Genomic DNA, 227,045 nt, shown 5'->3' on the forward strand with positions numbered 1-227,045 from the left:
GACACCCCTACCGAACCACTGGTTGGCCTCTTATGCCCCAAGAGAAAGGCGCCCCCCCCCCCCCCCCCCCCCCCCCCCCCCCCCCCCTCCCCGTTGTGCTGTCCGGGTGGCTCAGGCGTGGCAGGCGGGCAGCCCGCCGTGGAAGGCGACCATTTCCTTGAAGGACGCCACGACGTCGAGCCGGGCGCCCGGGGCGAGGCCCTGCCGCTCGGCGTAGGCCCGGTGCAGATTGCCCACCAGACGCTCGGCGTCGACCAGACCGGCGAACTCGCCGAGGTCCGCCCGCTCCGCGGCCTGAAGGGGGGTCAGGGCGTCCCGCAGGCCGTTCGCGGCCAGCCCCTCCAGCAGCCGCAGGTACGCCTCAGTGAAGTCCAGCAACTCCGGCCCGCCGACCGGTCCGTGGCCGGGGACCACGGTGCGCGGGCCCAGCGCCCGCAGCCGCTCCAGCGCCCGCAGCGAACCGCTGACCGAGCCCATCAGGACGTACGGGGTGACACCCGACCACACCACGTCGCCGGTGAACAGCACCGACCGCTCGGGGACCCACACGACCACGTCGTTCGCGGTGTGCGCGGGGCCCACATGGAGCAGCTCGGCCCGCACTCCGCCCGTGTGCAGCGTCAGGGTGTCCTCGAAGGTCAGCGACGGCAGGGTGAGCGGCGTCTCGCCCCACTCCACCTGCGGCCACAGTCCCCGCAGATGCAGACCCGCCTCCGCGCTGTCCGCCCGGGTCCCGGTGTGGGCGACGACCAGCGCCCGGGGGGTGAACTGGCTGTTGCCGAAGGTGTGATCACCGTGGAAGTGGGTGTTGACCACGAAGTCCACCCCGCCCGGCACGACCTGCCCGACGGCCTCGCGCAGCCGCCGGGTGCGGGCCTCGGTGGCCGCCGTGTCGACGAGGACCGCGACGTCCTCGCCGACCACCAGGCCCGCGTTGTTCACGCACCATCCGCCGCCGGGCTGCACGAACGCGTACACGCCCTCCGCCACCCGGTCGAGCGACGGCGGCGCCTGGACCGGAGCGCTCATGCCGCCCTGCCCCGGTCCACCGCGGCCGGTGCGGCGGGGGTGACGTGCGCGTACGTGCCGCGGTGGAAGACGAGCGGCCGGGCCTCGCCGGGCCGGTTGTGCACGGCCACGACCCGGCCGATGAGCAGGACGTGGTCGCCGGCCTCGTGCTCGTCGTACAGCTCGCACTCGAAGTACGCCTCGGCCGCCGGGAGCACCGCGTGGCCGAGCACTCCCTCGACCGCGTCGAGGCGCGTCATCGCGGCGCGCCCGGCCGGGCGGTCCGGACGGCAGAACTCCTGGGCGAGGTCGCGCTGGAGCTCGCTGAGCACGTTCACGGCGAAGCCCCCGCCGCGCACGATCTTCGGACGCATCCGGCCGTCCGCCTTGACCGAGACCAGCAGCAGCATCGGATCGAGGGACACCGAGGTCAGACTGTTGAGGGTCATGACGATGGTGTCGTCGCCGCTGCCCTGCGTGAGCAGGGTGACCCCGGTGGGGAAGCGGCCCATCGCGGCCCGGAAGGCGGCGATGTCGGTTGTGGGTTCGGCGAGCAGCGTGCCACCGGTGTCGGTCATCGTTCAGGCTCCGTCTCTCATGGCGGGATCAGCGGCGATCGGCAGCTGTCTGCGGCGATCCGGGAGGTGTCAGTAGTTGCCCAGGCCACCGCAGACGTTGAGTGCCTGGGCGGTGATGGAGGCGGCGGTGTCCGAGGCGAGGTAGCCGACCAGACCGGCCACCTCCTCGGGGGTGGAGTAACGGCCCAGCGGGATCTTCGCGTTGAACTTCTCGAGCATTTCCTGCTCGCTGACGCCGTAGTGGCCGGCGTAGCCCTGGCGGACCCGCTGTGCCATCGGGGTCTCGACATAACCGGGGCACACCGCGTTCACCGTGATGCCGGTCCTCGCCAGCTCCTTGCCCACGGCCTTGGTGAAGCCGACGACCCCGTGCTTGGAGGCCGAGTACGGGGCGGCCAGCTCGACGCCCTGCTTGCCCCCGGTGGAGGCGATGTTGATGATGCGGCCCCAGTCGCCGTCCCGCATCCGTCCGGTGCTCAGCACCTCGCGGGTCACCCGGAACGTGCCGTTCAGATTGGTGTCGATCACGTCGAGCCACAGGGCGTCCGGCAGCTCGGCGGTGACGCCGCCGCCGCCCCGGCCCGCGTTGTTGACGAGGATGTCGATCCGCCCGTACGCGGCCACCGCCGCCTCGACGGCGGCCTTCACCTGCTCGCTGGAGGTGACGTCGCAGACCGCGCCGGAGACCTCGAGGCCCTCCTCGCGCAGCCGCTTCACCACCGCGTTGACGCTTTCCTCGGCGCGCGCCACACCGAACACCGCCGCCCCCTGCCGGGCCAGCAGTTCGGTCACGGCCAGCCCGATCCCGCTGGTCGCGCCGGTGACGAAGGCAACCCGTCGTCCCGCTTCTGTCATCGTGCTCTCCCAAGAGGTCGTGGGGCCCGGAACGGGACGACCGTGACCGGGGCGCCTAGGACGGCGGTCGCCTCCGGCCGGAGCGGCGGGGCGGGCCGGCCCCCCCGACCCGGGATCGAGGACGTGTCGAGCCGGGCGCGTCAGCGTGAGCGGGACCTGTGCGAAGCCTGACGAGGAGGACCCGTGCCCGAGCAGACCCAGAGCATCCCCGACGTACGGAAGTCGGTGACCGTCGAGGCCGGCCCCGACGACTGTTTCCGCGTGTTCACCGAGCGGCCGGCGGACTGGTGGCCGCCCTCCCACGTGCTCGTCAAGAAGGAGCGGGCCGGGCTCGCCTTCGAGCCGGGTGTCGGCGGCCGGTACTACGAGTGGGACGTGGAGGGCACCGAGATCGCCTGGGGCCGCGTCCTGGAGTGGGAGCCGGGCCGCAGGCTCGTCATGACCTGGCGCATCGACGGCAACTGGCAGTCCATCCCGGACGACGAGCGGGCCAGTGAGATCGAGCTCGACATCGAGCCCGTCGACGCCACGCACACCAAGGTGTCGCTCGCGCACGTCAAGCTCCACAAGCACGGCGAGGGCGCCGAGCGGATCTTCCGCGCCCTGGACGGCCCGAGCCCGGGGGAGACCCTGGAGCGTTTCGCGCAGGCCGTCGCGCGCGGCGTCTGAACGCCCTCGTCACGACAGGAGGTCACAGGGATGGGAAACGAATCCGGCAACGGAACAGGACTGCTCCCCGCCGCCGACAAGCTGCGTCTGCTCGCGGCCGAGCACGCCCCCGAGGCGGACCGGCAGCGCGCGCTCGCCCCGGCGGTGACCGAGGCGCTGACCGCGGCCGGCTTCGCCCGGCACTTCGTGGCCACCCGGTGGGGCGGCAGCGAGGGCACGTTCGGTGAGCTGACCCGCGCGGTCCTCACCGTCGGCGAGGGGTGTGCCGCCACCGCGTGGTGCGCGTCCCTGGCCGCGTACTCGGCGCGGTTCGCCGCCCATCTGCCCGCCGAGGGGCACCGGGCGCTGTGGGGCGAGAGCCCGGACACGGTCATCGCCACCGGGCTGATGCCGGCCGGGCGGGCCCGCCCGGCCGACGGCGGCTGGCGGCTCGCGGGCCGCTGGGCCTACGTCAGCGGCATCGACTTCGCCGACTGGGCGCTGCTGTGCGCCGCGGCGGCGGGGGCCGACGGTGACGGGCCGCCCGAGCTGCGGTTCTTCGCGTTGCCCCGGGGTGCGTTCAGCGTCGAGCGCACCTGGGACAGCGTCGGTATGCGGGCCACCGGCAGCCACACGGTCGTCGTGGACGACGTCCTCGTACCGGACCATCTGTCGTTCGCCCGTGCCGACATGCTCAGCGGGCGCAACGCCACGTCCGAGGTGGCCGCGCACAACGTGCCGTTCCAGGCCGTCGGCGGGCTGACCTTCATCGCGCCCGTGGTGGGCGCCGCCGCCGGTGCGCTGCAGGCGGCGGGCGGACTGCTGACCGGGCGCAAGCGCACCGTCACCGGCGAGACCAAGCTGGTCCGGGCCTCCGGGCGCATCGACGCGGCCCGGCACCTCGTCGAGCAGAACGCCGACGTCCTCGACACCCGCGCCTTCACGCCCGAGCTGATGGCACGCAACGAGCGCAACGCCACCTTCTCGGCCGAACTCCTGCAGGACGCAGTGGAGTTGCTGGTACGGGCCACCGGCACCGGCGGTCTCGGCGAGACGCACGCCCTGCAGCGGATATGGCGGGACGTCACCTCGGCCACCAGCCACGTCGCCCTGCAGTACGACACCGCGGCCCGCAGGAACTACTCCACGGTGCTGCTCGGGCCCGCCGACGACTGAGGGCCGCCGGGCGCCGGACCGGCTCCAGTTCCAGCCGACCTGGTCTCCATCACCGGTTCCTACGGTGGTGGAGACCTTGGCGGCTACAGCGAAGGAGTCATGGTGACTGCCCTTCAGGAAACCGATGTGTACCCCCTGCCCGGTTCGTCGTACCGGGGACCGGCACCGCGCTACGCGGAGCTGCGCCAGACCCGGCCGGTGGTCAAGGTGCGCACCACGGGCGGGGTGGACGCCTGGCTGGTGACCCGTTACCAGGACGTGCGGGAGCTGTCGGCCGACCCCCGGCTGAGCCGGGCCATGGCCTGCGGTGAGGGCGCCCCCCGGATCGGCGGCACCATGCACACCACCCCCGAGATGATCATCTCCCTCGACTCGCCCGAGCACTCCCGGCTGCGCAAGCTGGTGGCCGGCGCCTTCACGATGCGCCGGATCGAGCGCATGCGGGACAACGTGCAGAAGGTCTGCGACGAACTGCTCGACGGCATCAGCGCCCGCGGCGGCACCGCCGACCTGGTGCAGGAGTTCGCGGTCCCGCTGCCGCTGACCGTCATCGGTGAGCTCCTCGGCGTACCGGCCGGCGACCTGCGCACCTTCGAGAAGTGGGCCCGTGCCTTCGCCACCGTCGACGAGCGGGCCGGCGGCAAGGAGTCCCTCGACGGGCTCGCCAAGCTCAGCGAGTACATCGTCGGCCTCATCGCCGAGAAGCGGGCCAACCCCACCGACGACATGCTCTCCGAGCTGATCGCCGCCCGGGACAACGACGACCGGCTGAGCGAGCAGGAACTGGTCACCTTCGGCTTCACGCTCATCGGCGCGGGCTTCGACACCACCGCCAACCAGCTCGCCAACTCCGTGCTCGCGCTGCTCGTGGACGCCCGCGACAAGTGGGACTGGCTGCGCGAGGACCACGCCCGGATCCCCGTGGCCGTCGAGGAACTCCTGCGGCACGTGAACCTGTTCGCCACCGACACCTCCGGGTTCCCGCGGATCGCGGCGGAGGACATCGAGGTCGGCGGCGTGACCATCCGCAAGGGCGACGCGGTGCTGCTCGCGCTGGCCTCCGCCAACCGGGACGAGAGCGTCTTCACCGACCCGGACCGGCTCGACCTGGCCCGCGAGAACAACCCGCACATCTCCTTCGGGCACGGTCTGCACTACTGCCTGGGCAAGCACCTGGGCCGCATGGAGCTGGTGATCGCGATCGAGGGCCTGGTGTCCCGCTTCCCCGACCTGCGGCTGGCCGTCGCCGAGTCCGAACTGCCCTGGCACGTCGGCGAGATCAACCACACGCTGACCAGTCTGCCGGTGGTGTGGGGGGACTGAGGGGACTGAGCGGCCACCTCCCGCGGCACACAAGAGCCGGTCCCGGAACCCGCCAGGGGTTCCGGGACCGGCTCGTTCGGCTACGACGGTGTCCGCTACGGCGGTCAGCTCGCGGCGGCGCCGGCGTCCTTGACCGGGCCCATCACCGCGAACCGCGCACCCTGGTCGTCGGCGACGAGGGCGGAGCGCCCGAACGGGCTGTCCGACGGCTCACGGCTCACGCTGCCGCCCAGCTCCAGCACCTTCGCCACCGTCTCGTCGGTGTCGGCCACCGAGAAGTAGACGAGGGCGTGCGCGGGGACCTCGGCCGGGATGAACTCGCCCATCTGCAGGCGCCCGGCGGCCGGCTGCGGGTTGCCCTGCTGGAACCACAGCTTGAAGTCGAAGGGGCCGTCGGAGATCTGCTGCCCGGTGAAGCCGAACACGCCCTCGTAGAACGGGTCGACGGCGGCCTTGTCCCGGGTGTAGATCTCCGGCCAGAAGAACGAGCCGGGCACCCCCTGCACCTCGAATCCATCACGCGTGCCCGGCTGCCAGGCACCGAAGTGCGCCCCGCCCGGGTCGGTCGCCACCAGCAGGGTGCCGGCGTCGCCGATCGCGGTCGGCTCCATGACGACCTTGCCGCCGGCCTCCCCGATGCGGCGGGCCAGGTCCTGGGCGTCAGGGGTGGCGAAGTAGAGGTTCCAGGCGGCCGGGGCGCCGCCCTGTGCGGCCGCGAGCGCCGCGACGTTCTTGCCGTCCTTCAGCGCCGGCGTGTAGAAGCCGAACCGCTCGTCACCCGGCTCGAAGGTCCAGCCGAGCAGCGCCCCGTAGAAGCGTCGCGCGGCCTCCAGGTCGGGGACGCTGACGTCGACCCAGCACGGGGATCCGGCGGCGAATGCGGTCATGTCTGCCTCATTTCGTTTGCAGCGGGGGGTACACAGACGTGGTCATCACGCACGCTAGGGGCGTCCGCTCGAGCCGTGGACGAGAACGGCCCGCGCCCGGCTCGAGGGGGAAGGAGCCGGGCGCGGGCCGTGAGTCCGTCGTGCGGTGCGGGAGTCAGGGCGTCCGGGTGCCCCGCGCGCTGACCGTGATCGGGCCGAGGCGGGCACCGGTCTTCTCGACGACGGTGAACGCGACGGCGGTCGTGGTGAAGGTGTCGCCGGTCACCCGGCCCTGGTGGACCGCGTACACGGTGCCCGGGTAGGTGCCGCCGCCGTCGGCCACGTCGGGTCCGCCGTGCGTGATGGAGAACGCGAACGAACCGTCGGGCCGTGCCGTCCAGTAACCGGTGCCCGGGTACTGGGGCCTGCCGTCCGGGCCGGGGGCGCCGTCCGTGGTCAGGGTGTGGTCGGCGGCGAAGGTGAAGTGCGAGGTCGAGGTCACCGCGTCCGGTCCGGTGCCGATGGTGACGGCGGTGGTCCAGGTGCCCACCGGGGACGCCCACGAGGCGTCCTGGTCGGCGGCGGCGGTGGAGGCGGCCCCGGTGAGGACCGCGGCCACCAGGACGAGCCACAGGCCGAGGGCTCGCAGGGTGCCGCGGCGGGGCCGCACGGAAACGGTGGTGCTGGTGTCAGACATGGGGGGAACCTCTCGGACGTGGGGGCGGGGTCTGACCCGGGTCTGCCGCGCCGGCCTGCGCGGCCTGGGTCACTGGGTGGTCGCGTCGGACACCTTGACGGCGGTGGCGCTGACCGAGATCGGGCCCTGCATGGTGCCGTCCTGCTGGGTGGTGAAGGCATAGGCGTGGGTGCTGAAGCGGGTGCCGTGGTGGCTCAGGTGCCCGATGTGCTCGGCCTGTACGGCACCGAGGTAGGCACCGTCCGGACGGCCGTTGTGGTTGATGTACATCGCTATGTCGCCGCGGTCGTCCTCGTTCCAGAACCCGTGGGCCACGTAGGCGGGGACGCCGTTGCCGTCCTTCGGGCCCTCCGCCGACAGCCGGTGGTCCGGGGCGAACACGAAGCGCGGCGTGGTGACGGCCGCGCCGCCGTCCGGCGTGGTGACGGAGACCGTGAGGTCCCAGGTGCCGACCAGCGCGTCGGTGCCGGGAGCCGCGCCACTGGGCACCGCGGACAGGGTCAGCGCCCCGGCGATCGCGGCGGACACGGTCAGCGACGCCAGGAGGGTGCGCCGGGAACGGAGGGTGCGACGGGTGCGGGTGGCTACGGTCGGTCTGGACTCTGACGTGTTCTCGGACATGTGGGGACAGCCTCTCTCGTGCTGGTGCCGGTGGCCGGCGCTCTGGTCTTGCGGTTCGGTCTGTTCTGTCTGGTCCGTGTGCGGGTCACGCGTGCGCCGGGGCCGGTGAAGTCGGCTTCGTCACGAAGGACTTGAGGTCGAAGCCCGGACTGCGCGCCTCGGCGGGGGAGGGACCGGTGCCCGACGACAGCAGGCGGCGGGCGATGGCGTGGTCCGCGGGCCTGCCGACCGACTCGGCGCCGGTCAGCCGGCCCTGGCGGAAACACAGCACGGAGAAACGGGCGCCGTCGGGATCGCCGACGGTCACCGTCTCGTCGTGCCCCGCGGTCAGTCCGGCCATCTGCAGCCGCAGCGCGTACTGCTCGGACCAGAACCAGGGGACCGCGGTGTACGGCACGGACTCGCCGCAGATCGCGGCGGCCACGCACCGGGCCTGGTCCGATGCGTTCTGCACCGACTCCAGGCGAATGTGGCGCCCTTGGCCGGCGCTGGGGAAACGGGCGCAGTCACCGATGGCGTACACGGACCGGTCGTCCGTGCGCAGCCACTGGTCGACGATGACGCCGTCACCGACGAGGAGCCCGGCCTCGGCGGCGAGCCGGGTCTCGGGCAGCGCGCCGACGCCCACGATCACGACGTCGGCGGGCAGCCGCCGGCCGTCCAGCAGCTGCACCCCCGCGACCTCGCCCGCAGGCGTTCCGTGCAGGGCCGTGACCTCCGCGCCGAGCAGCAGCCGCACTCCCTGCCGCTCGTGCCGCTCGGCCAGCCACGCGGACATCTGCGGGGTGAGCGCGCGGGCGAGGACCCGCCGCTGCGCCTCCACCACGGTGACGTGGTGGCCCAGGCCGCGCGCGGTGGCGGCCGTCTCCAGCCCGACGAACCCGGCGCCGAGCACGACGACCTGCCGGGGCGGCCCGGAGAGCAGGCCGCGCAGCGCCTCGGCGTCCGCGAGCGTGCGCAGCGTCAGCACCCCGGACAGGTCCGTGCCGGGCACCGGCAGGGTGCGCGGCCGGGAACCGGTGGCGAGGACCAGCTTGTCGTAGCGGAGCGTGCCGCCCGAGGCCAGCCGGACCCGCTGCGCGTCCAGGTCGATGCGCTCGGCACGGTCACCGCGGACGAGGGCGATCTCCTGGGCGGCGAAGAACGACTCGGTGCGCAGCGGCAGCTCGTCGTGGCCGGTGGCGCCGGTGAGGAAGCCCTTGGACAGCGGCGGCCGCTGGTAGGGCGCCACCGGCTCCTCGCCGACCAGGGTGACCGGTCCGCCGTAGCCCTTGGCGCGCAGCGCGGCCGCCGTGTCCAGGCCGCCCTGTCCCGCGCCGATGACGACGACCCCCCGGGCGGCCATCAGCTCTGCGCCTCGGGCAGGTGCACCACGAGCCCGTCCAGCTCCTCGGTGACCGGCAGCTGGCAGCTGAGCCGGCTGTTGTCCTGGCGGGGGCAGGCCGTGCCGTACAGCACGTCGTCCTCGACGGAGTCCATCGGCGGCAGCGGCACGGTGCTGTTCTCGTCGACGTAGACGTGGCAGGTGCCGCACTGCGCGGAGCCACCGCACTGCGCCTCGATGCCGTCGATGTTGTTGAGCTTCGCGCCGCGCATGACCGTGTTGGGTGCCTGGACGTCGACCACGGTGGCGGTGCCGTTCGGATGCAGATAGGTGATCTTGGCCATGGCGCTCTCCTCGGGGAATGTCGTCCGGCCCTCACGTACGGAGGGGGACTGTGGGCGCCCGGTCTTGAGACGCCCTTGAGCGCACCTGTAGGCGGTTGGCCGGATCCGTACGCTCGACCCGGCCGCGATCGGCCGTCCACCGCCCGGGCGCAGCGTCCCCGCATGACCGCTTCGACCGTGCGGCCCGCCGCGACGCCCGTCCGCACCGGGCCGCGGCTCGGGCTCGTCCTCGCCGCCTGCTGCCTGGGCCAGTTCATGAACGTGCTCGACGCCTCGGTGGTCAACGTGGCGTTGCCCGCCATCGCCGGGGACCTGCACTTCGACCGGCACCACCTGCAACTCGTCAACAACGCCTACACCGTCGTCGTGTGCGGCTTCCTGCTGCTCGGCGGCAGACTCGCCGACCTGTTCGGGCAGCGCCGGATCTTCCTCGCCGGCGTCGGCCTGTTCACGCTCGCCAGCGCCGTCGGCGGGCTGGCCGACAGCCCCGTGACGCTGATCCTGGCCCGCGCCTTCCAGGGGCTGGGCGCGGCCGTCATGGCACCCGCCACGCTGACCGTGCTCGGTACGACGTTCACCCGGCCCGAGGCGCGGGCGAAGGCCTTCGGCTGGTGGAGCGGCGTGTCCGGGGCGGCGGGCGCGGTCGGCGTGCTGGCCGGCGGCGCGATCACCGAGTGGCTGTCCTGGCGCTGGACCCTGCTGATCAACGTCCCCATTGGGCTCCTCCTGTTCGCGACCGTCCGCTGGGTCGTTCCCGAGGGACGCCACCGCGACGGGCCGCGCGCCCGCCTCGACGTCCCCGGTGCCGTCACCGTCACGCTCGGTCTGATGGCGCTGGTCTGCGCGGTCGCCGAGGCGCACACCTACGGCTGGACGTCGGCGGCGGTCCTCACCCCGCTCACCGGCGGGGTCGCGCTGCTGGTGCTGTTCGTGCTGATCCAGGCGCGGTTCGCCCGGCATCCGCTGGTGCCGCTCGACGTCTTCCGGATCCGCTCGGTGGCCGCCGCGAACCTGGTCGCCTTCTTCGGTGTCGCGGCGCTGTTCAGCACCTTCTACTTCTTCACGCTGCTGCTCCAGCAGGTCCTCGGCTACAGCCCCGTACGCACCGGCCTGAGCTACCTGCCGCTGTCGGTGGGCATCGCCCTCGGCGGCTGGGGCGTCTCGAGGCTCATCCCGCGCACCGGGCCGCGGCCCGTCCTGCTGACCGGGCTGTCGCTGTCCAGCATGGGCCTGCTGTGGCTGGCGCAGGCGGGCGCGGACGCCACCTACGTCCAGGACCTGCTCGGACCCGTCCTGCTGCTCGGCTTCGGCATGGGCGCGGTGCTCAACGCGACGACGAACGCCGCCACCGCCGGCCTGCCCGCCCACCAGGCGGGCCTGGGCTCCGGCCTGCTCAACACCACCCGCCAACTCGGCAGCGCCCTCGGCCTGGTGACGCTCGCCGCGCTGTCGGCCCACCGCATCGACGAGGCGTCGGCGCCCGGCCGCGCGCCCGCCGCGCACGCCCTCGCCTCGGGCTACGGCCTCGCCCTGACCGGCGGTGCCGCGTTCGCGGCACTGGGCGTGCTGGCCGCGCTCGCCGTGCCGGGCCGGGTGAAAGACGAGGGCGGCTCGAGCCACTGACGGGACGCTGAACCTCCTGACCTGAACGGAGGTTCGCGGTGCTCACCGACTTCTACGCCCAGCGACCGCAGTGGTCGCCGGACCCCGACGACGAGCTGCTCGAACACGCGACGATCCAGGTGCCGCGCGACTACGCGGACCCGGACGGCGTACGGATCGAGATCGCGCTCAGCCGCCGCCGCGCCACAGCGCCGGCGCGGCGGCGCGGCATCCTCCTCGGGGTCAACGGGGGCCCCGGCGGTGACTGGGGCGCCGGCCGCCGGCTGCCGGACTCGTACGCAGGGACCCCGCTGCACGAGGTGTACGACCTGATCGGGTTCGACCCGCGCGGCACCGGTGCGTCCACCAACCTGCTCGCCGAGGTGACCGTGCCCAAGGCGGCGTTCGACTCCCGCCCGCCGGACGCGCTGTTCCCGCAGCTCGCCGAGGACATGCGGTTGCGCGAGGAGGCCTGTGCCCGCGCGGGCGGCGAGCTGCGCCGCCACATCAGCACCCCCAACACCGCCCGCGACATGGACGTGATCCGCGGTGTGCTCGGCGAGGAGAAGCTGAACTTCGTCGGATACGCCTACGGGGCGTACGTCGGTGCCGTGTACGGCACGCTGTTCCCCGCCCGCCTCGACCGCAGCGTCCTCGACTCGTGCGTCCACCCCGACTGGACCTGGCGCGAGCAGTTCCTGTGGCAGGGCGACGCCGTGCGGCGCAACGTCGAGCGGTGGGCCGAGTGGACGGCCGCGCGCCATCTGCACTTCGGCCTCGGTGACGTACCGGACAAGGTGTTCGCCGAGATCGAGGACGTCGTCGTCCGCCTGGACGGGCTCGGGCAGGGCCCGCATCTGCGCACCCTGTTCGACGGCGCCGTCGGCAACCGCGCGGCCGACCGCGGCCAGTGGGCCGAACTGGGCGCACTCGTCGCGGAGTTGGGCAAGGCGGCCGCCGCGGGCGACGCCGAGGCCTGCCGGCGGCTGCTGCAGCAGCAGGGCACCTGGCGCCCCGACGACAGCGAGGGCTCGCTGCGCTGCGGCGTCCTGGAGGCCATCACGCTGGAGCACGCGTGGCCCGCCGACCTGGAGGTCTACCACCAGGACATGCGGGAGTTCCGGGAGCGCTACCCGTACGGCTACGGCGTGCTGCGCGCCCAGCCCTGGGTGGGCGCCTTCCGCACCTTCCAGCCCGCCGAACCCCCCGTCGTGCCGGTCCGCGACGGCTACCCGGTGGGCCTGGTGGTGCAGGCCGACGGCGACCCGATGGACCACTACGCGGGCGGCGTCGCGATGGCCGAGCGCCTCGGGCACCATCTGCTCACCGTCGAGGACTCCGGCGAGCACGAGGTGTACGTGCTCGGCGGCAACCCGTACGTCGACACCGTCGTCCACCGCTACCTCGTCGACGGCGAGCTGCCGGCACCCCGCGCGACCTGCCCGGGCCGCACCCCGCGCCCGGACATCGCCGCCGACCCGCACTGACCGAGCCGGCCGGGGACGGCACGAGCGAGGGGCCCGGTACCGACATCGGTACCGGGCCCCTGGCCGTGGTGGGCAGCGGCCTCACCACACGACGGGCAGCCCCCACAGGCCGTAGATGACGGCGCCCTCCTTGCGCGGGATCTCCAGGAACGGCTTGGCCAGCTTCAGTGTCGGGATGCGCTGGAACAGCTTGCTCCACACGATCTCCAGCTCCAGCCGGGCCAGGTCCGCGCCGATGCAGTGGTGCACACCGTGCCCGAAGCCCAGGTGCTTGCGGCTGCCCCGGGTGATGTCGAGCTTCTCCGGCTCGGGGAAGACCTCCGGGTCGCGGTTGGCGGCGAGCCCCAGGCAGAGGATGCCGTCGCCCTTGCGGATGACCTGACCGGCGATCTCGATGTCCTCCAGCGCGACGCGCGGCACGGCCGTGTCGCCGATGGTCGCGAAGCGCACCAGCTCCTCGACGGCCGGCTTCACCAGCGACGGGTCGTTCAGCAGCAGCTCCAGCTGGTCGGGGTTCTCCAGCAGGCAGGCCGTGCCCAGCGAGATCTGGCTGGCGGTGGTCTCGTGGCCGCCGTTCATCAGCAGCCGCACCATGTTGAACAGGTCGCGGTCGGTGTACTCCTCACCGGACTCCGCGTAGTCGGCCATGGCCCGGCTCAGCAGGTCCTCGCCCGGCTCGCGCCGCTTGAGCTGGATCAGCTCCCGGATGTAGGCGTTGACCTCGACGATGGCGGCCTGCCGCTCCTCGGTGCTGCTGTGCCCGCCGAGCAGGGCCGTGCCGTGCTTGATGAAGAAGTCGTGCTGGTCCTGCGGGATGCCGAGCAGCTCGCAGATCACCGTCATGGGGACGGCGAGGGAGAACACCCGGTGGAAGTCCGCCGGCGGCTGGAGGGCGAGGAGCTTGTCCAGGTGGTCGTCGACGATCTCCTCGATGCGCGGGCGCAGGCGCTGCACCTGGCGGTTGGTGAACGTCAGCGCCGCCTTGCGCCGCGTGGAGCTGTGCTCCTTGCCGTCGTAGCCGATGAACGACGTCTCCGTGCGGTACTCGGGCGGGGCGATGAAGTAGAAGGGGAAGTTGGCGTGCTTGCGGGAGGCGCTGAGCCGCGGGTCGGTGAGCAGCGTCTTGATGGTCTGGTAGCCCGTCACCGTCCATATGCGCAGGCCCGAACCGGTCAGGGTGACCTGCGAGACGTCCTTCTCGATCATCTCCGCGTACTCGGCGGGCGGCGTGAACGGGCAGGTACGGGCATACGGGAACGTCTTGGCCTCGGCGGCCTCTGCCGGAGCGTCCGCCTCTGTGGCGCTGGTGGTCACGGTGGGTCCTTTCGAAGGGAATGGATGCCTGGGAGGTGCCTGGGAGAAGCCCGGGCCCGCGGGGGCCTAGCGGGTGGCGATGTCCAGACCGCCGTCGACCGTGATGATCTGGCCGGTGACCAGCTCGTTCGCGGGGTCCGCGAGGCGGGTGATCCACTGGGCGACGTCCTCGGGCTCGCCGATCCGGCCCAGCGGGACGGTGGCGGCGACACCCGCGAACAGGCCCTCGACCTGCTCCGGACCGAGCCCGTTGGCGGCGTAGGCATCGGTGCGTACGAAGCCCGGGGCGACGGCGTTGACCCGGATGCCGCGCGGGGCCAGCTCGGCGGCCCAGCTCCGGGTGAAGCTGTGCACGGCCGCCTTGCTCGCCGAGTAGACGGAGCTGTCCGGGCCCGGGTTGTGCCCGCCCCGGCTGGAGACCAGGACGATCCGGCCGCCGGGAGAGCGCAGCTGGGGCAGCAGATGTCCGGTGAGCAGCAGCGGGCCGAGGACGTTGGTCTCGACGACGTCCCGGGCGGTGGCGGCGTCGAGCGCCGTCAGCGGGCTGAAGCGGAAGATCCCCGCGTTGTGCACCAGTACGTCCAGCACGCCGCCCCGCTCGCCGACCGCGTCGGCGACGGCCTGGGCGCCGGCCTCGGTGGTGACGTCCGCGCCCACCGGCACGATCGCGTCGTGCAGGGCGCCGACCTCGGCGAGGCGCTCCTTGCGCCGCCCGGTGATGATCACCGTGCGTGCGCCGAGTTCCGCGAACGACAGCGCGGCGGCACGGCCGATACCGGTGCCCCCTCCCGTGACGACGACGGTCTGCTCCGCAAAGGGCTGGTCCGGCATGGCGGTTCCCTCTCTGGTTCGGTCCGAGGGGGCCAGTACAGCGGGTGCGTCTTGGGCGGCGGTCGAGCCCGGGGAGAGCAGACACCGCTGGTCGCGGCGCGGATGCCGCCACCACCCGGCGACGGGCCGGCGCGGGGCGCCGTGGGGTGCGTACGGCGATCGCGGGACGCCGGCCGCGGTCGCGCGACGGGAGCGGCTGGCGCGCGGGGGCGTGGTCTCAGGCCCAGCGGATCTCGGGGTCCGTGCGGTCCGGGGTCATGAAGGCCAGCAGGGCGCGGCCCTCGCGTTCCACGGCCGTGCGGTCCCGGCGCGCGAGGGCACGCCCCAGCGGCTCGACGACCAGCGCGCCGTCCTCGATCCGCCACAGCGCCCGTACGAAACCGTCCACGAGCACCGTCGACCTGATCAGCCCGTTGCGGGTGAAGACCTGGCGCCGCTGCTCCTCGGTGAGGATGCGGCTGCGGTCGGCGTGGGCGAGCAGGATGTTGTCGAACTCCGGCAGGAACCGCACCGGTGCCGGCGTCGTGGGATCGGGCAGCGGCGCGTCCTGGACGTCGTACAGTTCCGCTCCGTTCTCGTCCTGGAACACCCTCAGCTCCGGCCGCAGCCGCTTGACGACCGCGCCGAGCCGGGTCAGCCCGGACCAGGCCTGGATGTCCTTGACGGTGGCCGGCCCGAAGGCCGCCAGATACCGCCGTACCAGGGTGTCCGGTGCGGTGTCGGTCTCCAGGGGGCGCCCCAGCCAGGTCTCGGCGGTGCCGTGCACGGCCAGCCCGCCCTGGCCCCACAGCCCGCGCGGCGGCAGCTGCACCAGCGGCACGCGGGCGCGGATGACGTTGGCGAGGGCGAACGGCTCGTACTGCGGCCAGCGTTCGGCGAGCAGCGTGCCGAGGCCGCCCAGCGTGAGCCGCTCGGCATCGGACAGCTTGCGTCCGTACGCGGTGACCTCGTCGAGGTCGAGGCCTTCCAGCCGGCGGCCGAAGGTGCTGGTCAGCTGGCGGTCCAGGCCGCTCTGCAGCACCGGCCGCAAGGACAGGCAGTCCCGTGCCGTGACCAGGTGGATGGTGCCGCGCATCAGCGCGACCCGCACCGCCTCGCGCCCCTCGATCAGCTCCACGAGCTCCTCGGGGGCGAAGCCGGCGAGCCGCGTCCACAGGCCGATGTACGGCGGCTCCTGCGCCTGCGCCTGCATGCCGACCAGGTGCTCCAGGACGGCGGAGGCGGACCCCGGCCGCCGCTCGAGCAGCAGCTGCCGCGCCAGCAGCGCCCTGTTCAGCGCGCGCCGGTCCAGTACGGTCATCCCGCCTCCGCCTCTCTCCCCGCGAACGCGGGGCCCCGTTCAGGACAGCTTCACCACGACGGTGCCGCTGTACTTGCGTTCCAGCAGCGCCACGAACGTCTCGGGCAGTACGGACACCCCGCCCTCGACGACAGTGTGCGGGAAGACGATCCGTCCCTCACGCAGCCAGGCGCCGAACTGGGCGTTCCACTCCTCGATCTGGTCCGGCGTGTGCAGCGTCGCGAAGCCGCGCAGCGTCAGCGACTTGGTGATGGCCGACATCAGGGCGAGCCGGGGCCGGCCGCCGTCGTCCGGGCCGTGCTGCCCGGCCAGCGCACCGCACAGCGCGAATCTGGCGCCCGGCGCCGCGACCTGGACCGCCGCCTCGAACTGCTCGCCGCCGACGTTGTCGAAGACCACGTTCAGTCCGTCCGGGGCCAGCTCCGCCAGCTGCTCGGCCACCGGGCCCTCGTGGTAGTCGAAGGCGGCGTCGAAGCCCAGCTCGTCCACCAGGAAGTCGGTCTTCTCCTTGGAACCGGTGCTGCCGATCACCCGCGCCGCGCCCTTCAGCCGGGCGATCTGCCCGGCCAGCGCGCCGACCCCGTTGGTGGCGCCGGACACGAACACCACATCGCCCTCGCCGACCTCGGCGGTGCCGACCATGCCGTGCCAGGCGGTCGGGCCCTGCGAGAGGAAGTACTCGGGCCCCGGCAGCAGCGAGCGGTCCCGCTTGAAGAACTCGTGGGCGGTACCCACGGCGTACTCCCGCCACCCGTTGAAGTGCTCGACGAGGTCACCGACGGCGAGCAGGGGGCTGTTGGACCTGACCACCGTGCCCACCGTACGGCCCCACATGGCCACGCCCGGCTGGAACACCGGGATCGGCAGCTTGGTGTCCGGGTTCATCTGGTCCCGGGCGACCGAGCCCAGCGTCATCCAGTCGTTGCGCACGACGACCTGGCCCTCGCCGGGCTCGCCGAGCGGCGACTCGCCGGGCTCGAAGTGCTCCAGGGTGACGGGTCCTTGGGGATAGGCGGCGAGCCGGATCTCGCGGCTCGTCGCGGGCAGGTGCTCGGTGGTCATGAGTGCTCCCTGGGAGTACGCGTCAGACGTGCAGATCTATGGGAAGGGCCAGCAGGTTGTGGTTCACGTCGCCCAGCCGCCAGCGCAGTTCCCCTTCCGGCACGGCGAGCCGGGCGCCGGGGAAGCGGCGGGTCAACTCCTCCAGTGCGGTGGCGAGTTCGAGCCGGGCCAGCGGGGCGCCGAGACAGCGGTGGATGCCGTGGCCGAACGCCAGGTGCCCGGGCCCCGTGCGCCGCAGGTCGACGTGGTCGGGCCGGTCGAACACCGCGGCGTCGCGGTTGCCGGAGGGGAAGGCGAGGAAGACGGCGTCGCCGGCCGGGACGGTGACGCCGCCGACGGTCACGTCCTCGGTGGCGATCCTCGGCAGTCCCGAGGTGTCGTTGCCGTTGAGGTTGACCGTGCGCAGCAGTTCCTCGACGGCGGGCGGGATGTCCTCGGGGTGCTCGGCGAGGTGCCGCCAGGCCTCGGGGTGGTCGGCCAGCAGGGCCAGGGTGAAGTTGGCGAGCTGGCCCGCGGAGGAGTCGAAACCGGCGCCCAGGAGGGTGAAGCCGAGGGCCACCAGTTCGTCGAAGCTCAGCCTGTCGTCCGTGGGTTCGTCGTCGTCCGTGAGCCTGTCGTCGGTGAGCTTGTCGTCCGCGGACGCGTGGTGGCTGATCCGGGCGGCGATGAGGGCGGAGAGCACGTCGTTTCCGGGGCTCTGCTGCTTGGCGGCCACCAGCCCCGCGATGTACTCGCCCAGCTTCCTGCCGCCCTCCGCGCTGTGCTCGGGCGGTGCCGACACGTCGGCGAACCGGCGTACCCAGGTGTGGAACTGGCCGCGGTCCGCCTCGGGGACGCCGAGCAGTTCGCAGATCACGGTCATCGCGAGCGGGGCCGCGAAGGAGGCGACCAGGTCCACGGGTCCGCCGGTCGCCTTCGCCTCGCGTTCCAGGGAGTCCAGCAGCCGGCCCGCCAGTTCCCGTACACGGGGGCGCATCGCCTCTATCCGCTCCGCCGAGAAGGCCTGCTCGGCCAGGGCGCGCAGCCGGGTGTGGTCCGGCGGATCGACCGAGATGATCATTCCGGGCGGGGCCTGGAAGAGGCCGCTGAAGCGGGGGGCCTCGGGTGCGTAGGCGGCGGCGCGGCTGAGCCGGGGGTCTTCGAGCGCGGCCTTGATGTCCGCGTACCGGGTGACCAGCCAGGCGTGACCGCCGCCCTGCCACGCCACCCGGACGACCGGCCGCTCGCCCCGCAGCCGGGCGAACAGCGGCGCGGGCCCGCGGTAGGTCGACCCGGGGAACGGGAAGGGGGGCAGCTCCTCGGTGGAGTGGGCTTCCGGCACGATGACGACTCCTCGGTAAGGCGAACTCAGCGCAACGGGCGGAAGAAGGAGCGGAGTTCGTCCACGATCAGCTCGGGCTGCTCCAACGCCGGGAAGTGCCCCCCGCGCTCGTGGTCGGTCCAGCGCCGTACATCCGTGAAACGGCCCTCGCACCACGCGCGGGGCATCCGCGCGTCCTTCGGGAACACCGCGAGCGCCGCCGGGACGTGCACGGGGGCCAGGGCCATCTTGTTGTGGCTCTCCCAGTAGATGCGGGCCGAGGAGGCGCCGGTGCGGCAGAGCCAGGCCAGGGTCACGCAGTCCAGCAGCGTGTCGCGCGGGATCAGCTTCTCCAGGTCGCCGTCGTGGTCGCTCCACGCCCAGTACTTCTCGACCATCCAGGCCAGCTGGGCGACGGGGGAGTCGGTGAGGCCGTAGCCGAGGGTCTGCGGGCGGGTCGCCTGGATCGCCGAGTAGCCGCCCTCGTTCTGCTGGAACTCCTTGAGCGCGGCGAGACCCGCCAGGTCCCTGTCGTCCAGGGCCACCTGCTCCTGCGGCGGCCTGGCGAACGGCATCGCCAGGTGGATGCCCGCCAGGTGCGCGGCGTCCGTCTCGCCGAGTATGCCGGTGAGGAAGGAGCCCCAGTCCACGCCGTGGGCCGCGTAGCGGTCGTAGCCGAGCCGGGCCATCAGCTCGGCCCAGGCCGCGGCCGTGCGCTCGACCGTCCAGCCCGGTGCGGACGGCTTGTCGCTGAAGGCGAAGCCGGGCAGCGAGGGGCAGACCACGTGGAAGGCGTCGGCCGGGTCCTCGGGGTGGGTCAGGGGCTGGATCAGGTCGAGGAACTCGACGACCGACCCGGGCCAGCCGTGGCTGATCAGCAGCGGCAGGGCGTCCTCGTGCGGGGAGCGCACGTGGAGGAAGTGCACGCCGAGACCGTCGATCTCGGTGCGGAACTGGGGCAGCGCGTTCAGGCGCGCCTCGGTCGGCCGCCAGTCGTACGCGGTCCGCCAGTGCTCGGCCAGCTCCTTCAGGTAGGCCAGCGGTACGCCCTGCGACCAGTCGTCCACCGTCTCCGGCTCGGGCCAGCGGGTGCGGGCCAGGCGGTCCTTGAGGTCGGTGAGGTCCGCCTCGTCGAATGCCACGTGGAACGGCGTGACGTCCCTGCTCATCGCTGGGCCTCCCGGGTGGGGTACGTACTGGAGTCCCGCGGAGGCTAGGGGGGTGGGCTCGAGCGTGGGTGGAATGTAGGGGGCTGTGGGGGGCTCTTGTGGTGGGTTGCGCTCCTGTCCCGGGGTGCGCTGTGGCCTGCCTGCGGCGGCCCCTTGCGGTGCGTTGTGGTGTGCCTGCGGCGGCCCCTTGCGGTGCTTTGTGGCTGGTGTCGGGCCTGCGGGAAGTGGGGCGTCGGTGCCGCGCCGGGGGGGTGTCCGTCCTCGGGCCGGCGGGCTGCTCGTCGAAGGGGTGCGCCGGGTTTTCGCCGGCCGCTGCGGGCGGGCACCCCCCGGCACGTCCCCTCCCCGCCGTGCGCGGTCCCACCGGTTCGAGCGCGGTGCGAGCGCGGCTGAGGCGGAGTTCCAGGGGCCGCTTGCAGCGTGCCGACTCCGACGAGGAGGAGCCGCAGATGGCGACAGGCACAGGACCGTTGCACGGCCTGCGGGTGGTGGAGCTCGCGGCGATCGGGCCCGCCCCGTTCGCCTGCATGATCTTCGCGGACCTCGGGGCCGACGTGATGCGGATCGACCGGGCCGACGGCGCCCGGTCGTTCGCGGACTGGCACGGCGAACTCGACCGTGGGCGCCGGACGGTGGAGCTGGATCTCAAGGACCCGGGTGACGTCGACTGGCTGCTGCGGCAGCTGGAGCAGTCCGACGTCCTGGTGGAGGGGTTCCGGCCGGGTGTGGCGGAACGGCTCGGGATCGGCCCGGAGGTCTGCCTCGCACGCAGTCCGCGTCTGGTGTACGGCCGGATGACCGGCTGGGGCCAGGAGGGGCCGCTCGCCCGGACCCCGGGGCACGACATCAACTACCTGGCGTTGACGGGTGCGTTGCACGCCATCGGAGAGGCCGGCGGTCCCCCCGTGCCGCCGGTCAATCTGCTGGGGGACTTCGCGGGTGGCGCGATGTTCCTGGTCGCCGGGGTGCTGGCCGCGTTGTACGAGCGGCAGACCTCCGGCCGGGGGCAGGTCGTGGACGCCGCGATCGTGGACGGGGCCGGCGCGATGCTCGGCATGCTGACCTCGATGGCCGACAGCGGTCACTGGCGCCATGAGCGCGGGGTGAATCTGCTGGACGGCGGCGCGCCCTTCTACACCTGCTACGAGTGCGCCGACGGCGGGCATGTGGCCGTCGGTGCGCTGGAGGAGCGGTTCTACCAGGCGCTGCTGGTGGGTCTGGAACTGGATCCCGAGCGGTTGCCCGACCGGAGTGACCCGGTCAACTGGCCTTCGCTGCGGCGGGTGTTCGCCCGTCGCTTCCACACCCGGAGCCGGGACGAGTGGGCCCGCCTGTTCGAGGAAACGGAGGCGTGTGTGACGCCGGTCCTCAGCGTCGCGGAGGCTGCCGCACACCCCCACCACCAGGCCAGACGCAGTGGGCCCGCCACCCCGGCGCCGCGCTTCAGCAGGACTCGAGCGGAATTCCACTGACCGCGGTCATCCTGCCGGGTGGGCGACTGGTTTGCCCGCCATCGCCCCGTAACCCCACACCAATCCCCCATACAACCCCCCAAGTAATGAGAGAGGCCACATCATGGCTATTTCGTCCGAACAGGCTCCGTCCGTCGAGACGGAGGTGGACAGCAGGACGACGGGCGCGGATCCGACGGCGGGGGACAGGCCGCTGGATCCCCGGCGCTGGGCAGCCCTGCTGGTGCTGCTCGTCTCCGCCTTCCTGGATCTGCTGGACGGCACGATCGCCAATGTGGCGGCGCCCTCCATGCAGCGGGAACTGGGCGCCGGGTACTCGGCCATCCAGTGGGTTCTGGTGGGCTACCAGCTCGCCTTCGCCCTGACCCTGATCCTCGGCGGACGACTCGGTGACATCTACGGCCGCAAGAAGATGTTCCTCGTCGGCGTCGCCGGATTCACCCTGTGCTCGCTCGCGGCCGGTATCGCCCAGGAGCCGTGGCAGCTGGTCGTCGCGCGAGTGATCCAGGGCGCCTCGTCCGGTGTGATGGTGCCCCAGGTGCTGTCGATCATCCACGTCACCTTCAACGACAAGGAACGCGGCACCGCCTTCGCGCTGCACGGTCTGGTCGGTGGTCTCGCCGCGACGCTCGGCCTGGCCCTGGGCGGACTGCTCGTGGAGTGGAACCTGTTCGGCCTCGACTGGCGTCTGGTGTTCCTGGTCAACGTGCCCGTCGGCCTGGTCGGTCTGCTGTACGGCGCCAAGGTCATCACCGAGTCGAAGGCGCCACAGGCGCTTCGGCTGGACATCCGTGGCGTGGTGCTGCTGACCATCGGTTTCGTGATGCTGGTCTTCCCGCTGCTGCAGGGCCGGGAGCTGGGCTGGCCCGCGCTGGGCTTCGTCTCCATGGGGGCCTCGGTGCTGGTGCTCGCCGGCTTCGTCGCCTGGCAGCGCGCGAAGACCCGCCGGGACAACTCGCCGCTCGTCGAGCTGGGCCTGTTCCGCACCCGCAGCTACTCGGCCGGCCTCGGTGTCAACCTGATCTTCTACGCCGGCATGGGCATGTTCACCATCGGGTGGACGCTGTACATGCAGGTCGGTCAGGGCTGGTCCCCGATGCGGGCCGGTCTCACCAGCCTCCCGTTCTGCATCGGCGCCTTCCTCACGGCCACCTCGTCCGTGATGATCCTGGTGCCCAAGTTCGGCCGCAAGGCGATGCAGATCGGTGCCGTGGTGCTGATGATCGGTCTGGGCACGTACGTCTGGGTGGCCGGCAAGTACGGCCACGACGTGACCTCCTGGAAGATCGCGATCCCGCTGTTCCTGGTCGGCCTGGGCTTCGGCACGGTGGCCACGCCGCTGCCGCTGATCGTCACCTCCGAGGTGCCGCACGAGCACGCGGGTTCCGCCTCCGGTGTGGTCAACACCAACACCCAGCTCGGCTTCGCGATCGGCGGTGCCCTGATCAGCGTGATCTTCTTCGGTGGCATCGTCGGCAACACCACCGGCAACGTCGATCACCAGCTGCCGCAGCTGCGCAAGGATCTGGTGGCGAGCGCACAGGTCAGCCCGGGTGACGCGAACAAGATCGCCGCGGCCTACCGGACCTGCTCCATCGACCGGGCGGGCGAGAAGGACGCCTCCGTCGTGCCCGCGAGCTGCACCGTGCAGTCGCTGCGCGACGCGAAGGTGGCGCAGGTCGTCGGCAAGTACGGCAAGGAGCAGGTCGGTGACTCCTTCGCCGACAGCTTCCAGACCGTGCTCAAGGCCTTCATCGGCGTCGCCGCCGCGGTGTTCCTGCTGATGTTCGCCCTGCCCAAGCGGCTGCGCCAGGAGCAGCCGGCCGGCGAGCCCGAGCCCGCCCCGGCTTCCTGAGCGGGCGCGCAACGTCGTAGGGGCCGGACGGCACACCAGCCGCCCGGCCCCTCAGGCATGCCCGGGCCGCAGCCGGCAGGGACGACGGCGTTCAAGCACAGCTCCGGGTCCTTGCGAGCCCCGGGCCGGACCCTGGCTGAAGCCGCGCAGCGAGCCCGCTGCAGGCCGACAGGAAGGAGGGGCGATGGCGCAACAGAGCTTCCAGCTCTACGACACGACCCTGCGCGATGGAACCCAGATGGCGGGCCTTGCCCTCACCGTCGACGACAAGCTCGCCATTGCGCGCAGCCTGGACGCCCTCGGCGTGGGATTCATCGAGGGCGGCTGGCCCGGCGCGATACCGAAGGACACCGAGTTCTTCCGCAGGGCGCGCACCGAACTCGACCTCAGGGCCGCCCTGCTGACGGCCTTCGGCGCCACCCGCAGGCCCGACGTCGCCGTCTCGCAGGACCCGCAGGTGCGGGCGCTGCTCCAGGCGGAGACGCCCGTGGTGACGCTCGTCGCCAAGAGCCACACCGGGCACGTGGACCGGGCGCTGCGCACCACGCTCGCCGAGAACCTCGCCATGATCCGGTCCACCGTGCAGCACCTGGTGCTTGCCGGACGCCGGGTGTTCCTGGACGCCGAGCACTACTTCGACGGGTACGTCGCCAACCGCGAGTACGCCCTGGAAGTGGTGCGCACCGCCGCGGAGGCCGGCGCCGAGACCGTGGTGCTGTGCGACACCAACGGCGGTTCGCTGCCGGAGGAGGTGAAGGCGGTCGTCGCCGACACCATCGCCATGACCGGCGCCGCCATCGGCATCCACTGTCACGACGACACCGGCTGCGCGGTCGCCAACACCATGGCCGCCGTGGACGCGGGCGCCGTGCACGCCCAGGGCACCGCCCACGGCTACGGCGAACGCTGCGGCAACGCCAACCTGTTCACCGTCATGGCGAACCTCGTCCTCAAACGGGGCCGTGAGGTGATCCCGCTGGAGCGTCTCGCGGAACTGGAGCCCACCGGCCGGGTCATCACGGAGGTCACCGGGATCCCCGGTGTCCCCGCGGCGCCCTACGTCGGTGCGGCCGCCTTCACCCACAAGGCGGGCCTGCACGCCTCGGCCCTGCGCGTCGACCCCGGCCTGTACCAGCACATCGACCCGGCCAGGGTCGGCAACACCATGCGCGTCCTGGTCTCCGACATGGGCGGACGGTCCTCCGTCGAGCTGAAGGCCCGAGAGCTGGGCTACGACGTCGGGGCGGGCTCCGAGGCGGTGGGCCGGGCCGCGGCCCGGGTCAAGGAACTGGAGAGCCTCGGCTACAGCTTCGAGTCCGCCGACGCCTCCTTCGCGCTGCTGCTCCGTGCCGAGCTGGCCGCGGACACCCCGCCGGAGCGGTTCGGTGTGGAGTCCTGGCAGGTGGCCCTGGACGGCGACGGCGACGGCGGCGGTGCGCGGGCCTCGGTACGGCTGCGGGTCGCGGGGACCCCGTGCGCCGCCAGCGGTCTGGGCCGCGAGCCCGTGCACGCCCTGGACGCGGCCCTGCACCAGGCCCTGGACCCGGTCTTCCCCGAGCTCGCCGGGCTGCGCCTGACCGGGCACACGGTCCGGGAACTCGCCGGGGACCGTACCGCGCCGCCCTCGGTACGGGTCCTGCTGTCGTTCCAGTGCGACGACCGGCACTGGGGCACCGTCGGCGTGGACCGGCACGCGACGGGGGCGGCCCTGACGGCCCTGCTGGACGCCGTGCACTACGTCCTGTCCGACGCGCCGGAGCGGCGCCGGGACACCGAGAGCCTGGTGGCCGCACCGGCCGGCTGACCTCTTCGAACCCTCTGGAGCGGCTGTGCGTGTGGAAGACATCTACCTGCGGGGGACCTCCGTACGTCTCCCGTCCCGATTGCGCATCGACGATGCCGTGGCCGCGGGCGAGTGCCCGTCCCGCCTCGTCGCCGCCACCGGCGCCGTCTCGGTGGCGTACTCCCCGGACGAGTCCGCCGCCGAGATGGCGGCGCACGCCGCCCGGACGGCACTGGCCCGTGCGGGCAGCGCCCCGGCCGACGTCGACCTGCTGCTGCACGCGGACACCTACCACCAGGGCCAGGACCTGTGGCCCGTGGCCTCGTACATCCAGCGGGAGGCACTCGGCAACAACTGCCCCGCCCTGGAGATCCGGCAGATGTCGAACGGGGGCCTCGCGGCCCTCGACCTGGCCGCCGCCTACCTCACGGCCGGCCACGGGCACGGCGACGCGCTGCTCACCACCGCCGACCGGTTCTGCACGCCGGGCATCGACCGCTGGCAGACCGACCCCGGCACGCCCTACGCCGACGGGGCCGCCGCGCTCGTGCTGTCCCGGCGCGGCGGATTCGCCCGGCTGGTCTCCCTCGCCCTGCACGCCGACCCGTCGCTGGAACCCCTGCACCGCGGCGACGAGCCGTTCACCAGGGCCCCCTTCAGCAGCCGGATACCCGTCGACTTCGAGGAGGCCAAGCGCGCCTTCGTCGGCCGGGTGGGAATGTCGTACGCCATCACCCGCGCGCACGCCGGGCAGCAGACCGTGCTCAAGCAGGCGCTCGCCGACGCCGGCATGGAACTCGGCGACGCCCGCTGGGTGGTGCTCCCGCACTTCGGGCGGCGCCGGCTGCAGTCCATCTACTACAAGCCGTTCGGCATCGACCCCGACCGCACCACCTGGGAGTTCAGCCGGACCGTCGGCCACCTCGGCGCCGGCGACCAGTTCGCAAGCCTCGATCACCTGCTGGTCTCCGGCAGGGCCGCCCCCGGCGACCGCTGTGTCCTCGTGAGCGTCGGAGCGGGCTACAGCTGGGGCTGCGCCGTCGTGGAGATCACCGAACGACCCGACTGGACCTGAGCGCTCCCGGGCGCCGCCGAGCCCCGACCGGCCCGATGTGGCCGGTCTCCACCCGCCGTCTAGGTGCGCTCGAGGCGGCTGTGCCACTCTGCTGATCGCCGTCCCGGACGGCATGATTCGAAGGAAGGACCCGCCGTGGCGACGACCGTTACGAGCGAGACACCGGACACCGCCCCCGTCACCGGAACGCATCTGACGGAGCACTCCATCACCGTGGCCGCGCCACCCGAGGCCTGCTACGCGCTGGTGGCCGACGTCGCCTCCTGGCCCCAGGTGTTCGGGCCCACCGTGCACGTCGAGGTGCTCGAGGAGAGCCCCGACGACACGGGCAGGAGCGAGCAGCTGCTGCGCATCTGGGCGATCGCCAACGAGCAGGTGCGCACCTGGACCTCGCGCCGCACCCTCGACCCGCACTCCCGTACGATCGCTTTCCGCCAGGTGGTCTCGGCGGCCCCCGTCGCCTCGATGGGCGGCACCTGGCGCGTCGAGTCCCTGGAGGACGGCACGACACGGGTGGTGCTGCTGCACGACTACCGCGCGGTGGGCGACGACCCGGAGGCCGAGCAGCTCATCGAGCGCGCCGTCGACCGCAACAGCGTCGCCGAACTCGCCGCCCTGAAGAACGCGGCGGAACTCGGCGAGTCCGCCGAGGAACTCCAGTTCACCTTCAGCGACTCGGTGACGGTCGCCGGGGCCGCCGGCGACGTGTACGCCTTCCTGGACCGCGCCGACCTGTGGCCCGAGCGGCTGCCCCATGTGGCGCGGCTCGCCCTCACCGAGGACGAACCGGGCATCCAGCACATGGACATGGACACCCGCAGCCCGGACGGCTCCCTGCACAACACCACCTCGTTCCGGGTGTGTTTCGAGGACCGCAAGGAGATCGTGTACAAGCAGTTGCGGGTACCGGTGGCCATGCGGGTGCACACCGGACGCTGGACCATCGAACCCTCGGGCGACGGCGAGACCCTCACCGTCACCTCCTGGCACACGGTGGTGCTCGACCCCGAGGGCGTGCGCTCCGCGCTCGGCCCCGACGCCACGCTCGCCGAGGCCAGGGCCCTGGTCCGCAAGGCCCTGGGTACCAACAGCTCCACCACCTTGCGCCATGCCAAGCAATTCGCGGAGGACGTGCATGCCGGGACGTGATCTCACCGGACCCGTCACGATCATCAACCGTTTCGAGGTCAAGGGCGACACCGACAGGTTCGAGCGGCTGTTCAGGGAACACTCCCAGTTCCTGCGCCGGCGCACCGACTTCGACTTCCTGGTGACCGTGCGCCTCGCCGAGCATCCGCACGTCTACGTCCACCTGGGGCACTGGCGCACCCTGCGTGCCTTCCGCGACACCGTGCACGACGAGACGTTCCTGGAGCACGTCGAGCGGCTGGAACCGCTCGTCGAGACGGAGGTCGACCAGGCCGTCAGCGTCGGCCGGGTGCTGCGGGACAACGCGAGGGTCGGCACCGAGAGCGTCGTCCTGCTGCGCGCCCGGGTCGGCGGGGACTGGCGGGCCTTCGAGCGGCGGTTCGCCACTCTCACCGACCGCCTCGGCGAGGCGGACGGCTTCGGCGGCAGCGACCTGCTGCGCTCCCTGCTGCGTCCCGCGCTCTACACCGGCGTGCTGTGGTGGCGGGACGCCGGGTCGCTGGAGCGGGCCCTGGACAGCGAGCCGGTCCAGGCCGCCCGGCAGGAACTGGAGCGAGGTGCCGAGGTCGTACTGGAGCGGACCCGGCACGTGGCCTACGAGCGCGTGATCGACTGATCCCTCCCCCCGGGGGCGTGCGGGCCCCAGCGATGACCGAGCCGAGGACTCCCTGGTCCTCGGCTCGGTCGCGTTCGGGACGCGAGGTCGGCTCTAGCTGGTGCATGCACGCTGATGACATGACCGACGAGACGTACATCACCGTCGTGCGCGGCCGGCCCGACGCCGCCGAACTGGCCGCGGTCACCGCCGTGTTGCTCGCCCTGTCCCGCCGTGACCGGGAGCCGGACCAGGAGGCGAAGGCGGCGTACGCGGACTGGACCGTCAAGAACGCGGGCCACCGGCTGCCGTCCTGGCCGGGGAGATGACCGGCGGACCACGACCACCTGTCGCCCCGGCGTACGAGAGCGACATCACGACACCGAAAGGGGAGGGCGTTGACCGGCCACCGGACATTCACCGACATCGTGCGGAGCAGAGTCGCCGAGTCACCCGACCGTGAGGCGCTGATCCTCCTCACCGAGCGGGATGGAGCGCTGCGGCCGGAGACGCTCTCCTACGCCGAACTCGACCGGGCCGCACGCACCGTGGCCGCCCGGATCGGACGCCACGCGGCGCCCGGCGAACGGGTCCTGATCCTGCACCAGTCCCCCCGGCTGTTCGGCATCGGCTTCCTCGCCTGCCTGTACGCGGGCGTCATCGCCGTACCCGCCGCGCCCCCCGGCGCCCTCGGCCGGCCCGAGGAACGCATCGCGGGCATCGTCAAGGACGCCGGCGCCGGCTGTGTGCTCACCTCGCTCGCGGAGGCCCTCGACGTCACCCAGCTGCTGGCCCGCACCGGACACGGCGGCGTCACCTGCATCCCCACCGACGCCGACGTCACCGACCTCGCGGACGACGGCGAAGCGTGGCAGCCGGCGCGGCAGGACAGCGACGACGTGGCGTTCCTGCAGTACACCTCGGGCTCGACCCGTGAGCCCCGCGGGGTGATCGTGACGCACCGGGCGCTGCTCGCCAACCACCGGGCGATCCACGCGGCGCTCGGTACCGTGCCGGGCGGCAGGATCGGCGGATGGCTGCCGCTGCACCACGACATGGGACTGGTCGGCCAGCTGCTGCACGCCCTGTGGCTCGGCGGCACCGCCGTGCTGCTCTCCCCGGTCGCCTTCGTCAAGCGCCCGGCGCACTGGCTGGAGACCATCTCGCGCTACGGGCTCACGGTGAGCGGCGCCCCCGACTTCGCCTACGACCTGTGTGTGCGCCGCGTCAACGACAGCCAGCTCGCCGGACTCGACCTGTCCGGCTGGCAGGTCGCCGTGAGCGGTGGTGAACCCGTCAACTCCGCGACCATGCGCGCCTTCGCCGACCGGTTCGCCGCCGCGGGCCTGCGCGCCGAGGCGCTCGTGCCCGCCTACGGCCTGGCCGAGGCGACGCTGCTGGTCAGCGGCGACCGCACCACCTGCGCGTTCGGCACCCACGCCCTGCCCGCGCCCCCGGGTGCCGTCCAGCCGGCGCGGGATGCCGTGGCCTGCGGCCGGCCCGCGGGCGTCGAGGTGCGCATCGTCGACCCCGACACCCACCGGGCGCTGGAGGACGGCCGGGTCGGGGAGATATGGGTGCGCGGCGAGTCGGTCGCGCCGGGCTACTGGGGCAGTCCGAAGGACAGCGCCGACACGTTCGACGGGCGGATCAGGGACGGTGAAGGCGGCTATCTGCGCACGGGCGACCTCGGTGCCCTGGTCGACGGGCGGCTGTGCGTGACCGGCCGGATCAAGGACGTGATCGTGGTGGCGGGACGCAACCTGTATCCGCAGGACCTGGAGCGCACGGTGCGCGAGGTCAGCGCCCTGTTCGGCTCGGGCACCGCGTTCGGGGTGCCCGGCGACCGCGAGCACGTCGTCGTGGTCCAGGAGCTGCGGGCCCGCAGCCGCTACGGCGTCGACCTGGCCGAACTCACCGCCGGTGTGCAGCGGCGGCTGAGCGAGCAGTACGACGTGGCCCCGGGCGGTGTGCTCCTGGTACGCCCCGGCACGGTCCGCCGCACCACCAGCGGCAAGCTGGAGCGGGCCGCCATGCGCCGGATGTTCCTCAACGGCGAACTCACCGCACTGCACCAGTGGGTCGACCCGGAGGTCGAACGCCTGATGCACAGCGCCACCCCGCGAAAGGAACGCCGATGACGACAACGCCCCAGAGGGGCACGGGCGGTACGCGGCAAAGCCGCGTGGGCGCGCTCGACGACGACGCACCCGCGGCCGCGCACGAACCCGCCACGGCACCCCCCACCGCGCACACCGCGCACACCGCGGAGCAAGCCCGCATCGACGCCCTGGAGGCAGCCTTCGGCCCCCTGGACGACCCCGGGAACCCGCTCGGCGCCACCGCACTGCTCGCCGCCGACGCGGCAGGCGAGCCCGTGCCCGGCGCGGAGCGGGTGCTCGACGTGTTCGGTCTGAACGCCGAGTTCGTGCCCGCCGAACTCGGCGGCCGCCTCACGCGCATGGACGTCCTCGGCCGTCTCCTGCGCCCGCTGTTCCGCCGCGATGCCTCCCTGGGCTTCGGTTACGGCCTGAGCTGCTTCTTCGCCGCGGTGCCGGTGTGGACCGCGGGCAGCGACGCACAGCGCCGCTTCGTCGCCCGGCTGCTGCTGGACGGCGGCCGCGTCGCCGTCGCACGGCACGAGGTGGCGCACGGCAACGACTTCGTCCGCGACGAGCTGACCGCCCGGCCCGCCGCCGGCGGCGGACTGTCGGTGAACGGCGCCAAGACCGCGATCGCCAACGCGGCCCGCTCCCGCGGCCTGGTCGTCTTCGCCCGCACCTCGGACACCCCGGGCGGCGGCCGCAGCCACTCGGTGCTGCTCCTGGACCGCGCCGGCCTGCCCGCCGACCGGATCACCGACACCGGGCGGCACTCCACCAACGGCATGCGCGGCGCGGAGTTCGGCGGCCTCGCCTTCAACGACTGCACCGTGCCCGACAGCGCGGTGCTCGGCCGTGTCGGCGACGGCTACGAACTGTCGCTGCGCTCCTCGCTGCTGATCCGGGGACTCATCCCGTCGATCGTGCTCGCCGGTGTCGACACCGCGCTGCGCACGGTGGCCGCCTTCGCCACCCGGCGCCGCGCCGACGGCCGCTCCTCCCTCGACGTACGGCACGTACGGGACGTGCTCACCGGCGCCTTCCTCGACCTGCTGCTCATCGACTGCCTGGCCCTGGTCGGCACCCGGTCGCTGCATCTGCTGCCGCACCAGATGAGCGTGTACGCGGCGTCCGCGGCCTATCTCGCGCCGCGGCTGGCCGCCGAGACGATGGACGAGATGGCGGCGGTGCTCGGCGAGGAGAGCTTCGCGGTGAGCGGCACGTACGGGATGTTCCAGAAACAGCTGCGCGACCTGCCCGTCACCTCGCTCGGTCACGCCGGCAGCGCCGGCCGCCAGGTCAGCATCCTGCCGCAGCTGCCGTACTTCGCCCGGCACGCCTGGTTCGCGGAACGGGAGGCGCCCGGGGCGCTGTTCCGGCCGCACGAGGACCTGCCGCCGCTGGACCTGCCGCGCCTGTCCCTGCTGTCGGGCAGCGACCCGCTCGCCGCGACCCTGGTGGCCTGTACCGCCTGGCTGGAGTCGGCCGACCTCACCGTGCCGGGACGCGAGGACTGGCCGCTGCTGCGTTCGCTCGCCCGGGCCTTCACCGGGGAACTGCGGGAGCTGGCCAAGGCGTTCGGCGACATCGACCCCGGCGACCGCGCCAGGCTGGCCAGCCCGCACAACTTCGCGCTCGCCGACCGCTACACCCTGGTCCTCGCGGCGGCGGCCTGCCTGGGGACCTGGCGGGAGCAGACCGGCGCTCCGTCCGACGCGTTCCTGGCCGATCCGGCCTGGGCGTCCGCGGTGCTCCACCGCCTCGCCCGGCGCCTCGGCCTGCCCCTGGCCGACCTGCCCCAGGACCGGACGGGCGGGGGCAGCCCGGTCGCCGCCTGCGAACAGCGGGTGCTCGCCGAGGCGCTGGACCGCCTGCACGGCCGCCGCAGCTACGACTTGTACGGCTCCGCGCTGGCCTGATCCGCCGGCGGAGGTACCCACCCGAGCCCGAGATGGAGCACCGACCATGTCTGAACCCCAGCACGACGAAGCACACGACGACTCCTTCGGCGCGGCCCAGCGCGAATGGCTCACGGAGCGGCTCACCCACTACCTCGGTGTGCCGGTGGACGAGAGCGTGCCGTTCCACGAGTACGGAGGCTTCGACTCGGTGGCCGCGCTCAGCCTGTACGGGGACATCGAGGAGGAGTTCGGCCCGGTGATCGACCCCAGCGACATCGAGACGTACCCCACCGTGCGCGAGCTGGCCCGGTACATGGCCCAGCACGACCCGCGCCCGGCGGGCGGCGGCCTGGTCCGGGCGGCGTTCGTGTTCACCGGGCAGGGCTCCCAGCACCCCGGCATGACCTCCGGCCTGTACTGGAACTGCACCGGCTACCGCGCCCATCTCGACCAGGCCGCCGCCGAGCTGCTGCCCTACACCGGGACGTCCGTGGTGGAGCTGATCCTCGGCAACGACCCGCGGATCCACCAGACCGCGTTCACCCAGCCCGCCCTGTTCGCCGTCGAGTACGCCCTGGCGCAGACCCTGCGGGAGGAGGGCGTGACCCCGGTGGCCGTCCTCGGCCACGGCATCGGCGAGTTCGCGGCGGCCACCGTCGCGGGCGCCCTGTCGCTGCCCGACGCCGCCAAGCTGGTCGCGCTGCGCGGCGCCTTCATGCAGTACCTGCCCTCCGACGGCGGCATGATGGCCACCTGCGCGGCCCCGTTCGAGGCGGCCGAGCTGGTCGCGGCCGAGCCCGGCGTCGGCATCAGCGCCATCAACGCCGCCAAGGCCACCGTGCTCTCCGGCGACCGTGCGGGGCTCGAGCGCATCCAGGAGCAGCTGGAGAGCCGGGGCATCGCCTGCCGCCACCTGACGGTGACCCACCCCTTCCACTCGCCGCTGATGGCACCCATGGTGCCGAAGTTCGACGCCGTGGCCCGCCGGGTCGCCGGCGGCGCCGCCCGGGTGCCGTTCTACTCCACCCTGTACGGCCGGCTGACCACCGAACCGCTCTACGGGGCGTACTGGAGCGAGCAGATCACCTCGCCCGTGCGCTTCGCCGACGCCGCCCGGGCGATGCTCGCCCAGCAGACCCCCACCCATGTCGTGGAGATCGGACCCCGTGTGGTGCTCACGCCGTTCCTGCGCCGGATGGGCGGCCTCGAGGGCCCGACCTGCCTGGCGGTGTGCCGCGGCCCGGAGAGCGACGCGGTGGACCTGGCCGGGGTGATCTCGGCGCTCGACGCGGGCCCGCTGGCGGCGGCGCTGGCAGGGGCGTGAGCCGATGACGACGATCGGCCGGCCACTGTACGCACCGGGTCCGGAGGGCCCCTGGGAGCGGGTGTACGAGGAGCTCGTGCGCACCGGCAGCGTCCTGGTGCACGGCAGGATGCCCGGCTGGCAGCCGGATGCGGGCGCGGCGGACCTGCGCCTTCTGCTCGGCCGTGACTGGGCCCGTTACGAGAAGCTCGGCCGGCCCGGTATGCGCGAGCGCTTCCTCGCCTCCCGGCTGTTTCTGCGGTACACCGCCGCGGCGGCCGTGCAGACGCTGCCGCACCTGGTGGACGTGGCGTACCTGCCGGGCGGCCGCCCCTATGTGCGCGGCCTCGACCAGATCGACATCAGTCTGAGCCACACCGACGAGACCATGGTCGTGGGCGTCACCCGCAGGGGCCGGATCGGGGTCGACGTGGAACGTGCCGACCGGCGGCTCGCGCACACCGGTTCCGAGGCTCAGGCCTGCACCCCGTTCGAGAAGCGGCACCTCGACCGGGGCGCGGAGAGCGCCCGCAACGACACGATGGTGCGGCTGTGGACCCTGAAGGAGGCCTACAGCAAGGCGCTCGGCCAGGGCCTGCGGTTCCGTTTCACGGAGTTCGGCTTCGCCCTGCACGGTGCGGCCGGCGCCCGGCTGGTACGCCCCGACGGCTCCGCCACGGACGACGGCGGCTGGACGTTCGGGACGTTCGCCGTCGGCGGCAGCCATGTGGTGAGCGTCGCGGTGTTCGACGACGGGTTCGGGGAGCTGTCGGACGTCTCGGTGGGCACGACGCTGCACGAGGGTCTGCTGGACGCGCTGTACGGGGCGACCGGTGAGGAGCTGCCCGGCCCGGCGGGTTCAGGGTATCCAGCCGGCGTCCTCGGCGATGCGGATGGCGTCGACGCGGTTGCGGGCGCCGAGTTTGCCGACGACCGAGGTGAGGTAGTTACGGACGGTGCCCTTGGTGAGGTAGAGGCAGCCGGCGATCTCGGCGGCGTCGGCTCCCCGGGCCGCCAGCCGTAGCACCTCCATCTCCCGGCGGGACAGCGGATTGTCCGGGTAGTCCCAGGCGGTCAGGGCGAGTTGGGGGTCCACGACACGTCCGCCCATCGCCACGGAGCGCACGGCGCAGGCGAGCTGGTCGGGAGGGGAGTCCTTCAGCAGGAAGCCGGACACATGGGCCGACATGGCACGGCGCAGGGTGCCGGGCTTGCCGAGGCTGGTGAGGATGAGGGAGCGGCAGCTGGGGAGCTGTTCATGCAGGTCGGCGGCGGCCGTCAGACCGTCCATGCCTGGCAGGTCGACATCGATCACCGCCACGTCGGGCCGTACCTGGAGCGCGGTGCTGACGATCGTGTCGCCCCGGTCGACCGTGGCGATGACCCGGAGATCGGGCTCGAGTTCCAGCAGTGCGACCAGCGCGCCGCGGATCATGTGCACGTCCTCGGCGAGCAGGACGGTGATGGATGGCACCTGTTACCTCCCCCAGGCAGCGGTGTCTTGTCTGATCAGCCCCGGTTCAGGCTGCGGACCTCTCGGCGTCCGGCGCGTCGTCGGCCGTGCCGGTGGGGGCCTCGCCCTTGCGCGGCTGGAGCGGGGCCCGTGCCACGAGGCGGAACATGCCCTCCGCGTCGACCCCGGCCGTCAGTTCCCCCCCGATGTCGGTGAGCCGGGTCCGCAGATTGCCCAGACCGCTCCCGCCACCGGAACGCGTGTCAGGCTCCCCCCCGTTCGCCACTCCGTCGTTGACCAGCGTGAGGAAAACCGTTTCCGTCCCGCTGGTGGCCCTGATGGTACATACCTCGGCCTTGCTGTGGCGGAGGATGTTGGTGACTCCCTCCCGCAGCGCGGTCGCGAGAACCGTGTCGACCACAGGATGCAGCCGTTCGACCTGTACGTCGACCTCCGTGCGGACATCGGCTGATATCAGGACCTGCGCAGCCGACTCCGCCTCTTCGCGCAACGACATGTCCCGGTAGCCACGCGAGACGAGCCGTACGTCCGCCAGGGCCTGGCGCGCGACGAGCAACAGGGACGTGGTCTCGTCCGAGGCCAGCTCCGGCCGGTTCGGGATCAGCCGGCTGACCAGCTCGCCCTTGAGCGTGATGGTGGACAGGCTGTAGCCGAGCAGGTCGTGCAGGTCCCGGGCGAAGCGGAGGCGTTCCTGGGTGACGGCCATGCGGGCCAACTGCTCGCGGGTGTCGTGCAGTTCGCACACCATGTCGTTCAGGCGGGTCAGTCCGTAGATGACGAGACCCGCCAGGATGACGGAGATGAGGACGTAGCTGCAGTAGAGCAGGCTGGAGCCCATCGTCAGGGGGAACATCGGGGCGCTGACCACGACCGCCCCGAAGACCGGCCAAGCGGCGCGGCTCGGCAGGGTGAGCAGGACGGTCGCGGCGAACGGCCCCTGCATGCTGCCCCAGTCGAGCCCGAACCAGGCGATGGGCAAGTAGGTCAGGACGGCCTGCACCCCGAGGGTGACGAGCCGTCGCCGCAGCGGCCAGGAACGGGAGGCCGGCGAGGCCAGGGAGAACTGGATGCCGTACACGACCAGGACGCCGCCGACGCAGACCGCCAGCTTGGCGGCACTGGCTCCTCCTGTGTTGAGCACGTTGATGATGACAACGGTGCAATAGCACAGCAGCGCCAGCGTCACGACCGTGCGGGCGAGGCGGGGAGCCATTCCCATGCGGCTCGACGCCGGCTGGGAATTCTCGGCATCCGCGGGACTTTCCGTTCTTCGGAAAGCGTCCGGCATCGTGACCTCCTCGCCCGGGGACATGGCGCAAGGCATGGTATGGGCACGACTGAATGACGGCCAGTGATGGCTGTAATTAGCCGGTTTCACACGAACAACGGAATCGGGTTGAGGTCGTCGTAACGTGTCGCGCGCGTGACGCGACCCAGTGTCACCGGAACGTCGAAGAGGCGGCCGGGTGCGAACCTGGCCCAGAAGTGACGCATCCCGGGGACGATCACCTTCACCACGGGAAGTCCCACGTCAGGCCGAGTCTGATCGAGGACCAGCAGTTCCATGCCCCGTTCCCGCACCAGACTCTCGGCCACGGTGAGATCGCCGAGCAGATCCTCGCGTGCTTCGCACACGTAACTTGCGGGCGTACGCGGCGACTCGGCCGGGTCCGGTACGAGATATGGCTGATTCCGGGTAGTCGCCTTCGTCCACCAGGAGGCCAGCTCCGGATGGACAGAGGCGAACTCGGTGTCCACTTCCGCTTCCATGTCCGGCGGTGGCAGCAGTTGTGCCATCTCGGTCACGGCGCGACGCAGCGCCGTACGCGGGTCGAAATGGGCGCCGAATCCGAAGCAAACGTGCTGTGGCGTCCCGTCGTCGGGAGTGCGGCGGGAGACGGCCACCATGACCGGAATGCCGAAGTCCGTGGTGAGGTCGAGGACCCACAGATCACGGCCCAGCCTGGCGTACGCCCGACGGACCCCGGCCAGCCAGGGTTCGTCGAAGGCGTCCAGGTCGACGGCGGGCTGCCGGGTGCGGTTGTACCACCACAGGGCCACCGCGTCGCGCTCGACCACCTCGAGGAACCCCTGGAGCGTGGCGTCCTCCAGGCTGCTGCCGGCCGCGTTGCCGTTGGAGTCCGCCCACGGTGCCGACAGCCGTCCACCGGGTGCGGGACCGAAGTAGAGCATCGAGGTGGGCAGCAGCCGGTGCGTGCCCGTGGTCACCGACCACACAGGCGTCCACTCGGTGGGGGCGTGCGGGTCGAACGGCGGCGGAACCTGCTGGAACCCGGCGGCCGTACGGTTCCAGCCCGCACGCTCGGCGAACTGCCGGTCGGCGTACAGCTGACAGGCGTTGGGGTGCAGCGCGCTCTCGCCGAGCCCCGCGAGGCTGTCGATCACGACCGGCTCGTCCCCCTGGCGGGTCGCGCTGTAGCGCTCGACCGCCTCGCACAGCGCACCGACCTCCGCTTCCAGCGGCGTGATCCCCTTGCCGCCGCTGTGGCTGCGCAGCCCGTGTCGCAGGGCGGCGAGCGAGTCGGCGCGCAGCGCGGGGTTGCGCCCGGAGACATAGCGGTTGAGGCCTTCCGGGGTGCCCGGGGCGGGCCGCAGCTCCGGCACCACACCGGTGAGCGGATCCACGAGATGCCGGTAGCGGGTGAGCACGCTGTCGGCCGGCAGGGCCCGGTGACCGCCGCCGACCGTGGTCGACTTCAGGCGGGAGGTGAAGCACACCGGGCGCCGCACGCTCGCCGCCACCAGACCGGGGTCGCCGCACTCGGGGCACTGCGGGCGCCGGGTCACCGAGTGGTGGCTCGTGCGCAGCGTCCGGGTGTCCAGCGTGCACAGGGTGGCCTGCTCGGCGTGGCGCATCCCGGCGACCCACTTCATCGTCTCCAGCACGGCGCTCTGCAGCCCCAGCGCGCGGACGGACGCCAGGTAGGCCCGCGGCAGCGGCACCGGTCCGGGCAGTCCGAGCACCCGCTGCACCGGCGCCTGAGTGGCACGGTGACCGCGCAACCGGTGTGCGAGACACGACCAGCAGGCACCGCCGGGGACGCCGAACACCGGGCCCACCCAGGCCTCGACACCGCACGGTTTGGCCAGCAGCCAGGGACGGCCGGCGGCCCGGTGCCGAGCGTCCACGTCGGCCAGCGCCGGGTCCAGGTAGTCGTCGCACACGACCAGCGTGAACGCGGCGGACCGTTCTTCGTCGGCCAGGGTGAGACCGGAGGCGAGGCACTCCTCGCGGACGGGGCCGGGGTCCGTGTGGCCCAGCACCAGCAGGTGTACCGGGGTGCCGCGCAGCGCCGCCTCCGCGCCGGCGCCGCTCAGGCCCGAGAGTTCCCAGTAGGCCTCGGCGGCGGCATCCGCCGACTGGGTGCGGTACCCGATGAGCTGGGCTTCGGCGAGCGCGGCGATGGTGCGGCCCGCGGCCGCGACGTCCACCACGGCCGCGGCCTCCCGAAGGACGGCCTCCAGGGTCCGGGTCCCGTCCAGCAGCGGGGCGAGGGCCTCGACGTGTGGGCCGTGCAGGGCGGTCGTGCCGCGCTCCGACAACAGGTACACGGCCTCACCGCCGACGACCTCGACGCGCAGGTGGGGCTTGAACCCCACCTGCGGTGCCGCGGAGGGCAGGAGAGACCCGTTCACGCGCTGATCCAGGGGCCGGCGACCGGACCCTGCTGATGGGTCCAGATGCTGTCGTAGCTGATGGCCGTGTCGGTCCGGTCCAGGTCCTCCAGCACGAACGGTCTGCCGCCGGCCTCGGCCAGGTACACCGGTTCCGCCGCCGCCACCCCGAACTCGGCGAGGACCGACACCGGGTCGGTGAGGTAGCGCTCGGCCAGCTCGGGTTCGAGTCCCGCCCGGGCCGTGAGCAGTGCGATGCGGTGGTCCTGCGCGGACGTGGGGGCCGGACCGGCCGGCGCGGGGATGGTCAACGTGCTCATGGAACCCTCCAGAGGCATGAGTGTTGAGAGGCGCTGCGAATCGGGAATCCGTTCGGCGTGTCCCGCGACTCGAATTCTGGGGGGCGCTCTTTCAAGCCGCCCAGTGCGGCCGTCACCATCGCGCTATGACATTTTCATAGGCCTCTTCATGACCCGCGCACTGTGGCTCGAACCCGGCTGCTGCGAAGCTTTTGCCTTGCTCGGAAGGCGACCGCCGGTCCCTCGGCCGACGGCTCCGCCCGCGTAAGACGGGGGCGGGCACCGCCCGCGTGAGACGGGAGAGTGATCACATGGACATCAAGGTACTGGGTCGGCTCACGGCGGAACTCAACGGGGTGTCGGTGGTGCCGAGCGCCGCCAAGCCGCGGCAGATTCTCGCCCTGCTCGCCCTGCAGACCGGACGCGTCGTCACCGTGCCGACGCTGATGGAGGAGATCTGGGGCGAGGACATACCCCGCAGTGCCGCGACCACCCTGCAGACCTACATCCTCCAGCTGAGGCGCAAGATAGCCGCCGCCCTGGAGGGCGACGAGAGCCGGCAGCCCAAGGACATCCTGGTCACCCAGCACGGCGGCTACCTCCTGGAGGTGCAGCCGGGGCAGATCGACGTCCAGGAGTTCGAGCAGCTGTGCGCCTCCGGCCGGGACGCCCACGAGGCGACCGACTACCGCACCTCCGCGGAGCTGCTGCGCCGCGCCCTGGACCTGTGGCAGGGGCCGGCCCTCGTGGACGTACCCGTCGGCAGCGTCCTCGAACTGGAGGCGCTGCGGCTCGAAGAGGACCGGATGGCGGCGCTGGAGCTGCGCATCGAGGCCGACCTGCGCCTCGGACGGCACGCCGAGATCGTGCCGGAACTGCGGGTGCTGGTCGCCAAGCACCCCATGCACGAGAACTTCTGCGCGCATCTGATGACCGCGCTGCACCGCGCGAACAAGGCCTGGCGCGCCCTGGAGGCCTACCAGCGCCTGCGCGGCTCGCTCGTCGAGGAACTCGGCCTCGAGCCGTCACCCCGGCTGCAGCGCCTGCACCAGTCGATCCTCTCGGCGGACCCGGCCCTGGACGCGGAACCGGTCCCGACGTCCGCGGCGCGCTGACGGCCCGACGCCCTGGAGGGGCGGTCACACGTCGCGGCGCCTCACGACGAGCACGGCGAGTGCGACGGTGATCAGCGGCCAGAGGGCGTACACGAGCCAGGAACCGGAGACCGTGGCGGTGTAGGCCAGGGATCCGGGGTCCGGCGTCCAGGTCTCGACCAGGCGCTTCCAGGCGGCCGACACCAGCGCGTGTCTGACGTCCGCGGTCCAGCGGACGTCCTCCGAGAACATGGTGGGCAGCATCAGCAGGACGAAGACGCTGGTGACCATGGTCGCGGCGGCGTGCCGGAGCAGAACGCCGAGGCCGAGACCGACCAGTGCGCAGACCGGGGCCAGCAACGCGGATGCCGCCAGCGCCCGGAACACCCCGGGGTGGGTGATCGGAACGCCGGCGTGACGCCCGTTCAGAACGGCCTGCGAGATCAGGAAGGAACCGGTGGAGGCGACCGTGCCGGCCGCCGTCCACAGCACCGCGGTGACGGCCGCCTTGGCCAGCACCACCGAGCCGCGGGCGGGCACGGCCACGGTGGTGGTGCGGATCAGGCCGCTGCCGTACTCGCTCACCACGGTGAGGGCGCCCATGCAGGCGGCGACGAGAATCAGCGTCCAGGAACCGGCCGGCGGGTAGGCGTCGTAGGACAGGAAGCCGGCGGGGCCGGAGCCCGTGGTGTGGTCCGCCGACGTGGCCACGGCGGCGGAGCCGATGACGAACACGACGGTGAGGGCGATCGTCCACGGGGTGGAGCGCAGGGACCGCGCCTTGATCCACTCGGCGGCGAACAGGTCACGGAAGCGCGCGGGCGGCCCGTCGGTGCGGGGGGTCGGGCGGGCGGGGGCGAGTGTGCTCATCGGGTCGGACCTGCCAGGTATTCGAGGCTGTCGGCGGTCAGTTCCATGAAGGCCGCCTCCAGTGAGGCGGTGCGGGTGGTCAGCTCGTCCAGCGGGATGCCGTTCTCGAAGGCGAGCGCTCCGACCCGGTCCGCCGGGAGTCCGGTCACGGCGAGCCTGCCGGCGCCGGCCGAGCCCTCCGGCTCGACCGAGGCGCCCGCCCTGGTCAGCACGGCCGCCAGCGCGGCGGCCCGCGCTGTGGCCACCACGACGCGGCCAGGGGTGGCACGGGCCGCGAAGGCCTGTACCGACTCGGCGGCGATGAGGCGGCCCCGGCCGATGACGACCAGCTGGTCGGCGGTGTTCTCCATCTCCGACATCAGATGGCTGGAGAGGAAGACCGTGCGCCCCTCGGCGGCCAGCCGTCTGAAGAGCCGGCGTACCCACAGCACGCCCTCCGGGTCCATGCCGTTGACCGGCTCGTCGAACATGAGCACGGGCGGATCGCCGAGCAGGGCGGCGGCGATGCCCAGCCGCTGCTTCATGCCGAGGGAGAATCCGCCGACCCGGCGGTTCGCCACCTCGCCCAGCCCCACCTCCTGGAGCACCTCGTCCACCCGGCGCCGCGGGATGCCGTTGCTGCGGGCCAGGGCGCACAGGTGGGCGCCGGCGCTGCGGCCGCCGTGGACCTGTCCGGCGTCGAGGAGAGCGCCGACGTGCCGCAGCCCGCGCGGACGGCGGTGGAACGGGACGCCGCTGACGGTGGCGGTGCCGGCGGTGGGTGCGTCCAGACCGAGGATCATCCGCAGGGTCGTGGACTTGCCGACCCCGTTGGGGCCAAGGAACCCGGTGACCTGGCCCGGCCGCACGGTGAAGGACAGCCGGTCGACGGCCGTTGTGCCGCCGTAGCGCTTGGTGAGTTCGTTGACTTCGATCACGGCACCCACACTGCCGAGCGGACCCTCGTCCGGGCATGGGGCCGTGGGCGGCAATCGGACGGCCGGCCTTGGCCCGTGGGCGTACGTCCCCGGGCCGATGCCGCGCGGACAGCGGCTGGTTACTCTCGCCGCATGGATGCGAGACCGCGGGAGGCCGGACCGCCGATGACCACGACGGGGGCCATGGCCCGGGCAGGGGGCGGTGCGCTGTACCTCTTCCTGCTGGGCCTGCTGGTGGGGGGTGCTACGCGGGCCTCGGGCACGGTCCACGGCGTCGGGTCGCTGCTGGCTGCCGGCCTGCTCCTCGGCCTGCTGCGACGGATGCCGTGGCCGGCGCTGGCCCTGACCCTCACCGGATCCGCAGCCGTGGTGGCGCTCACTCCCCACTCCGCCCACGCGGGCCGGGCGGTGTCGTTCCAGGGCGAGTTCCTGTCGTTCCTGGCGGTGGACCTCGTCCTGGGCTTCATCGTCGCCACCCGCGCCCGGCGGGCGTCGGTCGTCGCCGTGGCCGTGTCCTTCACCGTGCAGGCCCTGCTGATCGGCGGGTTCGCGCACGGGGACAACCTGAGCGTCAACGGCGTGATCGCCCTCCTGGCGCTGGCCGCCGCCTGCATGGCCGGCCTGCTGACGCGCGAGCGGCGCGAGCACGCGGTGGCGCTGCGTTCGCAGGAGGTGGCCGAGGCCGTGACCGCCGAACGGCTGCGGATCGCACGGGAGTTGCACGACATGGTCGCGCACAGCATCGGCATCATCGCCATCCAGGCCGGGGTGGGGAGCCGGGTCATCGGGACGCAGCCCGACGAGGCCCGCGAAGCGCTGCGCGCCATCGAGGCCACCAGCAGGGAGACCCTGTCCGGCCTCAGGCGCACCCTGGTGGCGCTCCGTCGGACCGACCCGGGCGAGGCCGCCTCGGGGCGGGCACCGCTCGCGCCCTCGCCGGGGCTCGACGACGTCGAACGGCTGGCGGCGGCGACCGCGGACGCGGGCGTACACGTCGACGTCCACCGCAGCGGAAAGCAGCGTCCTGTGCCCGCCGACATCGGCCTGTCCGCCTACCGCATCGTGCAGGAGGCCCTGACCAACGTGGTGCGCCACGCGGGCACCGGGCGTTGCCGGGTGGCCATCGACCACGGGGACAGGGAGCTGTCCGTGGAGGTCGTCGACGACGGCCGCGGCGCCGCCGGGAACGGCCCGTCCCACGGCTTCGGCCTCGTCGGCATGCGGGAGCGGGTCGGTCTGCTGCACGGCCACTTCAGCGCCGGGCCACGCCCCGAGGGCGGCTTCCGGGTGGTGGCCCGGCTGCCGCTGCCCGAACCCGTCGCGGCCGCGGTGGAGGCCCGGTGACCGTCCGGCTCGTGCTCGCCGACGACCAGCCGCTGGTGCGGTCGGGGCTGCGCGTGATCATGGCTGACCACCCCGACCTGGAGGTCGTCGGTGAGGCCGCCACCGGCGCGGAGGCGGTCCGACTGGTCACGGATCTCGCCCCCGACGTCGTGGTGATGGACATCAGGATGCCCGGCATGGACGGGATCGAGGCCACGCGGCTGATCACGGCCGGCCCGGCGACGACCCGTGTCCTCGTCCTGACCACCTTCGACGAGGACGACCACGTCTACGGCGCGCTCCGAGCGGGCGCGAGCGGTTTCGTGGTCAAGGACATGGCGCTGGACGACATCCTCGCGGCGATCCGTGTGGTGGCCGCCGGTGACGCACTGATCGCGCCGAGCGTGACGCGCCGTCTGATCGCGGACTTCGCCCTGCGGCCCGCCGCTGCCCCGCAGCGCCCCGCACCGCCGGTCGACGGCATCACCGAACGGGAACGGGAAGTACTGACCCTGGTCGGACGCGGCCGCTCGAACAGCGAGATCGCGGAGGACCTGTTCATCACGGTGGCCACCGCCAAATCGCACGTGTCACGACTCCTCACCAAACTGGGTGCCCGGGACCGCGTCCAGCTCGTGATCACCGCGTATGAAAGGGGACTTGTCACACCGCCCCGCTGACGTTCGCGCTGCCGGGGCGTCTCCAGGCGCGTTCGAGGTGGCGGGCCTACGTTCGGCCGATGACGATCCTCGACGACCACCTCACGGTCTCCTCAGCCGCCCCTGACCTGCGTCGAGCCGCCGCGGAACTGCGGCGCATCAAGGAGGAGGTGAGCCGCGGCCCGGATCCCGAGGCCACCCGGCGCCAGCACGCGAAGAACAAGCTCACCGCCCACGAACGGCTGGCCGTCCTCTTCGACGAGGGCACCTTCACCGAGATCGAGCCGCTGCGCCGGCACCGCGCCACCGGCTTCGGCCTGGAGGACAAGAAGCCGCACGGCGACGGCGTGGTCATCGGCTGGGGCCTGGTCCACGGCCGTACCGTCTTCGCGTACGCCCATGACTTCCGCGTCTTCGCCGGGGCGCTCGGCGAGGCCCACGCCGCCAAGGTGCACAAGGTGATGGACCTGGCCGAGGCGGCCGGAGCACCCCTGGTGTCCCTCAACGACGGCGCGGGCGCCCGCATCCAGGAAGGCGTCACCGCGCTCGCCGGGTACGGCGGCATCTTCCGCCGCAACGTCGCCGCCTCCGGCGTCATCCCGCAGATCAGCGTGATGCTCGGCCCCTGCGCCGGCGGCGCCGCGTACAGCCCCGCCCTGACCGACTTCGTGTTCATGGTGCGCGAGACCGCCCAGATGTTCATCACCGGGCCCGACGTCGTCCAGGCCGTCACCGGCGAGAAGATCACCCACAACGGCCTGGGCGGCGCCGAACCGCACGCGACCGCCTCCGGCGTCTGCCACTTCGCGTACGACGACGAGACCGAGTGCCTGGAGGACGTCCGCTTCCTCATCTCGCTCCTGCCGTCCAACAACCGCGAACTGCCGCCCGCCGCACCGAGCGCCGACCCCGCCGACCGCCGCACCGAGGCCCTGTGCGAGCTCGTACCCGCCGAGCCGGGCCGCTCGTACGACGTCCGTGACGTCATCGAGGAACTGGCGGACGACGGCGAGTACTTCGAGGTCCACGAGGCCTGGGCCCGCAACGTGGTGTGCGCGCTCGCCCGCCTGGACGGGCACACCGTCGGCATCGTCGCCAACCAGCCTGCGGTGCTCGCCGGTGTGCTCGACATCCACGCCAGCGAGAAGGCCGCCCGTTTCGTCTCCACCTGCGACGCGTTCAACATCCCGCTGGTCACCCTCGTCGACGTGCCCGGCTTCCTGCCCGGCGTCGACCAGGAGCACAACGGCATCATCCGGCACGGCGCGAAACTGCTGTACGCGTACTGCAACGCCACCGTGCCCAGAATCTCCGTGGTGCTGCGCAAGGCGTACGGCGGCGCCTACATCGTCATGGACTCCCGTTCCATCGGCTGCGATCTGTCCTTCGCCTGGCCCACCAACGAGATCGCCGTGATGGGCGCCGAGGGCGCGGCGAACGTCATCTTCCGCCGGGAGATCAACGCCTCCGACGATCCCGAGGCCGTACGGGCGCAGCGCATCAAGGAGTACAGGACCGAACTGATGCACCCCTACTACGCCGCGGAGCGCGGCCTGGTGGACGACGTCATCGAGCCGGCCGAGACCCGCTCCGTACTGATCCGCTCGCTGGCCATGCTGCGCGGGAAAAAGGCCGAAGTACCCGCCCGCAAGCACGGCAATATCCCCACCTGACCTGCACGGATGCAGCGTCCACGCGGACGCGAGCGGCCATCGAGCCCCTGCCCGTTCCATGGGATGCACCGGATACGGCGGCGCGTCACGAGCGGGCGGCCGTCCGGGCCGGCCGGCCGGGGCGAGACCCCATCCATGGCAGCCCCGGCCGCCGTGACACCCCAGTGCTTTGGACGAAGGGATCGACAGTGGCCCGCACAGTTCCATCCGGCAGGGAGTGCGCGAAGCACCCCGCCCCGTCGAAGGCGAGGTAGATGATGCGTCGAGTTGCCATCACCGGACTGGGCGTCGTGGCCCCTGGCGGGATCGGCGTCAAGGAGTACTGGGACCTGCTCACCGCAGGCCGTACCGCCACCCGCACCATCTCCTTCTACGACCCCTCCCAGTTCCGCTCCCGGGTCGCCGCCGAGTGCGACTTCGACCCGCTGGCCGCCGGCCTCTCCCAGCAGGAGACCCGGCGCCTGGACCGCGCCGCGCAGTTCGCGGTCGTCTCCACCCGCGAGGCGCTCGCCGACAGCGGCCTCGACGTCTCGGCCCTCGACCCGGGCCGGATCGGCACCTCGCTCGGCAGCGCGGTCGGCTGCACCACCAGCCTGGAACGCGAGTACGCGGTGGTCAGTGACGGCGGCCGCGAGTGGCTCGTCGACCACGAGTACGCCATTCCCCAGCTGTACCGGCACTTCGTGCCCAGTTCGATGGCCGCCGAGGTGGGTCAGGCGGCCGGCGCCGAGGGCCCCGCGGCCGTGGTCTCCACCGGCTGCACCTCGGGCCTGGACTCGCTCGGCCACGCGGTGGAACTGATCCGCGAGGGCACCTGCGACGTGATGATCGCCGGAGCGACCGAGGCCCCGATCTCCCCGATCACCTCCGCCTGCTTCGACGCCATCCTCGCCACCACCCCGCGCAACGACACCCCCGAGAGCGCCTGCCGCCCGTTCGACAGGACGCGCAGCGGCCTGGTCCTCGGGGAGGGCGCGGCGGTGCTGGTCCTGGAGGAGCTGGAGAGCGCACGGGCCCGCGGCGCGCACGTCTACGCCGAGATCGCGGGCTTCGCCCAGCGCTGCAACGCGTACCACATGACCGGTCTCAAGCCGGACGGCCGCGAGATGTCCGAGGCCATCGACGCCGCCCTCGCCGAGGCCCGGATCGACCCGTCCGCGATCGACTACATCAACGCGCACGGTTCCGGCACCAAGATGAACGACCGCCACGAGACGGGCGCGTTCAAGCGCAGCCTGGGCGAGCACGCCTACCGGACCGCGATCAGCTCCATCAAGTCGATGATCGGGCACTCGCTCGGCGCGATCGGCTCCCTGGAGATCGCCGCCTGCGCCCTCGCCATGGAGCACGGTGTGCTGCCGCCCACCGCCAACCTGCACGAGCCGGACCCCGACCTCGACCTCGACTACATCCCGTTGACCGCCCGTGAGAAGCAGACGGACGTCGTCCTCAGCGTGGGCAGCGGCTTCGGCGGCTTCCAGAGCGCGATGGTCCTCGCGCGACCGGAAAGGAGCATCGCATGACCACGACGACCGTGGTGACCGGCCTCGGCATCGCCGCGCCCAACGGTCTGGGCACCGAGGACTACTGGAAGGCGACACTGGCGGGCGAGTCGGGCATCGGCCCGGTCACCCGGTTCGACGCCACGCGCTACCCGTCCCGGCTCGCCGGCGAGGTGCCGGGGTTCGTCGCCGAGGAGCACATCCCCAGCCGGCTCATGCCGCAGACCGACCACATGACCCGCCTCGCCCTGGCCGCCGCGGAATGGGCCCTCCAGGACGCCGGTATCGACACCGGGGACGTGCCCGAGTACGGCATGGGCACGGTCACCTCGGCGTCCGGCGGCGCCGTCGAGTTCGGCCAGCGCGAGCTGCAGAACCTGTGGAGCAAGGGCAAGGAGCACGTCAGCGCCTACCAGTCCTTCGCCTGGTTCTACGCCGTCAACACCGGCCAGATCTCCATCCGGCACAAGCTGCGCGGCCCCAGCGGCGTGCTGCTGACCGAACAGGCCGGCGGCATCGACGCCATCGGCCAGGCCCGCCGCCACGTCCGCAAGGGGTTCCAGGCGGTCGTCTCCGGAGGCGTCGACGCGGGCATCTGCCCCTGGGGCTGGGTCCCGCAGCTCGCCACCGGCCTGATGAGCACCGAACAGGACCCGGCCCGCGCGTTCCTGCCCTTCTCCGCCGACGCGAGCGGATACGTGGTGGGGGAGGGCGGCGCCATCCTGGTGGCCGAGGACCTCGCGGCGGCCCGCGAGCGCGGCGCCTCCCACGTCTACGGCGAGATCGCCGGGTACGCCGCCACCCTCGACCCCGCCCCCGGCTCGGGGCGCCCGTCCGGCCTGACCAGGGCCGTCCGCACCGCCCTCACCGACGCGGGACTCACCCCCGCCGACATCGACGTCGTCTTCGCGGACGCCGCCGGAGTCCCGGAGCTGGACCGGGCCGAGGCCGAGGCCCTCGCGGAGGTGTTCGGCCCGAACGCCGTACCGGTGACCGCACCCAAGTCGCTGACCGGGCGGCTGCTCGCCGGCGGCGCCGCCCTCGACGCGGCCACCGCCCTGCTCGCCCTGCGCGACGGGGTGATCCCGCACACCGCGGGCGTCGACGCGGCCGCCGCCGACTACCCGATCGACCTGGTCACCGGGGCGCCCCGGGAGGCGGACCTGCGCAGCGCGCTGGTTGTCGCCCGCGGTCACGGCGGCTTCAACGCCGCCCTCGTCGTACGCCGTACGGCGTGACCACCCTTCGCCACACCCTGAGTCAGGCACCACACCCATCACCCAACGGAGGACCCACCGTGACCACCACCACGAGCACCACCGTCACCCTGGCCGACCTGACCCGGATGCTGCGCGAGAGCGCGGGCGAGGAGGAGGGCATCGACCTGGACGGCGACGTCCTCGACACCCCCTTCCTGGAGCTCGGCTACGACTCGCTCGCCCTGCTGCAGGTCATAGGCGAGGTCCAGCGGACCTACGGCATCAGCGTCCCGGACGACGCGGTCGTCGACGCCGAAACCCCTCGGGCGCTGCTCGAGCTCATCAACTCCGGCCAGGACAGCGCGGCCTGAGCCGGACGGTGCGGGCCGCCCCGATTCCGGATCCCCCGCCGCCAGGGGCGGCCCGCACTCCTTCCCCGACCCGACTCCTCCCCCCACGCCCCCTGGTTCCTGTCGATCCCTGCCCCACCCGCCGCGGCGGTCCGCGGCCCACGAGGAGGTACCCATGCCGCTGACGGCTGACAGCGCGGTGATCCGGAGGCTGATGGTCCGTCCGGGCCCCGCGGGAGAGGACAGGGCGCCCGTGCCGGCGTCGGCCGCCGCGGTCTCCGCGGTGCTGCGGGCCTTCGGCCGCTCACCGCGCGACCTGCCCGTACGGACCGTCGTCTACGTCGGTGCGCACGCCCCGGACCCCGGACTCGCCCCCGAGCACGAGGGCTTCGCGGTGCGGACCGCCTCGGCGCCCGGCCGCGCCCTGCGCCTGGCCCACCAGGAACTCCACGACGGCACAGCCGACTTCGCGCTCGTCGCCGGATTCGACGAGCCCGAGCCCGGGACCATCACCGTCTACGCCGTGAAACGCGCCGCGGAGGCGGTCGCCGACGGCGACACCGTCCTCGGCATCCTCGACCTCACCGCCGATCCCGACACGGCGCCGGAGCTGACGGCCCTGTCCCACGGCCGTCGTGACACCGACCCGGGCCGGCACCGGCTGCTGCTGTGGTCGGGCCGGGACGAGCAGGACGAGCAGCGGGTGCGCGGCGAACTGCTGCCCCTGCTCTCGGGCCTGCACCACGAGGCGTTCCCGGCGCTGCCCACCGTGGTCCCGTGCGGCAGCGAGCCCGGGACGGTGCGCGGCGCCGCCGTCACCGTCGCCGCGCTGGCCGCCGCGACCGTGCACAAGGCGAAGGCGGTCACGGCCGGGCGGCCCCGGCCGGTCGCCCTGCTCTTCCCGGGCCAGGGCTCCCAGCACCACGCGATGGCGGCCGGCCTGTACGGCCGGGAGCCGGTGTTCACCGCCGCCTTCGACGCGGCCCTGTTCCACATGGGCGACGAGGGCCCGCGGATCCGCACGGACTGGCTCACCGACGGCCGCCCCCTGATCCCCGTCGACGACGTACGCCGGGCCCAGCCCCTCCTCTTCGCGGTCGACTACGCCCTCGGCCGCATGGTGATCGGCTGGGGGGTGCGCCCCACCGCGGTGCTGGGCCACAGCGCGGGCGAACTCGTCGCCGCGGCCATCGCCGGTGCCGTCGCCCTGCCCGACGCGGTCGCCATGGTCATGGAGCGCGTCCGTGAGGCCGTGAAGATCCCCTCGGGCGGCATGCTCGCGGTCGCCGCGGAAGAACACCGCCTGCGCCCCTACCTCCGCGACGACGTGGCCATCGCCGCCGTCAACGCCAACCAGCAGACCATGCTGGCGGGTTCCGCCGAACCACTGGCCGAGATCGCCCAGGCACTGCGTGCGGACGGCCACACCGTGGTCACCGTACCGGCGACCAGCCCCTTCCACTCCCCGGCGATGGCTCCCGCCTCCGAGGCCGTGGAGGCGGCCTACCGGGACATCCCCCTGCGCCCGCCGACGCTGCCGCTGTACTCCGGCTACACGGGCGAACTGCTGCGCCCCGAAGAGGCGGTCAGCCCCCGCTTCTGGGCCCGCCAGATCACCGACACCGTCTACTTCAAACAGGCCCTGGAATCCCTGCTCGCCGCCGACGACATGCTCCTGGTCGAGGCGGGCCCCCGGCAGACCCTGACCGCCTTCGCCCGCCGGCACCGCGCGGTACGCCTCGGCGCCAGCGCCGCCGTACCGCTGCTTCCGGGGCGTCCCGGCACGGCCGAGGCCGACCGCCAGTCGGTCCTCACCGCGGCCGCCCGGCTGTGGACCGAGGGCCACGTCCCCTCCCCGGTCGCGCTGTCCGCCCTGTGGACCTGGAGCGCCGACCCGCCCACCGCCCACCGGACCACCGCCCCCACCCTGCGACTCGCCGCGGCGACACCATGAGGAGCACGACGGCGACGACGGCGCTGCGCGTCCTGAAGGCGATCTACGGCACCCTGGTCGCGGCGGGCCGCATGTACGTCTGGATCCCCCTCACCGACCTGCACCCCGAGCCGTCCGACCCCCCGCCCCACCACCCCGAACGCCTCCGCCCCGACGTCCCCCTGACCGCGTACGAACGCGCCCTGGAACGCGAGCTGACGGCGGACAGCCGACTGCTCTGACCACCCCCGGCGCACACGCGAAGCACCCCTCGGAGACGCTCCGGGGGGTGCTTCAGCGATCCAGACCTCTGCCCGGCCTCTCCCGGCCGGGTGCGAACCCGGTCCTCTCCTCTTCGGCAGGCGCGTCGGGGAACCGGGCGGGAAAATGGACCTGCCCCGGCCGGCTGCTGCATGGCGGGAGGAGCGGACATGTGGTGCTCACGGCGGTCGCGCCCGACTCCCAGCGCCTGGCGGCGGCCGTGGACCGCGCCCGGCCCGCCTACGACCGCCTCCCCGGCGTGACCGCGATCTGGCGGCAGGACTGCCACGCGCTGCCCACGGAGAAGGAGCACTTCGGCTACCGCGACGGCGTCAGCCATCCGGCCGTCGGGGGCAGCGGCATCCCGGGCTCCAACCCATGGGAAGAGCCGTTGAAACCGGGGGAGTTCGTCCTCGGCTGCCGGGACGAGATCGGCGGCGTCCAGACGCCGGAGCCCACCGTGCTGGGCCGCAACGGCAGTTACGCGGCCTTCCGCAAACTCCACCAGGACGTCGCCGAGTTCAGGCGCTACCTGAAGGCCAACTCCACCGGGCCCCAGGACGAGGAGCTGATCGCGGCGAAGATCATGGGCCGCTGGCGCAGCGGGGCCCCACTGGCGCTCGCCCCGGAGCACGACGACCCGGCGCTCGGTGCCGACCCGCACCGCCGTAACTCCTTCCTGTACGAGCGGGACGATCCCACGGGTTACCTCACTCCCCGCGGCTGCCACATCCGCCGGGGCAACCCACGCGACGCCTCGGTGGCCGGAGAGGTACGACTGCACCGCATGATCCGGCGCGGCGCCGTCTACGGGCCGCCGCTGCCCGAGGGTGTGCTGGAGGACGACGGAGCGGATCGCGGTCTGATGTTCGCGTTCATCGGGGCCCACCTGGGGCGGCAGTTCGAGTTCGTCCAGTCGGAGTGGATGAACGACGGGATCTTCTTCGGGGCGGGCCATGTGAAGGACCCCGTCGTCGGCTCCCCGGACGGCGAGGCCGGATTCACCATTCCCCGGCGGCCGTTGCGACGGCGCCTCGCCCCGCTGCCCCGGTTCGTCGCCACCCGGGTGGCGAGTACTGCTTCCTGCCGAGCCTGAGTGCCCTGCGCTGGCTGGGGGATCTCCGCCACTGAGCCGGCCATGGTTCTTGTAGGATCATACGAACTCCAGGTCACGGGATGATCAAGTTTCATGCTTTCCATGCGTGGCTGAAACAAGCCCGTTGGCGATGTACTCCTCGGACAAGCCGAACCAACGAACGGGGAAAGCCTTGTCCGAGAAGCTGCCTGGCCGTCAGATCGAGATCTCCTGGCCCGACCTCGGCATCACGGTCACCGCCGACCTTGACGACCGCAATCCGGCACTCGCCGACGCGCTGTGGGAGTCCCTGCCGTACCGGAGCCTGCAGGGACACGCCCTCATCGCGGGCGAACACCTCTACCACGTGGCGCCGATACCCGCGCTGCTGCACACCCCCCACGCCACCCGTGTCCCCGACCGGCGTGAGGCCCCCGACGGCACCGTGTTCCTCTCCGGGCTGCAGCACCTGGGCATCAAGTACGGCACCCTGACCGAGCCGATGCCCGCCACCCCCGTCGGCCGGATCCGTGAGGCGGACATGCCCGCGCTGCTGGAGGCCGGGGCCGCGATCTGGGACGCCGTCTACTCCACGAAGAAGCAGATCCGTGCCGAGGTCCGCCGCGCGGGCGAGCCGGGCGGCCACCGCATCCCGACGCTCCACGCCACCCACACGGACGCCCACGCCCTGATCGCCGACATCGTCGCCGAGACCGAGAAGATCTGGCTCGAGCCCCCGGCCGAGCTCGACGACCTCCACCAGGGCATCATCCCCTCCCAGGCGGGCAACTTCGGCACCGTCCTGCCCACCCTGCTGTTCGTCAACGGCGAGACCCGGCCCCTGGGTTACGCCTCCTACGGCGGGCTCGTCCGCGCCGCCGTCCAGGACATGCCCATGGACGCCCTCGTCCATATGACCCGCCTCCTCGTCGGCGTCCCCGCCGAGTTCCTGGGCTACTGCGGCCTGGAGAAGCTGTGGGCGTTCACCCAGCGCTTCCTCGCCGTCCTGGACGACCTCGACCGCGACGACTTCTACGCCGTCACCAGCCAGATGGCCCTGTACATCAACTGCCTCGGCGGCTGGAACCTCCAGCTGTACCCGTGGGAGACCGGGGACCACCTGCGCCAGCAGGGTGCCGAGAAAGCCGCGTAGCCGTGCCCGGAGCGGAGTCCGCCGAGGAGAACCAGACCACAGAGAAGGAAGACCTTGAGCGCCCTGCCTGCCCGCGCTGACGCCGTCGTCATCGGCGGGGGAGTGATCGGAACCTCCGCCGCCTACCACCTCGCCGAAGCCGGCGTGAACACCGTGCTGCTGGAACGCGGAAGCCTCGGCGGCGGGGCGTCCGCGCACACGGCGGGCATGGTCCGCACCTACTTCCCCGGCAACCCCGGCACCGGTCACATGGCCGTGCGCAGCCTGAACGCCTATCACGACTTCGCCCGCCACACCGCGACCCCCCTCGCCCTGAAGCGGCTCGGGTTCATGGTGCTGTTCACCGACGAGCAGCAGATCGCCGAGTTCGAGGCCGGCCACCAGGCCCAGCAGGCCGTCGGCGTGCAGGTCGGCCTGATCAGCGCCCGTGAAGCGTCCGGACTCAACCCGCTGGTCAACGAGCGCGCCGTCCTGGCCGCCGCCTGGTCTCCCGAGGCGTACCACGTGGACGGCCTCGACATCGTCCGCGGTTACGCCGCCGCCGCCCGCAACCACGGCGCCCGCCTGTTCACCCACACACCCGTGACCCGCATCGACGACGACAACACCGTCCACACCCCGCAGGGCGGCATCAAGGCGGACAGCATCGTGTGCACGGCCGGCCCCTGGTCCGGCGAGGTGGCATCCATGGCATCGGTCGACCTGCCGATGAGGCCGCATGCGATCGAGATGCTGTTCACCGACATCCCGCCCTCCGCGCACCGCGAGATGCCCATGACGATGCACGCCGCATCCGGCCTGCGGATCCGCTCATGGAGGGACCGCATCCTCCTCGCCATGGGCATGCCCAAGGTCGGCGAGACGCGCGACGCCTGGCTCAGCCGCATCGCCGGCCACCTCGGCACGCTGTTCCCCGCCCTGGACGGCATCGGCCTGCACCGCGCATGGAGCGGCGACTTCGACGCCAGCCCCAACAACACCGCCTTCATCGGGGAACACCCCACCCGCCGTTTCCTGTACGCGGCCGGATTCACCGGCGCGGGTCTGTGCCAGGCACCCGCGGCCGGGGAGCAGCTCCGCGACCTGCTGATCGCCAAGTAGCCCCATAACAGGAAAGAATGCCGTGATTGTTCTCGGATGTAATGGTTTCAGCCGGGTGTCGGAGTTCTTCTCCGAACGCCTCGGCGCGACCGGCATCAACAAGCATTACCTCTTGGGCCACGACGCCGCCGCCGCACTCCTGATCGACGGCCGCCTGGTCGCCGCGGTGGAGGAAGAGCGCCTCAACCGGGAGAAGAAGACCACCGACTTCCCCGTGAACGCGATCGACTGGTGCCTGAAGGAAGCCGGGATCACCTTCGACGACGTCGACCTGTTCGCCTTCCCCTGGAACTGGTCCACCCAGGTCCTGAACGAGCTCCTGGACGGCATCCGCACCTCGCCGATGCCGCACGACGCGAAGACCCGCCTCATGAGCGACATGGCCGACCTGTTCGACCAGGTCGTCAGCCACGAAGCGATCCTCGCGGACTTCGAGGCCCGCACCGGACACCGCCCCGACCCGGCCAAGGTCCGCTTCGTTCCCCACCACCTGGCCCATGCCACGACCGGCTACTACCTCGCCGGCATGAAGGACTCCGCGTTCCTCGTCAGCGACGGCCGCGCCGAACGCTTCTCGACCTTGACCGGCGAGATCCGCGACGGCCGGATCACCGTCTTCGACGACACCGTCACCGGCGCCCAGTACTCCATCGGTACCCTGTTCTCCGCCATCACCCGCTTCCTCGGCTTCGTCCCCAACAACGACGAGTACAAGGTGATGGGCCTGGCCGGATACACCGCGCCCCCGACTCCGAACCCGTTCGTCGAGCACCTCCTGACGCTGCACGACGACGGCCGCTACTCCTTCACCAAGCCCCTCCAGACCGACAACCTCCACAGCCACGACGCCCTGTTCGAGGAGTACTTCGGACCCTTCGAGGACACCCTCGAGTACAAGGCCCGCGTCGCCGCCGCCGCGCAGCAGATGCTGAACGTCGCCACCGCCCACCAGGTCCACCACCTGGAGAAGAGGACGGATCTCGACCGGCTGTTGTTCGAAGGCGGCGTCGCCCTGAACTGCCTGAACAACACCCCGATGTTCGAGGGCTCCCGCTTCGAGGACATGCAGGTCAGCTTTGGCGCCTCGGACACCGGCATCACCATCGGAGCCGCGGCTCACGCCTGGCTCCACCACCCCGGCACGGACTCCGCGAGCATCCTCGCCGCAGCCTCCGCACCCGTCACCCCCTATCTGGGCCCGGCCTACGACGAGGCCGCGATCGAGGAGGCCCTGGAGGGTTTCGCCGGCCGTGTGGTCGTCTCGCGCCTGGACGATGACGAGGTCGTCGAGCAGGTGGCGAAGCTGTTGACGAAGAAGGTCGTCATCGGCTGGTTCGAAGGCCGCATCGAGCACGGGCCGCGCGCGCTGGGGCACCGCAGCATTCTCGCCAACCCCGGTTTCACCGACATCAAGGACGTCATCAACACCCGGGTCAAGCACCGCGAAACCTTCCGCCCGTTCGCTCCCCTCGTCCTGGAGGAGCGGGCTCCGGAGATCTTCGACATGGGGCGCAAGACCAGCTCCCCGTACATGACGTTCGTCTTTCCCGTCCGCGACGAGTACAAGGACCGCATCCCCGGCGCCGTCCACGTGGACGGCACCTCCCGTATCCAGACCCTGACGGACGAGGGAACCCCCCGGCTCACGGCGCTGCTGCGGAGGTTCACCGAACTCACCGGCACCCCCTGCCTGATCAACACCTCGTTCAACGTCGCCGGCGAACCCATCGTCTGCACGCCCACCGACGCCCTGAACTGCTTCATGGGCACCGAGATCGACTATCTGATCCTCGGCAACCACCTCATCGCCAAGAACTAGAAGAACCAAGTAACCGGAAGGAAGAGCACCCCGTGCCGACGATCCAGCGCAAGCACACCATGTACCACTCCACCATCCTGGAGGCCGACCCGGACACCGTGTGGGCGACCGTCCGCGACGCCATGCAGATCCTGGACATCGTGTCCCCGGGCGACCTGGACATCCACCGGGACGTCAGCTGGGTGGAGGGCGGCTCGGTCGACACGGTCCCGGCCCGTTACGACTTCAGGCTCACGCTCAACGGCCGCCTCGTCCAGCAGGAGATCGCCGCCCGGGACGAGATCAACAGGACCCAGTCCTACCGGGCCATCGCCCCCACCAGCGGAGTCGCCAAGTACGAGGCCACCATCCGCGTGTTCCCCATCACCAACGACCCGGCCCGCAGCTTCTTCGACTGGTCGCGGACCCTGGAGATCGCCGAGGACGCCGACCTGGATGTCGTCGAGCGCATCATCGACGTCATGGAGAAGCAGACCGACGCTGTACGGGACCACTTCGCGAAGACCACGAAGTGAGTTCCGCAGGGAAGCCGCAATGGCCTTCCTGCCGACGGTGACGTTCGCAAGTAGAGGTCGAGGGCCCCGGACCAAGATCGGCCCGGGGCCCCTGGGTACCACGGCGACCTGCGTGCGCTATTTACCGAGGACGACGGTGTTGTCGCACCCCAGTCGTGAGCCGACGTTGGTGCTCTGCGGGCCAGGGGAGCCCTTGCCGTTGAACTGGTTGCCCTCCCGGCCGTTCTCGTACCCGAACTCGCCCTGCACGTCGACGTTCTCTTCGGCCGTCGTGCACGAGGTGCTCTGATTCATGACGATCGTGTTGCTCTCTCGACCCTGCTGCTTGGTCCCGTGCCCGTGCCCGTGCCCCTGCCCGTGGGCGTAGGCGGTGCCGGCGCCGAGGAAGCCGACGGTGCCGAGGAGGACGGCCACGACAGCCGTCTTGCGAGTCTTGCGCATGTCTTCTCCGAGCGTTGAAGCGGACGCGTAGGTGATCCGCCACGTCATAAGGTGACGAGAGGCTAATGCTCAAATGTCCGACATCCGCTCGTCGGCACGCCGGATCGTCTGATCAACGAGCGCGGGCGCCGGCCTGCCTGGCGGCTCAAGTTCCCGTTGTGATCAAGGAATTACAAGACCGGACACGGGGCGTCGGCGCTCCGCACAGAACCACCCGTGTGGCCGCGCCGCGAGGCCCGGGCGGCGTGGGCCATTTGGCGCTGGACCAGGGGAGCCGACGAAACTCCGGGTCACAGTCGGTGAGTTCGCATCACGGCGGCGACACAGCTCGGCGACCTCCCGGGCCGTGTACGAGGTTGGTGCGGTCGTGGGAGGCGGTGAGAGCGGAGCACTGCGCCTGGCCGGCCCGGTGGCGGCATGTTGATATGACCGCCGGGTCCACCTCGTTGACGGTGGGGTGCTGAGGGAGTGGTCACCTGCTTGAGAACTGGACCTACGGACGGCGAGATGAGCAGCCCGCTGCCCGGGCGGTCAGATCAAGGGCGCCCTGGCTGCCTTCACCCGGCACCTGCACGCGCACTACGGGCGCGGCAACTGGCCGATGAATTTCGAGTGGGCCACCGACCCCGACTCCACCTATCCGGCTGAGCGTTCTACCGTCTCGACAAGGCGAATGCCGCTCGCTGGCAGGAAGCACGCGCCATGGCCCAGTGCGCTCGGCGGGGCGGCATCGCCTCCGACAGTGTTCCGGCCGCCGCACGCGTGACAGCAGAGGCCGTTCCGTCGGCGTGGCGGAGCGATCCCCGCTTTCGGGCTGCTAGGGAAGGTCGCGGCGGACCAAAGCCTGAGCGAACGGTTCTCCGGTGGCTCGGGCGTAGGCCATCCGCCCGCGTACCTCGCTGAGGGTGCGTGGACGGTAGCCGGGGCCGCCGCAGCAGCTCTTGTGGAAGCGCACGCCGGCGTGCAGCAGCACGGAGAGGATGCGCCAGGCGGCGGTGTCCCGCCTCCTGGGTGCCGCGAAGGCGGAGCCGACGTGGATCAGCGGTTCGGCGCAGCGTGGACAGACCCGGTCGTGGTCGTGATAGCCGGGGTAGGGCTGCTTGTACGACGCCCGGCAGGGCAGGCAAACGTACGAGGTCTTTCCATGCGCCATGCGGCAAGGGTAGAGCTGCCGCAGGGTCGGACTCGACAGATTTCCGGCCTGCTGCCCAGGCTCTTCGGCAAAGGCAGGCGGCGACGGCCGGCCTCGCGTGCAGCACGACGGCCGCCTCCTTCATCTGCTCGTCCGCCTGGCCGTCGGCCTTCCGTCAACCCCGGACCTCGTCAACGCGATCCTGCCGCACGGCGCGATCGCCTGACCATGGTTCGGAACGGCCTGGTCCTCGGCGGCCGGTACGAGCTGGCCGAGAAGCTCGGTCACGGTGCCGTGTGAGGGCCAGCGGGCGTACCACTTGGCCAGGCAGCGGCGGGTGATCCCGGCTTCCGCAGCCACGTGCGCGATCGGACGTCCGGCGTCGGTCAGCAGACACAAGCGCAGACGTCGTTCGAGGGTCAGCGGCTGTGCGTGGCGTCAGCGTGCGAACTTTTCGATGGCCGCTGGGGTGACGGGGGTGAAGAAGTTGACGAGGTTGCCGTCGGGGTCGCGGAACAGCAGCGACCGGTTGCCCCAGGGCATCGTGGTGGGTTCCGTGACGAAGTCGGTGACGAAGCCGGTCAGGTTCTGGTGAACGCGGTCCACGTCCTCGACGCGGAACTCGGTGATCACGCTGTGGTTGTCCGCCGGGCGGGCAGACCCCGGGGCGAACAGCGGGACGGTGCGGGTGCCGGCGATCGCCAGGGTGGCGCCCGGGGTCCTGAGTTCGGCGAAGTCCTCGGTGGCCCACATCGCCTGCACCCCCGTGGCTCGCTCGTAGAACTCGACGAGGCGTGCGACGTCGCTGGTGATGATGCGGATCGAGACGAAGTCCATGGGATCTCCCTGGCTGTGCTGGAGTCGTGTACTTCGCAGGTTAGGAAAAATAGTGGACAGAATCGGTCCGGTATTCGCATTAGGCTGTACACATGCCTCGGCCCACCGCCCGCGTGCTGACACTCCTGGAACTGCTGCAGTCGGGCGGCACCCGAACCGTGGCCGAACTCGCCACCCGGCTCGGCGTCGAAGGGCGCACCGTGCGGCGGTATGTGGACCAGCTGATCGACCTCGACGTGCCCGTGGAGTCCGTACGCGGCCGCTACGGCGGGTACCGGCTCGCCCCCGGGTACCGCTTGCCTCCGCTCATGCTCAGCGACGACGAGGCGCTGGCCGTGCTGCTCGGGCTGGTCGCCGGCCGCCGAGCAGGGCTGACGACAGCGGGGCACACGGCGAGCGAGACGGCCTCGGCCAAGATCCGCCGGGTGCTGCCCAAGCACGTCGCCCACAGGCTCGACACACTCCTGGAAGCTCTCGCCTTCACGGACCAGACCGAGGGCTTCGACACCCCGGACGCCGGGATCCTGCTCACCATCGCCGATGCGGTGCGCCACCGCCGACCGGTCTCGATCCGCTACACCGACCGCGACGGCCGGCGCAGCGAACGCACGCTGCACGCGTACGGGATCGTCGCCCATTCGGGCCGGTGGTACGTCACCGGCACGGACCCTCGGATCGGCGAGGACCGGACCTTCCGGCTCGATCGCATCGCAGACGCGAGGACCCTGCCCGGCTCCTTCGAAGCGCCCGTGGATCCCGGTCCGGCACAGCGCGTGGTGTCGGGGTTCGCCACGGCCACGTACCGGCATGAGGTGACCTTGCGGATCCACGGGACGATTGAGCAGATCCGTGCCCGCCTTCCCGCCAGCGTCGCGAGCCTGGAGGAATACTCGCCCGTGTCGGGCGAGGACCGAGCGACCGAGCGCTGGCTACGCGTCGAGCTACGGGCGGAGCAGCTCGATTGGTTGCCTCCGGTACTCGCCTCACTCGACCGGCCCTTCGTCATCGAGCGCCCCGACGAACTCCGCGACCTCGTCAGCGCGCTCGCCGCTCGCCTCGCGTCCTACGCCCGCCAAGCCTGACCGCGAGGAACCAATGTCATGAGATGGCACACCGCTATCCGCCAGCGGTAAGCCTGGTGGGCAGTGGGCCGATCACCGCAAAGTGATCAACGGGGTGCTGTTCCGGACTCGCACCGGGGTGCCGTGCCGGTGTCGTAGGCGCTGTCGCTGTCGCTGCCGGGCGACGAGGCTCGCGTGCCCCGGGCCCGCTCAGCCCACGGGACGCAGCAGTCCGGCGAAGCGCGTGCCGGCGATGGCGTCGGGGGCCGCGGTGACCGATGACCCGTCCCGGAAGGTCAGGGCGACGTGTGGCTCCTCCTTCCCCTTCGCGCTGCGTGCTGTGGGGACGGTCAGCACGGACGCGATGTCACCGGGGGAGTACTGGATCAGCGGATACAGCGGGGCACGATTGCCGTACGCGTAGCCGAGGACCAGGACCCTGTGGTCGGTCACAGCCATGACGAAGTCACCGCTGTAGGCGTCCAGTTGCCGGATCGCGAGGGTCAGGAGGACCAGCCGCGCGGCCATGGTCGACCAGTCTGCGCGCCGGTCGACGGCCATGTAGTCGGTGATCTTGTCGGGCACGTACCACAGCGCGTCGGAGAGTGATTCCGCAAGGACCTCTCCGGCCGCCTGGAAGGGGTTCATGGCCAGGTACGCCAATCCGGCGGCGCGCGCGAGGCGCGACTCCCCGTCCCGCTCGGCGGGCGCGGGGGCGAGCGGCGGCAGGCGTGGGATCAGGCGGTCCGGGGGTACGGGGGCGGCGACCAGGCGGGCCTCAGCGGTTCCGACGAGGGATTCGCCCGGTGCGAGGAACGCCGTGACGCCGTCGGCTTGCTCGGCTAGGCGCCGCTGTCGCAGACGCTCGATGTCCTCGCCCGTCACACCCAGCAGCCTGCGGATCATGCCCATGACCGACAAGCCTATCGCCGCGGCCGCAGCCGAAGAGCCGGGCGTTCCAGTCACCGGCACAGGCCCTGGCCTTGCGCGGTGTCCCTCTTCTCCAGGCGCCGCAAGGTGCATCCGTCGAACCACCGCACGGTGGACAGCCCCTTGGGGCCGATACGGATCAGCTACGGCAACTGGCCCGGGGGCACGGGGCGGTGCAGTCTCCGCACGCTTGCGTCTAGTCATGTACTGCAACCCAGCCGCACTGCAAGCCATACTGAACGGACTTCGGTTGAAGGTCAGTTGGGCGCGACGGGGGACTCATGTACCACTCTCAAGAGATATCCACGCCGCAGACCTGATTTTGATCATCTGCGGCTCTCTGGTCGTCGCCCACCTTCGCAAGGATGTCGGCACGCTGGGCAGATAGCTGATCACAGTCTCGGGAGCATGGTGCCGCTGCCAGCAGCGAGCGCACACCTGATCAACGACCCGCATCATCAGCTTGGCCTCGCGGGGCCGACTGCTTTCACCGTGGTTCCCCGCTGTTCCCCGCTCGATCTGGTGCGCTTGTGGGGCCCGTACGAGTGGACCCTTTCAAGATGAGCGTGCTCGGGCCGCTGTAGGGGCCCGTTGCGAAGGAGACAGTTGCGTGGACACTCTCTCGGTAACGCTGGTCTCGGCGTTGACTTCAGGCGCCACCTCCGTGGGTCTCGTGTGGCTGAACAGCCGGCAGCAACGGCGAGACAGCAATCGAACTCAACGCGAGACCCACAACATGTCGTACCTCAACCCCCTTAGGTGGCACACCGCTGAAGTACACCACCGGCTCTCCCTCTACGCCACGTCCATCGACCGGCATGGTTCCTATCGACCTGCGCAGGTCCTCAGCGAACCGCGGGAGATCGATGACCAAAACGAAGCCTGGTTCGCCGGAACGGGCATCGCGCTGGTTTCCAGCGTCTGGATGACTGCGTGCCTGTTCGCCCAGATGACTCGCACCCGGCACGACATACCATTTCTGCGCTTGCCAGGGAAGGACGACACAAGACTGGCCGCCCTGATCCTGAAGGTCCATGTGGCTTTCGCCGCCTGCGACGTCTACTACGCGACACAGTCCAGCATCGGCGCCGACGTCATCCTCGAACCCGAAGGACGACTCAGGAGCTACAGAGAATTCTGCGATCTCCTTATGCAACCGGATCGCAGGGTGTGGGCCGATCCCCTCATCTGGTTCCATCTCGCCATCGCCAACGGCGAGCGTCGCCCCAACCTCCAGCGCGCCTTGGATGCCGTCCAAGAGCTGTCTGGGTTCCTCGACGAGAGTCTTGCCGGCGGCGCGTCACTGCGAGCGCGCTGGGACGCCGAGCGCTAGAGCAGGTCGCGACGGGCGGTCCGTGACGACGGCTCCGGGCCCTGAGCTTGGGAAGCTCAGGGCCTCTTGCCTTGCCTCCGGTAGCTGACCTGCGGGCAAGGGCGCCAGTGCCCTGGTTGCGGACCGAGTGGGCCCCCGGTGTTCCCTGTGGCTCCCCGCACGACCCGGCACGGTTCTGGCACGCCGAGCCAAGGCTCCGCTCCGCGTGACGGCGTCGCCGACGGCTGTCGACTCAGCTGTTCACCCGAGCTCCTCGTGGGCGGGTTCATCGCTCGACCTGCCTGCGGGTTCACCGCGACTGCTGCCACCGACCAAGGACTGAGGCTCTGCGACTGTACTTCGTTGCTGTACCGCCGACTTCGCGCCCGAAGGCGCCTTGGTCACCGCCCTGGCCGCGGTGGTTCGCGGTTAAACTGCGCCGACTTGTCTGCCAAGGGGGGAAATGCGGTGGCGGCTGCTGGGGTCTTTCTGGCGCTGATCTTCCTGGCGATGGGCACGGTGGGACTTTCTAGGCGGGTCAGGCTGAGCAGGCGCGGAGTTCGTGTCAGGGCTCATCGGGGAGGTGAGAGCTGGGCTGGTGGCATCTGGTCAGCGGACTTCATCTACAAGGATGCCGAAGGCCGGAGGCACCGGCTGAGCCTGAGCCCCGGTGACGCCCCCGACATCGGCAGGGGGTCGATCGAGGTTGTCTACGACCCGAAGAACCCTAGAAGAGCCCAATCCGCCCACGAGTTGCAGCGCTCGTACTGGAGAACTACCGAGGGGGCGTTCGGGCTTGCAGGGATTGTGATCGGTACTGCTTGTACCGCTTACGTGCTCCTGTCAGTAGGCCTGCTCTGAACACCCGGGTCGATGAGTCGCAACGACTCAGACAGACCGGCGGCGCGCCGCCCCTCGGTGGGCAGGGCGCACCGTATCCGTGTCGGCCGTTGGTGTCGGTTGTCAGGGTCCTCTTGACGTCACACCAGATGATGAGCACTCGTAAGATCATCAGTGCATCGAGGGGCGCTTGAGGCCGGGGGGACAGATGGGGATGGGCGAGCAGTTCGTAACGATAGGGGCCGTGCTGCTCGGCGCACTGTCAACCCATTTCACCGGCCAGCTGATGGAGCGGAGCAAGAATCGCTACCAGCTCATGACTCGGTGGGACGACAAGAAGGTCGAGGCGTACGCGGCGTACATGGACGCAGTGAAGTGGCGCATCGCCGCGTGCGTCCGGGTGTACGAGGCCAAAGAAGGGCTGGCTGAAGATCACAGGTCTGAGGAGGAGGTGCGCGCGGATCTATTCCAAGCGAGCCGGCGATGGGGGTCCGCCTTCGAGCGGGTCATGCTCCTTGGCTGCGACGATGCGATCGAGGCCGGCCACGACCTGAACGTACTGCTATCTGAGATCACCTGGCAGGCGACAGGGAAGATCACCGGAACTCTCAGCGAATGGCGGGAACGGCATCGCGCCGCGTTCCGAGCGATCAACACCTTCCATGAAGCGGCCCGGCAAGACCTGGGCATCCAGGGGAGAGTCACGGGCGAGAAGCACCCGCAGCGCGACCTCTTGCTCCCACCCTCCCGCGATGCAGCGGAAGACTGATGTTCCTCAACACTGCTTCGCAGATGGGCGCATGCGCCGGTACCTAACGCACCATCGCTCACCAGGAGAAGCGCTGTCCTCTGCTGTCGTCATCTGTCGTCGTCGGCCGCCCTCGGACGGCCCGGAGACGGGCCGGCCCTCGCAGCGGTGCTCCTGGTAGCGGAGACGGTTGCACCTGGCTGCTGTATGGCGCTGCGCCGGCGCTCAGAAGATGCGGACAAGCCGCGACCGGCAGATCCGACGGCAGTCCGCCAGTTCCGCCTCGGGCTGCTGAGCGCCACTGCCGACCGCCGTCGTTGCCGTCACATCAGGGACGCTCAGCACCCGCCTTCGCCAAGTGCGAAAATGCCGCGGTGCGACGCTGACCGTCAGCCCGGGGAGGGAACAACGTGATCATTCGTGGGGTGCTCTGTCTGCTGCTGCTGCTCGCGGTCGGCGCCTGCACGGCGGTTGCGTGTGGTTACCGCGGCGCCGACGTATGGGTCTGGGACTGGGCAGACGCGGTGCGCACCCCATACGAAAAGACCTGGCGAAGTCTCACCACCATGCGAATCTGCTTCGGGTTCGCGGGCGTCCTCCTCCTGGCAGGAGCGCTGCGCATCCTGGTGAGCTGACCGCCGCTCGACTCGGAACCCCCTCGGATGCCAAAAGCCCGGGCCAAGATCGATCCGGAGCGTCTTCCCTGGTGCCCCGGCAGGATTCGAACCTGTGTAAAGCACCGGTGTTGACCGTGACTGACCCCGGCATCTGGCACGGTTGTGGCACGAACCTCTGCCGACGACAGTCAGTCACGACGGCGGGCGCGCAATGCATCGATGGGCACTGGGTCGCGGCACTTCGCTGCTGTACTGCTGGCAGGGAGGAAGGACCAGTCCCACAAGAACCGCAGGGGGCTCATGCAATGGTCGACGCTTGTGGCGACAGCTGTGGGCCCAGTACTCGGTGTGATCGCCACCCTCGTTGCTGATCACGTCCGGTGGCGGCGCGATCGGTCGGAGCGGGATCGCGACACGTTGCGTACCGCATGCACGGAGTATCTTGCAGCCCTTTCCGCCGCCAGGGATGCATTCACCCGGACGGAACCTTCCCCGGACCGTGTCGGCAAGGGACACGTCGCGATCGGGGAACACGGCGTGTACGCGGCACAGCAACAACTGGAACTGGTGGCCCAACGGACGCTCGTCGACAAGGCCGGCCGCGCCACTCTCAGCGTGCTTGATTTCCATGACGCGGTGGTTGCTGGACACGCCGCGGACTCCTCGGAGGAGACGCCGGGTAGAGCCGGACTCTCAGCTTGGGAAGCTCGTGTTTTCTGCTCCAGGCTGCCCCGCTGACCTGGGCAGGGAAGCGCACGGGTCCGAGATGACCGATTACCTGCTTTCCGGTGTTCCCCGGGGTTCCCCGCACGATCTGGCACGGACATGGCACGGGACAGCCATGTCGGAAGTGACCACAGGAGCCTGAAGGTGCCGCAGCCGGGATCCCTCAAGCGGGACGCTGCGCCAGGCAACCCGTGCTCTCGACCGGCGCGAGGGTCGCGAATCCTGCAGCCACATGGAGCATGATCGAAATGCGGTCGGTGTCGCGCACCTCGACGATGGCGCTGAAGGGCGGAGCGCGAGGCCTGCCTTGTGTCAGCTGAGCCCTCCGCCGAGTCATGCGTCAAAGAAAGAGGAAACCATGACGGCAGCGACGGAGACTCCCACTCGTGAAAAGGCCGGGGTAGGCCAGGAAGAGATCGGCGAGGAATCCGCCTTCGGCCCGCTTCTGCTGGCAGCCTTGCTGTCCCGGCGTGAGGAGCGGGGTGAGGAGTCGATCATCGAGCATCCGCTCCTGCTCGCCGCGCTCACGCGCCGTCGCCGTGAGGAGCGGGGTGAGGAGTCGATCATTGAGCATCCCCTCCTGCTCGCCGCGCTCATGCGCCGTCGGCGGGAGGAGGGTGGTGAGGAGTCGATCATCGAGCATCCGCTTCTCCTCGCCGCGCTCATGCGCCGTCGGCGGGAGGAGGGTGGTGAGGAGTCGATCATCGAGCATCCGCTCCTGCTCGCCGCGCTCATGCGCCGTCGGCGGGAGGAGGGTGGTGAGGAGTCGATCATCGAGCATCCGCTCCTGCTCGCCGCGCTCATGCGCCGTCGCCGCGAGCAGCGCGGCGATTCTCTGATCCAGCACCCCCTTCTCCTTGCGGCGCTCATGCGCCGCTGACAGGAAAAGCGACACTCTGCCCCCCGATCCCGGCAGTCGTCGGCATCGGGGGGCAGGTCCCGTACGGCAACCGAAGACCTGAGGAAACACAATGGCAGCTGAGTCCGGCGACAGATCCGAACGGGATCCCTTGGAGGCCTTCATCGACGAGATCTTCGAGGAAATGGTGCGTGATGCCGGAATCCTCCACACCGGCACCGGTGTCAAGCACGGAAAGGACCCACTGGCGGGAGCCCTGATGGAAGCGGCTACGGCGTTGCTTTCCCGGCCGCCTTCCCGTTCCTCGGAACTGGAACGGGTGCTGTTCGCGCAGATGCTCGCGACCGCATTGGCGGAATCTCTCGCGCCTGCTCTGGCGGATGTGCTGGCCTCGGAGATCATGAAGGTGCTGAACCACCACGCGGCCCCCCAGAGAGGCGGCAGTCACGAGACCGTCGGCGGATCCGGCCACAGTCCCCGTTCCTCCGGCGGAGGTGAGCGGTAACGGCCTCGTGACGCTCAGGTCGGCGTAGTGGCTTTGGGGTGACGCTGCTTTGGCGCGAGTGATCACGGCTCCGCAAGGCGGCACGGTCGGGCGTGGCTTTCCAAAACTGACGATCACCGTTGACTCCTGGGTCTCTGAGCGTAATCGGTGATCGTCAGTGGCACACGTCGCGTGGGGTGGGTCCCGATGACGGGACCGATGGCAATCACTCACCAGGCTGGTACGAGAGCACTGGATCAGCCCATCCACCCAGGCGACGCGAGAGCCCGAAGCGCTGAGGCAGCCACCAACGCCGCCTGGCGCGTTCGGGGGCGACAGCCGACCATGGGGGGCCAGAAAGGTCTTCCACACCCCACCACGTCTTGACGGCTTTGGTCCCGTGCAGCCTCAGAAGCGGCCAGCGTGGAAGATGCAAGCCGGTGAAGAACAATGAAACGTCATCCCCGCATTTTGTGGTGTAGAAGTAGCGCTCGACGTCCGTGTAGCTGGCTCCCAGCCCGGAGTCCAGCCCCATGGTTCCCCCGAGCCACGTGAGAGCCAGCCTTCCACCGACGGGGATCGACGGGACCAGCACCGGATTGAACCAGACCTCGCCGTTGAGACCCCGTTTGAGGCTTGTCCTCTCAGTTTGGGCAACAACCACGTTGGTCGCTGGGCCAGTTCCTACGTTGACGAGCCACCACTTGGGTTCGCCGGTGCCGCCCTGCCCGCTTTCCCACATGAACTGCAAGACGGGCATGTGGGAGCGCCGATTGGACGCATAGGACAGGCCCAGTGAGCCCAGCGACACGAGCACTGCAAGGACCGAGATCAGAATGGTCGACATCGCCCCTCCCCCACGCGACAGACGCGCGTCCTCCATACCCGCTACCTCGTGGCCGAACGCATCTCGGCTACGAGGCAGTGAGCGGCGCTCCAACCGAGGTCAGTAAGGATTGAAGTCACCTGCGCTGACTGGCGGTTGTGCCCCCGTGGCGGTGGGGCGAGGGGTGGGAGGAGTGCCGGCCGTATTTGGTCGGTCCGGCAGCTCCCGTCTGGCCGCTGGGGGTTCGGTACCACGATCCGGCTGCACATCCTGCCCACCTTCGGAGCCGGCGAGCGGACCGCTACGACGTGCCAGAGCGGCCGGTCCGCACGGTCGCGGAAGTCGTCGCCGTTGCCGACTCCATCGCCCCGCGCTACCGGCTGCTCGTGCTCCTGGCGGCCTTCACCGTTCCACGGTTCGCAGAGCGGGCGGCCCTGCGGCGCCGGGACGTTGACCTGGACGGGCTGACCGTCACTGTGCGCCGTGCTCAGGCCGAGCTGCACGACGGGCGGCTCTTCGACAAGGCGCCGAAGCCTGCGGCCGGGGCGCGCAATGCTTCCTTTCCGGCCGCCCGTAGTGGCACGCCTGTGGCACGTGCGGCTCCGCTGTCAGCGGTTGCTCGTGGTGCCGATGTCGACGATGTGGTTGTACCGCTCCACCAGCACGAAAAGTTTGATCTTCTGCGTCGTCTCCCCGCTGCCGAACGTCAGGGTGACGATGACCTCATGGCCGTTACCCACGGCGCCGTTGTCGGTCACCGTCCACTTCCGCGGGACGTTTTGAGCACGCAGTACACCGTCCGCCCCGTGCTTCTTCTCCCAGGCCGCCAGTCGCTTGGCGAAGTCGGGCGTCAGGTAGTGCTTGCGGAGCACCGTTTCCAGCGTGGTGTCCGGGTCCGTGTAGTCGCCGATCGCGTCGATGTACGCGCCGTAGAAGTCGGCGACCCGGGTCACCACTTGACCGCTCGTGCCGCTGACCGACTGCGGTGCGGCGGCGCTCGACTTTGCGGGGGCATGGACGGATGCCTGTGCCGGCACCTGTGTCGACACACCGAGTCCGACAGCCAGGACGAGGCCGGCGGCGACGGCCGCGCGGCGGCCCGGACGGCGGTGTGCGGGGGACTTCCTGTTCATGTGCATCTTCCTTTTCTGTTCCCTGTGTGGTTGCTCTCGGCCCGGTGTCTTCGTGCCGGCGCCGTCGTGCGGCTATCGCCTTTTCGGGTGGGCGGGCGCTGCCCCAGGGTCATGAACATCTGCTGCTGCGCGGGCCCATTCCCCTCCCCCCTGCCGCGGCTCGCGGCGCGATCGACGACACCAAGTCCTGCTGAATCGCGCCGAACGACCCTGTCAGCGGTCGATTGGCCGCCCTCCCCACCCCCGTGGCGGAGGGCGGCCCCGGTCATGCGGTCGGCGGAGCTTGTCCACGGCCCGTGACGGCCGTCTTCTTGAAGGCCTTCACCGGCGCATGCCGGAAGGCGCCAGACGGGTGTCAAAGACGCCCCAGGAGGTCACCGTGTGCAGGCCGTATCCGTGCCGCTCTCCTCGGCAGGCAGCGTGCCGTAGTCCTTCAGCGTGGCCTCGGTCTCCGGGCCGGTCTTCTCGATGCGTGCGCACAGGACTTGATGTCGTTGCTCAGCCACGAGGAGCGTCCCTTCGCCACAGCCGTCCTGGACAACTGCACCCTGACCTGACGGCCCAGCGCCGTGCGTAGACAGCGGTCCCGTTCCACCGCCTCCGGTACGCAGGCGGTGACCTTGCCGACCGTTCAGGACGAGCTTGGATACGACGGGAGATGGGCCGCCGTGAGCCGACGCCTTGGCCGCCACGTCTGCCGGTGTGGCGAGCGGCGTGCCGAGGGCGAGCCCGTGACGGCGAGTGCGAGGGGCGGGCCTGCTCGGGTGCGCTGAGGCATGGGTGTCCCCCGTGGATGAGTGCATGGGTGTCATGTGCCGCCCGCCGCCGACTGGTCGGTCCGGTCCTGGTCGGTGCGACACCAAGAGCATCAGCCGCCACGACGGCTCGGCGCAACGCCGGACGCCCGCTCGGCGAGGGTGGAACCATCCCAGCCCATCTGACGTGCAGGTATATGGACCGCCTGAGATACGGGGACACGTGGGAGGCTGGGGGAGCGGTGTCGACCGATGACGACGTCGAGCAGTTCGCGGCGCTGCTGCGCCGACTGAAGGACCGCACGGACCGGAGCTACGGCTCCCTGGCCCGCCGTCTCGGCATGAACACCTCCACGCTGCACCGCTACTGCGCGGGACAGGCGATCCCGCAGGACTACGCGCCGGTGGAGCGGTTGGCCGCCTTCTGCGGAGCAACACCGGAGGAACGCCTCGATCTGCACCGACTGTGGCTGCTCGCGCTGGCGGCACGACAGCGGCCGAGGGCGGGTGAGGAGACAGCGGAGCCGGCAAAGACCGAAGGGGCACTGAAGCCGACAGGGGACGAGCGGGCTTCGGGTCCGGACAGCCGGACAGCGGGGCGTGCGGGTGGCAGCACGCGCAGTGTGGGTGGCGCCGCCGACGGCATCGGTGGTGACGGGGACGGCACGAGCGGTTCACCACCGCGACTCGATGCGGGCGCCCCCGGCGCCGCACTGGCCGCTCCCGACGCTCCCGGACCGGGCAGTCGTGAGTCGACGGCCCAGTGCGATGCGGTCCGCTCAACCGGACGGCCCTGGTACCGCCGTCGCCGTACCGTCGTCGGCACTGCCACGGCGACCGTACTGCTGGTGACGCTGGGCAGTATGTCGGCGCTGTCGGCCGACCGGTCTCACGACAACTCCGCCAAGGCCCCCGGTCAGTCCCGTACGACAGGAACCGGTACGTCACACCACCCCTCCGCCACCGCGGCCAGCCCCTCCCGCAGCCGTTCTTCGGCCTCGCCCTCCACAGGAGTACGGGCTTCAGGGAGCCCCGAGTCGAAGGACGGATCGTCGGCCGGGACGAAGGGTGACGCCCCCGTGCCAACCGGTGTGCCGCTCGCGTGGACCGCCGACTCGCAGATCTGGGACGGCGGTTGCGGGCACGACTACGTCATCGGGAAGGAGCCGGCCCAGGTGCCCCCGCCGCCGGTGGAGCAGGACGCCGAAGTGTGGGCAGCGACGCAGCAGGCGGTACCTGGGCGGCAGACGATGGTGCAGATCTCGGTACAGGGGAAGTCGTCCACGGCCGTGGTCCTCGAGGCCCTCCGGGTCCGTATCGTCAGCCGCGGAACCCCGGTCACCGGCAACGCGTACGCCATGGGCCAGGGCTGCGGCAGTGATCTGCCGCCCCGCAACTTCTCCGTGAACCTGGACGTCGACCGCCCGATCGCCCGCGCGCGCCCCGGCAACGACAGCGGAAAGCCCGTCCCCGCGGTGCAGTTCCCCTACCGCGTCTCCGCCGAGGACCCGGAGGTGCTGCAGGTCACCGCGACGACCGAGGCCTACGACTGCAACTGGTACCTGGAACTCGACTGGTCATCCCAGGGCCGCACCGGCACGGTCCGCATCAACGACCACGGCCACCCGTTCCGCACCAGCAGCATCAAGGGCCTGCCCCACTACTGGTACGGCACGAACGGCCACGGTGTGCGTCAGTGGGTACCCACCGGCTCCTGAGGGAACGTGGGAGCTGCGCGGGCCATTTTCGCGAGGTGACCGTTGCTGCCGCGTCGGCCAGGAACGCCCGCCGCGTTCCACCGTCGTCCAGGACACCCAGTGCGAGGCCATGAGCCACATGGACCGGCTGCTCAGGAAGAGGCGCCCCGATCGTGGGTGACCGCCCGCGTTGATGTCAGAAGTAGATGTCAAAGGCCCCGGACCATGATCGGTCCGGGGCCTTTTGCCTGGTGCCCCCGGCAGGATTCGAACCTGCGACACCCGCTTTAGGAGTTCACCTCGCTGGCTCAGTGGCCTAGTTCTCGTCACTCATACCTCGTCAGCGAGGTGCACGAAGGGTTGCCGGGGTACGGCAAGGTGCGCGCATGTTGCCGTCAACGACTGCCGTCATTGGGGCGCCGGCTGTGGAGTGACCACACCCCGACGCCACCGTCACAGCACCACGCCCTTCGAGACCGACCCGGCATCTTCGGACGGCGGGAGCCACTTGGGGGAGGCGCCGCCGTACCTAACCTCTGCCCCGTATCGCGCCACCTCCCGACCCACCTCACGTACCGCCTCCGACGCCTCCAAGAGCGCGCTTGCGACGGCTGCTAGCCCGCCCCACGCCGAGAGCGTAAGCAGCGTTGAATGCTACTTTGAGTTCCTCCCGCGACTTCCCGCGAAACGCTGCGGTGCCTGCTATCCGCGCCGCACACTTAGTACGACGGCGCTGGTCGTAAGCGAGGTTTTAACTTGGTTGGCACAGGCAGGACGTCAAATAACCCTCGACAGGGTTTTCTCCGCTGGGCACGAGCCGTGGCCGCCCAAGCACGAGAGGCAATACGCCATCTGAAAAGCCTGCCACAGGAGGAGGAGCGACGACTGGACCAATATGTCATCGACCGTGTCGAGAAGCTCAGGGCACTGAGTTCTGTGAGTGCCGAGACGAGAGTGCGCATTGAGCCTGCAGTCTCAAGAGCCGCCCGGAATGCACACATACGCGAAAACAGAGCAGCCACGTTCCAGGCATTCCGATCCGAGCATCGCCTGGTTCGCTGGATTTCCAATATAGCCGCAGCCCTGATTTTTTATTGGCTAGTAATCTGGTGGTCCCTCACATCCCCCTTAAGGAAGGTTCCAGTAGCCGACAAGTCGAACTCTATGCTCCTCACATTATTTATACTGTTCTTGCTCTTTCTTGTGGCTCGCAGATTGGTTGGGGACCGCGAAGGCCTATCGGGTCAGATTCACGTCGCGGCCAGCATCTTTGGTATGGCTCTCCTGCTCTCTGCCACACGTGACTGGTGGATCACACAGATCCTCAAAGTAACGGCCATCCCCTCCGTCCAAGCTTGGCACCCGGTCACGCGACCCGTTGCCGACATGGCAGGAGGCGAGATACTTAGCGGATCTTCCATCGGACTTCTCCGGTTCGCCACCATAATCACGCTTTACACGGTGGGGCGTGCCATCGTTTTGGCCGGACAAACGGCAAAGTCGAGTGAGTATGCATCCGTGACACTACTGGACTCGATGCTGGAGATAGCCACACTGCTCGAAGTTTTGGTACGCCAGATGGACCGAGACTCTTCAGATTCACCGAGCCAAAGTTCGACCACTGCGCATGCTTATTTGTGGCTGTCAGACCGCGCGAAACTCATCGAACTTGTTGAAGCGACGGCACGCTTCGCCGAAGGTTACTGGGGTAGAACCGCCCGCGTCACAGATCATGTAGCAAACATTGAGATTCAGCGTATAGCGGACGGTATCGCTGTCTCAGTGCGACGATGGAAGATCGCCGCGACAGTAGGTGGCGCCGACAATCTGAGAGATATGAAGCACGCCTTTTCAATCGCAGTAGTGAACTGTGCCGAGGGAGATTGGGAGTTGCTTGCAAGTGAGGCGTCGGCACGCGAGGTCTTCAGTAAGAAACTGGTGAAGGTTGTTCGCAGAGCGCTTTCTCTCACGGTGCTCATTACAGCCATTCTCGCCGTTGTGGCGCACCCCTTCGGCTGGACGCAGGGGCTGGGCAACGCCGCCGTTGCTGCGCCATTTATGGTGGCAGCAGCTTTCATCGCAGGTCTATTGGACCCCACGATTTACGATCGGATGACGCCGGTAACGAAGCTCGGTTCTGATCTACTTTCTAAGCGAGGGTAGACCGCCACTCCATGGGGCAGACTGCGCTGAGGTCCCGGATCCTGTGTGGTCGGCGGAGCCCTACGGCAGAGTAGCTGTGTTGCAGTCGCCCCCGCCTCCGCGGCCGGGGCGACTTCCGAGTCATCAGGTAGCACTAACGGCGGTTGGCTTGCGTATTCAGCGCCGCTGGTGTGGCACCTCAGGGTCCTTTGGTGTCCTCTTGGCGGCGCCGGAGACTGGCAAGAGGTTGCCTGGCATGGCCAGCTCCCCCGCCGGTCGCTGAGCGAGCCAACCTGACCGCCGGTGCGACGGCGCTTCGGTGCGGACATGCTGGAAGCCAAGCCGCTCGTAGTAGCTCTGCAGCCCGGTGTTCGTGCGCCAGGTGTCAATGCGAACCCAGCTCCGCCCTTCCAGGGCAGCGAGACGGGACATCCAGTCGATGAGGCGCGTCCCAAGCTGCCGGCCTGAGGCTTCCCGCGCAACGATCAGCTTGTAGAGGTACAGCGCTGTTTCGGGGCGGTCGGCATCAGTCCAGAAATCCCGGTCGACGGGGCCACGGCTGACGGTGGCGAGCACCTCGTCACCTTCGCCGATGACGACCCATGCCCGCCCCTCATCTATGCTCGCGCGCCATTTGGAGATGGCTCGCTCGCCGGTTTCCGGGTCGCTCCACTGGTCTGTGCCTTTGGTACGCAGCCACGCCTCGGCCTCTGCGCGTAGGGCCAAAAGGGCAGGTACGTCCTCCGCCGCTGCAGGGCGGAGGTACTCAGTCCGTACTGACTTCATAGAGGATCTTGTGCCTGTCTCCGGGGAGGATGGTGACCATGCAGCGGAGGGGGCGGTCGTCCGCGTCATAGCCCGTGCGAGTGTGCTCTGCGACTGGAGTAGCTGCGGGAAGGCCAAGTTGCTCCGCTTCCTGGTGAGTCGGCATACGGACTGAGATTTCGTCCACGTACTTGGCTTGCACGAGTCCCACGGAGGCGAGGATGCCGCCGGGTGCGGAGACGTCTCGGGGCTCCATCAGGGGTGTGCCAACCACGAGTTCCTGAGGGAAGTACGAGTCGGCAAGTGCATAGGGCCGGTTGTCTATGAACCGGACACGCTTGCGCGCCACAGCCAATCCGTCTTCGGGAAGCCCAAGTCGCTCTCGGACGTGGGGCGGAGGCACAACGATCGACACCGAGATCTCTTGGCGGGGGGCATTTCCGTTCTCTGCGATTACGCTCGCCCACTGGTCGCCGGCCGTTCGCCCTTCCACCGCGTTGGCGTGGCGGCTGCGGCTCTCCAGCGTCGTCCAGTTCCACACGACAGGGGGGTAGTCCTCCCGGACGTACTTGCCCTGTCCCTGCCCGGCGACGACCAAGCCTTCCTCGATGAGGAGGCGCACGCCGGCGCGGATGGTCTCGCGGCTGTAGCCGTACTGACTCATCATCTTGGATTCGCTGGGCAGGGCCTCGCCAGGCCCCAGCCTGCCGGACTGAATCTGTTCGCGCAGGTCATAAGCGATTTCCTGCGCCTTCGTCATGCCGCGTCGCACCGCCAAGGCAACCCCTCTGCTCCAGCTCCTCCGTACAAGTTAGACCAGGGGGCTTGACTCTCCAAGCGCGACTCATGCAATCTCTTGCCACGACACTCCTCCAGACAAGTCGTACGGGGTGTCACGTACGGTTCTGCCGTACATGCAGCGCCCGGTGGGTCCCGCTACGACGGGAGCCGCTCTGAGCAGGGGTTACCGCGCTCGCCGGGGAGCTTTCGTTGCTTGAGAACTGCATAGGTGGGCCCCGTCTCCCCGAGTCGAAAAGACGGACCACGCGGCCAGTCCGCGCATCGACCTTCGCGGCGCTTGCTGCGGCCGGTTGCCTCCGCTGCTCGTCTCGTACGAGCAGCGCTGAGGGGAGCCGGAAGTTCCGACTTCAACGGCAAGCGCCCCCGGTGCTGGAACACCGGGGGCGCGGTTCGGGCCGTTCCTGTCTGAGAGGAACACGACCCAATGGAGCACATCGTTACTGTTCAGGATGCTGTTACCGCGTTCGCGGACTGGATGGAGCCGACCAGCGCGGAGCTGGACGGGATCGAGCAGGAGATGCCGCTGATCCTGGCGGACGTCGACCTGTTGGACGCGCAGATCATCACCCTGGACCGCACGTCGACCGAGCTGGACGCCCGCCGGATCCGGCGGGCCCGGCGCCGGGTACTGGCTGAGCGAGCAGCACTGACCAACCGCACCGCCACCGCGAGCCTGCCGGGTGGTGCGGCGTGAGGGCCAAGACCGCCCTGCCCGCCGTCGCGATGACGGCGGTGTCCATGGCCCTCACCCTGGCCGTGGTCGTGATGTGGCTCGGCACTGCGGTGCCTGGGGCCGTCGCCGTGGTCGTCGGTCTCGGTATCGACGGTGGCTGGCTGGCCACCCTCGCCTACGAACGTCGACTCGCCGCGCAAGGCGACCACAGCAACATCGTGACTGGCGTCGGTTGGTGCTTCGGCCTCATCGCGGCTGGTGTCTTGGTGGCCCACGCGCTCACCACCGCCGGCTCCGCCGGGGCGTGGCTGGCCGTGGCGTGGCTTCCGATCGCGGCCAAGGCGCTGTGGCTGGTCCACGGCCTGTGGGAGCGGACGGCGCTCACCCCGGTGGCGCTGGATGCGATCCGCGGCATCCAGCAAGAAGCCCGGGACGAAGCGGCCGTGGCTCGCGCCCGTCTTCGGGCCGAAGCGGTCACCGAGGAAACGAGGTTGACGGCCGTGACGCAGGCCGGTGCCCGCGTCGCACGGGTACAGGCCAAGACCGCACAGACCTTGTCCCGGGCGTGGTCGACGCTGGAGACGGCACGGGCGGGCGAGAAGACCGGACGGGCACTGACCAGCGTGACGAGCAGCGTCACGGCCGATGTCGCTTCCCGGTGGGAGCTGCCGGTGTGGGGGCCGACGGAGCCGATTCCCGCGCTGGAGACCGGACTTGCGCTCACCGATGCGGCGCTTGACCGGCTGGTCGATGAGATCCGCACCAGCGAGCACCCGGCCCTGTCCTACCGGGAGATGGCGAGCCGCTTCCGCGCGGCTGGCCACTCCGCCTCCGAGGTCCGCCTGCGGGCCGCTTGGAAGCGCGTCGCCTGATGGGGGCGTTGCCGGTGTTCCGGTGGCGCCTGGCCCCGGACGGCTACGCCACCTACCGCCAGTTGCGAGCGCGCGGCCTGCGCCCCGGCGGACAACCGGTGGCCGCTCAGCTCGAACGCCCGCGCCGTCGGCGCGGCCCGCTGGTCGCCTACCTGTACCGGCTCGACCTCGCCAAGCCGGTCCGACCCATGACCCCGGCGCGGTGGGCGGCCCTGGCCAAGGCCAACACCGCCCGCCGCACCTGCCCGACGTGCAGACGCGACGCCGGATACGTCATCCCCGCCTCGCTCGGCATGTGCGTGCCCTGTGCCGACCACGAGCACGCCGCCGCCTGACCCTCCACTCGCCGTCAGGAGTTCACCCATGAACAGCAACAACGCTGCCCCGTACGAGGTGGCCCACCACTGGTTCGGCTGGGTCACTGTCAGCGGCCACGGCCGCGCATGGGCACGCGGTCACGTCACCGTCCCGCCATGCACGCCCCGCGAGCAGACCTACCTGCTGATCGCCGCCTGGCTGCGCGAGCGCGGCTGCGCCGTCCCGGCGGACCTCTCCCGCGTCATCACCCTGCTGCCGGGCCAACTCGTCCCCGCTCCGCTCGCCGACGACACCACCCCGAGGAGGGGCTGAGATGGGCAAGCCCGACACCCGCCGCCTGGACAAGGCGATCCAGCAGAACGAACGCATGCTGGAGGCCGTCCAGAACCGCGAGATGTGGCCGCTGAACAGCCGCGAACGCCGCGCCGTGCTCGGCGCGATCGGGTCCGGCGCCTACAGCCTCCACCGGGGCAACGGCACCGCCCGCGCGGACCGGAAGATGGACACCGCCTGGCAGAGCGCCGAGACCCGGCTGACCGCCGAGATCACGGCTCTGCAGATGGAGCGGCAGCGCATCGTGACCGAGGCCGCCAAGGCCAAGGCCGCCAAGAAGTCCTCGGGGTGGTGGTGACTACCCCCGTAGGGTCCTGACCGGTTCAGCTTCTGTGGGCGGCCGGGGAGGAAAGGCCGACCGCCCACGCTCAACCGGACATGCGAAGGCCCATTGGGCCCCGTTCCGCCTGTCCGGTCAGCTCAGCCGTCGAAGCCGTCGTTGGCGAAGGTCGGATTCAGTCCGCCGATGACGGTCGCGGCGTTGCCCACGGCATTGACGGGGACGTGGACCGGGGCCTGAAGCAGGTTGCCGGAGCCCACGCCGGGGGAGTGCAGCGCCTTGCCACCGTCATCGGCGGCCGCGATGCCCGCTCCGCTCAGGACGACGGCACAGGCAACGGCGGCAACCGCAAGCATCTTCCTCATGGCGATCATGACTCGCTTTCTTTGAGTTCGAGAGGACGAGGGTTCGTCTCGGGCACCCGGCGCGCTGTCCTGGCGGAAGGAGCACCAGCCCGCCCGGACGACTGCCCAGCTCAGCACCCAACTGACCTTTCCGGCACGTACGTTCACTCGAACGATTCGGCACCCCCCCCGAAACCGGGACAGCGTCCGACCTCGCACGCGCACGCACTTCAGGGCCCTTTTTCGTCGGCTTCCCCTGCCCGCTGCGAGGCGTCGGGACAGCTCTACGCCGGCCTGGAACCACCGCCCCAGCCCCTTTCATCGCCTCCCGCCCCGATCGGGGCAGTCAGGAGACATTCCGCATGAGCGGCAACGTCGTTCACCTGCACAAGAACACCGACGCGACCGCCGAAGAGGCGAGCGTGACCACGCTGACTGTGGTCCCCGACCCCGCTCCGCTGGCACCCGTGCCGCTGTGGGTGCGCTCCGGCCGCGCTATCAAGGCCTTTGTCACCCACGAGACCACCCGGACCACGGCCCGCGCGGTCGCCCGGCACACCCTCTACGTGGCTGGCGGCGCGAGGATCGTGGGCCGCCGCACCTGGGACGGCCGGACCGCCGCCCGGTACGAGCGCATGATCCGGGCGGCGGAAGCCGCGGGGGACCACGAGGCGGCTGCCGAGTGGGAGGAGCGCGGGCAGCGCTACCGGGAGGCACGCCACCGCCGCCGCATGGACCTGCTGCACTCGCCACTCGACGCCGCCAAGGGCGCGGCCGTCAGCGCCGGCATGGGCGTCGGCTCTCTGGTCCTGCTCGGCATCGCGATGGCCATCGCCACGAAGGACCCGACCGAGGTCGTCACGCCGCTGATGGCGGTCATCAAGTTCATCAACCTGATGATCACGATCGTGCGCGTGGTGTGGGGCCCCGCGATCACGATCGGCCCCTTCCTGGCCCTGCTCGCGCTGTGGTCGGTCGGCGCCCACCAGCACGCCGCACCGAACTGGGCGCTGCCCGAGCGGGTCCGCAACGGCGAGGGTGAGCCGATCACCCCGTCCATTGTGGTCAAGGCCCTGCGGGACCTGGGCATCCCCGCTCTGCGCAAGGCCATCACGGAGATGGGCGATGCCGGCGCGTCCATGCTGTCGCCGATCGTGATCGCCGGATGCGGGGTGGAGGTCGACGTGACCCTGCCGTCGGGGGTGTCGACCAACGAGGTTCAGGGCAAGCGGCGCAAGCTCGCCGAGAACCTGTCCCGGCACGAACACGAGGTGTTCATCACCATCCCCACCGCCGCCCGCACGGTGCGGCTGTGGGTGGCCGACTCCGGCGCCCTGGACGAACCGATCGGGCCGTCCCCCCTGGTCACGGACGAGACGATGACGGCGAACTATAAGACAGGCAGGGCGCCGTGGGGGCAGGACCTGCGCGGCGACGCGGCGGCCCTGAGCCTGTATCAGCGGCACCTGCTCATCACCGGTCTATCCAACCAGGGCAAGACCGCGTCCCTGCGCGCGCTCGCCCTGTGGGCCGCACTCGACAAGACGGTGGAGTTCCGCCTCGCCGACCTCAAGGGCGGTGACTGGGTCATGTTCGACGGCCTGGCCACGGTGCTTATCCAGGGCCCGACCGATGACCACGTCATCCAGGTGACCGAGATGGTCGAGGGCGTGGTGGACGAGATGAACCGCCGGATCGAGGCCCGCCAGCACGACCCGGGCATCGAATTCCCGCCGCTGATCTGCCTCGTGGACGAGGCGCAGGTGGCGTTCATGTGCCCGGTCAAGGACGAGGACGGCCGCCCCTACGGCGGTTCCAAGGCCACCTCACGCTATTTCATGGCCGTCCGGAAGATCCACAACCAGGGCCGTGCCGTGAACGTGCTGATGTGGCAGGGCACGCAGGACCCCACCGACCAGAACCTTCCCAAGCTCGTCCGCGAGGGCGCCCACACCCGCGCCGCGCTCGCCCTGGGCACCGAGTCCCAGGCACGCATGGCGCTGGGGGACAAGGCGGTCGACGGCGGCGCCGCCCCGAACCTGCTGCGCCCCGGCCTGGACCAGGGAACCCTGGTCGTCGCTTCCAGCGGCATCGAAATCCCCAAGGGCCAGTCGTCCATCACCGTGCGCACGCACTACATCAGCGACGACGACGCGCAGGTCATCGCCGACCGGGCCAAGGCCCTGCGCAGTGGCGTCACCACTCTGCACGCCATCGAGCGCGCCGAGGAGCGGGACCCGCTCGCCGACATCGCGGCCGTGGTCGGCACCGACGCCCGGGTGCGCACGCAGGAGGTCATCACCCGGCTCGCCAGCCTGAACACCGAGGCCTACGGCGGCTGGTCGTTCCTCGACCTCAAGCGCGTCCTGGACGGCACCGGAGCCGAGCCGTACAAGTCCGACGGCGTGATGGTCATCAGCCGTGACCGGCTCGCCCGCGTGCTCGCCGACCGCGACGACACCGGTTCCGCTTCCGCTTCCTGACGGCAGGGAGGTGATCCCCGGCGGGTCAGGGAGGAAGGGAGAACTCCCTGAACCCCTCCCTGACCCGCCTCCCTGCCCCTGACCAGCACGAATGATCCATCAGGGAGTCAGGGAGGCCCGCAGCTCAGACCCCCGAAGACCCCCTCCACACGGCACCCCGAAGGGGATGCCGTCGCCTCCCTCACTCAGCACCGGAAGGGATTCCGCATGTCCTCCGAGATCACCCCCGGCACGGTCCAGCCGACCACCGGGATGAGCGACGACGTGGCCGCCGCTGAGGCCCGCCGGATCATCGCCGACGCCTACCGGCCCGCCCCCGAGACGCCGACCGCCTACCGCGACACCAGTCCCCTGCCCGCCTACGGCAGCACCCTGCCTGTCCCGCAGCCGGAGCGCCGGATCGTGCCCGCGTGGGCCGCCGGAACCATCGTCGCCGGCATCGGCGTCGGCGCCGCGTTCGTCGGCATTGGCTGCGGCGTCTGGCTCGCCTGCCGGGGACTGGCCGCCGTCTCCCTCACCGACGTCCTGTTCGTCACCTTGCCCATTGCCGCCGTGGCCGCCGTCGTCACGGCCGTCGGCTCGGCCCTGCGCTCCCTCAGGGACGTGCACACCGAGCACCACCACCACTACAGCGGCCCGGTCAAGCAGGAGAACACCACCACGCACACGCGCGGACTGTTCGCCCGCACCCGCAACGAGCGCCACTGACTCGATAGGAGCCCGTGTGTTCGCCATCCGGATCATCTGCGACCCCGCCGACACCGATCACGTCGTCGCCGCCCTGGACGACACTTTCAACGCCGGAACCATCACGGTCCTGCCCACCCGCGACGGGAAGCAGAACCGCCTCTACCTCTACGCCGACCACAAGCAGGCCCCGGAGCAGAACACCGCCGCGTGGCCCGGATACGAGGTGTACGCCACTGCACCGGACGTACCCACCGAAATGCACTGGCTGTGCGGACACGAGCCGCAGGAACGCGATCGCGAGTGGTGGCTGCGACGCGCCGCCGTCACCGACCGCATGGCCGCCGGCCTAACCCCCGGCTGGACCACCACCGAAGAGCAGGCCTTGCAGGTGGCGCGCCGCCTGATGGACCTGGACGACGCGGCCCCCATCTGCGACCCGCGCGCCTACATCCGCCAGCAGTACGCCCATTGGGCAACGCAGCCCTAGCTACGCCAAGGGCGGCCCCCCATTCCGCCAAGAACCGGGGCCGCCCTTGTCATCCAGCACTTCCTCAGAGAACTGGAGGCATTCAGCATGACCCATCGCAGGGACATCGGGCGCTTCTTCGCCCTGGACGGCCCGTTACTGATCCTGGACGCGTTCTGCTGCATCGGCGGCGCGACCGAGGGCTACCGGCGCGCGTTCCCCGGCTGCCACATCACCGGCGTGGACAAGGAAGCACAGCCCGACTACCGGGGCGACGCGTTCCACCAGGGCGACGCGATCGAGTTCATCCGCGCCCACGGCCACCGCTTCCACTTCATCCACGCCTCCCCGCCGTGCCAGGGAGAGGGCGCCCCGACCAGGGGTACCAACGCTCGGCGCAATGCGCAGGTCGGCCGGATCTACCCCCGGCTCATCGCGCCCACGCGGGCCGCGCTGGAGGCGACGGGCCGGCCGTATGTGATCGAGAACGTGGCCGGCTCCGAGGTCCGCAAGGACCTGCGCCTGTGCGGGGAACAGTTCGGCCTCGCCGTGCTCATGCACCGCTACTTCGAACTCGGCCGCTGGACCACCATGCAGCCGCCCCACCCCCGGCACCGAGGCCGCGTGCGCGGCTGGCGGCACGGCGAGTACCACGACGGCCCCTACGTGGCCGCGTACGGCCAGGGTGGGGGCAAGGCCACGGTGGAGGAGATCCGGGCCGCCAAGGGCATCGACTGGTCCACCGATCACCTTCGTCTGCGGGAAGCGCTGCCCCCGGCCTACACCGAGTGGATCGGGCGGGCCTTCCTCGCCGCGCGCGCCACGGCGGATCTGGGGGTGGTCGCGTGAGCGCCTCGACCAGCCACCTGCGCACCGCGCTGGACCTCGCGGCGGACGGTGTTCCGGTACTGCCGCTGCGCAAGGGGAAGGTGCCGTTCGGGAACTGCCCGGCCTGTGCACAGAACGCGTGCGGCGGCCGGCCGAACATGAGGACCCCCGGCCCCTGCGCCTGCCCGCAGCCGTGCCACGCCTGGGCCGCCGCGACCACCGACCCGCATGTCCTCAACTCCCCTGCCTGGGCGCCAGCGTGGCGGCAGGCGGCGACAATCGCCTACCACCCCGGCGGGGCCGGGGTGACCGTGGTCGACCTGGACGACCCCGCCGCCATCCAGTGGGCCCGCACCAACCTGCCCGTCACCCGGACCGTGCTCACGACGCGGGGCGAGCACTGGATCTACCGGGGCACGATGCCGTCCTCGAATGCGGTCCGGCCCGGTGTCGACATCAAATCCCTTATGCAGTACGCCCGTTGGCTCGGCCCCGGCATTGGCGTCACGGCCGCTCTCCCGGACGCCGTGCGCGCCCTGACAGTAAAGGAACCGCCCACGGCTCGCAGGGCGTCACAGACGCTCACAGTGCCTCTGAAGGGCGGGGAGGGGGAGTGCCGGCACCGCACACCCGCCTACCTGGAACGTGGCATCGCCATGGCCGTGCAGCGCATCACCGAGGCCCGCAGCGCGGTGCACGCCACCGTCTACCGGACGTTCCTCGCGGTGCTGTCGACACACGGCCGGTGCGGCTGCCTCACCGAAGCGCACATCGCGCGGCTGTTCACCGCCGCGCAGGCCAAGGGCGAATCACCCCGGCACTGCACCGAAGCGTGGACAAACGCCCGCACCGCACTGGGGATGTGAGTCATGTCCGAGGACGAGAAGACCCCGGCCCGCCAGATCATCACCGACTACGCACAAGCGCACTTCCGGTACTTCCGCACCATCGACGGCACCGTCTACGCGCAGAAGAACGGCCACCCCGTCGCCCGGCCCATCCGCTCCCAAGGCACGACCGGCAGCCACCGGCAGGAACTCATGGTCGGCCTCTTCAAAGACGGCATCGGCGTGTTCAACGGCACGGCACTCAAGGAGGCGCTGGACTTGATCGAAGCGCTCGCCCTGACCGAGGACGTACAGCCCACCCACATCCGCGTCGCCCCCGGATTCGACGGCGCGACCTGGCTCGACCTGGGCCGCACCGACGGCCGTTCCGTCCGTATCCACCCCACCGGCTGGGACATCCTCACCCCCGACCCGCAGGAAGTCTGCTGGCGGCGCACCCAGCTCACCGGCGAACTCCCCCTGCCCGCCCGGGACACCGACGGCAAGGGCATCGACCTCCTACTCCGCCTGTGCAACTTCGCCAGCGCCGAGACCGAGTGCCTGGCCCTCGCCTGGCTCATCGGCTGCCTGGAGCCGTCCGTGCCCGTCCCCGCCCCGTTCCTCACCGGCCCCCAAGGGGCGGGCAAGTCCACCGGCGGCCGGATGCTCGTGCGGATCATCGAAGGGATGAGTGGCGACCTGCGCCGGGCCCCGAAGGACGAGGAGAACATGATCACGGCCGTCGCCGCCGGCTGGGTCACCGCCCTGGACAACCTCTCCCACCTGCCCCCCGACCTGTCCGACCTCATGTGCTGCATCGTCACCGGCGCCGAAAGCATCAAACGCGCACTGTTCACCGACGGCGACGTCGTCCGCTCCCGCTACCGGCGCCCCATGCTCCTGACCGGCATCGACGTCGGCGTCATCCGCCCCGACCTCGCCGAGCGCCTCCTGCCGCTCCGTCTCGTGCGGCCCCGGGTACGGCGCACCGAGGCGGAGCTGTGGGCGGAGTACGCGGAGATCCTCCCCGTCGTTCTCGGCTCCCTGCTGGACCTGACCGTGAAGGTGCGGGCCGCCCAGGCGGACACCCCCACCGACCTGCGGATGGCCGACTTCGCCCACCTGTGCGCGCAACTCGACGCGGCCACCGGCTTCGGCGCACTCAACGCCTACCGGGCCAGCCTCGACGACCTCAACGACGACGTCATCGAAGGCGACCTCCTCGCCCAGACGGTTCTGCAGCACGCCGCCGGGCTCGATGCCGGCGCGGAAGTCCGCATGACGTCATCCGAGTGGCTGCACTGCCTCACCAGCCTCTACAGCGGCGAGGAGTGCCGTCCCCTGCCCAAGGGCTGGCCCACCACCGGCAAGGTGCTCTCCGACCGGCTCAAGCGGCTGCAGCCGACCCTCGCCGCACGCGGCGTCCTCATCGACTGGGGCCGCACCAGCGCCGCCCGCTACATCGAAATGACCCGCCCCCCGCTCCCGTCCCCGCACGAGCAGGAAGCGGCGTTCTGACCCGCGCCACCACGGCGCCGGCACCGAACAAGCAAGAGGAGCACCCGCCGCCCGCGCGGTGCTCCTCTTGCTGTTCCGGCGGCGTGCCGCCGCTGCGCAGTCGCGCCGCGAAGCGGCTCCTTCTTCACGGCCTGAGCCGCACCGCACCACTACGAACACCACCCCCTCTCTTATTCCTAAGAGAGGAGACGCTGCGTCACCCACGTCACCAGCCACCCGAAACCGGCCCCTGACCAGCGGCTACAGCGATGACGCAGACAGCCGACACCTGCGTCATCCGGCGTCACCCGCGTCACGGGTGACAGAGCCCCGCCCCGCCCGGTGACACGCGCTGAGCTGCCCGCGTCACCGAATAACCGCAGGTCAAAGCCACAGATGACGTGAGTGACGTGATGACGCAGAAATCCGCACCTCGGACACATGCGGGCTCCTGACGCGCCCGAACTAGCTCCATTCGTAGGCCCTGCCCTCTCTCGGAGGTCTCAACGTGCTGACCGTCGTAGCGAGCGACCCGCAAGCCCTCACTGTCCCGGAGGTCATGACCGCTCTGAGGCTCAGCCGCAGCAAGGTCTACGACCTCATCCGCTCCAAGCAGCTCCCGAGCTACACGTCCGGCCGCGCCCGCCGCATCCCGGTCGACGCCGTACGCCACTACATGCAAGACCGACTTGAGGAGAACGCAGCCTGATGCCTCAGCGAAAGAGAAACCCCAACGGTGCTGGAAGCATCTGGCAGCGTAAGGACGGCCGCTACGAGGCACGCGTGTACGTCCCGCAGCCCGATGGCACCCGCAAGCGTAAGACGGTGTACGGGAACACGTGGGAGGAGTGCGACACCAAGCGTCAGGAGTTGGTGCGCCGTGACCGCCAGGGCATCCCGACGCCGACACGGTCCGCCAAGCTCTCCGAGTGGCTGCCGTACTGGCTGCAGCACTACGTCGAGCCGCGCCGCAAGCTCAGCACCTACGACAAGTACGAAACCCACGTGCGTCTCTACTTGATCCCCGTGCTGGGCACGAAGCGGCTGGAGACCTTGAGCGTTGCCGACGTACGCCGGTTCATCACGCGCATGCAGAACACCCACACAGCCGCGACAGCCAAGGAAGCGCACCGAGTGCTGCGTACGGCGCTCACTGCGGCCGTCCGCGAGGAACTGATCACGCGGAACGTCGCGTCACTGGTGGAACCACCGCGCGTGAAACAGCGGGAGATCCGGCCGTGGTCCCTGGAGGAGACATTGGCGTTCCTGGAGGCCGCACGCCGTGATCCGCTGTACGCCGCGTTCGTGCTGGCCGTCGCCATGGGCCTGCGGCGCGGCGAGCTGGTGGGGCTGCGCTGGTCTGACATGGACCTGGACAACCGCGTCTTGCACGTCCGCCAGCAGACGCAGCGCCGTAGGGGAACGCTGTACGACGACGACCCCAAGAGCCGCCGTAGCCGGGTGGTCCCGATGCCGGCGCTGTGCCTCGCGCCGTTGCGCTGGCACCGGTTGAGGCAGCGGGAGGCATTCGCGCGCACGGGCGTCGCTTGGTCGGACACCGGCTACGTCTTCGCGACGCGGAACGGCCGGCCGGTCGAGCCGCGGAACGTCTACCGCTCCTTCACCCGGGTCGCGGCCGATGCGGGGCTGCGGGTGGTCCGACTGCACGACGCGCGGCACGGCTGCGCGACGCTGCTGACGGCCGCTGGCGTCGCACCGCGCGTCATCATGGAGATCCTGGGGCACAGCCAGATCAGCATCACGATGGACGTGTACACGCACGTCGTGCACGACACCCAGCGCGAGGCGATCAGCCACATGGACCGGCTGCTGAAGCGCCGCCTGCCTGCTGCTTAGGCCCACGGTCTTCATGGGTGCTGCTCGGGTAGGTGCATCGTCTACCCGAGCAACAGCATGTCGTACTCGATATACGCTTGCATGTCGTACTCGATACATGCTCCACTTTCTTTATGACGAACATCCGGCTCACGAAGCCGACGATCGCCGTCTTGGAGGCGTTGCTCTCCGCCACGGACGAGGCTCCCGCCTGGGGTCTCAGCATCTGCCGAGACGCCGATCTAGGGCCAGGCACCGTCTACCCCATCCTCGAGCGACTCAGCGAGCGCGGTTGGGTTACCAGCCACGAGGAGGTGGGTCCTCATCCGGGCCGGCCAGCCCGCCGCTTTTATGAGCTGACCGGGACTGGGCGCAGACAAGCCACAGAGGCGCTGAGTGCGCGTCGGGAACGTCGATTTGGCCTTGGCCTGGCGGGGGGAGCGGCGTGACGAATACCCGGGTCAAGGTGAGTGTCACCAGCGATGCAGACACGGATTTGCGCATGCTCGGTCGGGTCCTTGCGGGCGCTGACCGTGAGGCGATACATCGGTTGCGGACGAACCCGCAGCACCCTTCCCTTGGCTTGCACTCGTACGGTCGGACAGGCGCATACTTCACGATTCGTCTGAACATGAACTTTCGTGCGTTGCTCATGTTCGTGGACGCTGATCACTTCGTTGTCCTGAGTGTCGAGCATCGAGACCATGTTGACCGCTTCATGCAGGTCGCGGCACGGTTCGCCGAGGAGGCGTTGCCGCCGTACCGTCCTGTCGCGGACGTTGAGAACGGCGTACCCGAGGTAGCGAGCGTGGTTAGCACCCCGACTCCGTTCGCCGAGTGGGCAACAGCCTGGGCGGCGCAGCTGGCGGGCCCCGGACGGACTCACCTTCGTGATGACTGGGCTGCCGTGCTGGCTGGCGACCCAGAGGGGGGCGGAGTGCTCCGGCCCAGGCAGCAGAGGGTGCTAGTTGTCGGCTTTGTGCTGGCAGCGGTCCGGCTGAGACTGCACGATCATGCACGACTTTTCTGGCGTCCCGTGGACTGGCTCCTGCGTGTCCCGTCCCGGACCAATGCGTTCATTGCGGCGGTAGTCGGCGGTCAAGCCGTCTTTATCGTCGGTGACGATGGGCTTACGGCTCTCTTGACTGACGTGTGGGAGCCCTGCGGAGCTGCTGGTGCGGCCCTGTTTGCACTGGCGCGCTGGCTCCGGCGGGTGCGAGGTATTGAACTGGCCGCGCCGGAGGGAGAGAACAGGGACGAGTGAGGAGAGGGCACCGTCCTCTGATCCCACCACGCGCTGAAGTGCGGAGCCCCGCTGACTGTAGAAGGGCGACTGCCGTCAAATGGTGCCGTCAAAACGGCCCGGACCATGATCGGTCCGGGCCGTTTTGCCTGGTGCCCCCGGCAGGATTCGAACCTGCGACACCCGCTTTAGGAGAGCGGTGCTCTATCCCCTGAGCTACGAAGGCGTGGGTGGGCGCCCGGTGAGGCGCTCGGTCCACAGGGTACCGGATCAGGGGGCGGGTGGGTGGGGTGGCGGGTTCAGGACAGGGGGATCCGGGCGAAGCGGGACGCGGTGTGCAGGTCGGTCTGGATGTGGTCGGCGGCCCGGCGCAACTCCGGCAGCAGGTCGTGGACGCATGCGTCCAGGGTGCGGCGGGCCGCGTGCGTGGCGATGTTCAGTGCCGCGACCGCCCGGCCGGCCCGGTCCCGTACCGGTACGGCGATGGACCGCAGGCCCGACTCCAGCTCCTCGTCGGCCAGGGCGTATCCCCGGGCGCGGACCTCGGCGAGGGCCGGGGGGAGGGGGGAGTCCCTGTCCGCCAGGAGGACGCGGCCCAGGGACGTCGCGGCGGCGGGAAGGCGGGCCCCGACGGTGATGTGCACCGTGAGGACACGGCTCGTGCCGGCCCCGGCCGTGTACTGGATCTCCGTGCCGTCGGACGTCAGCACCGCCAGTGCCGTCGGCTCGTGCACCCGGTCCGCGAGGGCGCGCAGGTGCGGTGCGGCCAGGCGGGGGAGCGTGGTGCGGGACAGGGGCGGGAAGCCGAGGTCGAGGACGCGGGGGGTGAGGGCGAAGGCGCGGTCGGGGCGGGAGGACACCAGGCCCAGCTGCTCGTGCGTGAGCAGCGCGCGGCGGACCGTGGCGCGGGACAGGCCGGTCGCCCGGGCCGCCTCCGTCAGCGACAGCGCCGCGCGGCCCTCGCCGAAAGCGGTCGGCACGGTCAGGCCGCGCGCCAGGGACTCCACGAAGTCCCGGCCCAGCTCGTGCTTGGACGCCGTGGTCCAGGTCGCGAGGCCCGAGGCCGACGGGCCGGGCTCCGGCGGGGGAGCGGTGCGCAGCTCGGACTCCATCACTGCCGCCGCCGTACGAAGCCGGGGGAGGAGGGCCGTGCGCAGGCCGTCGGCCGAGTGCCGGCTGGTGTGGCTGACCACGCTCGCCACGCAGGCCAGACGGCGGGTGCCGGGGTCCCGTACCGGTACGGACACGGCGACCAGGCCCGGTTCGATCAGCTGGTCGTCCAGCGCCCAGCCGTCCCGGCGCGCCCGCTCCACCCGCTGCGCGAACGTGGAGTCGTCGGTGGGCAGCGGGTGGGGCGGTACGGCGGGGAACGTCGCGTCCGTCGGGTCCGCCGCCCGGCGGGCGCGCCAGCGGGCCCAGTCCGGCTGCGTCCACTCGGTCGCGAACAGCGGGCCCGGCGCGGTGCGTTCGGCCGGGAGCAGGTCGCCGATGCGGAAGCTCACGGACATCGCGCGGCGGCGGGTGGCCTGGTGGATGAAGCGGATGCCGTCGAGGTCGGCCACCGCGAGTGACACCGACTCGTCCAGCTCGTCGGCGAGGGCGTCGGCGTGCGCGCCCAGCAGCGCGGGGAGGCGGAGGGCGGCCAGGTAGGCGTTGCCCAGGTTCATCACGCCGGGGGCGAGGACGACGTCCCGGCCGTCGAGGCGGACGTGGTCCATGCGGGCCAGGGTCGCGGTGATGCGGTCGACCGTGGAGCGGGCGAGCCCGGTGGCCCGCTCCAGCGCGCTCGGACTCAGCGTGCCGCCCGCCTCGGTCAGCCGCCGCAGCACCCCGACCCCGCGCAGCAACGGCCCGACCGCTTCCCCCGCTTCTCTACGGGCGTCGGCATCCAGGGCGGTCTTGGCGGGCATCGGCTCTCCGGTACGGCATACGGGCACGCCTACGGTAATCCCCGCTCCACCCCTACCTCCGCGTCACCCGCACCCGGTACGTTCCCTCGTCGTCCTTGCCGACCACCTGCACGGTGATGCCATGCCGAGGGTCCTTGAACGTGGTGCCGGGGGAGAAGGGGGCGTCGGAGAGTTCCGCCTGGACGTTGGGGTTGCGGGTGCAGCCGCCGCTGTGGGGGTGGCTGTCGTAGACCGTGACGGGACCGCGTCCGGTGTCGATCGTGCCGTCGACCCTGTAGATCAGCAGGCCCGGGCGGCAGATCGCCTCGTCGTTGCCGCCCTGCTCGCGCGCCTCCAGCGCATAGGAGGTGTGCGCGTTGACGGGGACCAGGATCAGTTTCCCGCCGCCCGGCTTGTACAGCGGCGTCAGCTGGTACTCGACGGTGCCCCGCTTCGCCGCGCAGGCCACCTGGGAGCTGTCCAGCCAGCCCAGCTTCCACTTGTGCCAGGCGAGCAGATCGTTGTTGGCCCCCCAGTCCTCGCTCATGATGTCCCAGTGGCCGACCGCGCCGCCGCCCTCCTGCGTGTAGAGGTCGGGCAGCCCGAAGGTGTGGCCGTTCTCGTGCGGCAGCACCCGGTAGCCGGTGCGGCCGTAGGAGCCGGAGCCGTCGTCCTGGCGGGAGTAGACGAAGGACGCGTTGGCGATGGGGACTCCGTCGGCGACCGGGGCGTCGGTGTTGCCGGCGAACGTCACGGACAGGACGGTGTCCAGCGCGGAGGGGCCGGCGTTCGGGGTGATCAGGACGTTGAGGAGGTCGTACGAGCGGAAGTCCACCGTGGGGTCGGCCGCGTTCACGATGTCCTGCACCAGTTGACGGTAGCCGGGGTCGAAGGGGGCGCCGCGCTCTATGCCGTACTCCTTGAAGGACTTGGGCATCCGCAGCCAGCCGGTGATCGGGGTCTCGGGCCGGTAGTCCAGGCGGCCGTACGACGCGGTGCGGAACCACTCCTGGGTCTGCGGGAAGAACTCGTGGAAGCGGTCCATGGCGCTGCCCTGCCCGGGAGCGTCGGAGAAGTCGACCATCAGGGTCAGGGCGTGGACCGTGCCCGTGGAGCGGGCGTAGCCGTGCGGGGTGGGGAGACCCTCGGTCATCTGTACGTCGAGACCGCCGTGGACCGTACAGGGGGCGAGTGCGGGGGAGCGGGCCGCGCCGATGGGCCCGGCTGTGGTGGGCGCCGTCAGGTGTCCGGTCCCGGCCGAGGTGCTGACCGCGAGGGTTAGCGCGGTCACCGCGGCGAGGGCAGCCACCCGGCGCGGGCGTATGCGGCGGCGTATGCGGCGGCGGCCTTCGCGGGGAGCGCGGCCCTTCGATCCCCGGGCGAAGCCGCCGCGGGACCGGCGTCCGTCGCGGCGGACCGGGCCGGCGAGGTCTCCGTCGTGCAGGTCCGAGCCGGAGTCGGACAGGCGTCCCTCACAACGGCCGTCGTCTGAGCGGCGCGTCTGGTGAAAGCTGTCGTCGGAGCCCCGTCCGTCGTAACGGCCGTCACCGGAGCGGCGTCCCTCACCCCTGCCCTTGTCGGCGCCCCTTCTGTCGCAACGGCTGTCGTCCGAGCGGCGTCCGTCCTGACCGCCCTCGCCCGAGCGGCGTCCGTCCTGACCGCCCTCGTCCGTGCGGGGCGCCCTGCAACGGCCCTCGTCGGGAAGGTGTCCGTGGGGAAGGGATGTGCGGCGGGGCGGCTGCGGCTGCATGCATGGGGCCCTTCGCTCCACGGCAGCCGCCGGTCTCCGGCTGCACCCTTGCGATCACCCTGTGTCGGCAGGGTGCGGGCCGCGCGCTGGAGGAGACCGATCGTGGGAATGCCGGTCCGCACGAGGGTGAATCCCGGCGGGAGATGAGTGTGTCTCAGGTCACAGAGATTCTTTTCGCGAGCCGGAAATAACCGGGGAGTCCCTCCCCGTTTAGTCGTGTGTCCGAGCGAAACGGGGACTGCCTCCCCGGATCGCCCTCAAACGCCCTGACCCAGAGAACCCGAGGAGTCCACCGTGCCGACCGCGACCACCCCCGCACCGCGCAAGGTGCACCGGCCCCGTGCCGACGCCCTGCGCAACCGGGAGCGGATCGTCACCGCCGCCCGGGAGATGTTCGTCGAGCACGGGCCGGACGTGCCGCTCGACGAGATCGCCCGCCGGGCCGGCGTCGGCAACGCCACGGTGTACCGCAACTTCCCCGATCGCGAGGCCCTCGTCCGCGAGGTCGTCTGCTCCGTCATGGACCGTACGGCCGAGGCGGCCGAGGTGGCCCTCGCCGAGACCGGGGACGCCTTCGCCGCGCTGGAGCGCTTCGTGCACGCCGCCGCCGACGAGCGGATCAGCGCGCTGTGCCCGATGATCTCCAGCACGTTCGACCAGCACCACCCCGACCTGGAAGCCTCCCGCGAGCGCGTCGAACAGCTCGTGGAGGAGGTCATGGGCCGGGCCAAGGCGGCCGGACAGCTCCGGCCGGACGTCGGTGTCGGTGATCTGATGATCGTCGTGGCCCAGCTGAGCCGGCCCCCGGCCGGTACGGACTGCCTGCGCGGCGACCGTTTCGTCCACCGCCACCTTCAGCTGTTCCTCGACGGCCTGCGGGCGCCCGCCCGCTCCGCCCTGCCGGGCACGGCCGTGAGCATCAAGGAGCTGCGCGAGTGCTGACCGATTAGTTCGGCCCCCGACCCCAGTCCATCCCTACGGCACGGAGAGACCGTCGCGAGACCGCCGCGTCTCTCCTGGCCGCGGCTGTCCTGCTGCGGTCCCTTTCTCGGCATTTTTCCGGCGTAGTTCACAACTTTCCGTCCAGTTCCCAGCTTTCCGCCCAGTCCCCAGCTTTCCGTATCGTTCGCAGCTTTTCCGTCACGAAGTCCCGAAGTGGGTACCCCATGTCCGACACAGCCCTCAAGGCTCCCGGCGCCGCCGCTCCGGCAGGCGACGCCAACCGCTGGAAGGCGCTCGTCTTCATCGCGCTCGCCCAGCTGATGGTCGTCCTCGACGCCACCATCGTGAACATCGCCCTGCCGTCCGCACAGACGGACCTCGGCATATCCGACGGCAACCGGCAGTGGGTCGTCACGGCCTACGCCCTCGCCTTCGGTGGTCTGCTGCTGTTCGGCGGCCGTATCGCCGACAAGTGGGGCCGCAAGCGCGCCTTCGTCACCGGCCTGGCCGGCTTCGCCCTCGCCTCCGCGCTCGGCGGTGCCGCCACCACCGGCCCGATGATGTTCGGCGCCCGCGCCCTGCAGGGCGTCTTCGGCGCGCTGCTCGCCCCGGCCGCGCTGTCGCTGCTCGCGGTGATGTTCACCGACGCCAAGGAGCGCGCCAAGGCGTTCGGCATCTACGGCGCCATCGCCGGTGGTGGCGGTGCCGTCGGCCTGATCCTCGGCGGTTTCCTCACCGAGTACCTGAACTGGCGCTGGACCTTCTTCGTGAACGTCCCGTTCGCCGTGATCGCCGCGGCCGGTGCCTATTTCGTCATCCGTGAGCCCGAGGGCGGCCGCAACCGCTCCCCGCTCGACATCCCCGGCGTGATCCTGTCCACCCTCGGCCTGGTCGCCCTCGTCTACGGCTTCACCCGTGCCGAGTCCGACGGCTGGGGCGACGCGGTCACCGTGTCCATGTTCGTCGCCTCCGCGGTGCTGCTGCTCGCCTTCGTGGTCGTGGAGGCCCGGGTCAAGGCCCCGCTGCTGCCCCTGCGCGTGGTCAGCAACCGCAACCGCGGCGGCATCTACCTCTCCCTCGGCCTCGCCATCATCGGCATGTTCGGCCTGTTCCTCTTCCTGACCTACTACCTGCAGGTCGTGAAGGGCTACTCGCCGGTCAAGACCGGTTTCGCGTTCCTGCCGATGATCGCGGGCATGATCACGGGCTCCACCCAGATCGGCACCCGTCTGATGACCCGGGTCGCGCCGCGCCTGCTGATGGGCCCGGGCTTCCTGGTCGCCGGTGTCGGCATGCTGCTGCTGACCCAGCTGAAGATCGACTCCTCGTACGGCATGCTGCTGCTGCCCGCGATGCTGCTGCTCGGCCTCGGTATGGGTACGGCGTTCATGCCGGCCATGTCCCTGGCCACCCAGGGCGTCGAGCCCCGGGACGCCGGTGTCGCCTCCGCGATGGTCAACACCTCCCAGCAGGTGGGCGGCGCGATCGGCACCGCCCTGCTGAACACCATCGCAGCGTCCGCGAAGACGTCGTACTTCAAGGACCACATCGCCGGTGCGGCCACCAAGCCGCAGCAGCAGCTGGTCGGGCTGCAGGCCATGGTGCACGGCTACAGCACCGCGATCTGGTTCGCCGTCGGCATCCTGGGGCTCGCCGCCCTGATCGCCTTCACCTTCGTCAACGCCGGCCGCCCGGGCTCCACCACGGTGGCCTCCGGCGAGGGCGTCGAGGACGAGGTGCCGGTGCCGGTGGTGGCCCACTGACGGTGACCTCTTAGCGGAGCCAGGGCAGGTCCGCACCCGCTTCGTGGGGCTGGAGGCCCTCGGCGACGATCTCCATGATCTCGCCGAGGGCCTTCTGCTGTTCCGGGGTCAGCCGGTCGAACATCGCCTGCCGTACGGCGTCCACATGGCCCGGCGCGGTGCGCTTCAGCACCTCCAGGCCCTCCTCGGTGAGCACCGCGAACTGGCCCCGCTTGTCCGAGGGGCAGTCCTCGCGGCGCACCCAGCCGTTCTTCTCCAGCCGGGCGATCGCGTGCGACAGCCGGGAGCGGGTGATCTTCGCCTGCATCGCCAGCTCGGTCATCCGCAGCCGGCGGCGCGGGGCCTCGGCGAGGCCGACGAGAAGGCCGTAGTAGATGTGCGGCATGCCCGCGTCACGCTGCAGCTGCCGGTCGAGGTGGTCCTCCAGCAGGGTGGTGGCGTGCAGGTAGGCGCGCCAGACGCGCTGTTCCTCGTCGGTGAGCCAGCGGGGCGGTGCGGCGGAGTCCGGTGCCGTGTTCATGTGTCCCACTGTACGAGGCAGCTTCTTGAAACTTGAACAAGTCGGACGTACTCTCGAAGAGAAGCTTGAGAGTTAAAGTAATGCGAGGACCGTGGGAGCCGCCGTCATGTCCACCACCGCACCGGAGAAGTCCGCCGCAGGGCCGGAGCGCATGCCCGCCCTCTACCTGAGCCACGGCGCCCCGCCGCTCGCCGACGACCCCGTCTGGCCGGGCCAGCTCGCCGCCTGGTCCGCCGGTCTGCCGCGCCCCAGGGCGATCCTGGTGGTCTCCGCCCACTGGGAGGAGGCCCCGCTCGCACTGGGCGCGGTGGAGACCGTCCCGCTCGTCTACGACTTCTGGGGCTTCCCCGAGCACTACTACCAAGTGCGTTACGCCGCCCCCGGCGCCCCCGGGCTCGCCGAATCCGTGCGCAAGCTGCTGCGCGCCCCCGGCACCCCGGTCCAGGACGTGCCCGACCGCGGCCTCGACCACGGGGCCTACGTCCCCCTCGTCGAGATGTTCCCCGCCGCCGACATCCCCGTCCTGCAGATCTCCATGCCCACCCTCGACCCGGTCCGCCTCATGGACATCGGCCGCAGGCTCGCCCCGCTGCGCGACGAGGGCGTGCTGATCGTCGGCTCCGGCTTCTTCACCCACAACCTGGCCGCCCTGCGGCACACCGGCCCCGGCGTCCCCAGCTGGTCGTCGGAGTTCGACGACTGGGGTCACCGCGCCCTGGAGGCCCGCGACTGGGACGCCCTGCTGGACTTCCTGGACAAGGCCCCGGCCGGCCGATACGCCCACCCGCGCACCGAGCACTTCGCCCCGCTGTTCGTCACCATGGGCGCGGCCGAGGCGGGCGGCGAACTCGATGCCCAGAGGTCCGTGATCGACGGGTTCTGGATGGGGATGGCGAAACGGTCGGTGCAGTTCGGCTGATCCCCGGCCCGGCTCGGCTCCCCGGCCCGGCTCGGCTCCCCGGCCCGGCTCGGCTCCCCGGCCCGGCTCGGCTCCCCGGCCCGGCTCGGCTCCCCGGCTCGGCTCACAGGTCCTTTTCGTACCAGGCGACGTCCCAGTAGCGGCCGAACTTGCGGCCGACCTCGCGGTACGTGCCGACGTACCGGAAGCCGAAGCGGGCGTGCAGCCGCTCGGAGGCCTCGTTGGGCTGGGCGATCCCGGCGTAGGCGCGGTGCACGTCCTCCTCGGCCAGGGCCTTGAAGAGGGCGTCGTAGAGCAGCGTGCCGATGCCGCGCCGGCCCGCGTCCGGGGCGAGGTACACAGACACCTCCACGGATGTGACGTACGCGGGCTTCGGGCGGTAAGGGCTGGATGTGGCGTACCCCAGAATTCGCTGTGAGTCGCCCTCCGGGTGCGCTTCCGTGGCAACCATCAGGCGGTACGGGCCGTCTTCCGGGTGGGAGAGCAGCCAAGGGCGGCGCTCTTCCGGAGTGAAGATCGCGGTATCGAATGTGATGGCCGTCTCACGTACGTAGTGGTTGTAGATCGCGGTGAGGGAGTCGAGGTCCCCCTCGACTCCCGGCCTGACCTGCACCTCTGTACGTTCCGTCGGCAACTCGCCTCCCAGCGTGGCGGAACAGGGTACTGCATGATCAGAAAAATTGGGGTGCGGGTTGGGAATTCTGTCCGGATTCCAGTCGTTGTTTCCCACGGATGCAGGGCACCCGGAGAGAGTCGCAGAGGACTCGGAAGGAGTCCCGGAGACGGTCCCCGCCAGTGCCGAGCGTTCGCAGGACCACCCGCCAGCCCACCATCGCAAGGGAGCACGCATGGCAACCCGTGCCGTCGCCCGTCGTAAGTCCGCCACCGGCGAGACGGCCGACTCGGCAAGCAGTGTTCGCGCTCATGGCGGCGAGATCGCGGACCGCGACCTGGTCGGCATGTACCTCGACGAGATCGCGCGTACGCCGCTGCTCGACGCCGCCAAGGAGGTCGAGCTGTCCCAGACCGTCGAGGCGGGCGTGTTCGCGCGGCAGGTTCTCGACGGGTTCGAGGAGACGACGTCGGACGCCACCCGTGAGGAGCTGGAGGCGCTGGTCGCCGCCGGCGAGCGGGCCAAGGACGTCTTCATCCGTTCCAACCTCCGCCTGGTCGTCGCGGTGGCCCGGCGCTACCCGCGCAGCGGCCTGCCCCTCCTCGACCTGATCCAGGAGGGCAACGCGGGCCTGGTGCGCGCGGTCGAGAAGTTCGACTACCGCAAGGGCTTCAAGTTCTCGACCTACGCCACCTGGTGGATCCGTCAGGCCATCACCCGCTCCATCGCCGACCAGTCCCGCACGATCCGGCTGCCCGTCCACCTGGTGGAGGAACTGGGCCGCATCCGCCGTGTCCAGCGCGAGTTCAACCGTGAGCACGGCCGCGACCCGGAGCCCGCGGAGATCGCCGCGGAGCTGGGCGCCACACCGGAGCGCGTCATCGACGTCCTGGACTGGGCCCGCGACCCGGTCTCACTGAACATGTCGGTGGACGACGAGGGCGAGACCCAGTTCGGCGACCTGCTGGAGGACACGTCCGCCGTGTCGCCGGAGCAGTCGGTCCTCACGCTCCTGCGCAGCGAGGAACTGGACGACCTCATCGGCCGCCTGGACCAGCGCACGGCCTCCATCATCAAGATGCGGTACGGCATCGAGGACGGCCGCGAGCGGACCCTCACCGAGGTCGGCAAGGAACACGGTCTGACGCGCGAGCGCATCCGCCAGATCGAGAAGCACGCCCTCCTCGAACTGAAGAAGCTGGCCCGCAGCACCGGCTTCGACGCGGCGGCGTAACGGAGCCTGCGGGGGCACGCGGTCCCGGGGCAGGCCCTGAGGCGTGCCCCGGGGGGCGGTCGTGCGGTGTCCCGGGCGCACGGTGGCCGAGGTGCGCCGGTGGGCCGGTGGATGTGAGGTGCCTGGGCCGGTGGGATACCTCGTCGTCAGTGGGTCAGCGGTGCCCAGGCGCTACGGTGCCCGGAGACAGGTGATGCCTCGGGGGCGTACGGTGCCCGCGGGGCGCACGCCGGTGGCGAAAGACGGCGCAAACATGGCGCTGCTCCCTCGCTTCAATGCCCGGGCCCGCGGGAAAAACCCTTCCAGGTCCAGGAGCAGCCAGGCACCGGGAACCGCACTCCCCACCCACCGCACAGACCGGCCGACCCCACGCGCCCATCGAGCCAGGTCCCGACGCAATCCCCCCCGGCGCCGGGACCTTCCCGAGCCGGGCTTCGGCACCCATCCCCCCGGGTGCCGAAGCCCGGCTCCATCTGCGTTCACAGACGTGGTGGAGGGGGCGCTTCTGCGCAGGTGGGGGGTGGCGCCTCGTGGAATGGCGGTCCACCCCGTACCTGAACCCCGGGGTGGACCGCCGGATGGCAGATTCTGCCACATGGGCATAGCCTGCCGGGGTGAGCACCACCCCCAGCGCCTCCCACCAGCCGTTTTCCGCCGCCTCGCCGGTCTCCCTGACCGAACGCCGAAAAGCCGAGACCCGGATGGAGATCGCCCGCGCGGCGGCCGCGCTGTTCGTCCGCCAGGGACTGCGGGCCACCCGCGCCGAGGACATCGCCCACGCAACGGGCATCGCACCGCGGACGTTCTACCGCTATTTCGCCACCAAGGAGGAAGCGGTCGCCCCCCTCTACGCCGCGGGCGCCCAGCGCTGGGCGGAAGCGGTCCGCTCGGCCCCGGCTCACCTGACCGTCCCGCAGGCCCTGGAACACGCCGTCCACCGCACGCTCACCCCCGGTGTCGGCGTCTCGGCGGCGTCCTGGGAATGGGTCCGCACCCTGATCCGTCTGGCCGTCGACAGCCCCGCCCTGCGCAAGGTCTGGGCCGAGGTCTGCCAGGCGTCGGAGCAGACACTGGCCGAGATCCTGGCGGCGCGTACGGCCTCAACGATCCTTGATGGCAGCGGTGTTGGGGTACCTGAGGCAGGCGACTCCAAGACAGGCCGCGATACCGGAGGCAACCAGGGACGCGAGGCCGCGGGAGGCCAGGGAGGCGACGTCGAAGGGGGCCAGGTAGGCCAGGGGCGTGAGGTGGGCGGCAAGGCGGACGACAACGTTGCCCTGCGCGCCGCGGCCCCCGCGCCCGTCACCCCCGACCTCCGCTTCGCCGCGGCCGTCGCCGGTGCCGCTGTCCGTGTGGCCGTGGAGTCCTGGGCCGCCACATCCTCCCCGCCGGCCGGCCCGAACGGCCCCGCAGCCCTGGCGCTGCGCAACCTCGGTTCCCTGCGGGGCTTCAGCTGGGCCGGCGAGCAGGACCGGGCGGTCCCCGGGGAGGCGTGAGGCCGGCAAGGGGAGGCAGTCACCGAAGGGACGCGAGGCCGGGACGCAGGACCGACCGGACGGGCCAGCCGGAACAGGCGGGCCGACCGGACAGGCCATGCGGAACAAGCGGGCCGGGCGGCCGTCCCCCGAAGAGGCGTGAGTCAGCCACCAGGCGAGCCCTCACCGACCGGCTACCTCCTCCGCCGCGTCCTCACTGACCGGCTCCTTCCTCCGCTGGGCCCTCACCGACCGGCTCCCTCCTCCGCACCGCCCGCACCCGCCCGGCTCAGCCGCGCCCCCAACTCCCGTACCGAAGCCACCAGTTCCGCCGGCTCCCGTACCGTGAACTCGCACCCTGCCATCACCAGCCGCACCGCCAGCCAGTCCACGGAATCACCGGAGGTGCTCCGCAGGACGCAACCGCCCTCGCCGTCGTCCTGGGGTGTCCCGAGCCACGCCGGCAGCCGCGCCGCGACCTGCTCCGCCGGTGCCGCGAACCGCACCGCGAACTCGTACGTCTCCTGCCGCCGTTGGATGGACTGGCGCAGGTACTCGGCGGCGTTGCCCGTGGGCAGCTCCTGTGGTGTGAACCGGGCTCCGGTCGCGAACGGCTCGCTCACCCGGTCAACACGGAAGGTCCGCCAGTCGGCGCGGTCGAGGTCGTAGGCGACGAGGTACCACCGCCGCCCGGTCGACACCAGCCGGTGCGGCTCGGTCAGCCGCCGCGACTCGCTGCCGTCCTTGTCGCGGTAGACGAACCGCAGCCGCTCGTGCCCCGCCACCGTGGAGGCCATCACGGTCAGCGTCTCCGGGGCGATGCTCGGGCCGTCCCCACTGGTCAGCAGGGTGGTCGCCGCCTGCAGGGTGGACACCCTGTGCCGCAGCCGGGCCGGCAGCACCTGCTCCAGCTTGGCCAGGGCCCGTACGGACGCCTCGTCGACGCCCTCCACGGCATGTCCGGCACCGGCCCGCAGGCCCACCGCGATCGCCACCGCCTCCTCGTCGTCCAGCACCAGCGGCGGCATCGCCTTGCCCGCGACCAGCCGGTACCCGCCGTCGGCTCCCTTCGCGGCCTGCACCGGATAGCCCAGCTCCCGCAACCGGTCGATGTCCCGCCGCACGGTACGGCGCGACACCCCCAGCCGTTCGGCCAGCTCCCCGCCGGGCCACTCACGCGGGGTCTGGAGAAGGGACAGGAGCTGGAGAAGCCGGGCCGGAGTGTCCGTAGTCATGAGTACGAGAATGCCGCAGTACTAGGACATGATCTGACCTAATGACGGCTTACGTTCGTCTCATGACCCCGAACGACAGCAGCACCCTCAAGGGGCGCGGGACCCCCTCCCCCAGCGGCTCCGCCACAGCGCTCCCCGAACGTGCCGACCGAGCCCGCTGGTTCGCGCTCGCGATCGTCATGACCGCCGCCTTCATGGACCTGGTCGACGTGACGATCGTCAACATCGCCATTCCGTCCATCAAGCGCAGCGCAGGCGCCTCGGTCAGCCAGATCCAGTGGATAACCGCCGGCTACGCCCTGGCCTTCGCCGCCGGTCTGATCACGGGTGGCCGTCTCGGTGACATCCACGGCCGCAAGCGGCTGTTCCTGCTCGGGGTCGGCGGCTTCACGGTCGCCTCCGCTCTGTGCGGCTTCGCGGCGAACCCGGAGATGCTGGTCGCCTCCCGCATCCTGCAGGGCGGCATGGCGGCGATGATGGTGCCGCAGGTGCTGTCGATCGTGCACGCCACCTTCCCGGCCCACGAACGCGGCAAGGTGTTCGGCCTGTTCGGCGCGGTCATCGGGCTGGGTGCGGTCTCCGGCCCGCTGCTCGGGGCCCTGCTGACCGAGTGGAACCTGTTCGGCCTCGAATGGCGGCCCATCTTCCTCATCAACCTCCCTGTGGGTGTCCTGGCCTGGCTGCTGGGCCGTCGCTTCATCACCGAGTCGAAGGCCCCCAAGGCGCTGAAGCTGGACCTCGTCGGTGTCGCCCTGGTCTCGCTGGGTCTGCTGATGCTGCTCTACCCGCTCACTCGCGGCCGTGAGCTGGGCTGGCCGCTGTGGGGAGACGTCTGCATGGCCGGTGCGCTGGTCGTCTTCGGGGTGCTGGTGTCGTACGAAAAACGGAAGGCGGCCAGGGACGGTTCCCCGCTCATCGAACTGTCCCTCTTCCGGGTGAAGAGCTTCGCCGCGGGCATCGCCGTACAGACCGTCTTCGGCGTCTCGCTCGGCATCTTCTTCCTGGTCTGGACGCTGTACATGCAGATCGGCCTGGGCTGGAGTCCCTTGCGGGCCGGGCTGACCGGCGTGCCGTTCTCCCTCGCGGTGTCCACGGCGGCCGGCGTGTCGGTGCAGCAGCTCGTGCCGAGGTTCGGGCGGAAGGTGCTCCAGACGGGCGCGCTGGTGATGGGTGCGGGCGTCCTGCTCTACCTGTGGGAGGCGCACCGCTACGGCCTGTCCATCGCCTCCTGGCAGATGGCCCTGCCGCTGGTCGTGATGGGCGCCGGCATGGGTCTGATCGTCGCCCCGCTGACCGACGCGGTGCTCTCGGAGGTCCCGCGCGAGCACGCCGGGTCCGCGTCAGGCCTGATCAACACGGTGCAGCAGATGGGCAACGCGCTCGGCCTCGGGCTGGTGTCCGTGGTGTTCTTCGGCGAGATCGGCGACCGGCTGACCCGGGCTCAGGTCGGACCCGCCTTCGTGCACGCCTTCCAGCACGCGCTGTGGTGGGTCGCCGGGACCATGGGCGTGATCTTCCTGCTGATGTCCGCCCTGCCGAAGCGGCCCGCACAGCAGGGGGAGGGCGCACCGGAGGCTGCGGCGCCGGAGCCGGAGAAGGAGCCCGAGCTGGTGCCCTGACCAGGCACGTCACAGGCCCGACACAGGCCCGGCACCGCCCAGGTGCCGGGCCTGTCTGCTGTTCCGGACCGGTCGGAAGTCCGATCATGCCCGATTGAAGTCTGAACCTGTTTACTTTCCGGAAATCCGAGCGTAGCCTCGCATCGAAACCACACGTTCGGGCATCACTCGGAAGTGAACGGACATGGGCGGAGGCCAGCGACATGTACGCACCGGAACGGCAGCAGGAGATCCTCCGGCTCGCACGTGAGGGCGGCCGGGTGGACGTGCTGTCGCTGGCCGAGGAGCTCCAGGTCACCGCAGAAACGATCCGTCGCGATCTGAAGGCCCTCGACCGGGCCGGCCTCGTCCGCCGGGTGCACGGCGGAGCGATCCCGGTCGGCCGGCTCGACTTCGAGCCGGACCTCGCCGAGCGCGAGTCCACCGCCGCCGACGAGAAGGACCGCATCGCCAAGGCCGCCCTCGCCGAACTGCCGGCCGAGGGCACGATGATCCTCGACGCGGGTACGACGGTCGCCCGGCTCGCGGCCGCGATCCCGCTGGAGTCCTCCCTCACCGTCGTCACGCACAGTCTGCCCATCGCCGCCCGCCTCGCCGACCACCCGGGCATCCAGCTCCACCTGGTCGGAGGGCGTGTACGGCACCGCACCCGCGCCGCCGTGGACGCCTGGGCGCTTCGCGCGTACGGCGAGATCCGAGCCGACGTGCTGTTCGTGGCGGCGAACGGCTTCTCCGCGGAGCACGGCCTGACGACCCCTGACCTCGCCGAGGCCGCGGTCAAGCGGGCCGCGGTCGCCGCCGCCCGCCGCGTGGTGCTGCTGGCCGACTCCGCCAAGCACGGCCAGGAGCACTTCGCCCGCTTCGGTGACCTGAGCGACGTGGACCTGCTGATCACCGACAGCTCGCTGAGTCCCGAGGACGCCACCGCCATCGAGCGCGGCGGCACGGAAGTAGTGCGCGCATGATCCTCACCGTCACCCCCAACCCCTCCCTCGACCGCACCTACGAGGTCCAGGCCCTGAAGCGCGGCGAGGTCATCCGCGCCGAGACCGAGCGCATGGACCCCGGCGGCAAGGGCGTGAACGTCTCGCGCGCCGTCTCGGCCACAGGGCGGCGCACGGTCGCCGTGCTGCCCCTGGGAGGTGCGCCGGGAGCGCTCATCGCGGACCTGCTCGACGCACAGGGCATCGAGGTCGCGCCCGTCCCGGTCGCGGGAGCCACCCGCTCCAACATCGCGCTCGCCGAGGCGGACGGCGTACTGACGAAGATCAACGCTCCCGGCCCCGAACTGTCCCGGGCCGAGCAGGAACTCCTCCTGGACACCGTCCGCGAACAGTCACGGGGCGCCGACTGGATCGCGTGCTGCGGCAGCCTGCCCCGGGGGCTCGCGCCCTCGTGGTACGCCGATGTCGTCACGCGGGCGCACGCCGGAGGCGCGCGCATTGCACTGGACACCTCAGGGCGTGCGCTCCTCGAGGCGCTGCGCGCCCGGCCGGACGTGGTCAAGCCCAACGCCGAGGAGCTCGCGGAGGCCGTCGGGCGCCCCCTGGCGACCGTGGGCGATGCGCTGAAGGCGGCGGAGGAGTTGCGCGGCATGGGCGCACGCGCCGTCCTCGCGAGCCTCGGCGCCGACGGGCAGCTCCTCGTGGAGGACCGAGGCGCCTGGTTCGCCGCCGCGCACGTCGACACCGTCCGCAGCAACGTCGGTGCCGGCGACTCCTCCCTCGCGGGCTTCCTGATCGCCGGCGGCACCGGCCCCGAGGCCCTCGCCTCCGCGGTCGCCCACGGCGCCGCCGCCGTCCAGCTCCCCGGCAGCGTCATGCCGACCCCCGCCGACCTGGACCCGGCGGCGGTGACCGTCACGGCAGGGATCCCCCTCGACCGTGAACTGACGGAGCCGGTGTCATGAGCCCCCGGATCCGCCGCCGCACGGTCACCCCGGTCCGGCCCTGGGGAGACTCCCCGTTACTCACCACGGCCCCCGCCCCCACCGCCTCCCCCCACAGCAGCACCCCCGTCCCCCTCTTCGCCCACCCCACTCCCCGGGCGCTACGCGTGCATTGGAGCCCGCGATGAGCTACATGATCACCGCGGACCTGGTCGACCTCGACCTGTCCGCCGACACCAAGGAAGCGGCGGCGCGCACCCTCGCCGAGCGCATGGTGGCCCAGGGCCGGGTGACCGACCTGGAGGGCTTCCTCGCCGACGTGGCCGCCCGCGAGGCCCAGATGCCGACCGGTCTCGACGGCGGCATCGGCATCCCGCACTGCCGCAGCGCCCACGTCACCGAGCCGACCCTCGCCTTCGGCCGCAGCGCCGCCGGCATCGACTTCGGCGCGGCGGACGGCCCGGCCGACCTCATCTTCCTCATCGCGGCCCCCGCGGGCGCCGACGACGCCCACCTCACGATCCTCTCGTCACTGGCCCGCCAGCTGATGAACACCGAGTTCACCTCGGCGCTGCGCGCGGTGACCGACGCGGCGACTGCGGCGGCCCTGATCCGCGGGGACGAGGCACCGGCTGCGGCCAAGGCGCCGGCGGCGTCCTCGGGGGAGGGCGCGGAGCCGGACGCGAGCGCGGGTGGTGCCGCGAGCGCAGGGAGCGCGGACTCGGGCGCGAATGCCGGGGCGGGCGCTGCGCAGGGCGCCGTGGGCGCCGGCGCCCCCGAAGACACCGCTGCGACGCCGGTGGCGGCCTCCGCCGGCGCCGCAGCGGCCACCACGGCCCCGGCGCCGGGTGCGGCCGCCGAGCACGGATCCGCCCCGGCGCCGGGAGCCACGGCCTCCGGCGAACGCCCCTTCCGCATCGTCGCCGTCACCTCCTGCCCGACCGGCATCGCGCACACCTACATGGCGGCCGAGTCCCTGGAGAACGCGGGCCGCGAGGCAGGCGTCGAACTCGTCGTCGAGACCCAGGGTTCGGCGGGCTTCGCCCGGCTGGACCCGGCGGTGATCGCGGCGGCGGACGGTGTGATCTTCGCGCACGACGTCCCCGTACGCGACAAGGACCGCTTCGCCGGCAAACCGACCGTCGACGTGGGGGTGAAGGCGGGCATCAACCGGCCCGGCGAACTCATCACGGACGTGCGCGAGAAGGCGGCGCGTGGCGAGACGAGCGCGCCGGCGGCCGCGGCGGGCAGCACACCGGTCGAGCGTGCCGGCGACTCCACCGAGGGATACGGCACCAAGCTGCGCAAGTGGCTGATGAGCGGCGTGAGCTACATGGTCCCGTTCGTCGCCGCGGGCGGCCTGCTCATCGCCCTGGGGTTCGCGATCGGCGGCTGGCAGGTCAACAAGGCACCGTCGGTCATGGACCACTTCGTGTGGACGCAGACCGACAGCTGGGGCGCCCTGCTCTTCCAGATCGGCGGCGTGGCCTTCAAGTTCCTCGTCCCGGTCCTGGCGGGCTACATCGCCTACGGCATGGCCGACAGGCCCGGCCTCGTCCCCGGTTTCGTGGGCGGCGCGATCGCCCTCGACATCAACGCGGGCTTCCTCGGCGGCCTCGTGGCCGGTCTCATCGCCGGTGGTGTCGTGACGGGCATCCAGCGGGTGAAGATCCCGGCGCCCGTGCGCGGCATCATGCCGGTGGTGGTGATCCCGTTGATCTCCTCGGCGATCGTCGGATTCCTGATGCTCGTCGTGATCGGCAAGCCCATCGCCACCGCCCAGAGGAGCCTCACCGACTGGCTGAACAGCCTCACGGGCACCAACGCGATCCTGCTCGGCTCCCTGCTCGGCCTGATGATGTGCTTCGACCTGGGCGGTCCGGTCAACAAGGTCGCCTACACCTTCGCCACCGCCGGTATCGCCGTCTCCAACCCCAGCGACTCCGCGATGAAGATCATGGCCGCGGTGATGGCGGCCGGCATGGTCCCGCCGCTGGCGATGGCCCTGGCCACCACCGTGCGCGGCAGGCTGTTCACGCAGACCGAGCGCGAGAACGGCAAGGCGGCCTGGGTCCTGGGCGCCTCCTTCATCTCCGAGGGCGCGATCCCGTTCGCCGCGGCGGACCCGCTGCGGGTCATTCCGTCCGCCATGGTGGGCGGCGCGCTCACCGGCGCCCTGTCGATGGTCTTCGGCGCCACCCTGCGCGCCCCGCACGGCGGCATCTTCGTGGTCCCGCTGATCGGCAACCCGCTCCTGTACCTCGTCGCCATCGCGGCCGGCGTCTGCGCCACCACGGCCCTGGTCGTCGTCCTCAAGGGCATGCGCAAGCAGACCCCGGACACCGCGTCCACCGACCCCGCCGCGAACCCGGCGGGCGCACCGAAGGGGACCAAGCAGCCCGTGGCGGCCTGACCGCGGCGGGCTCCCGCAACGCCTTGTCCCTTTAGTTCGCTGTGAGTTGTTCACGGCACCTGCGAGATACGTCACGGTCCGGGACCAAAGTCCCGGACCGTGGTGTGTACTGGGGTGCATGCCTGAGCACGTCCCGACTCTCCAGTTGGTCGGCGTGGCCGTCCTCGCTGTGACGGCCGTCGCCTGGACCGTCGTCCTGACGCGCCTGCTGCGCCGCACGGGCGTCCAGGCCCCGGCCCGGCGCACCGCGGCCCCGCTCCCTGCCCTGCCGCGTCAGAACCGGACCGGCCCCCCGCTGGAGTCCGTCGAGCTGACGCCCGCCGAACAGGACGCCTTCGCGGGCCTGGTACGCCAGCTCGCCCACGGCTGACGGCGGAACGCGGCGCCCGCGGTGTCGCAGCGCCCCCGCACCGGACGCACACCGCTGCCCGCGCTACCCCTGTCGCGCCGCCCGCCGCTCCATGGCGTCCCGGGCCGCGCCCTCGGACAGGTACACCTCGCACATGTGCCGTCCGTCGGGTGTCGCCGTGTGCTCGGCCTCCCACAGGGAGATCTCGCTGCCGTCCGGCAGCAGGAACGCGTGCTCGTACAGCGCGTAGCTCAGTCCCGTGCGTCCGGCGCGCCCCGGGCGTCCGAACGCCTGCGTGATCTCGTGCGCGATCGCCGTCGCCAGCAGCGCCGCCGTCTCCGCGCCGGGCCGGTCCGTGTTCTCCGCGCGGCGCAGCAGCCGGCGCGCGTGGTCCGCGGAGTCGTCGTGGGCGAACACGTGCCGGGGCTCGGGAACCGCCCACAGCCGCATCAGGGCGGGCAGTTCGAACTCCGGCGTGTCCGGCGGCATCCCGAGCAGCGCCGTGGCCGTCTGCAGTTCCTCCTCGTCGGCGTACACCTCGTGCTCCGGGGGGCCGCCCGGCGTGGTGTTGTGCACGAGCTCCCACAGCGTGAGCGCGGAGCCGTCGGCGAGGAGCCAGGTGTGCCGATACGTCTCCCGGTGCAGCCCGGCGCTGTGGTACGCGGAGTGCAGCGAACTGTCCTGCGCCAGGGCGCAGTCGAGCTGCCGTATCACCTCGTCGGGTAGCTCGAAGGAGTTCAGGGCACGACCGAGGAGCCGCGCGAGATGCTCCTCCGGAGACTCGGGCGACTCGGCTGGTTCGTACGCTGCTGTCTCGTACGGAACGCTCAAGGCATCTCCCGGCGTTGCTGCATGTCACCTAGTGGGTGCATACCGTAGCCCCTCGGTCGGACATCATGTCCGGGAACCGAGAAAACGTACGCCGGAAAAACGCGAGGGCCGCGCGGAAGGTTCCCGCGCGGCCCACGTGGCGTCACATGCCGCCGCTCAGAGGGCGCTTCCCGCGGTCCAGGCGCTCCACGACATGTTCCAGCCGTTGAGCCCGTTGTCCGGGGCGACGGTCGTGTCCGGGGAGTTCTTCACGACCACGACGTCACCGACGAGCGAGTTGTCGAAGAACCACTTGGCCGACGTGGCGCCCTGCGCGCCCTGCACGTCCGCGAGGCCGACGCAGCCATGGCTGGTGCCCTGCCGGCCGAAGGGCGGGTTGCCCTTGTTGTACCAGTAGTTGCCGTGGATGAACGTGCCCGACGACGTCAGCCGCATCGCGTGCGGCACGTCCGGGATGTCGTACTCGCCGCCGAAGCCGACCGTCGAACCGTTCATACGCGTCTGCACGAACTTCTCGGCGATGACCATCTGCCCGTTGTACGTGGTGTGCTGCGGGCTGCCCGCGGAGATCGGCACCGACTTGATCGTCTTGCCGTCCCGCACCACCGTCATGGTCTGCGTGTTGACGTCGACCGTGGAGACCTGCGACCGCCCGACGGTGAAGGAGACGGTCTTCTTCTGCACCCCGTAGGCGCCCTTCGCGCCCTCGACCCCGTCGAGGGCGATGTTCATCGTGACCTTGGAGCCGGCCTTCCAGTACTCCCGCGGCCGGAAGTCCAGCCGCCGGTCCCCGAACCAGTGCCCGACCACCTGCTGGCCACTGCTGGAGTTGACCGTGATGTGCGACTGCACGGCCTTCTTGTCGGTGATCGACTTGTCGAAGGTGAACGACACCGGCATGCCCACCCCGACCGTGCTGCCGCTGTCCGGCGTGTAGGTGCCGATGAAGCTGTTCGCCGAGGTGACCGTGGTGAAGATGGAGTTGGCCGCCGCGGTACGTCCGTCCGCGTCCTTCGCGGTCGCGTCTATCTCGTACTTGGTCGCGCGTTCCAGCTGCTGCTTCGGCTTCCAGCTGCCGCCGTCCGCCGCTATCGACCCGGCCACGCTCTGGCCCGTTCCCGCCACGGTCATCTTCACCTCGGTCAGCTTGCCGTCGCTGACCCTCACTCCGGTCGCGTTGATGGACGCGCCGGTCGAACCGTCCTTCGCCGAGATCGCGATCTTCGCCGTCGACGTCTTGGGGGAGTCCTTGCCACCCTTGCCGTCGCTGGTCGCGTTGGCGCTGCCACCGCACGCGGTCAGGGTGAGGGCGCCGACCATCATGGCGGCACAGGCCCCCAGCACGCGCCGCGCTGCAATGTCCGGCGTTGTCACGGGCTGCTCCAGGTTCATGTGATGTGCGTGATCCGTTCCAGTGCGTGAAGAAAGAGGGCACCGGCACCGGGGAAGGTTCCCTCCCATCCCCGGTGAACGTCATCACGTGACAGAACCGCGACAATTGAGACCGGACGAACGGATCCGCCTCACAACTGCCCGTACAGCTCTCCGTACGACGGCCACGTCCCGCCCGGCCCGTCGACCGACTCGGCGGCGCGCACGCCCCGGACGATGGCGCGGGTCACGAGATCCGCGCCCGCGGTGAGGATGCCGTTGAGCTCCAACGGATGGTCAGGGAGCGGGCGCGCGCCGGTCGCCAGCGCGAAAACGGTGTCGCCGTCGTTCATGAGGTGCACCGGCCGTACGGCGCGCGCGATCCCGTCGTGCGCCGTCCCCGCCAGCTTCTGCGCCTGCGCCTTGGAGAGGTCCGCGTCGGTCGCGACCACGGCCAGCGTCGTGTTGAGCGGGGGCGGCGCGTTCTTGGCGGCGGCTTCGTCCAGCCGCCGGCGCGCGTCCTCGTGCACGCGCACTTCGGGCAACTCCACCCGCCCCTGGAGCAACTCCCCGTACAGCGCCCCCGTCCCGGGCTCGATCACCGACCCGGCGGCGTTCACGACCACCAACGCGGCCACGGTGATCCCCGAGTCGAGCACCGTGCTCGCGGTGCCCACCCCGCCCTTGACCCGCCCCGCCACGGCGCCCGTGCCGGCCCCGACACACCCCTGCGGCACCCGCGCCCCCGGGGTGCTCGCCGCGGCGGCCTCCACCGCCGCGCGTCCCGTGGCCGCGTCCGGCCTCGCTCGGAAGCTTCCGCCGCGCCCCAGGTCGAAGACGCACGCGGCGGGCACGACCGGCACGACGTGCGCCGGATCCGGCCCCACTCGCACCCCGCGCCGCTGCTCCTCCAGCCAGGCCAGCACGCCGGATGCCGCGTCGAGCCCGTACGCGCTGCCCCCGGTCAGTACGACCGCCTCGACCCGCTGCACCAGGTTGCGCGGGTCGAGCGCGTCGGTCTCCCTGGTACCGGGGCCACCGCCGCGCACGTCCACGGCGCCGACCGCGCCGCCGTCCGGGGCGAGGACGACCGTGGTGCCGGTGAGCCAGCCGTCCCCGCTGCGGGTCGCGTGGCCCACCCGCACCCCGGCGACGTCCGTGATTGCGTCAACTGTCATGGGGGCCAGTCTCGCCGTAACCGGCGCCGGGGAGGAGGGCTCAGCCCGCCGCAGCGGTGGCGCTCGCCGTGCGCTCCCGGTTGGCCATGCGCGCCGTCAGCGTCACTCCGGTCGCCACCGCGGCCGAGGACACGAGCCCCGCCGCGAGCACCGCCCAGTGGCCCAGGAAGGTGCAGCAGATCACCAGCAGCGCCGTGAGCGGCAGGACGAGCTGCTGGGTGATGCCGATCTTGAAGTGCCTCGAGTGAAGCGCCCAGACGGTCAGCAGATACAGCGCCGTGGGCAGCGTGACGGCAGCCGACGCGGCGAGTGTGGAGATGTGGGTCTTGCCGACCGCGTGTTCCACGGCCACTTCCAGGCCCGCGCCGATCGCCGCGGCGGACGCGAAGATCAGATAGTGCCCGTAGCCCCAGAGGAACGCCTGTCTGTTGGAGCGCAGGTGGCCGTGGATGGGCACCACGAAGTAGATCCACCACGCGGAGAAGACGATCAGCAGCCCGCCCGCCGCGATCGGCAGCAGTTCGCCCAGCGCGTCGTGCTCGTCCACGGCCGACTTCACGGCGACGGTCGCCGCGGCGATCGTCTCACCGAGCACGATGATGGTGAACAGGCCGTACCGTTCGGCGATGTGGTGGGGATGCCAGGACGTCCCGTGGCCCTTCTCGGCGTACAGCGGCACGCACATCTCGGCGATCGCCATCACGAGGAACACCCAGGGCCGCGCGGGCACGGGCAACAGCACCAGTCCGAGCCAGCCGACCAGGCACAGCAGCACACCGCACGCGTACCGCAGGGCCGTGGTTCGCTCCGTGCCCTCGGCCGCTCTCGCGGCCCTCAGCCACTGCGTGGCCATCGCCAGCCGCATGATCACGTAACCGAGCCAGACCACCAGGTAGTCGTGATGCTGGAAGGCCCGCGAGATACCGGCTGCCAGCACCAGGACGCCGGCGATCTGCACCAGGGTGACGACCCGGTAGAGCGCGTCGTCGTTGTCGTACGCCGAGGCGAACCAGGTGAAGTTCATCCACGCCCACCAGATGGCGAAGAACTGCATGGCGTAGTTGAGGATTCCGCCGCCCGCGTGTCCTTCGGCGACGGCGTGCACCAGTTGCACACCCGCCTGCGCGATGGCCACGACGAAGCACAGGTCGAAGAAGAGCTCCAGGGGTGAGGAGACCCGGTGCTTCTCGTCGCGTCCGCGCGCGGTAAGCCGTCGCAGCGGTCCGGAGGACTGTGGTGCGCCCGGGGGAACGGGCGGCGGAGCGGAGTTCGGCGTCATGGTCCCAGCGCATACCACGCCCAGTGCGTCCGCCACCGGGCCGTACCCTTGACGCATGAGCACCGCCCCCGGCCCCGAGCCCCGCGATCCGAAGCCGGCGCTGGTCTTCGACGACCCGCTGGACCAGCAGTCCTCGGACGACACCGATCGCGGATGGGGCGAGCGCTCGGACGGCGACAGCGCCGCCGACCTGAAGCGCTTCCTCGACGAGAAGCCGCCCCACCACCTCTGAGCGGGGCCCGGGGCGGCCGCCGCCGCTACCGCTCGTCGCGACCCGAGGCGCGCTGGGCGACCAGCTCGTCGCGGATCTGCTTGAGAACCTCCAGCTCGGTCACCTCGACGACCTCCTTGGTGCCCTCCCGTGCCCTCCTGCGGGCCTCCACCCGGGCCAGGTACCTGGACATCGGCAGCACCATCAGGAAGTACACCACCGTCGCGGTGATCAGGAAGGTCAGTGTGGCGCCGAGGACGGAGCCCCACATCAGCTGGATGCCGTGAGTTCCTTTGCACCTGTCGCTCAGGCAGGAGCTGTAGTTGTCCAGGTTCTGCGTGCCGATCGCGCCGACCAGCGGGTTGATGATCCCCTTCACCACTGAGTTGACGATGTTCGAGAAGGCCGCGCCGATCACCACGGCCACTGCCAGGTCGACGACGTTGCCGCGCATCAGGAAGGCCTTGAAGCCCTGCCAGACGCTCGGTTCCTGCTTCGCGCTCACCTAGGGGACTCTCCTCGCATGCACAGCGTGTGGAACGAAACGCTCCGCAACCTACGCCACGGGGAGGCCCCTGTGTCCAGTGCCGGAACAGGTCCGGGCGACTTGACAGCAATCCGCCCTGAAAGTGTCCGAAGGGGTTCAGCACACCGTCACCGCCAGGCGTGCCGTGGCGCTCGCACCGACGAGGCGCGTCGCCGTGGTGCGCGGCACCGACAGCACGACCAGCGCCCCGCTGTCGGCCGGACCGTCCAGGGGCTCCGGCACCCGCGTCACCCGCACCCCGCGTGCGAGCACCCGGGCGCCGCCGCCGGCGGACGGGTCCTCGGCGGCGATCACGTCGACGCGGTCGCCGGGCCGCAGCAGCCGGACGGTGCCGGCATCCGCGATCCGCACCGGCGCCGTCACCAGCTCCGGCGCGGTGTGCCGTGGCACGGGTTCGGCCACCGGATGCCGGCGGGGCCGCTCGGCGCGGTGTTCCTCCCCGGCCCGCGGTCCCGCCGCCAGCAGCGCGGTCGCGGTCACCACGAGGCCGGCCGCCAGAGCCGACCGCCGGTGCCGTACGAGCCGCTGCAGCCGGTACCGGCCGCCGCGCACCCGCACGGGACCGAAGGGCGGGACCTCGCGGGTCGCGGGGGCATCGGTGCCCAGCGGCCGGGGAACGCGCAGGGGCGGAGAGAGCGGCGGCGAAGGGACGGAGCGAGGAGGGGCGGGCGAAGGGAGGGCGGGCGAAGGGACGGGGGACGACGGGGGCAAGGCCACGGGGATCACCGCCTGCGACGAGGGAATCGGCTTGCGGTGCCACGATGAGGCCTTGCGCCGAAGTCCGCCGGAGCCGGTGTCCTACCGGCCGGTTGTGGACAACCCCGTCACCCGGACGAGGAACCCCCCGGGGACGGCCGGCGTCACGGCAGCTCGAACCCCGGGTCCATCCCGCCGAGCGCGTTCACACACAGACAGTCCCGCGCCCCGGTTTCCGGCAGCGCCGCCACCGCGTCGAACAGCACGCCGCGCAGCCGGTCCACGTTGGCCGCGAACACCCGCAGCACCTCTTCGTGCGAGACACCCTCGCCGGTCTCGGCGCCGGCGTCCAGGTCGGTGACCAGGGTCAGCGAGGTGTAGCACAGCTCCAGCTCCCGGGCGAGCGCCGCTTCGGGGTGGCCGGTCATGCCCACGACCGACCAGCCCTGTGCCTGGTGCCACAATGATTCGGCACGCGTCGAGAAGCGCGGCCCCTCGACCACGACCAGGGTGCCGCCGTCCACCGGCTCCCAGTCCCGCCCCCGGGCGGCCTTCAGGGCGACGGCCCGTCCGGTGGGGCAGTAGGGGTCGGCCATGGACACGTGCACGACGTTCGGGACGGTGCCGTCGGGCAGCGGCAGCCCGTCGAAGTACGACTGCATCCGGGACTTCGTACGGTCCACGAACTGGTCCGGCACGAGCAGGGTGCCGGGGCCGTACTCCGGCCGCAGCCCGCCCACCGCGCAGGGGCCGAGCACCTGCCGGACACCGACGGAACGCAGCGCCCACAGGTTGGCGCGGTAGTTGATGCGGTGCGGCGGCAGGTGGTGGCCGCGGCCGTGCCGGGGCAGGAAGGCGACCCGCCGGCCGGCGATCTCGCCGAGGAAGAGGGAGTCACTGGGCGGCCCGTAAGGGGTGTCCACCTGGATCTCGGTCACGTCCTCGAGGAACGAGTAGAAGCCCGAGCCGCCGATTACGCCGATCTCTGCGTTCGCCATGACCAGCACACTAGCGGGCGGCGAAACCGCGGGGGAGCCCGTGCCGACGAGCGCCGAAGACCCTGCCGTCGTGTGACGGCAGGGTCCGGGGAAGAGGTGTCAGGCGGCCGAGCTGCTGGCGGAGCCGGTCGAGGACGCCGACGACGTCGAGGACGACGACGTGGACGACTTCGAGTCGGACGAAGACGTGCTGGACGAGCCGGACGACTTCGACGCCGGGCTGCTGCTCGACGTGGAGCCGCGGGAGTCGTTGCGGTAGAAGCCGGAGCCCTTGAAGACGATGCCGACCGCGGAGAACACCTTCTTCAGGCGGCCACTGCAGTTGGGGCACTCGGTCAGGGCGTCGTCGGTGAACTTCTGCACCGCCTCGAGGCCCTCGCCGCACTCGGTGCACTGGTACTGGTAGGTCGGCACTGTCTTCCTCCTGGCACTCTGACTCGATGAGTGCTAACGACGGTCCATAGTGACGTATTCCCGGGGATCAGTCCACCGTCACCGGCACGCGGTGACCGACGCCACGTGCGACGGTGCGGTTCTGCTGCCGTGCGACCAGGCGTGATCGCAGCGCCAGCAGGGTCACCAGCGCGAGCACGGTGCCGGCCATCGGCACCAGGAACCCCGCGCCGCCCCACAGCCGGTCCTCCAGCTGTCCGGCGACCGTGACGGCGGCCGCCTGCCCGAGCGCGACCGCGCCGGTCAGCCAGGTGAAGGCCTCCGTCCGGGCGTCGGCCGGCACCAGGCCCTCGACCAGCGTGTAGCCGGTGATCAGCGCCGGCGCGATGCACATGCCGACCAGCAGGCCGAGCCCGGCGAGCAGCAGCACCGAGTGCGCCGTCCACAGCGCGGACGCGACGATCGCGAGCCCCGTGTAGCCGACGACCAGGCGCCGCTGCGGGGCGGTCTTCCAGGCGATCGCGCCGCACACGACGCCCGACAGCATGTTGCCGGCGGCGAAGACGCCGTACAGGACACCGTTCAGACCAGGTTCGCCGATCGACTCGGTGAAGGCCGCCAGCGACACCTGCATGCCGCCGAAGACGGACCCGATGCCCAGGAAGGTCACGACCAGCACCCGCACGCCCGGGACGCGCAGCGCGGAGGCGTGCTCCACGCGCGCGTGGCCGGCCGCACCGCCCACCGGCGGCTGCGTGCCCTTCTGCGCGGCGAACAGCAGACCGCCGACGAGGGTCAGCGCACCCTCCGTGACCAGGCCCGCCGCCGGCGCCACGGTGGTGCACAGCGCGGTCGCCAGCAGGGGACCGAAGACGAAGGTCAGCTCGTCCGTGACCGACTCGAACGCGGCCGCGGTGGTCATCAGGGGCGAGCCCTGCAGCTTCACGCCCCAGCGCGCACGCACCATGGGACCGACCTGCGGCACCGAGGCACCGGTCGGGACGGCCGCCAGGAAGAGCGCCCACAGGGGCGCGTGTGCCAGCGCGAGCGCCGTCAGGGACAGGCCCGACAGGGTGTGCACGAGGACGCCGGGGACCAGCACGGCGCGCTGGCCGCGGCGGTCGGCGAGGCGCCCGCTGTACGGCGCGAACAGCGCCATGGAGACACCGGTGACGGCCGCGGTGGCGCCCGCGGCGCCGTACGAGCCGGTGGTGTGCTGCACGAGCAGCACGATGGAGAGGGTGAGCATCGCGAACGGCTGGCGCGCGGCGAAACCGGGGAGCAGGAAGGTCCAGGCGCCGCGGGTGCGCAGCAGCTGTCCGTATCCCGGGCGGGACGAGGCCGACGAGGTCTTCTCCGGTTCGGTGATGGTGACCGTGGATCCCACGGCCGTGCCTTTCTGCCGCCTGGTAGCGCGGGCCGTGTGGGCCCGGGTGCCGAGAGCTGTCCTCTTGCGCGGACTGCGGTAGATGCCGGCGCCCACTGCGGGTGGGGGGACCCGGCCGCCATACGGTCGCGCCAGCTCTGCGTCAGGCAGAGTTGGTTCGATCAGGGTGCGCCTTCATGGTACAGGGATCAACGCCTGTCACAGCTGTGAAAACGAGCACCATGAAGGCGGTCACCTGGGATTTGACGGGGTGTGAAGTGCCCGAAACGTACCCTTAACGAGAGCTGCCCGTCCCGTTCGTGCCCAGCCAGCCCGCCAGCTTGCCGCCGTGGGCGACCGCGCGCAGGCGTCGTTCCGCCGCGTCGCGCACCGGGTCGGTGGCGACGACGAGCAGCTCGTCGCCCCGGCGCAGCACGGTCGTGGGCATCGGAACGAACGATTCTTCTTCGCGGACGACCAGTGTGACGGCGGCCCCGGGCGGCAGGCGCAGCTCACTGACCTCCACACCGTGCATCCGGGAGCCCTCCGGGATCGAGATGGACAGCAGATGCCCGCGCAGCCGCTCCAGGGGCGCCGATTCGATGCCGAGGTCGGAGGCCTCGCCCTGCTCGCCCAGGCGCAGTGTGCGCGCCAGCCAGGGCAGGGTCGGCCCCTGGACGAGGGTGTAGACCACGACCAGCACGAAGACGATGTTGAAGATGCGGCGGCTGCCGGTGACGCCGTTCACCATCGGGATCGTCGCCAGGATGATGGGCACGGCGCCGCGCAGTCCCGCCCACGACATCAGGGTCTGCTCCTGCCACGGCACGCGGAACGGCGCCAGGCTGAGCACCACGCTCAGCGGACGGGCCACCATCGTCAGGACCAGCCCGATGACGAGGGCGGGCCAGACGTCGTCGCCCAGTTCGTGCGGGCTGACCAGCAGGCCGAGCACGACGAACATGCCGATCTGGGCGATCCAGCCGAGCCCCTCGGCGAAGCCGCGGGTGGCGGGCCAGTGGGGGAGCTTGGCGTTGCCGAGCAGCATCGAGGCGAGGTAGACGGCCAGGAAGCCGCTGCCGTGCGCCAGGGAGCCGGCGGCGTAGGCGGTGACGGCGATGGCCATCACGGCGATCGGATAGAGGCCGGAGGCGGGCAGGGCCACGTGCTTGAGCCCCCAGGAGCCGAACCAGCCCACCGCGAGCCCTATGGCGGCGCCGATGGCCAGCTCCAGGGCTATCTCGCCCAGCAGGACGTACCAGTGCTCGACCGGGCCGGCCGTGGAGAAGGCCACGACCAGGATGACCACCGGGGCGTCGTTGAAGCCGGACTCCGCCTCCAGCGTGCCCGTCACGCGCGCGGGGAGGGGAACGCGGCGCAGCACCGAGAAGACCGCCGCCGCGTCCGTCGACGACACCACCGCGCCGATGATCAGCGCCTGCCGCCACTCCAGCCCGACCAGGTAGTGCGCGCCCGCCGCGGTCACCCCCACGCTGACGGCGACCCCGAAGGTCGCCAGGACGGAAGCGGACGCCAGGACCGGCCTGATCGCCTTCCACTTCGTGCCGAGACCGCCCTCGGCGAGGATCACGACCAGGGCCGCGTACCCCATGACCTGGGTCACCGCGGCGCTGTTGAAGTGGATCTCGCCGATGCCGTCCTGGCCCATGAGGACGCCGATCGCCAGGTAGACGAGCAGGCTGGGGAGCCCGCTGCGGGAGGAGATCCGGACGGCCGCGACGGCGACGAGCAGGACCACGGAGCAGACGAGCAGGAGCTGGTTGAGGTGGTGGACAGTCAGCGGCGTTTCCTCCCCTGAGATCTCTGGTTACTTCGTTACCTTACCTAACTCTTGACGCTTTCTTGACGCTCGACGGGGCAAGATCGAACGCTCGTGCGCGCTGGTTCCCGACTCCGCGTCCAGCGGGACAGGGCCCTGCGCCTATGGTTGCTCCAGCGCTCATTCAAAGTCACAGCCCGACCTGCCGCTCGCGTTAGGACAGCAAGGACAGCGATGCCCCCCAACACCACCGCCACAACGGGTGAGACCGCCACCACCGGCGCCGCGCCCGCCAAGTCCGGCAGGAAGAAGGGGCGCAAAGCCCGACTGATCGTGCTGGTGCTGGTCCTGGCCATCATCGGAGGCATCGCCTACGGGGCGTACTGGTCGATCAGCACCGTGCGCGCCTCCTTCCCGCAGACGACGGGTTCGATCACGCTCGACGGCCTGTCGGGGCCGGTCGACGTGAAGCGGGACGGCAACGGCATCCCGCAGATCTACGCGTCCTCCGACGAGGACCTGTTCATGGCGCAGGGGTACGTCCAGGCGCAGGACCGGTTCTACGAGATGGACGTGCGCCGGCACATGACCTCCGGGCGCCTGTCGGAGATGTTCGGCGCGAGCCAGGCGAAGAACGACGAGTTCCTGCGCACGCTCGGCTGGGACCGGATCGCCAAGCAGGAGTACGACACCAAGCTGTCGGCCTCCACGAAGAAGTACCTCCAGGCGTACGCCAAGGGGGTCAACGCCTACCTCCAGGGCAAGGACGGCAAGGACATCTCGCTGGAGTACGCCGCCCTGGGCTTCACCAATGACTACGCGCTGCAGAAGTGGACCCCGGTCGACTCGGTCTCCTGGCTGAAGGCGATGGCCTGGGACCTGCGCGGCAACATGCAGGACGAGATCGACCGCGCCCTGATGACCAGCCGGCTCGGCCCGCAGCAGATCCAGGACCTGTACCCGGAGTACCCCTACAGCCGCAACAAGCCGATCGTGCAGGAGGGCCAGTACAACGAGCTGACCAAGTCCTTCCAGCAGGGCGGCACCACGGGCACCTCCCGGTCCACCGGCACGACGGGCACGTCCGGCACCGCCGGCCGCACCACCGGCGCCTCCGGGGGCGCGACGGGCTCGGCGGGCTCCTCCGCCTCGGGTACGACCGGATCGTCGCTCACGAGCCAGCTGGCGCGCCTCAACCACGTCCTGGACGACGTCCCCACGGCCGTCGGCGTGAACGGCCAGGGCATCGGCTCCAACTCCTGGGTGGTGTCCGGGAAGTACACGATCACCAAGGAGCCGCTGCTCGCCAACGACCCGCACCTGTCGGCGTCACTGCCGTCCGTCTGGTACCAGATGGGCCTGCACTGCCGCAGCGTCTCCAGCAAGTGCCAGTACGACGTGAGCGGCTACACGTTTGCCGGTATGCCCGGTGTGATCATCGGGCACAACGCGAACATCGCCTGGGGCATGACCAACTCCGGGGTCGACGTGACCGACCTCTACCTGGAGAAGGTGAGCTCGAACGGCTACCTGTACGACGGCAAGGTGCGGCCGTTCAAGACCCGTGAGGAGACCATCAAGGTCGCCGGCGGTGCCTCCAAGACGATCGTCGTGCGGCAGACCCAGGACGGCATGCCGCTGCTCTCCGACCGCGACGACGAACTCGTCGAGGTCGGCAAGAAGGCCACGGTCAACACCGCCGCCCCCGACCGCGGCGACGGCTACGGCATCGCCCTGAGGTGGACCGCGCTCGACCCGGGCACCTCCATGGACGCCGTCTTCGCCCTCGACAGGGCGGCGGGCTGGAGCGACTTCCGCCAGGCGGCCGCCCTGTTCGACGTGCCCTCGCAGAACCTGGTCTACGCCGACACCGACAACCACATCGGCTACACCCTGCCCGGCAGGATCCCGACCCGCTCCTCCCTCGACGACGGTTCCATCCCCGCGCCGGGCTGGGACTCGAAGTACCGCTGGACCGGCTTCATCAAGCAGAGCGAGCTGCCCTACGAGTTCGACCCCAAGCGCGGCTACATCGTCACCGCCAACCAGGCCGTGGTCGACAAGGCCAAGTACCCGTACACCCTCACCACCGACTGGGGTTACGGCACCCGCAGCCAGCGCATCACCGATCTGATCGAGTCCAAGATCAAGAACGGCGGCAAGATCTCGACCGACGACATGCGGCAGATGCAGCTGGACAACAGCAGCGAGATCGCCAAGCTCCTGGTGCCGAAGCTGCTGAAGATCAACCTCGACGACAAGAACGTCCGCGACGCGCAGAAGCTGCTGGAGGGCTGGGACTACACCCAGGACGCCGACTCCGCGGCGGCCGCCTACTTCAACGCCGTCTGGCGCAACGTCCTCAAGCTCGCCTTCGGCAACAAGCTCCCCAAGGAGCTGCGCGTCAAGGGGCAGTGCCTGTCGGTCGACAAGATCGACAGCACCGGGCCGGTCGACGACGACACCAAGGTGCGTGAGTGCGGCCAGCGGGACGCCGACCAGGCGCAGCCGGACGGCGGCGACCGCTGGTTCGAGGTCGTGCGCACGCTGATGGAGAAGCCGGACAGCGACTGGTGGAAGACGCCCAAGTCGGGCACCCGCCCCGCGGCGAACACCATGGACCAGCTCTTCGCCCGCGCCATGATCGACGCCCGCTGGGAGCTGACCGCCAAGCTCGGCAAGGACATCGACACCTGGAGCTGGGGCCGGCTGCACCGGCTGTTCCTGAAGAACCAGACGCTCGGCACCGACGGCCCCAAGGTGCTGCAGTACATCCTCAACCGCGGTCCCTGGAAGCTCAGCGGTGGCGAGGCCACCGTGAACGCCACCGGCTGGAACGCCGCCGGCGGTTACAACGTCGTCTGGGTTCCGTCGATGCGGATGGTGGTCAACCTCAAGGACTTCGACAAGTCCAGGTGGATCAACCTGACCGGCGCCTCCGGGCACGCCTTCAGCGCGCACTACACGGACCAGACGAGTCTGTGGGCCAAGGGCGAGCTGCTGCCCTGGTCGTTCTCGGCCAAGGCGGTCGACACGAGCACGAGCGACACACTCGTCCTCAAACCGTGAGCGACCCTCCGGTACGGCACTGAGAAGGCCCTCCACGCGTGCGTGGAGGGCCTTCTCACATCCCGAACCGGCGTACGCCGGAGGGTGTCACCACCGCGTGCACCGGCTTGTCGTGCGCCTCCGCCGGGACGTGCGCGACGACCTCCGCGTCGTACAGCAGCACAACGAGCCGGGGGCGTGCGCCCGCGCGCTCCAGACGGGCCAGTACGCGGTCGTACGACCCTCCGCCGCGCCCCAGGCGCATCCCGCGCGCGTCGACCGCGAGCCCGGGAAGCAGAACCACGTCCGCAGCCGTCACGGCGTCCGGCCCGAGACGTGCCCCGGAGGGTTCGAAGAGTGCCATCTTCCCGCCGTGCCGGACCCGCGCCAGGGAGTCCGGGCCGGCGTACGCGCCCCAGTCCAGGTCGTTGTCGGGCAGGAGCGCCGGGAGCAGGACCCGTACGCCTCGCGCGCGCAGCGCGTCCAGCAGCGCCGAAGTGCCGGGCTCGCTCCCCACGGAGACGTACGCCGCCACCGTGCGCGCACGCGCGAGCTCGGGCAGTTCCAGAGCGCGCTCGGCCAGCGCGCGGCCCGTCTCGTCGACGTCATCCTCCGTCAACCTGTTCCTCACCGAGAGGAACTCCCGCCGCAACATTCGCTTGTCAGGCTCGCTCGCGCGTCCGTCGTGTTCCACGGCTCGTCCTCGCACCCTTCCAATGCAGCCATATAAGGGTCAACCAGCCGGAGCCACAGATTCCCTGCAAAGGCACCGGATAAGGTTGCGGGCATGACTCAGTCGCACCCCAGGATCAGCAAGGCTGTCATTCCCGCGGCAGGCCTCGGCACCCGGTTCCTGCCGGCCACCAAGGCCACTCCCAAGGAGATGCTGCCGGTCGTCGACAAGCCTGCGATCCAGTACGTGGTCGAGGAGGCCGTGTCGGCGGGGCTCGACGACGTCCTCATGGTCACCGGGCGCAACAAGCGTCCGCTCGAGGACCACTTCGACCGCAACTACGAGCTGGAATCGGCGCTTCAGAAGAAGGGCGACGCCGGCCGGCTCGCCAAGGTGCAGGAGTCCAGCGACCTGGCGACCATGCACTACGTACGCCAGGGCGACCCCAAGGGCCTCGGCCACGCCGTGCTGTGCGCCGCCCCGCACGTCGGCCACGAGCCCTTCGCGGTGCTCCTGGGCGACGACCTGATCGACCCGCGCGACCCGCTGCTGCAGCGCATGATCGAGGTCCAGGAGCGGCACGGCGGCAGCGTGATCGCCCTCATGGAGGTCGCGCCCGAGCAGATCCACCTCTACGGCTGCGCGGCCGTGGAGACGACGGCCGACGGTGACGTCGTGCGGGTCACCGGCCTGGTCGAGAAGCCGGACCCGGCGGACGCCCCGTCGAACTACGCGATCATCGGCCGTTACGTGCTCGACCCGCACATCTTCGACATACTCCGCAAGACCGAGCCGGGCCGCGGCGGCGAGATCCAGCTCACCGACGCCCTCCAGCAGCTCGCGGCGGACGAGAAGGTCGGCGGACCGGTGCACGGCGTCGTCTTCAAGGGCCGCCGGTATGACACCGGCGACCGTGGCGACTATCTGCGTGCCATTGTCAGACTCGCGTGCGAACGTGAAGACCTGGGCCCGGGTTTCCGGTCCTGGCTTCGCAGTTACGTAGCCGAGGAGATGCAGCAGTCTTGAGCAGCGCCGCGACCCACCCCGCCGGCCCGGACCAGCTGTGGTCGGTGGACGACCACCTGGAGGACATCCTCTCGACGGTCCGCCCCCTCGAGCCCATCGAGCTGCAACTGCTCGACGCCCTGGGCTGCGTCCTGGTCGAGGACGTCACGGTGCCGGTGTCCCTGCCGCCGTTCGACAACAGCTCCATGGACGGGTACGCGGTGCGGGTCGCGGACGTCGCGGGCGCCGGCGAGGAGTTCCCGGCCGTCCTCGAGGTCGTCGGGGACGTGGCGGCCGGCGCGGCCGATCCGGTCCGGGTCGGGCCCGGCCAGGCCGCCCGCATCATGACCGGCGCCCCGCTGCCGCCCGGCGCCGAGGCGGTCGTCCCCGTCGAGTGGACCGACGGCGGGCTGGGCGAGGGACCGGTCAGCGGCATGCGGGCGCGCAGCCTCGCCCCCGAGGGCGCGGAGGGGCACGTGCGCGTGCACCGCCCCGCCGAGGCACGCGCGCACGTGCGCGCCAAGGGCAGCGACGTGAAGGCCGGCGACCGGGCACTGGAGGCCGGGACGATCCTGGGCCCGCCGCAGATCGCGCTGCTCGCCGCCGTCGGCCGCGGGACGGTACGCGTGCGCCCGCGCCCGCGCGTGGTCGTCCTGTCCACCGGCAGCGAACTCGTCCAGCCCGGCGAGGAACTGGGCACCGGCCAGATCTACGACTCCAACAGCTTCGCCCTCACCGCGGCCGCGCGGGACGCCGGCGCCATCGCCTACCGGGTGGGCGCGGTCGCCGACGACGCCGAGACCCTCCGCTCCACCATCGAGGACCAGCTCGTCCGCGCCGACCTGCTGGTGACCACGGGCGGGGTGAGCGTCGGGGCGTACGACGTGGTCAAGGAGGCGCTGTCGTACGCCGACGACGAGGACGAGGCGGGCAGCGGCGTGGAGTTCCGCAAGCTCGCCATGCAGCCCGGCAAGCCCCAGGGCTTCGGCTCCATCGGCCCCGACCACACCCCGCTGCTGGCCCTGCCGGGCAACCCCGTGTCGTCGTACGTCTCCTTCGAGCTGTTCGTCCGGCCCGCCATCCGTACCCTGATGGGCCTCGCCGACGTGCACCGGCCCCGTGCCCGGGCCACCCTGAGGGCGGAGAAGGCGCTGCGCTCTCCCAAGGGGCGCCGGCAGTTCCTGCGGGGCGCGTACGGCGCCGGCGAGGTGACGCCCGTGGGCGGAACCGGCTCGCATCTGATCGCCGCGCTGGCGCACGCCGACGCGCTGATCGTCGTCCCCGAGGACGCGGAGTCGGTCGAGCCCGGCGCCGAGGTGGAGGTGGTCCTGCTCGGCTGAGCGCCGCCGGTTGGCGGTACCGTGTCGCGAACAGCAGGCCCGTGCACCGCAGTGTGACGGGCCCGGACCGGGAGCGGCACACAGCATGACTGAGGCTTTCCGCGGGGAGACCCCCGGACCCCCTGCGCAGGACGGACTGACGCACATCGACGAGGCGGGCGCGGCCCGCATGGTCGACGTGTCCGGCAAGGACGTGACCGCGCGCACCGCCCGCGCCAGCGGCCGTGTCCTCGTCTCCTCCCGGGTGGTCGAGCTGCTGCGCGGCGAGGGGATGCCCAAGGGGGACGCCCTCGCCACCGCACGGATCGCCGGCATCATGGGCGCCAAGCGCACCCCGGACCTGATCCCGCTGTGCCACCCGTTGTCGGTGTCCGGTGTGAAACTGGATCTGTCGGTCGCGGACGACGCCGTGGAGATCCGGGCCACCGTGAAGACCACGGACCGCACGGGCGTCGAGATGGAGGCCCTCACCGCCGTGACGGTCGCCGCGCTCACCGTGATCGACATGGTCAAGGCGGTCGACAAGGGAGCGGTCATCACGGACGTACGGGTGGAGGAGAAGACGGGCGGCAAGTCGGGCGACTGGAGCCGGGCATGACCTACCGCGCACTGGTGGTCACCGCCTCCAACAGGGCCGCCGCGGGTGTCTACGAGGACAAGGGCGGCCCCTTGGTCACCGACGGCCTGAAGAGCCTCGGTTTCGACGTGGACGGCCCTCGGGTCGTACCCGACGGCGATCCCGTGGAGGCGGCCCTGCGCGCGGGTGCCGACGCCGGGTACGACGTCATCGTCACCACCGGCGGCACCGGGATCTCGCCCGCCGACCGCACGCCGGAGGCGACCCGCGCGGTGATCGACATCGAGGTGCCGGGCATCGCGGAGGCCATCCGGGCGTACGGGCGGGAGAAGGTTCCCACCGCGGCGCTCTCCCGGGGCCTGGCCGGAGTGGCGGGGCGGACCCTGATCGTCAATCTGCCGGGCTCCACGGGCGGGGTGAGGGACGGTCTCGCCGTGCTGGAGCCCCTGCTGGTGCACGCCGTCGACCAGATCCACGGCGGCGACCACCCCAGACCCAGTGGGGGTGCGAGCTGAACAGCCCTTCCTGGCCCGTCGTGCTGGCGGACGGCGATGTCGTCCTCCGGCCGATAAGGGTGCGCGACCAGCGGGTCTGGCGCGAGGTGAACCGGCGCAACCGGGACTGGCTGCGCCCCTGGGAGGCGACCATCCCGCCGCCCACGCCGAGCGGGCCGGTCGCACACCGGCCGACCTACCGCCAGATGGTGCGGCACCTGCGCTCCGAGGCCAACGCGGGCCGGATGCTGCCGTTCGTCATCGAGTACCAGGGGCGGCTCGTCGGGCAGTTGACGGTCGCCGGGATCACCTGGGGATCCATGTGCTCGGGGCACATCGGCTACTGGGTGGACGAGGGGGTGGCCGGTCGAGGGGTGATGCCGACGGCCGTCGCGCTCGTGGTGGACCACTGTTTCCGTACCGTCGGACTCCACCGCATCGAGGTCTGCATTCGCCCCGAGAACCGGCCCAGCCGCCGGGTCGTGGAGAAACTCGGATTCCGCGAGGAGGGACTGCGGCCGCGTTATCTCCACATCGACGGGGCCTGGCGCGACCACCTCGTGTTCGCGCTCACCGCGGAAGAGGTGCCCGACGGTTTGCTCGCGCGGTGGCGACGGGCACGCTCCCAGGGGGAGCGGCGCGATCCGCAGAACGCGCCGGGGAATCACACCTAGCGCTCGGAAATTGAATGTATGTTCGAAATTGATCGGTTGTTGACCGTCTCCGGGCATTGAATTCACGCCTGCGGCGGACCGCTGATCGCATCGGTCGCAAAAGAAGCTGGAAATATCAGCCAGATCGTGCGACACACCGGCCCAATTGGCGGATGGCCCCGCGCAAACCCCTCTACGGTGTGAGATGTGAGCAGCAGCGGCCTCATCTACGCAGTCATCGTCGGGGCCTGGGCCGCCTACTTGGTGCCGATGTGGCTCCGTAGGCAGGACGAGCTGAACGAGGCCCGTCCGACGGAACGCTTCAGCACCGCCATCCGGCTGCTGTCCGGACGGGCGGGAATGGAGCGCCGGTACGCCAAGGACCTGCGGGCGCGCTCCGCCCAGGAGGGGGAGCCGGACGCCGGCGACCCGGACGCCGTCACCGACTCGGTGGACGTCCGGGCCTTCGCCATGCCTCCGACCCGCCGTCAGGTGCACGCCGACGTCGAACCCGACGCGCCCGGGAAGGCGGAACCGGCACGCGAGCAGGCCCCGGGCCCGGCGCCCAAGCCCGCGCCCGCGGCCAAGTCCGTGCCCGCGCCCAAGTCGGCACCCGCACCCAAGCCCGCCTCCGTGTCCGTGCCCGCGCAGAAGAGGGTGCCGTCCGCGCGGCGCAGCCCCTCGGCGCAGGCGGCCGCGGCGCGCGCCCAGCGCTCGAAGGTCCTCGCGCGCCGCCGACGCACCACCGTGATGCTCTTCCTCGCCTTCACGTTCGGCGCCATCGTCGCCGCCGTCGGCGGGCTCGCCTTCCTGTGGGCGCCGGCCGTGCCCGCCGTGCTGCTCAGTGCGTACATCGCCCATCTGCGCTCCCAGGAGCGCCGTCGTTTCGCCTACCAGATGGACCGCAGGCGCGCCGAGGACGCCGCCCAGCGGTTGCGGGAACGCGAGCGCCAGCCGCGTCGGCGCGCGCCCCTCGACGCGGGCGCCGGTGCGGACGAAACGGAGGACGCCCCTCAGGCCGGGACGGACACCGGGCTCGCCGCCCTCGCCGCGGACCGGCGTGCCCTGGTCGAGCAGACGGACCACGCCGAGTGGGTCGACCAGCAGCGCGAGCGGCAGCGGCGGCCCGGCGGGGACAGCTGGGACCCCGTGCCGGTTCCCCTGCCGACGTACGTGACCGCACCGGTCGCGCCGCGTGCCACGTCCGACGTGGATCTGGGAGCGCCCGACACATGGAGCTCCGCGCGCTCCAGCTCGGTCGCACCGGAGCACGAGGCGAGCCAGGCGCCACAGGCCGGAGCGGACCAGCGGACGCCCGCGGCCGGGGGCAAGCCGGCGGCGGGTCGCGGTGACGCGCGCCGTGCGGCCTCCGCGCGCAGGGCGCGGGAGCGCGGCGGCACCCCCCTCTTCGACCAGTACGAGGACGGCGACCGCCCGCGCGCCGCCAACGAGTGACGGCCGCCACACTTCGGGAAGGCCTGCTGACCAGTCAGGGAGCGGATTTCCAAGCACCCCGATCGGGATGCTAAAGTTTCACTCGTTGCAAGGGCCTGTGGCGCAGTCCGGTAGCGCACCTCGTTCGCATCGAGGGGGCCAGGGGTTCAAATCCCCTCAGGTCCACGCAGCTCAAAGCCCCGGTAGGGATCTCCCGACCGGGGCTTTGACATGTCCTACAGCAGCGAAGTACAGCAACTACTTCGGATCTTGCTTTCCGAGGTGCTTGCCGAGCTTGCGCAGCGCCCGCCGAGTCGCTTCGGACGGGACGTGCGTGTACACCTCCATGGTTACCGCGATCTTGCTGTGTCGAAGGATCTGCATGGCGACGCGCGGGTGTACGTCCAGGGCGGCGAGCAGTGAGCCGCAGGTGTGCCGGGTGTCGTGCAGCCGGATACGGCGGACGCTGGTGCGGGCGGAGCGGTCCATGAACCGACGGTTGAAGTTGCGAGGTTCGAACGGCGTGCCGTAGCGCGTGGTGAACACGAAGTCGTTGGCCGTCCACAGCTCACCGGCAGCCTGCCTGGAAAGCTCCTGCTCTTTCCGCCGCAGCTGGAGGGCCGCGACGCAGATCTCAGGAAGCGGGAGCGTGGCCGTCGACGCCTCGGTCTTGGTCTCGTCATGGACCAAGCGCCGGTTGATCCGCTGTAGCTGCATCTGCACTGTGATCTCTCCGGCGTCCAGGTTCACGTTCTCCCAGGTCAGGCCCAGCACCTCGCCGCGCCGGAAGCCCAAGACCAGGATGAGCACGTAGGCCGCGTACAGCGGATCACGGGCCGCGCTTGCCGATTCGAGGAACTGGCGAGCCTCTTCCACGGACCACGGGTGCCGCTTCTTCTTCCGCGCCGAGCGCACCTTGACCAGGCCCGCCACGTTCTTCGAGATCAACTCTTCCGTCATAGCGTTGGTCAGGGCCGACCGCAGGACCGCGCGAGCATCCTGCACCGTGCGACGCGACGGGATGCGCTCGCAGCAGTCGCCGGCGGCGCAACAACGCGGCTCATCCCGCTTCGCATCTAGGCCCTGTGCACAGCACTGGCACTGATCCAGGAGGGTGTTCACCCAATTCCGCACATCGCGCACGGTGAGCTTGTCGAGCCGCTTCGAGCCTAGACCCGGCACGATGTACAGCCGGACATGCATGGCGTAGGTCTCAGCCGTCTTGGGCTTCAGGTCAGGCTCTACAACCTCCTTGATCCACCGCACGAGGTACTGGGCCAGGGTCGGTGTCGACGTAACTACCGGCCCTTCCTTGGCCTCAGCGTGGAGTTTGATCCACTTGTCATGGACCTCGTCGCGGGTCTTGCCGTAGACGTACTTGCGCTTGCGGTCGCCCTCCGGTGTGGTGACCCAGACGTATGCGGCGAAGCCGTTCTTATAGGGGTAGATCGAGCCTTCGCCGTTGCCGCGCTTGCCGCTCATGCCGACCACCCCTGTTCGGCTTCCTGCGCACGGCGTTCGACGTACTCGTCTACGTATCGGGGCAGAATGCGGCGGTGGCGGCCGTCCTTGATAGAACGGATCTTCCCCGTCAAGACCAGCATCTTGGTCTTGGAGAGGCCGTAACCGAGCATCTCAGCGACCTCCGCTGTGGTGTACCACTTTCGTTCGATCACTGTGGTGGTCATGCGGCGGCTCCTTCCAAGGCGGGTTGGTCGTGCAGGGCTTCGCGGGCGGTTTCGCGGTTGAGTTGGAGATCGCGGGCGATGGAGGCGGCGAGGGCGGATTCGCCGGGGGTGTGGCCGTGGCCGGCGTACTGCCAGGAAGCGAGGACGAGCACGGTGCCGGGTTCGTGGCCGTCGAGGCCGAGCGCTTCGCGTTCCTGGGCGGCGCGGTAGTCGGCACGGATCTGCCGCAGCACGCCGAGGGTGGTGGAGTAGCGGCGGGACTTGGAGGAGAAGTGCCCGCGGAAGCCGAGCATGTGAGCCCAGCGGGCAAGGTTGCGGCCGGGATAGAGCGGTTGCAATTGGATGCAGGCAGCCATGAGGCGGCGTGCGTGCTCGGGGACGTCCAGCTGGGCGAGGTCTTCGCCCAGGCCGTTGCCGTGGCAGGTGGCGCACTGGCTGAGGGCTGAACCATCTCGGTCGTACAGGCGAGATCGGCCCGTTCCGCGGCACGAGCGGCAGTAGACGGCCGTATCGGGGGTGCCGGTGTTCTCTGCGGCTTTGGTGGCGTACTTGGCGACGTAGGAGGCCACGGCCTGTTCGGTGATCTCGGAGTCGTCGCCGAATGCCTTGATCGGGCGGACGTCGAGCTGTCGCCCCCACCTCAGGGACCATCCGCGGGGGAAGCCGGCGGCTTCGCGCGCGGGGACTTCGGCGGTGGCGTAGGGGTGTGCGGCGGCGTCGCGGATGGCGCGGGTGAGCAGTTCCGTGCTCGCCCAGGAGGGCGGGGCGGTGTCGGGCCCGTCGGGTCCGTCGAGGCGGATCACGGCATGGAAGTGGACGGCTCCGCGCTTCTGGAACTCGGCAACCTTGCCGTACGACAGTCGCGCGACCTCTTTGAACGCCTTCTGGCTGATGCCGACCTGGGCGGCGATCTCGCGGCGCAGCCGGTTGACGAAGCGGTGCCACAGCTCCCCGGCATGGTTGTTGAACAGGACCGCCCCGGCGTAGTCGTAGGAGTCAGGGGCGAGTGGTGTGCCGAGTGCCGGGTCGTCGTCGCGGTGGGACCGGCCGCAGCGGCAGGTGCCGTGCGTGGGCCGGTTGTGGACGGGGCCGAAGGACGGGGCGGTGAGGGTGGCGAAGACGCGGGGTCGGTGCCGGATGGTGGCGGGGATGTCGTGGCGGGTGTCGCCGATGAGTCCGGCCCGGATGAGGTGGTAGGTGTCGCCGGCGTAGGTCCAGGCGCAGGAGGGGCAGCGGGAGGCGCGGCGGTTGCCGCAGGCGATGCGCAGCCGGCCGCCGGGTTCGGTGTCGGTGGTGTAGTTGCGCAGGGTCTCGCCGGTCGACTTGTCTTTGGTGATGGACCAGCCGGTGAGGTGGATCGGGTCCGAGCAGCCGCCGGTACGGCGGATCTGGTCTTGCCAGCGGTCGAAGCCGGGGGATGCGGCCACCCGCAGCATGTCGCCGAGGGTGGCCGCATCCAGGCCCGCCGCCAGGGTGGCGGAGTCGGTCACGCGGCCACCTCCCATTCGGCCAAGTGCAGCCGGCGAACGGTGCGGGTGCCGGTGCCGTGGCAGGCCGGGCAGTGGGCGGTGATGGTGCGCAGGTGGCCGTGGCGGTCGCGTCCGCCGAGGGTGACCTTGACGGAGGCGAAGCCGTCGCAGCTCTGGCAGATGCGCGCCGGGCGGGTGGACTGCGTCATGATGGGAGTTCCTTCCGGATCGTTGGGTTCGGGCAGGAGGCGCGGCACCGGAGCGGGCGAGACTTGGCGGTTGAGACCGCTCCGGGGCCGGTCAGCGGCGCTGTTTGGCCTCGCTGGCGAGGATCGAGCGGACCACCAGCGCGACGATGGCGAGTGAGCCGGCGGTGATGGCGACCGCGAGGAGCATGGAGACCAGCACGGCGCCGACGGTGAGGACGACGATGGTGCCGCCGACGACGAGCACCACCAGGGCGCCGGGCGTGAGCTGAACGGCCGGCCGGGAGGTGGCCGGGGCGACGGGGGCCGGGGTGTGGTGCTGGCAGCCGCATGGGGCGTGTCCGGACTCGTGCGGGACGACGGCACCGAGGGCGGTGATGGTCGGGATGATCTCGCGCGTGGGCTTCTCGTTGACCGGCAAGTGGGGCCTGAACATGAGTTGAACTCCCTTCCAGGGATGGTTACTTGACGAACGGGTCGAAGAGCGGGGCGAGGAAGTAGCCGCCGATCAGCAGGACCAGCACGAGCCAGAGCGGCGGGCGGACGAACTTGACGCCGAGCACAGCCAGGCAGGCGATGAAGAACCACAGCGGCACGGACATGACGTCAGCCCTTCCGGTTCTCGTACTTGCTCGTGATCCGGCAGCGGTGCCCCTTGGCCGCGATGCAGACCGCGCCGTAGGTGGTGTGTTCGGCCGACCAGCCGCACTGATCGGCGGTGCAGGAGGCGATGTAGCCCTTGTCGCCGCTCTTGGTCAGGGCGCGGCCGATCTCGACGGGGCCGTAGCGCACGAGGCGCTGGAAAAGGAAGCCCATGGGTTCAAGTCCTTTCTGGTTCAGGCGAGGTGGGCGGCGATGGCGTCGGCCATGGCGGGCGGGACACCCAGGCGGGCGCGCAGGGTGTTGAGGTCGATCGGTGATCCGGTGCGTGCCTGGTGGTCGTCGGCGATCCGGCGGGCGTGCGCCACGAGCGCCGGAGGGGCAGCGACAGCCGGAGGGGCAGGGGCTTCCGGAAGAGCGGGGGCCGCTTCGGCGGCGGGGATCGACTCCGGTTCCGCGACGGGTTCGGGGGCGGGCTCGGGAGCGCGTGTCACCGTGGCCGGCTCGGGGACGTCCGAGACGTGATCGTCGGCCACCGTCCGGGGTGCGGAGCTGTGGGCGAGCAGGGTGCCGCCGAGGAAGGCGAGGGCGGGCCAGCCGGCGACGCCGAGGCGGAGCAGGGCGGGCGGGTTGGCCAGGTCGAGGAAGCCGGCGGTGGCGATGTTCGCGCCGAGCGAGGCGACCAGGGCGACCAGGAACCAGCACCAGGCCAGTCGGGACGGGCCGTCGACACGCAGGCGGCGCCACGCGGCCACGAGCAGCAGGTCGACGCTGATCGGGTAGGCCCAGGCTTTCCAGCCGGTTTGTCCGGCGGCCTGGGCGAGGTAGTGCAGGTGGGCGAAGGACAGGGCACCGGCGATCACGGCCTGTACGAGGACGGCGTCCGGGCGGATCGTGCGAGTCATGCTCTTCACCTCCTTCGAGGGGTTGAGCCGGGGACGGGCGGGGAGCGTGTCCGGTCGCCCGTCCCGGCGGGGTGTTCAGTCGGTGGGGGCTTCGCCGGTGCCGAGGCAGGTCAGGCACAGGCCGGTTTGCCGGTGGTCGGTGATGCGTCCTTTGCGGGCGCCGACCTTGACGGCTTCGGTGATCTCGCCGTGGCCGTCGCAGTCCGGGCACTTCGCGGACTCGGGCTTCGCTGTCCTGCGGCGGGTGGCGGGCTTCCTCGCGGCGGTCACGGCGTCCACCCCTCGCCGGGGTAGTCGGGGCCGTCGGTGGGGTCGTAGCCGGGCGGGAACAGACCGGGCGGAGGCTCCGGCAGTGACACCGCCAGGCACGGGCCCAGGGTCTCGACGAAGTCCAGGTCAGCGCCCGGGGTGTCGGCGTAGAGGGCGAGTCGACCGAGCATCGCCACGGTGAGGACGAAGTCCTCGCAGTTGGGGCACATGACGGGTGATCTCCTTCTTCGGGCATGGCTCGGATAGGGACCTGGCGCGAGGCGGTCGCGCCGACCGTTGAGCGGAAGGGATCAGGCGGCTTCGGCGAACGGCTCAGCCGACGCGGGCGCCTCGATGGGGCCGGCGTCGAGCACGGGCAGGAAGCGGGCCAACTCCGGGATTTCTGGGGTGAGTTCAGCGTGCCTGTTGCACGCGGCCACAGCTTCCCGCATCGACGTGTGCGGGGCCCGGATGCGGGTCCACTCGCCGTTGGAGTAGCCGACCACGGCCATACCGGGCCGGTCATTGCGGATCTGCGTCGCTGCGAACACCGCATGCGGGGACACATCGCCGAACGCCATCTTCGCCGACGACTCGTCGTTGACCCGATGCGCCATCCGGCCCGTGAGCTGAGCGCGCAACATCGTGATGCCGTCGCCGAGTTCGGAGCCGAAGCGCTGCCCGTAGATGTCGAGGAAGATGCCAGCCGCGCGGCCGAGTTGGGCCAGGCGGACCAGGGCGACGATGATGCGCTCACGGCGCTTCTTCTCCGCGCTGGTGGTGAACAGGGCGAGTTCGGCGATCTCGTCGATGGTGAGCACCACCGGCACCGGGCGAAGGTGCTCGGGCAGGCCCCAGATGTTCGCGGTGATCTCCACGTCCGGGGTATCCGCGCTGATCCGCTGTTCCCGTCGGATCACCTGATACGTCGCGTTCATCCGTGCAACCAAGGCTTCGAGCAGGTCGGCAGCGTCGTCCGGGTTGTCCGCGAGGGCGGAGAACCGGCGGGCGAGCGGGGCGAGTTCCACGCCGTTCTTGCAGTCGATGCCGACCAGGGCGACGCGCTGCGCGGCGAGTTCCTTGATCACACGGCGTTGGGTGACGGACTTGCCGGAGCCAACCGCGCCGAGGGTGACCGAGTGCGGCACCTCCTTGTAGTCGCGGTAGTGCACCGAGCCGTCCTCACACAGCGCGACCGGGATCCGCAGCTCACGCCGGTCGGTCCGAGCCGGCATCTGCACCCGCTTGAGCACGTCGTAGCCGGTCGTGGCGATCTCGACGACACCGGGCTTGATCTCGCGAGAGGTGACCTGATGGACACCGAAGGCGTGCCGCAGCCGATCCACGGCCGCCGAGTAGTCGAAGGCGTCCTGACCCGGCTGCATCCGGATCCGCAGCCGCAAGCCCGTCCGGGTCGGCTTGATCCACATCAGGCGGGGCACCCTCTGCCGAGGGATCTCCCACTTGAACATCCGGGCCAGCCACAGCCGGAACCGAGAGGCCGGCACTGTCAGGTCACAGGCGTCCATGACCGGCGCGTAGCGAAAACGGACCTTGAAGATGGCGTAGACGACCCCGAAGGTCATCCAGAACCAGGCGGGGCGGCGCCACCGAAGCAGCAGCGCCAACCCGACTAAGACCACCACGGCGGCGATCAGTAGCCACCGCATGTCAGGCAGCCTGCAGGTTCTTCGAGCCGCCGGCGTCCACGGCGGTCACCGCGACCGCGCGGAAGCTGATGCCGTGCCGCTTCTGGCCGTTGAACTCGTTCTCCCACGGCCGCGCCACCAGACCGGTCAACGCCACCTGGGTACCCATCGCCAGCTCACCGGAGATGGCGGACTCACCGACGGTGACCTTGACGACCTCGGCGTTGCCGTTCATCACGAACAGCACGTCCAGCGTCACCAGAAGCTCACCGGTCCGCGTGTCCGCAGCCCGCTCCTGGGTCTTCTGGTTCGCGTACTTCGGCTGCGGCGGCTGAGCCACCATCAACGTCGCGCCGGCGGTGTCCACGGGGATCTGCTGCATGATGGAACTCCCTTTCAGGGGGATTGGGAGGGCGGCGAACTACTTGGCGGTTGGGCGCCGCCCTCTGCCGGTTGAGCACATTGCTCTACTGTGCACTATTGCAGACTAGAGCACAAGGGGTAGTGCGCAATACGGTGCACTACTGCGGATCAGTCGATACGCTCGACGCATGACCATTGCTGCCCACGATCCGAGGCCCAAGAAGGTGCAAATCGCCGATGCCTTGCGCTCGGAGATCACAAGCGCTCCGCTTCCCGCAGGCCATCGTTTGGCATCGCTTCGTGAGCTCGCGGACCGGTTCACGGTCACGCAGGTCACCATCAAGAACGCGCTCCAGATCCTCATCGAGGAAGGGCTGATCACGTCCGTGCCCACCAGGGGGTACTTCGTGGAGGCACCCTCGACCGAAGCAGAGGCGGAGGCCGAGCCCGTTAAGCGGGAAGAGATCAACGCAATCCACTCCGAGATCCGAAAACTTGCCGCCCGGGTGGCCGAGTTGGAGATGCGAGCCGATCACAAGGGCGGCGCCTGACTGGTGATCCACCATGCGCGCTCCGTGATCGTGCAACTAGTGACAGGCGTGGTGTCACTGGGGGACAGCCTTGGTGTCAACCCGCTGTCACCCCCCGTGTCACCGGCCTATGGGATGCCAGACTCGAAGCAGGCACCCCGATGGGAGGGCACATGAGCGACGACCGTCCGGCATGGGCACGGCGCATTGCGGCAGAGCGAGAGGCGCGGCAGTGGTCACAGGCCGAAGCCGTTGCGGCCTTGCGGGCGCACTCCCCGAAGCGCTTGCCTGAAGGCGCGAGCATGATCCGGCAGTGGAAGCGGTGGGAGTCAGGCGAAGTCACGCCGAGCGAGTTCTACCAACCGATCATTGCCGCAACCTTCGGAACGGTGACGCACGCGATCTTCCCTGTCGCCAACAGGCGAGACGGGAACGCGGAGATCATCGCAGCCACTGGCATGGAGACACTGGACATCATCAGCCGCTTGCAGGCTTCTGATGTCGACACGGCCACCCTGGACGCCCTGCGGATCACCACCGATCGACTGTGCTCCGAGTACCCGTACCTCCCGAGCGATCAGCTTGCTATGGAAGGCCGACAGTGGCTCAAGCGAGTGGCCAGCCTGCAATCGCAGCGGCTCACCCTTGCTCAGCACCGCGAGGTACTCACCCTGTCTGGCTGGCTGGCCCTGTTGATCGGCTGCGTCGAGTACGACATGGGCGAGCGATCCGCCGCCGAGAGCACGCGCCGTGCAGCGCTGTCCCTTGCCAATGAGGCAGGCAATTCGGAGATCGCCGGATGGGCGCATGAGATGCGCGCATGGTTCGCCCTCACGACTGGCGACTACCGCGGAATCCTCGCTGCTTCACAGGCCGGCACAGACGCCGCTCCAAGCAAGGGTGTCGCCGTCCAGCTCGCCGCGCAGGAAGCGAAGGGGTGGGCGCGACTCGGCGATCGTCGACAGACCGAGGTTGCGCTTGATCGCGGCCGGAAGCTGCTCGAAGGAATGCCGTACCCCGAGAATCTTGATAACCACTTCGTGGTGGACCCGGCGAAGTATGACTTCTACGCCATGGATTGCTACCGACTGCTCGGAGAGGACCGCTTCGCGGAGAACCTTGCCCACGAGGTCATCCGTGCGGGAACAGACTTCGACGGAACCGAGCGCTCGCCCATGCGCATGGCCGAGGCCAGGATCACGCTTGGAGTGGTCGCGGCCCGACAGGGCGACCTGGACGCAGCCGTGAACTACGGCGAGTGGGCGCTCAAGGGTGATCGGCAATCGCTGCCATCACTCCTCATGGTGAGTCGCGAACTGGCCGCGATCGTCAATCGCGACTACGCCGACGAAGCAGCCGGCCGCGAGTACTTGAACCACCTGACCGCGCTCAGCCGCACCAGCTGAGTCCCGCGGACAGAGTTTCCCTACTTCATCAAGGCTCGCTTCGCTCGCTGGTCCGGCGGTCAACGGCACTCTTGGATCATCGCCAACCCGACCGCCGCACCCTCCGCCCAAGCGCATCAACGGCCGCTCCCGACCCACATACCACCGCCACCACGATCCGGCCTCAGGAAGGGAACGACGCAACAGCAGCTCAACCCCAGCACCCCGCTACCAGGGCCACCGCGTACCCCTTTCCACCCGGTTGCCTACTTCCGGTAGGTCGGATCAAGACCCGAGGGCCGCGCCAAGCGCGCGGCGCCGGCCGGTCGCCGCCGCGCCGCCTCACTGTCTTCGCCACCGGCCGCACGTCGCCGCCCGTCCGTCGCCGCACGCAGCGGCCACATTCCAACACGGGCACGGGAACGAACAGTGATCCCCAACGGTGCAGGTCAAAGACGCTTTGTTACCGCAAGAGGCCGGATCGTGGTGGCGGTGGCATGCGGGCCGACGCTGCCAGATGCGCGGGCGTTCGTACGGCCCAGTGATCCACGCGCCAGGCCGGCCGGATGGCGGGCGAGGCCATGAGAGGGGAGAACCCCTCTGTGGCTGGGGCGGTCGGCTCCGCGACTTTAGCCAGCCACTTTGGCGCGAGCCTCGAAGATCATGGCCCCAACGTCGTGCCTTAGCGGGCAGGTCCACAGACTGCCCGACGCGCCGGAAGCTTACGGGGCCATGATCACTCGCGCCAAAGCAGCTCCCGGCCAAAGTCGCTACGCCGACCGCGTCGCCCGGTTGCGCCGGTGACGGCTCACCCGTGATCAGTAACCAGCGGGTGAGCCGCAACGGTACCAGCCAGCCTAACCGGATAGCCCGGAAGAGGGTATGCGGGGCACGGAAACGTTATTTAACAGCCCATGCGTCCCTACGGGTGCCATGGACTGGTTGGTTGATGATCGGGCGTGCGCCGGGCTGTGGAATAATCATGACCCGGTCGACATTGTTGTACTGGTGGGTGTCGATGCGCTGTGCGGTGGCGCTGATGGCCTGCCGGTGCGTATGGGTGACGTTGCCGGTGAAAAGGGTCACCTCCGCCTGCGGCAGGGCCACGCCGAGTTGTTGGCTTGTCCAGGGGCAGGAGGGCGTGCCGGCATACATGACCGCAGTGATCAGGCCCTTCTCGTTGATGGCCCAGCCCGGGTTGGTCACACCGCAGTCGTCGTAGCCGGCCAGCGGGTCAGGGGCCACCAACTGGCCGTGTTCGGCAAAGTGGAGGCCGTCCCGGCTGGTGGCGTAACGCAGGCGCCACCATGAGTCCATGCCGGGACCGATCCTGCGATAAGCGGCGATGTACTGCCCGTTGACAAGCTTGATGTCGGCGTCGCCCATGAGGCCGATCAGTCGTACGTAGGTGAAGTGCCTCGGGAAAGCCTCGTAGGAGACAGCCAGGTGCTGCGACCAAACGCTGCCGTTGACCGAGCCGTCGAAGTACATCTCCCACCGCCACCGGTGGTGCCTGTCCTTATAGTGGGAGTTAAAGATCAGCGACGGGCGGCCGCACATGGTGACGCGCGCTCCCCGAATCGTGACCTCGTGGCTACGGTCGGTCAGCTGTGGCCAGTGAACCCCGTCGGGGGAAAGCAGTGTTGAGCAGTTAGCGGTAGTACCTGTCGGTGCGGTGGTCATCGCCATGACCCAGTTACCGTGCTTGAGTCTACCGTTCTTGAGTCTAACGTCCTTGAGTTTTACCACTGAGGGGTCGTTGACGTGTGTGTAAACGCCGTGACCGATAATTGTGCTGATACCAGAGAAACCATGGGTAAGTGTGTCGTCTCTGGTCCTAGACAGGTAGATCTCGTCGTTCTGCTGTCCTGCGGCGCGCCAACCACCGAAGTAGACGTTCCAGACGCCGCCCGCCTTGACGGGGTTGGCCGCATACAGATTCGGCCCCCTGACGACCGGGTTGCCGCGGTAGGGCACAAAGAATGCCTGACGCGGGTCTTTGACTGACCGGCCCAAATGGAAGACGGTGAACGGATCACCAACCTTCTCCTTGAGAGGGATCAGCCTGGATGATGCCATGGCGGGGGCTGCCAATAAGCAGACCACCATCACCCAGAGGGAACTAACCGAGAGTAATCGCCGTTTTAACTTCATGCGATCTCCTAGAACCATGTGGCCAGGGCGCAGTCACGGTCGACGGGCAGCCAACTTTTGAACTTATGAGCTGCACCATTCCCCAGCATCTGTTGACTGTCCGCTCACCGCAACCGCTCAGTACATCACCATAACTGGAGATAAATGTCTTGGCACTTTCAGCGGCTGCACCGTCACCGGCACCGACTGGCTGCCCGAGCTGGAGTGCCGCGATCTGACACACTCCGGGGCCGTCTCCGGACCGTACGAGGGGTGTCAACGACAGGAAAAGCAGTTGTCGACGGCTCTGCCCTGGTTAGGAATGGCGGGTAAGCGCCACTGCAGGTGCTCATCGGCGAACCTATGTTGAGGAACCAGTGAGACAGGCCGCCTGCGGTACAGCACAGAAGTACAGCAACTTCGGGGACCCCAGGCGTCCGGCCGCGCCCGCTAAGAACCCCCGCGACCAGCTAAAAAGACCTCAGCGCCCTACCTGCCCATAGTTCGCATCGAGGGGGCCAGGGGTTCAAATCCCCTCAGGTCCACGCAGCATGAAGCCCCAGTCGGCGAAAGCCGACTGGGGCTTCATCGTGTCTACAGCTCCTTCGCGAAGCAGCGGCTGTCCTCGTGGTGGCGGTAGTAGCCGAACTTGACGCACGGCTCGTAACCGCAGGAGGTGTACAGGGCGATGGCCTCCGGCTGCTTGGTCCCCGTCTCCAGGACCATGCGGAAGCGGCCGGCGGTGCGGGCGTCCTCCTCCAGGGCCGTGAGCATGCGCCGCGCCAGGCCCCGGCCGCGCATGTCCGCGACCACGTACATGCGCTTGAGCTCGGCGTCGCCGTCCTCGTTGCCCTCGTCGTTGCGGTCCCGGCTGCGCCAGCCGCCGGTCGCGACGGGGCGGTCGTGCTCGTCGTACGCGATCAGATACACGCCCCGGGGCGGGTCGAAGTCCGCGGCGGCGAGGACGGTGGCGTCGCCGTCGTCGCCGTAGCGTTCGGCGTATTCGGCCTGAACCTCGTCGTTGAGCTTGACGGCATCGGGGTGGTCGAAACGGACACGGCGTATATGCATGCTGGGCATCGTACTTCTATGCGGGAATCGGACACCGGGCTTTCCGGGCCCCGACCAGTGTGCCGGTATCGTGCCCTGGTGCTGACTGTGACCTCGGTGAACGTGAACGGCCTGCGAGCCGCCGCCAGGAAGGGCTTCGTGGAGTGGCTCGCGCAGACCTCCGCGGACGTCGTCTGCCTGCAGGAGGTGCGCGCCGAGCCGCACCAGCTGCCCGAGGAGGTGCGGCAGCCCGACGGCTGGCACGTCGTGCACGCACCGGCTGCGGCCAAGGGGCGCGCGGGCGTCTCCCTCTACACCCGGCGCGAGCCCGACCGCGTCCGGGTCGGCTTCGGCTCCTCCGAGTTCGACGGCAGCGGACGCTACGTCGAGGCGGACCTGCCGGGCGTCACCGTCGCCTCCCTCTACCTGCCCTCCGGCGAGGTCGGCACCGAGCGGCAGGACGAGAAGTTCCGCTTCACGGGCGAGTTCCTCGCCCACCTCAAGGAGCTGCGCGAGCGGGCCGCCGCCGACGGCCGTGAGGCGGTCGTGTGCGGCGACTGGAACATCGCCCACCGGCAGGCCGACCTCAAGAACTGGCGCGCCAACACCAAGAACTCCGGCTTCCTGCCCGAGGAGCGGCAGTGGCTCGGCCGGGTGTTCGCCGCGGAGGACGGCGGCTACGTCGACGTCGTACGGGCCCTGCACCCGGACGTCGAGGGGCCGTACACCTGGTGGTCGTACCGGGGGCGGGCCTTCGACAACGACTCCGGATGGCGCATCGACTACCACGCCGCCACGCCCGGTCTCGCCGGCAAGGCCGTCAAGGGCTTCGTCGAGCGCGCGGCCACGCACGCCGAGCGCTGGTCGGACCACGCCCCGGTGACCGTCGTCTACGACCTCTGAGGTACCGCAAGGGCCTGTCCGGCGGATCAGGCCCTAGTTCCGTTTGCTGATCCGCCGGTCCAGGGCCAGGGACAGTTCCGCCTCCACCACGCTGCGGGCGAGCGGCCGCAGGCGGTGCAGGTCCTCCTCGGGGGCGTGGCGCAGGATCAGCGTGGTGAAGAGTTCGGCGAGGGCGTCGGCGTGTTCGCGGACGCGGGCTGCGGCCGTGAGGACCTCGCCGAGCGGGATGCCCTCGCGGACCAGCGCGGAGGAGACGTCCAGCAGGCGGCGGCTGATGTGGACGATCTCGTCGCCGTCGGTGCCGAGGTAGCCGAGCTCCATGGCGGCGGCGAGGTTCTCGGGGGTGACCTCGCCCTCGAAGCGGGCGGCGAGTTCCTCGGGGGTGAGGCGGACCGGTTCCTCCTCGCTGGGGGTGCCGACGCCGATCAGGTCGGCGACGTTCCGGCCCTGGTCGAGGGCCTCGGCGAGTTCCGCGATGCCGTTCAGTGTGTGGCCGCGTTCCAGCAGGGCGGCGATGGTGCGCAGACGGGCCAGGTGGTGCTCGTCGTACCAGGCGATGCGGCCCTCGCGGCGGGGTGGTGGGATCAGCTTGCGCTCGCGGTAGAAGCGCAGTGTGCGCACGGTGATGCCGGCCAGACGGGCCAGCTCCTCCATGCGGTACTCGCGCCGTGCCTGCGGCCGTACCCCCGGGTGTTCTGCGTCCTCTGCCACGCCCGAAGCCTATGGTGTACCGCCGGTAACTTCCTTCTCCCGCCCCCTACCGCTCGGTACGGAGCTGCTCTACAGTCCCATTGCGCCAGTGTTCACTGGCAGAGTCGAAGGCGATGCGTGGAGGCTTCGGGATGGCCGAGCACGAGCATGTACGGGTGGCGGTGATCGGGTCCGGGTTCGGCGGGCTCGGGGCCGCCGTGCGGCTGCGCCGCGAAGGAATCACCGACTTCGTCGTCCTGGAGCGGGCGGACAGCGTCGGCGGCACCTGGCGGGACAACAGCTACCCCGGGTGCGCCTGTGACGTGCCCTCGCACCTCTACTCCTTCTCCTTCGCCCCCAACCCCGACTGGCCGCGCACCTTCTCCGGTCAGCGGCACATCCGCGCCTACCTGGAGCACGTCACCGACCTGTTCGGGCTGCGCCCGCACATCCGCTTCGACTCCGAAGTGAAGATGATGGTCTGGGACGCCGAGAACCTGTGGTGGCAGATCGAGACCGTGCGCGGCACGCTCACCGCCGACGTCGTCGTCTCCGCCACCGGGCCGCTGTCCGACCCGAAGATCCCCGAGATCCCGGGCCTCGAGTCCTTCCCGGGCAAGGTGTTCCACTCGGCCCGCTGGGACCACGACTACGACCTGCGGGGCAAGCGCGTCGCCATGGTCGGCACCGGCGCCTCCGCCATCCAGATCGTGCCGTCCATCCAGCCGCAGGTCGGCCGGCTCACCCTCTTCCAGCGCACCCCGCCGTGGGTCATGCCCCGCGTCGACCGCGCCATCAGCGGAGCCGAGCGCCTGCTGCACCGGTCGGTGCCCTTCACCACCCGGCTCCGGCGCGGCCTGCTGTGGGGCATCCGGGAACTGCAGGTCCAGGCGTTCACCAAGCACCCCGACGAACTCGGACTCATCGAGCAGCTCGCCAGGCGCAACATGGCCCGCGCCATCAAGGACCCGGCCCTGCGCGCCAGACTCACCCCCGACTACCGCATCGGCTGCAAGCGGATCCTGCTGTCCAGCGCGTACTACCCCGCGCTGGCCAAGCCGAACGTGGACGTGGTCGCCAGCGGGCTCAGCGAGATCCGCGGGTCGACCGTGGTCGCGGCGGACGGCACCGAGGCAGAGGTCGACGCGATCGTGTTCGGTACGGGCTTCCACGTCACGGACCTGCCGATCGCCGAGCGGGTGATCGGGGCCGAGGGCATCACGCTCGCCGAATCCTGGAAGAACGGCATGCAGGCGCTGCGGGGCGCCACCGCAGCAGGGTTCCCGAACTGGATGACGATCATCGGGCCCAACACCGGCCTCGGTAACTCCTCCATGATCCTCATGATCGAGTCCCAGCTGAACTACATGGCCGACTACCTGCGGCAACTGGACGTCCTCGGCGGCTGTACGGCCCTCGACGCCCGGCCCGCGGCCGTCGAGCACTGGAACCGCACGGTCCAGGAGCGCATGAAGCGCACGGTGTGGAACACCGGCGGCTGCACCAGCTGGTACCTGGACGCGAGCGGCCGTAACACCACCATCTGGCCCGGTACGACGTCCGAGTTCCGGCGTGCGACCCGGCGGGTGGAGCTGGGGGAGTACGAGGTCATCCGGAAGCCCGGCGGCCAACCGGCCGGTGCGGCCGGGCAGAAGACGGCGGCCGCCGCTCAGCGGAGCGAGGGCGCCGCATGAGCCGGCCCGCCTCCGTGACCTCCGGACCGTACGCCCCGCCCATCCCCTCCCGTGAACTCACCGTCGTCTCCGCCGACGGCGCACGGCTGCACGTCGAGGTCCACGGGCCCAAGGACGCGCCCCCCGTCGTCCTCTCCCACGGCTGGACCTGCTCGACCGCCTTCTGGGCGGCGCAGATACGGGACCTGGCGGCCGATCACCGGGTGATCGCGTACGACCAGCGGGGGCACGGCCGCAGTCCCGCGAGCCCCGCGTGCACCACCCAGGCGCTTGCGGACGATCTGGAAGCGGTGCTTGGGCAGACGCTGGCGCGCGGGGAGAAAGCGCTGGTCGTCGGCCACTCCATGGGCGGGATGACGGTCATGGCCGCGGCCACGCGCCCCCGCTTCCGTGAACACGCCGCCGCGGTCCTGCTGTGCAGCACCGGCAGCTCGCGGCTGGTCGCTCAGGCACGCGTGGTGCCGCTCGGCGAGGGGCGGGTGCGCACCTGGCTCACCGGGCGCGTACTCGGTTCGCGCGCCCCGCTCGGGCCGGTCACGCCGGTTGCGAAGAGCATCCTCAAGTACGCCACCATGGGCGCCGGTTCCGCCCCGCACATGGTGGAGGCGTGCGCGCAGATCGTGCACGCCTGCCCGCGCGCCGTGCGCCACGCGTGGGCCGCCGTACTCGAGGCGCTCGATCTCGACCACGGCGTACGGGAGTTGCACGCGCCCACCGCGATCCTGCACGGCGCGTCCGACCGCCTCACGCCCCCCGTGCACGCCCGCGCGCTGGTCGCCGCGCTGCCGCAGTGCGTCGGCCTCACCGAGCTGACCGGCGTCGGCCACATGACCCCCATCGAGGCCCCCGACCTCGTGACCGGCAGGATCCGGGAACTCGTCACCACGTACGTCACCACCGAGAAGGCCACAGGCGCACAGATCAAGGAGGGCGCATGAGCAGGGTCAGCCTCGAAGGGCAGGTCGCGGTCGTCACCGGAGCGGCGCGCGGGGTCGGTGAGCTGCTGGCGCGCAAGCTCTCCGCGCGCGGCGCGAAGGTCGCGCTGGTCGGACTGGAGGAGGAGGCGCTCAAGGACGTCTCCTCACGCCTGCACAGCGACAGCGCCCACTGGTACGCCGACGTCACCGACCACGAGACGATGAGCCGGGTCGCGCAGGAGGTGAAGGCGCGGTTCGGGAAGGTCGACATCGTGGTGGCCAACGCCGGTGTGGCGACGGGCGGTCCGTTCATCGACTCCGATCCGCAGGCGTGGCGCCGGGTGATCGAGGTGAACCTGATCGGTTCGGCGGTGACCGCGCGGGCGTTCCTGCCGGTCCTGGTGGAGAGCCGGGGCTATCTGCTGCAGATCGCCTCGCTCGCCGCGATCACCCCGGCGCCGATGATGACGGCGTACTGCGCGTCCAAATCGGGTGTGGAGGCGTACGCGCACAGTCTGCGCGCCGAGGTCGGCCATCAGGGCGTGCGCGTCGGCGTCGGGTACCTGTCCTGGACCGACACCGACATGGTGCGCGGTGCCGACCAGGACGACGTCATGCGGGAGCTTCGGCAGCGGCTGCCGTGGCCGTCCAACAAGACCTACCCGCTGGGACCGGCGGTGGACCGGCTGGTCGCGGGGATCGAGCGGCGCTCGGCGCATGTGTACGGGCAATGGTGGCTGCGAGGCATGCAGGGTGTGCGCGGGTATCTTCCGGCGCTCATCGGGACGGTCGGGCAGCGCGAGATGAAACGCTTCGCGCCGCGCCTGCAGGGGATGCGCTCGGGGCTCGTAGGCGCAGGTGGTGCGGCGGACGAAGCGGCTCGTGCTACGCACCGTGACTGATCCACGTGCGTACCGTGGTCGGCCGTGTGAATCTGGGTGAGGCCCCACTGAGGGGCCGATTCCCCCACCTCACCCACTACGGGAGTGAACCCACATGGGTATGAAGGACAAGGCCAACGAGTGGCAGGAACAGGGCAAGCAGAAGCTCGGTGAGGGCCGTGAGCGGGCCGGCCAGCGTGGCCAGCAGCAGCAGCCCCAGCGTGGCCAGCAGCCCCAGCGTGGTCAGCAGCAGTCGCAGCGTGGCCAGCAGCAGTCCCAGCGTGGTCAGCAGCAGCAGCCGCAGCGCGGTCGCGAGAACATGCGCGACATCGAGGACACGGAAGCGGAGATGGAAGACCGCTTCGACCGGGACTACGACGCGTAGTCGCTGCGCTCGGCCTTGGCCGGTTCGGCGTGGGGCACCCTCCCTCCCGGGAGGGTGCCCTTGCTACGACGCGGGGCGGGGCGGGAGTTTGGGGCGGGTCCGGTCGGGGGTGTCGGTGTAGTCGGGCGGGATCGCCGCCGGGTTGGACTCCAGGAGCTCCAGCGCGAGCTGTACCGCGTCGTCCATCTGGGCGTGGCGGCCCTCCGCCCAGTCCAGGGGGGTGCGCATGATCTCCAGGTCGGGCGTGACGCCGTGGTTCTCCACGGACCAGCCGTAGGCGTCGAACCAGGCCGCGTTCATCGGCACCGTGATGACCGTGCCGTCGCCCAGGCGGTGGCGGCCGGTCATGCCGACCACGCCGCCCCAGGTGCGCTGGCCGACCACCGGGCCGAGCTTCAGCAGCTTGAAGGCGGCCGTGATCATGTCGCCGTCCGACGACGTCGCCTCGTCGCACAGGGCCACGACCGGGCCCCTCGGCGCGTTCGACATGTACGACACCGGTTGCGCGTCCCTCGTCAGGTCCCAGCCCAGGATCGTCCGGGTCAGCTTCTCGATGACGAGTTCGCTGATGTGGCCGCCCGCGTTGCCGCGCACGTCCACGATCAGGGCCGGCCGGGACACCTCCATGCGCAGGTCGCGGTTGAACTGGGCCCAGCCGGAGCCGCCCATGTCGGGGATGTGCAGGTAGCCGCACTTGCCGCCGCTCAACTCCCGTACGACGGCGCGCCGTTTGGCGACCCAGTCCTGGTAGCGCAGCGGCCGTTCGTCGACGAGCGGGACGACGGCGACCCGCCGGGAACGGCCCGGCTCCCCTTCCGCCGAGGGTTCCGCCGGGGTGAACGTCAGCTCCACGGTCGTACCGCCGGAGCCGGCGAGCAGCGGATAGGGACCGGTCACGGGATCGACCGGGCGGCCGTCGACGTGGGTGAGGACGGCGCCCTCGCGGATGCCCGTGCCGGCCAGCGGTGAGCGGGCCTTGGAGTCGGAGGAGTCGCCGGGCAGGATGCGCTTGACCAGCCAGTGTCCGTTCCGCTGTACGAAGTTGGCGCCGAGGAGTCCCTGCCATCGCTGGTAGTGGGGCGGGCCCTCGTTGCGGCGGGCGGCGGTGACGTAGGCGTGCGAGGTGCCCAGTTCGCCGAGGACCTCCCTCAGCAGATCGGCGAACTCGTCGGGGGAAGCGACCCGTTCGACGAGGGGACGGTACTGGTCGAGCACCGCGTCCCAGTCGATGCCGCTCATGCCCGGGTCCCAGAAGTAGCTGCGGATGAGCCGTCCCGCCTCGTCGTAGGCCTGGCGCCACTCGGCGGGCGGGTCGGCGACGTGGAGGATGCGGCGCAGGTCGATCCAGACGGTCGTGTCGCTGTCGCCCATCTCGGTGGAGGGGACCGCGCGCAGGTCGCCCTCGTCGACGACGACCAGGCGGGTGCCGTCGCCGCTGACCGCGAACCAGTCCAGGTGGTCGACCAGTTCGGACTTCTTCGCCTTGGTGAGGTTGAAGTACTCCAGAGTCGGACGGCCGCTGATGTCGGACGGGTTGACGAAGGTCTCGCCGAGCGCGCCGGAGATCGGCCAGCGCAGCCAGACCAGACCGCCGCCCGCGACGGGGGACAGCCCCGAGTACTTGGAGGCGATCACGGGGAACGGGGTGACCCGGTTGGCCAGGCCCTCCACCTCCACGGTCACCGTGCCGCCCTCGCCCGTCTCCTCGTCCTCGACCGGGTCGAGCCCGCCCGCCGCCGGCCGGCCCTCCGGGTTCAGGGCGAAGGGGGAGGGGGTCGCCGAGTTCAGCGGGACCAGGTACGGGCGGCAGCCGAGCGGGAAGGAGAGGTCGCCGGTGTGGACGTCGTAGACCGGGTCGAAGCCGCGCCAGGAGAGGAAGGCGAGATAGCGGCCGTCGCGGGTGAAGACGGGGTTCTCGTCCTCGAAGCGGCCGTTGGTGACGTCCACGATCAGCCGGTCCTTGATGCGGGCCAGCTTGATCTGGCGCAGGGAACGGCCGATGCCGGGGTGGGACCAGGTGATCCAGGCGCCGTCCGGGGAGAAGGCGAGGTCGCGGACGGGGCCGTTGACGGAACGGATCAGCTCGGTCACGGGTTCGCCGACACCGGCGGCACCGGAGTCACCGGCGGCACCGGAATCATCGACAGCACCGGAATCATCGGCGGCACCGGAATCATCGGCGGTATCGGCGGCACCCCCGGCACCGGCCGCACCGGATCCACCGGAGTCACCGGAACCAGCAGAACCCTCACCGAAATCAGCGGACACCTGCGTCCCCTCCGGCTCCGCCACATCGATCAGCAGCAACCGCCCGTCGTGCGACGCGATCGCCAGCCGTTCCCCCTCCGGATCGGAGACCATCTCCAGGACGCGGCCCAGTGCGCCGGTGGCCACCCGGCGCGTCGCGCGGTCGCCGGTCGCGCGGGGGAGTTGGGCGATCTCGACGGCGTCCTCGCCTTCGGCGTCCGTCACGTACGCCACCTGCCCCGTCGTGCCCAGCATCTCCGGCAGCCGTACCCGAACCCCGGACGAGTCGGTGATCGTACGGGCGGGGCCGTCGCGGTGGGTGAGCCAGTACAGGCTGCCGCGGACGACGACGGCGCTGGCCCGGCCGGTGTCGTCCACGGAGATGCCGTCGACGTTCTGCGCGGCCGGCACCGGGTAGCGGCGGCGCCCGGTGGCCGGTCCGGCGAGGCGGATGTCCAGCCGGCGCGGTACGGCGTCCGGGGCGAAGTCGTCCACCAGCCACAGGTCGCCGGCGCACTGGTAGACCACCCGGCTGCCGTCGCTGGAGGCGTGCCGGGCGTAGAAGGCGTCGTGGTCGGTGTGGCGGCGCAGGTCGGTGCCGTCGTAGGCGCAGGAGTAGAGGTTGCCGACGCCCTCGTGGTCGGAGAGGAAGGCGATCCGGCCGGCGACGAACATGGGGCAGGCCAGATGGCCGCCGATGTCGGGCACGAGCTGCTCCCCGTGCAGCCACAGGCGCCCCATCGCGCCGCCGCGATAGCGCTTCCAGGAGGCCGGCTCGTGCGGTGGGGTGCCGGTGAGCAGCAGGGTCTTGTGCTGTCCGTCGATGTCGGCGACCTGGATGTCGGAGACCGGCCCCCAGGGCAGCTTGCGGCCGGGGTCGCCGTCGGTGGTCACCTTGTAGGCACACGTGAAGTAGGAGAAGGGCTCGCCGTGGGAGGCGACGGCCAGGATGTCGCCCTCCGGGGTCCAGCCGCAGACCTGGGTGTCGGCGCTGCCCCAGTACGTCAGCTGCCGTGCGGGGCCGCCGTCGACGTCGACGAGGTGGATCTCGGGCACGAGGCTGCGCCAGCTCGTGTAGGCGATGCGGCGGCCGTCGGGCGAGAACCGGGGGTGGCCCTCCTTCGTACGGTCCACCGTGAGCCGCCAGGCCCGGCCCGGGGCGTCGAGGGGGGACAGCCACAGGTCGTCCTCGGCCACGAAGCAGAGCAGGTCGCCGCTGAGGTGGGGGAAGCGCAGATAGCTCACCTCCCCATGCTTTTCCGCCCGCGGGGGTGCAGCAACTTATGCGCCCTTGACGTTCGTGATCCAAGGCACGTACGAAACGGTTTCGTTTCGCTCACTCGGGGGGTATCTTCATGGTGTACGCGCAGGAGGCTCCGGAGCGGGAAGGTGAGTGGCATGACTGAGGTCGTCGCAACGGCGCGGCGTAGTCGGATCACGCCCGAACGCGAGGCCGAGTTGTACGAGGCCGTGCTCGACCTGCTCCGGGAGGTCGGCTACGACGCCCTCACCATGGACGCCGTCGCCGCCCGCACCCGCTCCAGCAAGGCCACGCTCTACCGCCAGTGGGGCGGCAAGGCCGAGCTGGTGGCCAAGGCGGTGCGGCACAACAAGCCCGGCGGCTCCGCCGACCGGGTCGACACCGGATCGCTCAGGGGTGATCTGCACGCCCTCACCCTGCGCTCGGACGACTGCCAGATGGAGCAGAACTCCGCGCTGATGCGCGGTCTGGCCATGGCCGTCCACGGCAACCCGGACCTCCTGAAGGCCTTCAAGGACCATCTCATCGAGCCGGAGCTGGCGGAGTTCCGTCGCGTGCTTCAGCGGGCGGTCGACCGGGGCGAGATCCGTGCGGACAACCCGGCGATCAATTACGTGATGCACATGATGATCGGCGGGTTCGCCGCCCGCTCGCTCATCGACGAACAGCCGCCGACGCAGGCCTTCCTCCTGTCGTACATCGACGCCGTGGTCCTCCCCGCCCTCGGCGTCACCCCCAGCTGAACCCCCTCCCCAGCAAGCCCACCACCTGACGTCACCGCTCACGTCGTCGGGCTGATCACCCTTGCCCTGATGAACCCACGACCTGACCGGGAGTACGCCTCCGTGGCCACGTTCCTCTACAAACTCGGCCGGCTCGCCTTCAGGCGACGGCACTTCGTCGCCCTCATATGGGTCGCGCTGCTCACCCTCGCCGGAGTGGGCGCCGCCTCGGCGCCGGCCGCCGGCAACACGTCTTTCTCCATCCCGGGCACCGAGGCCCAGAAGGCCTTCGACCTGCTGGAACAGCGCTTCCCCGGCATGAGCGCCGACGGCGCCACCGCGCGGGTCGTCTTCAAGGCGCCCAGCGGCGAGAAGATGACCGACCACCTCAACAAGGCGACCGTCGAGAAGACGGTGAAGGAGCTGAAGAGCGGCTCCGAGGTGGTCTCCGTCGCCGACCCCTACACCGGACACGCCGTCAGCAGGAACGGCACGATCGCCTACGCCTCGGTGAAGTACAAGGTCTCCGGCATGGAGCTGAAGGACTCCTCCAAGGACGCCCTGAAGGCGGCCGCGCGGCACGCGCGGGACGCCGGGCTGACCGTCGAGATCGGCGGTGACGCGCTCAGCGCCACCCCGGAGACCGGCTCCAGCGAGGTCATCGGCATCGCGATCGCCGCCGTCGTCCTCGTCATCACCTTCGGCTCGCTGCTCGCGGCGGGCTTCCCGCTGCTCACCGCGATCATCGGCGTCGGCATCGGCGTCTCGACGATCACCGCGCTCGCCAGCGCCCTCGACCTGGGCACCACCACCTCCACCCTGGCGTCCATGATCGGCCTGGCCGTCGGCATCGACTACGCCCTCTTCATCGTCTCCCGCTACCGCGCCGAGCTGGCCGAGGGCCGCGAGCGCGAGGAGGCGGCCGGACGGGCCGTCGGCACGGCGGGCTCGGCGGTGGTCTTCGCCGGTCTCACCGTCGTCATCGCCCTGGTCGGCCTGTCGGTCGTCAACATCCCGATGCTGACCAAGATGGGCATCGCGGCGGCGGGCACGGTCGCCATCGCCGTCCTCATCGCGCTCACGATGATCCCGGCGCTGCTCGGCTACGCGGGCCGCAAGGTCAAGCCGGCGGGCGAGAAGAGCAAGCTGCTCGGCGGCGGCCGTACGCCGAAGAAGCCGGGCCGGCCCAACATGGGCACCCGCTGGGCGAGCTTCGTCGTACGGCGCCCGGTCGCCGTCCTGCTGCTCGGCGTGCTCGGCCTCGGCGCGGCGGCGATCCCGGCCGCCTCCCTGGAACTGGGCCTGCCCGACGACGGCTCCCAGCCGACCGCCACCACCCAGCGCCGCGCCTACGACCTCCTCTCCGAGGGCTTCGGCCCCGGCTTCAACGGCCCGCTGATGGTCGTGGTCGACGCCAAGGACAGCGCCCACCCCAAGAAGGCGTTCACCGAGGTAGGCGACGAGATCAAGGGCCTGAAGGACGTCGTCACGGTCACCCCGGCCGTGGCCAACAAGGCCGGTGACACGGCGACGATCACCGTCGTACCCGGGTCCAAGCCGTCCTCCAAGACGACCGAGGACCTGGTGCACGCCATCCGGGACAAGGGTGCGGGCATCGCCGAGAAGACCGGCTCCAGGCTGCTGGTCACCGGCTCCACGGCGGTGAACATCGACGTCTCGCAGAAGCTGAACGACGCGCTGCTGCCCTACCTGGCGCTGGTGGTCGGCCTCGCGTTCCTGCTCCTGATCGTGGTGTTCCGCTCGGTCCTCGTCCCGCTGAAGGCGGCCCTCGGCTTCCTGCTCAGCGTGCTCGCGGCCCTCGGCGCGGTCGTCGCCGTCTTCCAGTGGGGCTGGCTGTCGGGCCTGATGAACGTCGAGCAGACCGGCCCGGTCATGTCGATGATGCCGATCTTCATGGTGGGCGTCGTCTTCGGCCTCGCGATGGACTACGAGGTCTTCCTCGTGACCCGGATGCGGGAGGCGTTCGTCCACGGGGAGAAGCCCAGCCAGGCCGTGGTGACCGGCTTCAAGCACGGCGCGCGGGTCGTCACGGCCGCCGCCGTCATCATGATCGCCGTCTTCTCCGGCTTCATGGGCTCCACCGAGGCGATGGTCAAGATGATCGGCTTCGGCCTCGCGATCGCCGTCTTCTTCGACGCGTTCATCGTCCGCATGGCCATCGTCCCGGCGGTCCTCGCGCTGCTCGGCAGGCGGGCCTGGTGGCTGCCCAGGTGGCTCGACCGCGCGCTGCCCAACGTCGACGTCGAGGGCGAGGGACTGCGCAAGCAGGCCGACCCCGACGAGGAGAGGGAGCTGGTACGCGCCTGACGTACCGCTCCTGACGCAGAGCGGCCGGTGAGGGTGCCCCTGGGGACGGGGCCGCACCCTCACCGGCTTCCTGCTGCTCACGGCTGCCGACGCCGCCGGGCAAAACCCCGTGAGCGCGGCGACGGCGATGCCGTAGCGTGCCCGGCATGACGACGACAGCCGCCACTGGCGCCGACGAGTCCGCAGCCCACCCCCCACGCGTGGACGTGCGCGAGCAGACCGCGTGACGCCGCTCGTCGCAGCCGCCGTCCTGCTCGCCGCGGTGACCCACGCCTGCTGGAACGCCATCGCGCACCGCATCACCGACAAGCTGGTCGGATTCACCCTGATCTCCGGCGGCGGGGTGCTGATCGGCCTCGCGATCGCGCCGTTCGTGGGCTTCCCGGCCGGGCCCGCCTGGCCGTACCTGCTGGTCTCGGCGGTCGTGCACATCGTCTACTACGCCCTGCTCATGACGTCGTTCCGGCTCGGTGACTTCGGGCAGGCGTATCCCATCGCGCGTGGCAGCGCCCCGCTCGTGGTCACCGTGCTGGCCGCCCTCTTCGCGCACGAGGTGCCCGGGAACTGGGCACTGGCCGGGATCGCCGTGTCCTGCGTGGGACTCATGGGCGTCAGCCTGTGGGGGCTGCGCGGAAGCCGACCCGACTGGGCGGCGATCGGCGCGGCCTTCGCGACCGGACTGACGATCGCGGTGTACACGGTGATCGACGGCCTGGGTGTACTGGCCGCGCACGCGCCGCTCGGGTACATCGCCTGGCTCATGGCCATCCAGGGAGTGGTCGTCCCGGGCTACCTGTACGCACGCGAGCGGGCCGGCACCGTCCGCCTGCTCCGGCCGTACGCGGCCCTCGGCCTCCTCGGCGCGGTCCTGTCCGTCGCCGCGTACGCCCTGGTGCTGTGGGCCCAGACCCGCGCCGAACTCGCGCCGATCGCCGCCCTGCGCGAGTCCTCGATCATCGTCGGGGCCGCGATCGGCGCGCTGTTGTTCAAGGAGAGTTTCGGGGCACCCAGAATCGCGGCCGCCGGGCTGCTGGTGGTGGGCATCGGGTTGATGATGCACGTGGGGTAGGTATCCCGGTTGCGGGGGCACGGGGCAGCGACAGGGACGACAGGGAGCCGTCAATGACCGACAAACCGACCGTCAGCGTTCTGGGTACCGGCATCATGGGGGCCGCGATGGCCCGGAACCTGTGCCGTGCGGGGCTCGACGTGCGCGCGTGGAACCGTACGCGCGAGAAGGCCGAGCCGCTCGCCGCCGACGGCGCACGGATCACCGGCACGCCCGCCGAGGCCGTCGAGGGCGCCGACGTCGTCCTGACGATGCTGTACGACGGCAACACCGTCCTCGACGTCATGCGCGAGGCCGCACCGGCACTGCGACCCGGCACGGTGTGGGCGCAGTGCACCACCGCCGGGATCGAGCTGATCACCGACCTGGCCGCCTTCGCCCGCGAGCACGGACTCGTCTTCTACGACGCTCCCGTCCTCGGCACCCGCCGGCCCGCCGAGGCCGGTCAGCTGACCGTGCTGGCCGCCGGGCCCGAGGAGGGGCGGGAGACGGTCGCGCCCGTGTTCGAGGCGGTCGGCGCGAAGACCACGTGGACCGGGACCGACGGCGGCGCCGGCAGCGCCAGCCGGCTGAAGCTGGTCGCCAACAGCTGGGTGCTCGCGGCCACCGCGGCGACCGGTGAGGTGCTCGCCCTCTCCCAGGCCCTCGGCGTGGATCCGCAGGGCTTCTTCGAGCTCATCGAGGGCGGCCCGCTCGACATGGGCTACCTGCGGGCCAAGGCCGCGCTGGTGCTCGACGGCAAGCTGTCCCCGGCGTCGTTCGCGGTGGCCACCGCCGAGAAGGACGCCCGCCTCATCGTCCAGGCCGGCGAGCGCGCCGGCGTACGGCTGGACCTCGCCGCCGCGACCGCGGACCGGCTCGCCCGTGCCGCCGCCCAGGGGCACGCGGACGAGGACATGGCCGCCGCGTACTTCGCGAGCTTCGAGGACCGGGCCGAGTAGGGCGGACGTCGACATGACGGGCCGGGGTGCCGGGGCGCACCCTGGAAGAAGCGTTCTGCAGCGGTTCTTCGGAGGTGGTCGTCATGATGCACACCGCTGTCGGCTGGCACGTCGAGCTGGAGTTCATGGAGGATGATCAGCAAACGCGCGCGGCGGCCCTGGTGCGCCTGCCCGACGGCACCGAGGTGCGCGCGCACGGCCACGCCACCCGGCACCGCGTCGACTCCAACCAGCCCAGGGTCGGCGAGGAGATCGCCGGCGCGCGTGCCCTCAACGAACTGGCCATGCAACTGCTGACCAAGGCCCACGACGAGATCGACGCGGAGTCCGGACGGACCTCGCACACGATCAACGTGTGACGTCACGGCACTGCGCGAGCGGCTACGCGAGCGCCGTGCGTACCGCCCGTACCAGCGCCTGCGCCCGCGGGTCCGCCGTCACGCTCTTCCTGAAGCCGTTGGTGACATAGCCGAAGGCGATGCCGGTCTCCGGGTCGGCGAAAGCCAGGGCGCCGCCCCGGCCGGGGTGGCCGAAGGAGCCGGGGGAGAGCAGCGGGGACGCCGCGCCGTGCAGCATGTGGCCGAGGCCGAACCGGGTGCCGACCACCAGGACCCGGTCCGGCCCCGCGGACTGCTCGGTGCGGGCCAGTTCCCTGGTCTCGGGGGTGAACAGCCGCGTGCCGCCGTCCACCTCGCCGATGAGCGAGGCGTAGAAGCGGGCGAGCCCGTCGGCGGTGGCGATGCCGTTGGAGGCGGGCAGGGCGGCCGCGCGGTAGGCGGGATCGTTCTCGTCGGGCAGCGGGGTGATCGCGGCGAACGCGCGCCGGGTCAGCGACTCGGGGTCGGCGTAGGCCTCGGCCACCGCGCGCTTGGGCCTGGTCTTCAGGCCGCCCGCGGCCTCGGGTGCCTCCACGGGGCCGACGCGGCCCACGCGCGCGTGCTCCGATTCCGGCAGGCCCAGCCACAGGTCCGCGCCGACGGGGCCGGCGATCTCGTCCGCGGTCCACGCGCCGACCGGGCGGCCGGTGATCCGCCGGATCAGTTCGCCGGTGAGCCAGCTGTAGGTCTGGGCGTGGTAGCCGTGGTCCGTGCCCGGCTCCCACGCCGGTGCCTGCGCGGCGACGGCCGCGGCGCCCAGGTCGGGGTCGGTGGCCTCGGCGGGGGTCAGCGGGCGGTCCAGCACGGGCACGCCCGCGCGGTGGGCGAGCAGGTGCCGGACGAGGGTGTGCTCCTTGCCGGCCGCCTTGTACTCGGGCCAGTAGGCGCCGACCGGGGCGTCCAGGTCGAGCTCGCCGCGCTGGTGCAGGAGCAGGAGGGCGGCGGCGGCGACCCCCTTGGTCGCCGAGCGCACGATCTGCGCGGTGCCGGGCTCCCAGGGTGCCGTGCCGTCCACGTCCCTGGTGCCGGCCCACAGGTCGACGACCTTGTGCCCGTCCCGGTACACGGCGACGGCCGCGCCGCGCTCCCCGAGCAGCGTGAAGTTCGCTGCGAACGCCTCCTTGACCGGCTCGAAGCCCTCGGCCACTGCGCCGTTCACGTCCACGCCCGCTGTCCTTTCGATCACTGTCCCATCGCCTGCGACAGCGGGTGCAACGCGGCCCGTGAGCCTGTGATTCCTCGGTGGGATCAGCCCAGCAGGATCGTTACATCGATGTTGCCGCGCGTGGCGTTGGAGTACGGGCAGACCTCGTGCGCCGAGTCCACCAGCTGGGCCGCCACCTGCGGGTCCAGGACCGGCAGGGAGACGCTGAGGGCGACCGCGAGCCGTAGCCGCGGTGCCTGTTCGGGCCGATGCCCACCTTGGCGGCCACCGTGGAACCGCTCAGGTCGTAGCCGGCGCGATTGCCGACGAGGATCAGCGCGTTGTGGAAGCAGGAGCTGTAGCCGGCCGCGAAGAGCTGTTCCGGGTTGGTGCCGTTGCCGTCGCCGCCCAGCTCCAAAGGCATCGCGACCTTCAGTTCGATCTGGCCGTCCTGGCTGGTGACATAGCCGTCGCGACCGCCGTGGGCGGTGGCCTCGGCGACGTACATGATCTTCGTCGGACGGGTGTCGACAGCGGTGTCCTCGGTCATGGCCGGCCTCCCCCGGAACAAGTGGCGCACAAGTACATCGTGCACAAGGTACTGGCCGGTAGGTCAGCAGTCGCCAGGTGGGGGTGGCAACCGGGGGTAACGCGAGATCAGTGCCGGTCGGCCGCCGCGTCGGCGCGCTCGGTGAGGCTCCACAGCTCCTCGCGCAACCGCGCGACCTCCTGCGCGCCCAGGCCTGTCGTGGTGAAGAGGGCGCCCGGTACACGCGCCGCGCGCTCCCGCAGTTCCTCCCCGCGCCCGGTGCACGCGACGAGCACCGAGCGCTCGTCGCCGGCCGCGCGCTCCCTGCGGACCAGGCCCGCCCCTTCCAGCCGCTTGAGCAACGGCGAGACGGTCCCGTAGTCCAGACGCAGGGCGCGCGCCAGTTCCTTCACACTGGTCTCGCCGCGCTCCCACAGCACCAGCAGCACCAGGTACTGCGGGTAGGTGAGGCCGAGGTCGTCCAGAAGTGGACGGTATGCGGCGGTCACGGCGCGCTGTGCGGCGTACAGCGCGAAGCACAGCTGGTCGTCCAGCAGCAGCGACCCCTCGGCGGCGCGGTCCTCGTTCGTCACGCGCCCATTGTCACGGACGCGCCTTCGCCACCGAGCGCGGGTCGAAGCCGAACGGCAGCTCCAGGCGGTGCGCCCGCATCAGCCCCTCGTCGCAGAGCAGCTCGGCGGTCGGGCCGTCGGCCGCGATCACGCCGTCGCTGAGGACGAGGGAGCGCGGGCACAGCTCCAGGGCGTAGGGGAGGTCGTGGGTGACCATGAGGACGGTGACGTCCAGGGAGCGCAGGATCTCGGCGAGTTCCCGGCGGGAGGCCGGGTCGAGGTTGGAGGACGGCTCGTCGAGGACGAGGATCTCCGGCTCCATGGCGAGCACCGTGGCCACGGCGACGCGCCGGCGCTGACCGAAGGACAGGTGGTGCGGCGGCCGGCCGGCGAAGTCCTGCATGCCGACCCGCTCCAGGGCGGTGCGCACCCGCTCCTCCAGCGCGGCCCCCTTGATCCCGGCCGCGGCCGGCCCGAACGCCACGTCCTCCCGCACGGTCGGCATGAACAGCTGGTCGTCCGGGTCCTGGAAGACGATGCCGACCTTCTGCCGGATCGCGGCCATGTGCCGCCCCCCGACGGGCAGCCCGGACACCGTCACCGTGCCGGTGCCGCCGCCCAGGATGCCGTTGAGGTGGAGCACCAGGGTGGTCTTGCCGGCGCCGTTCGGGCCGAGCAGCGCGACCCGCTCCCCCCGTGCGATGGAGAAGTCGACACCGAACAGGGCCTGGTGGCCGTCCGGGTAGGCGAAGGCCAGTCCGGCCACTTCCAGCGAAGGTGTCACAGAACCCATCCCAGTAGACAGACGACGAGGGCGGTGCACGGGAGTGCGAGGGCGTACGACCACTGGGCGCGGGACGCGGTCACCTCGTCGATGACCGGCATCGAGCCGGCGTACCCCCGGCTCACCATGGCCAGGTGCACGCGCTCCCCGCGCTCGTAGGAGCGGATGAACAGCGCGCCGGCGGACTTGGCGAGCACGCCCCAGTGCCGTACGCCCTTGGCCTCGAAGCCGCGCGACTCGCGGGCGATCCGCATCCGGCGCATCTCGTCGGTGATGACGTCGCCGTAGCGGATCATGAAGGACGCGATCTGCACGAGCAGCGCCGGCAGCCTCAGCCGCTGCAGCCCGAGCAGCAGTTCGCGCAGCTCCGTCGTGGCGGCCAGCAGCACGGAGGCGGCGACGCCGAGCGTGCCGTTGGCGAGTACGTTCCAGGCGCCCCACAGGCCGTTCACGCTGAGCGAGAGGCCGAGCGGATGCACCCGCTCGCCCTGCGCCACGAACGGCATGAGCACCGCGAACGCCACGAACGGCACCTCGATCAGCAGGCGCCGCAGCAGGAAACCGGCCGGCACGCGCGCGTGGTGGGCGACGCATGCGAGCAGGACGGCGTACACCGCGAACGCCCACATCGCCTCGCGCGGGGTCGACACGACGACCACCACGAACAGGAAGGCCGCGGCGAGCTTGGTGTGCGGCGGCAGACCGTGCACGGGCGAGTGCCCGTGCCGGTACAGCCTGTGCGCGTGTCCGGCTCCCATCTCAGAGTCCGGTGTGGGCGGGGGAGACGTCCTCGGTGCGCCGGCGGCGCAGCGCCCAGAACACCGCGCTGCCGGCCACGACGGTCACGCCGACGCCGATCACGCCCGCGAGGCCGCCGGACAGGCGGGCGTTCGAGACGCTCCTGACGCCGTAGCCGGCGAGCGGGGAGTCGGCGGCGGCGTGCTTCTCCTCCTTCTTGTCGATCCCCTTGTCGTGCGCGACCTTCTCCAGGCCGTCGGGGTTCGCGGAGGCGTAGAAGCTGAGGAATCCGGCGAGGACGAGGGAGGTGACCAGGCCCGTCACCCAGAGCGTGCGCCGTGAGGCGCGCGCCGTGACGGGCGCCGTGGGAGCGGCGGGAACGTCCACGAGTGCGCCGTCCACGCGCAGCTTGAGCCGCTGCCGCAGGCCGCGCGCCCCGTACACGAGATCCGGGCGCACGGCGATCACCGCGCTCACCGTGAGCGCGGTGATCGCGGCCTCGCCGATGCCGATCAGGACATGGACGCCGACCATGGCGGTCGCGACCTTGCCGAGGGAGACGTCCGTCGTCCCGCCGACCGCGTAGAGGAGGGTGAAGACGACCGCGGCGGCCGGCACGGACAGCAGTGCGGCGGCGAAGGAGGCGACGGTCACCGAGCGCCGCTTGCGGGGCAGGACGGCGAGCAGCGCGCGGAAGACGGCGTAGGAGACGACCGTGGTGGTGATCGCCATGTCGGTGATGTTCACGCCGAGCGCGGTGAGCCCGCCGTCCGCGAACAGCACACCCTGCATCAGCAGCACCACGGACACGCAGAGCACGCCTGTGAACGGGCCGACGAGGATCGCGGCGAGCGCTCCGCCGAGCAGATGGCCGCTTGTTCCGGCCGCGACGGGGAAGTTGAGCATCTGTACGGCGAAGATGAACGCCGCCACCAGGCCGGCCAACGGGGCCGTTCTCTCGTCGAGCTCGCGGCGGGCGCCGCGCAGGCTCACCGCGAGGGCGCCGGCGGCGACCACTGCGGTGACGGCGGAGGTGGGGGCGTCGATGAATCCGTCAGGTACGTGCACCGGATGATTTTAGGGCTTTGTTGCGAACTATTTGCAAGAACCAGGTGGTCGTGCATCCGTTCCGCGAGACGGCCCGCTCCGGCGGGCGGAAGCCGGAAAATGTGCGACATTGGAGTGAAAGCGGACGAAAAGCTTCCGTATGGGTCACTCAGCGTGAAAGGGCGATATGATGTCTGTGATCGAGCAGTACGCGCGCGCCCATATCGTCACGGACGAGGAGGACCCGGGGGCCGTACCGGTGGTCTTGCGGTACGACCCCGACAGCGATCCCCGGTCGGTCCGGTTCGGCCTGCCGGGCCCGCACGAGTGGACCTTCTCCCGCGCACTGCTGGAACGCGGGCTCAGGGCACCGGCCGAGAGCGGCGCGATACGGGTGTGGCCCTGCGGGCGCGTCCAGGCCGTCGTCGAGTTCCACTCCGACAACGGTGTCGAGGTCGTCCAGTTCGACTCGAAGGCCCTGCTCAGATTCCTGCGCCGCACCTACACCGCGGAACCCGTACGGACCTGATCAGCCGCCCGTCTTCAGCAGCGCCGCCACCATCGGTCCGGCCGTGTCACCGCCGTGGCCGCCCGCCTGGACCACGCCCGCGGCGGCGAGGTCGCCCTGGTACGCGGTGAACCAGCCGTTCGGCTTCTTCTGCCCGTCGACCTCGGCGGAGCCCGTCTTGGCGCCGTAGTCCCCGCTCATCCCGGCCATCGCCTTGGCCGCCGTGCCGTACATCGCCGTGTACCGCAGCACGTCCTTCAGCTGGGACTGCGTCGCCGCCGACATGGTGCGCGCGGCCTTCGCCAGCGTGCGGTGGTCCACCTCGGGGGCCACCAGGTACGGCTGGCGGAAGGTGCCCGACTCGACCGTCGCCGCCACGGACGCCATGTTCAGCGGGTTCATGCGCACGCCGCCCTGCCCGATCAGCGAGGCACCCATCTGCGCGCCGCTCTGCACCGGGACGGAACCGTCGAACGACGGGACGCCGATGGCCCAGTTGTCCATGCCGAGGCCGTAGACCTGCTGGGCCTCCTTCGTCAGGTCGCCGTCGGACAGCTTCGGCGCGAAGTTGATGAAGGCGTTGTTGCAGGAGGCCCCGAAACTCTGCTTGAACGTGCCCTTCTTGATCTCGGAGTCGGCGTCGTTGTGGAACGTCCAGCCGGCGAGCTTGTACGTCTTGGGGCACGGGTGTGACGCGTCCGGGGTGACGAGCTTCTTCTCGAACAGCATCGTCGACGTCACGATCTTCATCGTGGAACCGGGCGCGAGGGAGCCCTGGAAGGCGACGTTGAAGCCGTGCCCGCTGTTGGCGACCGCGAGGATCTCCCCGGTCGAGGGCCGTACGACGACCACGGACGCCTGCGTCCGCTTGCCGACCTGCTGCTCGGCCGCCGCCTGCAGGGTGGGGTTCAGCGTCGTCCGCACCGTGCCCGGGGTGCCCTTGCTCAGCTCCACGAGCGTCTTGTCGGACAGCTCGGCCTTCTGCGACGCCTTGCCGCGCACCACGCGCAGTTCCACGCCCGCCTTGCCGCCCGCCGTCTTGCCGTACTTCTCCCGCAGCCCGTCCAGCACCGAGCCCAGCGACGGGTACGTGGCGGTCGTCAGCTCGCCGCCGTCACGGTCCAGCGCCTTGATCGGCGGGGTGCCGGACGCGCCGGTGACCAGGGTGTCGCCGTCCTTCAGGTCCGGGTGCAGGACCGAGGAGTGCCAGCCGACCAGCGGCTTGCCGTCGCTCGCCCGCCGCACCACGGTCAGCGAACTGTCGTAGGCCAGCGCCTTGCTCAGCTTCTGGTACGACACCGTCGCCTTGACGGAGAACGGCACCTTGTCGCCCTTGGCCGCGCCCGGCGTGAGCGTGACGCCCTTCAGGTGCGCGTCCCTGGCGTAGCCGGTGAGCAGCGTGGCGGCGGCCGAGGCGTCGTCGGTGGCGGCGGCCGCCTCGGTGACCTTGCCCTGCTGCCACGCCGTGAGGAAGCGGGTGGAGGCCGTGTGGACCTCGGCGGCGCTGAGCGGGCCGGTCTTGACGGCCTTGTGGTCGGCGCTGGCGGACGCGCGCCCGTCGGTGGAGGCACCGCCGTCGGTCAGCGCGTAGACGGCGCATGCGGCGCCGCCGACGACCAGGGCGATCACCCCGCCGAGCACGACGGGACCGGTCGTCTTCCGTCGCTCGGCGACGCGCCTTCTCTTGCCCACAGCCTCAGATCCTCCGTACCTTCCCCGGGGTCCCCGTAGCCCTCACACTCCCCAACGACGGCACTCACCTTAAGGTCCCCACCTCAGAGGGTGATGTCCGCGGACGATCCGTAGCAGGCTTGCGACAATCCGACTGCGGGACGCCCCCGTGCGGCCACGGCTCAGACCCAGGTGTCCAGCCACATCCGCGACCGCCACGAGTCGATCGGGACCGCCGTGCCCGTGTAGAGGGGCCAGAAGTAGATGAAGTTCCAGGCGATGAGCAGTACCAGCACGCCCGCCGCGGACGCGCCCACCACCCGGCGGGTGTCGGAGGAGCCCGGGGGACCGACGATCGCGCCGATCATCATCGCCACCGCCAGGCACAGGAACGGCACGAAGACGACCGCGTAGAAGAGGAAGATCGTCCGCTCCTGGTACATGAACCAGGGCAGATAACCCGCCGCGATCCCGCACGCGACGGCGCCGGCGCGCCAGTCGCGGCGCAGCGCCCAGCGCCACAGCACGTAGAGGATCGCGACGCAGGCCGCCCACCACAGCACCGGTGTGCCGATCGCCAGCACCTCACGGGCGCACTTCTGGCCGGCGTCCGCCGGGCAGCCGTCCGCGCCGGGGTTCGGGGACTCGTAGAAGTACGACACCGGGCGGCCCAGCACGATCCAGCTCCACGGGTTGGACTGGTAGGTGTGCGGGGACGTCAGGCCGACGTGGAACTCGTACACCTCGTGCTCGTAGTGCCACAGGCTGCGCAGCCAGTCCGGCAGGAACGTCCAGCTGCCGCCCTTGCCGTCGGTGGCCGCCCAGTTGCGGAAGTAACCGCCGGTGCCGTCCGTGGGGGAGAGGATCCAGCCCGTCCAGGAGGCCAGGTAGACGACGACCGCCACCGGGACCGTCGCCAGGAAGGCGATACCCGTGTCGTACTTCAGGGCCGCCGCGTAAGGGCGCTGGGCGCCGGCGGTCCTCCGGGTGCCGACGTCCCACAGCACGGCCATCACGCAGAACGCGGCCAGGATGTACAGGCCGTTCCACTTGGTGCCGATGGCGAGGCCCAGCATCAGCCCGGCCGCCCAGCGCCAGGGGCGCGGACCGAAGCGGAACGTGTCGGCCACGCGCGCGTGCGGGCGGACCCGGCCGTCCGGGCCGGCGGGCAGCGCGGCGGCCAGCCTCTGCCGTGACCGGTCCCGGTCGATGATCAGACAGCCGAACGCGGCCAGCACGAAGAACATCAGCACGCCGTCGAGCAGCGAGGTCCGGCTCATCACGAAGTGCAGGCCGTCCACCGCCATCAGCGCGCCCGCGAGGCAGCCCAGGAACGTCGAGCGGAACATCCGCCGCCCGATCCGGCACAGCAGCAGGACGGACAGGGTGCCCAGCAGCGCGGTCATGAACCGCCAGCCGAAGGGGTCGAACCCGAACACCAGCTCGCCGAGCCCGATGACGTACTTGCCGACCGGCGGGTGCACGACGTACGCCGCGTCCGTCGGGATCGCGAGGTGGCCGTGCGTCTGCAGCACCAGGTCGTTGGCGTTCTTGTCCCAGTTGACCTCGTAACCGCGGTGGACGAGCGCCCAGGCGTCCTTGGCGTAGTACGTCTCGTCGAATATCACCGCGCGCGGACTGCCCAGGTTCCAGAACCGCATCAGGCCCGCCATCAGCGTCACCAGCAGCGGCCCGCCCCAGCCCGACCAGCGGGTGATCCGGTCGGCCAGGACCGGCGAGGCGCCGAGCGCCTGCCACAGGCGGGGGCTCGGCTCGGCGTACGGCGGAACCAGCCGGTCGCGTACGTCGCCCGAGGGCGCGTCCTTGGCCGGTACGTACCCGAATCGGCGCAGCCGCTGCTGCCACGACGGCCGCTGGTCGTGCGGCATCTGGCCCTGCCGGAGGTCCATGGAGGACGCGGTACTGGTCACCGCGCCATCGTAGGGAACGGTTCTGTGCGAGTCCCGTGCATGTGCGGTACCGGTCGGTTTCCGGCAGGGCTGTCAGTGGTTCCTGGGAGGATGGTCGGGTGACTGGAACCCTTGTCCTCGCAGGTACCCCCATCGGCGACATCGCGGACGCGCCGCCCCGGCTGGCCGAGGAGCTGGCCGGCGCCGACGTGGTCGCCGCCGAGGACACCCGGCGGCTGCGCCGGCTCACCCAGGCCCTCGGCGTCACACCCAAGGGCCGCGTGGTGTCGTACTTCGAGGGGAACGAGTCCGCGCGTACGCCGGAACTGGTCGAGGAACTGCTCGGCGGCGCGCGTGTGCTGCTCGTGACCGACGCCGGGATGCCGTCGGTCTCCGACCCGGGCTACCGGCTGGTCGCGGCAGCCGTGGAGCAGGACATCCGGGTCACCGCCGTGCCGGGGCCGTCCGCCGTGCTCACCGCGCTCGCCCTGTCCGGGCTGCCCGTCGACCGGTTCTGCTTCGAGGGTTTCCTGCCGCGCAAGGGGGGCGAGCGGCTGTCCCGGCTGCGGGAGGTCGCGGGCGAGCGGCGCACGCTGGTCTACTTCGAGGCCCCGCACCGGCTCGACGACACCCTCGCCGCCATGGCCGAGGTCTTCGGGGACGACCGGCGCGCCGCCGTCTGCCGGGAGCTGACCAAGACGTACGAGGAGGTACGGCGCGGCCCGCTGGCGGAGCTGGCGCGGTGGGCCGCGGAGGGCGTCCGCGGGGAGATCACCGTCGTGGTCGAGGGGGCGCCGGAGGCCGGGCCGGAGGAGCTCGACGCGGAGGAACTGGTGCGCCGGGTGCGGGTGCGCGAGGAGGCCGGTGAGCGGCGCAAGGAGGCGATCGCCGCGGTGGCGGTCGAGGCGGGGGTGCCGAAGAGGGTCGTCTTCGACGCGGTGGTCGCGGCCAAGCGGGCCGGCGGGTGAGGGGCGTCCGGCCCGGTGGGGAACGCCGCAGAAATCGCCTCTGAGCAGGGCTGTTCTCTTGTGAGCGGATGGGCCATGGGACGGCAAAAGGCTGTCGCCGAAAGCAAAGCTCAATGGGGTGGATGAGGGCGGTTTCTGCAAGGAACTGCCAAATCGCCTCCAACACTCGACAGCCCCTGCTGCGTTCGCGGCGGCGGAAGAGTCCACTGGTTGAAGAGACGCCCCGGTCGCAGGGGCGTTTGTCCAGCGGAACCAGAGGAGCTGGCATGAGTGAGATCGCAGGGCAGTCCGGCCTCCGCGGTACGGCCACAGCCGTCGTTCACGAGTCGTATTCGTTCGCCTGCATGCGATGCGGGCACGGCTGGGAGCAGTCGTACGAGATAGAGCACCACACGGATGCCGAAGGGCAGGAGTTCGTGCTGTACGTGGCCGACGGCCGGGTCGTGCCGTCGCCGCTGAGCCGGCCCAGCTGCCACAACTGCGACGGCCACGTGGTGCGGATCATGCGCGCGGGGCAGGTCTCGTCGGTGCGCGGCGCCGCCGAGCGGCACCACACCGTGCCGCAGGCGGGCCCGGTCGAGGCGCCGGAGGTGCCCGCGCAGCCCGAGGAACCGCACCACTGGCACCTGTCCGACCTGCTGCACCCGTTCCACCGCAAGGCGAGCTGAGCGGATCGCCGGCCGCCGCGGGCATGCCCCTTTCGTAGGATCGGGGCATGCCTTCGAACGCCGGTCAGACCGCCAAGGGCGACAAGAACGCCGCGCCGCCGCTCCCGGCGCCGCTGCGCGTTCCGGTCGCCGACTCGCACACCCACCTCGACATGCAGTCCGGCACGGTCGAGGAGGGCCTCGCGAAGGCCGCGTCGGTGGGGGTGACGACGGTCGTCCAGGTCGGCTGCGACATCAAGGGCTCACGCTGGGCCGCCGAGACCGCGGCCGCCCACGACAGCGTCCACGCCGCCGTCGCCCTGCACCCCAACGAGGCCCCGCGCATCGTCCACGGCGACCCCGACGGCTGGTCGCGGCAGGGTGCCCGGGAGCCGGGCGGTGACGCGGCGCTGGACGAGGCACTCGCCGAGATCGACCGGCTCGCCGGCCTGCCCCAGGTCAAGGGCGTGGGTGAGACGGGGCTCGACTACTTCCGCACCGGCCCGGAGGGCAAGGCGGCCCAGGAGCGGTCCTTCCGCGCCCACATCGAGATCGCCAAGCGGCACGGCAAGGCGCTCGTCATCCACGACCGCGACGCGCACGCCGACGTCCTGCGCGTCCTGAAGGAGGAGGGCGCGCCCGAGCGCACCGTCTTCCACTGCTACTCCGGCGACGCCGAGATGGCCGGGATCTGCGCGCGCGAGGGCTACTTCATGTCCTTCGCAGGCAACGTCACCTTCAAGAACGCCCAGAACCTGCGGGACGCGCTCGCCGTCGCCCCGCTGGAGCTGGTCCTCGTGGAGACCGACGCGCCCTTCCTGACGCCCGCGCCGTACCGCGGCCGGCCCAACGCCCCGTACCTCGTCCCGGTCACCGTCCGTGCGATGGCCGGCGTGCGCGGTGTCGACGAGGACGCGCTGGCGACGGCCCTCGCCGCCAACACCGCTCGCGCCTTCGGCTACTGAGCCCCCGTTCGAGCGGCGGCCGCCGATCCCCTGTGAGCGGTGGGCGCACGCTCGGCGGGCAACAGTACGTAGTCGCGTCGCTTTGGAGAGTGACGGCCACTCCGCTAGGTTCTGGGGGCCCGATCCGGACCCCTCTGGCACCTCTGGAGCGTGTCGGCGTGAGCAAGTCGCAGTACGAGACGTTCGAGACATGGGGGCCGTACCAGCCGTACGGCCCCGTCGCCTCCGTGTACACCGCGGAGACCCAGCCGTACGGCCTGTACGAGGACACCTACCGCCCCGCCTACGAGGCGCAGGCGTACTTCGTCACCGAGCCGGTCCTGCCCCGGCAGGGCGGGCGCGTGCCGCAGGCGGCGGCTGTGCCGCAGGCCACCAGCGCGCTGGACGAAGCAGGGGCGTACGGCCCCGAGGCGCCCGCCGGTGTGGGCGGCCGGGCCGCGCGCCGACGCAGGGGGCGCTGTGCCGAGCGCCCGGAGTCCGCGGTGCGCCGTCTGCTGCCGCAGGCGCTGGTCGTGGCCTTCCTGGCCGGAGGCACCACGGCGTTCGTCGCCAAGGACAAGGCGGTGGAGCTGACCGTGGACGGCAAGCAGCGCACCCTGCACACCTTCGCCGACGACGTCAGCGAACTGCTCGCAGACGAGCGCGTGCCCGTGGGCGAGCACGACATGGTCGCGCCCGCCCCCGGTACGGCGCTCGCCAGCGGCGACACGGTCGCCGTACGCTACGGGCGCCCCGTCCGGCTCACCCTGGACGGCCAGCGGCAGGAGGTGTGGACGACCGCGCACACGGTGGAAGGAGCGCTGGACGAGCTCGGAGTGCGCGCGGAGGGCGCGTACCTGTCCACCTCGCGCTCCCGGAACATCGGACGCGCCGGGCTCACGCTCGACGTGCGCACCGAGCGCGCCGTCACGGTCATGGCCGACGGCCGGACCCGCACCCTGCGCACCAACGCCGCCACCGTCCGGGAGGTCATCGACGAGGCCGGGATCGGCCTGCACGACCAGGACATCACCTCCGTGCCGCTCGACAGCTTCCCGCGCGACGGGCAGACGGTGACCGTGCTGCGGGTCAGCGGCACCCGGGAGATCCGCGAGGAGCAGATCCCGTTCGCGGTCGAGCGCAGCGAGGACCCCTCCCTCTTCAAGGGCACCGAGGTCGTCGTACAGGCGGGGCAGCCCGGGCTGCGCCGCGACACCTACCTGCTGCGCATCGTCAACGGGGTCCGGGAGAAGCCGCGCCGGGAGACCTCCGAGGTGGTGCGCAAGCCGCGCAAGCAGATCGTGAAGGTGGGCACCAAGCCGCTGCCGCCCTCCGTCGCCGGCGCCGACCACCTGAACTGGCACGGCCTCGCCACCTGCGAGTCCGGCGGCCGCCCGAACGCGGTCGACCCCTCCGGAACGTACGGCGGCCTCTACCAGTTCGACTCGCGCACCTGGCACAGCCTCGGCGGCTCCGGACGCCCGCAGGACGCACCGGCGGAGGAGCAGACGTTCCGCGCGAAGAAGCTGTACACGCGGCGAGGGGCGACGCCATGGCCGCATTGCGGGACCAAGCTGCACGGGTGACGTCGTGCCGGGTGCGGGTGCGGGTGCGAGTGCGCCGTGGCTGATCGCGCCGTTCCCCGCGCCCCCGGGGAGCCCCGGGGGCGCACCTGGCAATCCGGCCGGACAGACCCCCGTACCCTTGTCCCGTGAGCAGCCCCACCCCCGACGCCCTCCTCGGCCCCGCCGACATCCGTGAGCTCGCGGCAGCGCTCGGTGTCCGTCCCACCAAGCAGCGCGGCCAGAACTTCGTGATCGACGCCAACACGGTGCGCCGTATCGTCCGCACCGCCGAGGTCCGCCCCGACGACGTGGTCGTCGAGGTCGGCCCGGGGCTCGGCTCCCTCACGCTGGCGCTCCTGGAGGTGGCCGACCGGGTCACCGCCGTCGAGATCGACGAGGTACTCGCCGCGGCCCTGCCCGCCACCGTCGGGGCGCGCATGCCGGCGCGCGCCGACCGGTTCGCGCTGGTCCACTCCGACGCGATGCACGTCACCGAACTCCCCGGCCCCCCGCCGACGGCGCTGGTGGCGAACCTGCCGTACAACGTCGCCGTACCCGTGCTGCTGCACATGCTCGACACCTTCCCGAGCATCGAGCGCACCCTCGTGATGGTGCAGTCGGAGGTCGCCGACCGGCTGGCCGCCGCGCCGGGGAACAAGGTGTACGGCGTGCCGTCCGTGAAGGCCAACTGGTACGCCGAGGTCAAGCGGGCCGGAGCCATCGGCCGTAGCGTCTTCTGGCCCGCGCCGAACGTCGACAGCGGGCTGGTCTCGCTCGTCCGCCGGGACGAGCCGATCAAGACGACGGCCTCCAAGAAGGAGGTGTTCGCCGTCGTCGACGCCGCCTTCGCGCAGCGCCGCAAGACCCTGCGGGCGGCGCTGGCCGGCTGGGCCGGGTCCGCCGCCGCCGCCGAGGCCGCCCTGGTCGCGGCCGGGGTCTCGCCGCAGGCGCGCGGCGAGTCGCTGACGGTGGAGGAGTTCGCGCGGATCGCCGAGCACAGGGACGCGGGGAACACCGAGCACGAGGAGAGCGGTAAGTGAGCGTCACGGTACGCGTCCCGGCCAAGGTCAACGTCCAGCTCGCGGTCGGCGCCGCCCGCGCCGACGGGTACCACGACCTGGCCAACGTCTTCCTCGCCGTCGGTCTGTACGACGAGGTGACCGTGACCCCCGCGGAGGAACTCCGGGTCACCTGCGAGGGCCCGGACGCCGACCAGGTCCCCCTGGACCGCACCAACCTCGCCGCGCGCGCCGCGGTCGCCCTCGCCGAACGCCGGGGCATCGAGCCGAACGTCCACATCCACATCGCCAAGGACATCCCGGTCGCCGGCGGCATGGCCGGCGGCAGCGCGGACGGCGCGGGCGCGCTGCTCGCGTGCAACACGCTGTGGGGCACGGGGGCCTCCCGGGCCGAGCTGCTCGCGATCTGCGCCGAGCTGGGCAGCGATGTGCCGTTCAGCCTGGTGGGCGGGGCGGCGCTGGGTATCGGACGCGGTGAGCAGCTGACGGCCCTGGAGGCCGGCGGCCCCTTCCACTGGGTGTTCGCCATGGCCGAGCGGGGGCTGTCGACCCCGGCCGTCTTCCGCGAGTTCGACCGGCTGGCCGAGGGGCGGGAGATTCCGGAGCCGGTGGCTTCGGGGGAGCTGCTTCAGGCGCTGGCGAAGGGGGACGCCGAGGCGCTGGCCGCGGCGGTCTCCAACGATCTCCAGCCTGCCGCTCTGTCCCTGTTCCCGGAGCTGGCACAGACGCTGGCGGCGGGGCGGGGGGCGGGTGCGCTCGCCGTGCTGGTGTCCGGTTCCGGGCCCACGACGGCGTTCCTCGCGCGGGATGCGGAGGCGGCGGAGAAGGTGGCGGCGGCGCTGCGGGCGTCCGGCACCTGCCGCAGCGTACGGACGGCGGCAGGGCCGGTGGCGGGGGCGACGGTTCTCTAGGCCTCAGAGTTCGTCGATCGCCGTCAGGTCGATGTCGATGGGGTACGGCTTGTCGACCTTGATGCGGTCGCGATGCATGCCCATGTGGACATACGTCCGGGTGAGCGTGTCAATTTCGTAGACGTGGACGACGGGCCTGCCGTTTGTCCCGCTCGCCTCGACGCGCCAGAAGTTCGGGATCCCGGCAGCGGCATATTTCTGCGGCTTGGTGGTGCGGTCACGGGACTCGGACTCGGGGGAGACTACTTCGACAGCCAAAAGCACGTCGCTGGCCTGATAGCTCGTCTGGTCCGGCCCGGTGATTGCGTTGGTCCGGATCACGCTCACGTCGGGTTCGGGGCCGTTGCGCCGGTCGAGGATCACGGTCATCTCCCGGCTGACCCTGAGCTCGGCAGGCAGGCCACTGCTGCGCAGACCGAAGACGAGCAAGTCGACCACGTTGCCGTGAAATCGGCGCTGCGGACTCACGAAGACCAGGCTCCCGTCGATCAGCTCGGTGTGTGGCGGGAGATCCGGCAGCGTGAACAGGTCGTCCACGGTGTATCCGTCCAGCGGCGGCACCGGCCATTGAACGCGGTGCTCTACGGACTCGGCGGTCATGGTTCCTCCCATGGACGGGATCCTGCTGCCTGTCCTCCACGGTAGCGACCTGTTCCCGATCACGTCATCACAAAGAGTGACAACCCCCTCGCGCCCCGCTCGTCACCCCCGAGGCCCTACGCTAGAAGGCTGACCCCCGCGGCTGAGCCGCATGTCGACACAGCCCCGCGCACAGGAGTGAAATGGCCGTCAACCTGGTCAATGTCGAGAACGTCAGCAAGGTGTACGGCACCCGTGCCCTGCTGGACGGCGTCTCGCTCGGTGTGTCGGAAGGAGACAGGATCGGGGTCGTCGGGCGCAACGGCGACGGCAAGACCACCCTCATCCGGATGCTCGCCAAGCTGGAGGAGGCCGACACCGGGCGGGTCACGCACTCCGGGGGGCTGCGGCTCGGCGTGCTCACCCAGCACGACTCCCTCGACCCCGAGGCCACCGTCCGGCACGAGGTCATCGGTGACATGGCGGACCACGAGTGGGCCGGCAACGCCAAGGTCAGGGACGTGCTGACCGGGCTGTTCGGGGGGCTGGACCTGCCGGGCTTCCCCAAGGGGCTCGACACCGTCATCGGGCCGCTGTCCGGTGGCGAGCGGCGCCGTATCGCGCTCGCCAAGCTGCTCATCGAGGAACAGGACCTGCTCGTCCTCGACGAGCCCACCAACCACCTCGACGTCGAGGGCATCGCCTGGCTCGCCCAGCACCTGCAGAACCGGCGTTCGGCGCTGGTGTGCGTGACCCACGACCGGTGGTTCCTGGACCAGGTGTGCACGCGCATGTGGGACGTGCAGCGCGGTGACGTGTACGAGTACGAGGGCGGCTACTCGGACTACGTGTTCGCGCGTGCCGAGCGGGAGCGGATCGCGGCCACCGAGGAGGCCAAGCGGCAGAACCTGATCCGCAAGGAGCTGGCCTGGCTGCGGCGCGGCGCCCCCGCGCGCACCTCCAAGCCGCGCTTCCGGGTCGAGGCCGCCAACGAGCTGATCGCGGACGTGCCGCCGCCCCGGGACAGCTCCGAGCTGATGAAGTTCGCCTCCTCGCGGCTCGGCAAGACCGTCTTCGACCTCGAGGACGTCACCGTGCAGGCCGGCCCGAAGGTGCTGCTCAAGCACGTCACCTGGCAGCTCGGGCCGGGCGACCGGATCGGTCTCGTCGGCGTCAACGGCGCCGGGAAGACCTCGCTGCTGCGGGCGATGGCCGAGGCCGCGCGCACGGAGGGCGAGCAGCAGCCGGCCGGCGGGCGCGTCGCCGTCGGCAGGACCGTCAAGCTCGCCTACCTCTCCCAGGAGGTCGCCGAACTCAACCCCGCCTGGCGGGTGCTGGAGGCCGTGCAGCAGGTCCGCGAGCGCGTCGACCTCGGCAAGGGGCGCGAGATGACCGCCGGGCAGCTGTGCGAGACGTTCGGCTTCAGCAAGGAGAAGCAGTGGACGCCGGTGGGGGACCTGTCGGGTGGTGAGCGGCGGCGGCTGCAGCTGCTGCGCCTCCTCATGGACGAGCCCAACGTCCTCTTCCTGGACGAGCCCACCAACGACCTCGACATCGAGACGCTCACCCAGCTCGAGGACGTCCTCGACGGCTGGCCCGGCTCGATGATCGTCATCTCCCACGACCGGTTCTTCGTCGAGCGCACCACGGACCGGGTGTTCGCACTCCTCGGCGACGGCGCCCTGCGGATGCTGCCGCGCGGCATCGACGAGTACCTGGAGCGGCGCCGGCGCATGGAGGAGGCGGTCGCCGCACAGGCCGCCGCCGCGGCGCCCAAGCCGGCCACCGCGGAGAAGAGCGCCGCCGACCAGCGCGCCGCCAAGAAGGAACTCCAGAAGATCGAGCGCCAGTTGGACAAGGTTTCCGAGAAGGAGACCAAGCTGCACGCCCAGATCGCCGAGAACGCCACCGACTTCGCGAAGGTCGCCGATCTGGACGCCCAGTTGCGCGACCTCGCCGCCGAACGCGAGGAACTGGAGATGCGCTGGCTGGAGTTGGCGGAGGACGCGTGACTCCGGTGACCGGCGCTCAGGCGTGAATCAGCCAGGTTGCGTGCGGCGCGTGAAGGGGGCGTGAAGGCGCATAACGGCGGCATCACGGGCCGGTCCTCCCTTGGGAACAGGGGAGGACGCGGCCCCGTGTGCTGTCTGTGCCGGGTGATAGAAAGGGCCGTCTGAGAACTGTCTGAGTAACGACCCAGGGTCCGTCAAGAACCCTCAGGGCGTGGCTAAAAATCAGTGAACGAGGGGGAAGAGCGCTGATGACCCAGCCGCCCAACCAGCCGCCGCACGGCGGATTCGGAGCGCCGCAGGACCAGTCACCGCAGGGCGGCGGCTTCGGCGCCCCGCAGACGCCACCGGCGCAGGGCGGTTTCGGCGCCCCGCCGAGCACCCCGCCAGTCCCCCACGGCACTCCCGCCGCGCCCGGCGTACCCCCCGTGCCCCCACCGCCGGCCCAGCCGCCCGCCGCTCCGCCGCAGCAGCCCCAGCCCGGCTACGGCTACCCCCAGCAGCCGGGCCCGTACGGCACCCCGGGCCCCTATGGCTATCCGCAGCAGCCGGGCCCCTACGGGGCGGCGCCCCAGCCCGGTTTCGGACACCCGCAGCAGCCGCCGTACCCGGGTGCGCCCGGCACGGCGCCCGGCGGCACGCCGGCCTCCGGGAAGAAGACCGCGCTGATCATCGGTGCCGCGGCGGCCGCGCTGCTGGTCATAGGCGGCGCGGTGTACGTGGTCACGAGCGGCGACGGCGGCGGCGGGAAGAAGCCCGTCGCCCAGCAGAGCGCCGACCCCAAGCACCCCTCGTCCGCCTCGCCCAGCGCGTCCAGCGGCGGCGACGACCCGGAGAACCTCAACGAGGGCCGGCAGCCGGGCGAGGCGAAGGTGCTCTGGTACCGGTCGGCGCCGGACGCCCCCGGTTCCGGCGCCGACGCGCCCGGCATGTGGGTGACGGACAAGGCGGCGGTGAAGGCGGCGTACAAGCAGGTCTTCGCCTACGGCGTCGGCGACGGCAAGCCGGCCTGGGACCCGGTCACCTTCCCGCAGAAGATCTGCGCGGTCACCCCGCAGAAGTCGGCCGACGACAAGGTCGTCGTCGCGTACATGAGCGGCGCGGGCGACAAGGCCGTGTGCAACCAGCTGCAGCAGATCGACCTGGACACCGGCCGGAAGGGCTGGAGCGGCAAGCTCGACCACCACGGCGCGTTCGACATCCAGGTCGAGATCAACCTGACCATCAGCGGCAGGACGCTCATGGTGGGGCGCGTGGGGTCGGGCACGGCGTACGACATCGACAGCGGCAAGAAGCTGTACGAGAAGGGGGATTACAGCGGCTCCTGCTCGCCCAACGGTTACGCGGGCGGCGCCGGACGGCTGATCCAGGCGTCCTCCTGCGCCGCGTACGCGCCCAACGAGCACGACGAGATCCAGGAACTGGACCCGGCCACCGGCAGGGTCAAGTGGAGCCAGCCGGTCAAGAAGGGCTGGGAGGTGACCAAGGTGTACTCCCTGGACCCGCTCGTGGTGTACCTGACCAACCCGGACAAGAAGGCCTGGAACATCTCCACGTTCACCAAGGACGGCAAGTTCCGCTCCGAGGTGAAGGTCGACGAGAAGTTCGCCCCGCACTGCGGCTTCCTCGACCGGGACCTGCAGGGCTGCCAGGGCGTCGCGGCCGACGCCGGCACGCTGTACCTGCCGACGGACACCACGAGCAGCGCCAACGAGATCGTCGCCATCAGCCTCACCACCGGCAAGGCCGAGTGGCGGGCCAAGTCCCCGGCCGACGAGCCGATGTACCCGATCAAGGTCGAGGGCGGCAAGCTCGTCGCGTACGTGCAGCCGTCGTACGACGCGGGCGGCCAGGTGGTGTCGATCCCGGTGGCCGGTTCGTCCCACCGGACCACCAGGCTGCTGCAGAACCCGCACGGCACGGCCGAGATCGAGAGCACCTTCTTCGACAGCGTCGTGGACTGGGCCGACGGGCGGTTCTTCCTCTCCACGGGCCGGTTGTCCGGCAGTGACCAGTCGAAGGAGAAGCTGATCATGGCCTTCGGCAACTGAGCCGCCGTCCCGGCTTCCTCCCCGTCCGTGCGGGGTTCTCCTCCCCGTACCCCTTCGCCGTCCGTCTTCGCCGTCCGGCTTCCGAGCCCTTCCGAGGTACCCCCGTCATGACCCAGCCGCCCCCTCCGCCGCCGAACCAGCCCCCGCAGCAGGGCGGTTTCGGCCCCCCGAGTCCGCCGCAGCAGCCACCCCAGGCCCCTCACCAGCCGCCGCAGCCGCAGCCCGGCTACGGCTACCCGCAGGCCGCGCCCGCCCCCCAGCAGCCCCAGCCGCAGCCCGGCTACGGCTACCCGGGGGCCCAGCAGAACCCCTACGGCCAGCAGCCCCCGGCCTACGGCCAGCCGCCCGCCGCTCCCTACGGCGGCCAGCAGCACAACCCCTACGCGCAGGCCCCGCAGCCGGGCTACGGCTATCCGGGCCAGCCGCCGACCGTGCCGATGCAGCCGCAGCCCGCACAGGGCGGCGGCGGGCGGAACAACACGGTGCTGTTCATCGTCGTCGCGGCGGTCGTCGCCATCGCGCTGATCGTCGTCGGCGGCATCTGGTACGCCAACTCCTCCGGGGACAACGGCAAGAAGCACGCCACCACGTCCTCCGGCGGCGACAAGGGCAGCGGCGGTACCGGGGGCGGCGGCAAGGAGAAGGTGCCGGCCGACCCCGCGTCCAAGGTGCTGTTCCAGGTTCCGCTGCCCACCACGGACGACGTGACGAGCACCGTCGGTTCCTGGCTGACCGACAAGGTGTACGCCAAGAGCGGCGTCGCCGAGATCGTCGGCTACGACCCGGTCAAGGGCACCAGGCTGTGGACGATCAAGCTGCCCGGCCCCGTCTGCGCGGCCAGCAAGCAGGCCACGTCCGACGGCAGGACCGCGATCACCTACCAGCCGAAGTGGGACACGAAGGACCACTTCGCCGGGTGCACGCAGATCGCCGCGATCGATCTCGACGCCGGTACGAAGCTGTGGACGAAGACGGTCAAGTCCGGTGACTACCCGGTCAACTACCAGAACGTGACGGTCGGTCAGCGCACCGTCGCGGTCGGCGACAGCGACGGCGGTGCCGCCTTCGACATCGACTCCGGCAAGCCGCTGTGGCTGCCGAAGCCGGGCGACGACTGCTACGACGCGGGGTACGGCGGTGGCGCCAAGCTGGTCGCGGTGCGCAGCTGCGGGGACGTCGACAACGCGCGGCTGCTCATCCAGACCCTCGACCCGAAGACGGGGAAGGTGCTCTCCGAGTACAAGATGGACCAGGGCATCGACGAAGCCTCCGTCGTCTCCACCGACCCGCTGGTGGTGGCCGCCGCCGTGGGCGACAGCACCGAGGTCTCGGACTACTTCTCCATCGACAACAGGACGGGCAAGCTGCTCGCCCACATCTCCGCGTCGTCGGACACCTACGCCGGCAAGTGCGACGGCATCACCCGCGTCGAGGACTGCCACGGGATCGTGGTCGGGAACGGCAAGCTGTATCTGCCGACCGCGGAGCACGAGGGTTCCTCCTCCCTCAGCGAGACGAACGAGGTCGTCGCCTTCGACCTCGCCACCGGGAAGCCGACCGGCCAGCGCGCCGAGGCGGGCGACGACACCACGCTCACCCCGCTTCGCATGGACGGGAGCAACGTGATCGCCTACAAGCGGCCGACGTACAAGGCGGGCGGCCAGATCGTCAGTATCGACGGCGGCAGCTTCAAGACGACCAAGCTGCTGGCGAACCCCGACACGAAGAGCGTGCGGGAGGCGGAGGACAACATCCTGCCCGACAGCCAGGAGCTCCTCTTCCGCGACGGCCGCCTGTACATGTCGCAGGTCTTCGCCCGCCGGAAGGGAACGTCGTCGATGGGCACGGAGGACCTGGTGCTGGCCTTCGGCGTGGGCGGCTGACGCCGCCGCGCCGCAGTGGCGAGTCTCGCCCGAATGGGTGACTTACCGAGAAGTGCCCCGGATTTCATCGATCCGGGGCACTTCTCATCAAGAGGGGCAGCGCGCCGTCGAACAAGCGTGTAGCTTCCGGGGGCATATGGAGGGCGGAGGTGCCGGGGGGCCCTCTGTCCTTGCGGACCGGTGGGCGTCCATAGTGGGGCATCCATGGGGGGGACTGGGGGGTTGCTCTATGGGAGTGCGGCTCATGGTCGTCGACGACCATCGCCTGCTCGCGGAGGCGCTGGCGTCGGCGCTCAAGCTGCGCGGGCACCGGGTGCTGGCCGCGGCGGCGCCGGCCGCGGGTGCGGCGGACCTGGTGATCGCGCGGGCGCCGGAGGTGTGCCTGCTGGGTACGGCGGCGCCGGCCGAACCGGGCGCGTTCGACCCGGTGGTGAAGATCAAGCGGGAGCGGCCGCAGGTGGCGGTACTGGTACTCGGCCCGGTGCCGTCGCCGCGCGGGATCGCGGCGGCCTTCGCGGCCGGCGCGTCGGGGTACGTACGGCACGACGAGCGGATCGAGGGCGTCGAGCGGGCGATCATGAAGGCGCGGGCGGGCGAGGCGGCGGTGGCTCCGCAGTTGCTCCAGGGGGCGTTCGGGGAACTGCTCAACCCCGCCGCGCAGCCCGACGACGAGGCCCAGCGGTTGCTGTCGGTGCTGACGCCGCGGGAGGTGGAGGTGCTGGTGCGGGTGGCCGACGGGGAGGACACCCGGCTGATCGCGGCCGGGATGGGGATCGCACCGAGTACGGCTCGCACGCATGTGCAGCGGGTGCTGATGAAGCTGGGGGTGGGGTCACGGCTGGAGGCGGCGGCGCTGGCCGCCCGGACGGGATTGCTGGACCGGGCGGGGCCGCTCGCCTCCGGATCCGAGTAGGGCGCCCGGGGGCGCGGAGAGCCGTGCGAACAGCCCCCGCGCACCCGCGGACGGGAACGGTGCCTCAGTCCCCCTGCCTCTCCTCCGGCAGCCCCTCCGGAGGAAGCGGCGGCGGAGTGGGCCTGAGCTTCAGCCAGGCCAGGAAGAAGATGCCCAGCAGGAGCATCCCGAGCCCGGTCCAGAGGTTGATGTTGACGCCCTGGGCCTTGTCGATGGCGGCCCGGGAGTCGGTGATGCCGGTGATCAGGACGATGACGCCGTAGACCACGAACAGGCCGCCGATGATGCGGCGCAGGTCGAAGATGCGGGCCGCGGTCGCGGACTTGCCCTCCAGCTCGGTGACTTCCCGCTGGACGTCCTCCTCGCTGTAGTGGAAGCCCTCGTGACGGCGGTCGGAGTGCTCGGAGTTGTCGCTCATGGTTCCTCGGTCCTTCCGCGTCAGAACGAGAACGGGATGTAGCAGGCGGCGGCGATGACGACCGCGCCCCAGCCCAGCAGGGCCGGCTTGCGGTACCAGGCGTCGTCACCCGCGGCGGGCGGCTCGGACATGCCGGGGGAGCGGGTGCCGTAGACCAGGCCCCGCAGCTCCGCCTCCGGCTTCGGCCTGGTGAACAGGGACACGGCGAACATGACGACCGCGCCGGCGACGAAGCCCGCGATCGCGGAGACGAAGTTGGCGCCCTGGTCGGAGGGGATCGAGATGATGCCCCTCTTGTAGAGGACGAAGTAGTTGACCATCGCGGTCACGGTGCCCGCGAGCAGGCCCCAGAAGCCGGACTTGGCGGACGCGCGCTTCCAGAACATGCCGACGATGAAGACGACGAACATCGGCACGTTGAAGAAGGAGAACAGCGTCTGCAGGTAGGCCATGATGTTCGAGAACGAGGACGCCAGGAACGCCGTGCCGACGGAGGCGGCCACGCCGATCGCGGTGATCAGGCGGCCGAAGCGGACGTAGTACGCGTCCTCGCGGCCCCGCACCACGTACTTCGCCCAGATGTCGTTCGTGAAGACGGTGTTGAAGGACGACACGTTCGCCGCCATGCCCGCCATGAAGGCCGCCAGCAGTCCGGTGACGGCGATGCCGAGCACGCCGTTGGGCAGCAGTTCCTGCATCAGGTACGGGATGGCGTCGTTGTACTGGTAGCCGGAGGCCGGCGTGCCGAACTTCGGGATGAGCGCGGCGGCGACCAGGCCCGGGATCATCACCAGGAAGACGATGAAGATCTTCGGGTAGGCGGCGATCAGCGGGGTCCGCTGCCCGGCGGAGAGGTTCTTCGCGGACAGGGCGCGCTGCACCTCGGCGAAGTTGGTCGTCCAGTAGCCGAAGGAGAGGACGAAGCCCAGGCCCAGGACGATCGTCAGCCAGTTGGCGCCGAGCGGGTTGACGCTGCCGATGCCGGTGCCGCCCCAGGCGGTGGTGAAGTTCGCGCCGTGGGTGGCGGTCAGCTTGTCGGTCAGGCCGCCCCAGCCGCCGACCTTCTTCAGGCCCAGCACGACGATCGGGATGAGGGCCGCGAGGATCACGAAGAACTGCAGCACCTCGTTGTAGATCGCCGAGGACAGGCCGCCGAGGGTGATGTACGCCAGCACGAACGCGCCGGCCACCACGATCGCCACCCACTGCGGCCAGCCGAGCAGGGCCTCGACGACGATCGCGAGGGCGTAGAGGTTGACGCCCGCGATCAGGATGGCGGCGAACGCGAACAGGATCGAACTGAGCAGGTGGGCGGCCCGGTCGAAGCGCAGCAGCAGGAACTCGGGGACCGAGCGGACCTTGCTGCCGTAGTAGAAGGGCATCATCACCAGGCCCAGGAAGACCATGGCGGGGATGGCGCCGATCCAGTACCAGTGCACGGTGTAGGCGCCGTACTGGGCGCTGTTCGCGGCCATGCCCAGGATCTCGGTGGCCGCCAGGTTCGCCGAGATGAAGGCGAGGCCGGTGATCCAGGCGGGCAGCGAGCGTCCGGAGAGGAAGAAGTCCAGGCTGGTCTTCACCGAGCGGCGGGCCGCGAAGCCGATGCCGAGGACGACGACGAAGTAGATCGCCAGGATCGTGTAGTCCAGCCAGTTGGTGGGGAGCCGTAGCTGCGCCGCCAGATACAGGGGGCTGTCTGTGGGGGTTTGCATGAGAACTCGCTTCGTTGCGCGAACTGATCCAGAGCGGAACCTACGTCTCCGCGTTCAGTAATTGAACAGTTCTGTTGGTGTTCTTTGTTTGATTGTGATGATCCCGGCTGTTGTCGAGTTGTGGTCTGTTATGTTTGATTGTGTTGAGTGGTTGGGTGTGGGGGGCGTAGAGGAGTCCGGCGTTGAAGAAGACCTCGACACGGCTGGCCGACGGCCGTGAGCTGATCTACTACGACCTGCGGGACGACGCCGTGCGCGACGCCGTCGACCGCCGTCCCCTGGACCGCACGGTCACCACGTCCGAGATCCGCCGCGACGTGCTGCTCGGCGACTCGGTCGCCGTCGCCTCCCACCGCCAGGGCCGCACGTATCATCCGCCGGCCGACGAGTGCCCTCTGTGCCCGACGCTGGGCGAGCGGCTCAGCGAGATCCCGGACTCGTCGTACGACGTCGTCGTCTTCGAGAACCGGTTCCCCTCGCTCGCCGGCGACTCCGGCCGCTGCGAGGTCGTCTGCTTCACGTCCGACCACGACGCCTCCTTCGCGGACCTGAGCGTCGAGCAGGCGCGCCTGGTGCTCGACGCGTGGACGGACCGCACGTCGGAGCTGTCGCACCTGCCCGCCGTCGAGCAGGTCTTCTGTTTCGAGAACCGCGGTGCCGAGATCGGCGTGACCCTGGGCCACCCGCACGGGCAGATCTACGCCTACCCCTTCACCACCCCGCGCACCGCGCTGATGCTCCGCTCGCTCGCCGCGCACAAGGAGGCCACCGGCGGCGAGAACCTCTTCGACGCCGTCCTGGAGCGGGAACGCGCCGGGGAGCGGGTCGTCCTTGAGGGTGAACACTGGGTCGCGTTCGTGCCGTACGCGGCACACTGGCCGTACGAGGTCCACCTGTACCCGAAGCGCCGTGTCCCCGACCTGCTCGCGCTGGACGAGGCCGCGCGCACAGAGTTCCCCCAGGTCTATCTGGAACTCTTGAGGCGCTTCGACCGGATCTTCGGCACCGGTGAGCCTCCGACGCCGTACATCGCGGGCTGGCACCAGGCCCCGTTCGGCGCGCTGGAGGAGTTCGACGGCGTCACACGGGACGACTTCGCGCTGCACCTCGAGCTTTTCACCATCCGCCGCACTTCCGGCAAGCTGAAGTTTCTCGCGGGTTCCGAGTCCGGCATGAACGTGTTCATCAACGACGTGCCGCCGGAGCGCGCGGCCGAGCGACTGCGAGAGGTAGCGAGTTCATGAAGTACCTGGTGACGGGTGGCGCGGGTTACGTCGGCAGTGTCGTGGCCCAGCATCTGCTGGAGGCCGGCCACGAGGTCACCGTCCTCGACAACCTCTCCACCGGCTTCCGCGCGGGCGTACCCGCCGGTGCCGCGTTCGTCGAGGGCGACATCCGCGACGCCGCCAAGTGGCTGGACCCCTCCTACGACGGCGTGCTCCACTTCGCCGCGTCCTCGCAGGTCGGCGAGTCGGTGGTGAAGCCGGAGAAGTACTGGGACAACAACGTCGCCGGATCCATGGCCCTGCTCGGCGCGATGCGCGAGGCGAACGTCCGCACGCTCGTCTTCTCCTCCACGGCGGCGACCTACGGCGAGCCGGAGCAGATCCCGATCGTGGAGAGCGCCCCGACGAAGCCGACCAACCCCTACGGCGCCTCCAAGCTGGCCGTCGACCACATGATCACCAGCGAGGCGAACGCCCACGGCCTGGCCGCGGTCTCGCTGCGCTACTTCAACGTGGCCGGCGCCTACGGCACCTGCGGCGAGCGCCACGACCCCGAGTCCCACCTCATCCCGCTGGTCCTCCAGGTCGCCCAGGGCCGCCGCGACGCGATCTCCGTCTACGGCGACGACTACCCGACCCCCGACGGCACCTGCGTCCGCGACTACATCCACGTCGCGGACCTGGCGGACGCCCACCTGCTGGCCCTGACGGCCGCGCGGCCGGGCGAGCACCTGATCTGCAACCTCGGCAACGGCGAGGGCTTCTCCGTCCGCCAGGTCATCGAGACCGTCCGTCAGGTCACCGGCCATCCGATCCCCGAGATCACGGCCCCGCGCCGGGGCGGCGACCCCGCGGTGCTGGTCGCCTCGGCGAAGGCGGCCCGCGAGAAACTGGGCTGGAACCCGACCCGCGCGGATCTCGCGGGCATCGTCGCGGACGCGTGGGAGTTCGCGCAGAGCATCACAAGGGAGCACTAGTGGGGGCACAGCAGGTCGCGGAGCGCTTCACCGAGCTGTACGGGACCGAGCCGGAGGGCGTCTGGGCGGCGCCGGGCCGGGTCAACCTGATCGGCGAGCACACCGACTACAACGACGGCTTCGTCATGCCGTTCGCGCTGCCGCACCAGGCGATCGCGGCGGTCTCCCGCCGCACCGACGGGATCCTGCGCCTGCACTCGGCGGACGTCGAGGGCGCGGTCGTGGAGCTGTCGCTGGACGCGCTCACACCGCAGGGCGACGACGGCTGGACGGCGTACCCGGCGGGCGTGGTCTGGGCGCTGCGCGAGGCGGGCCACGCGATCACCGGAGCCGACGTCCACCTCGCCTCCACGGTCCCGACGGGCGCCGGCCTGTCCTCGTCCGCCGCGCTGGAGGTCGTGGTCGCCCTGGCGCTGAACGACCTGTACGGACTCGGTCTGCAGCGCTGGAGGCTGGCCCGGCTGTGCCAGCGCGCCGAGAACGTCTACGTCGGCGCACCCACCGGCATCATGGACCAGACGGCGTCCGCCTGTTGCGAGCAGGGCCACGCGCTGTTCCTGGACACCCGTGACCTGTCCCAGCAGCAGATTCCCTTCGACCTCGCGGCCGAGGGTCTGCGCCTGCTCGTCGTGGACACCCAGGTCAAGCACGCGCACAGCGGCGGCGAGTACGGCAGGCGCCGGGCCGGCTGCGAGAAGGGCGCGGCCCTGCTCGGCGTCGACGCCCTGCGGGACGTTCCGTACGCCGAGCTGGACGAGGCGCTGCGGCGGCTGGGCGACGAGGAGGAGATCGTCCGTCTGGTCCGGCACGTCGTCACCGAGGACGAGCGGGTGGAGCGCACGGTGGGACTCCTGCGCGCCGGTGACACCCGCGCCATCGGCCCGGTCCTCACCGCGGGCCACGCCTCCCTCCGCGACGACTTCAGGATCTCCTGCCCCGAACTGGACCTGGTCGTCGACACCGCCCTGGCGCACGGCGCCCTCGGCGCGCGCATGACCGGTGGCGGCTTCGGCGGCTCGGCGATCGTCCTGGCGGAGGCGACGGACGTCGACACCCTCACGAAGGCGATCGAGGAAGCCTTCGCGACGGCGGGCTTCACGACCCCCCGCACGTTCGAGGCGGTGCCGTCGGCGGGGGCACGCCAACTGGACTGACGTCTGATGGAGGACGACGAGATACGGGCCCGGTTCGACGGGCGGGGGCACGTCGAGATCCGGGGTCCGGTGTCCGTGAAGGCTCGTGCCGAGGAGATCGCGCATGCGCTCGGGTACCGGCTGATCGCCACGGAGGAGTCGCGCGGCGCGGGCCTCGCGTTCGGGTACCGCGGTCCGCTCAGTGTGCGGCTGGTCTTCCGGCGCGACGACGATCCCCGGGCCCGCCGCCGGGCCGCGCGGAGCATCGAGCGGCTGCGAGCGGGCGGCCCCGTGCTCGCGGACGACGAACCGCCGCCACCGCCCCCGCCGGCCCCGGCTCCGCCCCTCGTCCCCCGGCCGCCGGCATCCCGCCCCCGGTGTCCGACGGAACCCCCGCCGCCTCCGCCCGCCCCGCAGGCCCCGCGCGCCCCCCGGATCCCGCCCCGGCCGGCCTACCCGCCGGGCGGCACCGCTCAGTAGGAGTGGGGGTTGCCGTCCGGCCGCGCCCGAGCCCTTCACCCCGGTGACGCCCGCGCCTACGCCACCGGCGGCTGTCCATGCCGAACCCGGCTGGATGATCATGCGATGGACATAACAGGCCCCCATACGAAACACAGGGCACACCAAAAACACGCCGGACGGGCAGTTCTGCAAATCCGCTTCCGCTGCGTGCTCCCGTCCGTACTCTGAGGAACAGCACCGGTGGGGGCCGGTGCCTGATCAGGGGGCGAGACAGGCGGGTGCGGCACCCGCGGTGGGGGTAGCAGTTCCGCGACGGCGGCGGCCGTGCGGCGTGCGTCCCTTCCGTGGGATGCCGTACCCGCGCGGGGCGGCCCTTTCCGGACCTTGGTTGTCCCCTGCTCCGCGCGGAGCCTGGGGAAGGGGGTTACGTGGTTCGTATCCGAGTCCTGGTCGTGGACGACCACCGCATCTTCGCCGAGTCGCTCGCCGCCGCGCTGGCCGCCGAGCCGGACGTCGAGGTCTTCGCCGCCGGCAGCGGCCCCGCCGCGCTGCGCTGCCTGGAGCGGGCGGCCGCTGAGGGCCGTCGTTACGACGTCCTCCTGGTCGACGCCGACCTGGGCGCCGGCATGCCCGGCACCCGCCCGCCCGTGCCGGTGCAGGACGGCAACGAGGAGGGGCTGGTCGACGGGATCTCGCTCGTCGCGGGGGTCCGGGCCGCACAGCCCGGCGTGCGCAGCGTCGTACTGGCGGAGAAGGACGACCCCCGGCGTGCGGCGCTCGCGCTGCAGGCCGGCGCCTCGGGCTGGGTCGCCAAGGACTGCTCGCTGTCCCGGCTGCTGTCGGTGATCCGTGGCGTGCTGCGCGACGAGACCCATCTGCCGCCCGCCCTGCTCACCGGCGTGCTCAGAGAGCTGACGGCCGCGCGCCGGCACCGCACCGAGAGCGAGCGGCTCGTCGAGTCGCTCACCCCGCGCGAGCGGGAGGTGCTGCGCTGCATGGTCGCGGGGCTGGGCAGGAAGGCCGTCGCCGAGCGGCTGTTCCTGTCCCCGCACACCGTGCGCACCCATATGCAGAACGTCCTCGGCAAGCTGGGCGTCCACTCGACGCTGGCCGCCGTCGCCCTCGCCCGCCGCGCGGGGGTCGGGCCGGCCGACCTAGCCGGGGATGTTGTCGAACGGGGCGGTCAACTGGCGTAGGAGGCCGGCGAGTTCCGCGCGCTGGGCGCGGGACAGCTCGGCGAGGATCGCCCGCTCCTGCTCCAGCAGGCCCGCGAGTGCCTGGTCCGCGCGGTCCCGGCCGGTGTCGGTCAGCCGCACCAGCACACCCCGCCGGTCGCTCGGGTCGGGCAGCCGCTCCACCAGGCCCTTCTTGGCCAGGCGGTCGATGCGGTTGGTCATGGTGCCCGACGTGACCAGGGTCTGGGTCAGCAGCTGGCCGGGGGAGAGCTGGTACGGCGTGCCCGCGCGCCGCAGCGCGGTCAGCACGTCGAACTCCCAGGGCTCCAGCTGATGCTCGGCGAAGGCGAGCCGGCGTGCACGGTCCAGGTGCCGGGCGAGTCGGCTCACCCGGCTGAGCACTTCCAGCGGCTCCACGTCGAGGTCCGGACGCTCCCGGCGCCACGCTGCGACCAGCCGATCGACCTCGTCCTCCATGGAGATCAGTGTAGTGGTTGTGTCGACATGAAGTCTCTTGGAGTCGAGTTTCTTGAGATGAAGTCTCTTGACATCGAGATAAGTGGCGGGGAAAGTGGCAGACATGACAACTCCACTCTGGGACCCCAGCCAGTACCTGCGGCACGCCGGTCACCGGGCCCGTCCCTTCACCGACCTCCTCGCCCGGATCCCCGACCCGCGCGGCGACCAGCCCCGCATCGCCGACCTGGGCTGCGGCCCCGGCAACGTCACCGTCCTGCTCACCCGGCGCTGGCCCGCCGCCCACGTCACCGGCTACGACAACTCGCCCGAGATGCTCGACACAGCCCACACCGAGCACGAGGGCCCCACCGCCGGAGGCGGCCGGCTGGACTTCGCCCCCGCCGACGTCCGTACCTGGACACCCCAGGAGCCCCACGACCTGATCGTCTCCAACGCCACCCTGCAGTGGGTGCCGGGGCACGCCGACCGCTTCGCCGACTGGATCGCCGCCCTCGGACCGGGCGGCGCCCTCGCCTTCCAGGTGCCCGACAACATCGACGCCCCGCTGCACGCCCTGATGCGCGAACTCGCCGGCACACCCCGCTGGAAGTCCCGCCTCGCCGACGTCCTGCGCCACACCGACTCCGTGCTCACCCCCGCCGACTACCTGGACCGCCTCGCCCGCCTCGGCTGCGCGACCGACGTGTGGCAGACGACGTACTTCCACGTCCTCACCGGCGAGGACCCGGTCCTGGACTGGGTGAAGGGCACCGGACTGCGGCCCGCCCTGACCGCCCTCGCCGACGACCCCGAGGCCAGGGACGCGTTCCTCACCGAGTACCGGGACCTGCTGCGGCAGGCCTACCCGAGCGCCCCGTACGGCACCGTCCTGCCCTTCCGCAGGCTGTTCGCCGTCGCCGTGAAGGAGGCCTGAGGATGCTGGTCGCGGTCGACCATGTGCAGCTGGCGGCGCCGCCCGGGTCGCAGGACGCGCTGCGGGCGTACTACGCCGACGTCCTGGGGATGACGGAGATCCCGAAGCCGCCGGTGCTCGCGGCCCGCGGGGGCTGCTGGTTCGAGGCGGGCTCCGTCCGGCTCCACCTGGGCATCGAGGAGGACTTCCGCCCGGCGAAGAAGGCCCACCCCGGGCTGCGGGTGACGGACATCGAGGCCTACGCGGCCCGGCTCACCGCCAAGGGCGCCGAGGTGACCTGGGACGACGGCCTCCCCGGCCATCTGCGCTTCTACTCGCAGGACCCCGTCGGCAACCGCCTGGAGTTCCTCCAGTCCCGGTAGCTGATCTGCGTCCACTTGGCGAACACCACCGCGAACGCGAGCGGGATCAGCGGGGAGAGCGCGCGGCCCGCCCTGTTCCAGCCGCCCTGGTCGACCGGCACCCAGGTCCCCCAGGGCTCCTGGGCCACCTGCACGGGCATGAAGAGGGGGTACGACGTGAAGCCGGTCGCGGTGATCCGGCGCGTGCGGCCGCCGGAGGCCGCCTGCCCCGTGCAGTCCCAGTCGCTGCCCGTGGTGCCGCCGCGCGAGGTGGTCGAGGGGGCGGTCGTCCAGCAGTGCGTGGTCCGCATGGCCAGCGGCTGCCCCATCAGCCCGAGGTGCCCGACGGCCGAACCGGCCATATAGCCGGTGAGGGCGAACAGTCCGGCGGCCAGCACCCCGCACACGACCGTCCCCCACGCCTGCTGCCGCCTCGTACGGACCCTCCGCTGCCAAGCCACCGGGCGATCGTACGCCGGGGCCCACGAGGCCTACGCCTTGCGGTGCCCTATCAGCCGGGGCTTCTGCTCCAGCCCGTCCAGCCCGTGCCACGCCAGGTTCACCAGATGCGCCGCGACCTCCGCCTTCTTCGGGCGGCGCACGTCCAGCCACCACTGCCCGGTCAGCGCGACCATGCCCACCAGCGCCTGCGCGTACAGCGGGGCCAGCTTCGGATCGAAGCCCCGGCTCTTGAACTCGCGGCCCAGGATGTCCTCCACCTGGGTGGCGATGTCGGAGATGAGGGAGGCGAAGGAGCCCGTGGACTGCGGGATGGGGGAGTCACGGACCAGGATGCGGAAGCCGTCCGTGTACTCCTCGATGTAGTCCAGCAGCGCGAACGCGGCCTGCTCGCACAGCTCGCGGGGATGGCCGGCCGTCAGCGAGCTGGTCACCATCTCCAGCAGGCGCCGCATCTCGCGGTCCACCACAACCGCGTACAGACCCTCCTTGCCGCCGAAGTGCTCGTACACCACCGGCTTGGACACCCCGGCCTTCGCCGCGATCTCCTCCACCGAGGTGCCCTCGAAGCCCTTCGCCGCGAACAGGGTGCGACCGATCTCCAGCAGCTGCTGGCGGCGCTCGGCGCCGGTCATCCGGGTCCGGCGGGCCCGCCGGGGTTTGTCGTTGCTGGAGGTGCTGCTGGAGTCGGTCGCCACGGCGTCAATCATGCCGCCTTCGCCGTCTCCTTCCGGCGCCGGGAGCCGTCCTGGCCGGTGTTCCGGCGCGAATCGATACGGGAGCGTGACGGCCAGCGCACGTCGTACGCCCAGCCGAACTTCTCGAAGATGCGAATGAACCGGGCCGAGGAGTCGATCTGGCCGCGCATCACGCCGTGCCGCGCCGAGGTCGGGTCGGCGTGGTGCAGGTTGTGCCAGGACTCACCGCACGACAGCACGGCCAGCCACCACACGTTGCCCGAGCGGTCCCGTGACTTGAACGGCCGCTTGCCCACCGCGTGACAGATCGAGTTGATCGACCACGTCACATGGTGCAACAGCGCCACCCGCACGAGTGAACCCCAGAAGAACGCCGTGACCGCGCCCCACCAGGTCATCGTCACCAGCCCGCCGATCAGCGCCGGCGCCAGCAGCGATACGACCGTCCACACCACGAACTGGCGGGAGATCGCCCGGATCGCCGGGTCCTTGATCAGGTCCGGCGCGTACTTGTCCTGCGGGGTCTGCTCCTCGTCGAACATCCAGCCGATGTGAGCCCACCACAGGCCCTTCATCAGCGCCGGCAGCGTCTCCCCGAACCGCCAGGGGGAGTGCGGGTCGCCCTCCGCGTCGGAGAACTTGTGGTGCTTGCGGTGATCGGCCACCCAGCGCACCAGCGGGCCCTCGACCGCCAGCGACCCCATGACCGCCAGCGCGATCCGCAGAGGCCGCTTCGCCTTGAACGAACCGTGGGTGAAGTACCGGTGGAAACCGATCGTGATGCCGTGGCACCCCAGGAAGTAGAAGAACACCAGCAGGCCCAGATCGAGCCAGCTCACCCCCCAGCCCCAGGCCAGCGGCACAGCCGCCACGAGCGCCAGGAACGGCACGGTGATGAACAAAAGCAGCGTGATCTGCTCGATCGAACGCTTCTGCTCGCCACCCAGCGTGGCGGACGGGGTCGTGTCGTCGGCCTTACGGGCTGCTTCGATCACATCGGAACTTGAGGTCATGCGCGTCCCCTGTGGGGTCGAGGGTCGAGACAGATGCCGGGCTGCCGGGACCGGACGGGACTCGACGGTACTTCCCTACGGTTCCGTAACCTACGGCTTCGTAAGTATGGCAGCGTGTCGTGCGGCGGCAAGAGCCCCACGGCCTGCGCGTCCACATGGACACCTATCCTTGAACTCGGTCGGACAGCGCGGTCCGCTGAAGTTTCCTTCCCGGACACTCCGGCCCGTATGCGGCACCCGCCGCCCGGCAGCCGGCCGGGTTCCCCTCCCAGACGAGCTTCAACACTGCAAGGAGCCGCACCTGTGAGCAGTGCCGACGACCAGACCACCACGACCAGCAGCGAGCTGCGCGCCGACATCCGCCGGCTGGGTGATCTCCTGGGCGAGACCCTCGTCCGGCAGGAGGGCCCCGAGCTCCTCGACCTGGTCGAGAAGGTCCGCCGCCTCACCCGCGAGGACGGCGAGGCCGCCGCCGAGCTGCTGCGCGGCACCGAACTGGAGACCGCGGCCAAGCTGGTCCGTGCCTTCTCCACCTACTTCCACCTCGCCAACGTCACCGAACAGGTGCACCGCGGCCGTGAACTGCGCGCCCGGCGCGCCGCCGAGGGCGGCCTCCTCGCCCGCACCGCCGACCGGCTCAAGGACGCCGACCCCGAGCACCTCAGGCAGACCGTCCAGAACCTCAACGTCCGCCCGGTGTTCACGGCACACCCCACCGAGGCCGCGCGCCGCTCGGTCCTCAACAAGCTCCGGCGCATCGCCGCGCTCCTGGAGACCCCCGTCCAGGGCTCCGACCGCCGCCGCCACGACATCCGCCTCGCCGAGAACATCGACCTGGTGTGGCAGACCGACGAACTGCGCGTCGTCCGCCCCGAACCCGCCGACGAGGCCCGCAACGCCATCTACTACCTCGACGAACTCCACGCGAACGCCGTCGGTGACGTCCTGGAGGACCTCACCGCGGAACTGGAGCGCGTCGGCGTCCGGCTCCCCGACGACGCCCGGCCGCTGACCTTCGGCACCTGGATCGGCGGCGACCGCGACGGCAACCCCAACGTCACCCCCCAGGTCACCTGGGACGTCCTCATCCTCCAGCACGAGCACGGCATCAACGACGCCCTGGAGATGATCGACGAACTGCGCGGGCTGCTGTCCAACTCCATCCGCTACACCGGCGCCACCGAGGAGCTCCTCGAGTCCCTGCGTGAAGACCTGGAGCGGCTGCCCGAGATCAGCCCCCGCTACAAGCGCCTCAACGCCGAGGAGCCCTACCGGCTCAAGGCCACCTGCATCCGGCAGAAGCTGGAGAACACCAAGCAGCGCCTCGCCAAGGGCACCCCGCACGAAGCCGGCCGCGACTACCTCGGCACCGGCGAGCTGATCGGCGACCTGCGGATCATCCAGACCTCCCTGCGCGAACACCGCGGCGGCCTCCTCGCCGACGGCCGCCTGGCCCGCACCATCCGCACCCTCGCCGCCTTCGGCCTCCAGCTCGCCACCATGGACGTCCGCGAACACGCCGACGCCCACCACCACGCCCTCGGCCAGCTCTTCGACCGCCTCGGCGAGGAGTCCTGGCGCTACGCCGACATGCCCCGCGACTACCGCGCCAAGCTCCTCGCCAAGGAACTGCGCTCCCGCAGGCCGCTCGCCCCCACCCCGGCACCCGTCGACGCAGCAGGGCAGAAAACCCTCGGCGTCTTCGAAACCGTCAAGAAGGCCCTCGCGGTCTTCGGCCCCGAGGTCGTCGAGTCCTACATCATCTCCATGTGCCAGGGCGCCGACGACGTCTTCGCCGCCGCCGTCCTCGCCCGCGAGGCCGGACTCGTCGACCTCCACGCCGGCTGGGCGAAGATCGGCATCGTCCCCCTCCTGGAGACCACGGACGAGCTGAAGGCCGCCGACACGATCCTCGAGGACATGCTCTCCGACCCGTCCTACCGGCGCCTGGTCGCGCTGCGCGGCGACGTCCAGGAGGTCATGCTCGGCTACTCCGACTCCTCCAAGTTCGGCGGCATCACCACCAGCCAGTGGGAGATCCACCGCGCCCAGCGCCGGCTGCGCGACGTCGCCCACCGCTACGGCGTCCGCCTGCGCCTCTTCCACGGCCGCGGCGGCACCGTCGGCCGCGGCGGCGGCCCCTCCCACGACGCCATCCTCGCCCAGCCCTGGGGCACCCTGGAAGGCGAGATCAAGGTCACCGAACAGGGCGAGGTCATCTCCGACAAGTACCTCATCCCGTCCCTGGCCCGGGAGAACCTGGAACTGACCGTCGCGGCCACCCTCCAGGCCTCCGCCCTGCACACCGCACCCCGCCAGTCCGACGAGGCCCTGGCCCGCTGGGACGCCGCCATGGACGTCGTCTCCGATGCCGCCCACGCCGCCTACCGCCGGCTCGTCGAGGACCCCGACCTGCCGACGTACTTCCTCGCCTCCACGCCCGTCGACCAGCTCGCCGAGCTGCACCTGGGCTCGCGGCCCTCCCGCCGCCCCGGCTCGGGCGTCTCGCTCGACGGTCTGCGCGCCATCCCGTGGGTGTTCGGCTGGACCCAGTCCCGGCAGATCGTGCCCGGCTGGTTCGGCGTCGGCTCCGGCCTCAAGGCGCTGCGGGAAACCGGCCTGGACACCGTGCTCGGCGAGATGCACGAACAGTGGCACTTCTTCCGCAACTTCATCTCCAACGTCGAGATGACCCTCGCCAAGACCGACCTCAGGATCGCCCAGCACTACGTCGACACCCTCGTCCCCGACGAACTCAAGCACGTCTTCGACACCATCAGGGCCGAACACGAGCTGACCGTCCGCGAGGTCCTGCGGATCACCGGCGAGAGCGAACTCCTGGCCGCCCAGCCGGTGCTGAAGCAGACCTTCGCCATCCGCGACGCCTACCTGGACCCGATCTCCTACCTCCAGGTCACCCTGCTCAAGCGCCAGCGCGACGCGGCAGCCGCGGGCGCCGACCCCGACCCGCTGCTCTCCCGCGCCCTGCTCCTCACCGTCAACGGCGTGGCAGCCGGCCTGCGCAACACCGGCTGACCCGCTGACACACCGGTGCCCCCGAGGTCGTACGACCCCGGGGGCACCCGTGTGTACGCAGGCCTCAGCCGTTACGCCTTCCGGCGGCGGGCCACCAGGTAACCGCCCACACCGACCAGCGCCGCGGCACCGGCCGACAACAGGCCCACCGGAGCGCCGTTACCGGTCTCGGCGAGGCCGCCGCCGGCACTCTTGGCGGACGGGGAGGAGGACGGGGCCGCGGGGGACGACGAGCCCGACGCGGACGCACCCGGGGCCGCACCGGACGAAGCCGACGCAGAGGACGACGGCGAGGAGGCAGACGAAGGAGCCGACGACGGCGACACCGAGCCGGACGGCTTCCCGCCACCGCCCGCCGAACCCCCGCAGTCCGTCCAGAACACCTTGTGCTTGGCGGCGCCCTTCTCACCCTCGAAGTTCCAGAACAGCTTGTAGTGCCCGTCGGGCAGCGAGAGATCGCCCGTACGGCCGTGACCGTCCGCATCCAGGGCGATCGCCCCGGACTTCACGGTCGCGCCCTTCGTGGCGGCCGTTGGCGCCCACGCCTCGATGTGCCAGTCGACCTGCTGACCGCCGTCGAAGCCGAACGCATCCAGGTAGAACGTGCACACGTGCGGCTCGTTGCGGCGCAGCTCCTCGCCGGTCCGGGCATCGTGGATCTTGACCGTGCCATTGTCACCGGGGGCACTTGCATGGGCGGCCGGGGCGCACAGGAGCGCCGCCGCGACACCGGCGCTGAGCGCGCCGGCGCGAATGAGGGTACGCATGGGGCTGATCCATCTTCGAGTGGTGAACGGGGAAGATGTGGAGGGGGCGGTACAGCTTCCGGCCACGCCTGACAGCCGGTCAAGCACGAAAAGGCAACGCACAGACCCCCCACAGACGTGAAGAACGCCCCAACCCCTCACAGGGTCACGAAGGAAGCCGTCAGCAACGCGACCCCCGCCCCCGCCAGCACCCACGCCGGCCGGGTCGCCCGCAGACCACCCGCGACCACCACCGACGCCAGCAGCAGCGCACCACCCAGCGGTACCCAGGCGTACAGAATCCCAGCCGGCCCGGACCGCACCGCGTCATCCGTCCCCGGCTTCAGCACCACGTCGTAGGTCAGCCCCTTGCGCACCGCGACCGACCGCTCGACGGCCACCCGCGCCCGCGCCCTCGCCCCCGCCGACACCGGCGTGAACGGGCCCGTGCACGTGTCCCCGTCGCAGCGGGTCACCTTGAGCGTGCCACGCTCACGGCCCTTGGTCAGCATCACGTGCTGCGCGGTCCCCCAGGAACCCCACACCCCGCAGAAGAGGATCAGTGCGGCGAGCGCACCCGTCGCCGCGACCCGCCCGAACCGCAACGCGGTCACGGAGGCCTGGCGAGCGGTGGTGGCAGTGGCAGGCATGGCCGGGATCATTGGCCATAGCGCCGCGACCGGTCAACTCACCCGGGAACCAAAGCCGTACAAGTCACGAGTTGTACGTGCCCTGCGACCGCTCCAGCCCCTCCGTCACCAGACACTCCACCGCGTCCGCCGCACGGTCCACGAAGTAGTCCAGCTCCTTGCGCTCCGCCGACGAGAAGTCCTTCAGCACGAAGTCCGCCACCTGCATACGACCGGGAGGCCGCCCGATCCCGAACCGCACCCGGTGATACGCCGGCCCCATCGCCTTCGTCATCGACTTCAGACCGTTGTGCCCGTTGTCACCGCCGCCCAGCTTCAGCCGCAGCGTCCCGTAGTCGATGTCCAGCTCGTCATGCACGGCCACGACGTTCGCCACCGGCACCTTGTAGAAGTCCTTCAACGCGTTCACCGGACCACCGGACAGGTTCATGTACGACATCGGCTTGGCCAGCACCACCCGGCGGCTGCCCGGTCCCGCCGGACCGATCCGCCCCTCCAGCACCTGCGCCTGCGCCTTGCCCGCCCGCTTGAACTTCCCCCCGATCCGCTCCGCGAGCAGGTCGGCCACCATGAAACCGACGTTGTGCCGGTTCATGGCGTACTCCGGCCCGGGGTTGCCGAGCCCGACGATCAGCCAGGGATCACTGGCGGGGGTGGTCACGTCCATGTCTCCTTGATACGCGCCAGCCGCCGCTCCCCGCGAGGGAAGCGGCGGCTGAACCGATGACGACGGCGAGGATCAGGCCTCAGCGGCCTCTTCGCCCTCGGCGGCCGCTTCACCCTCGGTCTCCTCGGCCTGCGCGGCCAGGACCTGCAGGACGACGGCGTCCTCCTCGACGGCCAGCGTGGTGCCGGACGGGAGCGGGATGTCCTTGGCGAGGATGGAGGCACCGGCCTCCAGGCCCTCGACGGAGACCGTGACGGCCTCGGGGATGTGCGTGGCCTCGGCCTCGACCGGCAGCGCGTTCAGGACGTGCTCCAGCAGGTTGCCGCCCGGGGCCAGCTCGCCCTCGGCGTGCACCGGAACCTCGACCGTGACCTTCTCGCCACGCTTGACCAGCAGCAGGTCCACGTGCTCCAGGAAGCCCTTCAGCGGGTCACGCTGCACGGCCTTCGGGATCGCCAGCTCGTTGGTCTTGCCGTCGATGTCCAGCGAGATCAGGACGTTCGGCGTACGCAGCGCCAGCAGCAGGTCGTGACCCGGCAGGGTCAGGTGCAGCGGCTCGGAACCGTGGCCGTACAGAACACCCGGAACCTTGTTGTCACGGCGGATACGACGGGCCGCACCCTTGCCGAACTCGGTACGGGTCTCGGCGGAGAGCTTCACCTCGGACATATTGATCACTCCTCGTAGAACTCGGAACGGACGTGGTCACCCGGCCACGAACGGCCTGCTACGAAGAGCGCGTCGATAACGGACCGCCGTACCACACGAGTACGGCCTCCCTCGCCGAGCAACTGCAGCAGTCTACTCGGAGGGGGAGGCCGTACCCAAAAGGATCTTCGGCTAGCGCCTGTTCAGGGCCCGCAGAAACCTCACTGCTCGTCGAAGAGGCTGGTCACCGAGCCGTCCTCGAACACCTCACGCACCGCGCTCGCAATCGTCGGAGCGATCGACAGCACCGTGATCTTGTCCAGATCCCGCCCCAGCTCCGCCGGCGTCGGCAGCGTGTTCGTGAACACGAACTCACTCACCCGGGAGTTCTTCAACCGGTCCGCGGCAGGACCCGACAGCACACCGTGCGTGGCCGTGACGATCACGTCCTCCGCACCATGCGCGAACAGCGCGTCAGCAGCGGCGCAGATCGTCCCACCCGTGTCGATCATGTCGTCGACCAGGACACACACGCGGCCCTTGACCTCACCCACGACCTCGTGGACGGTCACCTGGTTCGCCACGTCCTTGTCACGACGCTTGTGCACGATCGCCAGCGGCGCACCGAGCCGGTCACACCACCGGTCCGCCACCCGCACACGCCCCGCGTCCGGCGACACGACCGTCAGCTTGTTCCGGTCCACCTTGTCACCCACGTAGTCCGCGAGCAGCGGCAGCGCGAACAGGTGGTCCACCGGACCGTCGAAGAAGCCCTGGATCTGGTCCGTGTGCAGATCCACGGTCAGGATCCGGTCCGCACCCGCCGTCTTCATCAGGTCGGCGATCAGACGCGCCGAAATCGGTTCACGGCCCCGGTGCTTCTTGTCCTGCCGCGCGTAACCGTAGAACGGCACGATCACCGTGATGGAACGCGCCGACGCACGCTTCAGCGCGTCGATCATGATCAGCTGCTCCATGATCCACTGGTTGATCGGAGCCGTGTGGCTCTGGATCACGAAGCAGTCCGCACCACGAGCCGACTCCTGGTAACGGACGTAGATCTCACCGTTCGCGAAGTCGAAGGCCTTCGTCGGGACGACCCCGACACCCAGCTGCTGGGCGACCTCCTCGGCAAGCTCGGGGTGGGCGCGGCCGGAGAAGAACATCAACTTCTTCTCGCCGGTCGTCTTGATCCCGGTCACAGCACTGTCTCCTCAGAGGTTGTCTCAGCCAGCCGGCTGCTCGGCGACCTCTCGGCTGGGCGTGAGAGGCCGTATCAGCTGGTAAGGGTGCGGGCGCACACGTGCGGATGTGCACTTATCACGGTACGCCGACTTTGCCGCACCCGTTTCCCGTCAGTCCTCGCTCCCACCCTCACGCGACGCCGCCTCAGCCGCCCGCGCAGCCGCGCTCCCCGGACGCTTACGAGCCACCCAACCCTCGATATTCCGCTGCTGGCCACGGGCCACGGCCAGCGAACCGGGCGGCACGTCCTTCGTGATCACGGACCCCGCGGCGGTGTAAGCACCGTCCCCGACCGTGACAGGAGCCACAAACATGTTGTCCGAACCCGTCCGGCAATGAGACCCCACCGTCGTGTGGTGCTTCTCCTGACCGTCGTAGTTCACGAACACACTCGCCGCGCCGATGTTCGAGTACTCACCGATCGTCGCGTCACCGACATACGACAGATGCGGCACCTTCGTGCCCTCACCGATCTTCGCGTTCTTCGTCTCGACGTACGTCCCGATCTTGCCCTTGGCACCCAGGCGCGTACCCGGCCGCAGATAGGCGTACGGCCCCACACTCGCCTCCGGGCCCACCACCGCACCGTCGGACACGGTGTTGTCCACCCGCGCCCCGGCGCCCACCCGCGTGTCCCTCAGCCGGCTGTTCGGACCCACCTCGGCACCCTCACCGACATGCGTGGACCCCAGGAGCTGCGTGCCCGGATGAACGACGGCGTCCCGCTCGAAGGAGACGGTCACATCCACCCAGGTCGTCGCCGGATCGACGACCGTGACCCCGTCCAGCATCGCCTGCGTCAGCAACCGGTCGTTGAGAATCCGGCGCGCCTCGGCCAGCTGCACCCGGTTGTTGATCCCGGCGATCTCCCGGTGATCGCCCGCCACGGACGCACCGACGCGGTGACCGGCCGCACGGAGGATCCCGAGCACATCCGTGAGGTACTCCTCACCCTGGCTGTTGTCCGTCCGCACCTTCTTCAACGCGTCCGCCAGCAACACCCCGTCGAACGCGAACACCCCGCTGTTGATCTCCCGGATCGACCGCTGGGCGTCCGTGGCGTCCTTGTGCTCCACGATCGCGGTCACGGCACCCGTCGCCTCGTCCCGCACGATCCGGCCGTACCCGGTGGCGTCCGGCACCTCGGCGGTCAGCACGGTCACGGCGTTGCCGTCGGCGTGGTGGGTCTCGGCGAGCCGCTTGAGGGTGCCGGCGGTCAGGAGGGGCGTGTCCCCGCACACGACCACCACGGTCCCGTCCACGGCCCCGCCCAGCTCCTCCAGGCCCATCCGTACCGCGTGCCCCGTGCCGTTCTGCTCGGCCTGCACGGCGGTCCTCGTGGCCGGGTCGATCTCATTCAGATGCGCGGCGACCTGCTCACGGGCGTGTCCCACGACGACGACCAGGTTCTGCGGGGCCAACTCACGGGCGGCGGCCAGCACATGGCCCACGAGGGAACGGCCACAGATCTCGTGCAGGACCTTCGGTGTGGCCGACTTCATACGGGTGCCCTCACCCGCTGCGAGAACGACGACGGCTGCCGGGCGGATGGCGCTCACGGGGTTGCCCTTCGGCTGTGGGTGAGTGGGGATGACAGCCGCAGGATACCGGGGGGACCTCTGGCGGACATGAGAGCGGGCCCTGACGGGGCTTTCGCCGGTCAGGGCCCGAACTCAAGGTTTGTGTGCTGTGGCTCCCCTGCCAGGACTCGAACCTGGAACAAATCATCCAAAGTGACCCGTGTTGCCGATTACACCACAGGGGAGTGTATTGCGCCCGGAGCGGACATTTGATCAGCCGGCTGAGGTCGCGGCACCTACTATGCCGTACCACCAGCCTTCGATGCGACGGTACAGATCCGCTCCCTGTCGCACTTTGATTCCGAGGCACCCCCGATAGGTGGCGCCGGTGTTCTTGCGTACGGTCGCGGGGTTGTGTTTCTTGAGGATGGTCTTGCCGAGCAGTGCCCTGTCGATGCCGACGAGGTCGGCCCAATAGCGCTCGGCCGCTTCGACATCTGCGGTTTCATGAATCATGACCCGGCAGTACAAGCGATCGCGTCCCACGTCCAGCAGGTCCAGCCAGGCGAGGAAGACCGAGATCATCCCTGGGTCGCTGTTGACGAACTCGACGCTCTCGCGGCGAGCGTGCGGCTTGTCCTTCGTCCCCTCGGCCCAGTACAGGGCGACGCCCGTGATGAAGAGCTCCCGATCCGTGAGGGTGCCGACCGCTGCTGCCGCTGCCTGCTTGGTGGCGGTCCGCTCGCGGTCCTGCGATGCCCGCAGCCTTGCCAACCCGGCGTTCATGCGTGCCCGCTGTTCCTCGGGGGTGCACTTGGGTTCGGGGTGCGGCAGATCGCGCACCCATAGGGAGACCGAACTCTTGGAGCAGCCGAGTTCCGCCTGGATCGCGTTGTAAGTCCAGCCCTGGAGTCGTAGCTCCCGCGCCCTCTCGCGCAGTTCGTCCTTGGCGCGCGGGCGCTTCGTCCACTCCGGCGGCGGCTCGCCCTCGACGAGGCGTTGAAGGATCTCCTTGTTGTGAACCTGGAGCTCGTCGCGGATCTGGCGGAGGCTGTGGCCCGCCCGTCGCAGGGCGACCGCCCGCTCCCGTAAGCCCTCGAGGTCGGCGTACTTGCCGGGCGCGTGTGTCATACGCATACCGTCCGGCCGGAATGATCCGTTCCGGGGCCGGACGGGAACGGTTCACCAGTTCGAGGGATACCGGTGGGTTTCGAGGTCGTTCGGTTACGCAGTGTGGTGTGTGGCGGTAGGGAAAAGTCACCGGAAAAGGCCTGGCCGTCGCCCGTAGGCTGGAGGTATGACCACGACGGGGGAAGAGCGGACCGGGGCCTTGACCGGGCCCTGGTGGTGGGCCAGGTGGCGCAGTGCGGTGCTTGACGGGAGTCTCGCGCTGGTGTCGGCCGTGGAGTGCGGCGCGGAGGGGATTCCGTTCGCACGGGACGCGGGGATCCCGGTGGCGGTGGGTGTCGTTTTCGGGGTGATCGCCGGGTCCGTGTTGATCGTGCGGCGGAAGTGGCCCATCGCGGTCGTGCTGGTCGCCATCGCGATCACGCCCGCGCAGATGGGCTTTCTGCTGGGTGTCGTCGGCCTGTACACCCTCGCCGCGTGTGAGCTGCCGCGGCGCGTCATCGGGGCGCTGGCGGGGATGTCGCTGGTGGGGACGGCGGTGGTGACGTTCGTGCGGGTGCGGCAGGACATGGCGCGGGGTGACCTGACGCTGGGTGACTGGTTCGTGCCGTTCGCGGCGGTGACGACGGCGTTGGGGCTGACGGCTCCGCCGGTGCTGCTGGGGCTGTACGTGGGGGCGCGGCGGCGGTTGATGGAGAGCTTGCGGGAGCGGGCGGATTCGCTGGAGCGGGAGCTCCAGTTGCTCGCGGAGCGGGCGGAGGAGCGGGCCGAGTGGGCCAGGAACGAGGAGCGGACGCGGATCGCGCGGGAGATGCATGACGTGGTGGCTCACCGGGTGAGCCTGATGGTCGTGCATGCCGCGGCGCTTCAGGCGGTGGCCCGCAAGGATCCTGAGAAGGCGGTGCGGAACGCGGCGCTGGTGGGGGACATGGGCCGGCAGGCGTTGACCGAGTTGCGGGAGATGCTCGGGGTGCTGCGGGCGGGGGAGGACGTGGGCCGGCGGGCGCGGGGGGTGCCGTTGGCGGCGGTGCGGGAGGCTGCCGCGGCCGCGGCTTCGCGTGTGGCGGTGGAGGACGGGCCGTGTCTGTCGGAGCTGGAGGAGTTGGTCGGGCAGTCGGCGGCGGCGGGGATGGTCGTGGATCTGTCGGTGGAGGGGGAGGTGCGCTCGTACGCGGCTGAGGTCGAGCAGACGGCGTTCCGGGTGGTGCAGGAGGCGTTGACGAACGTCCACAAGCATGCGGCGGGGGCGAAGACGCATGTGCGGCTGGCGCATCGGGTGTCGGAGATCGCGATGCAGGTGGAGAACGAGCCGCCGCCGGAGCCGGGGTCGGCGTCGGCGGCGGGGTTGCCGTCGGGTGGGAACGGCCTGGTGGGGATGCGGGAGCGGGTCGCGGCGCTGGGTGGTGTGTTCGTGTCGGGGCCGACGGACGCGGGGGGTTTCCGGGTGTCGGCGGTGATTCCGGCGGCGTAGGCCTCGCGGGCGCGGGTCAGCCGGTGGTGAGGCGTACGGGTTCGATGCCGGTGATGAGGGCGGCGAGGGCGTGGTCGACGTCGGGGCCGACGTACCAGTCGCCGGTGTGGTCGAGGGTGTAGACGCGGCCTTCGGCGTCGATGGCGAGGGTGGCGGCGGTGTCGGTCTCTTCGCCGAGGGGGCAGAGTTCGGTGCCGAGGGCGCGGCCGAGGTCGCCGAGGGTGCGGGCGTGGTGGAGGCCGTGGAGGGGGTCGAGGTGGAGGGTGGCGGGGGCGATCTGGCGGCCGGGGCCGTTGGGGGTGATGGTGAGGCCGCCGAATTCGGCCCAGGCTTCCACGGCGGCGGGGAAGACGGTGTGCCGGTGTCCGGCGGGTGAGGTGTGCTCGCGCAGGGTGTCGGCCCAGATCTCTGCCTGCTTTATGTCCCAGCGTCCGGGTTGCCAGCCGGCGGCGCGCAGGGCGGCGTCGACGAGTACGGGGAAGCGGGATGGGGGTCCCCCCGGTCGAGCGGAGCCGAGACTGGGGGAGGATGTGCGGTCGGCGTGCATCGGCCCTTCGTTCGTCGAGCTTGCTGGTGTTACTGGTGTTGACGGGGGCTGTCAGCCGTCGGTTGCCGTCGGGTCGACGATGCGGACGCCGAAGTGGGCGCTGAGGGCGGTGCAGGCGCGGCAGGGGTGGGCGAAGCTGCCGTGGAGGGGGTCGCCGTCCTCGCGTATGCGGCGGGCGGTGAGTTTGGCGTGTTTGAGGGCTTTTCGGGCTTCGCTGTTGGTCATGGTCTTGCGGGCGGCACGTTTGCTGCGGGTGGCGTCGGCGGCGGCGATGTGCCGGGAGATGAGGATGGTTTCGGCGCAGCGGCCGGTGAAGCGGTCGCGTTCGCCGCTGGTGAGGGTGTCGAGGAAGTCCTGGACGAGGGGGTGCAGGGGTGGGGGCTGGTCGCCGCGTGCGGCGGTGCCGGTGAGGGTGGCGCCGCGGACGGAGAGGGCGGCGGCGACGGTGGGCAGGATGCCGTCGCGGCGGTGGCGGAGGGTGGGGGCGGGGGGTGTGTCGGTGCCGCTCCAGCCGATGCGTGGGTCGCCGGCCCGCACGTCGGTTCCTCCGGTTCGCAGGTTGTTCATGTTCGTCTTTCCCCTCCCCGGGTGTTCCCCGGCATCCCCCGAAGGACACAGGGTGCCAAATGCCGTGGCCGGTGCGGAAGCTGGGGCGGCGCGACACGCCCGGGGCGGGGGTGGGTGGTCACGGTGGGGTGACGCCTGGTCACGGAAGTGGAGGGGCGGTGTCCTCGGGGATGTGGTGGGCCGGTGACCGGGGTTCGCGTACCGCATAGGCTGTCGCCATCCGCGATCGACACCGCCGATTGAGGCCAGAGAGAACGCCGCAGGGGGCTACCGCCATGACGACAGGTCGGCTCGGGCAACAAGCCGCGCCGCCGAACGCGGCCTACGCCGGGCAGGTCGTGCATTTCCCGGATCCTGTCCGGGCGGCGCGTCACCCGAGAGGGGTACGGGTCGATGAGCATGGTTACCCGGATTTCTCTGCGTATGCGCGCGTGGCGGTGGAGATCGCCGAGCCGCCGGAGGGTTTCGGTGTCGACGAGCTGCGGCTGACGGACTATGTGTCGGCGAACGCGGCGCTGGCGGCGGCGGAGCACGAGTTGTGGGACACGGTGCCGGATGTGGCGACGCCGCACGGCTGGACGTGGCATCACGTGGTGGGTACGCGGCGGCTGGAGCTGATTCCGGTCGAGGTGAAGGCGTTGTTGCGGCATCACGGTGGTGTGGCGACGACGGCGGTGGACCACGGGAAGCGGGGGACGCGGCCGTTGCAGGAGACGCGGCCGGCGCATTTCGGGCTGCCGAAGTCGGGTGTGGCGGTGTCGGAGGCGCAGGTGCAGGGCGTCGAGGAGGACCTGGGCTACCGGCTTCCGGGTGCGTACCGCTCGTTCCTGAAGGCGGCGGGCGGCTGTGCGCCGGTGGGTACGGCGCTGGACGCCGAGTTGGGTCTGCTGGTGGACCAGCCGTTCTTCACGGTGCGGGACGAGGCGGCGGTCAATGACCTGGTGTACGTGAACAAGTGCCTGCGCGACCATCTGACGAAGGATTACCTCGGGGTGGCGTTCGTGCAGGGTGGGTTGCTCGCGGTGAAGGTGAAGGGCGAGCGGCTCGGTTCGGTGTGGTTCTGCGCGTACGACGATGTGCGCGATGTGGATCCTTCGTGGTCGCCGGCAGAGCGGGTGGAGCGTCTGCTGCTGCCGTGCGGTGAGGATTTCGACGGGTTCCTGTCGCGGTTGGCGGGGAGTCCGCCGGAGTTGGAGACCGTGGCGAATCTGATGGTCGACGGCGGTTTCGCCCGTGTCGTTCCGGTGTCCGCCGGCTCGGCGCCGTCCGGTCCGGTGGGGGAGTGAGCTTCAGGCGATGGTGACCTTCGCGCAGGCGCAGGAGCGCGCCGAGGAGTGGATCAACGGTGAGGCGCCCGCGTACCAGCATCGTGAGGTGCGGGTGCGGGAGTTCGAGCTGGGTTTCGTGGTGTGGGGCGAGGACCGGGCGGAGGGTCCGCGGTCGGACGCGGGCGCGCAGCGGCTGGTGATCGCCCGGGACACCGGTGAGGCGACGCTGTGGCCGGCGTTGCCGGTGGGTGAGGTGATCCGCCGGTACGAGGAGGAGTACGGCCGTGCCGATGAGCCGCAGGACGCGGTGCCGGCGCCGGCGGCCGCGCGGGTGGACCTGAATCAGACGTCGTTCCTGCTGACTCCTCCGGAGTGGTTGCAGGAGGCGGCGGACAAGCTGGGTATCGGGGACCGGCGGGCTGCGGGCGGGACTGGTGCCGGGGCCGGCGCGGGAGCGGGGGCTGGTGCTTCGGGCTCCGGTGCGCCTGCTTCGTCCGGTGGTGCCGGGCAGGCGGAGACGCGGGCCGGGGTGCCCGCGGGGGCTTCCGGGGTGTCCGGTGGTGCGCAGGGCGGCCCTGTTGCGGAGGTGCCGGCGGGGGCGACGCCCTGGGCCGGTACGGACACGAACGCCGGCCCCGGTGAGGACGACCGTTCGGTGCCGTTGCCCGCGACGGTGTTCGCGCCGCCGCTGAGTGACCCGGACGACGAGGGTCAGCGGCCGCCGGTGAGCGCACCGGATGCGAAGACGGCGCTCATGTCGGGGGGCAGCCAGTTGCCGCCGACGGCACTCGCTCCGGCGCTCGATCCTTCCAAGGCGTCGGGCGGGCAGGGCTTTCCGCCGGGTGCGCCCGGTGCACCCGTGACGTCCGGTGCTCCCGGTGCGCCGGGCGTTCCGCAGGGCGGTACGCCCACGCCGCCGCCCGGCATGCCTCCGTACGGCCATCCGCAGGCGCCGGCGGCTCCCGGGACCTCTGCGCCGGGTGCGCCCGCTGCTCCCGGTGTGCCGCAGGGCGGTACGCCCACACCTCCGCCGGGTGCGCCCGCGTACCCGGCGGCGCCCGGTACCCCGTTCCCGCCCCCGGGTGCTCCGGGTGCGCCGCAGGGCAGCACGCCTCCGCCGCCCCCGGGTGCCGCGTCGTATGGCTATCCGCAGGGCCCCGGCGCCCCGCAGGGTGCTCCGGGTTACGGCTACCCGCAGGCGCCGGGTGGGCCGCAGCCTCCGGCCGACGCCGGTGCGTCCGCGCGGCATCTGGCGCCGAACGCCGGGGACATCGCGGATGCCGCGACGAGCAAGGCCGCGCCGCCGCCGAAGAAGGCGCGCGGGGGAGTGGGTGCGCCGCCTCCGCCGCCGGGTGCTCCGGGCCTGCCGGGCGCGCGCCCGGGGAGTGCGGCGCCGCCGCCCGCGCCGGGTGCGCCAGCCGGTGGGTATGTGCCGACGCAGCTGGTGTCGGCGCTCGGGCCCGAGGGGCCCGCGGGCCAGGGGGGCGCGGGTGCGCCTGCCGGTCCAGGTGGCGCGGAAGGCGTGCAGGTGCCGGGTGCCCCCCATCCGCCCGGCGCGCCCGGGGGCAACGTGCATCACGCGGCCACCGTGCTGGCCGACCCCGGCAGTCTGGGCGGGGCTGCGCCGCAGATGCCTGGCGCCCAGGGTGTTCCGGGCGTTCCGGGTGCGCCGGGCGCTCAAGGAGTTCCCAGTGCTCCCGGTGCTCCCGGTATGCCGAATCCGCCCGGCGCTCCTGCGGGTCCGGGAGCCCCGGGCATGCCGCCCGCGCCCGGCGCGGTACAGCCTCCGGGTGCCCCCGCGGGGCCCGGTGCCCCCGGCGTGCCGCAGCCGCCGAGCGCCCCGGGTGGTCCCGGTGCTCCGGGCGGCGGGATCGGGGCTGTGCACCACGCGGAGACCGTGCTGGCCGCGCCGCCGGTGGCAGGCCCGGGCGCGCCTCCGCCGCCGCCCGCCCCCGGCGCGCTCGGTGCGCCGGGCGCCCCCGGCATGCCTCCGGGTGCGCCGCAGCCGATGCCTCCGGGTGCGATGCCGCCGCCGGGCGCGCCGGTTCCGGGGCAGCCGCCGGCGTACGGGTATCCGCAGCAGGGGCAGCCGACGGTCGGCCCCGGGTATCAGGCGGTGCTGCGCTACCGCGCGCAGGACGGTTCGGAGCAGCAGCTGATCCGGCGTTCGGCGCCGGGCACCCCGCACCCGGAGTGGCAGATCTTCCACGAGCTGCGCACGCTGAACGTGCCGCCGGACCAGGTGCTGGAGCTGCACACGGAGCTGGAGTCGTGCGAGCTGCCGGGCGCCTACTGCGCGCGGATGATCCGGGAGCAGTGGCCGCAGGCGCGGATCGCGAGCATCGCGCCGTACGGCACGGACCACGCCAGCAGGCAGCAGGGCATGCAGCAGTTGCTCGCGCACCAGGGCGAGTTGCACCAGGTGGCGGACGGTCCCGCGCGGCCGGCGCCGGTGCGGGCGCCGTTGCCGCCGGTGCAGGCCGCGCCGGCGATCCCGCCGGAGGCCATCGCGCAGGAGCTGGCGGCGGCGTTCGGACCGGGGGTCTTCCGGTTCGAGCAGCAGGCGGTGTCCCGGCAGGGTGTGCCGCCGGTCGTGGCGCACACGCTGGTGGTGGCCGGTCTGCCGGTGGACATGGGCCCGTTCTTCTGGGCGCAGGCCCAGCCGGGCCGTCCGGTGCCGACGCTGGCGGAGCTGGCGGCCGAGCGCGGGGTGCAGCCGGCGGCGGACGCGGGCTCGTACCTCGTCATGGGCACCGATTTCGGCAAGGCGCTCTGTGTCCAGTACGGGACGGCGAACATCGTGGCCGTGCCGGTCGAGGCGGGGCCGGGCGGGGCGCCGGTGCCGCCGCAGTTCGTGAACACCGGGCTGCCGGAGTTCGCTCGCTGCCTGGCGCTGCTGGGCCGGATGTGGCGACTGCGGTTCGGGCTCAACCAGGAGCAGGCGGGCCGCTGGACCGTCGACTTCCAGGCCCAGCTGGCCGCCCTGGACCCGGCGGCGCTCGGTTCGCCGGAGAGCTGGTGGTCGGTGCTGCTGGAACAGATGTGGGACGGGCTGCTGTAGGCCGATCGGGTGGGTGCCGCCGTCCTCCGGCGGCATGATCATCACCTTTGAGGAAGAGGCGCCCCAGGCGCCTCGCACCCCACGTAGAGCGCCACATGCGCGAGGGCGACCGCGGTGTGGCCGCGGAGTGTCGCGTTATGAACGCTTACGTCCGATCCATCAAGATATGCGCGAAATCATTCTGTCGTGTATGTCCGGTGGAGAGGGGTTCCCAGGGTGAGCAGTGCATCGAAGTCGCCGCACGGCTTTGTGACCGTCCGGGGGCGCGGCTACCGCACCGACCAGGTCGACGCCTACATGGAGACGCTGTGGTCCGATCGCGACGCCGCCTGGGAACGTGCCGCTCGGCTGACCGTCCTCGCCAAGGACATGGAAGCGGAGGCCGCGCGGATGCGCGAGGTCCTCGCCCAGCTCCCGCCGCAGACGTACGAGTCGCTCGGGGGACGCGCACGGCGCTTGTTCCAGCTCGTCCAGGAGGACGCGGCGGACCTGGGTGAGCGCACGAAGCGTGAAGCGCAACAGCTGGTCGCGCAGGCCGAAGTGCGCGCCGACAGCGCGCGCCGGAAAGCGCAGCAAGCGGCGGAGGCGCTGCGCAAGGCGGCGGACGAACACGCCCGCCAGCGGCTCCTCGCCGCCCGTGCCGAGGCCGACGCCATCCGCATCGGCGCGCGGCGCGAAGTGAAGCGAGAGCGCGCGGAGATGCTCACCGCGTTGCGCGAGATGCGGCAGCGCACCGCCGGGTTGGCCGCCGAGCAGTCCCGGCAGCAGGCCGAGCGGTGGGCCGAGGTCGAGCGGGAGGAGGCCGAGCGGTTCGCCGCCCTGGACGCCGAGTACGCCCAGCGGACGCGGCGGGCCGAGGCGGCGGTGGCCGACGCCGAGCGGGTCCTCGCCGAGGCCGAGGAGTTCGCGCACCGCAGCCAGGAGGCGGCACGCGCGCGTGCCGCCGCCATCCTCGCCGAGGCACACGCGTGCGAGGAACGCCTCGCCCGCGAGACGGAGCAGGTGCTGCGTGAGCACGGCGATGCCTGGGACCACGTGCAGGCACATATGGACGAGGCCCGCACCAACCTGATCTCCCTGACCGGAAGAGCGGCGCTGGAATAGCCCCTGGGTCACCTCCGGCTCCCCCGGCTCCCTGGGTCACCTCCGGCTCCCCCGGCTCCCTGGGTCACCCCCGGCTCCCGGCTCCCCGGGTCACCCCCGGCTCCCGGGGCCCCCTCCGGCCACCCGGCCCACCTCCGGGCCCAGCCCCCTCTGGCCCCCGGCCCCCTCCGGCCCCGGCCCACCTTCGGTCGCCCCGGGGCCGACCGCAGCCTTGGCCGCCGCCCCCGTCACCCTCCCTCCCGCACCGCTCCCGCCAGGATCCGTCCCTCCACCGCCTCGTACTGGCGGCGCTGTCGCTCCGCGTCGGCGCGGCCCGAGACGACCGTGCCGAGCCAACCGAAGAGGAAGCCGGCCGGGATGGAGACGATGCCGGTCGTGGTGAACGGGAACCAGTTGAAGTCGGCGTGCGGGAAGGCCGACACGGGGGAGCCGGAGACCAGATTGGTGCCCGGCATGAGCAGCAGCACGGTCAGCGAGCCCCCGATCAGCGTGCTCAGCAGCCCGCTGCGGGTGTAGCGGCGCCAGAAGAGCCCGTAGACCAGGGCCGGCGCGATGGCCGAGGCGCCCAGGCAGAAGGAGAGCGTCACGAGGGGCTGCAGGCTGTGGTGCTGCACCAGCGTGGCCAACAGGATCGTCGGCACCCCTATGGCGAGCGCGGAGACGCGGGCCAGGGCCATTTCGCGCCGGGCCGGCATCTCCTGCACACGGGCGGCGAACACGTCGTGGGCGAGGGAGTTGGCGCAGGCCAGGATCATCCCGGCGACCGACGCGAGCAGGGTCAGGAAGATCGCCGTCGTCACCAGGGTGAACAGGAAGGTCTCCGCCGTCGACACGTCCGCGCCGAACACGGCCCGCGAGCCCAGCAGATAGGCGGTGTTGCCCTGCGGGTCGGCCCCGGCGATCACGGCGCGGCCGACCAGTGCCGTGGCACCGAACCCCACCACCGTGATGACCAGCACGAACAGGGCGACGATCGACACCGCCCAGGACATCGAGCGGCGTACCTGGCGGGCGCTGGAAGCGGTGTACATGCGCATGGTGATGTGCGGCAGCACACCGCCGCCGAGCACGACGGTCAGCTCCGAGGCGACCATGTCCAGGCGTGACCTGCCGGAGGTGCCGAACTCCAGCCCCGAGTGCAGGAAGGCCGGCCCGGCGCCGCTCTGCCGGGACGCCGCGGCGAACAGGGCGCCCGGGTCCCAGCCGAAGCGGTGCAGCATCAGTACGGCGACCACGGCGCCCGACCCGACCAGCATCACGATCTTCAGGATCTGGATGAGCGCGGTGCCCTTCATGCCGCCGATCGCCGCGTAGGCGATCATCAGGGTGCCGAGTCCCACGACGCATCCGGTCTTCAGCGACTCGTTGGAGAAGCCCAGGATGAACGCCATCAGCTGCCCGGTTCCGGCGAGTTGGACGAGCATCAGCGGCAGCAGGGCGGCGATGGTGACCGCGCAGGCCGTGATGCGCACCGCGCGGCCCGGCAGCCGGCGGGCCAGCGCGTCGCCCATGGTGAACCGGCCGGCGTTGCGCAGCGGTTCGGCGAGCAGGAACATCAGCAGCATCAGCGACAGCGCCGTGCTGAGGGCGAGGGCGACGCCGTCGTAGCCGCACAGGGCGATCACCCCGCCGGTGCCGAGGACGGTGGCCGCGGAGATGTAGTCGCCGGCGATGGCGAGGCCGTTGCGCAGCGGCGACAGGGAGCCGTAGCCGGTGTAGAACTCGTCGAGGTCGTCGCCGTCGGGGCCGGTCATCACACACAGCAGCAGGGTCACCGTGGCGACGGTGGAGAAGGCGACCAGGGACATGGCCTGGGACGAACCGCTGAAACCCGTGAAGCCCCCCACGGCGGGGGAGCCGGCGGCGCCGGTCATCGGGTCGCTCCTCGGCGTGCGTCCAGTTCGGCTTCCTTGCGGATGCGGTCCGCGAGCGGATCGACGTGCCGGCGCGCGGTGTGCTCGTACAGGGCGATCGCCAGCCAGGTGACCGGGAGCTGGACCAGGGCGAGCAGCAGGCCGGCGGGTATGCCGTCGGCGACGGTGCTGGTCATGACGCCGGGCGCGCACGCGGACAGGATCAGGAACAGCGTGAAGTAGCCCAGTGCGGTGAGCGTGGCGGTCCGCCGCTGCCAGCGGTAGGCGCTGCGCAGCACCCGCAGGTCGCTGTGATGGCCGAGGGGCTCACGGGACGGGCGGTGACCCGGACGGGGCGGTGGCGGGGGAGCGGGCTGCCAGGGGTAGGTGAGGGGATCGTAGGACGGGCGGGGTGGCTCGTAGGACTGTGGTTCGTAGGGCTGGTGAGGCGGGGCGTACGACGAAGGGGACGGGTCGTAGGACATCCCGGGGCTCCTTGCGTGGCTCGGGTCCGTGGCGGCGGACCGCAGGGAGGTGGGGGGTGCGGAGCCACGCACGCTACTCGCGCGGTTCCCCCCGCGCGGCGTTTTCGCCAAACTGGCCAGTCGGTATGCGCTTACTACGGGAACACGCGCTTCGATGACGTCTCGTCAAACCACCAGACCCGGCGTCACCGTTGAGCCATAGTGGATCCACTCGGCGTGGTGTGCGGCAGGCAAGGGGGAGACCACATGAGTGGGACGGCGACGTCACCGGAGCGGGTGTTCATCTCGTACGCCCATGACGACGCGGAGCACGTCGACCGGGTGAGGGACTTCTACCGCTTCCTGCGCCGCTGCGGGATCGACGCCGAACTGGACCTGCCCGCGGCCGAACGCCGTCAGGACTGGGTGCTGTGGATGCTGCGCGGCGTGCGGGCCTGCCGGCACGTGATCGTCGTCGCCTCGCCGGAGTACAAGCGGCGTGCGGAGGGCGACGCCGGGCCCGGTGAGGGCGCGGGGGTGCAGTCGGAGGCTGGGCTGTTGCGGCGCCTCGTGTACGAGGATCCCGAAGCCGCGCTGGAGAAGATCATTCCCGTGGTCCTGCCCGGTGGCTCCCCGGACGACCTGCCCCTGTGGCTGGGCGGACGTGCCCACACCTGGTACGCCGTCGAGGACTTCACCGTCGAGGGCGCGGAGCCGCTGCTGCGGCTGCTGACCGGCCAGCCGTACGAGACGGTGCCGCGGCTGGGCACGGTGCCCCTGCTGCCGCCGCGCGAAGGTGACCCGGCCGCCCCGCCGCCGCGTGAAACCGCCTCGGCCGCCCCGCCGTCGGTGCCCTCGCCGGCCGTGCTGCCCTCGCCGGTCGTGGTGGCCTCGCCAGCCGTGGCGTCGGCACCGGTCGTGGCGTCGGCGCCGGTGCGGCGCCCGGAGCCGACCGCGACCTTCGTGCCGCCCGGCTCGAAGGACCTGGTCGACGCCCTCATGGCATGCCCGGCGCTGCACCAGCTCGGCGCCCGTCATGAACTGCTGGAGCTGATGGGCGAGTTCCTCGAAGGCCCGGGGAGCTTCTTCGACGTGCCGGAGTCCCCGGACGCCCGCACGCACCTGCGCGCACTGGACCGCCGCATCAGACGTACGGCCCTGACGGCCCACGCGGCGCTGAAGGCGATGTACCTCGCTCTGGAGACGATCGCGCCGGACGACACCGGCACCAAGGGCGTGCGGGACCTGCTCGTGGCCTGCGGACTCGTCCTCGGGGAGGAGTGAGTGCTCTTCGGGCGCCGCTCGCGGTCCGGCGGCCACGCGGGGCACCGGGGCAACCCGCGCACGGGGTGGCGGTGGAGGACGGACCGTCAGCTAGTGGCCATCCTGCTCGGCACCGACGGGCTGCACGAACTCGCCGTCCGGCAGGACCTCCTGAACGAGACGGGCGAGCGCCTCGGACTCGGTCACGCGTTCCTCGTGCCCGAGTCCCCGGACACCCGGACGCACCTGCGCACCATCGTCCGCGCCGTCCGGCGCGCCGCGGCACTGGAGGCGCTGCGCGACGCGCTGCTGGTCGTCAGGGAGGACGACATCGGCACCGCGTGGTTCCGGCTCGCGGTGACGGTGCTGACCGCGCCGTCCGGTCCGCTGCCCGCCCCGTTCATGCTGGAGCTCGTCGACGTACTGCGCGACCAGCCGGAGGACTTCGGGAAGACCGCGATCTCCCGGTACAGCACCGAACGCAGTGTCGCCGGCCGCCCGCTGGACGGCCGCTCACTGCCGCAGGTGCTCTTCCAGCTCTACGACGCACGGGTGCCGGCCGGCGACCCCGACACCCCGCGCCGGGACCTGCTCCGCTTTCTCGGGATGCTGGCGCAGGAGCCGATGACCATGACACCGGGGCTGAGCCGCCTGCTGGCCTCGGTCCCCGGCCGGGACCGAGCGGGGCACCGGGAGCAGGACCCCGCGGCGCCGGCCGGCGGCGAACGCCAGATCATCATCCAGATACGGGTCGAGGAGGAAGGCGCCCCCACCGACCTGCCCAGCACGCAGCGTCAGTACTCGCTGCGCGGCTACTACTACCAGCGCGTCGGCGACGCCCGGCCCGACTACCTGGGTTCGCGGTCCCTGCCCGAGCTGTTCACCGGCGAGGAACTGGAACGCCGCGGCCGCGCCTTCCTGGCCACCTGGCAGGAACCGGCGCAGGCGGCGCGGGGAGTGAGCAAGAGGGTGGAGTTCCTGCTGCCGCACTCCCTGCTCGGCCACCCGGCCGAGTCATGGCCGGGGGGTGTGGCCGACGTGCCGATCAGCCACACCTGCCAGGTCGTCGTACGGTCCCTGACGCGCTACAAGGACAGCACGGTCCACGACGCGTGGCTGCGCCGCTGGAAGGCCCTGGACCGCGACTGCTCGCCCGGTGACGCGCTGGAACGCATCGGCTGGATGAGCCCGGACGGGGCCGGGGACGGGGCGTGCGACGACGACACGCCCGACATGCCGGCGAAGCGCCGGAGCTGCCCCCCGGGCAAGTACCCGCCCCTGCGGCTGACCGACGCCGCCGACGTCGCCGACTGGCTGGACCGGCACACCGACCTGTCCTGCCTGGGCCTCGCCGCCCCCTACGACCACGGCGACGACCTCCTCAGGGACGCCGTGCGCGATGCCCTGCTGCTGGACGGCATCCCGGTCATGGTCTGGCGGCGGGACAAGGCCGACCCGGGCCCGCTGCTGGACGTGTTGCGTGCGGGACAACCGCCCGCCCTGCTGGCCGACCTGCCGCACAGCGTGCACCAGGCGCGCAGACGGGGCCGCAAGGACCCGCGGAGCGTGCACAACCAGATCACCCTGCTGTGGGACGACCCGACATGCGTCTTCAGCGGCCAGGACCAGCTGATGTCCGGCACCCGCGGGGCCGGCGAAGGAGCAGCATGACGAAGAAGCCGGACTGGTGGGTCTACGAGGGCACCGGCCTCCCGGGCGATGCCGTCCGCAGGCTCCCCGAAGCACCCCCCTGGCGGGCCTTCCGGCACGGCCGCGCCCAGCCCGAGCTGTTGCTCGACACGCCGGACGCCCCCGACGACGCCGTCCGGCGCCACCTCGGCCGGGCCGGTCAGGGCGCCGCCTATCAGGCCGGCGAGCGCGAGAAACACCTCGTGAACCTCGCCCTGCACCTGCGCCGGCCGCTCCTGCTCACCGGCAAGCCCGGCACCGGCAAGTCCACGCTCGCCTACTCCGTCGCGCACGAGCTGAAACTCGGACCGGTGCTGCGCTGGCCCGTCACCAGCCGTACGACGCTCAAGGACGGGCTGTACGAGTACGACGCGGTCGGCCGCCTCTACGACGCGGGGCTGCGCAACGCGGGCGCCCTGACCGGGCGTCCCGACGAGGCGATCGAGGCGCCGGACATCGGCAAGTACCTGTCGCTCGGTCCGCTCGGCACGGCGCTGCTGCCCTGGAAACGGCCCCGGGTGCTGCTCATCGACGAGATCGACAAGAGCGACATGGACTTCCCGAACGACCTCCTCAACGTGTTCGAGGAAGGCGAGTTCCCCATTCCCGAACTGGCCCGCCTCGGAAAGCAGGAGCAGACGGTGACGACGGCGGACCGCAGGGAGGTGACGGTCAGGGGCGGCGAAGTGGCCTGTGCCGAATTCCCGTTCGTCGTCCTGACCAGCAACGAGGAGCGGGAGTTCCCGATGGCGTTCCTGCGCCGCTGCATCCGGCTGGAGATCGGGGCGGCGGACAAGCAGCGGCTGACCGGCATGGTCGCGGCACACCTCGGCGAGCCCGGAGCGGACGGCAACGGCTCCGCCGCCGTGCGCGACGAGCTCATCGGCCAGTTCCTCGCGAAACAACGGGAGGTGGGCGCGCTGGCCAACGACCAGCTGCTCAACGCGCTGCTCATGGCCGAACGCGGGCTGTGGGACGACGAGACGGGACGGGCCCTGCTCGGCGAGGACCTCCTGCGGCCGCTGGACCGGGGCTGAGCGGACATGACGGGGGCCGAGGACACCGGGCACGACGACATCCTGCGCGAAGAGCTCGCCCGTCTCCTCGACGCGGGGGGCATGCCGGACGCGAGCGACGCCCTCGACGTGCTGTGGATCGCCCGGCTCAGCGGCCTCGACCCGCTCGACTGGTCGCTCCTCGGCAACGGCACCGACCCGACGGCCGCCCCACCCCCGGCCGACCCCGTGCCCCCCGCACTCCCGGACGACCACACCGCCCCGGACGACCCCGACGAACCCGACCCCCCGTCGGCCCGTCTCCACCTCCCCGGCGCCGCCGCCCCCGCCCGCCCCGGCGGCGCACACGCCATCCGTGTCGCCCAGCCCCGGGCGCTGCCCGACACCCTCTCCCTGACCCGGGCCCTGCGCCCCCTGCGCCAGACCGTGCCGTCGGCTCGCTCCCGGATCCTCGACGTGGCGGCCACGGCGGCAGCCTCCGGCGACACCGGCCTGCTCCTGCCCGTCCTGCGCCCGGCCGCCGAACGGCGTTTCTCCGCCGACCTGTTGATCGACACCGGCACCACGATGGCGGTCTGGCACCGGCTGGCCGACGAACTGCGCACGCTCCTCGCCCGGCACGGCGCCTTCGCCGACGTCCGGGCGTGGGCCCTGCAGACGGACGGCCCCGAGCCGACGCTGGCGCCGTTCCGGCGTGGAGCGCAGTCCGCGTCCCCCACCCGCCGGTGGCGGCAGACGCTGGCCGACCCGACCGGCCGCCGCGCCGTCCTGGTCCTGACCGACGGCGTGGGCCCCGCCTGGTACGGCAGCGAACTCCCGGACACCCTGGCCGACTGGTCCGGGCACAGGCCGGTCGCCGCGCTCCAGGTGCTGCCCAGCCGACTCTGGCACCGCACGGCGCTGCGTCCGGCCCCGGTGCGGGCGCGGGGCACACAGACGGGCCGGGCCACCGTCGAGGTCCGGTCGTCGGGTCCGTTGCCGGGCGTCGCGCGGGGCCGCGCGGGCGATGCCGACCGCGCGCGGATCCGCTGGCTGCCGGTGCTCGAGGTCGCCGGTGACTGGCTGGGCCCGTGGGCGCGGCTGGTGTCCGGCCGTACGACGGACTGGGTGCCGTTGCGTGCCGCTGCCCTGACCGTGGTCGAGCGCCCGGGCCCGGCCACCCGGGACCAGGAACCGAACCGTCCGGCGGACTGGATCGAACGGTTCGAGGAGGGCTACTCGCCGGAGGCCTTCCGACTGCTGCGGCTGCTGGCCGCCGCGCCACTGAGCCTGCCCGTGATGAGACTGGTCCAGCGCACCATGCTCCCGGCGTCCACGCCCATGCACCTGGCCGAGATCTTCCTCTCCGGGCTCCTCGTCCGCCGGACCCCGGCCGAGCCCGGCGAGGACCCGGACGGCGTGCTGTACGACTTCCGGGACGGGGTGCGGGAGGCGTTGCTGGACCGGCTGACCCGCACGGAGTCGCGACGCGTACTGGACCAGGTGATCGACAACGTGAGCGACCGTGTGGCGGCGACGCTGGGCGGGGTGCTCGACTTCACCGCCCTGGTGGCCGCGGCCGGCCGGAGCGGCGGGCTGGACGGGGTCGAACTGCCCGCGGAGAGCAGGGCGTTCGCCGAGGTGGCGCTGATGGTCATCAGCGGGGCCGGTGGAGACCTGGAGGAGGTTGCGGCACGGCTCGCGCGGGGACGGGCGGGGACGGCGGATGAACGGGCTGCCCAACGGGCCCTGGAGGAGGGGGAGAAGCGGTGGTGGGAACTGCGGGGGTTCCCACGGCGGCGCAGGCCGGGACCGGCTGCGGCTGCCGACGGCCGGAGCCCGGTTGCCGCGGCGGACGAACCGAGCACTCCCGAGGCCCTGGTCGAACGCTTCCGGGAGAGGAACTCGCCGGAGGCCTACCGGCTGCTCTGCCTGCTGTCGGGCGCCGAGCTGCTCACCCTCCCCGTGATGCAGCTGGTCTGCCGCACGATGGTCCCGCCCACCAGACCCCAGCACCTCGACGAGGTCCTCCATGCAGGCCTCTTCGTCCGACGTACCCAGGCTGTGCCGGGTCAGGACGCGAGCACGGTGCTGTACGCATTCCGCGACGGGGTGCGGGAGGTGCTGCAGGACCAGCTGAGGCGTGCGGAAGCGGTGGAGAAGCCGGGACGGTGGCGCGAGGTCGTGCCTCGGCTGTTCCCGCGGCGACGGCAGAACGTGGAAGTGGTTCTGGAGAGGCAGGGTTCCAGGATCGAGTTCAGCGGTGACGAGCAGACGATGCGGCAGCTCCTGCACACCCTGAGGAATCCGGCGCAGATACCTCCTCCACCGCCGCACCATGTCCAGCGGGACGAGGCCGCGTACGTCCGGACCGTGCTGGACGGGGGCGTGGGGACCTGCGTGATCCAGGGGGCCCGGGGCGTGGGCAAAACCACGCTCGCCGCTCACTGCGCGGCGCGTGCGGCCGAGAGGTTCGAGACGGTCCGGTGGATCCGCGCCCACACCCGTGAGTCCATGCTGGCGGATCTCCTCACCCTGGCCAACGACCTCGGCATCTTCCGGGTCAAGGTCAGCTCCTTCCCCGCCGGGCTGCTGACGGACATCCATGACCATCTGCGCGACCACTCGGGCTGGCTGCTGGTCTACGACGGCGTGACATCGGAGACCTTCAGGCGCTATCCGGGCGATCCGGCGGGGTCGAGGTCGCTGTGGCTGCCGCCGGAGGGCTGCGGCAGTCTGCTGGTGACCCTGGAGGAGGGGACGCGCTGGCCGGAGGCAGGGCACAGGAAGGTGACGCTGGAGGACTTCAGCCACGACCAGGCCGTGACGTACCTCAGCAAGGCCCTTGCTGAGCATCACGGCGACCTGTGGGTCCGGACGGCGGAGCTGGCTGACGTCGTAGCCGTGACGGGAACGAATCCGCGGGTGCTGGCGGAACGGGTGTCGGTCCTCACGAGAGACCGTGTGCAGGTCCGTGAATACGTCCAGTCGGTGCTGGAGAGCCGCCCGGAAGTCGAGAGTTTCCTGCCCTCCCTCGTCTGGATCACCCGGGACGGCGCCTTCCTCGGGACGGGGGTCGCTGTGCGACCCGACGCCGTGCTCACCACTGGCTTCACCGTGGAGGCCGGCAGGGATCGTGTTCATCGGCTGGGCCGGGGTGTGGGCGTTCGCGTGGTGAGATCGGAGTTTGTGGCCGGTACTCCGAGGCTGGTCCTGCTGCGGCTCGCAGAGGCCGTTCTGCCCGCGGCGGCTCCCGCCCAGCCCGGCAACAACGCGGTCGTCGCGGCATGGTTCGAGCCATCGCCCCGCTCCGAGTCACCCAGGATCCGACTGCGCCCCGCAGGCTCCACCATGCCGCTCCCCGTCTCGGGTACGGCTCTGATCGACGCGCACGGGCGACTGCGCTCCCTGGTGGCATCCGGGGACAGAGCACCGATCGACGTCACCCCTCAGATCACCGGCACGATCACGAACCTGCCCAGAAGCCCGGTCCAGGTGCGGGAACAGGCGGCGGAGGCCGCGCGACAGCTCGAGACGCGGCTCTTCCCGTTGTTCTATCTGAGCTACGCCCGTACGCCACCGGCTCGTGCCCGCAAGGGCAGCGCGGAACACCGCTTCTTCACCGACCTGACCTCGGCTCTTGAGGAGCTCCTCCCGGTCGAGGAACCAGGCATCGGCTTCTTCGACGCCACACTGCGCCTGGGTACGCGCTGGCGCCCGGCGATGCAGCGCGCCATGGCCCGTGCCCAGGTGTTCGTGCCGCTCTACTCGACCCGCTACTTCACCAGCGAGTGGTGCGGCAAGGAATGGGACGCCTTCAGGCGCAGGCAGAAGCAGGACCGGAACAGCGTGGCGACCGTACCCGTGATCTGGGCTCCCACCGACCGCTCGCTGCTGCCCCCGGATGCCCGGACCGTGATGAACAGGCACGTGACCTCTGGCACCCTCTACGCCCGGGAGGGCCTGACAAGGCTGCAGGAATCCCATCCACGTACATACCAGCGCAGGGTGGAGCGGATCGCCGAGCTGATCATGGATGCAGTCAGGGCGACCCCGCTGAGCCCCTGCGACCCCGGCCTGCTCGATGACCTGGACAACGTGTTCAAAGGCGACAAGGGCTGACGGACCCCGGCGAGGAACTCCGTCCAGGCGTGCCCGCGCGGCTACTCGTCGCGCACCGGGAACCGTCGCGGAGCCACCACCAGCAGCACCACGAAGGCCAGCGCCGCCGCGCCCGCCGCCCCGAGGTACACCGCGTGCACCGCGTCGGCGATCGCCCGCCGGGTCGCCTCCGGGGCCGTACCGGCGTCCAACGCGCGCGTGACGGAGTCCAGATCGCCCGATCCGCCCAGCCGTGCGGCCAGCACCCCGTTGGCGACGGCACCGAACAGCGAGGCGCCCAGGGTCTGTCCGGTCTGCCGGCAGAACAGCACCGAGGCGGTCGTGGTGCCCCGCTCCGACCAGCCCACCGTCGACTGCACCCCGACGATCAGCGGCAGCTGGAACAGTCCGAGCGCCCCGCCGAGCAGCAGCATCAGCAGGGCGGGCTGCCACCAGGAGCCGGGGTAGGGCAGGAACGGGAACGCGAAGAGGATCAGCGCGGCCAGGCCGATGCCCAGCAGCGCGGTGTCCCGGAAGCCGATGCGCCGGTACACGTGCTGGCTGAACGCCGCCGACACCGGCCAGCTGAGCGTCCACACCGACAGCACGAACCCGGCGGCCACGGGCGCGAGTCCGAGCACCGACTGGGCGTACGTCGGCAGGAAGACCGACGGGGCCACCATCAGCAGTCCCAGTGCGCCGAGCGCCAGGTTGACGGCCGCGATCGTCCGGCGCCGCCACACCCAGCCGGGGATGATCGGCTGCGCCGCCCGCCGCTCCACCACGACCACCACAGCGGCCAGCGCCAGGCCCGTACCGAAGAGGGTCAGTGACGGCGCCGACAGCCACGCCCAGGCGACCCCGCCCTGCACCAGCGCGGTCAGCAGCACCCCGCCGCACGCGAACACCGCGAGCGCGCCGGCCCAGTCCACGCGCGCGCGTGCCGTGCCGTCCGGAGCCTGCGGCTTCTCCCGCTCGGGCTCGTGCAGATGGCGGACGACCAGCCACAGCGCGGCGAGGCCGATGGGCAGGTTGATCAGGAAGATCCAGCGCCAGTCGGCGTACGCGGCGAGTACTCCGCCGAGGCCCGGCCCGGCCACCGCCGACACCGCCCACACCGTGGACAGCTTGGACTGGATCTTCGGGCGTTCCGCCAGCGGGTACAGGTCGGCGGCCAGCGTCTGGACCGTTCCCTGCAGCGCCCCGCCGCCCAGCCCCTGCACCACCCGGAACGCGATCAGCGCCGCCATGTTCCAGGCTCCCGCGCACAGCACCGAGCCCAGCAGGAACACGGCCGCGCCCGCCACCAGTACCGGCTTGCGGCCGAAGGTGTCGGACAGCTTGCCGTAGACCGGGAGCGTGACGGTCACCGCGAGCAGATAGCCCGAGAAGAGCCAGGAGAAGACGGAGAAGCCACCGAGGTCGCCGACGATCTGGGGTACGGCCGTGGAGACGATGGTGGCGTCCAGCGCGGCCAGTGCCATCGCCAGCATCAGCGCGGCGACCACCGCGCCGCGCCGCCGGGTGTCCCGCCGCTCGTCCGCGCCGCCGCGTATCGCGGGTGTCGTACTCCCCACCGGTGTCCCTCCCCGTGTCCCTTGCACCTATCTGCGGTACGACAGCTTCCCACTTGAGCCTGACGCGACGGGAGGGTGCAGTCTGTCCGGGCCGAAGGGTGGAGCCGACCCCGAGAAGAACTCCACCCGGCGGTGGATGCCCCCTAGGGGGCGTCTCCGTACAACGGCCTGGGGAGGGTTCGTACCGCCGGAGGAGGCGGCGGGCGGGTAGGCGTCCTTAACCTGGCTTTACGCCGCTGGGGGGCGGCTGACCGAACCGGCGGGGGTGGGGATTTCCCCCGCACAAGAGGGGGCTTCGCACCAGCGCGCGGCACCCCCTCTCCCCGTGAGACTCATCGACGTACCGCTTCACGACACTGTTCGTACACCGACATAGGAGACATACCGTGACATCGGCTGTGACCATTCCCAGGCACGGGGGCACTGGAGGGCCTACGGCCGTTGCCGCGCGGGCGCGGCAGGTCGTGAAGGCGTACGGGTCCGGCGAGACCCGTGTCGTCGCCCTCGATCACGTGGACGTGGACATCGCGCGGGGGCAGTTCACCGCGATCATGGGCCCCTCGGGGTCCGGCAAGTCCACGCTGATGCACTGCCTCGCCGGGCTCGACACCGTGACCAGCGGTCAGATCCACCTGGCCGAGACCGAGATCACCGGCCTGAAGGACAAGAAGCTCACCCAGCTGCGCCGCGACCGGATCGGCTTCATCTTCCAGGCGTTCAACCTGCTGCCGACGCTGAACGCGATCGAGAACATCACGCTGCCCATGGACATCGCGGGCCGCAAGCCGGACAAGGCCTGGCTGGACCGTGTGGTGGAGACCGTCGGGCTCGCCGGACGCCTCAAGCACCGGCCGACCCAGCTCTCCGGCGGCCAGCAGCAGCGCGTCGCCGTGGCCCGCGCCCTCGCCGCCCGCCCGGAGATCATCTTCGGGGACGAGCCGACCGGAAACCTCGACTCGCGCGCGGGTGCCGAAGTCCTCGGCTTCCTGCGCCGCTCGGTGGACGAACTCGGCCAGACCATCGTGATGGTCACGCACGACCCGGTGGCCGCCTCCTACGCGGACCGGGTGCTCTACCTCGCCGACGGCCGGATCGTCGACGAGATGTACAACCCGACGGCCGATCAGGTCCTGGACCGCATGAAGGACTTCGACGCCCGGGGGCGTACGTCATGACCGTCCTGAAGACCTCGATGCGCAACTTCTTCGCGCACAAGGGCCGGATGGCGCTCTCGGCGGTCGCGGTACTGCTGTCGGTGGCGTTCGTGTGCGGCACGCTGGTGTTCACCGACACGATGAACACCACCTTCGACAAACTCTTCCAGGCCACGGCCTCGGACGTGACGGTCAGCGCCAAGGGCTCCTCCGACACCGGCCAGACCACCTCCCGCACGGGCAGGCCGCCCGTCCTGCCGGCCGCCGTGGTCGGCAGGGTGCGCGGGGCCGAGGGCGTGCGGAAGGCCGAGGGCACCGTGTTCTCCACATCGGTGACCGTCATCGACGCCAAGAAGGACAAGCTGTCGCCCAGCAGCGGCGCGCCCACCATCGTCGGCAGCTGGAACGGCAACGACGCCCGCACCATGAAGATCACCACCGGTACGGCGCCCCGGGGCCCGGACCAGGTCATGGTCGACGAGGACACCGCCGACAAGCACCACCTGAAGCTCGGTGACGACATCGGCATGATCTCGGTCGTGGGCACGCACCACGCGCGCGTGTCCGGCATCGCCGCCTTCAAGGTCACCAACCCCGGCGCGGCGATCTTCTACCTGGACACCAGGACCGCCCAGCAGACCCTGGTCGGAAAGACCGGCGTCTACACCAACGTCAACGTCACGGCCGCCCAGGGCGTCACCGACGCGCAGCTGAAGAAGAACGTGACCGCCGCCCTCGGCCACGGCTACAAGGTGCAGACCGCCAAGGAGGTCGCCGACGCCAACCAGAAGAGCGTCAAGAGCTTCCTGAACGTCATGAAGTACGCGATGCTCGGCTTCGCCGGGATCGCCTTCCTCGTCGGCATCTTCCTGATCATCAACACCTTCTCCATGCTGGTCGCCCAGCGCACCCGCGAGATCGGCCTGATGCGCGCCATCGGCTCCTCCCGCAAGCAGGTCAACCGGTCGGTGCTGATCGAGGCGCTGCTGCTCGGCGTGATCGGCTCCGTGCTCGGCGTCGGAGCGGGCGTCGGCATCGCCGTCGGCCTGATGAAGCTCATGGGCCAGATGGGGATGCACCTGTCGACCGACGACCTGACCGTCGCCTGGACGACCCCCACCGTCGGTCTGGTCCTCGGCGTCGTGGTCACCGTCCTGGCCGCCTACCTGCCCGCCCGGCGCGCCGGCAAGATCTCCCCGATGGCCGCCCTGCGCGACGCCGGCACCCCGGCCGACGCCAGGTCGGGCGTGATCCGGGCCGTGACCGGCCTCCTCCTCACCGCCGCCGGCGGCTGGAGCCTGTACGTCGCCGGCACCGCCGACAAGGCCAAGGCCGGCTCGGGCTGGCTGGGCCTGGGCGTGGTGGCCACGCTGATCGGCTTCGTCGTCATCGGCCCGCTGCTCGCCGGCGGGCTGGTCCGGGTCCTCGGCGCGATCATCCTGCGGATCTTCGGCCCCGTGGGCCGGATGGCCGAGCGCAACGCGCTGCGCAACCCGCGCCGCACCGGCGCCACCGGCGCGGCCCTGATGATCGGCCTGGCCCTGGTGGCCTGCCTGTCGGTGGTCGGCTCGTCCATGGTCGCCTCGGCCACCGACCAGCTCGACAAGACCGTCGGCACGGACTTCATCATCCAGCCGGACAACCCGCAGACCGGTCTCATCCCCACGCGGGCCGTCAAGGCCCTCAGGGACACCCCGGGGCTCGCGCGGGTCACCGAGTACCGGCCGACCGACGCCGACTTCACCACCCCGGACGGTCAGACGCTCAAGGACACGGACATCACGGCGGCCGACCCGACCTATGCGACCGACGTGCGCAAGAAGACCGTCGCCGGTGACCTGAAGGACGCCTACCTGCCCGACTCGATGTCGGTCCACGAGAAGTTCGCCAAGGCCCACGGCATCCGCCTCGGCTCGAAGATCACCGTCGCGTTCAAGGACGGCGCCACCGCCCGTCTGACGGTCCGCGCGATCACCACCAGCGACGACGTGATCGACCAGGGCGCCAAGTACACGTCCATCGCCACGCTCTCCAAGTACGTCCCCGCCGACCGGATGCCGCTGGACGTGCTGGTCTTCGCCACCGCCGAGGACGGGCAGCAGGCGGCCGCCTACAAGGCGCTGAAGTCGGCGATGCACGACGACTTCCCGCAGCTGACCGTGCGCGACCAGACCGACTACAAGAAGGCGCTCAAGGACCAGATCGGCCAGCTGCTGAACATGATCTACGGCCTGCTGGCCCTCGCGATCATCGTCGCGGTCCTGGGCGTGGTGAACACCCTGGCCCTGTCGGTGGTCGAGCGGACCCGGGAGATCGGCCTCATGCGGGCCATCGGTCTCTCCCGCCGCCAGCTGCGCCGCATGATCCGCCTGGAGTCCGTGGTGATCGCCGTCTTCGGCGCCCTGCTCGGCCTCGGCCTCGGCATGGGGTGGGGCGCGACCGCCCAGAAGCTCCTCGCCCTCCAGGGCCTGAAGATCCTGGAGATCCCCTGGCCGACGATCATCACCGTCTTCGTCGCCTCGGCCTTCGTGGGCCTGTTCGCCGCGCTGATCCCGGCGTTCCGGGCGGGCCGGATGAACGTACTGAACGCGATCGCGACGGACTAGCCGCGCGGGGCTGGGCCGACGCCACGACCACCGCATACGGGGGTTGCGGGGGGAAGAACCCGGTGCCGGGGAGCCGCAAGGACTTCCCGGCACCGGGTTTCCCGGCTGTCCGTGCGGCAACCGGACGGCGGGGTTGTCCACAGGCCCGACGGTGAGGTCGACGGAGTCGTAGGCTGGGATGCGTTGCCCATCCCCGGACGGAAAGCCCCCATGAGCCTGCACGGTCTGCTCGACGCCGTCGTCAAGGACCCCGCCCTCGCGGAAGCGATCACGGCGGCCGCAGACGGCAACCGCATGCACGTCGACCTCGTCGGCCCCCCGGCGGCCCGCCCCTTCGCGGTGGCCGCCCTCGCCCGCGAGGCCGGCCGCCCGGTGCTCGCGGTCACGGCGACGGGACGCGAGGCCGAGGACCTGGCGGCAGCCCTGCGCTCCCTCCTCCCCCCGGAGGGCGTCGTGGAGTACCCCTCCTGGGAGACCCTCCCGCACGAGCGGCTCAGCCCGCGCAGCGACACCGTCGGCCGCCGCCTCGCCGTCCTGCGCCGCCTCGCCCACCCCAGCCCGGACGACCCCGAGACCGGCCCGGTCTCCGTCGTCGTCGCGCCCGTGCGCTCCGTGCTCCAGCCGCAGGTCAAGGGACTTGGCGACCTGGAGCCCGTATCCCTGAGAACCGGCCGGACCGCCGACCTGAACGAGGTCGTGGAAGCCCTCGCGGCCGCCGCCTACGCACGCGTGGAACTGGTCGAGAAGCGCGGCGAGTTCGCCGTGCGCGGCGGCATCCTGGACGTCTTCCCGCCCACCGAGGAACACCCCCTGCGCGTCGAGTTCTGGGGCGACGACGTCGAGGAGGTCCGCTACTTCAAGGTCGCCGACCAGCGCTCCCTGGAAGTCGCCGAGCACGGCCTGTGGGCCCCGCCGTGCCGCGAGCTGCTGCTCACCGACGACGTCCGCGCCCGCGCGCGCGTCCTCGCCGAGGAGCACCCGGAACTGGGTGAACTGCTCAACAAGATCGCCGAGGGCATCGCGGTCGAGGGCATGGAGTCCCTCGCCCCGGTCCTCGTGGACGACATGGAGCTGCTGCTCGACGTGCTGCCCAAGGGCGCGATGGCCGTGGTCTGCGACCCGGAACGGGTACGCACGCGTGCGGCCGACCTCGTGGCCACCTCCCAGGAGTTCCTGCAGGCCTCCTGGGCGGCCACCGCCGGCGGCGGCGAAGCCCCGATCGACGTCGGCGCCGCCTCCCTGTGGTCCATCGCGGACGTCCGCGACCGCGCCCGCGAACTGGACATGATGTGGTGGACGGTGTCCCCGTTCGCGGCCGATGAGGAACTGGACGCGGACACCCTCAAGCTCGGCATGCACGCGCCCGAGACCTACCGCGGCGACACCGCGCGGGCCCTCGCCGACACCAAGGGCTGGCTCGCCGACGGCTGGCGCACGGTGTTCGTCACCGAGGGCCACGGCCCGGCCGCCCGCACGGTCGAGGTGCTCGGCAGCGAGGGCATCGCCGCCCGCATGGACGCCGACCTCGGCGAGCTGAGCCCCTCCGTCGTGCACGTGTCCTGCGGCTCGATCGAGTACGGCCTGGTGGACCCGGCGCTGAAGCTCGCCGTGCTCACCGAGACCGACCTGTCCGGCCAGCGCCCGACCGGCCGCGAGGGCGCCCGGATGCCGGCCCGGCGCCGCAAGACGATCGACCCGCTCACCCTGGAGCCGGGCGACTACATCGTCCACGAGCAGCACGGCGTCGGCCGCTACATCGAGATGGTGCAGCGCACGGTGCAGGGCGCCACCCGCGAGTACCTCGTCGTGGAGTACGCACCCGCCAAGCGCGGCCAGCCCGGCGACCGGCTCTACATCCCGACCGACCAGCTGGAGCAGATCACCAAGTACGTCGGCGGCGAGGCGCCCACCCTGCACCGGCTCGGCGGTGCCGACTGGACGAAGACCAAGGCCCGCGCGAAGAAGGCCGTCAAGGAGATCGCCGCCGACCTGATCAAGCTCTACAGCGCGCGCATGGCCGCCCCCGGACACTCCTTCGGCGCCGACACGCCCTGGCAGCGCGAGCTGGAGGACGCCTTCCCCTACGCGGAGACCCCGGACCAGCTCACCACCATCGCCGAGGTCAAGGAGGACATGGAGAAGTCGGTCCCCATGGACCGCCTGATCTGCGGCGACGTCGGATACGGCAAGACCGAGATCGCGGTGCGGGCCGCCTTCAAGGCCGTACAGGACGGCAAACAGGTCGCCGTGCTCGTGCCCACGACCCTGCTGGTGCAGCAGCACTTCGGGACGTTCTCGGAGCGGTACGCGCAGTTCCCGGTGAGCGTGAAGGCGCTGTCCCGCTTCCAGACCGACACCGAGGCCAAGGCCGTCCTGGAGGGGCTGAAGGACGGCGCGGTGGACGTCGTCATCGGCACCCACCGCCTGTTCTCCTCCGAGACGAAGTTCAAGGACCTGGGCCTGGTCATCGTCGACGAGGAGCAGCGCTTCGGCGTCGAGCACAAGGAACAGCTGAAGAAGCTCCGCGCCAACGTGGACGTGCTGACCATGTCGGCCACCCCCATCCCGCGCACCCTGGAGATGGCGGTCACCGGCATCCGTGAGATGTCCACGATCACCACGCCCCCGGAGGAGCGCCACCCGGTCCTCACCTTCGTCGGGCCGTACGAGGAGCGGCAGATCGGCGCGGCCATCCGCCGCGAACTGCTGCGCGAGGGCCAGGTCTTCTACATCCACAACCGCGTCGAGTCCATCGACCGCGCGGCGGCCCGGCTGCGCGAGATCGTCCCCGAGGCGCGCATCGCCACCGCCCACGGCCAGATGTCGGAGTCGACGCTGGAGCAGGTCGTCGTCGACTTCTGGGAGAAGAAGTCCGACGTCCTCGTCTCGACCACGATCGTCGAGTCCGGCATCGACATCTCCAACGCCAACACGCTGATCGTGGAGCGCGGCGACACCTTCGGCCTGTCCCAGCTGCACCAGCTGCGCGGCCGCGTCGGCCGGGGCCGCGAGCGCGGCTACGCCTACTTCCTGTACCCGCCGGAGAAGCCGCTGACGGAGACCGCGCACGAGCGCCTGGCGACCATCGCCCAGCACACGGAGATGGGCGCGGGCATGTACGTGGCGATGAAGGACCTGGAGATCCGCGGCGCGGGCAACCTCCTCGGCGGCGAGCAGTCCGGGCACATCGCGGGCGTCGGCTTCGACCTGTACGTCCGCATGGTCGGCGAGGCCGTCGCGGACTACCGGCGGCAGCTGGAGACCGGCGAGATCGAGGAGGAGCCGCCGCTCGAGGTCAAGATCGAGCTGCCGGTCGACGCGCACGTCCCGCACGACTACGCGCCCGGCGAGCGGCTGCGCCTGCAGGCGTACCGGGCCATCGCCTCCGCCAACTCGGAGGAGGACATCAAGGCCGTCCGCGAGGAACTCACCGACCGCTACGGCAAGTTGCCCGAGCCGGTGGAGAACCTGCTCCTGGTGGCCGGGCTGCGGATGCTCGCGCGCGCGTGCGGCGTCGGCGAGATCGTCCTGCAGGGCACCAGCATCCGCTTCGCCCCGGTGGAGTTGCGCGAGTCGCAGGAGCTGCGGGTCAAGCGCCTCTACCCGGGCACGGTCGTCAAGCCGGCCGTCCACCAGCTGCTGGTCCCGCGCCCGAAGACCGCGAAGGTCGGCGGCAAGCCACTGGTCGGCCGCGAACTGCTGGGCTGGGTCGGGGAGTTCCTGGCCTCGATCCTGGGGTCGTAGGAGTCGCGAGGGGGCATGGATCGGTGAACTGGCGGCGGTGACCGGGGCGACACCGCGCGCCCTGCGTCAGTGCGAGCAGCAGCGCCTGATCACCTCCGCCCGCGCCGCCAACGGCTACCGGTGCGTGATACCGGCGTGCCCGTAGGCCGTCCCGCCCGGCGGCGCCGCCGGCTTCGAGGTGTGAGCGGGCGCACGGCCGTGCCCCCGGACTCCCCCGCCAAGCCCCTCCCGTGCCCCAAATCGGGTCCGGATTGCACCTGATCACCCCTTTGTGTCCCATCTGGCGGAAGCCGGGGGTCCGTTACCGTGGGCACAGGAACGATCCGCCCGCCCAGCGGGGCGGACCAGGGCGAGCAAGGGGGACATACCGTGACGCGTCTGAGGGGCGGGGCGGTCACCGCGGTGGTCGTCATGGCGGTGGCCGTGACCGGCTGCAAGAGCGAGCAGACCAAGGGGTCCGCCGGATCCGGCGGGACACGGGGCGGGGGAGCGGCCCTCGCCGCCGTCGACACACTGACCGTCAAAGGCCGGGCACCGAAGACCGGATACGCGCGGGAACGCTTCGGCACCGCCTGGGCGGACACCGACTCCAACTCCTGCGACACCCGCGACGACATACTCAAACGCGACCTGAAGGACGTGAAGTACAGCGGCGGTGCCTGCAGGGTCTCCTACGGTCTGCTCGAACCCGACCCCTACTCCGGCAAGGACATCACCTACCGGCGCGGTCGCAGCCAGGTCGACATCGACCATGTCGTCCCCCTCTCCGACGCCTGGCAGAAGGGCGCCAAGTACTGGGACGCGAGCAAGCGCATAGCGCTGGCCAACGACCCCCTCAACCTCATCGCCGTCGACGCGAGCACCAACCGCGGCAAGGGCGACGGCGACGCGGCCACCTGGCTCCCGCCCAACAAGGCGTACCGCTGCACCTATGTGGCCGCCCAGGTCGCCGTGAAGAAGAAGTACGGGCTGTGGGTGACCGCGGCCGAGAAGGCCGCCATGAAGAAGGTCCTCGCCGGCTGCTCCGGCCAGAAGCTCCCCACGGGCGGCAACCCGACCAAGGCGCCGGAGCGGTTCCGCGCGCGCTGACCGGCCGGAAAACCCTTGTCCCCGGCGGGCCCGTCCCCCCTACCGTGAGTGTCATGGACGTCAGGGTGAGCAGCATCGCCGAGCGGCCCGACCGGCTGCCGGCGGTGTTCGAGATGGCCGACACATGGCCCGAGTTCGTGACCAACGACCCCGTGGGCACCGCGCACTACGGCCGCATCCCCACCGAACTGCCCCAGTACGCGCTGTTCGCCGAGGACGGGCACGGCGAGATCGTCGCCCACGCCTTCAGCGTGCCCTTCGCCCTCGACGTGGACGGCCGGCGCACCCTGCCCGGGCGCGGCTGGGACCAGGTCCTGCTCTGGGCCTTCGCCGACCTGCGCCGAGGCACCCGCCCCGACACGGTCGGCGCCATCTCCGTCACCATCGCCCCGCACGCCCAGGGCCACGGACTGTCCGCCGTCATGCTCTCGGCGATGCGGGACCGCGCCCGCGCCCTCGGCTTCCGCGAGGTCGTCGCCCCCGTCCGCCCCAGCGCCAAGCACCGCGAACCGCACACCCCGATCGGTGCCTACGCCCACCGGGTCCGCCCCGACGGGCTGCCCGAGGACCCGTGGCTGCGCGTCCACGCGCGCGCCGGCGCACGCATCGACTCCGTCGCACCGGCCTCCATGACCGTGGGCGCCTCGCTGGAGGAGTGGCGCCGCTGGACGGGGCTGCCCTTCGACACCGCCGAGGACGTCGAGGTGCCCGGCGCGCTGGTCCCGGTCCGCTGCGAACCCGAACGCGGGTACGCCGTCTACGTCGAGCCCAACGTGTGGATGCGGCACCGGCTGTAGCCGCCGGGCCCCCGGTGCGCGTCAGCTCCCGATGGCGTGGCCGCGCGGGGCGGGGGCCGGGCAGCCCGCCTTCTCCCAGGCGACGAAGGTGTTGGTACGGGCGAAGACGAAGGCCTTGACCGGGTTGCCGGAGTACGTCCACGGCACGCTGCCGACGTACCCGCCGACCGCCCGGAACTGCTCGACGGCCTCCGCGTACCGCTTCGTCTGGAACAGGGTCTCCGCCAGCAGGTGCCGGACCAGCGGCAACCGGTGGTGCCCGGCGGGCGTCCGGTCCACGGCGTCCAGGGTGGCGTCCAGGGCCGGCTGCACGAACGGCTGGATGTACGCGGGCGCCTTGGGGTCGCGGGACGTGTGCTCCATGAGCGCGTACAGGGGAAGTACGGGGAGCAGGCTGCCCCGCGGAGCGGAGGCCGCGGCCTGCTCGGCGAACGCGTACATCAGCTCGTGCGAACCGCGCCACTTGGCGCACCAGTACTGCAGGGCGCTGACATGGGCGCCGAAGTGGTGCGGGTCGCGTGCGGTGATCTCGGCCCACAGCGCCCGGAAGTCGTCGTGCGACCAGCCGAGCCCCAGGGCGATGGTGATCTGCGCGATCCAGGGGCAGGGGTCCTCGGGCGCCATCCGGGCGGCCTCCTGGCAGGCGGGGAGCGCCTCCGCCAGCAGCCGGCGGAAGCCCTCGAACTGTTCGGCCGTGGTGTGCTTCGCGAGCTTCGCACCGCGGACCTTGCCCGCGAGGGAGACGAGCGCGTCGGCGTGCACGAGCGCGCCGGACGGGTCGTCGGGGTACGCGCTCCGCCACGCCTTGACCCAGGTGTCGTCCTCGGCGGCGGCGTGCACGAGGACGCCGAGCCGGTACCACCGCAGGTCCCAGTCGCGGCCCGCTCCGGCCAGATAGCCGGCGGCCTGCCGCCAGTCACCGGCGAGGGCGGCTTCAGCGACCGCGTCGGCCTCCGGATCGGGCCCCGCGCGACCGGCGTCGAGCTGAGCGGCGGGCACCAGCCCGTACTTGGCGGGGTCGATGTTGACCGGCGCCTTGGCCTTCGCCTCGGCCCGGAGGGCGCGCGCCTTGCGGGCGTTGCGGGGGACGGTGACGGCCGCGTAGAGGAGGGCGCCGGCGCCGGCTATGTCGATCAGGACGTTCATTCCGGGTCTTTTCGGGTCGGGACCACCTGACGAGGTGGCCGGTGAGTCTGTCGGACGAGGGCAGCGAAGGCTGTCAGGACAGAAGAGGGGGCGGGGGGCCGCCGAGCAGCAGAGCGCGCAGTGGCGCCGTGCGGGGTGGATCGGCGACCGCGTGGTCCAGGGCCTCCTCCAGCGCCTCGGCGAACCCGTCGGGTGCCACCCGGCGCACCGGCGGACCAGCCCAGCACAGCTCCCACCGGCACAGCCCCGCGTCCAGCGTGGTGAGCAGGGCCAGGTGGCGCAGGGCCGAGCGCAGGGCCGTTCTGGCGAACTCGCGCGCCACACGGCCACTGCTTCGGCCCGCCTCCTGTGACTTGGGCAGCCGCTCGGCGACGTCGTACAGCAGGCCGTGGTCGATCAGGACCAGGAGGTGTTCGAGGTGGGGGACGCCGGGCGGGGCGACGACACCCCTCGCACCGGCCACCTCGGCCATGGCCTCCAGCAGCGGCCCCGCTCCGCGCGCCCAGGTCACGCGACGGGTCTGCGAGGGCAGTTCGGCCCAGGGCACCCGCCGCCCGGACAGCGCCTGAGGGCTCAGTACGGCCCGCTCCAGGTCGGCGAGGAGGCGGTCGGGCGCCCGGAGCAGCGCGGACGCGGGGCGGCGTACGAACGCGGGGGCCCGTCCGTCGTCGGGGAGCGCCTCCAGCGCCGCGATGCGGTCGGCCGTGGGCGGGTGGGTGTCATAGGGAGACCTCGCCCGGGGCGTCTCCCCCGGGAGCGGCTCCTCGGCCAGTGCCTTCAGTTCCGCCCGGCGGGTGTCGTCCGCGAGCAGGAGGGCGAGCCCGCCGTGGAACTGGCCCTCCGGCGGCAACAGGCCGGCCTCCCGGCCCAGCAGGGCGTACCCGGTCACGTAGAGGTCGTCGGCCGCTTCGAGCACGGGGATGCGGCGCAGTGCGGCGGCCGTGGTGTCCCGTCCGGCGATCCGGGCGGCCATCAGATCGGCCGCGTACTCCTGGCGACGGCTGACGGCCTCGGTCAGACGGAGGCACAGACCGGCGTACGCGGAGAAGACGATGGCCAGATAGTGGTCGGGACCCCGCCGGGGCTCCCGCCTCACCGGCGGCGGCTTGCCTGCCGCCCGGCGCCGCGCGGCCCGTGCCGCGAACGCCGCCTTCTGCCCGGCCTCCTCGACGGCGGCCCGGTGCCGCAACGTGAGCACGGTGTCCAGCAGCCTGCTGCGCAGTGCCCACAGCAGGCCGCCCAGCCGGGTGTCGTCGTGCGCGTAATGCCCCAGCTCGTGCGCGAGGACGGCGTCCAGTTCGTCCTCCGGCAGGCCGATCAGCAGCGCCACACCGAGGAAGAGCCGCCGTTCGCCCGCGACCAGCCCGAGCCACTGGGCGTCCTCCTGGACCATGGCATTGGCCCCCGTGATCACCCGTATCTCCGTGGGCGGCCGGGTGCCCACCCGCTCGGCCAGGTCCTGCACGCGCCGCCACAGCTCCGGCTGCTCCTGCGGCGTCAGCGACAGACCGGACGGGCCGTCCCGCCCATCCCCCCGGCCACGGCTGAGCAGGACGACGCGCACCACGCACCAGGCGACCGCCAGTGAGCCCAGGTAGCCCTCCAGAGCCATGACCGTGAAGCCGGAACCCCGGGCCAGGACGACGTCCAGGACCGCCAGCGCGGCGAGGACGAGCAGGGCCAGCAGGTAGAACCCGATCAGCAGGCCGAGTGCGAGCGCGGCGCGCAGCGGGGTCGCGGGCACGCCACGGCCCCGTACGGCGGCTTCCTCGGCGGTTGCCCGGCCGACGGGGCGGGACGTCGGACGCATCTGCATCCTTCACAGGGACGGAACGGTCGGGGGAGTGGAACGCCGGTGGTCAGGCCTGGCCGACCGGCTTCACCCCTTCTTCAGCGCCGCGAGGACCGTCTTCGTCACCTTCTGCGCTGCCGCGGCGCCGTTGTCGCTGCCCGCGGTGGACAGCACGGTGACCACGGACCTGTTCGAGCGAGCGGC

At 71.0% G+C, this 227,045-nt stretch carries 207 protein-coding genes, 3 tRNA genes and 4 pseudogenes (1 of these 214 running past the window's edge); 120 read left to right on the top strand and 94 right to left on the bottom strand.

The genetic code is table 11. From position 1 onward, the window contains the following. Positions 1-111: 111 nt before the first annotated feature. The 3 genes from ACZ7HQ_RS20280 to ACZ7HQ_RS20290 form a co-directional block, all read right to left on the bottom strand. Positions 112-1,029, bottom strand: a complete 918-nt coding sequence (locus ACZ7HQ_RS20280) for an MBL fold metallo-hydrolase (protein WP_470991383.1) — start codon at positions 1,027-1,029, stop codon at positions 112-114. Then, the gene (locus ACZ7HQ_RS20285) at positions 1,026-1,586 is read right to left on the bottom strand and encodes a flavin reductase family protein (protein WP_470991386.1); all 561 of its coding nucleotides are present in this window, start codon (positions 1,584-1,586) and stop codon (positions 1,026-1,028) included. The genes ACZ7HQ_RS20280 and ACZ7HQ_RS20285 overlap by 4 nt, the downstream gene beginning before the upstream one ends. A gap of 69 nt (positions 1,587-1,655) precedes the next feature. Beyond that, positions 1,656-2,441 carry an SDR family NAD(P)-dependent oxidoreductase gene (locus ACZ7HQ_RS20290; protein WP_470991389.1) on the bottom strand — a complete coding sequence of 262 codons (786 nt, stop codon included), beginning with the start codon at positions 2,439-2,441 and terminating at the stop codon, positions 1,656-1,658. Positions 2,442-2,624: 183 nt separating this feature from the next. On the opposite strand from ACZ7HQ_RS20290, the gene ACZ7HQ_RS20295 reads away from it, so the two are divergent. The 3 genes from ACZ7HQ_RS20295 to ACZ7HQ_RS20305 all read left to right on the top strand — a co-directional run bounded on the left by ACZ7HQ_RS20295 (position 2,625) and on the right by ACZ7HQ_RS20305 (position 5,588). Beyond that, positions 2,625-3,110, top strand: coding sequence for an SRPBCC domain-containing protein (locus tag ACZ7HQ_RS20295; protein WP_470991392.1), 486 nt, complete (start codon positions 2,625-2,627; stop codon positions 3,108-3,110). 30 nt (positions 3,111-3,140) lie between these two features. Continuing rightward, positions 3,141-4,265, top strand: coding sequence for an acyl-CoA dehydrogenase family protein (locus tag ACZ7HQ_RS20300; protein ID WP_470991395.1), 1,125 nt, complete (start codon positions 3,141-3,143; stop codon positions 4,263-4,265). 99 nt (positions 4,266-4,364) lie between these two features. Further along, on the top strand, positions 4,365-5,588 hold the full coding sequence (locus ACZ7HQ_RS20305) for a cytochrome P450 (RefSeq protein WP_470991398.1): 1,224 nt from the start codon (positions 4,365-4,367) through the stop codon (positions 5,586-5,588). A 104-nt stretch (positions 5,589-5,692) separates the two neighbouring features. Here ACZ7HQ_RS20305 and ACZ7HQ_RS20310 read toward each other — a convergent pair whose 3' ends face one another. The 5 genes from ACZ7HQ_RS20310 to ACZ7HQ_RS20330 form a co-directional block, all read right to left on the bottom strand. After that, positions 5,693-6,475, bottom strand: coding sequence for a VOC family protein (locus ACZ7HQ_RS20310; RefSeq protein ID WP_470991401.1), 783 nt, complete (start codon positions 6,473-6,475; stop codon positions 5,693-5,695). A 154-nt stretch (positions 6,476-6,629) separates the two neighbouring features. Then, the gene (locus ACZ7HQ_RS20315) at positions 6,630-7,151 is read right to left on the bottom strand and encodes a hypothetical protein (protein WP_470991404.1); all 522 of its coding nucleotides are present in this window, start codon (positions 7,149-7,151) and stop codon (positions 6,630-6,632) included. A 69-nt stretch (positions 7,152-7,220) separates the two neighbouring features. Continuing rightward, positions 7,221-7,772: a hypothetical protein gene (locus tag ACZ7HQ_RS20320; RefSeq protein ID WP_470991407.1), complete on the bottom strand. Its 552-nt coding sequence runs from the start codon at positions 7,770-7,772 to the stop codon at positions 7,221-7,223. Positions 7,773-7,857: 85 nt separating this feature from the next. Continuing rightward, the gene (locus tag ACZ7HQ_RS20325; RefSeq protein ID WP_470991409.1) at positions 7,858-9,117 is read right to left on the bottom strand and encodes an NAD(P)/FAD-dependent oxidoreductase; all 1,260 of its coding nucleotides are present in this window, start codon (positions 9,115-9,117) and stop codon (positions 7,858-7,860) included. After that, the gene (locus tag ACZ7HQ_RS20330; protein ID WP_470991413.1) at positions 9,117-9,440 is read right to left on the bottom strand and encodes a 2Fe-2S iron-sulfur cluster-binding protein; all 324 of its coding nucleotides are present in this window, start codon (positions 9,438-9,440) and stop codon (positions 9,117-9,119) included. Before ACZ7HQ_RS20330 ends, ACZ7HQ_RS20325 begins: the two co-directional genes overlap by 1 nt. A gap of 162 nt (positions 9,441-9,602) precedes the next feature. Between ACZ7HQ_RS20330 and ACZ7HQ_RS20335 the strand changes: the two genes are divergently transcribed. Both ACZ7HQ_RS20335 and ACZ7HQ_RS20340 read left to right on the top strand, forming a co-directional pair. Beyond that, positions 9,603-11,063, top strand: coding sequence for an MFS transporter (locus ACZ7HQ_RS20335; RefSeq protein ID WP_470991416.1), 1,461 nt, complete (start codon positions 9,603-9,605; stop codon positions 11,061-11,063). A 38-nt stretch (positions 11,064-11,101) separates the two neighbouring features. Continuing rightward, positions 11,102-12,529, top strand: coding sequence for an alpha/beta fold hydrolase (locus ACZ7HQ_RS20340; RefSeq protein WP_470991419.1), 1,428 nt, complete (start codon positions 11,102-11,104; stop codon positions 12,527-12,529). Between the two features lie 81 nt (positions 12,530-12,610). On the opposite strand, the gene ACZ7HQ_RS20345 is transcribed toward ACZ7HQ_RS20340, so the two are convergent. The 6 genes from ACZ7HQ_RS20345 to ACZ7HQ_RS20370 all read right to left on the bottom strand — a co-directional run bounded on the left by ACZ7HQ_RS20345 (position 12,611) and on the right by ACZ7HQ_RS20370 (position 19,505). Next, positions 12,611-13,843: a cytochrome P450 gene (locus tag ACZ7HQ_RS20345; RefSeq protein ID WP_470991422.1), complete on the bottom strand. Its 1,233-nt coding sequence runs from the start codon at positions 13,841-13,843 to the stop codon at positions 12,611-12,613. A 66-nt stretch (positions 13,844-13,909) separates the two neighbouring features. Then, positions 13,910-14,674, bottom strand: coding sequence for an SDR family NAD(P)-dependent oxidoreductase (locus ACZ7HQ_RS20350; RefSeq protein WP_470991425.1), 765 nt, complete (start codon positions 14,672-14,674; stop codon positions 13,910-13,912). A gap of 217 nt (positions 14,675-14,891) precedes the next feature. Further along, a complete protein-coding gene (locus tag ACZ7HQ_RS20355; RefSeq protein ID WP_470991428.1) occupies positions 14,892-15,974 on the bottom strand; it encodes a winged helix DNA-binding domain-containing protein in 1,083 nt (360 codons plus the stop codon). Positions 15,975-16,013: 39 nt separating this feature from the next. Beyond that, complete coding sequence (locus ACZ7HQ_RS20360; protein WP_470991431.1) at positions 16,014-17,036, bottom strand: zinc-binding dehydrogenase; 1,023 nt, start codon at positions 17,034-17,036, stop codon at positions 16,014-16,016. A 22-nt stretch (positions 17,037-17,058) separates the two neighbouring features. Further along, positions 17,059-18,357, bottom strand: coding sequence for a cytochrome P450 (locus ACZ7HQ_RS20365; RefSeq protein ID WP_470991433.1), 1,299 nt, complete (start codon positions 18,355-18,357; stop codon positions 17,059-17,061). Between the two features lie 26 nt (positions 18,358-18,383). Continuing rightward, positions 18,384-19,505 carry an epoxide hydrolase family protein gene (locus ACZ7HQ_RS20370; RefSeq protein WP_470991436.1) on the bottom strand — a complete coding sequence of 374 codons (1,122 nt, stop codon included), beginning with the start codon at positions 19,503-19,505 and terminating at the stop codon, positions 18,384-18,386. A 449-nt stretch (positions 19,506-19,954) separates the two neighbouring features. On the opposite strand from ACZ7HQ_RS20370, the gene ACZ7HQ_RS20375 reads away from it, so the two are divergent. From ACZ7HQ_RS20375 to ACZ7HQ_RS20425, 11 genes and pseudogenes are all read left to right on the top strand, one after another. After that, positions 19,955-20,977: a CaiB/BaiF CoA transferase family protein gene (locus tag ACZ7HQ_RS20375; RefSeq protein ID WP_470991439.1), complete on the top strand. Its 1,023-nt coding sequence runs from the start codon at positions 19,955-19,957 to the stop codon at positions 20,975-20,977. Positions 20,978-21,080: 103 nt separating this feature from the next. Next, complete coding sequence (locus tag ACZ7HQ_RS20380) at positions 21,081-22,832, top strand: MFS transporter (protein WP_470991443.1); 1,752 nt, start codon at positions 21,081-21,083, stop codon at positions 22,830-22,832. Positions 22,833-23,016: 184 nt separating this feature from the next. Next, positions 23,017-24,636 carry a citramalate synthase gene (gene cimA / locus ACZ7HQ_RS20385; RefSeq protein WP_470991447.1) on the top strand — a complete coding sequence of 540 codons (1,620 nt, stop codon included), beginning with the start codon at positions 23,017-23,019 and terminating at the stop codon, positions 24,634-24,636. 25 nt (positions 24,637-24,661) lie between these two features. Further along, positions 24,662-25,690, top strand: coding sequence for a ketoacyl-ACP synthase III family protein (locus ACZ7HQ_RS20390; protein WP_470991451.1), 1,029 nt, complete (start codon positions 24,662-24,664; stop codon positions 25,688-25,690). Positions 25,691-25,825: 135 nt separating this feature from the next. After that, on the top strand, positions 25,826-26,839 hold the full coding sequence (locus ACZ7HQ_RS20395) for an aromatase/cyclase (RefSeq protein ID WP_470991455.1): 1,014 nt from the start codon (positions 25,826-25,828) through the stop codon (positions 26,837-26,839). Next, positions 26,826-27,455, top strand: coding sequence for an antibiotic biosynthesis monooxygenase family protein (locus tag ACZ7HQ_RS20400; RefSeq protein ID WP_470991458.1), 630 nt, complete (start codon positions 26,826-26,828; stop codon positions 27,453-27,455). The genes ACZ7HQ_RS20395 and ACZ7HQ_RS20400 overlap by 14 nt, the downstream gene beginning before the upstream one ends. Before the next feature lie 119 nt (positions 27,456-27,574). Beyond that, entirely contained in the window at positions 27,575-27,763 is a 189-nt protein-coding gene (locus tag ACZ7HQ_RS20405; RefSeq protein ID WP_470991462.1) for an acyl-CoA carboxylase subunit epsilon, read from the top strand. A gap of 99 nt (positions 27,764-27,862) precedes the next feature. Then, complete coding sequence (locus ACZ7HQ_RS20410; protein ID WP_470991465.1) at positions 27,863-29,575, top strand: fatty acyl-AMP ligase; 1,713 nt, start codon at positions 27,863-27,865, stop codon at positions 29,573-29,575. Continuing rightward, positions 29,572-31,455, top strand: a complete 1,884-nt coding sequence (locus ACZ7HQ_RS20415; protein ID WP_470991467.1) for an acyl-CoA dehydrogenase — start codon at positions 29,572-29,574, stop codon at positions 31,453-31,455. The genes ACZ7HQ_RS20410 and ACZ7HQ_RS20415 overlap by 4 nt, the downstream gene beginning before the upstream one ends. Positions 31,456-31,501: 46 nt before the next feature. Continuing rightward, positions 31,502-32,761 carry an acyltransferase domain-containing protein gene (locus ACZ7HQ_RS20420; RefSeq protein WP_470991470.1) on the top strand — a complete coding sequence of 420 codons (1,260 nt, stop codon included), beginning with the start codon at positions 31,502-31,504 and terminating at the stop codon, positions 32,759-32,761. Between the two features lie 367 nt (positions 32,762-33,128). Continuing rightward, positions 33,129-33,395, top strand: a pseudogene (locus ACZ7HQ_RS20425) (4'-phosphopantetheinyl transferase family protein); the annotation flags it as partial. 204 nt (positions 33,396-33,599) lie between these two features. Here the strand turns inward: ACZ7HQ_RS20425 and ACZ7HQ_RS20430 are convergent. Both ACZ7HQ_RS20430 and ACZ7HQ_RS20435 read right to left on the bottom strand, forming a co-directional pair. After that, complete coding sequence (locus ACZ7HQ_RS20430; RefSeq protein ID WP_470991473.1) at positions 33,600-34,214, bottom strand: response regulator transcription factor; 615 nt, start codon at positions 34,212-34,214, stop codon at positions 33,600-33,602. A gap of 46 nt (positions 34,215-34,260) precedes the next feature. Next, the gene (locus tag ACZ7HQ_RS20435; protein ID WP_470991476.1) at positions 34,261-35,427 is read right to left on the bottom strand and encodes a sensor histidine kinase; all 1,167 of its coding nucleotides are present in this window, start codon (positions 35,425-35,427) and stop codon (positions 34,261-34,263) included. Positions 35,428-35,431: 4 nt separating this feature from the next. On the opposite strand from ACZ7HQ_RS20435, the gene ACZ7HQ_RS20440 reads away from it, so the two are divergent. Further along, positions 35,432-35,569 carry a hypothetical protein gene (locus ACZ7HQ_RS20440; protein WP_470991479.1) on the top strand — a complete coding sequence of 46 codons (138 nt, stop codon included), beginning with the start codon at positions 35,432-35,434 and terminating at the stop codon, positions 35,567-35,569. 19 nt (positions 35,570-35,588) lie between these two features. On the opposite strand, the gene ACZ7HQ_RS20445 is transcribed toward ACZ7HQ_RS20440, so the two are convergent. Beyond that, positions 35,589-37,871: a TOMM precursor leader peptide-binding protein gene (locus ACZ7HQ_RS20445; protein WP_470991482.1), complete on the bottom strand. Its 2,283-nt coding sequence runs from the start codon at positions 37,869-37,871 to the stop codon at positions 35,589-35,591. Beyond that, positions 37,868-38,170, bottom strand: coding sequence for a hypothetical protein (locus ACZ7HQ_RS20450; protein ID WP_470991485.1), 303 nt, complete (start codon positions 38,168-38,170; stop codon positions 37,868-37,870). The genes ACZ7HQ_RS20445 and ACZ7HQ_RS20450 overlap by 4 nt, the downstream gene beginning before the upstream one ends. 290 nt (positions 38,171-38,460) lie before the next feature. On the opposite strand from ACZ7HQ_RS20450, the gene ACZ7HQ_RS20455 reads away from it, so the two are divergent. Next, complete coding sequence (locus ACZ7HQ_RS20455; RefSeq protein ID WP_470991488.1) at positions 38,461-39,264, top strand: AfsR/SARP family transcriptional regulator; 804 nt, start codon at positions 38,461-38,463, stop codon at positions 39,262-39,264. Between the two features lie 24 nt (positions 39,265-39,288). Here the strand turns inward: ACZ7HQ_RS20455 and ACZ7HQ_RS20460 are convergent, their stop codons facing one another. Both ACZ7HQ_RS20460 and ACZ7HQ_RS20465 read right to left on the bottom strand, forming a co-directional pair. Continuing rightward, complete coding sequence (locus tag ACZ7HQ_RS20460; RefSeq protein ID WP_470991491.1) at positions 39,289-40,113, bottom strand: ABC transporter permease; 825 nt, start codon at positions 40,111-40,113, stop codon at positions 39,289-39,291. Beyond that, complete coding sequence (locus ACZ7HQ_RS20465) at positions 40,110-41,030, bottom strand: ABC transporter ATP-binding protein (protein ID WP_470991494.1); 921 nt, start codon at positions 41,028-41,030, stop codon at positions 40,110-40,112. The genes ACZ7HQ_RS20460 and ACZ7HQ_RS20465 overlap by 4 nt, the downstream gene beginning before the upstream one ends. Before the next feature lie 132 nt (positions 41,031-41,162). Between ACZ7HQ_RS20465 and ACZ7HQ_RS20470 the strand changes: the two genes are divergently transcribed. The 13 genes from ACZ7HQ_RS20470 (at position 41,163) to ACZ7HQ_RS20530 (ending at position 55,593) form a co-directional block, all read left to right on the top strand. After that, positions 41,163-42,374: a sensor histidine kinase gene (locus ACZ7HQ_RS20470; protein ID WP_470991497.1), complete on the top strand. Its 1,212-nt coding sequence runs from the start codon at positions 41,163-41,165 to the stop codon at positions 42,372-42,374. Beyond that, positions 42,371-43,033 carry a response regulator gene (locus tag ACZ7HQ_RS20475; RefSeq protein WP_470991500.1) on the top strand — a complete coding sequence of 221 codons (663 nt, stop codon included), beginning with the start codon at positions 42,371-42,373 and terminating at the stop codon, positions 43,031-43,033. Before ACZ7HQ_RS20470 ends, ACZ7HQ_RS20475 begins: the two co-directional genes overlap by 4 nt. A 59-nt stretch (positions 43,034-43,092) precedes the next feature. Further along, positions 43,093-44,685: an acyl-CoA carboxylase subunit beta gene (locus tag ACZ7HQ_RS20480; RefSeq protein ID WP_470991503.1), complete on the top strand. Its 1,593-nt coding sequence runs from the start codon at positions 43,093-43,095 to the stop codon at positions 44,683-44,685. 257 nt (positions 44,686-44,942) lie between these two features. Beyond that, complete coding sequence (locus tag ACZ7HQ_RS20485) at positions 44,943-46,208, top strand: beta-ketoacyl-[acyl-carrier-protein] synthase family protein (protein WP_470992241.1); 1,266 nt, start codon at positions 44,943-44,945, stop codon at positions 46,206-46,208. Then, complete coding sequence (locus ACZ7HQ_RS20490) at positions 46,205-47,425, top strand: ketosynthase chain-length factor (RefSeq protein WP_470991506.1); 1,221 nt, start codon at positions 46,205-46,207, stop codon at positions 47,423-47,425. Before ACZ7HQ_RS20485 ends, ACZ7HQ_RS20490 begins: the two co-directional genes overlap by 4 nt. A gap of 107 nt (positions 47,426-47,532) precedes the next feature. After that, a complete protein-coding gene (locus tag ACZ7HQ_RS20495) occupies positions 47,533-47,757 on the top strand; it encodes an acyl carrier protein (protein ID WP_470992244.1) in 225 nt (74 codons plus the stop codon). A gap of 154 nt (positions 47,758-47,911) precedes the next feature. Beyond that, complete coding sequence (locus ACZ7HQ_RS20500) at positions 47,912-49,690, top strand: acyltransferase domain-containing protein (RefSeq protein WP_470991509.1); 1,779 nt, start codon at positions 47,912-47,914, stop codon at positions 49,688-49,690. Further along, positions 49,687-49,911, top strand: coding sequence for a DUF6059 family protein (locus ACZ7HQ_RS20505; protein ID WP_470991512.1), 225 nt, complete (start codon positions 49,687-49,689; stop codon positions 49,909-49,911). Before ACZ7HQ_RS20500 ends, ACZ7HQ_RS20505 begins: the two co-directional genes overlap by 4 nt. 191 nt (positions 49,912-50,102) lie before the next feature. Further along, positions 50,103-51,026, top strand: coding sequence for a Dyp-type peroxidase (locus ACZ7HQ_RS20510; protein WP_470991515.1), 924 nt, complete (start codon positions 50,103-50,105; stop codon positions 51,024-51,026). Positions 51,027-51,198: 172 nt separating this feature from the next. Further along, on the top strand, positions 51,199-52,158 hold the full coding sequence (locus ACZ7HQ_RS20515) for a cucumopine synthase-related protein (RefSeq protein ID WP_470991518.1): 960 nt from the start codon (positions 51,199-51,201) through the stop codon (positions 52,156-52,158). 54 nt (positions 52,159-52,212) lie between these two features. Then, the gene (locus tag ACZ7HQ_RS20520) at positions 52,213-53,259 is read left to right on the top strand and encodes an NAD(P)/FAD-dependent oxidoreductase (protein WP_470991521.1); all 1,047 of its coding nucleotides are present in this window, start codon (positions 52,213-52,215) and stop codon (positions 53,257-53,259) included. Between the two features lie 22 nt (positions 53,260-53,281). Continuing rightward, positions 53,282-55,078 (top strand): carbamoyltransferase family protein, encoded by a 1,797-nt coding sequence (locus ACZ7HQ_RS20525; RefSeq protein WP_470991524.1) that lies wholly within the window; start codon positions 53,282-53,284, stop codon positions 55,076-55,078. Positions 55,079-55,110: 32 nt separating this feature from the next. Continuing rightward, a complete protein-coding gene (locus ACZ7HQ_RS20530) occupies positions 55,111-55,593 on the top strand; it encodes an SRPBCC family protein (protein WP_470991527.1) in 483 nt (160 codons plus the stop codon). 117 nt (positions 55,594-55,710) lie between these two features. On the opposite strand, the gene ACZ7HQ_RS20535 is transcribed toward ACZ7HQ_RS20530, so the two are convergent. From ACZ7HQ_RS20535 to ACZ7HQ_RS20545, 3 genes are all read right to left on the bottom strand, one after another. Then, positions 55,711-56,034, bottom strand: coding sequence for a hypothetical protein (locus ACZ7HQ_RS20535; RefSeq protein WP_470991530.1), 324 nt, complete (start codon positions 56,032-56,034; stop codon positions 55,711-55,713). 817 nt (positions 56,035-56,851) lie between these two features. Beyond that, positions 56,852-57,187, bottom strand: a complete 336-nt coding sequence (locus ACZ7HQ_RS20540; RefSeq protein ID WP_470991533.1) for a deoxyxylulose-5-phosphate synthase — start codon at positions 57,185-57,187, stop codon at positions 56,852-56,854. A gap of 417 nt (positions 57,188-57,604) precedes the next feature. Beyond that, entirely contained in the window at positions 57,605-58,003 is a 399-nt protein-coding gene (locus ACZ7HQ_RS20545; RefSeq protein WP_470991537.1) for a VOC family protein, read from the bottom strand. A 92-nt stretch (positions 58,004-58,095) separates the two neighbouring features. Here ACZ7HQ_RS20545 and ACZ7HQ_RS20550 point away from each other — a divergent pair, with 92 nt between their 5' ends. After that, positions 58,096-59,085, top strand: a complete 990-nt coding sequence (locus tag ACZ7HQ_RS20550) for a helix-turn-helix transcriptional regulator (protein ID WP_470991539.1) — start codon at positions 58,096-58,098, stop codon at positions 59,083-59,085. Positions 59,086-59,274: 189 nt separating this feature from the next. Here the strand turns inward: ACZ7HQ_RS20550 and ACZ7HQ_RS20555 are convergent, their stop codons facing one another. Beyond that, entirely contained in the window at positions 59,275-59,976 is a 702-nt protein-coding gene (locus tag ACZ7HQ_RS20555) for a hypothetical protein (RefSeq protein ID WP_470991542.1), read from the bottom strand. 628 nt (positions 59,977-60,604) lie between these two features. On the opposite strand from ACZ7HQ_RS20555, the gene ACZ7HQ_RS20560 reads away from it, so the two are divergent. The 6 genes from ACZ7HQ_RS20560 to ACZ7HQ_RS20585 all read left to right on the top strand — a co-directional run bounded on the left by ACZ7HQ_RS20560 (position 60,605) and on the right by ACZ7HQ_RS20585 (position 65,601). Beyond that, positions 60,605-61,327: a hypothetical protein gene (locus ACZ7HQ_RS20560; protein WP_470991545.1), complete on the top strand. Its 723-nt coding sequence runs from the start codon at positions 60,605-60,607 to the stop codon at positions 61,325-61,327. A gap of 1,033 nt (positions 61,328-62,360) precedes the next feature. After that, on the top strand, positions 62,361-62,915 hold the full coding sequence (locus ACZ7HQ_RS20565; protein ID WP_470991548.1) for a hypothetical protein: 555 nt from the start codon (positions 62,361-62,363) through the stop codon (positions 62,913-62,915). 389 nt (positions 62,916-63,304) lie between these two features. Further along, entirely contained in the window at positions 63,305-63,529 is a 225-nt protein-coding gene (locus tag ACZ7HQ_RS20570) for a hypothetical protein (protein ID WP_470991551.1), read from the top strand. Positions 63,530-63,859: 330 nt separating this feature from the next. Next, entirely contained in the window at positions 63,860-64,249 is a 390-nt protein-coding gene (locus ACZ7HQ_RS20575) for a hypothetical protein (protein WP_470991554.1), read from the top strand. A 346-nt stretch (positions 64,250-64,595) separates the two neighbouring features. Then, entirely contained in the window at positions 64,596-65,117 is a 522-nt protein-coding gene (locus tag ACZ7HQ_RS20580; protein WP_470991556.1) for a hypothetical protein, read from the top strand. Between the two features lie 91 nt (positions 65,118-65,208). Then, a complete protein-coding gene (locus ACZ7HQ_RS20585) occupies positions 65,209-65,601 on the top strand; it encodes a hypothetical protein (protein WP_470991559.1) in 393 nt (130 codons plus the stop codon). A gap of 205 nt (positions 65,602-65,806) precedes the next feature. Here the strand turns inward: ACZ7HQ_RS20585 and ACZ7HQ_RS20590 are convergent, their stop codons facing one another. Then, entirely contained in the window at positions 65,807-66,427 is a 621-nt protein-coding gene (locus tag ACZ7HQ_RS20590; protein ID WP_470991562.1) for a hypothetical protein, read from the bottom strand. 260 nt (positions 66,428-66,687) lie between these two features. Here ACZ7HQ_RS20590 and ACZ7HQ_RS20595 point away from each other — a divergent pair. Beyond that, a pseudogene (locus ACZ7HQ_RS20595) lies at positions 66,688-66,975 on the top strand (site-specific integrase); the annotation flags it as partial. 39 nt (positions 66,976-67,014) lie between these two features. On the opposite strand, the gene ACZ7HQ_RS20600 reads toward ACZ7HQ_RS20595, so the two are convergent. Next, complete coding sequence (locus tag ACZ7HQ_RS20600; RefSeq protein WP_470991564.1) at positions 67,015-67,539, bottom strand: hypothetical protein; 525 nt, start codon at positions 67,537-67,539, stop codon at positions 67,015-67,017. A gap of 374 nt (positions 67,540-67,913) precedes the next feature. Next, on the bottom strand, positions 67,914-68,045 hold the full coding sequence (locus ACZ7HQ_RS20605; protein ID WP_470991566.1) for a hypothetical protein: 132 nt from the start codon (positions 68,043-68,045) through the stop codon (positions 67,914-67,916). Positions 68,046-68,491: 446 nt separating this feature from the next. Here ACZ7HQ_RS20605 and ACZ7HQ_RS20610 point away from each other — a divergent pair, with 446 nt between their 5' ends. Together ACZ7HQ_RS20610 and ACZ7HQ_RS20615 are read left to right on the top strand one after the other, a co-directional pair. Continuing rightward, positions 68,492-70,012 carry a helix-turn-helix domain-containing protein gene (locus tag ACZ7HQ_RS20610; RefSeq protein WP_470991568.1) on the top strand — a complete coding sequence of 507 codons (1,521 nt, stop codon included), beginning with the start codon at positions 68,492-68,494 and terminating at the stop codon, positions 70,010-70,012. Between the two features lie 1,254 nt (positions 70,013-71,266). Beyond that, positions 71,267-72,154: a hypothetical protein gene (locus tag ACZ7HQ_RS20615; RefSeq protein ID WP_470991571.1), complete on the top strand. Its 888-nt coding sequence runs from the start codon at positions 71,267-71,269 to the stop codon at positions 72,152-72,154. A 156-nt stretch (positions 72,155-72,310) separates the two neighbouring features. Here ACZ7HQ_RS20615 and ACZ7HQ_RS20620 read toward each other — a convergent pair whose 3' ends face one another. Both ACZ7HQ_RS20620 and ACZ7HQ_RS20625 read right to left on the bottom strand, forming a co-directional pair. Continuing rightward, complete coding sequence (locus ACZ7HQ_RS20620) at positions 72,311-72,919, bottom strand: GNAT family N-acetyltransferase (RefSeq protein WP_470991574.1); 609 nt, start codon at positions 72,917-72,919, stop codon at positions 72,311-72,313. Further along, positions 72,900-73,658: a GntR family transcriptional regulator gene (locus ACZ7HQ_RS20625; protein ID WP_470991577.1), complete on the bottom strand. Its 759-nt coding sequence runs from the start codon at positions 73,656-73,658 to the stop codon at positions 72,900-72,902. Before ACZ7HQ_RS20625 ends, ACZ7HQ_RS20620 begins: the two co-directional genes overlap by 20 nt. A 465-nt stretch (positions 73,659-74,123) precedes the next feature. On the opposite strand from ACZ7HQ_RS20625, the gene ACZ7HQ_RS20630 reads away from it, so the two are divergent. From ACZ7HQ_RS20630 to ACZ7HQ_RS20650, 5 genes are read left to right on the top strand one after another with little or no spacing between them, the layout of a single operon-like run. After that, positions 74,124-74,393 carry a DUF6284 family protein gene (locus ACZ7HQ_RS20630; protein WP_470991579.1) on the top strand — a complete coding sequence of 90 codons (270 nt, stop codon included), beginning with the start codon at positions 74,124-74,126 and terminating at the stop codon, positions 74,391-74,393. Then, complete coding sequence (locus ACZ7HQ_RS20635; RefSeq protein ID WP_470991582.1) at positions 74,390-75,244, top strand: protein spdB; 855 nt, start codon at positions 74,390-74,392, stop codon at positions 75,242-75,244. The genes ACZ7HQ_RS20630 and ACZ7HQ_RS20635 overlap by 4 nt, the downstream gene beginning before the upstream one ends. Then, positions 75,244-75,579: an RRQRL motif-containing zinc-binding protein gene (locus tag ACZ7HQ_RS20640; protein ID WP_470992247.1), complete on the top strand. Its 336-nt coding sequence runs from the start codon at positions 75,244-75,246 to the stop codon at positions 75,577-75,579. Before ACZ7HQ_RS20635 ends, ACZ7HQ_RS20640 begins: the two co-directional genes overlap by 1 nt. Before the next feature lie 28 nt (positions 75,580-75,607). After that, entirely contained in the window at positions 75,608-75,874 is a 267-nt protein-coding gene (locus ACZ7HQ_RS20645) for a hypothetical protein (protein ID WP_470991585.1), read from the top strand. A 1-nt stretch (position 75,875) separates the two neighbouring features. Next, positions 75,876-76,193, top strand: coding sequence for a hypothetical protein (locus ACZ7HQ_RS20650; RefSeq protein ID WP_470991588.1), 318 nt, complete (start codon positions 75,876-75,878; stop codon positions 76,191-76,193). A 122-nt stretch (positions 76,194-76,315) separates the two neighbouring features. Here the strand turns inward: ACZ7HQ_RS20650 and ACZ7HQ_RS20655 are convergent, their stop codons facing one another. Continuing rightward, a complete protein-coding gene (locus ACZ7HQ_RS20655) occupies positions 76,316-76,549 on the bottom strand; it encodes a chaplin (protein WP_470991591.1) in 234 nt (77 codons plus the stop codon). A gap of 332 nt (positions 76,550-76,881) precedes the next feature. Between ACZ7HQ_RS20655 and ACZ7HQ_RS20660 the strand changes: the two genes are divergently transcribed. The 10 genes from ACZ7HQ_RS20660 (at position 76,882) to ACZ7HQ_RS20705 (ending at position 86,410) form a co-directional block, all read left to right on the top strand. After that, positions 76,882-79,002 (top strand): FtsK/SpoIIIE domain-containing protein, encoded by a 2,121-nt coding sequence (locus ACZ7HQ_RS20660; protein ID WP_470991594.1) that lies wholly within the window; start codon positions 76,882-76,884, stop codon positions 79,000-79,002. Between the two features lie 207 nt (positions 79,003-79,209). Then, the gene (locus ACZ7HQ_RS20665) at positions 79,210-79,710 is read left to right on the top strand and encodes a hypothetical protein (RefSeq protein ID WP_470991597.1); all 501 of its coding nucleotides are present in this window, start codon (positions 79,210-79,212) and stop codon (positions 79,708-79,710) included. A 16-nt stretch (positions 79,711-79,726) separates the two neighbouring features. Beyond that, entirely contained in the window at positions 79,727-80,179 is a 453-nt protein-coding gene (locus ACZ7HQ_RS20670) for a hypothetical protein (RefSeq protein WP_470991600.1), read from the top strand. A gap of 87 nt (positions 80,180-80,266) precedes the next feature. Then, positions 80,267-81,007, top strand: coding sequence for a class I SAM-dependent methyltransferase (locus tag ACZ7HQ_RS20675; RefSeq protein ID WP_470991603.1), 741 nt, complete (start codon positions 80,267-80,269; stop codon positions 81,005-81,007). Then, on the top strand, positions 81,004-81,852 hold the full coding sequence (locus ACZ7HQ_RS20680; RefSeq protein ID WP_470991607.1) for a bifunctional DNA primase/polymerase: 849 nt from the start codon (positions 81,004-81,006) through the stop codon (positions 81,850-81,852). Before ACZ7HQ_RS20675 ends, ACZ7HQ_RS20680 begins: the two co-directional genes overlap by 4 nt. Before the next feature lie 3 nt (positions 81,853-81,855). Beyond that, entirely contained in the window at positions 81,856-83,331 is a 1,476-nt protein-coding gene (locus ACZ7HQ_RS20685; protein WP_470991610.1) for an ATP-binding protein, read from the top strand. Positions 83,332-83,818: 487 nt separating this feature from the next. After that, positions 83,819-84,019: a helix-turn-helix domain-containing protein gene (locus ACZ7HQ_RS20690; RefSeq protein ID WP_030341659.1), complete on the top strand. Its 201-nt coding sequence runs from the start codon at positions 83,819-83,821 to the stop codon at positions 84,017-84,019. After that, positions 84,019-85,167, top strand: coding sequence for a tyrosine-type recombinase/integrase (locus ACZ7HQ_RS20695; protein ID WP_470991613.1), 1,149 nt, complete (start codon positions 84,019-84,021; stop codon positions 85,165-85,167). The genes ACZ7HQ_RS20690 and ACZ7HQ_RS20695 overlap by 1 nt, the downstream gene beginning before the upstream one ends. A gap of 113 nt (positions 85,168-85,280) precedes the next feature. Beyond that, positions 85,281-85,595 (top strand): PadR family transcriptional regulator, encoded by a 315-nt coding sequence (locus ACZ7HQ_RS20700; protein ID WP_470991618.1) that lies wholly within the window; start codon positions 85,281-85,283, stop codon positions 85,593-85,595. Continuing rightward, positions 85,592-86,410, top strand: coding sequence for a type II toxin-antitoxin system RelE family toxin (locus ACZ7HQ_RS20705; RefSeq protein ID WP_470991621.1), 819 nt, complete (start codon positions 85,592-85,594; stop codon positions 86,408-86,410). Before ACZ7HQ_RS20700 ends, ACZ7HQ_RS20705 begins: the two co-directional genes overlap by 4 nt. 129 nt (positions 86,411-86,539) lie before the next feature. On the opposite strand, the gene ACZ7HQ_RS20710 is transcribed toward ACZ7HQ_RS20705, so the two are convergent. The 3 genes from ACZ7HQ_RS20710 to ACZ7HQ_RS20720 form a co-directional block, all read right to left on the bottom strand. Next, a tRNA-Arg gene (locus ACZ7HQ_RS20710) sits at positions 86,540-86,615 on the bottom strand. A gap of 73 nt (positions 86,616-86,688) precedes the next feature. Beyond that, complete coding sequence (locus ACZ7HQ_RS20715; protein ID WP_470991624.1) at positions 86,689-88,299, bottom strand: IclR family transcriptional regulator domain-containing protein; 1,611 nt, start codon at positions 88,297-88,299, stop codon at positions 86,689-86,691. A gap of 52 nt (positions 88,300-88,351) precedes the next feature. Beyond that, the gene (locus tag ACZ7HQ_RS20720; protein ID WP_470992249.1) at positions 88,352-89,587 is read right to left on the bottom strand and encodes a M6 family metalloprotease domain-containing protein; all 1,236 of its coding nucleotides are present in this window, start codon (positions 89,585-89,587) and stop codon (positions 88,352-88,354) included. A 735-nt stretch (positions 89,588-90,322) separates the two neighbouring features. Here ACZ7HQ_RS20720 and ACZ7HQ_RS20725 point away from each other — a divergent pair. Then, entirely contained in the window at positions 90,323-90,970 is a 648-nt protein-coding gene (locus ACZ7HQ_RS20725) for a TetR/AcrR family transcriptional regulator (protein WP_470991627.1), read from the top strand. A 224-nt stretch (positions 90,971-91,194) separates the two neighbouring features. After that, a complete protein-coding gene (locus tag ACZ7HQ_RS20730) occupies positions 91,195-92,733 on the top strand; it encodes an MFS transporter (RefSeq protein WP_470991630.1) in 1,539 nt (512 codons plus the stop codon). Positions 92,734-92,743: 10 nt separating this feature from the next. Here the strand turns inward: ACZ7HQ_RS20730 and ACZ7HQ_RS20735 are convergent, their stop codons facing one another. After that, positions 92,744-93,253: a MarR family winged helix-turn-helix transcriptional regulator gene (locus tag ACZ7HQ_RS20735; RefSeq protein WP_470991633.1), complete on the bottom strand. Its 510-nt coding sequence runs from the start codon at positions 93,251-93,253 to the stop codon at positions 92,744-92,746. A 151-nt stretch (positions 93,254-93,404) separates the two neighbouring features. Between ACZ7HQ_RS20735 and ACZ7HQ_RS20740 the strand changes: the two genes are divergently transcribed. Next, entirely contained in the window at positions 93,405-94,172 is a 768-nt protein-coding gene (locus ACZ7HQ_RS20740; protein ID WP_470992252.1) for a dioxygenase family protein, read from the top strand. 103 nt (positions 94,173-94,275) lie between these two features. On the opposite strand, the gene ACZ7HQ_RS20745 is transcribed toward ACZ7HQ_RS20740, so the two are convergent. After that, positions 94,276-94,806, bottom strand: coding sequence for a GNAT family N-acetyltransferase (locus ACZ7HQ_RS20745; protein WP_470991636.1), 531 nt, complete (start codon positions 94,804-94,806; stop codon positions 94,276-94,278). 214 nt (positions 94,807-95,020) lie between these two features. On the opposite strand from ACZ7HQ_RS20745, the gene ACZ7HQ_RS20750 reads away from it, so the two are divergent. Next, positions 95,021-96,019 carry a sigma-70 family RNA polymerase sigma factor gene (locus tag ACZ7HQ_RS20750; protein ID WP_470991639.1) on the top strand — a complete coding sequence of 333 codons (999 nt, stop codon included), beginning with the start codon at positions 95,021-95,023 and terminating at the stop codon, positions 96,017-96,019. Positions 96,020-96,720: 701 nt separating this feature from the next. Continuing rightward, the gene (locus tag ACZ7HQ_RS20755; RefSeq protein ID WP_470992257.1) at positions 96,721-97,515 is read left to right on the top strand and encodes a TetR/AcrR family transcriptional regulator; all 795 of its coding nucleotides are present in this window, start codon (positions 96,721-96,723) and stop codon (positions 97,513-97,515) included. Between the two features lie 224 nt (positions 97,516-97,739). On the opposite strand, the gene ACZ7HQ_RS20760 is transcribed toward ACZ7HQ_RS20755, so the two are convergent. Then, entirely contained in the window at positions 97,740-98,729 is a 990-nt protein-coding gene (locus tag ACZ7HQ_RS20760) for a helix-turn-helix transcriptional regulator (RefSeq protein ID WP_470991642.1), read from the bottom strand. A 62-nt stretch (positions 98,730-98,791) separates the two neighbouring features. Between ACZ7HQ_RS20760 and ACZ7HQ_RS20765 the strand changes: the two genes are divergently transcribed. From ACZ7HQ_RS20765 to ACZ7HQ_RS20785, 5 genes are all read left to right on the top strand, one after another. Beyond that, positions 98,792-100,348, top strand: coding sequence for an MFS transporter (locus ACZ7HQ_RS20765; RefSeq protein ID WP_470991645.1), 1,557 nt, complete (start codon positions 98,792-98,794; stop codon positions 100,346-100,348). 203 nt (positions 100,349-100,551) lie between these two features. Continuing rightward, positions 100,552-101,313: a DeoR/GlpR family DNA-binding transcription regulator gene (locus ACZ7HQ_RS20770; protein WP_470991648.1), complete on the top strand. Its 762-nt coding sequence runs from the start codon at positions 100,552-100,554 to the stop codon at positions 101,311-101,313. Further along, complete coding sequence (pfkB, locus tag ACZ7HQ_RS20775; RefSeq protein WP_470991651.1) at positions 101,310-102,257, top strand: 1-phosphofructokinase; 948 nt, start codon at positions 101,310-101,312, stop codon at positions 102,255-102,257. The genes ACZ7HQ_RS20770 and pfkB overlap by 4 nt, the downstream gene beginning before the upstream one ends. 163 nt (positions 102,258-102,420) lie before the next feature. After that, a complete protein-coding gene (locus tag ACZ7HQ_RS20780) occupies positions 102,421-104,649 on the top strand; it encodes a PTS fructose transporter subunit IIABC (RefSeq protein WP_470991653.1) in 2,229 nt (742 codons plus the stop codon). 118 nt (positions 104,650-104,767) lie between these two features. Next, positions 104,768-105,019 (top strand): hypothetical protein, encoded by a 252-nt coding sequence (locus ACZ7HQ_RS20785; RefSeq protein ID WP_470991656.1) that lies wholly within the window; start codon positions 104,768-104,770, stop codon positions 105,017-105,019. A 63-nt stretch (positions 105,020-105,082) separates the two neighbouring features. Here ACZ7HQ_RS20785 and ACZ7HQ_RS20790 read toward each other — a convergent pair whose 3' ends face one another. The 4 genes from ACZ7HQ_RS20790 to ACZ7HQ_RS20805 all read right to left on the bottom strand — a co-directional run bounded on the left by ACZ7HQ_RS20790 (position 105,083) and on the right by ACZ7HQ_RS20805 (position 109,657). Beyond that, positions 105,083-105,829 carry a DUF6227 family protein gene (locus tag ACZ7HQ_RS20790; protein ID WP_470991658.1) on the bottom strand — a complete coding sequence of 249 codons (747 nt, stop codon included), beginning with the start codon at positions 105,827-105,829 and terminating at the stop codon, positions 105,083-105,085. 156 nt (positions 105,830-105,985) lie between these two features. Next, positions 105,986-107,203, bottom strand: coding sequence for a L,D-transpeptidase (locus tag ACZ7HQ_RS20795; protein WP_470991661.1), 1,218 nt, complete (start codon positions 107,201-107,203; stop codon positions 105,986-105,988). A 149-nt stretch (positions 107,204-107,352) separates the two neighbouring features. Beyond that, entirely contained in the window at positions 107,353-108,378 is a 1,026-nt protein-coding gene (locus ACZ7HQ_RS20800) for a P1 family peptidase (protein WP_470991664.1), read from the bottom strand. Between the two features lie 40 nt (positions 108,379-108,418). Continuing rightward, positions 108,419-109,657, bottom strand: a complete 1,239-nt coding sequence (locus tag ACZ7HQ_RS20805) for a low temperature requirement protein A (RefSeq protein WP_470991667.1) — start codon at positions 109,655-109,657, stop codon at positions 108,419-108,421. Between the two features lie 55 nt (positions 109,658-109,712). On the opposite strand from ACZ7HQ_RS20805, the gene ACZ7HQ_RS20810 reads away from it, so the two are divergent. Further along, a complete protein-coding gene (locus ACZ7HQ_RS20810; RefSeq protein ID WP_470991670.1) occupies positions 109,713-109,889 on the top strand; it encodes a hypothetical protein in 177 nt (58 codons plus the stop codon). Positions 109,890-109,914: 25 nt separating this feature from the next. Here ACZ7HQ_RS20810 and mscL read toward each other — a convergent pair whose 3' ends face one another. The 6 genes from mscL to ACZ7HQ_RS20840 all read right to left on the bottom strand — a co-directional run bounded on the left by mscL (position 109,915) and on the right by ACZ7HQ_RS20840 (position 115,690). Next, on the bottom strand, positions 109,915-110,373 hold the full coding sequence (mscL, locus tag ACZ7HQ_RS20815) for a large conductance mechanosensitive channel protein MscL (RefSeq protein ID WP_470991673.1): 459 nt from the start codon (positions 110,371-110,373) through the stop codon (positions 109,915-109,917). Positions 110,374-110,511: 138 nt separating this feature from the next. Next, complete coding sequence (locus ACZ7HQ_RS20820; RefSeq protein ID WP_470992260.1) at positions 110,512-111,126, bottom strand: hypothetical protein; 615 nt, start codon at positions 111,124-111,126, stop codon at positions 110,512-110,514. A gap of 149 nt (positions 111,127-111,275) precedes the next feature. After that, positions 111,276-112,109 carry an S-methyl-5'-thioadenosine phosphorylase gene (locus tag ACZ7HQ_RS20825; RefSeq protein ID WP_470991676.1) on the bottom strand — a complete coding sequence of 278 codons (834 nt, stop codon included), beginning with the start codon at positions 112,107-112,109 and terminating at the stop codon, positions 111,276-111,278. A gap of 99 nt (positions 112,110-112,208) precedes the next feature. Further along, a complete protein-coding gene (locus ACZ7HQ_RS20830) occupies positions 112,209-112,523 on the bottom strand; it encodes an FmdB family zinc ribbon protein (protein ID WP_470991679.1) in 315 nt (104 codons plus the stop codon). Positions 112,524-112,590: 67 nt separating this feature from the next. Further along, positions 112,591-113,889 carry an MFS transporter gene (locus ACZ7HQ_RS20835; RefSeq protein WP_470991680.1) on the bottom strand — a complete coding sequence of 433 codons (1,299 nt, stop codon included), beginning with the start codon at positions 113,887-113,889 and terminating at the stop codon, positions 112,591-112,593. A gap of 274 nt (positions 113,890-114,163) precedes the next feature. Continuing rightward, positions 114,164-115,690, bottom strand: a complete 1,527-nt coding sequence (locus ACZ7HQ_RS20840; RefSeq protein ID WP_470992263.1) for a potassium/proton antiporter — start codon at positions 115,688-115,690, stop codon at positions 114,164-114,166. Between the two features lie 192 nt (positions 115,691-115,882). On the opposite strand from ACZ7HQ_RS20840, the gene ACZ7HQ_RS20845 reads away from it, so the two are divergent. Next, positions 115,883-118,717 (top strand): penicillin acylase family protein, encoded by a 2,835-nt coding sequence (locus tag ACZ7HQ_RS20845; protein WP_470991683.1) that lies wholly within the window; start codon positions 115,883-115,885, stop codon positions 118,715-118,717. Between the two features lie 55 nt (positions 118,718-118,772). Here the strand turns inward: ACZ7HQ_RS20845 and ACZ7HQ_RS20850 are convergent, their stop codons facing one another. Next, on the bottom strand, positions 118,773-119,351 hold the full coding sequence (locus ACZ7HQ_RS20850) for a 5-formyltetrahydrofolate cyclo-ligase (protein ID WP_470992265.1): 579 nt from the start codon (positions 119,349-119,351) through the stop codon (positions 118,773-118,775). A gap of 132 nt (positions 119,352-119,483) precedes the next feature. On the opposite strand from ACZ7HQ_RS20850, the gene galU reads away from it, so the two are divergent. The 7 genes from galU (at position 119,484) to ACZ7HQ_RS20885 (ending at position 125,058) form a co-directional block, all read left to right on the top strand. Continuing rightward, entirely contained in the window at positions 119,484-120,395 is a 912-nt protein-coding gene (gene galU / locus ACZ7HQ_RS20855) for a UTP--glucose-1-phosphate uridylyltransferase GalU (RefSeq protein ID WP_470991686.1), read from the top strand. Further along, complete coding sequence (gene glp / locus ACZ7HQ_RS20860) at positions 120,392-121,714, top strand: molybdotransferase-like divisome protein Glp (protein WP_470991691.1); 1,323 nt, start codon at positions 120,392-120,394, stop codon at positions 121,712-121,714. The genes galU and glp overlap by 4 nt, the downstream gene beginning before the upstream one ends. Before the next feature lie 85 nt (positions 121,715-121,799). Continuing rightward, positions 121,800-122,312 (top strand): cyclic pyranopterin monophosphate synthase MoaC, encoded by a 513-nt coding sequence (moaC, locus tag ACZ7HQ_RS20865; protein WP_470991694.1) that lies wholly within the window; start codon positions 121,800-121,802, stop codon positions 122,310-122,312. Next, positions 122,309-122,806, top strand: a complete 498-nt coding sequence (locus ACZ7HQ_RS20870) for a MogA/MoaB family molybdenum cofactor biosynthesis protein (protein WP_470991697.1) — start codon at positions 122,309-122,311, stop codon at positions 122,804-122,806. Before moaC ends, ACZ7HQ_RS20870 begins: the two co-directional genes overlap by 4 nt. A gap of 20 nt (positions 122,807-122,826) precedes the next feature. Beyond that, positions 122,827-123,459, top strand: a complete 633-nt coding sequence (locus ACZ7HQ_RS20875; protein ID WP_470991700.1) for a GNAT family N-acetyltransferase — start codon at positions 122,827-122,829, stop codon at positions 123,457-123,459. Positions 123,460-123,645: 186 nt separating this feature from the next. Beyond that, positions 123,646-124,893 carry a divisome protein SepX/GlpR gene (gene sepX, locus ACZ7HQ_RS20880; RefSeq protein WP_470991703.1) on the top strand — a complete coding sequence of 416 codons (1,248 nt, stop codon included), beginning with the start codon at positions 123,646-123,648 and terminating at the stop codon, positions 124,891-124,893. 91 nt (positions 124,894-124,984) lie between these two features. Continuing rightward, a tRNA-Ala gene (locus ACZ7HQ_RS20885) sits at positions 124,985-125,058 on the top strand. A gap of 72 nt (positions 125,059-125,130) precedes the next feature. On the opposite strand, the gene ACZ7HQ_RS20890 is transcribed toward ACZ7HQ_RS20885, so the two are convergent. The 12 genes from ACZ7HQ_RS20890 to ACZ7HQ_RS20945 all read right to left on the bottom strand — a co-directional run bounded on the left by ACZ7HQ_RS20890 (position 125,131) and on the right by ACZ7HQ_RS20945 (position 132,020). Beyond that, a complete protein-coding gene (locus ACZ7HQ_RS20890) occupies positions 125,131-126,363 on the bottom strand; it encodes a site-specific integrase (protein ID WP_470991706.1) in 1,233 nt (410 codons plus the stop codon). Beyond that, a complete protein-coding gene (locus ACZ7HQ_RS20895; RefSeq protein WP_470991713.1) occupies positions 126,351-126,560 on the bottom strand; it encodes a helix-turn-helix domain-containing protein in 210 nt (69 codons plus the stop codon). The genes ACZ7HQ_RS20890 and ACZ7HQ_RS20895 overlap by 13 nt, the downstream gene beginning before the upstream one ends. After that, positions 126,557-127,996, bottom strand: coding sequence for a replication initiator (locus ACZ7HQ_RS20900; RefSeq protein WP_470992268.1), 1,440 nt, complete (start codon positions 127,994-127,996; stop codon positions 126,557-126,559). The genes ACZ7HQ_RS20895 and ACZ7HQ_RS20900 overlap by 4 nt, the downstream gene beginning before the upstream one ends. 50 nt (positions 127,997-128,046) lie before the next feature. Next, complete coding sequence (locus ACZ7HQ_RS20905; protein WP_470991716.1) at positions 128,047-128,238, bottom strand: hypothetical protein; 192 nt, start codon at positions 128,236-128,238, stop codon at positions 128,047-128,049. Positions 128,239-128,329: 91 nt separating this feature from the next. Then, a complete protein-coding gene (locus ACZ7HQ_RS20910) occupies positions 128,330-128,671 on the bottom strand; it encodes a SpdD-like protein (RefSeq protein WP_470991719.1) in 342 nt (113 codons plus the stop codon). 25 nt (positions 128,672-128,696) lie between these two features. Continuing rightward, positions 128,697-128,837, bottom strand: coding sequence for a hypothetical protein (locus ACZ7HQ_RS20915; RefSeq protein ID WP_470991722.1), 141 nt, complete (start codon positions 128,835-128,837; stop codon positions 128,697-128,699). Between the two features lie 4 nt (positions 128,838-128,841). Beyond that, positions 128,842-129,051 carry a mobile element transfer protein gene (locus ACZ7HQ_RS20920; protein ID WP_470991725.1) on the bottom strand — a complete coding sequence of 70 codons (210 nt, stop codon included), beginning with the start codon at positions 129,049-129,051 and terminating at the stop codon, positions 128,842-128,844. A 20-nt stretch (positions 129,052-129,071) separates the two neighbouring features. Next, a complete protein-coding gene (locus ACZ7HQ_RS20925; protein ID WP_470991728.1) occupies positions 129,072-129,740 on the bottom strand; it encodes a DUF2637 domain-containing protein in 669 nt (222 codons plus the stop codon). Positions 129,741-129,815: 75 nt separating this feature from the next. Further along, positions 129,816-130,010 carry a hypothetical protein gene (locus ACZ7HQ_RS20930; protein ID WP_470991731.1) on the bottom strand — a complete coding sequence of 65 codons (195 nt, stop codon included), beginning with the start codon at positions 130,008-130,010 and terminating at the stop codon, positions 129,816-129,818. Next, positions 130,007-130,219 (bottom strand): hypothetical protein, encoded by a 213-nt coding sequence (locus ACZ7HQ_RS20935; protein ID WP_470991734.1) that lies wholly within the window; start codon positions 130,217-130,219, stop codon positions 130,007-130,009. The genes ACZ7HQ_RS20930 and ACZ7HQ_RS20935 overlap by 4 nt, the downstream gene beginning before the upstream one ends. 81 nt (positions 130,220-130,300) lie before the next feature. Then, positions 130,301-131,659, bottom strand: a complete 1,359-nt coding sequence (locus tag ACZ7HQ_RS20940) for an FtsK/SpoIIIE domain-containing protein (protein ID WP_470991737.1) — start codon at positions 131,657-131,659, stop codon at positions 130,301-130,303. A gap of 1 nt (position 131,660) precedes the next feature. After that, entirely contained in the window at positions 131,661-132,020 is a 360-nt protein-coding gene (locus ACZ7HQ_RS20945) for an SCO3933 family regulatory protein (protein WP_470991740.1), read from the bottom strand. 169 nt (positions 132,021-132,189) lie between these two features. Between ACZ7HQ_RS20945 and ACZ7HQ_RS20950 the strand changes: the two genes are divergently transcribed. Together ACZ7HQ_RS20950 and ACZ7HQ_RS20955 are read left to right on the top strand one after the other, a co-directional pair. After that, positions 132,190-132,552 carry a GntR family transcriptional regulator gene (locus tag ACZ7HQ_RS20950; protein WP_470991743.1) on the top strand — a complete coding sequence of 121 codons (363 nt, stop codon included), beginning with the start codon at positions 132,190-132,192 and terminating at the stop codon, positions 132,550-132,552. 152 nt (positions 132,553-132,704) lie between these two features. Beyond that, positions 132,705-133,937 (top strand): helix-turn-helix domain-containing protein, encoded by a 1,233-nt coding sequence (locus ACZ7HQ_RS20955; protein WP_470991746.1) that lies wholly within the window; start codon positions 132,705-132,707, stop codon positions 133,935-133,937. 879 nt (positions 133,938-134,816) lie between these two features. Here the strand turns inward: ACZ7HQ_RS20955 and ACZ7HQ_RS20960 are convergent. Next, positions 134,817-136,070 carry a hypothetical protein gene (locus ACZ7HQ_RS20960; protein WP_470991749.1) on the bottom strand — a complete coding sequence of 418 codons (1,254 nt, stop codon included), beginning with the start codon at positions 136,068-136,070 and terminating at the stop codon, positions 134,817-134,819. A gap of 573 nt (positions 136,071-136,643) precedes the next feature. After that, positions 136,644-137,120 carry a GNAT family N-acetyltransferase gene (locus ACZ7HQ_RS20965; protein ID WP_470991753.1) on the bottom strand — a complete coding sequence of 159 codons (477 nt, stop codon included), beginning with the start codon at positions 137,118-137,120 and terminating at the stop codon, positions 136,644-136,646. Between the two features lie 78 nt (positions 137,121-137,198). On the opposite strand from ACZ7HQ_RS20965, the gene ACZ7HQ_RS20970 reads away from it, so the two are divergent. After that, on the top strand, positions 137,199-138,002 hold the full coding sequence (locus tag ACZ7HQ_RS20970) for an exodeoxyribonuclease III (RefSeq protein ID WP_470991756.1): 804 nt from the start codon (positions 137,199-137,201) through the stop codon (positions 138,000-138,002). Positions 138,003-138,035: 33 nt separating this feature from the next. Here ACZ7HQ_RS20970 and ACZ7HQ_RS20975 read toward each other — a convergent pair whose 3' ends face one another. Further along, on the bottom strand, positions 138,036-138,656 hold the full coding sequence (locus ACZ7HQ_RS20975; RefSeq protein WP_470992271.1) for a MerR family transcriptional regulator: 621 nt from the start codon (positions 138,654-138,656) through the stop codon (positions 138,036-138,038). Positions 138,657-138,844: 188 nt separating this feature from the next. On the opposite strand from ACZ7HQ_RS20975, the gene ACZ7HQ_RS20980 reads away from it, so the two are divergent. The 4 genes from ACZ7HQ_RS20980 to ACZ7HQ_RS20995 all read left to right on the top strand — a co-directional run bounded on the left by ACZ7HQ_RS20980 (position 138,845) and on the right by ACZ7HQ_RS20995 (position 142,569). Continuing rightward, the gene (locus ACZ7HQ_RS20980; RefSeq protein ID WP_470991759.1) at positions 138,845-140,386 is read left to right on the top strand and encodes a flavin-containing monooxygenase; all 1,542 of its coding nucleotides are present in this window, start codon (positions 138,845-138,847) and stop codon (positions 140,384-140,386) included. After that, positions 140,383-141,324 (top strand): alpha/beta fold hydrolase, encoded by a 942-nt coding sequence (locus ACZ7HQ_RS20985; protein ID WP_470991762.1) that lies wholly within the window; start codon positions 140,383-140,385, stop codon positions 141,322-141,324. The genes ACZ7HQ_RS20980 and ACZ7HQ_RS20985 overlap by 4 nt, the downstream gene beginning before the upstream one ends. After that, on the top strand, positions 141,321-142,205 hold the full coding sequence (locus ACZ7HQ_RS20990) for an SDR family oxidoreductase (protein WP_470991765.1): 885 nt from the start codon (positions 141,321-141,323) through the stop codon (positions 142,203-142,205). Before ACZ7HQ_RS20985 ends, ACZ7HQ_RS20990 begins: the two co-directional genes overlap by 4 nt. A 94-nt stretch (positions 142,206-142,299) precedes the next feature. Beyond that, positions 142,300-142,569 carry a hypothetical protein gene (locus ACZ7HQ_RS20995; RefSeq protein ID WP_470991768.1) on the top strand — a complete coding sequence of 90 codons (270 nt, stop codon included), beginning with the start codon at positions 142,300-142,302 and terminating at the stop codon, positions 142,567-142,569. Positions 142,570-142,632: 63 nt separating this feature from the next. Here ACZ7HQ_RS20995 and ACZ7HQ_RS21000 read toward each other — a convergent pair whose 3' ends face one another. Continuing rightward, a complete protein-coding gene (locus tag ACZ7HQ_RS21000; protein ID WP_470991771.1) occupies positions 142,633-146,061 on the bottom strand; it encodes a S41 family peptidase in 3,429 nt (1,142 codons plus the stop codon). Between the two features lie 153 nt (positions 146,062-146,214). Here ACZ7HQ_RS21000 and ACZ7HQ_RS21005 point away from each other — a divergent pair, with 153 nt between their 5' ends. From ACZ7HQ_RS21005 to ACZ7HQ_RS21025, 5 genes are all read left to right on the top strand, one after another. Then, the gene (locus ACZ7HQ_RS21005) at positions 146,215-146,820 is read left to right on the top strand and encodes a TetR/AcrR family transcriptional regulator (RefSeq protein WP_470991774.1); all 606 of its coding nucleotides are present in this window, start codon (positions 146,215-146,217) and stop codon (positions 146,818-146,820) included. Positions 146,821-146,922: 102 nt separating this feature from the next. Continuing rightward, positions 146,923-149,127, top strand: coding sequence for an MMPL family transporter (locus ACZ7HQ_RS21010; protein ID WP_470992274.1), 2,205 nt, complete (start codon positions 146,923-146,925; stop codon positions 149,125-149,127). Positions 149,128-149,350: 223 nt separating this feature from the next. After that, positions 149,351-150,196, top strand: coding sequence for an EamA family transporter (locus ACZ7HQ_RS21015; protein ID WP_470991777.1), 846 nt, complete (start codon positions 149,351-149,353; stop codon positions 150,194-150,196). Positions 150,197-150,249: 53 nt separating this feature from the next. Next, the gene (locus tag ACZ7HQ_RS21020; protein ID WP_470991780.1) at positions 150,250-151,137 is read left to right on the top strand and encodes an NAD(P)-dependent oxidoreductase; all 888 of its coding nucleotides are present in this window, start codon (positions 150,250-150,252) and stop codon (positions 151,135-151,137) included. An 83-nt stretch (positions 151,138-151,220) separates the two neighbouring features. Continuing rightward, positions 151,221-151,496, top strand: coding sequence for a DUF1876 domain-containing protein (locus ACZ7HQ_RS21025; protein ID WP_470991783.1), 276 nt, complete (start codon positions 151,221-151,223; stop codon positions 151,494-151,496). 22 nt (positions 151,497-151,518) lie between these two features. Here the strand turns inward: ACZ7HQ_RS21025 and ACZ7HQ_RS21030 are convergent, their stop codons facing one another. The 6 genes and pseudogenes from ACZ7HQ_RS21030 to ACZ7HQ_RS21055 all read right to left on the bottom strand — a co-directional run bounded on the left by ACZ7HQ_RS21030 (position 151,519) and on the right by ACZ7HQ_RS21055 (position 156,349). Beyond that, a complete protein-coding gene (locus ACZ7HQ_RS21030; protein WP_470991786.1) occupies positions 151,519-152,679 on the bottom strand; it encodes a serine hydrolase domain-containing protein in 1,161 nt (386 codons plus the stop codon). Between the two features lie 83 nt (positions 152,680-152,762). Then, positions 152,763-153,208: pseudogene (locus ACZ7HQ_RS21035) on the bottom strand (organic hydroperoxide resistance protein). A 107-nt stretch (positions 153,209-153,315) separates the two neighbouring features. Beyond that, on the bottom strand, positions 153,316-153,780 hold the full coding sequence (locus ACZ7HQ_RS21040) for a MarR family winged helix-turn-helix transcriptional regulator (RefSeq protein ID WP_470991789.1): 465 nt from the start codon (positions 153,778-153,780) through the stop codon (positions 153,316-153,318). A gap of 10 nt (positions 153,781-153,790) precedes the next feature. Then, a complete protein-coding gene (locus ACZ7HQ_RS21045) occupies positions 153,791-154,552 on the bottom strand; it encodes an energy-coupling factor ABC transporter ATP-binding protein (protein ID WP_470991792.1) in 762 nt (253 codons plus the stop codon). Next, the gene (gene cbiQ / locus ACZ7HQ_RS21050) at positions 154,540-155,301 is read right to left on the bottom strand and encodes a cobalt ECF transporter T component CbiQ (RefSeq protein ID WP_470991795.1); all 762 of its coding nucleotides are present in this window, start codon (positions 155,299-155,301) and stop codon (positions 154,540-154,542) included. The genes ACZ7HQ_RS21045 and cbiQ overlap by 13 nt, the downstream gene beginning before the upstream one ends. 1 nt (position 155,302) lies before the next feature. After that, complete coding sequence (locus tag ACZ7HQ_RS21055) at positions 155,303-156,349, bottom strand: energy-coupling factor ABC transporter permease (protein WP_470991798.1); 1,047 nt, start codon at positions 156,347-156,349, stop codon at positions 155,303-155,305. 169 nt (positions 156,350-156,518) lie between these two features. Between ACZ7HQ_RS21055 and ACZ7HQ_RS21060 the strand changes: the two genes are divergently transcribed. Further along, positions 156,519-156,857, top strand: a complete 339-nt coding sequence (locus ACZ7HQ_RS21060; protein WP_470991801.1) for an SsgA family sporulation/cell division regulator — start codon at positions 156,519-156,521, stop codon at positions 156,855-156,857. On the opposite strand, the gene ACZ7HQ_RS21065 is transcribed toward ACZ7HQ_RS21060, so the two are convergent. Next, positions 156,858-158,528 (bottom strand): penicillin-binding transpeptidase domain-containing protein, encoded by a 1,671-nt coding sequence (locus tag ACZ7HQ_RS21065; RefSeq protein ID WP_470991804.1) that lies wholly within the window; start codon positions 158,526-158,528, stop codon positions 156,858-156,860. A 161-nt stretch (positions 158,529-158,689) separates the two neighbouring features. Beyond that, positions 158,690-160,438, bottom strand: coding sequence for a dolichyl-phosphate-mannose--protein mannosyltransferase (locus ACZ7HQ_RS21070; RefSeq protein ID WP_470991807.1), 1,749 nt, complete (start codon positions 160,436-160,438; stop codon positions 158,690-158,692). Between the two features lie 98 nt (positions 160,439-160,536). On the opposite strand from ACZ7HQ_RS21070, the gene rsmI reads away from it, so the two are divergent. The 6 genes from rsmI to ACZ7HQ_RS21100 all read left to right on the top strand — a co-directional run bounded on the left by rsmI (position 160,537) and on the right by ACZ7HQ_RS21100 (position 166,471). Then, on the top strand, positions 160,537-161,385 hold the full coding sequence (gene rsmI, locus ACZ7HQ_RS21075) for a 16S rRNA (cytidine(1402)-2'-O)-methyltransferase (RefSeq protein WP_470991810.1): 849 nt from the start codon (positions 160,537-160,539) through the stop codon (positions 161,383-161,385). Positions 161,386-161,651: 266 nt separating this feature from the next. Beyond that, positions 161,652-162,053, top strand: coding sequence for a hypothetical protein (locus ACZ7HQ_RS21080; RefSeq protein ID WP_470991813.1), 402 nt, complete (start codon positions 161,652-161,654; stop codon positions 162,051-162,053). 47 nt (positions 162,054-162,100) lie between these two features. Continuing rightward, positions 162,101-162,997, top strand: coding sequence for a TatD family hydrolase (locus ACZ7HQ_RS21085; RefSeq protein WP_470991816.1), 897 nt, complete (start codon positions 162,101-162,103; stop codon positions 162,995-162,997). 158 nt (positions 162,998-163,155) lie between these two features. Next, positions 163,156-164,562: a ubiquitin-like domain-containing protein gene (locus ACZ7HQ_RS21090; protein WP_470991819.1), complete on the top strand. Its 1,407-nt coding sequence runs from the start codon at positions 163,156-163,158 to the stop codon at positions 164,560-164,562. Between the two features lie 125 nt (positions 164,563-164,687). Continuing rightward, positions 164,688-165,581 carry a 16S rRNA (adenine(1518)-N(6)/adenine(1519)-N(6))-dimethyltransferase RsmA gene (gene rsmA, locus ACZ7HQ_RS21095; RefSeq protein ID WP_470991822.1) on the top strand — a complete coding sequence of 298 codons (894 nt, stop codon included), beginning with the start codon at positions 164,688-164,690 and terminating at the stop codon, positions 165,579-165,581. Next, positions 165,578-166,471: a 4-(cytidine 5'-diphospho)-2-C-methyl-D-erythritol kinase gene (locus ACZ7HQ_RS21100; protein WP_470991825.1), complete on the top strand. Its 894-nt coding sequence runs from the start codon at positions 165,578-165,580 to the stop codon at positions 166,469-166,471. Before rsmA ends, ACZ7HQ_RS21100 begins: the two co-directional genes overlap by 4 nt. Positions 166,472-166,474: 3 nt before the next feature. On the opposite strand, the gene ACZ7HQ_RS21105 is transcribed toward ACZ7HQ_RS21100, so the two are convergent. Next, a complete protein-coding gene (locus ACZ7HQ_RS21105; RefSeq protein WP_470991828.1) occupies positions 166,475-167,071 on the bottom strand; it encodes a Uma2 family endonuclease in 597 nt (198 codons plus the stop codon). A gap of 182 nt (positions 167,072-167,253) precedes the next feature. On the opposite strand from ACZ7HQ_RS21105, the gene ACZ7HQ_RS21110 reads away from it, so the two are divergent. The 4 genes from ACZ7HQ_RS21110 (at position 167,254) to ACZ7HQ_RS21125 (ending at position 173,906) form a co-directional block, all read left to right on the top strand. Further along, entirely contained in the window at positions 167,254-169,062 is a 1,809-nt protein-coding gene (locus ACZ7HQ_RS21110; protein WP_470991831.1) for an ABC-F family ATP-binding cassette domain-containing protein, read from the top strand. 248 nt (positions 169,063-169,310) lie between these two features. Beyond that, positions 169,311-171,110, top strand: coding sequence for an outer membrane protein assembly factor BamB family protein (locus ACZ7HQ_RS21115; RefSeq protein ID WP_470991833.1), 1,800 nt, complete (start codon positions 169,311-169,313; stop codon positions 171,108-171,110). A 107-nt stretch (positions 171,111-171,217) separates the two neighbouring features. After that, positions 171,218-172,993, top strand: a complete 1,776-nt coding sequence (locus ACZ7HQ_RS21120) for an outer membrane protein assembly factor BamB family protein (protein ID WP_470991836.1) — start codon at positions 171,218-171,220, stop codon at positions 172,991-172,993. 229 nt (positions 172,994-173,222) lie between these two features. Continuing rightward, on the top strand, positions 173,223-173,906 hold the full coding sequence (locus ACZ7HQ_RS21125; RefSeq protein ID WP_470991839.1) for a helix-turn-helix transcriptional regulator: 684 nt from the start codon (positions 173,223-173,225) through the stop codon (positions 173,904-173,906). A gap of 64 nt (positions 173,907-173,970) precedes the next feature. Here ACZ7HQ_RS21125 and ACZ7HQ_RS21130 read toward each other — a convergent pair whose 3' ends face one another. Then, the gene (locus tag ACZ7HQ_RS21130) at positions 173,971-174,324 is read right to left on the bottom strand and encodes a hypothetical protein (RefSeq protein ID WP_470991842.1); all 354 of its coding nucleotides are present in this window, start codon (positions 174,322-174,324) and stop codon (positions 173,971-173,973) included. Positions 174,325-174,344: 20 nt separating this feature from the next. Further along, entirely contained in the window at positions 174,345-176,036 is a 1,692-nt protein-coding gene (locus ACZ7HQ_RS21135; protein ID WP_470991845.1) for a sodium:solute symporter family protein, read from the bottom strand. 182 nt (positions 176,037-176,218) lie between these two features. Between ACZ7HQ_RS21135 and galT the strand changes: the two genes are divergently transcribed. The 5 genes from galT (at position 176,219) to ACZ7HQ_RS21160 (ending at position 181,030) form a co-directional block, all read left to right on the top strand. After that, the gene (gene galT, locus ACZ7HQ_RS21140) at positions 176,219-177,280 is read left to right on the top strand and encodes a galactose-1-phosphate uridylyltransferase (RefSeq protein WP_470991848.1); all 1,062 of its coding nucleotides are present in this window, start codon (positions 176,219-176,221) and stop codon (positions 177,278-177,280) included. Beyond that, on the top strand, positions 177,277-178,239 hold the full coding sequence (galE, locus tag ACZ7HQ_RS21145; protein ID WP_470991851.1) for a UDP-glucose 4-epimerase GalE: 963 nt from the start codon (positions 177,277-177,279) through the stop codon (positions 178,237-178,239). The genes galT and galE overlap by 4 nt, the downstream gene beginning before the upstream one ends. Then, on the top strand, positions 178,239-179,393 hold the full coding sequence (gene galK / locus ACZ7HQ_RS21150; RefSeq protein WP_470991854.1) for a galactokinase: 1,155 nt from the start codon (positions 178,239-178,241) through the stop codon (positions 179,391-179,393). The genes galE and galK overlap by 1 nt, the downstream gene beginning before the upstream one ends. A gap of 6 nt (positions 179,394-179,399) precedes the next feature. Continuing rightward, positions 179,400-179,852, top strand: a complete 453-nt coding sequence (locus ACZ7HQ_RS21155; protein ID WP_470991857.1) for a hypothetical protein — start codon at positions 179,400-179,402, stop codon at positions 179,850-179,852. Positions 179,853-180,262: 410 nt separating this feature from the next. Next, a complete protein-coding gene (locus ACZ7HQ_RS21160) occupies positions 180,263-181,030 on the top strand; it encodes a LuxR C-terminal-related transcriptional regulator (protein WP_470991860.1) in 768 nt (255 codons plus the stop codon). Here the strand turns inward: ACZ7HQ_RS21160 and tamR are convergent. After that, on the bottom strand, positions 180,989-181,486 hold the full coding sequence (tamR, locus tag ACZ7HQ_RS21165) for a MarR family transcriptional regulator TamR (protein ID WP_069780386.1): 498 nt from the start codon (positions 181,484-181,486) through the stop codon (positions 180,989-180,991). The two genes, ACZ7HQ_RS21160 and tamR, sit on opposite strands and share 42 nt — an antisense overlap. Positions 181,487-181,589: 103 nt before the next feature. On the opposite strand from tamR, the gene ACZ7HQ_RS21170 reads away from it, so the two are divergent. Continuing rightward, positions 181,590-182,402, top strand: coding sequence for a trans-aconitate 2-methyltransferase (locus ACZ7HQ_RS21170; protein ID WP_470991863.1), 813 nt, complete (start codon positions 181,590-181,592; stop codon positions 182,400-182,402). Positions 182,403-182,404: 2 nt separating this feature from the next. Further along, positions 182,405-182,764 (top strand): VOC family protein, encoded by a 360-nt coding sequence (locus ACZ7HQ_RS21175; protein WP_470991865.1) that lies wholly within the window; start codon positions 182,405-182,407, stop codon positions 182,762-182,764. Here the strand turns inward: ACZ7HQ_RS21175 and ACZ7HQ_RS21180 are convergent. Genes ACZ7HQ_RS21180 through ACZ7HQ_RS21190 form a run of 3 tightly spaced genes read right to left on the bottom strand, consistent with a single transcriptional unit; the run spans position 182,713 to position 184,913 of the window. Further along, positions 182,713-183,204, bottom strand: a complete 492-nt coding sequence (locus tag ACZ7HQ_RS21180; protein WP_470991868.1) for a hypothetical protein — start codon at positions 183,202-183,204, stop codon at positions 182,713-182,715. The genes ACZ7HQ_RS21175 and ACZ7HQ_RS21180 overlap by 52 nt on opposite strands. Positions 183,205-183,234: 30 nt before the next feature. After that, positions 183,235-183,912, bottom strand: coding sequence for a TetR family transcriptional regulator (locus ACZ7HQ_RS21185; protein WP_470991871.1), 678 nt, complete (start codon positions 183,910-183,912; stop codon positions 183,235-183,237). Next, on the bottom strand, positions 183,909-184,913 hold the full coding sequence (locus ACZ7HQ_RS21190; RefSeq protein ID WP_470991873.1) for an acyl-CoA desaturase: 1,005 nt from the start codon (positions 184,911-184,913) through the stop codon (positions 183,909-183,911). The genes ACZ7HQ_RS21185 and ACZ7HQ_RS21190 overlap by 4 nt, the downstream gene beginning before the upstream one ends. 303 nt (positions 184,914-185,216) lie before the next feature. Here ACZ7HQ_RS21190 and ppc point away from each other — a divergent pair, with 303 nt between their 5' ends. Further along, the gene (gene ppc / locus ACZ7HQ_RS21195; RefSeq protein ID WP_470991876.1) at positions 185,217-187,949 is read left to right on the top strand and encodes a phosphoenolpyruvate carboxylase; all 2,733 of its coding nucleotides are present in this window, start codon (positions 185,217-185,219) and stop codon (positions 187,947-187,949) included. Between the two features lie 71 nt (positions 187,950-188,020). On the opposite strand, the gene ACZ7HQ_RS21200 is transcribed toward ppc, so the two are convergent. The 8 genes from ACZ7HQ_RS21200 to ACZ7HQ_RS21235 form a co-directional block, all read right to left on the bottom strand. Further along, positions 188,021-188,716, bottom strand: a complete 696-nt coding sequence (locus ACZ7HQ_RS21200) for an LPXTG cell wall anchor domain-containing protein (RefSeq protein WP_470991879.1) — start codon at positions 188,714-188,716, stop codon at positions 188,021-188,023. Between the two features lie 137 nt (positions 188,717-188,853). After that, the gene (locus ACZ7HQ_RS21205) at positions 188,854-189,357 is read right to left on the bottom strand and encodes a hypothetical protein (protein WP_470991883.1); all 504 of its coding nucleotides are present in this window, start codon (positions 189,355-189,357) and stop codon (positions 188,854-188,856) included. 52 nt (positions 189,358-189,409) lie between these two features. Further along, positions 189,410-190,012: an aminoacyl-tRNA hydrolase gene (gene pth, locus ACZ7HQ_RS21210; RefSeq protein WP_470991886.1), complete on the bottom strand. Its 603-nt coding sequence runs from the start codon at positions 190,010-190,012 to the stop codon at positions 189,410-189,412. A gap of 72 nt (positions 190,013-190,084) precedes the next feature. After that, the gene (locus ACZ7HQ_RS21215) at positions 190,085-190,681 is read right to left on the bottom strand and encodes a 50S ribosomal protein L25/general stress protein Ctc (protein WP_470991889.1); all 597 of its coding nucleotides are present in this window, start codon (positions 190,679-190,681) and stop codon (positions 190,085-190,087) included. A gap of 200 nt (positions 190,682-190,881) precedes the next feature. Further along, positions 190,882-191,862, bottom strand: coding sequence for a ribose-phosphate diphosphokinase (locus ACZ7HQ_RS21220; protein WP_351247694.1), 981 nt, complete (start codon positions 191,860-191,862; stop codon positions 190,882-190,884). Positions 191,863-192,015: 153 nt separating this feature from the next. Next, complete coding sequence (glmU, locus tag ACZ7HQ_RS21225; RefSeq protein ID WP_470991893.1) at positions 192,016-193,464, bottom strand: bifunctional UDP-N-acetylglucosamine diphosphorylase/glucosamine-1-phosphate N-acetyltransferase GlmU; 1,449 nt, start codon at positions 193,462-193,464, stop codon at positions 192,016-192,018. 131 nt (positions 193,465-193,595) lie between these two features. Beyond that, positions 193,596-193,670, bottom strand: a tRNA-Gln gene (locus ACZ7HQ_RS21230). Positions 193,671-193,698: 28 nt separating this feature from the next. Further along, positions 193,699-194,556, bottom strand: a complete 858-nt coding sequence (locus ACZ7HQ_RS21235; protein WP_470991896.1) for a hypothetical protein — start codon at positions 194,554-194,556, stop codon at positions 193,699-193,701. Between the two features lie 166 nt (positions 194,557-194,722). Here ACZ7HQ_RS21235 and ACZ7HQ_RS21240 point away from each other — a divergent pair, with 166 nt between their 5' ends. Next, positions 194,723-196,024 carry a sensor histidine kinase gene (locus ACZ7HQ_RS21240; protein ID WP_470991899.1) on the top strand — a complete coding sequence of 434 codons (1,302 nt, stop codon included), beginning with the start codon at positions 194,723-194,725 and terminating at the stop codon, positions 196,022-196,024. 16 nt (positions 196,025-196,040) lie between these two features. On the opposite strand, the gene ACZ7HQ_RS21245 is transcribed toward ACZ7HQ_RS21240, so the two are convergent. Next, on the bottom strand, positions 196,041-196,571 hold the full coding sequence (locus ACZ7HQ_RS21245) for an SUKH-3 domain-containing protein (RefSeq protein ID WP_470991902.1): 531 nt from the start codon (positions 196,569-196,571) through the stop codon (positions 196,041-196,043). A 51-nt stretch (positions 196,572-196,622) separates the two neighbouring features. Beyond that, positions 196,623-197,138: a YwqJ-related putative deaminase gene (locus ACZ7HQ_RS21250; RefSeq protein WP_470991905.1), complete on the bottom strand. Its 516-nt coding sequence runs from the start codon at positions 197,136-197,138 to the stop codon at positions 196,623-196,625. 275 nt (positions 197,139-197,413) lie between these two features. Here ACZ7HQ_RS21250 and ACZ7HQ_RS21255 point away from each other — a divergent pair, with 275 nt between their 5' ends. The 3 genes from ACZ7HQ_RS21255 to ACZ7HQ_RS21265 all read left to right on the top strand — a co-directional run bounded on the left by ACZ7HQ_RS21255 (position 197,414) and on the right by ACZ7HQ_RS21265 (position 202,571). Further along, positions 197,414-198,424, top strand: coding sequence for an SMI1/KNR4 family protein (locus tag ACZ7HQ_RS21255; RefSeq protein ID WP_470991908.1), 1,011 nt, complete (start codon positions 197,414-197,416; stop codon positions 198,422-198,424). Between the two features lie 10 nt (positions 198,425-198,434). Continuing rightward, positions 198,435-201,467: an SUKH-4 family immunity protein gene (locus tag ACZ7HQ_RS21260; RefSeq protein WP_470991911.1), complete on the top strand. Its 3,033-nt coding sequence runs from the start codon at positions 198,435-198,437 to the stop codon at positions 201,465-201,467. Positions 201,468-201,683: 216 nt separating this feature from the next. After that, a complete protein-coding gene (locus tag ACZ7HQ_RS21265; RefSeq protein WP_470991914.1) occupies positions 201,684-202,571 on the top strand; it encodes an ATP synthase F0 subunit B in 888 nt (295 codons plus the stop codon). Positions 202,572-202,798: 227 nt separating this feature from the next. Here the strand turns inward: ACZ7HQ_RS21265 and ACZ7HQ_RS21270 are convergent, their stop codons facing one another. Both ACZ7HQ_RS21270 and ACZ7HQ_RS21275 read right to left on the bottom strand, forming a co-directional pair. Continuing rightward, the gene (locus ACZ7HQ_RS21270) at positions 202,799-204,445 is read right to left on the bottom strand and encodes a sodium/solute symporter (protein WP_470991917.1); all 1,647 of its coding nucleotides are present in this window, start codon (positions 204,443-204,445) and stop codon (positions 202,799-202,801) included. Next, on the bottom strand, positions 204,442-204,909 hold the full coding sequence (locus ACZ7HQ_RS21275) for a DUF485 domain-containing protein (RefSeq protein ID WP_470991920.1): 468 nt from the start codon (positions 204,907-204,909) through the stop codon (positions 204,442-204,444). The genes ACZ7HQ_RS21270 and ACZ7HQ_RS21275 overlap by 4 nt, the downstream gene beginning before the upstream one ends. Positions 204,910-205,155: 246 nt before the next feature. Between ACZ7HQ_RS21275 and ACZ7HQ_RS21280 the strand changes: the two genes are divergently transcribed. The 4 genes from ACZ7HQ_RS21280 (at position 205,156) to ACZ7HQ_RS21295 (ending at position 212,957) form a co-directional block, all read left to right on the top strand. Beyond that, positions 205,156-206,172, top strand: coding sequence for a TIR domain-containing protein (locus ACZ7HQ_RS21280; protein ID WP_470991923.1), 1,017 nt, complete (start codon positions 205,156-205,158; stop codon positions 206,170-206,172). 93 nt (positions 206,173-206,265) lie between these two features. Then, positions 206,266-207,822 carry a VMAP-C domain-containing protein gene (locus tag ACZ7HQ_RS21285; RefSeq protein ID WP_470991926.1) on the top strand — a complete coding sequence of 519 codons (1,557 nt, stop codon included), beginning with the start codon at positions 206,266-206,268 and terminating at the stop codon, positions 207,820-207,822. Continuing rightward, positions 207,819-208,877, top strand: a complete 1,059-nt coding sequence (locus ACZ7HQ_RS21290; protein ID WP_470991929.1) for an AAA family ATPase — start codon at positions 207,819-207,821, stop codon at positions 208,875-208,877. The genes ACZ7HQ_RS21285 and ACZ7HQ_RS21290 overlap by 4 nt, the downstream gene beginning before the upstream one ends. A gap of 6 nt (positions 208,878-208,883) precedes the next feature. Next, positions 208,884-212,957, top strand: a complete 4,074-nt coding sequence (locus tag ACZ7HQ_RS21295) for a TIR-like protein FxsC (RefSeq protein WP_470991932.1) — start codon at positions 208,884-208,886, stop codon at positions 212,955-212,957. Between the two features lie 41 nt (positions 212,958-212,998). Here the strand turns inward: ACZ7HQ_RS21295 and ACZ7HQ_RS21300 are convergent, their stop codons facing one another. Further along, positions 212,999-214,513: an MFS transporter gene (locus ACZ7HQ_RS21300; RefSeq protein WP_470991935.1), complete on the bottom strand. Its 1,515-nt coding sequence runs from the start codon at positions 214,511-214,513 to the stop codon at positions 212,999-213,001. A gap of 386 nt (positions 214,514-214,899) precedes the next feature. On the opposite strand from ACZ7HQ_RS21300, the gene ACZ7HQ_RS21305 reads away from it, so the two are divergent. The 6 genes and pseudogenes from ACZ7HQ_RS21305 to ACZ7HQ_RS21330 all read left to right on the top strand — a co-directional run bounded on the left by ACZ7HQ_RS21305 (position 214,900) and on the right by ACZ7HQ_RS21330 (position 223,903). After that, positions 214,900-215,688, top strand: coding sequence for an ABC transporter ATP-binding protein (locus ACZ7HQ_RS21305; RefSeq protein WP_470991938.1), 789 nt, complete (start codon positions 214,900-214,902; stop codon positions 215,686-215,688). Beyond that, the gene (locus ACZ7HQ_RS21310) at positions 215,685-218,273 is read left to right on the top strand and encodes an ABC transporter permease (protein ID WP_470991941.1); all 2,589 of its coding nucleotides are present in this window, start codon (positions 215,685-215,687) and stop codon (positions 218,271-218,273) included. Before ACZ7HQ_RS21305 ends, ACZ7HQ_RS21310 begins: the two co-directional genes overlap by 4 nt. A 210-nt stretch (positions 218,274-218,483) precedes the next feature. Next, positions 218,484-222,017: a transcription-repair coupling factor gene (gene mfd / locus ACZ7HQ_RS21315; RefSeq protein WP_470991944.1), complete on the top strand. Its 3,534-nt coding sequence runs from the start codon at positions 218,484-218,486 to the stop codon at positions 222,015-222,017. 19 nt (positions 222,018-222,036) lie between these two features. Next, positions 222,037-222,138, top strand: a pseudogene (locus tag ACZ7HQ_RS21320) (MerR family DNA-binding transcriptional regulator); the annotation flags it as partial. Between the two features lie 248 nt (positions 222,139-222,386). Continuing rightward, on the top strand, positions 222,387-223,106 hold the full coding sequence (locus ACZ7HQ_RS21325) for an HNH endonuclease family protein (RefSeq protein ID WP_470991947.1): 720 nt from the start codon (positions 222,387-222,389) through the stop codon (positions 223,104-223,106). A 53-nt stretch (positions 223,107-223,159) separates the two neighbouring features. After that, the gene (locus ACZ7HQ_RS21330; protein ID WP_470991950.1) at positions 223,160-223,903 is read left to right on the top strand and encodes an N-acetyltransferase; all 744 of its coding nucleotides are present in this window, start codon (positions 223,160-223,162) and stop codon (positions 223,901-223,903) included. Positions 223,904-223,924: 21 nt separating this feature from the next. Here ACZ7HQ_RS21330 and ACZ7HQ_RS21335 read toward each other — a convergent pair whose 3' ends face one another. The 3 genes from ACZ7HQ_RS21335 to ACZ7HQ_RS21345 all read right to left on the bottom strand — a co-directional run. Beyond that, complete coding sequence (locus ACZ7HQ_RS21335; protein ID WP_470991953.1) at positions 223,925-225,049, bottom strand: hypothetical protein; 1,125 nt, start codon at positions 225,047-225,049, stop codon at positions 223,925-223,927. Between the two features lie 73 nt (positions 225,050-225,122). Then, entirely contained in the window at positions 225,123-226,859 is a 1,737-nt protein-coding gene (locus tag ACZ7HQ_RS21340) for a M48 family metallopeptidase (RefSeq protein WP_470991956.1), read from the bottom strand. A gap of 69 nt (positions 226,860-226,928) precedes the next feature. Then, positions 226,929-227,045: the 3' portion of a hypothetical protein gene (locus ACZ7HQ_RS21345; protein WP_470991959.1), read on the bottom strand. 594 nt of this gene lie beyond the right edge of the window; the window shows 117 of its 711 coding nt (coding positions 595-711); its start codon lies beyond the right edge, outside the window; it ends in the stop codon at positions 226,929-226,931.

It is taken from the genome of Streptomyces sp. NPDC037290 (genome assembly GCF_055603245.1).

Excerpts from the sequence above, each read along its gene's own strand:
- ACZ7HQ_RS20470 (WP_470991497.1), top strand. The coding sequence starts at position 41,163 with ATGGATGCGAGACCGCGGGAGGCCGGACCGCCGATGACCACGACGGGG.
- ACZ7HQ_RS21135 (WP_470991845.1), bottom strand. The coding sequence starts at position 176,036 with ATGCAAACCCCCACAGACAGCCCCCTGTATCTGGCGGCGCAGCTACGG.
- cbiQ (WP_470991795.1), bottom strand. The coding sequence starts at position 155,301 with ATGGGAGCCGGACACGCGCACAGGCTGTACCGGCACGGGCACTCGCCC.
- ACZ7HQ_RS21005 (WP_470991774.1), top strand. The coding sequence starts at position 146,215 with ATGACTGAGGTCGTCGCAACGGCGCGGCGTAGTCGGATCACGCCCGAA.
- ACZ7HQ_RS20655 (WP_470991591.1), bottom strand. The coding sequence starts at position 76,549 with ATGATCGCCATGAGGAAGATGCTTGCGGTTGCCGCCGTTGCCTGTGCC.
- ACZ7HQ_RS20945 (WP_470991740.1), bottom strand. The coding sequence starts at position 132,020 with ATGCAGCAGATCCCCGTGGACACCGCCGGCGCGACGTTGATGGTGGCT.
- ACZ7HQ_RS21085 (WP_470991816.1), top strand. The coding sequence starts at position 162,101 with ATGCCTTCGAACGCCGGTCAGACCGCCAAGGGCGACAAGAACGCCGCG.
- ACZ7HQ_RS20360 (WP_470991431.1), bottom strand. The coding sequence starts at position 17,036 with ATGACCACCGAGCACCTGCCCGCGACGAGCCGCGAGATCCGGCTCGCC.
- galE (WP_470991851.1), top strand. The coding sequence starts at position 177,277 with ATGAAGTACCTGGTGACGGGTGGCGCGGGTTACGTCGGCAGTGTCGTG.
- ACZ7HQ_RS21115 (WP_470991833.1), top strand. The coding sequence starts at position 169,311 with ATGACCCAGCCGCCCAACCAGCCGCCGCACGGCGGATTCGGAGCGCCG.
- ACZ7HQ_RS20920 (WP_470991725.1), bottom strand. The coding sequence starts at position 129,051 with ATGGGCTTCCTTTTCCAGCGCCTCGTGCGCTACGGCCCCGTCGAGATC.
- ACZ7HQ_RS21020 (WP_470991780.1), top strand. The coding sequence starts at position 150,250 with ATGACCGACAAACCGACCGTCAGCGTTCTGGGTACCGGCATCATGGGG.
- ACZ7HQ_RS20480 (WP_470991503.1), top strand. The coding sequence starts at position 43,093 with ATGACGATCCTCGACGACCACCTCACGGTCTCCTCAGCCGCCCCTGAC.
- ACZ7HQ_RS20450 (WP_470991485.1), bottom strand. The coding sequence starts at position 38,170 with ATGAGCACGTTGACCATCCCCGCGCCGGCCGGTCCGGCCCCCACGTCC.
- ACZ7HQ_RS20685 (WP_470991610.1), top strand. The coding sequence starts at position 81,856 with ATGTCCGAGGACGAGAAGACCCCGGCCCGCCAGATCATCACCGACTAC.
- ACZ7HQ_RS20780 (WP_470991653.1), top strand. The coding sequence starts at position 102,421 with ATGAGCTACATGATCACCGCGGACCTGGTCGACCTCGACCTGTCCGCC.
- ACZ7HQ_RS21215 (WP_470991889.1), bottom strand. The coding sequence starts at position 190,681 with ATGTCCGAGGTGAAGCTCTCCGCCGAGACCCGTACCGAGTTCGGCAAG.
- ACZ7HQ_RS20665 (WP_470991597.1), top strand. The coding sequence starts at position 79,210 with ATGTCCTCCGAGATCACCCCCGGCACGGTCCAGCCGACCACCGGGATG.
- ACZ7HQ_RS20405 (WP_470991462.1), top strand. The coding sequence starts at position 27,575 with ATGACCGACGAGACGTACATCACCGTCGTGCGCGGCCGGCCCGACGCC.
- ACZ7HQ_RS20915 (WP_470991722.1), bottom strand. The coding sequence starts at position 128,837 with ATGTCCGTGCCGCTGTGGTTCTTCATCGCCTGCCTGGCTGTGCTCGGC.
- ACZ7HQ_RS20580 (WP_470991556.1), top strand. The coding sequence starts at position 64,596 with ATGACGGCAGCGACGGAGACTCCCACTCGTGAAAAGGCCGGGGTAGGC.
- ACZ7HQ_RS20315 (WP_470991404.1), bottom strand. The coding sequence starts at position 7,151 with ATGTCTGACACCAGCACCACCGTTTCCGTGCGGCCCCGCCGCGGCACC.
- ACZ7HQ_RS20490 (WP_470991506.1), top strand. The coding sequence starts at position 46,205 with ATGACCACGACGACCGTGGTGACCGGCCTCGGCATCGCCGCGCCCAAC.
- ACZ7HQ_RS20335 (WP_470991416.1), top strand. The coding sequence starts at position 9,603 with ATGACCGCTTCGACCGTGCGGCCCGCCGCGACGCCCGTCCGCACCGGG.
- ACZ7HQ_RS21205 (WP_470991883.1), bottom strand. The coding sequence starts at position 189,357 with ATGATCCCGGCCATGCCTGCCACTGCCACCACCGCTCGCCAGGCCTCC.
- ACZ7HQ_RS20990 (WP_470991765.1), top strand. The coding sequence starts at position 141,321 with ATGAGCAGGGTCAGCCTCGAAGGGCAGGTCGCGGTCGTCACCGGAGCG.
- ACZ7HQ_RS20800 (WP_470991664.1), bottom strand. The coding sequence starts at position 108,378 with ATGACAGTTGACGCAATCACGGACGTCGCCGGGGTGCGGGTGGGCCAC.
- ACZ7HQ_RS20615 (WP_470991571.1), top strand. The coding sequence starts at position 71,267 with ATGGCTCTCCTGCTCTCTGCCACACGTGACTGGTGGATCACACAGATC.
- ACZ7HQ_RS20650 (WP_470991588.1), top strand. The coding sequence starts at position 75,876 with ATGGGCAAGCCCGACACCCGCCGCCTGGACAAGGCGATCCAGCAGAAC.
- ACZ7HQ_RS20540 (WP_470991533.1), bottom strand. The coding sequence starts at position 57,187 with ATGGCGCATGGAAAGACCTCGTACGTTTGCCTGCCCTGCCGGGCGTCG.
- ACZ7HQ_RS20415 (WP_470991467.1), top strand. The coding sequence starts at position 29,572 with ATGACGACAACGCCCCAGAGGGGCACGGGCGGTACGCGGCAAAGCCGC.
- ACZ7HQ_RS20310 (WP_470991401.1), bottom strand. The coding sequence starts at position 6,475 with ATGACCGCATTCGCCGCCGGATCCCCGTGCTGGGTCGACGTCAGCGTC.
- ACZ7HQ_RS20555 (WP_470991542.1), bottom strand. The coding sequence starts at position 59,976 with ATGGGCATGATCCGCAGGCTGCTGGGTGTGACGGGCGAGGACATCGAG.
- ACZ7HQ_RS20420 (WP_470991470.1), top strand. The coding sequence starts at position 31,502 with ATGTCTGAACCCCAGCACGACGAAGCACACGACGACTCCTTCGGCGCG.
- ACZ7HQ_RS20320 (WP_470991407.1), bottom strand. The coding sequence starts at position 7,772 with ATGTCCGAGAACACGTCAGAGTCCAGACCGACCGTAGCCACCCGCACC.
- ACZ7HQ_RS21175 (WP_470991865.1), top strand. The coding sequence starts at position 182,405 with ATGCTGGTCGCGGTCGACCATGTGCAGCTGGCGGCGCCGCCCGGGTCG.
- ACZ7HQ_RS20400 (WP_470991458.1), top strand. The coding sequence starts at position 26,826 with ATGCCGGGACGTGATCTCACCGGACCCGTCACGATCATCAACCGTTTC.
- ACZ7HQ_RS20750 (WP_470991639.1), top strand. The coding sequence starts at position 95,021 with ATGGCAACCCGTGCCGTCGCCCGTCGTAAGTCCGCCACCGGCGAGACG.
- ACZ7HQ_RS20625 (WP_470991577.1), bottom strand. The coding sequence starts at position 73,658 with ATGACGAAGGCGCAGGAAATCGCTTATGACCTGCGCGAACAGATTCAG.
- ACZ7HQ_RS21280 (WP_470991923.1), top strand. The coding sequence starts at position 205,156 with ATGAGTGGGACGGCGACGTCACCGGAGCGGGTGTTCATCTCGTACGCC.
- ACZ7HQ_RS21125 (WP_470991839.1), top strand. The coding sequence starts at position 173,223 with ATGGGAGTGCGGCTCATGGTCGTCGACGACCATCGCCTGCTCGCGGAG.
- ACZ7HQ_RS20440 (WP_470991479.1), top strand. The coding sequence starts at position 35,432 with ATGCGGCTCGACGCCGGCTGGGAATTCTCGGCATCCGCGGGACTTTCC.
- ACZ7HQ_RS21130 (WP_470991842.1), bottom strand. The coding sequence starts at position 174,324 with ATGAGCGACAACTCCGAGCACTCCGACCGCCGTCACGAGGGCTTCCAC.
- ACZ7HQ_RS20825 (WP_470991676.1), bottom strand. The coding sequence starts at position 112,109 with ATGGCGAACGCAGAGATCGGCGTAATCGGCGGCTCGGGCTTCTACTCG.
- ACZ7HQ_RS20550 (WP_470991539.1), top strand. The coding sequence starts at position 58,096 with ATGCCTCGGCCCACCGCCCGCGTGCTGACACTCCTGGAACTGCTGCAG.
- ACZ7HQ_RS20620 (WP_470991574.1), bottom strand. The coding sequence starts at position 72,919 with ATGAAGTCAGTACGGACTGAGTACCTCCGCCCTGCAGCGGCGGAGGAC.
- ACZ7HQ_RS20950 (WP_470991743.1), top strand. The coding sequence starts at position 132,190 with ATGACCATTGCTGCCCACGATCCGAGGCCCAAGAAGGTGCAAATCGCC.
- ACZ7HQ_RS21250 (WP_470991905.1), bottom strand. The coding sequence starts at position 197,138 with ATGAACAACCTGCGAACCGGAGGAACCGACGTGCGGGCCGGCGACCCA.
- ACZ7HQ_RS20900 (WP_470992268.1), bottom strand. The coding sequence starts at position 127,996 with ATGCTGCGGGTGGCCGCATCCCCCGGCTTCGACCGCTGGCAAGACCAG.
- ACZ7HQ_RS20740 (WP_470992252.1), top strand. The coding sequence starts at position 93,405 with ATGCCCGCCCTCTACCTGAGCCACGGCGCCCCGCCGCTCGCCGACGAC.
- ACZ7HQ_RS20960 (WP_470991749.1), bottom strand. The coding sequence starts at position 136,070 with ATGAAGTTAAAACGGCGATTACTCTCGGTTAGTTCCCTCTGGGTGATG.
- ACZ7HQ_RS21275 (WP_470991920.1), bottom strand. The coding sequence starts at position 204,909 with ATGTCCTACGACCCGTCCCCTTCGTCGTACGCCCCGCCTCACCAGCCC.
- ACZ7HQ_RS21155 (WP_470991857.1), top strand. The coding sequence starts at position 179,400 with ATGGAGGACGACGAGATACGGGCCCGGTTCGACGGGCGGGGGCACGTC.
- ACZ7HQ_RS20640 (WP_470992247.1), top strand. The coding sequence starts at position 75,244 with ATGGGGGCGTTGCCGGTGTTCCGGTGGCGCCTGGCCCCGGACGGCTAC.
- pth (WP_470991886.1), bottom strand. The coding sequence starts at position 190,012 with ATGGACGTGACCACCCCCGCCAGTGATCCCTGGCTGATCGTCGGGCTC.
- ACZ7HQ_RS21310 (WP_470991941.1), top strand. The coding sequence starts at position 215,685 with ATGACCGTCCTGAAGACCTCGATGCGCAACTTCTTCGCGCACAAGGGC.
- ACZ7HQ_RS20955 (WP_470991746.1), top strand. The coding sequence starts at position 132,705 with ATGAGCGACGACCGTCCGGCATGGGCACGGCGCATTGCGGCAGAGCGA.
- ACZ7HQ_RS20935 (WP_470991734.1), bottom strand. The coding sequence starts at position 130,219 with ATGTGCCCCAACTGCGAGGACTTCGTCCTCACCGTGGCGATGCTCGGT.
- pfkB (WP_470991651.1), top strand. The coding sequence starts at position 101,310 with ATGATCCTCACCGTCACCCCCAACCCCTCCCTCGACCGCACCTACGAG.
- ACZ7HQ_RS20695 (WP_470991613.1), top strand. The coding sequence starts at position 84,019 with ATGCCTCAGCGAAAGAGAAACCCCAACGGTGCTGGAAGCATCTGGCAG.
- ACZ7HQ_RS20905 (WP_470991716.1), bottom strand. The coding sequence starts at position 128,238 with ATGACGCAGTCCACCCGCCCGGCGCGCATCTGCCAGAGCTGCGACGGC.
- ACZ7HQ_RS21255 (WP_470991908.1), top strand. The coding sequence starts at position 197,414 with ATGACGACAGGTCGGCTCGGGCAACAAGCCGCGCCGCCGAACGCGGCC.
- tamR (WP_069780386.1), bottom strand. The coding sequence starts at position 181,486 with ATGGAGGACGAGGTCGATCGGCTGGTCGCAGCGTGGCGCCGGGAGCGT.
- ACZ7HQ_RS20895 (WP_470991713.1), bottom strand. The coding sequence starts at position 126,560 with ATGACCACCACAGTGATCGAACGAAAGTGGTACACCACAGCGGAGGTC.
- ACZ7HQ_RS20350 (WP_470991425.1), bottom strand. The coding sequence starts at position 14,674 with ATGCCGGACCAGCCCTTTGCGGAGCAGACCGTCGTCGTCACGGGAGGG.
- ACZ7HQ_RS21105 (WP_470991828.1), bottom strand. The coding sequence starts at position 167,071 with ATGACCGCCGAGTCCGTAGAGCACCGCGTTCAATGGCCGGTGCCGCCG.
- ACZ7HQ_RS20810 (WP_470991670.1), top strand. The coding sequence starts at position 109,713 with ATGAGCACCGCCCCCGGCCCCGAGCCCCGCGATCCGAAGCCGGCGCTG.
- ACZ7HQ_RS20755 (WP_470992257.1), top strand. The coding sequence starts at position 96,721 with ATGGAGATCGCCCGCGCGGCGGCCGCGCTGTTCGTCCGCCAGGGACTG.
- ACZ7HQ_RS20965 (WP_470991753.1), bottom strand. The coding sequence starts at position 137,120 with ATGCATATACGCCGTGTCCGTTTCGACCACCCCGATGCCGTCAAGCTC.
- mfd (WP_470991944.1), top strand. The coding sequence starts at position 218,484 with ATGAGCCTGCACGGTCTGCTCGACGCCGTCGTCAAGGACCCCGCCCTC.
- ACZ7HQ_RS21200 (WP_470991879.1), bottom strand. The coding sequence starts at position 188,716 with ATGCGTACCCTCATTCGCGCCGGCGCGCTCAGCGCCGGTGTCGCGGCG.
- ACZ7HQ_RS21245 (WP_470991902.1), bottom strand. The coding sequence starts at position 196,571 with ATGCACGCCGACCGCACATCCTCCCCCAGTCTCGGCTCCGCTCGACCG.
- ACZ7HQ_RS20870 (WP_470991697.1), top strand. The coding sequence starts at position 122,309 with ATGACCTACCGCGCACTGGTGGTCACCGCCTCCAACAGGGCCGCCGCG.
- ACZ7HQ_RS20975 (WP_470992271.1), bottom strand. The coding sequence starts at position 138,656 with ATGGAGGAGCTGGCCCGTCTGGCCGGCATCACCGTGCGCACACTGCGC.
- ACZ7HQ_RS20735 (WP_470991633.1), bottom strand. The coding sequence starts at position 93,253 with ATGAACACGGCACCGGACTCCGCCGCACCGCCCCGCTGGCTCACCGAC.
- ACZ7HQ_RS21110 (WP_470991831.1), top strand. The coding sequence starts at position 167,254 with ATGGCCGTCAACCTGGTCAATGTCGAGAACGTCAGCAAGGTGTACGGC.
- ACZ7HQ_RS20455 (WP_470991488.1), top strand. The coding sequence starts at position 38,461 with ATGGACATCAAGGTACTGGGTCGGCTCACGGCGGAACTCAACGGGGTG.
- ACZ7HQ_RS20535 (WP_470991530.1), bottom strand. The coding sequence starts at position 56,034 with ATGCGCAAGACTCGCAAGACGGCTGTCGTGGCCGTCCTCCTCGGCACC.
- ACZ7HQ_RS21335 (WP_470991953.1), bottom strand. The coding sequence starts at position 225,049 with ATGAACGTCCTGATCGACATAGCCGGCGCCGGCGCCCTCCTCTACGCG.
- ACZ7HQ_RS20760 (WP_470991642.1), bottom strand. The coding sequence starts at position 98,729 with ATGACTACGGACACTCCGGCCCGGCTTCTCCAGCTCCTGTCCCTTCTC.
- ACZ7HQ_RS20995 (WP_470991768.1), top strand. The coding sequence starts at position 142,300 with ATGGGTATGAAGGACAAGGCCAACGAGTGGCAGGAACAGGGCAAGCAG.
- ACZ7HQ_RS20375 (WP_470991439.1), top strand. The coding sequence starts at position 19,955 with ATGGCGACAGGCACAGGACCGTTGCACGGCCTGCGGGTGGTGGAGCTC.
- ACZ7HQ_RS21295 (WP_470991932.1), top strand. The coding sequence starts at position 208,884 with ATGACGGGGGCCGAGGACACCGGGCACGACGACATCCTGCGCGAAGAG.
- ACZ7HQ_RS20285 (WP_470991386.1), bottom strand. The coding sequence starts at position 1,586 with ATGACCGACACCGGTGGCACGCTGCTCGCCGAACCCACAACCGACATC.
- ACZ7HQ_RS20305 (WP_470991398.1), top strand. The coding sequence starts at position 4,365 with ATGGTGACTGCCCTTCAGGAAACCGATGTGTACCCCCTGCCCGGTTCG.
- moaC (WP_470991694.1), top strand. The coding sequence starts at position 121,800 with ATGACTGAGGCTTTCCGCGGGGAGACCCCCGGACCCCCTGCGCAGGAC.
- ACZ7HQ_RS20785 (WP_470991656.1), top strand. The coding sequence starts at position 104,768 with ATGCCTGAGCACGTCCCGACTCTCCAGTTGGTCGGCGTGGCCGTCCTC.
- ACZ7HQ_RS21290 (WP_470991929.1), top strand. The coding sequence starts at position 207,819 with ATGACGAAGAAGCCGGACTGGTGGGTCTACGAGGGCACCGGCCTCCCG.
- ACZ7HQ_RS20630 (WP_470991579.1), top strand. The coding sequence starts at position 74,124 with ATGGAGCACATCGTTACTGTTCAGGATGCTGTTACCGCGTTCGCGGAC.
- ACZ7HQ_RS20910 (WP_470991719.1), bottom strand. The coding sequence starts at position 128,671 with ATGTTCAGGCCCCACTTGCCGGTCAACGAGAAGCCCACGCGCGAGATC.
- ACZ7HQ_RS20355 (WP_470991428.1), bottom strand. The coding sequence starts at position 15,974 with ATGACCGTACTGGACCGGCGCGCGCTGAACAGGGCGCTGCTGGCGCGG.
- ACZ7HQ_RS20645 (WP_470991585.1), top strand. The coding sequence starts at position 75,608 with ATGAACAGCAACAACGCTGCCCCGTACGAGGTGGCCCACCACTGGTTC.
- ACZ7HQ_RS20770 (WP_470991648.1), top strand. The coding sequence starts at position 100,552 with ATGTACGCACCGGAACGGCAGCAGGAGATCCTCCGGCTCGCACGTGAG.
- ACZ7HQ_RS21120 (WP_470991836.1), top strand. The coding sequence starts at position 171,218 with ATGACCCAGCCGCCCCCTCCGCCGCCGAACCAGCCCCCGCAGCAGGGC.
- ACZ7HQ_RS20590 (WP_470991562.1), bottom strand. The coding sequence starts at position 66,427 with ATGTCGACCATTCTGATCTCGGTCCTTGCAGTGCTCGTGTCGCTGGGC.
- ACZ7HQ_RS21025 (WP_470991783.1), top strand. The coding sequence starts at position 151,221 with ATGATGCACACCGCTGTCGGCTGGCACGTCGAGCTGGAGTTCATGGAG.
- ACZ7HQ_RS20505 (WP_470991512.1), top strand. The coding sequence starts at position 49,687 with ATGAGGAGCACGACGGCGACGACGGCGCTGCGCGTCCTGAAGGCGATC.
- ACZ7HQ_RS20805 (WP_470991667.1), bottom strand. The coding sequence starts at position 109,657 with ATGACGCCGAACTCCGCTCCGCCGCCCGTTCCCCCGGGCGCACCACAG.
- ACZ7HQ_RS20325 (WP_470991409.1), bottom strand. The coding sequence starts at position 9,117 with ATGGCCGCCCGGGGGGTCGTCGTCATCGGCGCGGGACAGGGCGGCCTG.
- ACZ7HQ_RS20925 (WP_470991728.1), bottom strand. The coding sequence starts at position 129,740 with ATGACTCGCACGATCCGCCCGGACGCCGTCCTCGTACAGGCCGTGATC.
- ACZ7HQ_RS20330 (WP_470991413.1), bottom strand. The coding sequence starts at position 9,440 with ATGGCCAAGATCACCTATCTGCATCCGAACGGCACCGCCACCGTGGTC.
- ACZ7HQ_RS20585 (WP_470991559.1), top strand. The coding sequence starts at position 65,209 with ATGGCAGCTGAGTCCGGCGACAGATCCGAACGGGATCCCTTGGAGGCC.
- ACZ7HQ_RS20435 (WP_470991476.1), bottom strand. The coding sequence starts at position 35,427 with ATGGCTCCCCGCCTCGCCCGCACGGTCGTGACGCTGGCGCTGCTGTGC.
- ACZ7HQ_RS20380 (WP_470991443.1), top strand. The coding sequence starts at position 21,081 with ATGGCTATTTCGTCCGAACAGGCTCCGTCCGTCGAGACGGAGGTGGAC.
- ACZ7HQ_RS20460 (WP_470991491.1), bottom strand. The coding sequence starts at position 40,113 with ATGAGCACACTCGCCCCCGCCCGCCCGACCCCCCGCACCGACGGGCCG.
- ACZ7HQ_RS21185 (WP_470991871.1), bottom strand. The coding sequence starts at position 183,912 with ATGATTGACGCCGTGGCGACCGACTCCAGCAGCACCTCCAGCAACGAC.
- ACZ7HQ_RS20545 (WP_470991537.1), bottom strand. The coding sequence starts at position 58,003 with ATGGACTTCGTCTCGATCCGCATCATCACCAGCGACGTCGCACGCCTC.
- ACZ7HQ_RS20940 (WP_470991737.1), bottom strand. The coding sequence starts at position 131,659 with ATGCGGTGGCTACTGATCGCCGCCGTGGTGGTCTTAGTCGGGTTGGCG.
- ACZ7HQ_RS20730 (WP_470991630.1), top strand. The coding sequence starts at position 91,195 with ATGTCCGACACAGCCCTCAAGGCTCCCGGCGCCGCCGCTCCGGCAGGC.
- ACZ7HQ_RS21240 (WP_470991899.1), top strand. The coding sequence starts at position 194,723 with ATGACCACGACGGGGGAAGAGCGGACCGGGGCCTTGACCGGGCCCTGG.
- ACZ7HQ_RS21270 (WP_470991917.1), bottom strand. The coding sequence starts at position 204,445 with ATGACCGGCGCCGCCGGCTCCCCCGCCGTGGGGGGCTTCACGGGTTTC.
- ACZ7HQ_RS21190 (WP_470991873.1), bottom strand. The coding sequence starts at position 184,913 with ATGACCTCAAGTTCCGATGTGATCGAAGCAGCCCGTAAGGCCGACGAC.
- ACZ7HQ_RS20660 (WP_470991594.1), top strand. The coding sequence starts at position 76,882 with ATGAGCGGCAACGTCGTTCACCTGCACAAGAACACCGACGCGACCGCC.
- ACZ7HQ_RS20600 (WP_470991564.1), bottom strand. The coding sequence starts at position 67,539 with ATGAACAGGAAGTCCCCCGCACACCGCCGTCCGGGCCGCCGCGCGGCC.
- ACZ7HQ_RS20370 (WP_470991436.1), bottom strand. The coding sequence starts at position 19,505 with ATGAGCAGGGACGTCACGCCGTTCCACGTGGCATTCGACGAGGCGGAC.
- ACZ7HQ_RS20715 (WP_470991624.1), bottom strand. The coding sequence starts at position 88,299 with ATGCCCGCCAAGACCGCCCTGGATGCCGACGCCCGTAGAGAAGCGGGG.
- ACZ7HQ_RS20290 (WP_470991389.1), bottom strand. The coding sequence starts at position 2,441 with ATGACAGAAGCGGGACGACGGGTTGCCTTCGTCACCGGCGCGACCAGC.
- ACZ7HQ_RS20485 (WP_470992241.1), top strand. The coding sequence starts at position 44,943 with ATGCGTCGAGTTGCCATCACCGGACTGGGCGTCGTGGCCCCTGGCGGG.
- ACZ7HQ_RS21045 (WP_470991792.1), bottom strand. The coding sequence starts at position 154,552 with ATGGGTTCTGTGACACCTTCGCTGGAAGTGGCCGGACTGGCCTTCGCC.
- ACZ7HQ_RS21340 (WP_470991956.1), bottom strand. The coding sequence starts at position 226,859 with ATGCGTCCGACGTCCCGCCCCGTCGGCCGGGCAACCGCCGAGGAAGCC.
- ACZ7HQ_RS20985 (WP_470991762.1), top strand. The coding sequence starts at position 140,383 with ATGAGCCGGCCCGCCTCCGTGACCTCCGGACCGTACGCCCCGCCCATC.
- ACZ7HQ_RS21330 (WP_470991950.1), top strand. The coding sequence starts at position 223,160 with ATGGACGTCAGGGTGAGCAGCATCGCCGAGCGGCCCGACCGGCTGCCG.
- ACZ7HQ_RS20495 (WP_470992244.1), top strand. The coding sequence starts at position 47,533 with ATGCTGCGCGAGAGCGCGGGCGAGGAGGAGGGCATCGACCTGGACGGC.
- cimA (WP_470991447.1), top strand. The coding sequence starts at position 23,017 with ATGGCGCAACAGAGCTTCCAGCTCTACGACACGACCCTGCGCGATGGA.
- ACZ7HQ_RS20675 (WP_470991603.1), top strand. The coding sequence starts at position 80,267 with ATGACCCATCGCAGGGACATCGGGCGCTTCTTCGCCCTGGACGGCCCG.
- ACZ7HQ_RS20850 (WP_470992265.1), bottom strand. The coding sequence starts at position 119,351 with ATGTTGCGGCGGGAGTTCCTCTCGGTGAGGAACAGGTTGACGGAGGAT.
- ACZ7HQ_RS20300 (WP_470991395.1), top strand. The coding sequence starts at position 3,141 with ATGGGAAACGAATCCGGCAACGGAACAGGACTGCTCCCCGCCGCCGAC.
- ACZ7HQ_RS21170 (WP_470991863.1), top strand. The coding sequence starts at position 181,590 with ATGACAACTCCACTCTGGGACCCCAGCCAGTACCTGCGGCACGCCGGT.
- ACZ7HQ_RS21080 (WP_470991813.1), top strand. The coding sequence starts at position 161,652 with ATGAGTGAGATCGCAGGGCAGTCCGGCCTCCGCGGTACGGCCACAGCC.
- ACZ7HQ_RS21060 (WP_470991801.1), top strand. The coding sequence starts at position 156,519 with ATGTCTGTGATCGAGCAGTACGCGCGCGCCCATATCGTCACGGACGAG.
- ACZ7HQ_RS20610 (WP_470991568.1), top strand. The coding sequence starts at position 68,492 with ATGGACCGCCTGAGATACGGGGACACGTGGGAGGCTGGGGGAGCGGTG.
- ACZ7HQ_RS20765 (WP_470991645.1), top strand. The coding sequence starts at position 98,792 with ATGACCCCGAACGACAGCAGCACCCTCAAGGGGCGCGGGACCCCCTCC.
- ACZ7HQ_RS21260 (WP_470991911.1), top strand. The coding sequence starts at position 198,435 with ATGGTGACCTTCGCGCAGGCGCAGGAGCGCGCCGAGGAGTGGATCAAC.
- galU (WP_470991686.1), top strand. The coding sequence starts at position 119,484 with ATGACTCAGTCGCACCCCAGGATCAGCAAGGCTGTCATTCCCGCGGCA.
- ACZ7HQ_RS20280 (WP_470991383.1), bottom strand. The coding sequence starts at position 1,029 with ATGAGCGCTCCGGTCCAGGCGCCGCCGTCGCTCGACCGGGTGGCGGAG.
- ACZ7HQ_RS20980 (WP_470991759.1), top strand. The coding sequence starts at position 138,845 with ATGGCCGAGCACGAGCATGTACGGGTGGCGGTGATCGGGTCCGGGTTC.
- ACZ7HQ_RS20700 (WP_470991618.1), top strand. The coding sequence starts at position 85,281 with ATGACGAACATCCGGCTCACGAAGCCGACGATCGCCGTCTTGGAGGCG.
- ACZ7HQ_RS20845 (WP_470991683.1), top strand. The coding sequence starts at position 115,883 with ATGCCCCCCAACACCACCGCCACAACGGGTGAGACCGCCACCACCGGC.
- ACZ7HQ_RS21235 (WP_470991896.1), bottom strand. The coding sequence starts at position 194,556 with ATGACACACGCGCCCGGCAAGTACGCCGACCTCGAGGGCTTACGGGAG.
- ACZ7HQ_RS20500 (WP_470991509.1), top strand. The coding sequence starts at position 47,912 with ATGCCGCTGACGGCTGACAGCGCGGTGATCCGGAGGCTGATGGTCCGT.
- ACZ7HQ_RS20565 (WP_470991548.1), top strand. The coding sequence starts at position 62,361 with ATGGGCGAGCAGTTCGTAACGATAGGGGCCGTGCTGCTCGGCGCACTG.